The organism is Paenibacillus konkukensis, assembly GCF_023523925.1.
Classification (GTDB): domain Bacteria; phylum Bacillota; class Bacilli; order Paenibacillales; family NBRC-103111; genus Paenibacillus_S; species Paenibacillus_S doosanensis.
The window spans coordinates 5157501-5388186 of the sequence record NZ_CP027059.1; the positions used below are offsets into that span (position 1 = coordinate 5157501).

Sequence of the window (230686 nt, forward strand, 5' to 3'; positions counted from 1 at the left end):
CGTCAGTAGCGGCGAGCGAAAGCGGAACAGCCCAAACCAGAGGGCTTGCTCTCTGGGGTTGTGGGACGTCAATGTAGGTGCAGCAGGGTAGATGAAGCGGTCTGGAAAGGCCGGCCATAGAAGGTAAAAGCCCTGTAGTTGAAATTCTGCGAACACCTTAGACGGATCCCGAGTACCGCGAGACACGTGAAACCTCGTGGGAAGCAGGCAGGACCATCTGCCAAGGCTAAATACTCCCTAGCGACCGATAGTGAAGCAGTACCGTGAGGGAAAGGTGAAAAGAACCGCGGGAGCGGAGTGAAATAGAACCTGAAACCGTGTGCTTACAAGAAGTCAGAGCCCGTTAACGGGTGATGGCGTGCCTTTTGTAGAATGAACCGGCGAGTTACGTTCCCGTGCAAGGTTAAGGTGAAGAGCCGAAGCCGCAGCGAAAGCGAGTCTGAATAGGGCGACTTGAGTACGTGGGCGTAGACCCGAAACCGTGTGATCTACCCCTGCCCAGGGTGAAGGTGCGGTAACACGCACTGGAGGCCCGAACCCACGAATGTTGAAAAATTCGGGGATGAGGTGGGGGTAGCGGAGAAATTCCAATCGAACTCGGAGATAGCTGGTTCTCCCCGAAATAGCTTTAGGGCTAGCCTCGGGAGATGAGTAGTGGAGGTAAAGCACTGATTGGGTGCGGGGCCCGCCAAGGGTTACCAAGTCCAGTCAAACTCTGAATGCCACATACTTTATCCCGGGAGTCAGACAGTGAGTGCTAAGATCCATTGTCAAGAGGGAAACAGCCCAGACCATCAGCTAAGGTCCCCCAGTGTGTGTTAAGTGGGAAAGGATGTGGAGTTGCGCAGACAACCAGGATGTTGGCTTAGAAGCAGCCACCATTGAAAGAGTGCGTAATAGCTCACTGGTCGAGTGACTCTGCGCCGAAAATGTAACGGGGCTAAACACACCACCGAAGCTATGGATTGTAGATTTTATCTACTCTGGTAGGGGAGCGTTGTGTACAGGTTGAAGGTGTACCGTAAGGAGCGCTGGACAGTACACAAGTGAGAATGCCGGTATGAGTAACGAAAAGATCAGTGAGAATCTGATCCGCCGAAAGCCTAAGGGTTCCTGAGGAAGGCTCGTCCGCTCAGGGTAAGTCGGGACCTAAGGCGAGGCCGAAAGGCGTAGTCGAAGGACAACAGGTTGAAATTCCTGTACCACCGTGAACCGTTATGAGCGATGGGGTGACGCAGAAGGATAGTGACGCGGGCTGATGGATGCCCGTCCAAGCAGAGAGGCTGATGTGTAGGCAAATCCGCACATCATCAGGCTGGTCTGTGATGGGGAGCGAAAATAACAGTAGCGAAGGTCATGAGTTCAGGCTGCCAAGAAAAGCCTCTAGCCAGGGAGAAGGTGCCCGTACCGCAAACCGACACAGGTAGGCGAGCAGAGCATGCTAAGGCGCGCGGAAGAACTCTCGTTAAGGAACTCGGCAAAATGACCCCGTAACTTCGGGAGAAGGGGTGCCTCGGTAGGGTGAATAGCCCGAGGGGGCCGCAGTGAAAAGGCCCAAGCGACTGTTTAGCAAAAACACAGGTCTGTGCGAAGCCGCAAGGCGAAGTATACGGGCTGACGCCTGCCCGGTGCTGGAAGGTTAAGGGGAGTGGTTAGGGAGCAATCCCGAAGCTATGAACCGAAGCCCCAGTAAACGGCGGCCGTAACTATAACGGTCCTAAGGTAGCGAAATTCCTTGTCAGGTAAATTCTGACCCGCACGAATGGCGTAACGACTTGGGCGCTGTCTCAACGAGAGATCCGGTGAAATTTTAATACCTGTGAAGATGCAGGTTACCCGCGACAAGACGGAAAGACCCCATGGAGCTTTACTGCAGCTTGATATTGGACTTTGGTACGATCTGTACAGGATAGGTGGGAGCCTGAGAAGCATGAGCGCCAGCTTGTGTGGAGGCGACGTTGGGATACCACCCTGATCGTATCGGAGTTCTAACCTGGTACCGTGAACCGGTATGGGGACAGTGTCAGGTGGGCAGTTTGACTGGGGCGGTCGCCTCCTAAAGCGTAACGGAGGCGCCCCAAGGTTCCCTCAGAATGGTTGGAAATCATTCGAAGAGTGCAAAGGCAGAAGGGAGCTTGACTGCGAGACAAACAGGTCGAGCAGGGACGAAAGTCGGGCTTAGTGATCCGGTGGTACCGAATGGAAGGGCCATCGCTCAACGGATAAAAGCTACCCTGGGGATAACAGGCTTATCTCCCCCAAGAGTCCACATCGACGGGGAGGTTTGGCACCTCGATGTCGGCTCATCGCATCCTGGGGCTGAAGTAGGTCCCAAGGGTTGGGCTGTTCGCCCATTAAAGCGGTACGCGAGCTGGGTTCAGAACGTCGTGAGACAGTTCGGTCCCTATCTGTCGTGGGCGTAGGAAATTTGAGAGGAGCTGTCCTTAGTACGAGAGGACCGGGATGGACGTACCGCTGGTGTACCAGTTGTTCCGCCAGGAGCATGGCTGGATAGCTACGTACGGACGGGATAAGCGCTGAAAGCATCTAAGCGTGAAGCCCCCCTCAAGATGAGATTTCCCAGTAAGTAAGACCCCTTGAAGACGACGAGGTAGATAGGTTCGGGGTGGAAGCACGGCAACGTGTGGAGCTGACGAATACTAATCGGTCGAGGGCTTAACCAAATTCCCAAGAAAGTGAAGAGAAGCTTCGAAGCTGATTCCAAATACTTTCTCGGGGCCCGGAAACAAACCGAGAAGAACAAATAACCATTGCTCGCTACGCGCACGAGTTTCGTATCTAGTTTTCAAGGCGCAAGCCTTGAACAAGCTATACCGTTTGGTGATGATGGCGGAGGGGAACCACGCGTTCCCATCTCGAACACGACCGTTAAGCCCTCCAGCGTCGATGGTACTTGAACCGAAGGGTTCTGGGAGAGTAGAACGTCGCCAAGCAAAAGCAGTTGATCTTACGCAGATCAGCTGCTTTTTTTATTGTTTAGGAAATGATGCGCAGCCATATCCTGTGGAAATTCGGGGTCTCCCCCGAAAGGAAAGTCTACCCATAGAACGATCCCAGAGGAAGGGTTAGACGCCGATCCAGCTTAGGCTGGATGCGGACGCAATAAGCTTCAGAGCATCACGTCACTACCCTGGAAATTACTCTTGGTACCCCATTTCCATTGTCTGTGGTGCCGCGTCGGCGGCATGGATGGCTTTTGGGGGATTTGTTCTTGATAAGACTTATATGTCCCGCATATGCTGTAATAACCGAAGCTGCGCGCTATTGCTAGCTTGGCTGAAGGCTGGACAAGGAGGGGCCAATGCCAATGCCATCCGGAAGCTGTTTCTTCGGATAGGAAGGAAGCAAGTAGAAATGCCTTCAGATCGCAGACGAAATAAAAGGCTGTAAGAGGCGAAGACTGTATATCGTTGGTTTAGGGCAAATGCTTATGAAGCATAGGTCTTTTTTGGTGTGCAGACGGACAGCCCCAAAAAACTTTTAGGAAATAAAGTTTCAAAATAGTATTTACATCAGGAAATATTATTTTATAATTGTAATATAATTATTCCATACCGCATTTTAAAACGAATAGATCCCAAAGGAGATACCCCTATGTTGAACGGCGGTCTTATCGGCATCAAAGAAGCATTGGAATCGCTAAAGCCCACGGAGCAGAAGGTGGCGCAATATATATTGGAGAATCCGGAGACGGTGGTCAACGCCTCGGTTCAGAAGCTTGCCGAGCTGGCAGGAGTAAGCGAAGCGACGATAGTGAGGCTGGCCCGCTCGCTTCATCTCAAAGGCTTCCAGGAGCTGAAGCTGCGTATTGCGGCCGATTTGGCGAAAGCGACCAATCCTGTAAGCAACTCGTATCAAGAGATTCAAATCGACGGATCGGTGCAGGATTTGATTTTATCGATCTCCCATAATAACACGCTCTCGATTCAAGATACTTTAACGGTATTGTCCCCGAAGGATGTGGAGAGGGCTATAGATTGCCTGAGCAAGGCGAAGCGAGTGTATTTCTTCGGCGTCGGCGCTTCGGCGGTCATTGCCCAGGACTTCAAGCAGAAGCTGTCGCGGATTAACCGCTGGTGCGAGGCGGCGCCGGATTTTGACTCGCAGGCTACGCTGGCGGCGAACATGACGGAAGAAGACGTCGCATTCGGCATTTCCTATTCGGGACAGACGGAAAATATGATTCAGTCGTTGAAAATAGCCAAGCAAACCGGAGCGACGATCATTTCCTTGACGAAGTTCGGCAGCAATCCGGTGGCAGAGATGGCCGACATCTGTCTGTTTACAAGCTCACTCGAGCAAAGCATTCGCAGCGGCGCCATGGCGTCGCGAATAGCGCAGCTGAACGTTATCGATATACTGTATGTCGGGATCGCGAGCCGGACGTACGAAGAGAGCATTCAGGCGCTGGAAAAAACGCGTAAAGCGGTTAGCGGGTCGAAGCGCCATGGATAATATCGTACAAATGATTGAACGTTGGATCGCAGAGAAGCAAATTCCCGGCGCGGTGCTGGACATTTCCCAAGGAAGCGGATTCCGCTTCCAGAAGGCGTTCGGAGGGTACCGGCTGTCGGAGCAAAGCGAGTGGAAACCGCTTACGCTCGATTCGTTATTCGACGCCGCTTCCTTAACCAAGGTGACGGCGACCTTGCCGGCCGCAATGCTGCTTGTTCAGCAGGGGAAGCTGGAGCTTGAGAAGCCTCTGCGCAGCTACATCCCGGAATTCCGGCATCCGCAGGTGACGATAAGACATTTGCTGCAGCATTCATCGGGGCTGGCGGCGAGCTTGTACGATACGGCCAGGGACGTTCCTCGGGAAATAATGAAAGAAATTTTCGAGCAGGAGCTGGAATACGAACCCGGAACAAGGGTGCTTTACAGCGATCTGGGATTTATTTTGCTCGGGGTGACGGTGGAGCGAATAACGGGGATCAAGCTCAATGAATTCGTTCGCCGGGAAATCCATCTTCCGCTCGGCATGAACGATACGATGTTTCTGCCCGGAGCTTCGGAGCTGCATCGCATAGCGCCCACGGAACCGTTTAAAGACGGCTATGTCCATGGAGAGGTTCATGACGAGAAGACGTATCGAATGGGCGGAGTTACCGGCAGCGCGGGGTTGTTTACGACGGCGTTCGATCTGGCCGTTTACGGGCGAAGCTGGCTCCGCCAAGAAGACGGATTGCTCTCGAAGCGCTGGCGCGGCGAATGTCTGAGCCGTCCGTTCCACGGGCGCGGGCTCGGCTGGGAAATATGGCATGGCCAGCCGTCCGTTCCGAGCTGCGGCAGCAGTTGGCCAATGGGCAGCTTTGGCCATACCGGATTCACGGGCACAAGCCTCTGGGTCGATCCGCAGCATGAGCTGGTCGTCGTGCTTCTGACCAATGCCGTCCATTACGGCAGAGGAAATCCGCTCCGCAGGTTCAGGCCGATTATTCATGAGGCTATTTATTCCTCTATTATTGGGGGTTAAATATAGATTTACTTTTTGCTATGCATAGAAAGAACATTTTAAGGAGGAATGTTTACAATGAAACATGTTTCTCTGGTTCTTGCAGCAGCATTGGCGGTATCGCTGGCAGGATGCAGCTCGTCATCCGATCCGGCGCCCGCAACGGCACCGAAAGATTCCAAAGGGGATCAGCCTAACGCGGCTTCTTCGCAGCAAAAAGTAAAACTCACGATGGGCAGTTGGAGGACGGAGGATAAGGAAGCCTACGAGAAAATCATCAAGGAATTCCAGAAGAACAATCCGAACATCGAGATCGCGTTCAACCCGACGAAAAATACGGAGTACAATACGGTGTTGAACACGGCGCTGCAGACAGGAAGCGGTCCGGATATTATTCAGCTGCGCCCTTATGCGGCGGGCATTGCGCTGGCCGATGCGGGATACCTGGAGCCGCTCGATTCGCTCAAAGGCTTGAGCGTGATGTCCAAGGAAACGCTGGCCGCGGCAACGGGCAAAGACGGCAAAGTGTATGGCGTTCCTACGGTGTTCAGCTCGACGCAAATTTTTTACAACAAGAAGCTGTTTCAGAAATTCAACATCGAAGTGCCGAAAACATGGGACGATCTGATCAAAGCGGCCGAAACGCTGAAGCAGAACAAGGTGACTCCGTTCGCTTTCGGATCGAAGGAGGGCTGGATACTATCTCTGACGCATGGCGCGCTTGGGCCCGGATTTTACGGCGGAACGGATTTCGTGAAGAAGGTGACTTCCGGCCAAACGAACTTCAAGGACCCGGCGTTCCTCAGTTCCATTGACATGATGCAGGGTCTCACCAAGTATTTCCCTGACAATTATGTGGGATTGTCGATGGACGACATGCGCAATCTGTTCGTAACGGAGCAGGCGGGCATGATGGTCATGGGCGACTGGGAAATTGCGGTGATGAAGAAAATGAACCCTGCGCTGGAGATGGATGTGTTCCCGGTTCCGGCTCCTAACGGCGGCAAAGCGTCGGTAACGACTTGGGTCGACGGCTCGTTCTCCGTAAACAAAGCGTCCAAGAATAAAGCGGAAGCGATGAAATTCATCGAGTTTATGACGACCAAGGAGTTCGGCAATCTGGTAGCCAACGAGCTGATGAAGCCGAGCACGATTCCCGGTGTGCAGGCAAGCGATCCGATCGTCACGAAAATATCCGAATACGCCAACAGCATCGCTACGCCGTATATGTTCGTCGTTCATTTCAGCGCGGGCAACCCGACCTCCAAGACGGTTCTGGAAACGTCGATGCAGGGGATGTACCTGAATAAGCAGACGCCTCAGCAGGTGACGGAAGAAGTGCAGAAGAGCGTCGACACCTGGTTCAAGCCGGCGGCCAACTAGGTCAATATCGGGGAAAAGGCGGCGAGTCTTATGGCAGGGACGAATGTTCAACCGCAAGCAGCCCGGCATAAACAGAAACCGTTCCATTGGAGTAAAGGGTTTATTCATCTGTTTCCGATTCCGGCCCTCGCCGTCTATACGCTGTTCATCGTGTATCCGATTGTCGCCGCGTTCAGCTATAGTCTGTTTGAATGGCAGGGGCTGAAAAAAGGCGCGTTCATCGGAATCGGCAACTTCGTGACGCTATTTACCAAAGAGCCTTTCAACACCCGGTTTTGGGATGCTCTCGGCCATAATGCGTATTATTTTATTCTTGAGATGGTGGTGCAGAACGGAATCGCCTTTGCGCTGGCGTATATCATTTTCTCCAGGATCAAGGGCGCCGAGCTGTTCAAGATGGCTTACTTTTTGCCGAGGCTGCTGTCGGTTATCGTGGTCGGTTTTTTGTGGAAGCTGCTGCTGAACCCGAACTTCGGGGCCGTGAATGTGGTGCTGAAGCAGATCGGTCTGGAGTCATGGGCGCGGCCGTGGCTGGGGGAGCCGGCAACGGCGCTGACCGCGATTATATTGGCGAATTGCTGGTTCGGGATCGGGTTTGCGGTGCTTATCTTTTTGGCGGGATTGCAGTCGATTTCCCAGGAGGTGCTGGAGGCGGCACGGTTGGACGGCGTTAGGGGACTGCGGATGATTCGCACGATCGTGATGCCGATGATGATGCAATCTATCGTGATTATTACGGTGTTCACGTTCGTTCACGCCTTCGAAGCGTTCGAGCTGATCTACGCGATGCAGGGCTCGCAAGGAGAGCCTTACCATTCGACGGATACGCTGGCGGTGTTCTTTTACCGTACGGCCTTCGGCGGTTCAAGCGGCGACGGAGTGGCTATCGGTCTTGGTTCGTCGCTGGCGGTGACGCTGTTCTTTATTATCGCGGTGCTGTCGGCGGCGTTTATGGCCGTGATGAAGCAAAGAGACATGGAGTAGGGGGATTGCGCTCATGAGAGAATCTGCCGGAATCCGTATCGGCCAGTATGCCGTCGCCTCCTTGTTCGCCCTCGTCAGCTTGTACCCGATCTTCCTGATGCTGCTGTCCTCGCTGAAGACGAACATCGAGATTTTCAAAAGTCCGATGGCTTTGCCCGAATCGTGGAGCCTGGATGCTTACAGAAAGCTGCTGGATCAAGTGCCTTATTTCGACTACTTCTGGAACAGCGCGGCGGTGAGCGTCATTTCGGTCGCGTTGGTGCTGATTTTCGGGTCGCTGGCGTCGTTTTATATTGCCCGGTTTCACTTCAAGTGGAATGCGGCCCTGTTTTTCTTTTTCCTGATAGGGATGATGATTCCGATCAAGCTGGGGATTGTGCCGCTCTTTATGCTGATGAAGCAGATGCAGCTGCTTAATACGATCACCTCGCTTGTGCTCGTCTATACGGCGATCGGGATTCCGCTGTCGGTGCTTATTTTGACCGGATTTTTCCGGACGCTCCCAAAGGAGCTGGAAGAAGCGGGGCGCATCGACGGCTGCTCGAATATGAAAGTGCTGCTGAACATTATCGTGCCGCTGATGAGACCGGCGCTGGGCACGGTGATGATTATGAATTTCATTACGGTTTGGAACGATTTCTTTTTCCCGCTGATTTTCGTTCAGGAGGAGGAAAAAAAGACGATTCCGGTCGGCATGCTCACCTTGTTCAGCGAGTATTCCACCGATTGGAGCGTGCTGTTCGCGGGACTGACGTTGTCCTCACTGCCGATGATGATTTTGTTCGCCGTCGCTTCCAGGCAGTTCATGGAAGGGATGACGGCCGGGGCCGTAAAATAACCGGTCAAGTGTTCGGGAGCTAGTAATATAGACAAATAACGTTTTCGAGATATGAAAAAGCGCCGGGGAACCGGGAAAAGATTGCGTTTAGGCGAGGGGAGAGCGGGCGGCATGCCGTTAGAGAACACAAAGGATCAGACTAGGAGCAGGCGATTTATCGGCATCGACGGCGGCGGCACGAAAACCTCATGTGTCATCGGAGATGAAAGCGGAGCGGTACTGGCTGTGTGCCACGGAGAATCCAGCAATATGAAATCAAGGCCGTGGGAAGAGGTCAAGCGGGTTTTGGCGGAGCTTATCTCGCAGGCGATGGAGCTGTCGCAAAGCGAGATGAGCGACCTCGCAGGCGTATTTCTCGGCTTGGCCGGAGCCGACCGGCCGGAGGATAAGGAGCCGCTCTACGCGTATATGAAGGAGCTGCTGCCGGAAGGGACGCCCGTGACGATCCATAACGACGCGGTAACGGTGCTGGCGGCGGGCACTTGGGGCGAGGTGGGCATCGTGCTCATCTCGGGAACCGGATCGATTGCTTACGGCTTTTTGCCGGAGACGGATACTTGGGTGCGCGCCGGCGGATGGGGCTATTTGCTCGGCGACGAAGGCAGCGGATATGACATGGGCAGACAGGCTCTGATCGCCGTGATGCGGCAGCATGACGGCCGGGGCGGGCGAACGCGGTTAACCGACGATGTGCTGAAGCGGTGGTCGCTCGCGGACCCGAACCGGATTATCACGTATGTGTACAGCCAGCCTAATGTCCGTACGGCGATAGCCGAATTGGCCAGGCTCACGCTGGCCGCCGCCTGGGAAGGCGACGAGGCGGCCGGACAAATCGTCGCCCGCGGCATCGACGAGCTGGCCGAGCTGGCAGTAACGGTCCGATCGCGGCTGGCTGCGCTGCAGCCGGATAGGGATCTATCGGAGCTGCCGTTGGTGCTTAGCGGAGGCTTATTCGCGGACGACGGGTTTATGAACGCCTTGACGGAGCATGAGCTTGTGCGAGCCAGCGGACTAAAGCCCAGAAGGTTAAGTGTGCCTCCGGTTGCCGGCTGTTATGTGCTGGCTCTAAAGCAAGCGGGGGTGGAGATGACGGAGGCGATTCGGCAGCGAATTTCCGCTTGGGAGACAGGGAGGGAAGTCTAGTTGGACAACATCTTTCAGCCTGTGACGGAACAACGAAATGCGAAATCGGCAGAGCTTGACCGCCTGGATGTTCTGGAGATTATCCGGCTTATGAACGAAGAAGACCATACGGTGGCTGCCGCCGTACAGCAGGCGCTGCCGCAAATCGCGGCGATGATCGAAGCGATCGTGCAGGTGATGAGCCGCGGCGGGAGGCTGTTCTATATCGGGGCGGGCACCAGCGGACGGCTCGGCGTGCTGGATGCTTCGGAATGCCCGCCGACGTTCGGCGTCGACCGGAAGCTCGTCACCGGCCTGATTGCCGGCGGAGAAGCGGCGCTGACGACGGCGATCGAGAACGCCGAGGACGACGAGGAGGCGGGGGCGCGGGAGATCGAGGCGCAGGTGACGGCGAATGACGCCGTCGTCGGCATTGCCGCCAGCGGCAGTACGCCGTACGTGATCGGCGCGATCCGCAAAGCGCGCGAGCTCGGGGCGCTGACGGCAAGCGTCGCGTGCAACGACGGAGCGAAGCTGAGCGAGGCGGCGCAGTATGCGGTGGAAGTGTCCGTTGGACCCGAGGTCGTGACGGGGTCCACGCGGCTGAAGGCGGGTACGGCGACGAAGATGGTGCTGAATATGATTACGACGACGGCGATGATCAAGCTCGGCAAAGTGTACGGAAATTTGATGGTCAACGTTCAGGCGACCAATCAGAAGCTGCGCGAGCGCGTCGTGCGGATCGTGAGCGAAGCGACCGGAGCGGAGACGGAGACGGCGTCCGCTTATGTGCAGGCGGCGGAAGGCGATGCCAGAGCGGCGATCTTGATGCTGCGCTTCGGCATTACCCGCGAGGAAGCTTCGGAAGCGCTGCGGCAGTGCCGCGAGCATTTCGGCGATGCGGTGGCGAAACTGGAGAAGAAAAGCCTGGCTTAAGCGCCGGGCTTTTTGGTTGTTTAGGAAATGATGCGCAGCAATATCCTGTGGAAATCCGGGGGCTCCCCATCTACATATTGGCTCGTGCCTTTGCTTTATTCGTTAAGAACAAGGCGGGAATTACCATAGTTACCGTCAACACGCTGGCGACAAGAAAGCCGGTTTGATAAGAGGAAGCCAGATGAGCGAGGTTGGGCACGGCTTGATTCATCTGACTGGCTACAACCGTTGCCAGCACGGCAGAACCAAAGGCTCCGCCAATATTTTGAATAATGCGTGTGGCGACGCTCGCTTGCGGGATGACACTGGCAAAACAAAACCGACTTCCAGTTCCGGAAGTCGGTTTTTACATTTCATTGCGCGGCGCGTTATCGGATCGCGCGTCCTTGCACCCAGACGCGCTCCAGCTCCAGCTGCGCGTTCAGCAGCAGCACGTCGGCCTGCTTGCCCGGGGCAAGCGAGCCGGTCGCCTGCTCGATGCCGAGCCTGCGGGCCGGAGTGGCACTGGCCATCCGGCTCGCGTGCTCGACGCTGATGCCGGCGTTCAGCACGGCATAGCGGAAGGCATCGATCATGGTGAGCGTGCTGCCCGCCAGGCTGTCGCCCTCCTTGAGCCGCGCTACGCCGTCATTTACGACAACGTCGAGGTCGCCGAGCTTGTACTCGCCGTTCCCGAGGCCGGCGGCCGACATCGCATCGGTGATCAGCACCATGTTGTCGGGGCCTTTCAGCTGCGCGAGCAGGCCGATGCACGCGGGATGCACGTGATGGCCGTCGGCGATCACTTCCGCCATGATGGCGGGATTCGTCAGCACCGCGCCGACGGTGCCGGGCTCGCGATGATGCAGACGGGTCATCGCGTTGAACGTATGCACCGCGTGGCTCAGCCCGTGCCGCACCGCGAGCTGAACTTGATCGAACGTGGCGTCGGTATGGCCGAGCGCAGCCACGATGCCTTGTGCGGCCAGCGCTTCGATGTACTCCAGCGCGCCTTCGGTTTCCGGCGCCAGCGTCTGCATCCGGATGAGTCCCGGAAAGCGCCGCGTCCAATCGTCAAGCCATGCCGGCTGAGGCGGCACGATATGCTGCGGGTTTTGCGCGCCGGGCCATTTGGCGCTGATGTAAGGCCCTTCAAGATGGACGCCTAACAGCTGCGCGTAGGCCATGCCCGATTCGCGGTAAGCTTGAACGCGTTCCAGCACCCGGTCGAGATCGGCTTTGGGCGCGGTGACGTTCGTAGCCAGCATGCCGGTCGTTCCATGCTGTCCGTGGAAGCGGGCGATCGCGTCCAGCTCGGCCGCGTCGGCGTCCATGAAGTCGTAGCCGTAGCCGCCGTGGACGTGAATGTCGATAAAGCCGGGGATTACCCAGCCGCCTTGGCCGTCGATCAAGTCACAGCTTGGCGACAGCGTACGGGCATGCTCGACGCTTCCCGTATCTTGACCCATGGCCGAGATGCGTCCTTCGGTAAGCAGAATCCAGCCGTTTTGGATCGTCGACTCCGGCGTTACGATCTTCACATTATATAAGTAAGTATCTTGTACGTTGTTCATTGAAACAGCCTCCCAGCTTCGGAATCTAGTAATACGACCAAATGCGGATGAGTTTGCAATAGCGAAGCCGGGCAATCGGTCGTAATCGGTCCGGTCAGGGCGCGATGGACGATTTCCGCCTTATCGGCGCCTTTGACCACTAGCAGTATCATCTTCGCCTTGAGGATCGTACCTACGCCCATCGTCAGCGCATGGGTAGGCACTTGATCCATCGAATCGAAGAAGCGGGCGTTCGCGCGTCTCGTCTCTTCGCGCAGCTTCACGATATGAGTGCCGCTGTTCAGCGCATGATCCGGCTCATTGAAGCCGATATGGCCGTTGTGGCCGAGCCCCAGCAGCTGCAGGTCGATCTGCTTCGCTTCGGCGATCAGCTCGTCGTAGCGCAAGCATTCGGCTGCCGGATCGGCCGCGTTGCCGTCGGGAATATGCGCCCGGCCGCGCGGCAGGTCGATATGGTGAAACAAATGGGCGTTCATGTAACTGCGGTAGCTCTCCGGATGATCCTCGGGAAGCCCGACGTATTCGTCGAGGTTAAATGTAGTCGCTTCGCGGAAGCTGACGACGCCGCGGCGGTAGCTCTTGACGATCTCCTCATAGAGCCCGACGGGCGTTCCTCCGGTGGCGAGCCCGAGCACGGCGCGGGGATTGGTTTGCACCAGGCCGGTAATGATGCCCGCCCCGGATTCATGCAGTTTGTCATGGGAATCGAATGTCAATAGATTCATGGAAGATCTGCTCCTTATGGCTAACGGTATTTTTTGACCATTTGAAACGAATTTTCGAGCCGCGGAACGAGGTCGTCGAACTGTTCGCTGACCAGGCCGACGAACAAAATATCGATCACATGCAGCTGCGCGATCCGGGAGGCCATGTCGCCGCGGCGCATCCCTTCCTCCAGCGTCGAGGTGAACAAGGAGATGGAGGCCAGCGAAGTCAATGTGTTCGCGCCGAACTTCGTCAGCGAAATCGTGGTCGCCCCGTTCTCGGCGGCGCATTTCAACGCGGCGATCGTCTCCGCCGTTTCGCCCGAATAGGAGATGCCGATGGCGACGTCCCGATCGGTCAAATTCGACGCGGAGGTCACCTGCATATGCGGGTCGGAGAACGTGACGGCACGCTTGCCGATGCGCACGAGCTTCTGGTAAAAGTCCTGGGCTACGAGCCCGGAGGTGGCGACGCCGTACAGATCGATCTGGCGCGCCGACTTGAGCGCTTCGATCGCCTTGTGCAGCTGCTTCATATCGAGCATTCGCGTCGTGTCCGTAATGGAGCGAACGTGGTTCGCCTCCATCGCCGATACGATGCTCGGCAGCGGATTGCCTGCGACGATATCCTGATACGACTGCGCGGCGGGCTCCAGCGCCAGCTCGGCCGCCAGCTTCAGCTTGAATTCGGTGAAGCCGGAGAAGTGAAACTGCTTGCAGAACCGGGAGATCGTAGCCGTGCTGCCGCCTGACTGCTGGGAGAGCTCCGTAATCCCCATATGGACGATATTCTGCGCATGGGCGAGCACATAGGCGGCGATCTCTTTTTCCTTGCGGTTCATCGTATCCATTTGTTCCTGTATGGCGGTTAGTATACCGGGCATTTTGATTCCTCGTTTACCGTATTTAGAATTGCATAGATTAGAAAATAATTTTCAAAAACAATAAACTATGAAGAAAAACTTTTACATTTCTACTATAGCGAAATTATTGTCCGATAGCAATATGCTTCCCGCCGATTTTCAAGATAGCGGTTCCAAAAGTGAGAATATAATTCCATTCTTAATAAGACGCCCCTTTAAGGCAGGTGTAGAATGAAGCTGCAATGGAATAGCGAACTTGTAAACCGAGGTGAATGAATCATGAGCGGAAATCAAGTGTCTCTTTTATTAGTCGGAATCGGAGGCTATGGAAGTACGTATGTGAAACAACTGCTGAACGAGCCTGATCTGGCCGAAGCGGTCATTGCCGGAATCGTCGATATCCACCCGGAACGAAGCAACCATTATGAAATGCTGAAAAGTATGAACATTCCGTTTTACCCGTCGATGGAGAGCTTTTATGCGGAGAAGAAAGCCGATCTTGCCGTTATTTCGACGCCGATTCAGTTTCATTGCGAGCAGACCTGCCTCGCCCTTGCTAACGGAAGCCATGTACTGTGCGAGAAGCCGATTGCGGCAACGATACAAGAGGTGCGCCGGATGATGGAGGCGCGCGACCGGGCCGGCAAATTCGTGGCGATCGGCTACAACTTGTCGTATACCGCACAGATCCAGCAGCTGAAGCGGGATATCGCATCCGGACTGTTTGGCAAGCCGAAACGGCTGAAATCCATCGTGCTCTGGAGACGGACGGACGATTATTTCTCGAGCGGATGGAAAGGCCGGAGAAAAAGCGACAAGGGCGAATGGATTCTCGATAGCGTAGCGCATAACGCAACGTCCCATTATTTGCATAATATGTTCTATGTCCTTGGCGCTCGGACGGATGCCAGTCTAATGCCCGACAGCGTCGAGGCCGAGCTGTACCGGGTCAACCCTATAGAGAATTTCGATACGTGCGCCGTGAAGGCGATCGGAGAGGACGGGGTGGAGCTGTACTTTTACGCTACTCATGCGGTGCAGGACAATTTCGGCCCTTCGTTTTGCTTTGAATTTGACAAAGCGACGATCACGTATACGTCAGGTCAGCATGCGGACCGGATCGACGCCGTCTTTCACGATGGAACGGTCAAAGGCTATGAGCCGCAACAATCGACCAAGCTGCTCACCTGCATAGAAGCCGCAGCCGTGGGCGGCACGGACATCCCCTGCGGGCTGGAAGCCGCCTATGCCCAAGTGCTATGCATGAACGGGATGCTGGAGTCGATGCCGAAGGTGAAGGAATTTCCCGCCGGGCTGGTGCGCAGGGACGAGGAAGTGCGTTCGTTCTGGGTGGACGGCTTGAGGGAAGCGCTGCTGGACAGCTACCACCGCTGGGCGCTGCCCTCGGATTTGGGATTCGAATGGGCGGCGAAAGGAGATATCGTCCGGATGGCGGGCTATGAAGCTTACACCGGGTAAAGGATAGCTCGAGGCGTCAGTGGCTATGTTACGGTTCGGGAACGATGATATATTATAGAACGAAGCGCCGCGAAGCAAGCGGGAGCGATCGTTCGGAAATAACCGCTGGACCGTGCTGAATAGGCAGGTTTGGCGGTTTTTTACATGGAATACGAGTGCCGGATGGAAGAGAGGATTATCGAGGTAGAAGACAGTCTGCTGTTTAGCCCCCGCTATGCGCGGGGTTATTTGGCTTGGGAATCGCACCGCGCGCAGCCGTTCTTTTCCAACGATGCGCCGATGCTGTACAATGGAGAAGAAGAAGCCGAGGCGGACGCCGGGCTGTGCCTTGATTGCGGATGCTGCGCATCTGCCGGCATTGGAGCCTGCAGGCCGTCCTTGTCTTCCGGGCGGAAGAAGCCCGGATGCTGGAGGAAGGAGGATCGACCTTGTACCGTAGAGATTATTTAGTAAGAATGATCGAACAGTTTACTGTGACATTGGGACAAGTGATGTTCCAGCGGCAGCAGCGGCGGTTTCAAGAGGCTATGGAGCTGCTGACGCAGGCGATGAAGCAGCTGCTCGGCCTGAACTCCAAGATGGTGCGGGCGCTGTCCGCCAAAGATGTCATCGCGCTGCTGACGACGAACGGCTATTTTGACGCAGGCAAGGGTTTGCTCTTAAGCGATATGCTGAAGGCCGAGGGCGAACTGCTGGCGGAAGCGGGGGATGAACCCGAAGGGCGGGGCATTTATTTGAAGGCGCTGGAGCTTTTGCTCGAAATGCGCTGGATGCAGGAGTCGCGCGAGCTGACGGAGGATATCGGGGAACGCGTCGAGGCGCTGCTCCCTCTAGTGAGCCAGGTCAGAAAAACCGGGCGGTTGTCGGAGCTGCTTATCGATTACTACGAAGCGGCGGGCCAGCTGTCCAAAGCGGAGGATTCGCTGTTTTTCATGCTGGAAGATGATCCGGGAAACGCCGCTATCGTGGAGCGGGGCCTTGAGATGTACGAGCGTTGGCAGAAGCTTGAGCCAAGCGAGCTGGAAGCGGGGAACTTAAGCGAAGAAGAAATCAGGGATAGTTACGCTTTACTCGTTAAAATGAAACGATAACAAGCTTTTACGGCGGCAATGTACGGGATTTGTTATTTGAAATGCGAACCTTTTTACTCTATTTTCACATAATGTTCGCCTTTTTTTATTGACATCGGCCTTCCACGGCTGGTAAACTAAACATGTTATCAGAACGTGAGTTAAAGCTGAAAAATGTCAAATTTTCTCGTATAATGTCGGGGATATGGCCCGGAAGTATCTACCCAAAGACCGTAAATTTTTGGACTACGAGTAAGCCCGCACGAAAGGTCGGCACAGGGGTGCTTGGCCTTAGCTTGCGCTGGAACCGTACTCGTCGTCCTGCCGATAGACCGCCTACCTGCGCTATCTGCCGGGCGTTTTATATTTTCAGGCGGCTGTAAGAAATTCATAAGACAGCAGGGTTCATGGACGGTAAGAAAAAAGCGCATATGACGGAGGTTTGAAATGTCTGTTCTTGTTGGAGTCATCATGGGAAGCAAGTCCGATTGGGAAACCATGAAGCATGCCTGCGACATGCTGGAAGAGCTCGGAGTGCCTTATGAGAAACAGGTCGTATCGGCTCACCGCACGCCGGATTTGATGTTCGAGTATGCGGCATCCGCCGCGGAGCGCGGATTGAAGGTTATTATAGCGGGAGCGGGGGGCGCCGCTCATCTGCCCGGCATGGTCGCCGCCAAGACGGAACTGCCGGTTATTGGCGTTCCCGTCAAAACGTCGACGCTGAACGGAATGGACTCGCTGCTGTCGATCGTGCAGATGCCCGGTGGCATTCCGGTGGCTACGGTGGCGATCGGCCACGCCGGGGCTACCAATGCGGGGCTCTTGGCCGCCCAAATCCTGGGCGCGTTCGATCCGCAGCTGCAGAGCAAGGTTCGCGACCGCCGCGAGCGGATTCGCCAATCGGTGATAGAAAGCAGCGTGCTGGAATGAGCGCGGCGGGCAACAACCGTGACGGCAGCCGCGTCATTCGTCCCGGCGGCACGATCGGCGTGCTCGGAGGCGGGCAGCTAGGACGGATGCTGGCGCTGTCCGGCCGTGCGATGGGCTATCGCTTCGTGACGCTGGACCCTACTCCCGACGCCCCTTGCGGGCAGGTCGCCGACCGTCAGATCGTCGCTTCTTATGATGATGCCAAGGCGGCACAGTCGCTTGCCGAGCAGTCGGACGTCATCACTTACGAATTCGAGAATGTGGATGCGGACGTGACGGAGCTGCTTATGCGGCAATCCTACGTGCCGCAGGGCAGCAAGCTCCTCTATACGACTCAGCATCGGCTGCGCGAGAAGCGGGCGATTGAAGCCGCCGGCGTGCAGGTTGCGCCGTACGCGGAGATCGCAAGTGCCGAGCAATTGCGGGAGGCGGTCGTTCAATTCGGTACGCCCTGCGTGCTGAAGACGGCGACGGGCGGTTACGACGGCAAGGGCCAATGGGTGATCCGCTCGCTGGACGAGGTAGAAGAGGCGTACGACACGCTGAGCCGCGCCAAGACGGAGCTCGTGCTGGAGCAATTTATCCGCTTCGAGAAGGAGCTGTCCGTCATTGCGGCAAGAAGCCCGCGCGGAGAAGTGAAGGCGTTCCCGGCAGCGGAGAATATTCATATTAACAATATATTGCATTTATCCATTGTGCCGGCAAGAACGAGCGAGAGCATCCAGCAGGAGGCCGAACGGCTGGCGATGCGCATCGCCGAAGCGTTGGACGTCATCGGTCTGATCGCCGTAGAAATGTTCCTGACCCGGGACGGACAGCTGTTCGTCAACGAGCTCGCGCCGCGTCCCCACAATTCGGGGCATTACACGATGGAAGCTTGCCAGACGTCGCAGTTCGAGCAGCATGTACGGGCGATATGCAATCTGCCGCTCGGTTCGACGAAGCTGCTGACGCCGGTCGTTATGGTCAATGTGCTCGGCCAGCATGTAGAACCGCTGCTGGACTGGATTGCAGATCCCGAGTCCGAGAGGCAGCCGGGCGTGACGGCGAAGGTGCATTTGTACGGCAAGCAGGAGGCCAAGCATAACCGCAAGATGGGGCATGTCAATGTGCTGGCCGACGCTCCGGAAGCCGCGCTGCAGTGGATAGAGGCTTCAAACATATGGAAAACTAATCAATAAGGATTGAAACGTTTATTATACAGAAGCGGAGGATTTTACAATGATCGATCGTTACACGAGACCGGAAATGGCGCGGATTTGGACGGAGGAAAACAAATTCAGGGCCTGGCTTGAAGTGGAGCTGCTCTCCTGTGAAGCATGGGCTGAGCTTGGCATCATTCCGAAAGAGGATGTGAAGGAGCTGCGCAAAAATGCGGACTTCGACATCGACCGGATTTATGAAATCGAACAGGAGACCCGCCATGACGTCATCGCCTTTACCCGCGCTGTATCGGAGAAGGTAGGACCGGAGCGCAAATGGGTTCATTACGGGCTCACTTCCACCGACGTCGTCGATACGGCGCTCGGTTATCTGCTGAAGCAGGCCAATGAAATTTTGGAACAGGACATCATTAATTTCATCGACATTTTGAAAAACAAAGCGATTCAATATAAAGATACGGCGATGATGGGCCGCACGCACGGCGTTCATGCCGAGCCGACGACCTTCGGTTTGAAAATGGCGCTGTGGTACGAAGAAATGAAACGGAATCTGGAGCGCTTCCGCTTCGCCGCCGACGGCGTGCAATACGGTAAAATTTCCGGCGCGGTAGGCACGTACGCGAACATCGATCCGTTCGTCGAAAAATATGTGTGCGACAAGCTCGGCACGAATCCGGCCCCGATCTCCACTCAGACGCTGCAGCGCGACCGTCATGCCGAATATATGGCGACGCTGGCGCTGATCGCGACATCGCTCGATAAATTTGCGACCGAAATCCGCGCCTTGCAAAAGAGCGAGTTCCGCGAAGTCGAGGAGCCGTTCGCCAAAGGGCAAAAAGGCTCGTCCGCGATGCCGCACAAGCGCAATCCGATCGGCTGCGAAAGCATCTCCGGCCTCTCCCGCGTTATCCGCGGCCATATGATCTCGGCTTACGAGAACGTGACGCTGTGGCATGAGCGCGATATTTCGCACTCCTCCGTCGAACGGATTATTTTGCCGGATGCGACGACACTGCTCAACTACATGCTGAACCGTTTCGGCAATATCGTGAAAAACTTGACCGTATTCCCAGAGAACATGAAGCGCAATATGCAGAGCACGTACGGCGTTCCGTTTTCCGGCCGCGTGATGACGAAGCTGATCGACAAAGGCTTCAGCCGCGAGCAGGCGTACGACACCGTGCAGCCAAGAGCGATGCAGGCTTGGGAAGAGCAGCGTTCGTTCCGCGAGATCGTGGAGAACACACCGGCCATTCGCGAGCAGCTTAGCCTCGAAGACATCGAGGATTGCTTCAATCCTAGCTGGCATTTGAAGCATGTGGATACGATTTTCAAACGTTTGGGATTAGTTTAGCATATAAAAATTTCATGTCGTGAAGCAGGAAGCATGAAAGAAAGATGAAGAACATTTCGAACATTACGAGGAGGATCGCCCGCTCATGGTCTCAACGAAGGCAATTTCCAGCGCCGAACAATATGTCAAAGCGCCGCTGCTGTACAAAGGCAAAGTGCGCGAGCTGTACGACTTGGGGGAACATTACCTGATCGCGGTCACCGACCGCATCTCCGCTTTCGACTGGGTGCTCTCTCCCGCGGTTCCCGATAAAGGCAACGTGCTCAACAGCTTGAGCAAATTCTGGTTCGAGCAGACGAAGCATATGATGCCGAACCATCTGGTTCACGGCGACGTCGAGCGCTTGGGCGACATCATTACCGACCGCGAAGTGATGAAGGACCGCTTCATGGTTACGAAGAAGGCGGAGCGGATCGACATCGAATGCGTCGTACGCGGCTACATTACCGGCGGGGGCTGGCGCCAATACGAGAAGACGGGGATGATCAACGGTCATAAGCTGCCGGAAGGCATGCGCAAAAACGAGCGGTTTCCTCAGCCGATCTTCACTCCTGCCGCAAAGAACGACGTAGGCCACGACGAGGACATATCGATCGAGCGCATGAAGGAGCTGGTCGGCGCCGAGCTGACCGAGCAGCTGGAAGCGAAGAGCATTATGCTGTATGAATTCGCCCGCAGCTTCTGCGAGGAGCGCGGCATTATTTTGGCCGATACGAAATTTGAATTTGGTCTTATCGACGGGGAAATCATTTTGATCGACGAAATTTTCACCCCCGATTCATCGCGCTTCTGGGCGAAGGAAAACTTCGCTTACGACATTGAGATCGACAGTATGGACAAAGAACCGGTCCGGACGTACCTCGCCGGCACCGATTGGGATAAGAACAGCGAGCCGGCGCCGTTGCCGGCCGAAGTGGTGGAGGAAACTTCCCGCCGCTACAGAGCGATTTACGACCGTTTGGTTAAGGCCTAAATGGATTTCAACGATACATGCAGCGTTTATTCAACCACCCTCAAGGAGGATTTAATCTCATGTTAAAAGCAACCGTCTATGTAACGATTAAGCAAAGCGTACTCGATCCGCAAGGGGTGGCCGTCCAAGGCGCTCTGCATTCGATGGGTTTCGATGAAGTCGGTAAAGTTCGCGTGGGCAAATATTTGGAGCTGGAGCTTGGGACAAGCGACCGCGCCGTAGCGGAAGAACGCGTCAAAGCGATGTGCGAAAAGCTGCTGGCCAATACCGTTATTGAAGATTACCGTTACGAGCTGGTCTAAGCATTCCGTTAAAAAAGAACCTATACAACCCGATAACGTTGAAATACAAGCCGGATTTGACGCCCGGAGGACCTGTCGTCCCCCATTCAAACGGCATTAGACAGACATCGACCCAAAGGAGGAGCGCGTGATGAATTTCGCTGTACTGGTGTTTCCCGGCTCGAATTGCGACATCGACTGCTACAAAGCGGTAGAGGACACGATCGGCCAGCCCGTTAGCTACGTTTGGCATACCGAAACGGATTTATCCCAATATGACTGTATTATCGTTCCAGGAGGCTTTTCTTACGGAGATTACTTGCGCTGCGGGGCTATCGCCCGGTTCGCTCCGGTCATGAACGCGCTTGTGCAGGCGGCGGAGCAGGGGAAATATATTATCGGCATTTGCAACGGGTTTCAAATTTTGCTGGAGTCGGGATTGCTGCCAGGCGCGATGCTGCGCAACGAATCGCTTAAATTCCGCTGTCACGCGGCCATGCTGCAGGTTGAAAACGCAGATACGCCGTTCACATCCGAGTACAAGCAGGGCGAGCTGATCAACATTCCGATTGCGCACGGCGAAGGTAACTACTACTGCGACGACGCGACGCTGGCGGAGCTGAAGGCGAACAACCAGATCGTGTTCCGTTACGAAAAAGGCACCAATCCGAACGGTTCGGTAGACGATATTGCAGGCATTTGCAGCAAAAACGGCAACGTCCTGGGCATGATGCCGCATCCGGAACGCGCAGTGCACGAGCTGCTCGGTTCGGCCGACGGCAAACGGATGTTTACATCGATCTTGAGCACTTGGAGGGAAAAACATGGCGCAGCAACTATCGGCTAAGGAGCCAACTGCAGAGCAAATCGCAGAGCAAAAAATTTACAAGCAGATGGGCGTAACCGATGCCGAATACGAGCAAATTTGCGGTTTCCTCGGCCGTCAGCCGAACTATGTGGAAATCGGCGTATTCAGCGTCATGTGGTCCGAGCACTGCTCTTATAAAAATTCCAAACCGGTGCTTCGCAAATTCCCGGTAACCGGTCCGCGCGTATTGATGGGACCCGGCGAAGGCGCGGGGATCGTCGATATCGGAGACAAGCAAGCGGTCGTGTTCAAAATCGAAAGTCATAACCACCCGTCGGCAATCGAGCCTTATCAGGGCGCGGCTACGGGCGTAGGCGGCATTATCCGCGACATTTTCTCGATGGGAGCGCGTCCTGTGGCGCTGCTGAACAGCCTGCGTTTCGGCCGTCTTGAGAACGAGCGCGTCAAATATTTGTTCGAGCACGTCGTGTCAGGGATCGCCGGTTACGGAAACTGCATCGGCATTCCGACGGTCGGCGGCGAAGTGATGTTCGACGAGAGCTACGAGGGCAACCCGCTCGTTAACGCGATGTGCGTAGGGATTATCGATCATGACATGATTCAGAAGGGCGTCGCCAAAGGCGTAGGCAACCCGGTGTTCTATGTCGGTCCGGCTACGGGACGCGACGGCATTCACGGAGCGACCTTCGCTTCCGAGGAGCTTACGGCCGAATCCGAAGCGAAGCGCCCAGCAGTGCAAGTGGGCGATCCGTTCATGGAGAAGCTGGTGCTCGAAGCATGTCTTGATCTGATCAACTCCGGCATCGTGCTCGGCATTCAGGATATGGGCGCGGCGGGTCTCACCTGCTCCAGCTCGGAGATGGCGAGCAAGGCGGGCAACGGCATGGAGCTGTACCTCGACGAGGTGCCGCAGCGCGAAGAAGGCATGACGCCTTATGAAATGATGCTGTCCGAATCCCAGGAGCGGATGCTGTTTGTTGTCGAGCCTAAGCATGAAGCTCAAGCAAAGGCGATTTTCGAGCGTTGGGGACTGCACTGCGCCAAAGTCGGCAAAGTAACGGACGACGGCCGCCTGAAGCTGTTCCACAAGGGCGAGCTGGTCGGCGATATGCCGGTAACCGCGCTGGTCGACGAGTGCCCGGTATACAACAAGCCTTCCGCAGTGCCTGCTTACTACGTGGAGAACGGTTCGATCGATACGACTCGTTATCCGGAAGTAACCGATTTGAACGACGCATTGGAGAAGGTGCTTGCTTCGCCAAGCGTAGCAAGCAAAGAGTGGGTGTATAACCAATACGATTATATGGTTCGCACGAGCACGGCGGTACGTCCGGGGTCGGATGCGGCGGTCGTTACGATTCACGGCACGCGCAAAGCGCTGTCGATGTCGACGGACTGCAACGGACGTTACGTGTATCTCGATCCGGAAGTGGGCGGGATGATTGCGGTTGCCGAAGGCGCTCGCAATAACGTATGCTCCGGCGCCGAGCCTCTGGCGATTACGGATAACCTGAACTTCGGCAGCCCGGAGAAGCCGGATATTTTCTGGCAGCTGGAAAAAGCGGCCGACGGCATGGCGGAGGCTTGCCGCAAGCTGGAGACGCCGGTGATCGGCGGCAACGTCAGCTTGTATAACGAAAATGCGAAAGGCGCGATCTATCCGACGCCGGTCGTCGGTATGGTCGGCCTCGTTCACGATACGGATCACATTACGACGCAAGGCTTCAAACAAGAAGGCGACGTCATCATTTTGCTCGGCGAAACCAAAGCGGAGCTGGGCGGCAGCGAATTCCAATACGTGATGCATGGCGTAACGGAAGGCCGTCCTCCGCAGCTCGATCTCGATGTGGAGAAAAAGCTTCTGAGTGCCGTGCTCGGAGCGATCCAAAACGGTCTCGTCGCTTCCGCTCACGACTTGTCCGACGGCGGCTTGGCCGTGGCATTGGCGGAAAGCTGCATCAGCGGCCGTCTCGGAGCCAGTGTCAACTTCGCTACCGAGCTTCGCAACGATATCGCGCTGTTCAGCGAAAGCCAATCCCGCATTTTGCTGAGCGCTTCCCCGGACAAATCGGAAGCATTGAAGCAATGGATCGCCGAGAGCGGCGTATCTTATCAAGAGCTCGGTCAAGTTCAAGGACAAGAATTGCAAATCCAAGTTAACGATACACCGGTCATTCAAGCATCTGTCGCACAACTAGAAAAGGTTTGGAAGGATGCGATTCCATGTCTGATGAAGTAACGCAGCAGCTATGGACAGGTCGTTTCTATAATGACGGAATCAACAGCCATGACGGGCTGTTTGATAAGCTTCGCGAGGAATGCGGCGTCTTCGGGGTGTTCGGTCACTCCGAAGCCGCGAACCTGTCGTATTACGGGCTGCACGCGCTGCAGCATCGCGGACAGGAGAGCGCCGGCATCTGCGTAGCCAACGGCACGGATTTTAACTATCACCGCGGCATGGGTCTGGTGAAGGAAGTATTCAATAACGATAATCTCGGCACACTGACCGGCTCCAATTCGATCGGTCATGTCCGTTATTCCACGGCCGGAGAGAGCAAGCTGGCCAACGCGCAGCCGCTGATCTTCAAATACCGCGGCGGAGATTTGGCGATTGCGACCAACGGGAATTTGCATAATGCGGGCGATATAAAAAAAGAACTCGAAGCCCAGGGCTCGATCTTCCAAACGACAAGCGACACGGAAGTGGTCGCTCACCTGATCGCGCGCTCCAAGCACGACGATATTGCGCTGGCGGTGAAGGAAGCGCTGCTCCGGGTAGAGGGTGCTTATGCGTTTTTGTTTCTGACCCGCGATAAAATGATTGCCGCGCGCGACCCGCACGGCTTGCGTCCTTTCGTTATGGGACGCCTCGGCAACGGTTATTTGTTCGCCTCGGAGACCTGTGCTTTCGATGCGGTCGGCGGTACGTATTACCGCGATGTCGAGCCCGGCGAGCTGCTCGTGCTGGATAACAAAAACGGTCTTGTCGAAGACCGTTTCTCGCCGATTAGACAGCGCGCGATCTGCGCGATGGAATATATTTACTTCGCGCGTCCGGACAGCGACATCGACGCGATCAATATCCATTCCGCGCGCAAGCGGATGGGCCGCCAGCTCGCGCTGGAATCGTTCGTCGACGCCGATGTCGTAACCGGCGTGCCGGATTCGAGCATTTCGGCGGCGATCGGCTATGCCGAGCAAACCGGTATTCCTTATGAGCTCGGGCTCATCAAGAACCGGTACACCGGCAGGACGTTCATCCAGCCGAGCCAGGAGCTGCGCGAGCAGGGCGTGAAGATGAAGCTGAGCGCGGTGCGCAGTATTGTAGCGGGCAAGCGCGTCGTCATGATCGACGATTCGATCGTCCGCGGCACGACTTCCTTGCGGATCGTCAATCTGCTGCGCGAAGCGGGCGCTACGGAAGTGCATGTGCGCATCAGCTCGCCGCCGTTCAAAAATCCTTGCTTCTACGGCATCGATACGCCGGACCGCAAGGAGCTGATCGCCGCGCAGAAGTCGATTGAGGAAATCCGCCGGGCGATCAACGCCGACTCGCTGCATTTCCTAAGCAAAGAAGGGCTGCTCGCTTCCATCGGCCGCCCGAACGTCGAGCTGAACCGCGGCCACTGCACCGCCTGTTTCGACAACAGCTATCCGACTCGGGTTACCGAGGAGTCTTCTATCGGGTGCGGCTGCGATTAAGCCGGGCATGTGGAAGCCCGGTGAAAAAGCGCACGAAGCGTCGAGAGCAATCTGAAGAAGCGTTTCACGGGCAGATCTGATAGCAATGGCTTTACATGATCGAACTTAAGGCGGAGGAGGCAGACCGACTCCGCCATTCTATAGTAAATAAGCGAGCCGAATTGGAGGCGCGCGGGTACCTGAGCAGGACGAAGCCTTCATGGTGGGAGTCCTTGCTGCCGCTATGAGCTGCTTTCGAAGAGTCATGGTGAATGATCACCCTCGCAGCGGCAGCATTCATTGTACTTTCGGTTAAGCGATGAAAGCAGCCTGCGGAAATGATGCTCTGGCCGCCTTAGTCTTCGCTTACCCTACAGCCCATCCAATTCGGCCCAACAAGGAGTGATAACCAGTGTCGGATGCATATAAAAAAGCCGGTGTCGATATCGCGGCGGGCAACGAAGCGGTAGAACGGATGAAAAAACACGTTAAAACGACATTCCGTCCGGAAGTAATGACCGATTTGGGCGGATTCGGAGCCCTCTTCGGCTTGAATAAAGATAAATACGAAGAACCGGTGCTTGTTTCCGGCACGGACGGCGTAGGCACGAAGCTGAAAATCGCCTTCGCCATGGATAAGCATGATACGATCGGCATCGATGCGGTCGCTATGTGCGTCAACGATATTGTCGTACAGGGCGCCGAGCCGCTTTTTTTCCTCGATTACTTGGCTTGCGACCGGGTCGTTCCGGAGAAGATCGAATCGATCATTAAAGGCATCAGCGACGGCTGCGTACAATCCGGCTGCGCCTTGATCGGCGGGGAGACGGCGGAAATGCCGGGCATGTATTCCGACGGCGAATACGATATTGCCGGCTTTACCGTAGGGATCGTCGACAAGAAGAAGATCATCGACGGCTCGACCATCCGTCCGGGCGACGTCGTGCTCGGACTGGCCTCCAGCGGCGTACACAGCAACGGTTTCTCGCTCGTACGCAAGCTGCTGCTCGAAGATAAAGGCTACAGCCTGCACGACCATATCGATCAGTTGGGCGGCAAGCTCGGCGATGTCGTGCTTGAGCCGACCAAAATTTATGTGAAATCGGTGCTGGCGGCTTTGGAGAAAGTGCAGCTGAAAGGGCTGGCGCACATCACCGGCGGCGGTTTCCTCGAGAATATTCCGCGCATGCTTCCTGCGGACGTCAATGTCGAGATCGATTACGGCTCGTGGCCGATTCTGCCGATCTTCCAGCTCATGCAGCAGGAAGGCGGTATCAGCAATAACGATATGTTCCGTACGTTCAATATGGGGATCGGCATGGTGATCGTCGTCTCCGAGGAGCAGGAGGCGGAAGCGGCATCCATCTTTGAACAGCACGGCGAACAAGTTTATACGCTCGGCAGAGTAACGGCAGGAGAGCGCATCGTCACGTTTACCGGGGCGGTCGTATGATTGAGCCTCTTCGCATAGCCGTATTCGCCTCCGGGAGCGGGTCGAATTTTCAGGCCATCGCGGATGCGGTTCATGCAGGCAAGCTCGATGCTCGCATCGAGCTGTTGGTTTGCGACCGGCCGCAGGCCCAGGTCGTCCGGCGCGCGGAAGCGGCCGGGGTGCCGGTACATACGTTCCGGCCGAAGGATTACCCGTCCCGCGAAGCGTATGAGCAGGAAATTCTCGGCTTATTAAAAAGCAAGCAAGTCGGCCTCGTCGTGCTGGCCGGTTATATGCGCATCTTGACGCATGTGCTGGTTAACGCTTATTGGGGACGCATGATGAATATACATCCGTCGCTGCTGCCGTCTTTTCCGGGATTGCACGCGGTACGGCAGGCGCTGGACCACGGCGTGAAGATCACCGGCATTACGGTGCATTTGGTGGACGGCGGGCTCGACAGCGGGCCGATTTTGGCCCAGCGAGCTTTGGAGATTCGGCCGGACGATACGGAAGAGACGCTGAGCGCGCGGATTCATCCGATGGAGCATGAGCTGCTGCCATGGGTCATTCAGCAGATTGCGGACGGAAGCATGGATTTGGAACGATATATGAACCTCAAACCGAAGGATGGGATAAAATCATGAGCCAAACAACGAGCGGGACGAATGTGATCGAACTGCGTTACGGAATGAACCCTCATCAGAAACAAGCGAAGCTCTACAGCGACGGAGAGCTGCCGATCAAAGTGCTGAACGGCGATCCGGGCTTCATTAATCTGCTGGATGCGCTGAACGGCTTCCAGCTTGCCCGCGAGCTGCGCAAGGCGACAGGACTTCCTGCGGCCGCATCGTTCAAACATGTGAGCCCGGCGGGGGCCGCGGTGGCGGCTCCGCTGAATGACACGCTCCGCAAAGCTTATTTCGTCGAAGGTTTGGAGCTTTCTCCGCTGGCGACCGCGTACGCCCGCGCCCGCGGCGCGGACCGGATGTCTTCCTTCGGAGACGCCGCAGCGCTCAGCGACATCGTCGACGCTTCTACGGCGCTGCTGCTCAAACGCGAGGTGTCCGACCTTGTCGTTGCTCCCGGCTATACCGACGAAGCGCTGGAAATTCTGAAAGCTAAGAAGAACGGCGGCTATCTCATTCTGCAAATCGATCCCGACTACGTGCCGAATCCGGTTGAGACCCGCACACTGTTCGGCCTAACGATGCAGCAGGAGCGCAACAACGGCGTCATCGACGCTTCCGCGCTGGAGAAAATCGTGACGGAAAACAAAGATCTTCCCGAGAATGCCAAAAGGGATCTTCTGATCGCTTTGGTGACGCTCAAATATACCCAATCCAATTCGATCTGCTATACGCTGGACGGACAAACGATCGGCATCGGAGCCGGGCAGCAATCGCGGATTCACTGTACCCGCCTGGCAGGCGACAAAGCGGACCGCTGGTTCCTTCGTCAGCATCCGCGCGCGCTCGGCATGAAGTTCCGTCAAGGGCTCTCCCGCGCGGAGCAGAACAACGCGATCGACCTGTGGCTCGAAGAAGAGCTGACTCCGGTCGAGCAAGCGGCTTGGGAGGCTTGCTTCGCCGAAGTGCCGGCCCGCTTAACGCGCGACGAGAAGCGCGAATGGCTGAGCAAGCTGCAGGGCGTCTCCTACGGCTCCGACGCGTTCCTGCCGTTCCGCGACAACCTCGACCGCGCCAGCCGCAGCGGCGTGAAATATGTAGTGCAAGCCGGCAGCTCCATGCGCGACGAAGAAGTGGTTCAAGCCGCTAACGATTACGGCATGGTCATGTGCTATTCCGGCGTCAGACTGTTCCATCACTAAAACTGCATATTTCAGGGGGGAAAATGACCGTGACAACGACAAGAGCCGCGCAAGCGGATCAATATGTGAATGCATTGAACAACAACGCCTACCCGGGACGCGGCATCGTAATCGGCGCTACGCCGGACGGCACCCGGCTCGTTCAGGTTTACTGGATTATGGGCCGCAGCGAGAACAGCCGCAACCGCGTATTTATTCAGGAGGAGAACGGATTCGTTCGCACGGAGGCCAAAGATCCGGCGAAGCTGACCGATCCGTCGCTCATTATTTATTACCCGGTTCGGCATGCGAACGGGGCTCATATCGTAACGAACGGCGATCAGACCGACACGATCTACGAAGCGCTGCAAGCCGGCGGTTCCTTCGAATCCGCTCTGGCAACTCGCACTTACGAGCCGGACGCTCCGAACTTTACGCCACGGATTAGCGGACTTGTCGATACGAAGGACAGGCAGTTCGCCTATAAGCTGTCCATTCTCAAATCCAGCGGCAACACCGAGGATCAGACGCTTCGCCACACTTACACGTACGAGAAGGCGCTGCCCGGCTTCGGACATTGCATTCACACGTACCAGGGCGACGGCAATCCTCTGCCTTCATTCCAAGGAGAGCCTGCGCTCGTTCCGCTGGCGAACGACATTCGCGAAATTGCCGATTTGTATTGGAAAACGCTCAATGAGGAGAACAAAATCTCCCTGCTGGTCAAAACGATTCAAGTCGGAAGCGGCGAAACGGAATTGCTCGTCGTGAACAAAGATTAAGGGGGAGCTACGACCGTGCGAGTATTAGTAGTCGGCGGCGGCGGCCGCGAGCATGCCATATGCTGGGCGTTGAAGAAAAGCCCGAAGGTGCAGGAGCTGTACTGCGCTCCCGGTAACGGGGGCATCGCGGAGGTGGCGGAATGCGTTCCTCTGCAGGTGAATCAGTTCGAGGAGCTCGGCGAATTCGCGATCGACAACAATATCGATCTGGTGGTCATCGGCCCGGACGATCCGCTCTCCGAAGGGATCGTAGACCATCTGGAAGCGAAGAACATTCCGGTGTTCGGTCCGCGTCAAAATGCGGCGATTCTGGAGTCCAGCAAAGTGTTCTCCAAAGAGCTGTTTAAAAAATACAATATTCCGACGGCCGCTTATGAATCGTTCGACGATTACGAGTCCGCTCTCGCGTACTTGCGCAAGCAGACGATTCCGGCCGTCATTAAAGCGGACGGTTTGGCCGCAGGCAAAGGGGTCGTCGTCGCGCAATCGCTGGAGGAAGCGGAGAAGGCGCTTCACGACATTATGGTGAAGAAAGTGTTCGGAGACTCCGGCAACCGGGTCGTCATCGAAGAGTTTCTGACAGGCCAAGAAATGTCGATCCTGTCGTTCGTCGACGGGAAGGTTGTGAAGCCGATGGTGCCTGCTCAGGACCATAAAGCGGTATTCGACGGCGATCAAGGCCCGAATACGGGGGGCATGGGCACCTACACGCCGCTGCCGCACATCCCGCAGTCCGTCATCGACGAGGCGATCGAGACGATCATCAAGCCGACGGCGGCCGCGATGGTCAGCGAAGGGCGCCCGTTCCGCGGCGTGCTGTTCGCCGGTCTGATGATTACGCCGCAAGGGCCGAAGACGATCGAGTTCAACGCTCGTTTCGGCGATCCGGAGACGCAGGTCGTGCTGCCGCGCCTGCAAACCGATCTGCTCGATATTTTCTTGGCTGCAGTGAGCGGCCATTTGGAACAAATGGATATCAGGTGGTCGGATGACGCCGCCGTATGCGTGATTTTAGCTTCCGAAGGCTACCCGGGTTCTTATACGAAAGGGCTGCCTATCGAAGGCTTGGCCGACGTTCGGGATTCGGTCGTCTTCCATGCCGGAACCGCGCTCAAGGACGGGCAAGTGGTTACTAACGGAGGCCGAGTGCTCGGCGTGACCGCGCTCGGCAAGGACATTGCCGAAGCACGCGCCAAAGCTTACGCCGACGCCGATCGCATCCGGTTTCAAGGCAAGCACTACCGTACGGATATCGCCAAGAAAGCGTTGGTGTAACTTTCAGCAGCGATACGAGTGAAGAGAGAAGCTTGAGAGGCTTTAGCAGCCCCTCAAGCTTTTTTGCCGCTTAGCCGATTGAGGATCTGCGCTTCTTTCGAGCTTGATGAGGGATGGAGCGCAGAGAGCGCACGCTATTTTCTTCCGCTGCCTTTAATTACGATTTTATCCCAATGCTTGTAGACAAGCGCTACGGCGACGATGACGCCGAGAATAAGCACCAGTGACAGCCAATGCCGATACGCAAAAGATGAGAGTTCATACAAAACGGACACCTCCGAAGCTGTTTTTTTGGAACGGGCATTTTTCTTTTATCGTACCCGGGCTGCAAAGTCTTCATTCTGAATCGGTTCCGGACCTATCGTTCACCTTCTTGCATAAAGTTCACGGCTCCTTCATCATCTTTTGGCCGAAAAACTGTTATACTATAAGGATGCATATGGATTATTCGAAATACGGGAGTGATGAGAACATGATCGTTATAAAAACCAAAGCGGAAATTGAACTTATGCATGAAGCCGGCAAAGTGCTGGCCGCCTGCCATAGAGAGATTGCCCGGATGATTCGGCCGGGAATAACGGGCCTGGAGATCGATAAGTTTGTCGAGAAATTTCTTGCGGAGCATGGAGCGACGCCGGAGCAAAAAGGGTATAACGGCTATCCGTTCGCTACGTGCGCTTCGCTCAACGATGTGATCTGTCACGGATTTCCAAGCGACAAGCCGTTTCAGGACGGAGATATCGTGACGATCGATATGGTCGTTAACCTGAACGGCTGGCTGGCCGACTCCGCCTGGTCGTACCGGGTAGGCACGGTTTCGCCGGAAGCCGACAAACTGCTGCGCGTCACGGAAGAGTCGCTGTACAGAGGCATCGAGCAGGCGGTGGAAGGCAACCGGCTCGGAGATATTTCCCATGCGATTCAAGCCTTCGCCGAAGCCGAAGGGCTGTCGGTCGTACGCGATTTCGTAGGCCACGGGATCGGACAGAAGATGCATGAAGAACCGCAAGTGCCGCATTACGGACCGGCGGGAAAGGGGCCGAGACTGAAAGAAGGCATGGTAATTACCATCGAACCGATGCTGAACATCGGCGGCTATAAAGCGAAGGTGGATGCGGACGGATGGACCGCTAGAACGGTCGACGGCAGCTTGTCGGCGCAGTATGAGCATACGATTGCGATTACCGCCGAAGGCCCTGTCATTTTGACGAAGCAATAAAATCCAAGCGAAGCGGCCGGGCAGCAGCCCCGGTCTATTTGCGTAAATACATTCGGCGTTGCCGATGACCGGTATTCTGGAACAAACAACAGCCCCGTAAGCCGCTTGCCGCGGTTTCGGGGCTGTTTCTCATATTGCGCCCGGCATGGGCGATCGGGTTTCGATTTCGCAGCGCAAGCGCCAATCCCCGTTTACTTGTTCACCGGGACGGCGTTCAAATACTCTTCCAGCGTAAGACCTTTGGAAGCGATCTCCTTGGCCATATCGACGCCGACATAGCGAATATGCCAAGGCTCGTATTGATAGCCTGTGATCGCTTCCTTGCCCTTCAAATAGCGGATGATGAAGCCGTACTCGGATGCGTGCTTGGCCAGCCACTCGGCTTCCTTGGTTGCTCCGAAGCAGTCCTGCGCGGCGCATTTGCCGTCGCTGCCGGATACGTCGATCGCAAGTCCTGTCTCATGCTCGCTATGTCCGGGAACAGCGCTGTACGTTTTTGCTTTTTCTTCGCCGTCGGTTTTGACATAGTTATTGAAAACGGCCTTCTGCGTCGCATAAGAACGGTAAGCGGAGACGCCCGCCAGGTTAACGCCGTCCTTTTTGGCTCCGGCAAACAGTTTTTCCAGCGCTGCGGCAGCTTCTTTACGCATTTTGCGTTTTTCGATTTTCTCTTTGAAAATAAACGGCACATCGGGGTAAACCAGATCCGCCGGCTCATAGTTGGAAGGCAGCGCAAATTGCTTGTTGACGAGCACGGAGACGCTGTCCGGCTTGGCGACCACTTGATCGGAGTCGCTTTTAGGCGTCTCTGTTCCTTTGCCCTTGTCGCCGGTCGAGCCCGTGTTCGCGGCCGACCCTGCCCCCGGTGCCGTCGAAGGCGCCGGAGTTGCGGTACTGCCCGGCGTTGTTGTCGAGCCTGCGGCAGAACCGTTAGGCGCGGTGCCTGTCGCGGCGTTGCCCGGCTTGGACGTATCGGGCGTTTGGGGTGACGGACTAGCGTTGGAGCCTTCGCAGGCGGCGAATAAGGTCATGGATGAGGCAAGCAGCAGTACGGTTAAAGACGTTTTTTTCATGATCAGTTGTTCCTCCGAATGGGCGTTCGTTTTTGAAATCTATTTCCTATCATACTATAGACAGCCGTTCCGGTTCAAAAGTTACTTTTATGAGCCGATTCGGCCGGTTTCGTCCCAAGATTTTTTTTCGCCTGAGCAAAGAGGTAAAAAAAGTTAAGCAACATGTAAAATTAACGTTATGAATGCGGTTTCAACCGGGCCTATAATATTCCTGAGACAGAGGACTTCCAGAAAAAGGAGATGATCCGCGGTAAAGAAAGCGCTTCAAACAAAGCTAGGACAAGCTTTGTTCATTTTTCGCAAAAGGAGCGAATCAGCGTGAAAAGAAGCAAGCTATTGCAGCAAAGCATCGCTTTGAGCCTTGTCTTTGCCCTTATCATTTCTTTTTTTCCGGCTGTGCCTGCATCGGCAGCCGATCTGCAAACCGTAAGTATCGATCCCGCCGGCGCCGACACGAATCCGGCCAATACGTTCAAAGGCTATGGTCTGGTCACGGCAAATAACACATCGCGGTTGATGCTGGATTATAAGGAAGAGCATCCGGCCCAATATTGGGAAATGATGAATTTGCTGTTTAATCAGGACACCGGAGCCGGGATCAACGACATCAAAATCGAGATGGGCAACGATTCCAATACTTCGTCCGGCACCGAACCGGCTACCAAACGATCTGCGGATGAACCGGCCAACGTTCGCCGTGGCGCAGGCTTCGTTCTCGCGGCCGACGCGAAAACGATCAACCCGGACATCAAGGTAAGCATCCTGCGCTGGAGCCAGCCGAATTGGGTGCAGCCGTGGAGCGACGGCAATACCGATCCGTCCAACCCCGCCACGCTTGCGGCATATGAACGGATGTACCAATGGTACAAGGATACGGCGATCGCCGTCCATGAAACCTACGGTTACGATCTCGATTACATTAACCCCGACCGCAATGAAACGGGAACCCCCAACGTGAACTACATCAAGTGGTTTGCCAACCGGATGCGCAGCGATAACGAATTTCCTAATCATGACAAAATAAAAATTATCGCATCCGACGAAAACACGACGCTGAATATTCCGACTAAAATGCTGGCCGATCCCGATCTGATGAAAGCGGTCGATGTGATGGCTTACCACTATAACATGGCGACCAGCGCGGATTATTTGAAGGTCAACGATCAATATCAGAAGGAAGTATGGTACAGCGAAGGGGTGGCTCCCCAAACATTGGCCCAATACCGTGCCAACTCCGATCAGCCGTTCGGCGGCGTAGCCAGCGCGCTGGATGTTGCAGGACGCTTCATCGGTATGTACACCCAGGGAAAACGGACGCATTATATGTTCCAGCCTGCGATAGGCGCTTTCTATAGCGGCGCTCCTTATAGCAGCAAGGAGCTTATTGCGGCCCGAGACCCGTGGTCCGGCTATTACGCTCCCGATGTGGGCGTTTATACGGTGATGCAGTTTACGCAGTTTGCGGCGAAAGACTGGATGTACATCCCCGGGGCCAGCGCAGGCGTTATCGGCAGCAGGGGCAATAGCGAGATGGACGGCAACGCGGCGGGAGCGGAGTATAACCGGCTTGTCTTTGTCAGTCCGGATAAGAAGGACTATTCCGTAGTCATGGTCAATGACAGCGACCGCGAAGCCCGTTATCAGTTCGATGTGAAGAAAACGATCGCAAACGCCGGCAGCCCCGTTCAAGTATGGGAGACACGCGGGCCGGGGGCAGGACAGGAGTATGACGCCAACTGGTATCAAAGACTCGGCGATATTCCGGCTGCCGATCAAGGCGATGCGTATACGTATACGCTCACGGTGAAGCCCCATTCGATGGTCAGTGTGACGAGCGCGGGCGATAATCCGAATACCGGTCATCCGCGCGTCCCGTACGCGCGCAACGCCGATATTCCGGCCCAAAGCTTGCTGGACGTCGGGGGAACCGGCAGCCCCGTGCTCTACGAAGACGACTTCGAGTATAAAGGCTACCCTGAAGCTAACGGATTGAGCTATGTGCAGCGCCGGGGCGGTACGCCGCGCTATACGGCGGATCAAGGCGGCGCCTTCGAGGTATATGAGGGCATCGGGAAGGACGGCTCCAACGGCATGGAGCAGATGATTTACGCGGGCAATAAGCCGGGCACATGGGCGACCACCCCGTTCTCCTACACCGTGCTAGGCGACGAGCGTTGGGCGAACTACCGAGCGGCCATTGATTTCAAGATGGATCTGGACCCGGCCCATACCGGCGATAACTATGTCGCTTTGGGCATTCGCCACACGTTGAACGGCACGACCGCCGATTCGCAATCCGGCTATAAAGTACGGATATACGCCGACGGTTCTTGGCGTCTGATTCGCTTCGACGCGACGGTCGCATCCGGAACGCTGACGGATTTCGATCCTGCTCAGTGGCATCGCATTTCCATTGAGGCGGCGGATCGGACGGTAACCGCCGCTATCGACGGCAAGGCGGCCGTACGTTATACGGATACGGCGGACGGCGCCCCGCTGACCGGACAGGTCATGATTCAAAGCAGTCTGCGCCAATCCGTATTCGATAATTTGCAGGTAGAGGCCGTTAACGGTTATCCGCCTTATGTGACCGACCGGGTGGATGATCTGGATGCCCGCGTCCAATACCATGAGGGCAGCTTCCCTTGGACTCACAGCTTGTCGGGAGGAGCCGGCCGGCTGAACCGGACCGTCACCACCAGCGGAACCAGCATCACCTCCGACAGTACGACCAATACGGAAGGAACGCTCAATCGGTGGTATTTCGTCAAAAATGAAGGCAATACGTCTTCATGGGGCTCCAACTCCGCCAACGCGTGGGCGGGAGAAAACGGCAGCTACGCATCCTTGACGTTCAACGGCACCGGCATTACCGTGTACGGGCTCGGTCAAGGGACGAATTCCGTTGTCAGAATGGATGTTTATCTTGACGACTTCGGCACCGGATACAATCACGATGCGTCCAAAAAGGTTGTGACCGGCAAAGGCTTCGGCAACGGGAACAACAGCCAGATCATTTATCAGGTAAGCGGTTTGGCCCCGGGGCTGCATAACGTGAAGATCGTCAAGACCGCCGCAGACTCCGGCAGCGGCAATTACATCTCGATCGAGAAGGCGGTCGTTCAGGCGGATGCCGCCGATCCGACGTATCTGGAGCTGCCGTTCACCGGCACGGGCTTCAGCCTGGTCGGCGATACCGGAAGCGCGACGGCCGATATTTATGTGGATAACACGCTTGCCGATGCTAATGCAGCGATTCCCGCCGTGTCCGTCAATCGTGCCAATACGTATGCATACGGCGGGCTGCCTTACGGTCCGCACACCTTGAAGATCGTAGTGAAAAGCGGCAGCCTGTCCATCGATGCCATCGATATTATGGGGCCGGTCTACGGCACGGTCAGCAAATCGGCACTTCAGGAGCTGCTGGCTCAAGTAGGCGGTTACCAAGAGGAAGACTATATGCCCGCGGAATGGTCCGCCTTCGCGAATGCGCTGTCTGCGGCCGCAGCGGTCCTCGCGGACGAACAAGCCGATCAGAGAGCCATCGATTCCGCCCGGAATGCGCTTCAGGATGCAGCGGATTCGTTGAAACGGAAAAAACAACCGGTAGCCGTCACCGGCGACTATCCGGCCATTGTGGCTGTCAAAGCCGGCGAAGCGGTTGCCGGGCTGCCATCCGTCGTGAAAACGACGCTTGCGGACGGGACGACGAATGCGGATGCCGCGATTCGCTGGCTGAACAATACGGCGGACCGCTTCACCGTTCCTTATTCCACAGTGCAGCTGACGGGAGAGGTAGAAGGAGGCAAAAACCTGTATGTTCAAGTCCAGGTGGAGGTAATACCGGGCGGCTTGGTATATTTCTTGGACCCTGGCATCGCGGGCGATACGACGCCTCCGTTTGCGGCAATCCAAGCTTTATTGGGCGATCGCCTGCTGAATGACAAAGCCGACCAAGCTTCTAGCGGCGATTCGATGTGGGGGCATACGACCATAGCCGCCAACTACAAGCTCAAATCGCTCTCCGGTTCGGTCGTCGCAACGGACAAAAGCCAGACCGGCGTCTACGGTTCGGATACAAGAAACAATCCTTTAACTTATGCGCTGCCTTTGACGGCAGGCGATTACAGGATCACTTCCTTCCACAGAGACTGGTGGAGCAACGGCAACCGGACGATGGATATTAGCTTGAGCTACAAGGATGCCAATGGACAGACGGTAACCGAGCCTGTGCGAAGCGGGCTGATCGCCGGATCTGACGGTACGGCGGTTACGCATGACTTTACGCTTCCGGTAGACAGTGTTGTGACTTATACCGTCAATAATACGTATACCGGCAATCAGGCGGCCCTCATCAGCTATCTGGGGGTGGAGAAGAGAGTCGATTCCGCCGCCGAGCAAGCCGTTGCGGACGCCAGGACGATCATCGAAGGCGCTGCGTACCATGTCGATCGGACGGCCGCCAATACGGAAGCGGATGTCAGGGCATGGCTGCAGCAAACAATCAGCAGCTTGAGCGGCTTGCAGCAGACCGGTGCGAGTGTCGGTGAATTGAAACTTACTTCTTTCCGCGCCGCAACGGAAAATACGGACGGCAGCTTCGAGTTCACCGTGCCGCTGACGAAAGGCAATGTCACGGGTGCCGCCGTCTCCGTAGGTATCATTAAAGCGGTGGATACGACGAAGCCGGTCATTACGCTGAAAGGCGAACCGGTCGTAAACCTCCTCATCGGGGCGAGCTATACCGACGCGGGAGCGACGGCGACGGATGACCGCGACGGAGATATTACGGATCGCATCGTGACGACGGTGACGAGCGGCGTGTACGGCGAATCGAGATTGAATACCGCCGTCGCAGGCACCTACACATTCCATTACAATGTGAAGGACAGTGCGGGCAACGCCGCCGAGGAAGTGACGAGAACGGTAGTCGTTTCCGAAAATCCGGATACGACAAAGCCGGTCATTACGCTAAAAGGAGAACCGGTCGTAAACCTCCTCATCGGGACGAGCTATACCGACGCGGGAGCGACGGCGACGGATGACCGGGACGGAGATATTACGGACCGCATCGTGACGACGGTGACGAGCGGCGTGTACGGCGAATCGAGATTGAATACCGCCGTCGCAGGCACCTACACATTCCATTACAATGTGAAGGACAGTGCGGGCAACGCCGCCGAGGAAGTGATGAGAACGGTAGTCGTTTCCGAAAATCCGGATACGACAAAGCCGGTCATTACGCTAAAAGGCGAACCGGTAGTAAACCTCCTCATCGGGGCGAGCTATACCGACGCGGGAGCGATGGCGACGGATGATCGCGACGGAGATATTACGGACCGCATCGTGACGACGGTGACGAGCGGCGTGTACGGCGAATCGAGATTGAATACCGCAGCTGCAGGCGTCTACACGTTCCATTACAACGTTCAAGACAGCGCGGGCAATGCCGCCAAGGAAGTGACGCGCATAGTGATCGTCTCCGAACAGCCGGATACGACGGGGCCGGTCATTAAGCTGCGAGGCGAACCGGTAGTAAACCTCCTCATCGGGGCGAGCTATACCGACGCGGGAGCGACGGCGACGGATGACCGCGACGGAGATATTACGAACCGTATCGTGACGACGGTGACGAGCGGCGTGTACGGCGAATCGGCGTTGAATACGGCGATCGCGGGCATCTATACGTACCACTACAATGTAAAAGACGCCGCGGGCAACGCGGCCGAAGAAGTGACAAGAACGGTAATAGTAAGCAAAAAACGTCAATCGTCGTCGTCGGGTTCCTCTTCATCGTCGCCGTCCGTGCCGGAAGAGCCGACAACGGATGAGACTTCGACGACGCAGATTGTTCGCGAAGCGGATTTGAAACCGGCGGAAGCGGGGACGACCGTCGTACAAATTCCCGAAGGCAAGACGGCCGTGCTGCTGCCGAGCCATATCGCCGAGCTGGTCGGCGACAAGGGTCTCCGATTGGTCATGGGCAATCTGACGATCGAATGGACCAAAGCGGAGCTGAGCCGGATTCAAGAAGCTGCGGCGGGAGCGAACGCTGAGGGAGCGCAAATTCGGTTCTCGGCGCGGACGTTGTCCCAAGCTGACGTAACGAAGCTTATTCATAATCGCGCCGTCAACGGTTCAGTGGAAGCGGCTCTCGCCAGCGAGGCGTACGATTTCAGCGTGGACGTTATCGCAGCGGACGGCAGCAGCATCCCGGTAACCTCTTTCGCCGAGCCTTTGACGCTAACGTTCAAAGTCGATCCGAAAGCGGACTCCGATTTGTTAGGCGTCTACAATATTGCGGCTAACGGAGCTTTGCAGTTTGCGGGAGGAACGTTGTCGGACGGGGCGATGACAGCGAAAGTGCGTCATTTCAGCCAATATGCGGTGCTGGAATACAACAAGCTGTTCGCGGACGTCGACGCAAGCTCCTGGGCAAACCGCGTCATTAAGAACATGGCCGCAAAGCATATTATCGACGGCGTGACGGATACGGAATTTAACCCTGAGGGCAGCGTGACCCGGGCGCAATTTGCAGCGATGATCGCACGGGCGTTGGGACTGGAGGCTTCGAAGGCAGCGAGCCGTACAAGCTTCTCCGACGTCGACTCCGCCGGATGGTATGCGGAAGCCGTCGCCGCGGTAAGCGAAGCGGGAATCGTGACGGGACGCGGCGAGGATATCTTCGCGCCGAACGCTGTAATCACTCGCGAAGAGATGGCCGTTATGGCCGTCCGCGCATTCGAATACGCCAAGGGTAAGGCATCATCCCAAGCGGCTGCGAATCCGTTCGGCGATCAGGATCAGATCAGCGATTGGGCGCGGGAGGCAGCAGGCATCGCGCAAGCAGAGGGCTTGATTCAAGGACGCGACAATCGTCAATTCGCGCCGCAAGCGATGATGACCCGTGCGGAAAGCGCACAAGTGATCTTCAATCTGCTCTATCGGCTGAAATAAAATAATTATCGATCAACAAGGCGCTCTTTCCCGGTTGCACGGGGGAGAGCGTCTCTCTGTGCGGCTTCCTGCCGATCGCAGCTTCTTCTTGGCGCCCTAAGCGATCCTCATGTTATGATGGCAGTAGCGCCTTTTTTTGCCGATAGATGAGCTTTTTCGACAAAGGCGCAGGGGAACAGGAGGAAAGCCGGATGACGATACGATACGGGGTATTAAAATGCAAAGTGAGAGGGCGGCGCCCGGCAACGAGGGAGAACGCCCATTATCAAGTACATGCGGAGGCGGAAGGCGTTCATTACCGGATTGCGATCAACGTCAAGTCGCAAATGAGGCCGTTCGCCCTGCTTTATTATACGGACGAGCATTTCGAGCATGAAGTGACGAGCGATTTGCCGGAGCTTGCTTACGGCTATACCCGGCTGCCGAACCGGCCCGGCGGCATGGCGCTGGATTATATCCGCGGCAATTTGTTCGACCGGCGGAGGATGGTCCCGCTTGCCTTCGACGTTCCGGGCACGGACAACGACCTGAACGATAAACTGGACATCTATATGCGCAAAGCGATGGAATTCGAGGACGCCGTCCTGTACGCTTACGGCGACATCTGGGGACCCGAACTGAAGCAGAGGGACGCCGTCTTCGGCTTCATGCCGGGTCAGGGCATGCACGATATCCATATGAACCAAGGCAACGGCGGCAGCTATCGGAGAGATAACGGCGTCTACCAAGACGGCGGCCTGCTGCTTCATTTCCCTTCCGAAGAGCGCTGGATCGCTATTTTTCTCGCGTTTCAAGCGCAATCCTGGCATACGGACGATAAGACCGGCGATCCGCTGCATGAAGCTGCCGCTTACTGGCATCCCGCTCATCCGCGGCCGCTGGCCGAGCATGAAATCTTCATCGCCGGAGCGCTCGTTTTGCCGGCCTCGCCGACGGCTTGCGAGACGGTGACGCTGCTGAACGCATCCGACCGTCCGATCGACATCGGCGGATGGTCGCTGGCCAATAAGCTGAAGCAGAAGTACAAGCTCGAGGGCGTGTTAGCTCCCGGACAATTTTATACGATAGAGCTATCCGTGCATCCGAAGTTTTTCCGTCCCTGGGGAGATATTATTACTTTGCTGGACGAACGCGGCCTTAAAGTTCACGGCGTATCCTATATCCGGGCCAAAGTGCGCAGCGGATGGACGATCCGGTTTTGAGCTTGCCTCGCTAATCGAAACCTTCCCTACTGGAGCTGCGTCTTAATTTTATAAAAATATGGGAAGGTGAGCGGTATGAAAATAAAAAAGCTTTGGCCCCTGGTCGCCATACTATTAGCTGTGAGTGCCAGCATCTCGTGGACCCCACATGCACAAGCGGATACAGAGGTCCCTATTGGCACCCCGATTGGAACGGTGTTAACCACCGATATCAAAGCCGATATTCATGGGGAGGTCATCCCTTCGATGAACATCGACGGCTATACGGCAATCGCTGCGGAGGACTTGAGACGGTACGGTTTTGATGTCGCTTGGATACCAAAGTATCGTCGGGTAGAGATCACATATACCCCTGGGAAGCCAATAAGCCCGCTGGAGGACTCTCTTCGGGACGCTGTCTCGATCGGTGAGAAAATCGGTGATGTATTATCTACAGACATCCGTGTTTATTACTTTGGCCAGCCGATTCCTTCATATAATATTGAGGGACGTACAGCGATCTCGCTAAACGATTTGTCTAGCTTCGGGCAGGTCGAATGGAAAGAGCAAGATCGTAAGCTTTCTTATATCCCCTCAGTAAAGTTCTCACACGATTCGTTAAAGGATGCTCCGCCGCTTGTGGTGCGGCTCACGAATGCAAAGGGATTGGGGCCAATCAGCGTAACAGGCTCGGATCTCCGCTTAGATGGGGCGGCCTTTGGACGTGTCGTGGGAGACGATCCGATGCTGCCGGTTCGTCAGCTTGCAGAGAAGCTCGGGTACGAGACGGAATGGCGACATGACGGTTCTCTTGTTATAGACGACGGAACGAGCCGGTTTCATATCATCAATGGGCTAAGCGGACCGATGCAATACTGGCTTGGAGGAGAAGCCGAGGGCTTCGACTGGTATCGGTCCCCTGTGATTGGTTCGGAAGAAATATTTATACATGAGCAGGATGTGCGCTCTCTGTTCGGATGCACCACAGAGAGCGTAGACAGTTCAAATGAAGGCATCTCATTTTCACTGAGCTGCGCCGGATACCAAGTTGAAGACCATGGCGTGCCGCAAACCTTCAGCGGCTTAAAAAACGGGCTGCAGACGGTGACCTATCTTGGCGGAAACAAGTTTCCTGCTCCTGAACTGCAGCTTTATAATGCGGGGGAGGGCCGGAGCCTTCGCAGCAATCTATTTCATATTAGCGAGGGCGGAGCCGCCGAAGGGGGATACGCGAAATATACTTTGGCTTCCGAAGCGCCGAACGACACGACCGATAATAACATGGTGCTGCAGTTGACCGACGGGCATAAGATACTATACAAGAAGGTCATTTTCGCGGATGGAGAATGATGGATATTATTAAGCTGAAGGTTTCTTGGCAGCTTGCCCTTGCCTTATTAGGCGGGGCTTTTTTTGTTAGCAGAATTTGCTCTTCCGGGCATGACAATTGTCATATGAAACGAATGACATTCATGAATACCGCCGGATTGGCCGCGACGCTACAATAAGTACATGAAATCAAACGAGGGGTGACGTTAGGAATGAAGCCAGTCATACAGCTCGATCATGTGACGAAGCAGTTTAAAGGAAAAACCGCAGTGGACGATCTGTCCCTAACGATACAGGAAGGCGAGATTGTGGCGCTGCTCGGCCCGAACGGGGCGGGCAAGACGACGACCGTCTCCATGACGCTCGGTCTGCAGCAGCCCAGCTCGGGTACGATCAGGCTGCTTGGAGGAAGTCCCCAGGACCGCGGCGTGAAGGACCGCTTCGGGGCGATGCTGCAGGACGTGAACGTGATCGACGGATTAAAAGTAGGCGAGACGATCGATCTGTTTCGCAGTTATTATTCGAAGCCGCTGACGCTGGACCATCTGCTTGAGGTGTCCGGTCTGAAGGAAGAGCGAAGCAAGATGGCATCTTCCTTGTCCGGCGGGCAGAAGCGGAGATTGAATTTTGCGCTCGCGCTGGCGGGTGATCCGTCGGTATTGTTTCTGGATGAACCGACCGTCGGAATGGATGTGACCTCGCGGCATCTGTTTTGGGAGACGATCCGGGCGATGGCGGGCCGCGGCCGCACGATCATTTTGACGACGCATTATATTGAAGAAGCCGATGCGATAGCCGATCGCGTTGTGGTGATTAACCAAGGCAAACTGATCGCCGACGGTACGCCGGCCGAGATTAAGGCGACGACGAACGGCAGAACGCTGTCGTTCACCGCCGGCCCCGGAGTGACGGAGGAGACGCTGCGGAGCGTGCTTGGCATTTCCGATGCGGTATGGAACGGACGACGGGTCAAATTGACGAGTACCGATACGGACTGTCTCATTTTCGCAATCGTACAGAACAAGCTCGACGTGAAAGATATCGAAATTCAAAGCGGCGGACTGGAAGACGCCTTCCAATCATTGGTGCTCGGTCAAGCCGGCTCATTCGAATATACAGGGGATGATAAAAGATGAATGCTGCATTGGCGCAATGCAAGGCGGAGCTGCTTCGGACGCTCAGAAACCGCAAGTTCGTCGTTATGGCGCTGCTCATGCCGGTCATATTCTACTTTATATTTACCAGCACGATCGACGCGAATACGGAGGTCGGCGGAGTCGAATGGAAAGCCTACTACTTGATGTCCATGACGGTATTCGGAGTGATCGGCGGAAGCTTGAACACGATCAGCATCCGCTTCGCCCAGGAGCGCAGACAAGGCTGGGTGCAGCTCATCCGGATTACGCCGCTGCCGTCCGGGACGTATGTACTGTCCAAAATCGCCGCGCAGTCGCTCATCAACTTAGGCACGATCGTGCTGATGTTTCTGATCGGTGCCATTTTCCGGGGCGTGGAGCTTAGTCTGTTCCAATGGATTATGTGCGGTTTGTGGATTTGGATCGGCATTCTGCCGTTCCTGGCGCTGGGCACGCTGATCGGCACGATTCGCAGCGTGGAGGCGGTACAGGTCATCTCCCAGCTGCTCTTCATGGCCATGTCCGCACTGGGCGGACTGTGGATGCCGATCCAGACAATGCCGGCCCTCCTGCAAAAGATCGCCTTGTGGCTGCCCTCGTACCGGTACGGGCAAGGGGCATGGAATATTATTGCCGGGGCGTCCGTAGACGGGGTTGGGATTATCGTGCTGGCTGCTTACGTCGTCGTCTTTATGGTATTATCATCCTATATCATCCGGAGACAGGAAGCGGTATAACATGAACGGGTTCAAGATGAGGCCTTTCGGAAAAGGCATGGGCGTGTTCCAATTGATCTGGCTGGTGTATTTGACCTCGCCCATCTACAGCATATTGCAAAAGCCGACTCACGATGAGTGGATCGGCCTTGCTCTGCTTTTGCTGTTTATAGTGGCCAATTGCCTTTGTTATTGGGATGAAAAACGCAGAATGGTTTATGTGCTGACCATGCTTGCGATCATCGTCTTTTTTTGCTTTCACTATCATATTAATTTCTGGTTTATGTCCTTTTATGTAGCCCCTGTCATAGGATTAATGGCTTCGGTCAGGCAATTTTACGCCGGGGTCGTCATTTTGCTGGCCTTGTTTGCGCTTGTATTCGGAACGCACATCCATCAATTTTCCGGCGATGACTTAGTGGTGCTTCTTCCGTCCTCGGCTCTGATGCTGGTCTTCCCGTTCATTATCCGCGCGGGGGTCCGATCGAAGGAGCTGCGCAACCAGTTGAATTCGGCTAACGAGGAGATCGCACGGTTGATCAAAAACGAAGAACGGCAGCGGATTTCCCGGGATTTGCACGATACGCTCGGCCACACGCTGTCTTTAATCACGTTAAAGAGCGAGCTGGCAGAAAAATTAATTCCCCGCAATCCGGAAAAAGCGGCGCAGGAGGTGCGGGATATTCAGATGACATCGCGCGCCGCGCTCAAGCAGGTGAGGGAACTGGTGTCGGGAATGAACGCCGTTTCGATTCACGATGAAATCCGCCATGCGCGGCAAATATTGGCCGCGGCCCGAATCGGGGTCGAGACCGAAGGGGATTTCGCCGGACTGGATGCTTCGCCGCTCATTCAAAATATATTGGGGATGTGTCTGCGCGAGGCCGTGACCAATGTGGTGAAGCACAGCAAGGCTTCGCTCTGCCGCATCGCCTTACATGAAGACGACAGCGGGATTACGGTGACGGTAAGCGATAATGGAGAAGGATTGCGGCGCGCCTCCTGTCCTACCCCCTCTTCCGGGCGGGGACTGCTGGGGATGAAGGAACGGCTGGACTTGATCGACGGCAAGCTGACGTTTCAAGCGGAGGAAGGACAAGAAACGACCGTAACGTTCACCGTGCCCAAAATCGTCAAACATCAGAAATCGGGGGAGAACGCGCAATGAAAGTGATAATTGCAGAGGACCAAGGGATGCTGCGGGGAGCGCTTAGCGCGCTGCTGGACTTGGAGGACGATGTGGAAGTGATCGGGCAGGCCGAGAACGGGGAAGAGGCGATGCGGCTGATTCTGGAGCTGGGACCCGATCTGTGCATCATGGATATTGAAATGCCGCGTATGACAGGGCTCGATGTCGCCGAGCGGCTGAAGGAGCAGGGGCATCCTTGCCGCATCGTCATCCTGACGACCTTCTCCCGCTCCGGTTATTTTCAGCGGGCGATCAAAGCGGGCGTTCACGGCTTCTTGCTCAAGGATTCGCCGATCGACGAACTGGGCGAGGCGCTGCGCAAAGTCCATGCCGGGGGCCGGGCGATTAGCCCCGAGCTGTCGCTTACGTTCTGGGAGGCGGAGAATCCGCTGACCGAACGGGAGCGGGAGGTGCTTAGGCTGGTTGCCGAAGGCTTGTCGGCGGGCGAGATCGCCAAATCGCTGTTTCTTTCCGGCGGAACGGTGCGAAATTATATATCGGAAATTATGCAGAAATTGGAGGCGAAAAACCGGATCGACGCGATCAGCATAGCGGAGAAAAACGGCTGGCTCAAGTAGCGGCCGTTTTCGTTTTAACTGCATTCCCTTAAGGGGGAAGACCAGCGGGAAACAAGCCGCTCCAAATTGCGTAAAACGAAGATAGAGTGAGCGGGAAGCAGTTATATGAAGATCAGGATGGAAGTAAGCGCTGCCATCCTATTCGTTCGTTGAAATTCGCCGCATAGGTCTGTCGGCTGTTCTTTACAGCAGCCTGCAACAGGCGTAATATACAATTCATGATTTGAAAAAACAAAGTTTCCAAATTCTGATCGCTTAATTTCCCTTATTCAGGGAAAGCGGGGGAACCATTGCAGCGGTATTTTTCGGTGTGAGAGCCGGAAATATCGATGCCGGGGTGAATCCTAGCGCGATGCAAAGCTAGCTTGCATCCGCAGGTAGGGCGACTCTCACCGCCCGAATCCGACAGCTAACCTCGTCAGCGTGGAAGGACATCGGCTTCTTGGTTGTTGAAGACGATGGTCTAATGGAGAGAGGATGATGAAGCTTGTGATCGTTTAAACGGCCACAAGGCTCCCAAGCCTCTGTGGTTTTTTTGCGCCCATTTGTGAAAAATGGAATTGTTTTTTGGAAAAATGAATCGAGTTTTTTTCATCAGACCGATAAGCAGTTATAACGCTTAATCCCTGAATAAACAGGGAGCGGGGGAACCAAAGGGCCTTGGCAGGCCCATGGGGTGAATCCCAGCCGACATGCGCTGGGTAGGGCGACTCTCACGCCCGAATCCGACAGCTAACCTCGTCAGCGTACCGAGAGAGGCAACGATGATCGTGTGCTTGCACAGCTGTGTTTGCTGTGCTTTCCAAAGAAGCCGCGAGAAGAGACCCCTCTTTTCGCAGGCTTCTTTTTATTTGTCTGCCTTCTCTTGAGAGAATAGGAGGAGAAAAAGATGATTGCCGTGCAAGAGTTCATACTCGTATCGGCGCCTAATAAAACCGGCGAAAGCTTCGTCCGGCTGCTTTTGGCGAAAGGAATCCCGTTTGCGGCGATCACGAACAGCCGAGCGGAAGCAGGGAGGCTCCGTAAGCTGGGTGTCAAGCATTTTATACGGGTAGACACCTCGGAATGCGAGTCTTGGCTTTTGCCTGAGCTGCCGATCGGACGGGTGTTCCTGTTCGAAAGCTCGTTAAATCTGTGCTGCCGGCTCATTCAAATATGCCGCACGTGGACTTCCAAAGATATTTACGTCATTACTCGTCATATGAATCCGAGGCTGGTGTATCGTGGACTTGGCGCAGACCATGTCATCCATACTTCAAGCCAAGATGTTTCTTTTTTAATCGAATAAACAAACGCTGGAGGCGTTCCTATGCTGGATATATGCATGATTGCGATGCTCGCGGCTATGTACGGGCTGTTCTATGGCTTTATGACCTGGTGCGGCCGGGTCGTTGCGGAAACGGGAGGCGATAGCAAATGATATTGGTCGCTGCCGTCACGATGTTCTTGTTCGTGTACTTGGCGTACGCCCTGATTCATCCGGAAAAATTTTGAGAGGGAGCGAAAAGCTCTAGAAGCATGGTGAAAAAGCAGACTTCGCTAAGCGAAGGCAATCTGGAGAAGCGTAAGCTGTCGCCTTTGTCTCCGGATTTCAATCCTTTCAAGGGCTAGCCATTCAAGAAATCCGGGGAGAAAAGCTCTTAGGAGGAAAAAAACATGGGAATACTGCAGATCGCGATTGTTATCGTCATCTTGATCTTGCTCGTCAAACCGTTGGGAACGTATTTATATCATGTCTTCTCCAATGAAGCGAACCGCACGGATCGCTGGTTCGCCCCGATAGAAAAAGCGATCTATGCCGTTACCGGATTGAAAAACCGTTCAGGCATGACTTGGAAGATGTACGGGCTAAGCTTTATTGTGACGAATATTGTTCTGGTAGGAGCCGGTTACTTGATTCTTAGACTGCAAACTTTGCTGCCGCTCAACCCGAACGGTATCGGCAATATGGAGCAGACACTTGCCTTCAATACCGTCATCAGCTTCATGACGAACACGAATCTCCAGCATTACAGCGGGGAAACGGGCTTGTCGTACTTTTCGCAAATGGCTGTCATCACGATGATGATGTTTACGTCGGCGGCGACGGGGCTATGCGTCGCCATTGCGTTCGTGCGGGGCGTGACAAGCAGAGGCGAAAGAATCGGCAACTTTTTCGAAGATTTCGTGAAGGCGCATGTGCGGGTGTTTTTTCCGCTGGCGCTCATCGTAACGCTGACGCTTGTAGCGCTTCAGGTTCCGCAGACGCTGCAGCCTGCGCTGACGGTGAATACGCTCGAAGGCGGCGAGCAGCATATAGCGATCGGGCCGGTAGCTTCGCTTGAGGCGATCAAGCATCTCGGAACGAACGGAGGCGGCTTCTTCGGCGTGAACTCGGCGCATCCGTTCGAAAATCCGAGCGCTTTAACGAATGTGATTGAAATTTTATCGATGTGGTCGTTATCCGCTGCGCTTCCTTATACGTACGGGCTGTTTGCACGGAACCGCAAGCAGGGATGGGTTATTTTTTCGGCGATGATGATTTTGTTTCTGCTGTTTCTGTCGCTGGTATACGCTGCGGAGTCGGCAGGCAATCCGGTTTTGAACAGACTGGGAATCGACGCGTCCCAAGGCAGCATGGAGGGCAAGGAGGTGCGCTTCGGCATCGCGCAATCGGCATTGTTCACCACGGTTACGACAGCAGCTACCACAGGCTCGGTCAATAATATGCACGATACGCTGACGCCGCTCGGAGGCATTACGCCGCTGGCGCTTATGATGCTGAATTGCGTCTTTGGCGGCAAAGGCGTCGGACTGGTGAATATGCTTATGTACGCGATGCTGGCCGTTTTCCTCGCCGGATTGATGGTTGGCCGGACGCCGGAGTTTCTGGGACGCAAGATAGAACCGCGCGAAATGAAGCTGATCGCTATAGCTATTCTGGCGCATCCGCTCATCATTCTTGCCCCGACGGGCATCGCCTTGGCGGCGGAGCTGGGCAAGGCGGCGATCTCGAATCCGGGCTTTCACGGGATTACTCAGGTGCTGTACGAATATGCCTCATCGGCCGCCAATAACGGCTCGGGCTTCGAAGGGCTGGGCGACAACACGCCGTTCTGGAATATATCCACCGGGATTGTCATGCTGCTGGGCCGGTACATTTCCATGATCGCTTTGTTAGCCGTTGCCGGCTCGTTGGCAAGCAAGCAATGGGTGCCGGAAACGTTGGGGACGTTCCGTACGGATAACCGGCTCTTCGTAGGCATCCTCGTCGGAACGGTGCTTATTATCGGGGCGCTCACGTTTTTGCCGGCGATCGTGCTCGGACCTATTGCCGAACAGGTAACGATTCGTTAATGAAGAGAGAGGCGATCAAGCATGAATGAAAATAAAACAAGCGGCGGCAAGCTGCTCACTTCCGCCGTCGTCGTTCAAGCGGCGAAGGAGAGCTTCCTGAAGCTGAATCCTGTCAAAATGATGAAAAACCCCGTTATGTTCGTCGTGGAAGCGGGCGCTTTCATCGTGCTGCTGATGACCGTGCTGCCGGGTTACTTCGGAACGGAGAACAGCGTCGGGTTTAACTTTACGGTATTTGTGATCCTATTGTTCACGATCCTGTTCGCCAACTTCGCCGAAGCTTTGGCGGAGGGGCGGGGGAAGGCGCAGGCCGACTCGCTAAAAAAAACGAAGCAGGAGATTATGGCGAACAAGATCGTCCATAACGGAACCGGCATCAAGATCGTTCCGGCGACCGAGCTGCGCAAGGGAGATCTGGTTTCCGTATCGCAAGGCGAGATGATTCCCGGCGACGGCGAGGTCGTCGAAGGGCTCGCTTCCGTGGATGAATCGGCGATAACCGGCGAATCCGCTCCCGTTATCAAGGAAGCGGGCGGAGATTTCAGCTCCGTGACCGGGGGGACCCGCGTCGTCAGCGACTCGATCCGGGTGCGTATCGTCAGCGACCCGGGAGAATCGTTCATCGATCGGATGATTTCGCTCGTCGAAGGCGCCAAGCGCCAAAAAACGCCGAACGAGATCGCGCTGAGCACGCTGCTTACGGTACTGACGCTCATCTTCCTGATCGTCGTCGTAACGCTGGCTCCCATCGCCCGCTATTTGGAGATCGATCTGCAAATTCCTGTGCTGATCGCGCTGCTCGTCTGTTTGATTCCGACGACGATCGGAGGTCTTTTATCCGCTATCGGGATCGCAGGAATGGATCGGGTGACCCGGTTCAACGTGCTGGCGATGTCCGGTAAAGCGGTGGAAGCGGCAGGAGATATCAATACGATGATTTTGGATAAAACGGGAACGATCACATACGGCAACCGGATGGCGGGCGACATGCTTCCCGTCGGGAATGAATCGCTGCAAGCGGTAGCGCAATGGGCCGCCGTCAGTTCTTTGAAAGACGAGACGCCGGAAGGACGCTCCGTGCTGGAATGGATGAAAAAGCAGGGCTTGGCATATGACGCATCCCTGGCCGACGGCGGACAATTTATCGAGTTCAAGGCTGAAACGCGTATGAGCGGCATCGATTTGTCCGACGGTCGCAAAGTGCGCAAAGGCGCGGTCGATGCGGTGAAGCGGTGGGTGCAGGCGCAGGGAGGAACGATCCCCGCGGATTTGGACGATAAGGGAAACGTCATCGCGTCGGAAGGCGGGACGCCGCTTGCGGTAGCCGTCGATGACCGGATATACGGTCTGATTTATCTGAAGGATACGGTGAAGCCCGGGATGAAGGAACGCTTCGAGCAGCTGCGCCGAATGGGGATCAAGACGATCATGTGTACCGGCGACAACCCGCTCACGGCAGCTACGATAGCGCGGGAAGCGGGCGTGGACGATTTCATAGCGGAGAGCAAGCCGGAGGATAAGATTGCAGTCATCCGCCGGGAACAGGCCGAAGGGAAGCTGGTGGCGATGACGGGCGACGGAACCAACGACGCTCCGGCGCTGGCGCAGGCCGACGTCGGGCTGGCAATGAACAGCGGCACGATTGCCGCCAAGGAAGCGGCCAATATGGTCGATCTCGACTCGGACCCGTCGAAGATTATCGAGGTCGTCGCGATCGGCAAGCAGCTGTTGATGACGCGCGGGGCGCTGACAACGTTCAGCGTCGCCAACGACGCAGCCAAATATTTTGCGATCATCCCGGCGATGTTCACGCTGGCGATTCCGCAGATGGAGGCTTTGAACATTATGCATCTCGGTTCGCCCATGTCGGCGATTGTATCGGCGCTTGTATTTAACGCCGTCATCATTCCGCTGCTGATCCCGTTAGCTATGAAGGGCGTAGCTTACAAACCGATGAGCGCCGCCAAGCTGCTCGGCAAGAACATGCTTGTGTACGGTCTCGGCGGAGTTATCGTTCCTTTCATCGGAATCAAGCTGATCGATCTGATCGTCAATATATGGATTTAGAGAAGCGGATGCGTCCGGGGGAGAGCGGGAGACCTCCCGCCGGATGCCCGCGCTCCAAAGAAAGGAAGGAAAAAGAATGAATAAACCGGTATCGTTTGACGTTGAAGGAACCGTATCGCTAGGGGGCATTGTTCGGCTTTGCGCCGTCTTTATCCTGTTATGCGGCATCGTCTATCCGCTGCTGTGCACCGGGTTGGCTCAAGTGTTGATGCCCGGCAATGCGAACGGAAGCTTACTGAAGAACAGCTCCGGCCAAATCAGCGGCTCCGAGCTCATCGGGCAGCCATTCACCGATCCGAAGTGGTTTCAAGGCAGAGTATCGAGCATCGAATATAAAGCGGAATCGTCCGGGACGAACAACTACGGCCCGTCCAATCCCGAGCTGCTCCAACGGACGCAAGCTTCGATCGAGCAGTGGAAGGCGAACAACCCGGATGTGCCGATTAGCCTGCTGCCTATCGATCTGATTACGAACTCCGCTTCCGGCCTTGATCCCCATATTACGCCGCAGTCGGCCAAGGCACAGGTGCCGCGTATCGGCAAGCTGACCGGCATTTCGCCGGATCGATTGAATGCGCTGGTGGACGCCCATACGGAAGGGCGCGATCTGGGACTGTTCGGCGAACCTAGAGTCAATGTGCTGAAGCTGAATATGGCCTTGGCCGAGCTGGCGAAGCAATAAACGAAATGCGGCGAACGGCGCATCAACCGCGGCGAGATTAGAGACGGAGTGAAGCGCGGCGCCATTCCGGCGTTGTTCATGCAGCGGCCGTCAGCAGTCAGGAGGCTTTCATGGAAACGTTCAGAGGGAAGACGCCGGAGGACATTTTGTTGTCGATTTCCAAGCTCCACCGCGGCCGGTTAAAAGTATACATCGGGGCGGTAACCGGCTCGGGGAAGACCTATCATATGCTTCGCGAGGGGCATGCCTTGAAGCAGCGCGGTCTCGATGTGGTTATCTGCGCCGTGTCGACGATGCGGCGACCGGAGACGGCGGAGCAGATCGGCGATCTGGAGCGGGTTCCAAGCATTCGCTGGCATGAAAACGGCATAGAGAAAAAAGATTTGGACGTGGAGCTGCTGCTGGAGCGCAATCCCGAAGTCGTCCTCGTCGACGGGCTGGCGCACCGAAACCGGCAGGGAGCCTGCTATCCTACGAGGTTGGACGATATCCGTCAGCTCCTCCATCGCGGCATCAGCGTCATAACGACGGTTAACGTCTACGAGCTGGAGGACATGAAGGAGCTGGCGAAGCGCCGAACCGGCATCGAGGTGCGGGAAACCGTTCCTGCCGATACGCTGGAGCTCGCCGATGAGGTCGTGCTGATCGACGTTACCCCGGAGACGATGCTCGCCCGCGCTGCGGAAGGAAGCTGCAAGCCGCAGGAGGCCGCTCCGTTGTTCAAGCGGGGCAATCTCGCCGTTCTGCGAGAATTGGCATTGCGTCTGGTTGCCGAAGGGGTGGGCGATACGCTGGAGAAATACCGGCAGGAGACGGGCGCGGCTCGGCCGTCCGGCGCCGCTGAGCGCATCCTGGTCTCCGCGCAGTACCATTGGAACGGCTCGATCCATGTGCGCCGCGGTCAGCAAATCGCCAAGCGGCTGAACGGGGATTTGACGGTCGTCACCTTCGTTCAGGGGAACCGGCCGCCGAGCAAGGAAGCCGCCTCCTTCAAGCGCTCGATTGTCAAGCTCGTCGAGAAGGTGGGGGGAGATTTCGAGGAGCTGCCGCTCCGCTCGCGCAGAGCGCTGCCCGGCGCCCTCGTCCGTTATGCGATTCAGCATAATATGACCCGCATCGTTATGGGACATTCCAAGCAAACCCGCTGGCAGGAGCTCTGGAAGGGAGCGGTCGTCCATAGGGTGTTAAAACGGACGAAGCATATCGACGTGTTCGTCGTCGCCGATCGCGCGGACCATGAGGGGGAGCGGATCTTGCCGGCCAGGCTGAACAAACCGGCGGCCGATCCGTACCGGCGTCTGAGCCCGCAGGAGATGGAGCGGCGCATCGAACAAATCCGGAGGGGACGATTCAAGGTATATATCGGCGCTGCGCCGGGAGTCGGCAAAACCTACACTATGCTGCGGGAAGGCAACGACCTGCTGCGCCGCGGAGCGGATGTTCGCATCGGCCTGCTGGAGACGCACGGAAGGCAGGAAACATTGGCGCAGGTAGGCAAGCTGGGGACCGTCCCGCGAAAGGTCGTCGATTATCGGGGAACGCGGCTGGAGGAGATGGACACCGAAGCGATCCTGCGGGAGGCCCCGGAGATTGTGCTGGTCGACGAGCTGGCGCATACGAATGTGCCCGGCAGCAAGCATGCCAAGCGGTATGAGGATGTTATCGATATGTTGAACGCAGGGATTTCCGTCATTTCGACTATAAACGTTCAGCATTTGGAAAGCTTGAACGATGCCGTCGAGCAAATTACCGGCATTCGCATCCGCGAAACGGTGCCCGATCATCTGCTGCGGCTGGCCGATGAGGTTCAACTGATCGACGTTGCGCCGGGCTCCCTGCAGCAGCGGATGAAGGACGGCAAAATTTATTCGCTTGATAAGGTCGATCAGGCGCTGAATCATTTTTTCAAAACCGGCAATTTAATTGCCCTGCGGGAGCTGGCGCTGCGCGAGATCGCCGACGATGTCGACGAACGCTTGGAAGCTTGGGAGCGAAGAAGCGCTCTAAGGGGACCTTGGCGCCGGGAAGAGGTCATCTTCGTTTGTGTGGGCAGCGCGCCCGCCGCCGAGAGGCTTATCCGCAGAGGTTTCCGTATCGCGCACAGGCTGAAGGCAACCTGGTATGTCACTTATGTCCAACCTGACGAGATGAACTTATCCTCCGGGCTGTCGGAAAGGCTTCGCACTATGAAGGAGCTGACCGAGAGGCTTGGAGGCGTGTTTCGAATCGAAATCGCCGCATGCCGGAAGCGCATCGCGGATGTACTGATCGCCAAAGCGAACGAGTATAGATCAACGCAGCTTATTATCGGTCAATCGCGACGAACACGATGGCAGGAATTGAGGCACGGCTCTTTGGTCAAGAAGCTGCTCCGTTCTTCGCGTCATATGGATGTGCTCGTCGTCGCCGATGTTGACCCCAATATACAAGTTTAGTCGAGCAGAGGGTAGATGCAAAGGAGAGAAGAGCACAGCAGTATAGACCTTAAGGGAGAGAACGGCATGGATATGTTTATTTTCGTTTTTGTATGTGTATTTATAGCAGGATATTTGTTCATTAATATGTTCGACAACAGCCGCAGATCGGCCAAGGAAGCCGTCCGCAAAAAGCTTCTATTGTCCTTGTTTCAAGCTGTCGTTATTTCCGGGCTTGTCCAGATCATTTTACATAGTTAGAAAAATTCCGGCGAGCTCCGGGAGGCAAGGGATAGGAAGGGTCATGCCGTTGGAAAAAACGAATGACCTTTCCGTTGTCCTGGCTTGTCCGCCTGTCGTCCCATCTCCGTGTCCGGAAAGCTTCGGATCATTGCTTGACGAATGTTTTCAAAGGTACAATCGCCAGGTTTAATCCGTCCACCATGCCTTGAAGGTAGACTACCTTCTCGATATCATGGGGGAATTTATCGGCTACGTCGGACAGCTTGCGTCTGAATTTGAATTGGGTGCTCTCCAGGTTTGCGATGATTTCGGCAAAATCCGTTACGACTTGCTTACATTCCGTAAAGTCATGCTCGTCGAACAAATCTTGATTTTTATGAATCAGTTCTTTAATAAAATGTTCCGATTGATCCGGTGTCGTCGCCATCAGCTCACCCCCTCTATATTACGGTTTGCCGGGAGAGGGATCTCTATACATTATTTCTAACGGATGATGGCAACGGGGCGTCGGCCCTCTTGACACAGCTAACTGTAATTAATATAATAACAGTAAGAAACAAAACACATCGGCACCGAATATGGAGGAGGCAATCGGCTTGAATAGCGAGTTTACTATTGCAATTCATAGTTTAGCACTGCTCGCTTACCGGCCCGATCATATGGCGACAAGCGATATGATCGCCCATAATGTGTGCACCCATCCGGCTCGTGTTCGCAAAGTGATGGCCATGCTTCGCAAGAACGGCTACGTTGCGGCTAAGGAAGGAACCGGCGGCGGATTTATTTTGAAATGCGATCCCGAACAGGTTACGTTGGCCGAGATGTACCGGTTGACGTCCATGGGCTCCGTTAAACCGGGCTGGTGTTCGGGAGATGCGGAGCAGGATTGTATGATCGCCTGCAATATGGCGACAGTTATGGATCAGTTGTATGCCGGCGCCGAGAAGCAGATGATCGATTACTTCGGTCAGTGGACGATCCGCGATGTGCTGGAGCAGGTGCGCAGAGAGCAGGAGAAGAAGCCGGGCGTATGAAGGTATTTAGCGTTGAGGCGGTTCGGAAGCTTGGATACTAACGCATATTGCAACTGTTACCTGTTTTGTTTCAGTTGAGGCGATTGATCAAAGGGAATGGAATGAAAGGGGAGTGGCATGGATGACGGCTATGAAACAAGATTGGATTCGAGTAGGAGATTGGGTGAGCGGGACCTCGCTGGAGGACGAGAAATTCATCGGATATGTGGAGTCGATCGATCTGTACGGCATGGCCAAGGTTCGTGTAACTCAATGCGATCATGACGGCGCCGTCGGAGAGGTGCTGGTTGCATCCCTTGCCAAAATGGATAAGCTCGCCGAATACGTGCCTTCCGAAGAGGCCGATTTGCGCAGCTTGCTGGATTTGGCGCTAATGACGCGGGACCAGGCTTGGTTCGAAGATTTGTACGCTTCGCTGCGTATGGCTCAATTCAACCTCGGGGGCAAAGAAAACGGCCCGGGATTCGATTACAGATCGACGGTTAGCCGAATTAAGATCGATTAATCCGTCGTTTAATTATATAAATCATATATTTCGTTAAGGAGTGGATTTCCATGGCATTGATTAAAGTGGAAGATCAAAATTTTAAAGAAACAATCGCGCAAGAAGGAGTCGTTCTCGTCGATTTCTGGGCGCCTTGGTGCGGACCCTGCAAAATGATCGCCCCGGTTCTGGAGCAAATGAACGAGCAGCTCGGCGAGAAATTGACGATTGCCAAAATGAACGTCGACGACAATCCGGAAACTCCCGGGGCATTCGGCATCATGAGCATTCCGACGCTGAAGCTGTTCAAAAACGGGGAAGAGGTATCGACGACGGTCGGCTTCAAACCGCTGCAAGATATGCTCGCTTGGGTACAGCCGCATCTTTCTTAATTTGACGAAAACCCTGCCGAATCCATACGAATGGATGAATCGGCAGGGTTTTATTGTTGTTTAGGAAATGATGCGCAGCCATTTCCTGTGGGATATCCGTGGGCTCCCCCAAAAGTAATGTCTACCTATAGAACGATCCCAGAGGAATGGTTAGACGCCGATCCAGCTTAGGCTGGATGCGGACGGAATTAGCTTCAGAGCATCACGTCACTACCCTGGAAATTACTCTTGGTACCCCATTTCCATTGTCTGTGGTGCCGCGTCGGCGGCATGGATGGCTTTTGGGGGATTTGTTCTTTACAAGTCTTTGCGGCGAAACAGAAGCATGCCGGCAATCATAGCGATAATCGTATAGCAGCCCGCATAAACGAGGTAAGCATTGGAGGGGATCTGTCCTACGCCGAAAGGACCTAAATCGCCGGCATTTAATTTGACCAGTTCCTCCATATCTTTGAAAGAGAACAGTTCCGATATCATTCGGTGCTGAAGCGATTCCGACGGCATGAGGAGGGACATCAGCCCCGCGATTGTCATCAGCGGTTTAAGCGACTCGTCCCGCAGTTGGGCCACGCCGCCAATCTTCTCGATCATCCCGCCGAGCCACCCTGCTCCGTAGAGCATCGTCATGAATACGCCGTTGCCCAAGGCGGAAAACAGGCAAGAGCCTGCCATCGAGACGGAGACGAGCAGAGGGACCACCCATGCGAACAGCAAAAACGATTTGATCAAGGAGAGCGGGTCCGAAGGAATGCGGGAATGAATTTGTGTAATGACCAGAATTGAGATGAACAGCAGGGCGGCATAGCCGACGCCAAGGCTGACATAACCGACCCATCGTCCCATATACCAATGCCAGCGCGGAAGCGGCCGCGGCAGCAGCGCTTGGAGCACGCCTTGCTCGGCCTCTCCCGATATGACGGAGAAGGAGCCGAAAATCGATAGGAACGCAATGACGAACGAACCGAAGAAAAAGCCGAGAGTTAACGTGATCGTTCCCATCGTAAAGCTTTCTACCAAGTATTCTATGCTTTGCTTATCGCGCGGGTACGTCACCAGCCGCGCGCCGATCGTTTGTGCGACGAACCAGAAGGCGACGAGAAACACCAAGGTCATCAGCAAGGTCAGCAGCATGACCCGTTTGCGGAGCAGCTCCTTCCAGGTCATTCCGATGATGGTCATCATACGCGTTCCCCCCTGTGACTGAGACCGGAGACCGCGTTCATAAACCATTCGTCCAGTCTTGTTTTGGCCTTCTTGACTTCATACAGCGTGAGTCCCTGCTCGACGATCAGGCTGTTCAGCCAGCCGATCTGTTCGTTGTCCTCAAGCTCCGCTTCCAGCCAGACGCAGTCGCTTAAGCCGTGCGGGACGGGCAGATGCGTAACCCGGATCGGCAGGCCGGTCGCTTCGGTAAGCCACGTCAATATAAACGGCGCGAACCCGCCGACACACAGGTGCCAGCGGGTCTTCTCCTGCAATACGTCGGATACCGCTCCGGTTTGCAGAATGTTGCCGTTATTCAATAGGGCGACGCGGTCGCACAGCAGCTCAACATCCTCCAGCAGATGCGAATTGAGGAAGATCGTCTTGCCTTCTTGTCGCAGCTCTTGCAGAAGGTTGCGCACCTCCATGCGTCCGATAGGATCGAGTGCCGAAGCGGGCTCGTCGAGGAACACCAGCTTGGGGTCGTTCACAAGCGCGCAGGCGAGGCCGAGCCGCTGCTGCATGCCCTTGGAATAATGCTTCACCCGGTCGCGGCCGCGCAGACCGATGCCGACCCGATCGAGCAGCTCCGGTACGCGCCGCTTGGCCACGGCGGGAGCGATGCCGCACAGCTTGGCATGCAGCATGACGACTTCGGCGCCGCTGAGCCATTCCTGGTAACGGTACAGCTCCGGCAAGTAGCCGATATGGCGTCTGGCTTCGATCGAGCCTACCGGTTCGTTCATAATCGTCGCCGTGCCGCCGGTGGGGCGGATCAGGCCGACGAGCATTTTGACGAAGGTGCTCTTGCCGGCGCCGTTCGGCCCGAGGAAGCCGAAGGCTTCCCCCGTACCGACCGTAAGCGTAATGCCGCGGCAGCCGCGGCCATTGCCGTAGTCCTTGGTTAATGCATGGGTTTCGATTATAGGTTGACTCAAGATCTAATCAACTCCGTCACTTTGCTGATCATCGCTTCGCGGGTCGTCAGAGCATTGTTGCCGTCTATCCGGTACAATTGGCCGTCCTTCACCCATGTGGCCGCATAGTACGTGCGCTTGCCTTGATCTCCGCGGTCCATCGTATCCGACGTCAGGATGACATCGACGCCGGCGGCCTTAATCTGCTCGGCTTGCCCGCTCTCGATCAGCGGCAGCGGCACGGAACCGCCTTGAAGCACGCCGGCCGTTCTCAGGCTATCCTTCAGGCTCTGAGGCAGCAGTGGGAATTGGATGATCGCATCCAGCGCTTCCGAGACCGGGATGGAAGGATCGACCGTAACGGTCGGCACCGGCATTTGCGAGAAGGAATATCCGATGCTATCCTGTCCCTCCTCTTCGCCCTTCGATACATAGAGGTAGATCGCCGAGCCTGTTTCCAGACTAATCGGCTTGCCGTCCACCGAATCGGGAAGCAGCTTCTTGGCTCCGAGACGGGTCATGGCTTTATTCACTTCGTCTACGTTCATTTTGAACGTCAGCGTATTGGACGGAGAGACGTACAGTTTTTGCTTCGAATCGAAGTCTGCCGGGACAATGATTTTATGCCCTAAGACTTTGGAGGCTTCAGCGGGATCGAGTTCGCCGATGGGTTTGCCGGACACATTGGTGAAGGTGCCGAATGTATTGATGGATTCCCGCGACTTGCCGTCTCCGAAAGCTCCGTTTAATATATTTTGCAATTCGTTCTCCTGTACGACGGTGAGCTGCTGCATCCGAAACTTGTTCAGGATGGCGGCGAGCGCCTGATTGCCGGACGGCGTAGCGAGAGTGACGGCGACGACGGCTGCGGCCGCCGCGGAAGCGACCCATTTCTTCCGTTTGTGCAGCCAACTGCCGAAGGAGCCGGAACGCTTCGCTTCATGAGCGGAAGCATTCGTCCCTCCGAAGAGCGGCTGAGCTTGCCGGGCGGCGGCTTCCTGCTGCGCTTCTATAGGCGCGGCAGGCGCCGCGAGCGGGGAGGCTGTGCTTTCGGCCGTAACGCTGCCGGCCCACTCGGCCCAGCGGGGCTGAACCGGCTCCTGCGCCAGCTTGCTTTGCAACTTGGTCCAGGCGTCGTCTACGGCTTCGCGCTCGCTTTTTTTATAATTATCGTTCATCGGTAATACCTCCTATTTGAACTGTGCTTCCGATTGCGTTGCGGCATGTCTTCTGAGTCGTTCCGTGGCCCGGTGAAGCAGCGTTCCTACGATCGGCTGGCGAACCTGAAGCTGTTCGGCGATTTCGGCGTAGCTGTAGCCCGAGTAGCGCAGAAGCAGCGCTTTGCGGTCCCGTTCCGGCAGCTCCTCCAGCAATTCTCGCACTTCCTCCTGATCCAGCTGTCTCATGAGCAGCTGCTCGTTGGACGGCTGCTCGCCTTCGGCGCTGAGCATATTCTGCGACTGCTTCTCATGCAGCGCTCGCTCCCGCGCCTTCTTGTTCAAGTAGTCATAGGCGATTCGCGTCAAGACGCGGTGCAGCCAGGCGCCCATCAGAGCCGGCTCGTCCGGGGGATTGCGGTACAGCCGCAAAAACACCTCCTGAGCCAAATCCTCGGCCGCCGCTTCGTCGCGTACAAGCCCGATCAGCTTGCGGCGCACGGTCGGATAATGTATATAAAACACTTCGCGAAAAAACTCTGACGATTGTTGCGTTTCTTGTTGATGTTGTTGCGGTTCCAATCGATTGTCCTCCTTTCAGCTGCAGCTATATATAAGACGGACGGCAATCCGGTTTTGTATCACGCGGGTGGGAAATTGATAATCTTTGACATGAGCGGCCGCTTTCGTGCATGATGGTAATAGGGTTTACCGATCCGGAATCTGCTTGCATGACGGCAAAGCCGCGAGGCATGGTATGCGCCCGGGATGTATATGCTGATAAGGAGACGTTGACTGCGTATATTCAGTATACCCGAACCTGCGGCATGGATAATGATGTGCGGTTCCAGTCATACCATTACAAAAGGATAAAGGAGCCGTTCGCGATGTATCCTTCGTTTTTTTTCGCCCATGGCATGCCGACGATCGTTAACGAAACGAACGCTTACACCAAGTTTTTGCGCACATTGGGGCTGCTGCTTCCAAAGCCCAAAGGCATCGCCATCGTCAGCGCCCATTGGGAGAGCGGGGTTCAGCTTATCTCCAGCAATCCGAAGCCGGATACGCTGCACGATTTTTTCGGATTTCCGGACGCGTTGTATGAAACGGTATATCCCGCCCGCGGCGATCTTGTGCTCAGCATGGAGATAGAGAAGCTGCTTGCCGCCGACGGCATCCGCTGCGAGTTGAATCATCGCCGGGGGCTGGACCATGGCGTTTGGACGCTGCTGTCTCTGCTGTATCCGCTTGCCGATGTGCCGGTCGTCGAATTGTCGGTTAATCCGAAGCTTGTTCCGGAAGAACAGTACCGTATCGGAAGGGCGCTGAAGTCTTTGAAGGCCCGCGACGTGATGATTATCGGCAGCGGAGGGACCGTTCATAATTTGGCGAAGCTGCATTGGCAGACGGAGGATGCCGAAGAGTGGGCGGTTCGGTTCGACCGATGGCTGGCGGAGAAGATCGCTGTATGGGAGCTGGAGGCTTTATTCGACTATGAAGGCAGAGGGCCGTTCGTCCGCGAAGCGGTGCCCAGCAGGGAGCATTTGGCTCCGCTCTTTATCAGCATGGGAGCCGGCGACGAGCAGCAGAGCGCGAAGCTGCTGCATCAGGAATACGAATACGGCACACTCAGCTTATCGGCGTGGATGTTTCGGTAGCTCGTGCTGATTTATTTTTTTGAAAATAATTATCTGAAAATTTAAAATGTTCACGTGAACATAGATAATTAACGAGCATCCTGTTATAATTTTATATAGTAAACCGAACTCAAAAATTAGCTGGAGGTTTAATCATGAAACTTTCCGTATTTACTGTCGTAACCCCGGATTTAACGCCGGAGGAATTGGGCGCCGCAGCCAAGGAAGCGGGAATTGACGGCATCGAATGGCGTTTTAAAGAAACTCCTGCGGAATTCAAGGACGAGCAGCCTTCGTTCTGGCGCCGCAACCTGTGCTCGATCGATCCGTCCGCATCCGACGAAGAATTGGAGCGGTTCGCGCGCATTGCCAGCGATAACGGATTGCAGACGATCAGCGTTACGCCTTACTTGCAGGCGGGGGATATCGAAGCGACCGAGCGCGTGCTGCAAGTAGCGCAAAAGCTCGGAGCCAAGGTGATCCGCGTCGGCGTGCCGGGGTATGACCGTTCCGTAAACTATAACGAATTGTTCGACAAAGAAGTTCGGTATCTGGAAGCGGTAGAGCCGCTCGCCAAACAATACGGAATCAAATGTCTGGTGGAAACGCACCACAACACGATTATTGCCAGCGCGTCCGCGGCGCTTCGTCTGGTCAGCCGCTTCAATCCGGAGCATATCGGCGTTCTGTTCGATCCGGGCAACATGGTGCACGAAGGCTATGAAAACTTCCGCATGGGCATGGAAATGCTCGGGCCGTATCTTGCTCATGTTCATATTAAAAATACGGGCTGGAAAAAATCCGAAGTTCGCGAAGACGGCTCGCAAGGCTGGACTTCCTACTGGGAGCCTAATCTCGAAGGCATCGTGAACTGGAAGCAAGTGCTGTCCGATCTGAAAGCGGTCGGCTACGACGGTTACTTGGGCGTAGAAGATTTCAGCGGCAAGTACGCGTCCAAAGAGCTTCTGAAGCAATACGCGGAAGAAGTGCGCGCTATTCTGGCTTCGATCTAACTAAATATTAGGCTTCAAGCCATAAACCGTCCGCCGACAAGGCAGGGCGGTTTTTTTTCAAGATAAAGCAAAAAAATCTCCGAAGGGCCGCCGTGAAGCGCCGGTACGGAGATTTTTGGCATCGTCTGCGGGCGGCTTAGGCGTGAATGACGCCGTAACCGAGCAAAACAATGAGCACGAGCAGAATAACGAATACAATCCACATCGGAGCGGCGGACTGCTGCCTGCGGCGGCGGGCGACGATCATTTCCATCATGCCGATAAGAACGATCGCGAGCACCCCTTTAATGACGTACAGCAGCGGAAAGCCGAGAAGGGTCAGCATGCCGATCCCCGACACAAGCATAATAAGGTAGAACAGCCTAAGAATCATCTGCGTCACTTTTTGTCTGTAGAAAATGACGCTAAGGATGAAGAGAATAATCATCAATGCCCACGAACCGGCATGGGATTGATAAAAAATGTTAAACATGCGAGTACCTCCTGATTGAAGTTGTCAAAACGGCGGCTTTCTTGCCACACAGGAAAGTTTAAGTGAATTAAAGCGTTATCGTAATAAAGAACATTTCCTATTGGCGATAAAAACTGCCTCTGACCGTGGTCGCTCATCTTTGAATAAGCGTCGAAAAACGTTTCGCTCATAAGATTCATATGCGCAGTTGCACATAATTGGACAACCTGATTATATAGCTCTCCGCTTCCAAAAGCAATCCATTCACCGGAAGTTCGAAGGTTGTTCAATAATATGTAGGACTGCGGCAGCAAGCGGATACAAGCTTGTCCGATCAGGCTCCGGGCTGTCAACCCCGCGAAGATTAAAATTTTCTTAGACGTTTTTAATAAAGCCGACGAAAGCGATACGCGGCCCGGCTTTTGCCCCGCGCTGGTACATGTTGGGCCGATTTTGTATGGTATACTGGGTTCATCAAGCAGCACAGGGACAGCGACTCCCCATATCAAATTCGATCGAGGAGATGATGACTACATGATGAAACCTGTGAACAAGAAATGGATTGCTAAAACAGCGATGGCCGTAACGATCGGCTTTACCGCGATGTTTTCCGGAACGATGCTCATTCCAGCCCATCAGGCTTATGCATATAGCGCAAGCAAAGCTTCGCAAATCGTAACTACAAGCAAAAAGTATTTGAAGACGCCGTACCGATTCGGCGCCGCAACCGGGCAAAGCCGCAATTTTGACTGCTCGGCGTTTACCCAATTTGTTTTTGCCAAATACGGCATTGATTTGCCGCGCGAGTCCAAGGATCAGGCGAAAAAAGGCACGTTCGTGGCCAAGAAAGACTTGAAGCCGGGCGATCTGGTTTTCTTTTATTCGCCTATTCATCACGTCGGCATTTATATCGGCGGCGGCAAGATCATTCATACGTACGGCGATCCGGGCGTAACGATCTCCGATATTACGAGCGGATGGTGGTCAGATCATTATAAGACGGCCCGCCGCGTACTGTAGTTATTAATGACTTGAAGCAACAAACCCATATGCCCCCTTCCATTACCGTATGGGTTCTATATAACTAGACCGTCCTTTCGGGACGGTCTTTTTTCGCTGCGCAGCCGATCTTCAGCCGTCGTGATCCTGCTCGGAGGGGAGCGCGTGAGCGGCGGCATGCAGAGGCAATCGAACCGTTACCCGGGTGCCTTGACCCGGGCGGCTTGCAATCGATATGGTGCCCTGGTGCGACTGTACGATTTTGCGGGCAATGGCCAGTCCCAGACCGCTGCCGCCGGTCGAACGGCTTCTGGCTTGATCGACCCGGTAGAACCGGTCGAACAGACGGGGGATTTCGGCTTCCTCGATGCCGATGCCCCGGTCGGTAACTTGCAGCTCCACGATATACGGATCGCGCGGATCGTGCTTGAGGGTGATTTCCACCGGCTTTTGGCTGTATTTGATCGCATTGTCGAGAAGAATGATCACCAATTGCTTTACCTTTTCCGGATTTCCGTGCATCGTATGGAATTGCAGCTCATTGCTGAAGCGGATTTCGCGGCGAAACGTTCTTTGCAGCGATGCGGCCGTCGTCCGAACCAGATCGGCCAGCTCGAAATCGATCATGGGACGGTGCGGGTCGGCCTCCATATTGGCAATCACCAGCAAGGAATGGGTCAGATTCCTCAGCCTGCCTGCCTCCGAACGGATCGCTTCGATTGCTTCTTCGCGCAGCGCCGCATCCTTGCCTCCCCATCTTTGCAGCAAATCGGCATAGCTTTCGATAACGGTTAAAGGCGTTTTCAGCTCATGGGACGCATCGGCGAGAAACTGCTGCTGGCGCAAGAAGCTGTTTTCCAGTTTGCCTATCATGGCGTTGAATGTATGCGTCAATCGGCCAAGCTCATCCCGATGTCTGGAAGGGGGGAGAACGACGCGTTTGAATATCCCGTTCTTCTGAATCGATTCCATAATTTGCCCCAGCTCGTGAATTGGCTGAAGAATGACTCTGGCAAAATACATGCCTCCGACGATCGAGAGAAGCGCCGCTCCTGCCGTCGTAAACATAAGCACGGTAATTAATACGGTTAAATATTCATTAAGCGTATCAAGCTTACGGCTGATTTGCAGCGCTCCGAGCAGCGTCTCTTCCGGGCCCATAATCGGCATTTGGATATAAGCGATAAGCGCATTTTTCGTCCACAGCGTTTTGGAAATCGAGCGAGTGTCGAACTGAACCGGCAGATCGGCGAGCTGGCCGGAGGAGTCAAGCTGTACGACGATATTGGAATTCGTATCGATAAACCGAATCATTTCCTGGGGAACAAGAAGAGGCCTCAGCCAGCTCTCCTCCCCCCACAGCTCCCTGTGGAAAAAATTCGGCTGTGAAGCCAGCGTCTGCGCTGCATTCCACAATAGCGTGATCTCGCTTCGGGTTGTAATCCGCACGACCATATAATAGGTCACGATATTAAATAAAAACAGAACGATGACGATCGACGAGGCGATCAGCAGCGTAATTTTCGTCCGCAGTCTCATGAGGAAGGCTCGCCGTTCTTAACCAGATAGCCGACGCCGCGCAGCGTATGAATCAGCTTGCAGGAATAGCCTTGGTCGACCTTTTGCCGCAAATAGCGGATATAGACGTCGACGACGTTCGTATCGCCGATAAAGTCGTAGCCCCAAACCTCGGATAAAATTTTTTCCCGGGACAGCACTTCGCCTTGATGGCTGATCAAATAGAAAAGCAGATCAAATTCCTTGGGAGTCAGTTCGATCTGATGTTCTTCCCGCTTCACTTGTCTCGTCCGGATATTCATGGTCAGGGAGTCCACATGCACTTCGTCATCCGGCGCAAGGCTGCCGCCGCCCGCTTCGGGCGACGCCTTCTGCAAGCTGGCCATCCGCAGCAGATTGCGGATGCGCGCGAGCAGTTCCTCGATAGCGAAGGGCTTGGTGACATAATCGTTAGCCCCTTGATCGAGTCCGCTAACCCGGTCCGGCACGGCATCCCGGGCCGTAAGCAAAATGACGGGCTGCTGGCAGCCGTTCTGCCTTATGCGCCGCAGCACTTCGAGTCCGTTCAGTTCCGGGAGCATAATATCGAGCAGCATCAGATCCCAGCCTCCGGCAAGGCCCATCTCGAGCCCGTCCCGTCCGTTATTCGCATGCAGTACCGCATAGCCTTCATGCTCCAGCTCCAGCTGCAAAATGCGGCCGATTTTCTCCTCGTCTTCAACGACCAATATCGTATGCGTCATGAAAGCCTCCGCCGTTTATTCAGTAAAAATAGTATGTGATGGGACAAGGGGATCTATGTGTTAACGACATCTGGTAAAAGGAAATATTTTGGATAAGATTTGTAATCAAAATGAAATGTGTTTTTCATCTTAAATTAATGAAACAGGCCTATAATAAAACGTGACCCCCTTTTCATAATATATATATCTCAGACCCGGAAACCACCGTTTGGTTTTGCGGGTCTCTTTTTTTAGTATAATGAGGAGGAAGCTCTTCGAGCGAAGAGATTCTTAGGAAACAACGCAGCACATGATGAGATGAGGGAGCGTGCCTATGAAACGATTGAACGATATCCATCTTCGCGATCCTTTTATATTGCCGGTAGAATCGATACGCAAATATTATTTATACGGCACATCCGGCGAAACCGCATGGACGGGCAAGCCTCATGGCTTCGACGTTTACATAAGCGACGATCTGCAGCAATGGGACGGGCCGTATCCGGCATTCGTTCCGGAGCCCTCCTTCTGGGCCGATCAGCACTACTGGGCGCCGGAGGTTCACGAGTGGAAAGGACAGTATTACATGCTGGCCAGCTTCAAATCGGAGAATCGATGCCGCGGCACGGAAATTCTCGTCTCCAGCCGTCCGGAAGGACCCTTCGCTGTGCATGGCGACGGTCCGGTCACTCCCCGCGATTGGGAATGCCTGGACGGCACATTGTATGTAGACCGGGCCGGAGATCCGTGGATCGTATTTTGCCATGAGTGGGTTCAGATTAAGGACGGAGAAATTTGCGCGATGCGTCTTACTCCCGATCTGAAGGAAGCGGCCGGCGAACCGATCACTTTGTTCAAAGCCTCGGACGCGCCTTGGGTGAGACCGGTCCGAGGCGACGATGTGTTCGTAACGGACGGACCGTTCTTCTACACGTCCAGAACCGGCGAGCTGCTGCTTCTTTGGTCCAGCTTCGGGGATGAAGGCTATGCGATGGGGATCGCCCGCTCGCTGAACGGAGACATCGAAGGCCCTTGGGTTCAGGAGCAGGAACCGTTCTTCCGCAAGGACGGAGGGCACGGCATGTTATTTCACGGATTTGCGGGAGGCTTGATGCTGCCGATTCATACGCCGAACAAGCAGCCGCTGGAGCGGCCGCATATTTTCCGCGTCGAGGACCGCGGCGGCACGCTTGCTATCGAGTCGGCTTTGTTCTAGGTCCGGCTCGGTCGCGATATATTGCCTCTTGCTACAGACAGACGCCCGGTTCGAACGAAGCCGGCGTCTTTTTTTTGCAAAACGATTGAATCATCATATGAATTATAATATATTATAAATACATCATATGAATTTAACATAGCTGCAATAGAGGAAAGGCGGCTGCGGATGCAGCCAGGTGATCCGAATGAATAAGAAACTGACTTATGAAACCGTTTACGACCAAATCAAGCAAAATATTGCCGGCGGCGTATGGAAGCAAGGGGAGAAGCTGCCTCCGCTTGAGCAGTTGTCCGCCGAGCTGGGGGTCGGCATCTCCTCGGTGCGGGAAGCGGTCCGCATTCTCGGCAAGCAGAAAATATTGCGCATTGAGCAGGGGCGCGGCACATACGTGCAGGACGACCTGTCCGACAAGCCGGGTCATCGGCTCGATTTTCTGGAGAGGGCGACGATGCTTCAGCTTACCGAAGCGCGGCTGATCGTAGAGCCGGAGCTTGCGGCGCTGGCGGCGGAGAAGGCGACCGAAGCGGAAGCGCAAGCCATCGTGGACGCAGCCGAGGCGATGAAGCGGAAGATGGAGAAGAAGCAGGATTTTCTCAAGGAGGATATGCTGTTTCACGAGCTGATAGCCAAGGCTTCGCATAATGAAGTGATGTACCACATGCTCGACCGGATCGGCGATTTGCTTGTAGACAGCCGCCGCAAATCCATGAAGTGGGAGGGGATGGATGCGAAAGCTTCCTCCTACCATTATTTGATCGCGCAGGCGATTGCGCAGCGCAACCCGACCCAGGCCAGGGCGCTGATGAAATGCCATTTGGAAGATATGCTGGTTGAATTCCGCAAAGGAGAGGATCGGATATGAAAATCAAATCGATAGAACTGTTTAAGGTGCCGCCGCGCTGGCTGTTTCTGAAAATGACGACGGATGACGGCATCGTCGGCTGGGGCGAGCCGATCGTCGAAGGGAAGGCCGACACCGTGCGCGCCGCGGTGGAAGAGATGAGCGAGTTTCTGATCGGCAGGGACCCGGGCCACGTCGAAGACTTGTGGCAGGTGCTGTACCGCGGCGGATTTTACCGCGGCGGCCCGATCTTGACCAGCGCCATCTCCGGCATCGAGCAGGCGCTGTGGGATATTAAGGGCAAGAGCCTCGGCGTGCCCGTATACGATTTGCTGGGCGGCCCGGTGCGGGAGAAGATGCGCGTCTACGCCTGGATCGGCGGAGACAAGCCGGACGATGTCGCTGCAGCCGCCCGGGAGAAGATCGCGCAGGGCTACACTGCGATCAAGATGAACGGCACCGCCGAGATGGAATGGATCGACTCCTGGCAGAAGGTGGAGGAGGCGGTCGAACGGCTTGCGGCGGTGCGCGAAGCGATCGGCAGCGCGAACGGCATCGGCGTCGATCTGCACGGCCGCGTCCATAAGACGATGGCGAAGGTGCTGATCAAGGAGATGGAACCGTTCAAGCCGATGTTTATCGAGGAGCCGGTGCTGCCCGAGAACAATGAAGCGCTTCTGGAAATTGCCAAAGGCTCCAGCGTGCCGATCGCGACGGGGGAAAGAATGTACACCCGCTGGGATTTCAAACGGCTGCTCACCCAAGGCGGCGCAGATATTATTCAGCCGGATTTGAGCCATGCCGGAGGCATCTGGGAGGTGCGCAAAATCGCCGCGATGGCGGAAGCGTTCGACGTTGCGGTGGCGCCGCATTGCCCGCTCGGACCGATTGCGCTCGCCGCCTCGCTGCAGCTCGACTTCTGCACGCCGAATGCTTTTATTCAGGAGCAAAGCCTAGGCATTCATTACAATCAGGGGTCCGATCTGCTTGATTATTTGGCTGATCCTTCGGTGTTCGAGTACGAGAACGGGTTCGTTAAACGACTGACTAAACCGGGACTCGGCATCGAAATGAACGAAGCCAAAATCAGGGAGATGGCCGCGGTCGGACATCAATGGCGCAATCCGGTATGGCGGAACGAGGACGGCACTGTGACGGAATGGTAGTGTAACGAAGCGGCGGCTCCCGGCTTGGCGGCTCATTATCTGCAGACGCAGCCGAACGGGAGCCGGTTATTGCTTCAGCATCCCCGAATGCTCGATCAGAATATGAACGTTGATCCGTTCCAGCGAATCTTTATCCAGCCCGAGCGCCCCTTCATCCGACAATTTCACCCAGTCCTTGTAACGGGCGAGATACAGCGCGTACTCCAGCTGGAGCAGATCGGTATTCATGGACAGCCCTTTTTCAAAAGTAGAGCGGATTTCTTCCCGGACGGTTTGCTCGGCTTTCGCCAGAAAGTCGGCTTCCTTCGTCTGCCTGAGCAGCTCGACGATGTTGCCGTGCAGCGAAACCGTCAATTCATAACGCGGATGTCCGGAAGCGCTGAGAACGCGAATGACCGGCTTCGGCTTCTCCAAGGAGACGACGCCGATCGTCTTGTCTCCGTCTTTGACGACGAGCGGAGTACGTACGGTCTTCTCCTCCAGCCAGCGCAAGCCCTCCAAGTCTTCCAGGTTCAGCTTCCCCTTCGTTTTTTTCTTCGACAGAACGTAAGCGCCGTCCCATTCCAGCTTGGGGGATGGCTGCTTGAGTTTAGTCCATTGTGCCGGATCGATCGACAAACTCGGTAAAATGACGGTTTTCGCCGGCTCCTGGTAATCCGCGAGAAAGGTCATATAATTTAGCGGTACGATCCATGAGCGCTGCCGGTAATTTTCTACCGGTGCGTGGGAGATTGTCTCCAGGGGCGACAGGTTAAAGAAAGCGGGAGTCGTCAGAATGTCCTTCACCGCCAATTTCGTTCCGAATACCCAGGGAGTAAACCGGATTTCACGGAAGCGGACGGTGGCGTCAAGAAAACTGTCAACCCCCTGCTTTAAGGCTCGCTCTCCGATAAGAATGGTCGTAACGTGGCTCCAAATAATCCGCTGCTGCGCCGTATTGTACAAAGCGTTCATAGCGATATTCATCGTCTCGCCTTCCCCGCGTCCTAACCAAATGTTTGCTTGTTCGCGGTTTTGCGCGGCTTCCTGTTTGGCGACGGAGCCGAAATCGAGCATCTGCCCGTAGATGACATAATTGGGTTTTTCGTAGTCGATGCCGAGGGCGGCGATGTAATTGACTTTTTCCACGTTGTGGGAGTCCCAGCAGCCGGTTAACAGAAACACGATCGGCAGAACCCAGCTCGCCTTCCACCGTGCGCGCATTATTCCCGCCCTCTTTGTCGGGTGCCGTCTTTCGGATGAAGCATCGGCGGTCTCTGTTTCTGTTTGTTCCACGGCAGACTGAGGAGGGCCGGAAGCAGGCCGCGGATCGAAACCGGAGAGAGCGGCGCGAGATAAGGGAGGCCGAATGAACGAAGGCCGGACAAATAGACGACGATAAAGAACATGGCGAGGAAAAAGCCGAACAGCCCGAGAAACGATGCGCACAGAAGCACGAAAATGCGCAGCACGCTGACGGCCCCGCTTAACGTTTGATTAACCAGCGTAAATGTCGCTACGGCCGTGACGGAGCAGGCGATCAGCATAGTCGGCGAGGCCAAGCCTGCGCGAATGGCGGCATCGCCGATAATGAGCCCTCCGACGACGGCGATCGTCTGGCCCACCGCTTTGGGCAGGCGAATGCCGGCCTCGCGGAAAATCTCAAATAAAAACAGCATCAGCAAAGCTTCAAGCGGCGCCGAGGTAGGGAGCCCGATCCGCGAGTTGGTGACGGTGGCCAGCAAAGGGAACGGGAGCTGTTCCATATTGAAGGCGCTGAGCGCCACCCAGAAGCCCGGAGCGAAGATAGCTACGAACAGGCCGACAATGCGCAGGAGCCGTTCGAATCCGACGAAGTAAAAGTGAAAATGAAGATCCTCGGGAGACTTGAGCTGCTCGGTTAAATTCGAAGGCGCGATCAGCGCCATCGGCGACCCGTCCACAAGGACGGCGAACCTCCCGCGGATTAAGCATTGCGCGATGAAATCCGGACGGCCGATATAATCGACCAGCGGAAACAGCGAATACGAGTGATCGGACAAGCTTTCCTCCAACTGAGCGCTGCTCAGCAAGGCATCCACTTCGATGCGGCTAAGCCGCTCTCTCGCCTCCTGAATGATGTGCGGGTTCATAATATCCCGAATATACATCAAGGATACCTTCGTGCGGCTTCTGCGCCCGATTTCGAAGATTTCGTTGCATAACGACGGCGTTCTCAGCCGCTTGCGGACAAGAGCGACATTGGTGGCCAGCTCCTCGGTAAATGCATCCCGGGGCCCTTTGATGGAAATTTCCGTCGTGGATTCCTCGGGATTCCGCTGGGGGATCTGCGGGATATTGACGGAATACATTAAAGATAGTGATTCGAACAAGAGAAGCAGCTGCCCGCTGAACAACAAGGTGTACATGTCTTCGTTGGAACGGATCGGTTGCAGCTGCAGCAAATCCGTGACTTCCCCCAGGACCGGCTGCCAATCGGCCGAACGCTTAAGCTGCTGATCCAGCACCGGAATGATCCACTCCTGAAACTTCTGAAGATCGACCATTCCTTCGCAATAGACGAACACGAGCTTAAGAGAGCGATCATGATGATAGCGCTGACCGATAATTTTGACGTCGGATGATCCGGCAAAAAAAGCCGTTAGCTTTTCCTCATTCCAATCGGTAATAACTTGAGTCGGGTCCTGCCCGGATGCGGGGGATGCGTTGTGTTTTTCTGCCAGCTTCTTGCGAAGCCATGCGACCCAGTTCATAAGCGGCGTCCTGTCTTTTTGTTTTTGAAAACGGCCAATCCGGCCAGCAGCAGCGAACCGAACAAAACAATAAAGAAGGTGAAGCTGTAATATTTGTGAATGTAGGCAATATAGGTCATATCCGTGACCGGAAGCAGCCCTGCGATAAAGAGGAGAAGGCACAGCAGGTTGGTCGTAATGACGCGCTTCTGCTTAGATTGGATTTGCAGAACCTCGACGGTCAGAAAGACGGATAAGGAGATGCGGATAAAGCTGCCGGACAGCCATTGGTAAATCGAGAAAAAGTCGACATGAGCCACATAGTCCCCGATGGTGACAAGCCTCCATTGCTCATAGGCGGGGTAACGGAGAACGGCGGCTTGCTCAGGACCGAATGCGGCGATGGAGCCCATCAGCGGACCGAGCGTCAGCCCGGCCATAACCGTTATCAGGAAGAGCAAATGCCGCCATTTGACGGACCCTTTGAGCAAATGCTGCATGAATAGGATCATAATCAGCTCGATCATGCCCCCTCCGGCGTAAATCATGCAGCGGACAATCGAGACCATATCGTTTGTGAACAAAGGGAACAACAGAATGTAACGCTTGTATTGGAAATTGGCTCCCATGACGAAATAGCCGAGCGCGACTACGAAGGGGAGCAAGATGCCGGCGGAAATCGCAATCGATTGAACGCCACGGTTAGTCGTATACCAGCAGAGCAGCATAAAGCAGGCTGCAATGACAATGAGCGGTGTCTGGGGCAAATAGGTGACCTTCGTCCAAGTCGTTGTTTCCCGCAGCGAGATGACGGCCAAGCTGAATAAATACAGGGCCGCCGTCCATTTGACGATGGAAGCGAACCAGGGGCCGATATGGCTGCCCAGCCATTCGATCAGGTTGGTTTGGCCGGTTTTCCGTATGATGACAAACGGAACCCACGTCCAGGCAACCATCAAGGCAAAGGCGCCTATGACGGCGATCCAGGAGTCCCGTTTGGCAGTTTGCAGCAGCAGGGGGATCAGCGTAACGTGGTTGGCCAGCCCTACCGTCATAATAAGCAGCATTCCCATTTGCAGGACTGAGATTTTACTGGATGAGTTCATGTCGGCAAGGTCAACTCCCTAAGGTCACCTTAACATTCATATCCAAAAGCAAACCTTTTTAGTCTGTCGGCATGTCGAATTTTGACATAATTCCCGTATTCCAAGGAAAAATAATAAACTGTTCCGCGTTCCGCAATCACAAGGGAAAAAAAGGTCCGGCGTTAAGTTATTGATAATGGGCGCTTAAGGCCATACTAAGCAGGATGCCCTGGTTCGTGGCGATTTGTACTTTTGGAAAGGTTTGGTGATTACGGGATGAGACAGAAACAATGTGTCGCTATGCTCCTTGCCGGCGGTGAAGGACGCAGGCTGGGCGTATTGACGCAGACGAAGGCGAAACCGGCGGTTCATTTCGGAGGATCGGCCCGGATGATCGATTTCGCGCTGAGCAATTGCCGGCATTCCTTGCTGGATACGATCGGCGTCGTCACACAATATCGTCCTGAAGCGCTGCATCGTCATATCGGACTCGGTTCGGCATGGCTGGAGAAGCCGGAGCAGGGAGAGGTAGCCATTCTGTCTTCCGGCCAGCCGCATGTCGGCCATGCCGGTTATACGGGAACCGCCGATGCGGTTTACCGCAATTGGCCGTTTATTGTCAAGCATAGCCCCGACACGATTCTTGTACTATCCGGCGATCATATTTATCACATGGACTACCGTTCCATGCTGCAGCGTCATTGGGAAACCGGAGCGGAAGCTACGCTCGCGGTAACTCCGGTGCCGATGGAGGAGGCGGGTCGGTTCGGCATTATGAAAACCGATGCGGCCGGGAAGATTACGGAATTTAAGGAAAAACCGAAGATGCCTGCAAGCAATCTCGCTTCCATGGGAATTTATATGTTTAATACTTCTTTTCTGGAGCGCTATTTGGAGGAAGACGCTGTGAACGAAGCTTCAAGTCACGATTTCGGCAAAGATGTCATTCCGGCGATGCTGGCCGGTCAAGGAAAGCTTCATGCATATGAATTCGCAGGTTATTGGAAGGACGTAGGTACGATCGAAAGTCTCTGGGAAGCTCATATGGATCTGCTCGGCAGCAATCCGCGTTTCGCCTCCAGCCCTGCGGCAAGGCCGCTGTATAGCGGATATGGCCCGGAAGCATCGCGCTATATCGATACATCGGGGACGATCCGCAATTCGATCGTTTGCGCGGATTGCGCCGTTCACGGGCAAGTGGAGGGCTCCGTTATCTCGGCCGGGGTTACTGTAGGGCCGGACAGCCGCATTGTCGACAGTGTCATTATGCCGAACGCTCAAATCGGCAGCGGGGTTACCATCTGCAAGGCGATTATCGGCGAAGGCGCGGTTATTCGGGACGGCGCGGAGATAGGCTCGCCTGACGGCGCGGCCATTTCGGTCGTAGGAGACCGCGAATATGTCGGGCAGGACATGCCTTCCGCCGCTTATATGACGGCCGGCCAGTTCCAAGCCGAATTGATTTTGTGACGGCACGACGGCGCGGGAAAAACAGCTGTTAAAAGCGCCGTGAAAAAGCGGCCGGAAAGCCGGTGGGAGTTGAAGCCGCGTGGAAACTCCTATCGGCCCAGGCCTTGCAATACACAGAGAATTGTCGTAGAATGGTGACTAATCAGTCACTAACTACTGTAGGGAAGGAGGCCTGTTTATGGCCAAATCCGCCTCTGTGTCCAAACGCGACAGCTTGCAGGCCGCCCGCCGCGAAGAAATACTGGAAGCCGCGGTGCAGGTTTTTGCCGAGAACGGTTATTACGGCACTACGACAGCGCAAATCGCCGAGAAGGTGGGCATATCCCAGCCTTATGTGTTCAAGCTGTTCAAGAATAAAGAGGAGCTGTTCGTTGCAGCGCTGGAACGCGCCTTTCAGCGGACCTTGGACTGCTTCGCCCAAGTGGACGTTCCTGCGGATCGTCTTGTAGAAGAAATGATTTTGCGTTATGAGCAATTGATGGAAACGCATCGCCATGAGATGGTGCTGCAGGTTCAGGGCCAGGGCATTAAAGACGAACCGATCCGACTGGCGATGAGAGACGGGCTCAGCCGGGTGAGAGAACTGGTGCTTGAACGGTTTCGCGGGGCCAATATTAGCGATCCTGAAGCGGAAGTCAGCTTGTTTCTGGCCAACGGTATGCTCTGTCATGTGGCCGCGGTGCTAGATATGCCGGAGCTGAAGCCGGTGCATAGAAAAGACGGGAGCTGATCCCCGCAAAAGACGGATGAACGGATGACAAGGCGCATAAACGCCGGAATCTCACGGGTTTCCAAGATTTCCAGAGAATATCTTCAGGAACCGTATCCTCGACGGACAAAATGGAACGATTTGTTCTCAAAATGTTCACAATTGTCGAAAATTGCTTTTTTCTATTTGCTTCAGGAGGAGTATAATAGTAACTACATAGGATTCCGTTTGGCGCCTGTTCTATTCGCAAGGAATGAAATAGTTATGGGACTTTTTTTTCTCGCACTTGTGAAAAAAGTTACATTTGGGCTTAAATCCAACGATTCATAAATCTCCTTGGGACGGAAAAGCTATCTTTGAACAGGAATGCAGACACTGGCGGTTTTCTATCTCAAAGCAAAGGAGGACGTTTACTTATGTCAGAAACTACACAAACGATCCCACGGGAATCCATCGATGTACTGGATCAATTGATGAAACCCGAGGTACAACAATCGCTTACCGTTTTGGTGGAGAACCTGCCTAAGTTGGCTGAGCTGGTTACGATCCTGACGAAAACCTACGATGTCGTACAAAATGTGGTAACGGACCAAGTACTGATCGAGGACATCAAGGGCGGCATGGAAGAGTTCGTCAAGCCGATTCAAGAAGGCGCCAAAGGCATTGCATCTGCGGCTATTGAAGCTAACGACCGTGTGCAAACAGCCCAAACCGCTTCGATCGGCCTGTTCGGCATGTTAAGAATGCTGAAAGATCCGCAAGTACAAAAGGCGCTGCAGCTTTCCCAAGCTTTCCTTGACGTATTGGCGGAACGCCGCTCCCAAAAGGAACAGCACTAATTCATCGGATCGAACCTAAGAACGGAGGATAAGTATGTCGAAGCAAATATTAATTCTAGGCGGCGGTTACGGCGGTCTGTTGACTGCGCTGACAGCCCGTAAATACTTTACACCGGAGCAAGCCACAATTACCGTGGTCAACCGTTATCCTACTCACCAAATCATCACGGAGCTTCATAGATTGGCGGTAGGTGGCGTATCCGAGCATGCGGTGGCGCTTCCTCTTGAAAAGCTGCTTCGCGGCAAAAACGTGAACCTCGTTATCGATACGGTAGAAAACATCCGCGTCGAGGATAAAAACGTGCTGCTGAAAAGCGGCAAAACCTTCGAATACGATGCGCTCGTCGTCGCCCTCGGAAGCGAAACGGCGTTCTTCGGAATTCCCGGATTGCAGGAGCACAGCTTTATCCTTAAATCCGTGGCTGATGCCAATCGTCTGCGCGCTCATGTGGAAGAACGCATTGAAGAGTATGCCAGAACCAAGAACAAAGCCGATGCTACGATCGTTGTCGGCGGCGGCGGACTTACCGGAATCGAATTGGTCGGCGAATTTGCCGACATGCTTCCAGGCCTGTGCCGTAAAAAAGGGATCGATTTCAACGAAATTTCCCTTTACTGCGTAGAAGCCGGACCTTCCATTTTGGCAGGCTTTGCTCCTGAATTGGTAGAACGCGCGCAAACCAGCTTGGAAAAACGCGGCGTACAATTTTTGACCGGACTTGCGATTACGGAAATGACGGAAACGGCGGTATCCTTGAAGGACGGCCGTTCGATCGAAACGAATACGCTGGTTTGGACTGGCGGCGTGCAAGGGAACGCGGTTGTCGCCAACTGTGGCATCGAAGTGAACCGCGGACGCGCTACGGTAACTGAATTCCTGCAATCGACATCTCATCCGGATGTATTCATCGCAGGCGACAGCGCCGTCGTTATGGGCAACGAAGGCCGTCCATATCCTCCGACCGCTCAATTGGCATGGCAAATGGGCGAAACGATCGGTTATAATCTGTTCGCTTACTTCAATAACGGACCTAAGGAAGCATTCGTTCCGGTATTCTCGGGAACATTGGGAAGCCTTGGCCGCAAAGACGCTATCGGTACGATCGGCGCGAACCAAACCCGCCTGAAAGGTCTGCCTGCTTCGCTGATGAAGGAAGCGAGCAACATGCGTTACTTGTCGCATATTAACGGTCTTTTCACATTAGCTTATTAATTCAAAGCCAAAAGCCCTGTTTTCGGAATCGTTCCGGGAGCAGGGCTTTTTTTTGCATAGGAGCATGAAGCCTGTTCGGAGCTGTTATGCCGGAGGGGAAGGCTGGTAGAATATAATCCGGTTGCCGGACGGATCGGTAAGCTGTATTTCCTTAGTGCCCCAAGGGGTATTCTCCAGACCCGGTCTGGCGTACTTGTACTGCTGCGACAGCAGGCGGGAATGGAGGTCCGCCACGTTGTCGGTTTCGATTCGCAGGGCGGCGCCCGGCGAACAATCGCCGTAATGCTCGGACAGGTGGATGACGCATCCGCTGCGCGAGATCTGCATGTACAGCGGGAAATTCTCATCGAAGGTATGCTCCCAGTCGAGGGTAAAGCCCAGGAAATTCAAATAAAAGTCCTTGGTCTGACCGACATCGAACATGCGGATGATCGGCACGGGCGGGTTGAAGCGAAGCTCGGGCGTGTCCATAAACGCAGTCCTCCTCTAATGGAAAGGTTTGTAACGGATGAAAGGTTGTAACGGCCGTACAATCGTCATAAAAGTGAAGCTGGGATTAGAATACAGGATTTGGGAAAGGAACACAACGACTGCCGGTAAATAAGCGTGGACAGTTTCAAATAATAATGTATAATAATTCATTAAAATAAATAATTATTCACGGAAAGGATGATAGTGCATGGAAACGACGATCCGCCCTATGAGTCCCGGCGATCTGGAAGCGGTAGTGCGGCTTCAGCCCGAAGGATGGGGCGATCTCCGGCCTCCGCTTGCGTTCTATTTGCAGTTTGCGAGCTGCGAGACGATTGTGGCTGAGCACAAGGGTCAAGTGATCGGCGTAGCCAATGGGACGCAGTTCGGTCCGACGGCCTGGATCGGTCCTATCATTGTTGATGCCGCCTTCCGCGGGCAAGGGGCGGGCAAGCTGCTGACCAAAGGCATCGTAAGCATCATGCAGGGGAAGGGCTGCCGTACCTTGCAGCTTATCGCGACGGACCTCGGCAGGCCGGTCTATGAGAAGCTGGGCTTTGCGGCGGACGGGGAGTACTGCTTTATGCGCAAAAGCGACGAAAGCATCGTCAAGCCGTTCCCCGAGCCGGTGCCGATGCGGCTGATGACCGGGCGCGATCTGCCGCAGGCGGGGCTGCTCGACCGCCGGGCGACGGGAGAGGATCGCTCGGCGCTGATCGGCGTCCTTTGGCCGAACGGCGGCTGGGTCGTGCCGCACGCGGACGGCTCCGGGCTGCGCGCGTTTCAGCTTAATCTGCCCTGGGCCGCAGGCACGATCATAGCGGAGGACGCCGAAGCGGGCTGTGCGCTGCTGCATCGATGGATCGATGCGGACGGGAAGCGTTCGCTTGCCGTCCTGGGCGGCAACCGCGCCGCCGTAGCGTATGCCGAAGGAGAAGGATTTACGGTCGTCAAGCGCGCCGTCCGAATGAGGCTCGGCGAGCCGCTGCCTTGGCGTCCGGAGATGGTCTTCTCCCGGCTTAGCGGATCAGTGGGATAATTGCGGCGGACCGGCCAATGTTGCGGTGACTTTTGTAATGCTCCGTCGCTTGCTCTCTTGGTACCGCCAGCGGTTCTGAGTGAAGACGGGGTAAGCTTGCAGCAAGGAGAATGGGGAGCGAAGCTCATACTCGTTCTATCATCCGATTATCATGGGGCTATCATTCGACGGCATGTCCACCTGGCCTTTTGCTGTGTTATAATGGAAATTGTCGTATAGTTTCCTTACATAGTCCGTCCGGTCGACAATTTCAGGGGAGGGATCGTTATACTGTATTTTACCGCTGGATTGATTTCGTTTTTAATCGTATTAGGGCTTATTCCTCCGCTGCGGAAGCTGGCTTATAAAATCGATTTTGTGGACAAGCCGCGGCCCGACAGCGAGAGAAAGATTCATCGGGAACCGATTCCGCTAACGGCGGGAATCGCGATTTTTGCCGGTTTCGTCATTACATATTTTATTTTCATACGGGATAATTTCAGTCAATCGCTGGCGATTATGGCCGGGGGACTGCTCGTGCTGTCGATCGGGATCGTCGACGATTGGTACAAAACGCACGGCAAGGAGCTGCCCGCTCTGCCCAAGCTGGTCGTTCAGCTGCTGGCCGCCGTCATCGTATACCAATCGGGCATCGTCTTTCACGGCTTCACGAATCCGTTCACCGGGGAAGAGATTTTGCTGTGGACCTGGGCTCAGTTTCTCCTGACGGTGACCTGGATCTTCGGAGTGACGACCGTCATCAATTTCTCCGACGGGATGGACGGTCTGGCGGGCAGCTTGTCGACCATTTCCGCGGTTACTCTGTTCATTGTCGCTTTGGCCAAAGGCCAGCCGGATTCGGCGATGATGGCTATTTTGCTGGTCGGCGTAGGTCTCGGTTATTTGAAATATAACAAGCCTCCGGCCAAAGTATTTATGGGCGACGCAGGCGCTTCGTTCATCGGCTTTATGCTTGCGGTCATTGCGTTGAACGGCGCTTTCAAGCAGGCGACGGTATTGTCGTTATTCATCCCGATTCTCGCTCTGGGCGTGCCGATCTTCGACAATTTGTTCGTCGTCGTCAAGCGGTTCCTTAACGGCAAGCCGATTTATCAGGCCGACGCGACGCAAGCGCATTACCGCCTGCTCGCCAGCGGCTTGAATACGAAGCAGGCGCTCATGGTGCTATGCTTGATCAACGTATGCTTCAGCTTGACTTCGATCATTATTTTAATGCTTCACGTATAACGTCAAACGACCGTCTGGTTCGGGAGCGTCCCGGCCAGGCGGTTTCTTTGCTTACAAACGGCCGGCAGCTGCCGGGAGACGTATCGTCATCCGCCGCCGGCGATTTACGAGAGTCTGTATGACGGGTTCATCGGACAGATCCTAAAACAGTGTAAAGGGCATATCTATATAGTAATAAACTAAGAGGACTCAAGTTCAGCCCGGGAGGGAGAGGTCGGCAATGCAAACGACGACGCTGCACAACGGATTAACGGTCATCACAAGCCATAACGAGCAGGCGGTATCTACGCTGCTGTGTTACTGGGTTAAGGCGGGAGGGCATCATGAGCATGATTATCCTTACGGAATCGCCCATTTTCTGGAGCATATGATGTTCAAGGGAACGGCAGTCCGTACCAAGGAGCAAATCTCCCATGATATCGAATATTACGGAGGGAGGCTGAATGCGGCCACCGGCGTGGACCGGACGCGGTATTACGCCTATACGCCCTACGACCGGTGGAAGCAGGGCGTATCTCTGCTCACGGATATCGTGTTTCATTCGACGTTTCCGGAGCATGAGCTGCAGATGGAGAAGAAAGTCGTGCTGGAGGAGATCAAGCGATCGCAGGATCATCCCCGCGAATACGGCAGCCGCACGCTGCTGCGACTGCTGAGGGGAATGCATCCCGAACGCGCCGGCAATCTCGGCACGGAGTCGACGGTAAGCTCGATAAGCCGGGAAGATCTAGTGCGGTTTCATTCGCAGTTCTATAGGCCGGGCAATATCGTGCTGGTAGCGACGGGGCATATTCCGCATGAAGAGCTGGTTCGGCATGTAAGCGCTCTGGACATTCCCGCCGCGGAACCGGCTTCCGTCCGGCTGGACCCGCTGACCCGGTATCAGCTCGGCGGCCGCGTCGTTCATGAAGCGAGGGACATCCGGCAAGCGCAGCTGCATTGGGGGATGTACGGGCCGGATGCGTACAATGACGATAAGTACGCCGGATTTGTCGCCATGCACCTGCTCGGCGGCGGGCAGGGCTCCAGACTGTGGCGGCGCATCCGCGGAGAGATGGGGCTCGCTTACGAAGTGCGGGCCGGGCTTAGCCCTATGGTCAGCGAGGGTTTCATTACCGGCTATGTCGCGACCGATCCGCTGCGGCTGGAAGAAGCGAAAGCGGTTATACTGGAAGAGCTCGGCCGCATGCGGCAGGAGCGCATATCCGATGAAGAGCTGCAGCGGGCGCAAAATGCCATCGTCGGTCGCCACATGATCGCGCAAGACCAGGCGGAGTCGGTCAATGCCAGGCTCGCATCGCAGCAATTGTACGGACTCAATACGGACCCTTATCATTTCGCCGGGCGGATGAGAGCCGTGAGCGCCGACGCTGTGGCGGCATTCGCCCAAACCTATCTGCAGCAGGATCACATGCTGTTCGTGCAGGTTGGGCGCGCCGAGCAAACGCAAGAGGCGAACGCCGCCGAACCGGCGGTGTAAACTCTGTATGCGTGAAAGTGCGCTCGCTTTGCGGAGGGCTTCGAGCCGTTCATAGTACGGCGGCAGTGCCGCTTGGCGCCCTCACGGGTCTCGTTTCGTTCTATCCGGTTCATCGGACACATGCTTGGATGCCCGGTGAACACGAGTAAAGCCTCCCTCGCTTGGGTTACAGCGAGGGAGGCTTCTCTATCGTTCTGGGGCGATTCATGCGCTTGCCGCGCGCACCCGCCCGGGACTCACGGCTGCTTGGCGCCGGTAGGCTCTTTGCCGCTCAGTCCGCCGATGTATTGATCGTAGGCTTCGTATACTTTGGCAGCGATCGGAGCTGCGCCGTAGCGCCCGAATTCCCCTTCGGGAACGACGACGGCGACCGCCAGCACCGGGTCGTCGGCCGGAGCGAAGGAGATGAGCACCGCGTTATCGACGGTGCCGCCCGGCACTTCCTGGGTCGACGTCCCGGTTTTGCGGGCTACCGGATAGGGCAAATCCTCGATGCCCATCGCTCCGCTCTTCATTCCTTTAATGACCGTATCCCAATAGTTTTTCGGATAATTCACTTCATTCAGCACGACGGGCTCGAAGCCTTTGACCAGCTCGCCGCTTGCGGTCGTAATCTTGTCTACGAACTGCGGCTGCATCCGCTTGCCCCGGCTCGCCAGCGTAGCGGCGTACTGCGCCAGCTGCAGCGTCGTGTACTTCTCGTTCTGTCCCCAAGAGGCGTATACCATGGCGGATTGCATGCTGCTCGTCTTGGCGTTTTGGAAAAATTCATTCGACCCGGGGTACTCATTGGGCAGATTGCTGCCGGTCTTGACGCCCAATCCGAACTGGGCGAGGTGATCCGCCCATACATCCAGCACTTTCGACTTTTCGCCTCCGTATTTGTTGTACAGCGGAATGCCGACCATCGCCGACATGAACGTATTGGAAGAATTGATAATAGCCGTGGTCGGATTAAGCAAGCCGTAGGGATGTCTGTCCGAGTTGCTGATCATGGCCTTGTTCCCCGTACCGAAGGAGAAGGAGCCCGTATCGTTATAGGTGGTGCTTGGAGTGATGACGCCTTCGTCCAGGCCGACCAGAATCGTCAGCGGCTTCACGACCGATCCCATGTAAACGAGAGAGGACGGATGCTTGCTGCGTTCTTTGGCCGGATAATCGGGGTAAGACGTCGTAATCGTGCCGTTGTTGACGAACGGCATAATCTCGTTATATTTCTCCGTGCTCATGCCGCCGGTCCACAGGTTCGTATCGTAATCCGGCATGCTCGCCATGGCGACGACCTTGCCCGTCTTCACCTCCATAGCTACCGCATAGCCGGAGCGCGCATTCGGCGCATAGGCGAACTGGCCGGCGAGCGAACGGTTGTGCAAATAGCTCAAATGATCGACGATCGCCTGCTCGGTAGCGAGCTGCACGTCTTTATCGATCGTCAAATACAGATTATGGCCTTTCTCCGGGGGGACGAGCGTTGCGGGTCCGACAATCTTCTGCACCGCGTTGACCGGATAGCTCTTGATGCCTTTCTTGCCGCGAAGCTCCTCCTGGTACATCAATTCGAGACCGTCGAAGCCGACATCCTCGACGTCCAGGTATTCGTCCGTTTTGCTGCGGTAATAAGCCAGGCCGGATTCCGGGTTGCGCGCCGCGCTGAACCGCTTCATATAACCGACAAGCTGAGCGGCGATCGTCTGATTGTCGTACATTCGGATGCTGTCCTCGAAAATTTCGATTCCCTTCATCACGTCGCGATGCTCCATCAAATAGGCGATTTCCTTAGTCGACAAATCCGTCTTGATTCTTCTCGGTACGGAGTAATAGCTCGGCTCCTTCGTGCTGTTTTTGTCCAGATCGAAGCCGACGTCCATTCGCTTGAGAATTTCCGCAGCCGACAGCGGGGCGGCCTCAGGCTTGCCGTAATCGGCGAACACTTTCTCCAGCTCTTTGGCCAGCTCGATGATCTCATCCCTGTTGGTGGCTCGGCCTTCCACGCGGTAGTACAGCGACTGCATCGAACGGGACTGAGCGATGGCATAACCGGTGCGGTCGTAGATCGTTCCGCGGATCGGCGCGATGGGGCTTTCGCTGTTGGAAATCATATTCTCGACTTCCTTGAAATATTTGCCCTCGACAAACTGGAGGATGGCCAACCTGATGATCAGAACGCTGAACAACACGAACGTGACAAAAAAGAATAAATTCAATCGGACCGAGAAATGCTTCCGCTTCCGGATTTCCTGCTTTTCCGCCTGATCTTCGGTATGCCGAAAAATGCCGCTTCCCACTTCTTTTTCACTCCTTGCTTTAATCCGTAATCTGGGCCGCCCCTATGATGAGCAACCACAGTATAACGCCAGCCAAAAAGCCCGCCGTCGCGAAGACGGCAGCCTGTCTCCAATGCCTTTGCCGTCTTACGCGGCCGTCCGTAGATAGCATTCTCACCGACTCTCCTTATCTCTCCATAGTTTACCATGGGAGCCGCGAATGCAGGAAAATAATTTTATAATTAAGACGCTTCAAGCGGGAGGAAGGTTACCCTTCGGCGGAGGCTAGTCACAAAAAATTCCCACAAAAGGGAACCATTTTGCCGGTGTATCGTCCAATTGGTTGTGAGGTGAACAGGGGTGGCTTTTGAATATTTGAAATCGATCTCCGGCGGGATGGATAAAAATGCCGTACTGGAAGAGCTGATGCATGTTTACGGCGACGACGTGTGGCATTACGCGTTTTTCTTAACCCGGAGAAAAGAGCTTGCCGACGACATTGCGCAGGAAGTGTTCGTGAAAGTATACGAAAGATTGTATTCGTTCCGGGGAGAGGCGACGGTTAAAACCTGGCTGCTCGCAATCACCCGCAATCTGGTGAAGGATCATTGGAGATCCGCATGGATGCGCAGGGTCATTCCGTTCGGGCTGCGGCGGCGGGCGGACGGCGGCCCGTCGGCGGAAGCGGAGGCGATGGGAAGGTTCGTTGCCGAGGAAGTATGGCGGATCGTGCTCGAGCTTCCCCGCAAGCTGCGCGAGGTGCTGCTGCTGCATGCGCATCATCAATTGACGCACACGGAAATTGCCCGGCTGCTCTCATTGTCCGAAGGGACGGTCAAGTCCAGATTGCACCGGGCGAGAGCCAAAGTAACCCAGCGGTTGAACGAGGAGGGAGCGCAATGAAGCGGAACGGTCCGGAGCAGTGGGAGAAGCGGCTGGCGGAGCCGCCGGTAATGCGGGGGGAAGCGGGCTTTACGGAGCAGTTAAGGCGAAAAGTAAGGGAGCGTGTAGAGGTGGAGCAACGTCCTAGAAAGGCAGGCTGGGTCAAATGGAGTCCGGTATTGCTTATGTGCGTGCTGTCTGTGTTTGCTTTGACGAAGCAGGAGCAGCTTGAAGGAATGATTCGGCAGCTGTCGAAGCCGGCGAACCCGGCAGTGCTGGAGCCGATGGACGCAGAGGAGGAGACGACGCTGAAGGTCGCTTATTTTCACGAAGCTACGTTTATGGCGGATTACGGCAAGGCGTTCACGATCCGCTATCCGAATGTGGATGTGCAGGTGATCCCGTCGGGCGAAGTCGGCTGGAATACGGGCGATGCGCAGGCGTTGGCCGAGCTGATCGACAAGGAGAATCCCGATGTGCTGTATATGTCTCCGCAAATGTACGCCGAGCTGGCCAAGGAGGGGCGGCTGTATCCGCTCGATGAGGTGATGAGGCAGGACCGCTACGATCTGCAGGCCGTGTACGGCGGGGTTACCGATGAGCTGCGCAGGCTTGGGGGCGGCAAGCTGTACGGCGTATCGCCGATCTATGAGATGGAAGCTCTGTATTATAACAAAGACGTGTTCGACCGCTACGGCGTTCCTTATCCGAAGAGCGGGATGAGCTGGGAGGAGGTGCTGCAGCTGGCGGCGCGGTTTCCGGCGAACGGAAAGGGCGAGGAGCGAATGTACGGGCTGGCGCCTTCCTACTATGACGACGCTTCCGCTTTGGCTGCGCGAATCGGCAAGACGCAAGGGCTCAGCCTGATCGATGCCGAGGGCAAGCAGGCGACCGTGCATACCGAAGGCTGGAACAAAGCGTGGGAGCTCGCCTTGGACGGCTACCGGAAGGGCTACGTATTCCGGCCTGAGCCGCGCCCGGAGGGCAACATACTGATGCAGGATATGCTGAAGACCAACCCGTTCGTAACGGGGCATGCGGCGATGGCCTTATCGGGATTTTCGATGAGCGGCAATTTGAAGATGGCGCAGAACCAGTACAAGATGTCGCCGTTCACTTGGGATATCGTCAGTGAACCGGTCGATCCGGCCCGGCCGGACGAGTCCGCTTCCTTCACGCTCGGACCGGTATTCGCCATCAACGCCAAATCGGATAAGCTCAGGACGAGCTGGGAGATGCTCAAGCTGATCGACAGCGAGGAAATAGCCAAAAAGCAGAACCTCTCCTCCTTCGGAGGAAGCCTGAACGTGCGGCTGCAGACCGTAAAGCCCGACGACGCGCATAATTACGCGCCTTTCTATACGATGAAACCGGCCAAGACAGCGGATATACCGCTCCATCCGCGGGTGCTGCGCAAATTCAACGAAGCCTTCGCTCCGCTCGCCGCCCAGCAGGCGAAAACGATTCTGGAAGGGCGGGCGAAGCTGGACGATGCGCTCAGGCAGCTGCAGGACGATGCGCAGCAGGCGCTGTTCGGCGCAATGCTGGACAGCCGCAATTGACTCGCGCAAAGATTGCGCGGGTTGGACAGGAAATAAGGGGGCCGAGAGGTATGAGTGGCCAAGGAGGAGACAGGCATGAATATAGAGAGTATGGAACGGACGGCGGGCCGGTGGCGGCAAGCAGGCATGCTGACGTTCGGCATGGCGATGGCCGGAGCGCTGCTGCTTGGCGGCTGCGAGAAGCGGGAGGAGACGGCCGCAGCGGGCGCCAAGGGCGTTATCCGGATTGCCATCGCAAACGAGGATACGTTTCGCATGGACTACGCCGATTATTTTGCCGCTAAATTTCCCGATCTGGATGTGGAGATTATCCCGACGTTAGGGCTGTACGATCAGGGAGGCGATCCCGTCAAGAAATATATGGACATCATTGACGAGAAGAAGCCCGATCTTTTGTTCACCGACACGTGGAGCTACGGAAAGCTGGCGGCAAGCGGCAGATTGTACGATTTGTCGCCTTTGATCGCCAAGGATAAGTTCGACCTGGACAATCTGCTGCCGGCCGCCGTCGATTATTTGCAGATCAAAGGGCAGGGGAAGCTGTACGGGCTGGCGCCGAAGTTTTCCTCCTCGGTCTTGTTCTACAACAAGGACTTGTTCGACCGGTATCGCATTCCTTATCCGGCGGCGGCGATGACCTGGGAGGATATGCTGCGGCTGGCGCAGCGCTTTCCCGCGGAAGGGGGCAAGGAGGAGCGGGTGTACGGGTTTCATATGGGCTACATGCAGTCTCCGCTCGACTTGATCCAATACATCGGACAGGCCGAAGGACTGGCGCATTTCGACGCCTCCGGCCGCAAGCTGATCGCCGATACGGACGGTTGGCGGCGGATTTACCGGCTCGTGCTGGACGGCTACAAGAGCGGGGCGCTGCAGTGGGACTATTCGCCGCCGGACAAGCAGCGCTTCGATAAGGAGGATGTGGAGCGCGAGGAGCTGTTCGGGGCGGGCAGGGCGGCCATGACGATATCCACCGCCGGGCAGGTTCGCAGCCTCCGGCAGCGGGAGGCTGCGTTTGCCTGGGATATGACGCCGGTGCCTTCCGCCGATCCGGCGCATCGGCAAAACCCGGATTTTTACGTATATCCGATCTTCAGCATCGGCTCCCGGGCGGAGAACGTAACGAACGCATGGGAAGTGATCAAATATTTCAACGGCGCCGAGGCGGCGAAAATCGAGATGAAGACGGAGCTGGAGCTGCCGGTGCGCCAGGCGTTCGCCAAGGAGATCGACGGCCACAGTCTGGAGCCGTTTTACCGGGTGAAGTATGAGGAGGCGGATAATTCGGATAACTATGCGGCGGTTCCTATGGAGTTCGGACAGACGTACCGCGAGCTGTCGCTAAAGCTGATGGACGCCATGCTGCAGGGCGGTCTCTCCGTAGAGGAAGGCCTGCGCCTGCAGCAGGAGCAGGGGCAGCGGGCGCTGGACGAGGCGCAAGCGGCCGCGAGGGCCAAAGCAGGCGAAGCCGGAGCCGAGGGGAGCTAAGGGCGGCTTCCATAAAAAAATAACCGGAGCGTAAGGAGACGCGGGGCGGGACTGCCCCGCCATCCGCAGCTGCCGGGACTCGATCTGCTCGGCAAGCGCCGGCGTGTCGGAACCTTCTGCGTGTTCCATGCCACAGGCGCCGGCTTTTTATGACAAAAGCGGCTCGAGGCTTTGGAAAGTTCTTTACATTTGACATTACGCGGATGTTAGTGTACATTTTTCTCAATATTTCCAAATCAACCGGCAATGAAGAGAAGAGTAAATAAATGGCGCTTGAATAGAGAGCCCCGGCAGCTGAAAAGGGGTCAGGCCGCTTTTATCGAACCAAGCCTCTGAGCCTCATACCGATCCTGGCGCCTGCGGCGCGAGGGGAGACTATGACAGGAGCTCCTGTTACAGAGCTAAGGTATCGCCCGTCCTTGCGGCCGGCCGTACCTGACAAGGCCGGCATGGCGACATGCCGATGAACTGGGGTGGCACCGCGAAGCATACTCTCGCCCCCAAGACTTCGATGTCTTGGGGGTGGGAGTTTTTTTGTTGTTTAGATCATGAAAAATGGAGGTGCCGCCAATGATGAACGACGGCTTGAACCAAGAAACACGCATGGCGCCGGACGCCGCAGCCGCACCGCATGTGACGGAACGCGTTCCTCGGCATTTCATAGAGGCGATGATTTTGGAGGATATCCGGCAAGGGGAGGACAGCGCCAAGGTATGCACTCGCTTTCCGCCGGAGCCGAACGGGTATCTTCATATCGGGAGCGCCTATGCGATTCATATTAATTATTCGATGGCGCGCGATTTCGATGGCGAGTTCCATCTGCGCTTCGACGATACGAACCCTCTCAAGGAAGATATCGAGTATGTCGATGCAATCGTGGAAGATATGAAATGGCTCGGGTTCGATCCCGGCGGCCATATTTATTACGGATCGGATTATTCCGATACGATTTATGCTTATGCCGTGCGGCTTATCGAAAGCGGCGACGCCTACGTGTGCGACTTGAACGCCGACGAGATTCGTGAATATCGGGGCACGCTGACCGAACCGGGAAGGGAGAGCCCTTACCGGGGCCGCAGCATCGAGGAGAATCTCGACTTGTTCCGGAGAATGAAAGCCGGGGAATTTCCGACCGGGTCCCGGGTGCTGCGGGCCAAAATCGATATGGCTTCGCCCAATATGAATATGCGCGACCCTGTGCTCTACCGTATTGTGCATGCGCGGCATTACCGGACTCAAGACCGCTGGTGTTTGTACCCGATGTATGATTTCGCCCATCCGCTGCAGGATGCGATCGAAGGCATTACTCATTCGCTCTGTTCGATCGAGTTCAAAGATCATCGCCCTTTATACGAGTGGTTTCTGGAAAAGCTTGCGATCCGTCCTGCGCCCAAACAAAGAGAATTCGGCAGGCTGAACCTTAAGGGTGCCGTTACGAGCAAAAGATACTTGCGGGAGCTGGTCGGCAGGGGATATGTGGACGGATGGGACGATCCCCGTCTCGTCACGATTCGCGGCATGCGCAGGCGAGGGTTCACGCCGGGCAGTATTCACCGCTTCTTGGAAGAAATCGGCGTGGCCAAAGCGGCGGCGACCGTCGATGTCTCCCTGCTGGAGCATATCGTTCGGGATGAGCTCCAATCGGCCGTACCCTGCGTCATGGCTGTGCTGCGGCCGCTTAAGGTCGTCATCACGAACTATCCCGAAGGGTGGAGCGAGTCACTGCCGCTGCCGTGCAATCCGAATCATCCCGGGCTCGGCGAGCGGATGCTGATTTTTTCGCGGGTCGTCTATATCGAGCGGGACGATTTCATGGAGCAGCCTGCCGCGGGGTTCCATAAGCTGTCGCCGGGCAAGGAGGTGCGGCTCAAGGGCGCCTACTTCCTGCGGTGCGAAGAGGCGGTGAAGGACCCGCAAACCGGCGAGGTCGTCGAACTGCGCTGCACGTACGATCCGCTGACCAAGAGCGGCACAGGCTTTACGGGCCGGAAAGTGAAAGGCACGATTCATTGGGTATCGGCCGAGCATGCCGTCCGGGCAGAGGTTCGCTTGTACGACAAGCTGCTGCTTGAGGACGATGCGGCTGCAGGCGAAGACGACGAAGACGGCGAAACGGCGTGGCTGAACAGACTGAATCCCGATTCGCTCATCGAGCTAAGCGATTGTATGGTGGAGCCGTATTTGTCCGGCGCGGAGCCGGGGAGTCGGTATCAATTCATGCGGCACGGCTATTTCAGCGTAGATACGAAGCTTTCTTCGGCGGAACGGCCGGTGTTTAATCGGATCGTTCCGCTGAAAGATCCTTGGAAGGGCAAGCAAGGCTGAGCCGGCAGGGGGCGTTGCGACATGAACGTCCCCATTGCCGCTCAGGCGCTGCCCATGATGGGGCAAGCAGCATTTGTGCCCGGCTCGCAGTATCCGGCGGGAAGGCCGCTTGCGCCGCCTGCGCGGAGCGTTGGCGAGCTTGGGCATCGCCGCTGACAGACGGCGCGGTCCGCGCGGCTACGCCCGCCCGCGAGCCTGCCGTCAGACCGGCTGCTTGAACGAGTACGCGAACCTGGCGGTCCGCACGGCCCGCTCGAACAGATCCGTATCCGGCATGGAGCGTTCCTTGGCGATCCGGATTACCCGCTCTATATCGTATTCGATTCTGCGGATTTGCACCGCCGTCTGTCCTTGGGCGATATCGACGATCGCGTAGCTTGCCCGGGCATCGCCGTCGAACGGGAGGCCGACGCTGCCGCAGTTGACGATTTGCCGGCCGAAGGCGTTGCGAGTGTAGGCATGATGGATATGGCCGTAAAGCACCATCTTGGTGGAAGAGTCCGTATGCAGGGAATCAAGCTCCTCCTCGAGCGACCACGGCCAGGTGATTTTGCCCAGGGAATCGGGCGCGGCATGATACAGCTCCGCTTGAAAGTCTCCTTCCCGAAATAGGTGCTTGACCGGCAGGCAGCCGAGATACCGCTGCTGCTCCTCCGAAAGCAGCTGCTTGTTGTATAGAAGCTGTCTTAAGTTCATCCGCTCTTTCTCGGTCTTCGGAATCCATTGCGCCGCGTCGGGATACTTGGCGAAATAATGATCGTGGTTGCCCTTTATGACCGCAAGCGGATTCAAGGAGTCCAGCAATTCCAGGCATTCGGCCGGCTGCGGGCCGCGCATGACCAGGTCGCCGAGAAAGACGACGGCATCCGGGCTTTGCCGGCGCAAGTCGCGAATGACCGCTTCGAAAGCGACGGCGTTTCCGTGAGTGTCAGAGATGACGGCAAGGCGCATAGGCGGCTACATCCTTTACTTAATGAGGTAAAATTTTCATATAATAACTGAAAATAGTATAGCGAATGTTTGTTCCCGTTGCAAGCGGATTTATATCGACCGTAATTGCGTCGGTGTGCATGGAATTATTTTCCTGACGGCGCATGCCTGCTAAAATAACAGCGCCAGATAGGAGAGTAGCCCGCTTCCGTCGAAATAGATAATGGAATGATGCTTGGAAAAATTGAATCTGCCTATAGGAGAGTCGCCTTGCAAAAGCTGGAATCATTGTTATTGGATATTGCCGCGAAGTTCTTTCAAGGACTTATGCTCATTGCCGCCGCAGCGGCAAGCTACGGCTTACTGGTCGACGGGAGGGCTCATTCGGCGCTCGTCGCCTTGCTGGGGCTTAAACGGTCGGCGGCAGGGGAAGGATGGCTGGCGGCGCCGGAAGCCGGGAGCGACCCGGTATGGCGGGTTTGCGCAGCCGTCGCCGTTAGTATCGCCATATGCTGCCTGGTCGGCTTGCTGCTCTCGCCGCTTGCCAAATGGATGTTCCGCCGCGGTCCTTTCCGCAGAAGCCGTCCGTTATGCTACAAAGAAAACATCCGGCTGATCGAACGGGTTAAGGAAAAGCTGCAAACCGAGTACGAGGTCGTCACGACGGAGATCAGGCATAAGATGGGCTGGGTTCCCTATTATAGATGGGCGGCCCACCTGGCCTCGACCCAAGGTTGGAGAACGCCGCTGCATCAGTACAAGCTGCGGTGCCGGATGTACGGCTCCTTGACGTGCGTCTTTACAATCGCCGTATGCTGGGTCCTTGCGCTGCAGGCCGTCAGTCTGATCTTGCAGCTGCTGAACGGCTGGAGCGTGAACTGGCTGCCGTTCGCCTTGCTGCTCGCCGTCTTTCTTGCCGCCGCTTGCGTATCCAAAAGGGCTTACGAGGATTACTACGTGCGCACGGGCAATGAAGCGATGATGATTCTGCATACGTTCTTTGCGCCGCATAAGGAAACGAACCGTTAAACCCGCGGTTACGAACGGGCACGCCTCATCACGGATCGGAAGCGAAAGGACTTTGAGCACGCGGCAGGCGAAGCGCTCAAAGTCTTTTTTTCTAATTGTTGTCGCATTGGACAAGGGTGCATTTTTCCGACCGGTGGTTGTGAAAATCTGCAATTCGTTACCATATGATGGTGAGATTGTTTGGCTAGGCTGCGTTACGGGGTCATTGATACAAACATCTTCGAAATATATTGCATCGAAGTTCTTAGTATATACATATTCGATTCCTCCAACGCCTTGAATGGAATCCACTATATCCTCGGCTTCAGGAACTACACCACTTTCTCCGACAACATCGGCTTTGAAGATCGTCCCTGCGAAAAGTGGCCGGAGAATCGATAGCGAGTTGGATCGGCGTAAGCAATCGCCCTTGTCCCCAAGGGACAACAGTAATCGGAAGATGCTTTCGCATGCGCAGTCGGTGTTGTTCACCGCGCTTATAAGCTTCCGCTCAAAAATTACTTGCCGCTTACATAGGCAAACGGCCGCATACGATGTATGATAGTAGACAAAACATTTGCACAATCCTAAGGCATTATCGGCCGGACAGGAGGAGGACATGGAGCAGGACAAGCTGCAGCTGCAGCTGCTGCGCAGCTATTTGGACAATACGCAAATTACGCTGCAAATGGCGCATTATACGAAGGTCGGGGCGAACTGGCGAGTAACGAATATGATGACGGACGTGAACCGGTTTTATTTTATCCGCGAGGGAGGCGGCTGGATTCATATCCGCGGCAAGGACTACAATCCGAAGGCGGGGGAGCTGTATTTGCTGCCGGCGGGCATGAAGCTGTCTTATGCGCCGGACAATGCCGATCCGCTCGGCAAATACTGGTGCCACTTCTCCGCTACCGTTGGGGACGTCAACCTGTTTCAAATGCTGGATCTGCCGCATTGCATCCAGGTGCGGGACGAAGCGCGGCTGGAGAAGCAGTTTCAGCGGCTGCTGGAGCTGCATGCGAGCCCGTCGGTGTCCGCGCCGCTGAGGATCAAGGCGGTGCTGTTCGAAATGATCTCGGAATATATCGAGCAGTCGGAGTCTGAGCTTCATTTGGCCGCAACCTCGAGCACCTCCAAGATCAACATCGTGCTTTCTTATATCGAGCGGCATCTGGCCGAGCCGATCTCAGTAGAGGAGCTGGCGAAGCTGATCCACTTTCACCCGAACTACTTTATGCATTATTTCAAATCGATGATGGGTTTGTCGCCGATCGTTTATATTAACAAGAAGCGTCTGGAGAAAGCGCGCCGGATGCTGGCGACGACCGACTTGTCCGTCTCGGCGATCGCCGAGGAGATCGGCCTGGAGCTGTATTATTTTTCGCGGATTTTCAAAAAACAGTCCGGCCTGTCGCCGTCCGAATACCGCAAAGCGTCCGGCAAGGCGCTGATCGAGGACGATGAAATGCTGGGTGATCTGTAGTCTGCCCTGCCGATGAACCAGGCGGTAGAGCCGCGCGGGGCGACGACGAAGCTAATCGGGGCTTTGGAAAATAAAGCAATTCAATCCAGGCGCCCGATTAGGAGCAGGAGCCGCGTCAGCGACCGTTTTATGCCGCCGTCAGCAGCAAGCGGGAGCCTCTGCAGATCGTAAGCCGCGCCTAACATTCCCGCATCCGCAATAGTGGGCGATTCACTGGCCTGCCGAAGAACGTTTATAGCGGTAGGGGGTCAGCCCGACATGCTTTTTAAATAATTGGCAAAAATACGGGAAATTGCTCAGCCCGATGGAGCGGCCGACTTCCTGGACGGTCTGGTCGCTTGTACGAAGCAGCCAGCATGCCTGGCGGATGCGCCGCGCCGTCAAATATTCGGTAATGCTCGTGCCGGCCGACTGGCGGAACATGGCCGATACGTGGTTCGGCGACAAATGAACGGCTTTGGCCAGCTCCTCCAAATGGAACTCCTCCATGTAATGCTCCTCGATCCATTCCATCACCTGCTCCGCTCCGGTCGATTTTTGCTTGACGGGCAGAGGGGCCTGCTCCTCCGCGGCGGCATGCCGCTTCAGCTCGTGCATGAGCGCGACGAGAAACAGCATCTGCTCCTCCAGCAGCAGATCGGGCGGCGCTTCCGCAAGCCGCTGGCGATAATCCGACAGCAGATGCGCCATTCGTTCTTGCGGGAGCCCGGAAAATACCGGGTTGCCGACAGGCTCTTTCCACAGCCGGTGAAAAAAAGCCTGCAGCGAAGCGAACGGAGCGAGGAAGCGCTCCAGCTCGGTCGGCTCGAATACGAACAAGGAACGAATATAGGGGGCGTCGGGTCCGAGCTTCATCTGAATCCGGTGCAGCTGAAACGGACGGAAATAAACGAGACTTCCCGGAGCCAGCTTCCGGATCTGCTGATTGACGAGAACGCTTCCATGGCCTTCATGCACATACAGCATTTCCATCCCTTGATGGGCGTGGAAAATTTCGACGAACTCGTGCGTGCGATCTCTGGCAAACGAAAGCTGAACCGGATGCTGATTCAAATTCATATAATTCATGATTTTCATCGGTGCGCTCACCTCGGGTCGGATCAATCGTAATATAACAACATTTTATCATAAACGCGCCAAACAATGGACCGGCTTTTTTTGTTAAGCTTACGGTAGCGGCCGGCGGAGCCGTTAGTTGACGGTTTCGGAAGCCGGACGACGAGACATTCGCCCGGGACCAAAGCGAGCGGCTGCGGCCGCTGCATGACTCTTCGGAGCCTTGTCATAAGACGAGCATAGAGCAACTTTTACTTCATACGGTTGGAGCGTGAATAGATTGATTAAGATCAGATTGACCGGACAGTGGGAGCATCACCGGGGAAGCCTCGGCGGGCCATGGGAAGTGTGGCGCCAGGATAAGCTGCAAAACCATTACAATGTGCCGTGGCATGCCGTAGAGCTGCCGCATACGTACAACGGGCTGGACGTGCTGGACCCGGACGGCAAATATTATCAGGGGCAAGGCTGGTACAGAACGAAGCTGCAGGCGGACAATCCTTATCCGCAGGGCAGAACGCTGCTTCACTTCGAAGGAGCGGGCCAGCGCACGGACGTCTACGTGTATACGAACAAGGTCGGCTCTCACTTGGGCGGCTATGACGAATTTACGGTGGATATTACAGAGGCGGCCGCCGAAGCGCGCGGCATCGAACGTTATCAAGGGCTGATCCCTGTAGCGGTAGCATGCGATAACAGCCGCGAGCTGGAGACGATTCCGTCCGACGCGAGCGACTTCAATCTGTACGGCGGGATTTACCGTTATTTGAACTTGGTTTATGTGCCGGCCGTATCGCTGGAGCGGGTGCATGTAGAACCGAAGTTGTCTGATGATCATAGCAGCTGCCGCGTTGCGGTTCGCGCTGTACTCTATAACCCGGAAAACTTGCAGGATGAAGTTACTTTGAAAGTCGTCATCCGTAATCGTGAAGGCCAAGAGCTGGCACAATTCCAGCTTCGTGAGAAGCCTTGGACGGGAATGAAAGAGCTTGCCGTAACGGAGCTGGCGAATCCGACGCTGTGGACAACGGACGAGCCTTACTTGTATAGCTGCGAGGTTGTGTTGGAAAGCGCATATGGCCGCACGGAGCAGGTGGAGCGTTTTGGCGCACGCAGCTTCGAATTCGTGAAGAGCGGGCCGTTCAAGCTGAACGGCGAGCGCCTGCTGCTGCGCGGCACGCATCGCCACGAGGATCATGCCGGTGTCGGGCCGGCGATGACCGAGGAGATGATCCGCACGGAAATGCAGCTGATCAAGGATATGGGCGCGAACTTCATCCGTCTCGGCCATTATCAGCAATCGCGGATCGTACTCGACTTGTGCGACGAGCTCGGCATCCTCGTGTGGGAAGAGATTCCTTGGTGCCGCGGAGGTCTCGGCGGAGAGCAGTACAAGCAGCAGTGCCGCGACATGCTGACTGCAATGATTGAGCAGCATTACAACCATCCTTCGGTCATTTTGTGGGGACTTGGCAACGAGAACGACTGGGAATGCGACTTCGACTATTTTGATCAGGAAGAGATCCGCAAGTTTATGAAGGAGCTGCACGAGCTGTCCCACAAGCTCGACCCGAGCCGGCTTACGGCGATTCGCCGCTGCGAGTTTTGCAAGGACATTATCGACGTGTACTCGCCTTCGATTTGGGCAGGCTGGTACCGCGGGATTTATACGGATTACGAAGAAAGCAGCCGTCAAGCGTTCGAGAATGTCGATTCCTTCTTCCATATGGAGTGGGGAGCGGATAACCTGGCAACGCGTCATGTGGAAAAAACGTATACAGGCTTTGAGTTTATTAAAAGCGGCGACGGCGATACCGACGAGCGCGACGGGGATTACTTGTTAACCGGCGGAGAGCCGCGCGTATCGCGCGACGGCGACTGGTCGGAGACCTACTTCTGCGAAATGATCGACTGGTATCTCAAGTCGCAGGAGAAGATGGATTGGCTGACGGGAGCGGCCCAATGGGCGTTCAAGGATTTCGCGACGCCGGTGCGTCCGGACTCGCCGATTCCGTATTTGAACATGAAAGGCATTATCGAGCGCGACTTCACGAAAAAAGAAGCCTACTACGTCTACCAATCGTACTGGACCACTAAGCCGATGGCCCGCATCTACGGCCATACGATGCCGGTGCGCTGGGGAGCGGAAGGCGAGCTGAAATCGTTCAAGGTCTACTCGAACTGTACGGAAGCCGAGCTGTTCTTAAACGGCGTGAGCCTCGGCGTGAAGCGGCGCGATTCGCAAAACTTCCCGGCGGCAGGCTTGCGCTGGGAAAGCGCTCTGAAGCCGGGAATGAATCAGGTGAAAGTCGTAGCGACCAAAGACGGTGTGACCGTGACCGACGAGCTATCGTTTGAATATCAAACAGAAGCATGGGGTCAGCCGGCCGAGCTGAAGCTGAACTCCAAGAAGCAGGAAGACGGCAATATCCTTGTTGAAGCAGTAGCCTATGACGCGAGTGGCGTTCGCTGCCTCGACGCGCTGAACTTCGTTCGTTTCGGGGTAACCGGCGACGGCAAGCTGATCGACCGTCAAGGTACGGTGCGCGGCTCCAGCCTCATTCAGCTGACGAACGGACGCGCCCGCATCGTGATTGATCCTGTAGGCGGAGCAGCTGCCAGCGTGCCGGTGACCGGATTCGTATCGGCAGGCGGTCCGGCGGCGAGCTTGGCTGCAAGCGGAACGAAGCATGAACCGGTTTCTATCGTAAGCGTAGCAAGCGCCGGCTTGCCGACCGCATTCTTAACGATCTAAAGTGATTGACGCAGGGTGCGCTTGAGGCCCATCCTGCTTCCTATAAGCTTCATTCGTTTTCAAAGCCACTCTATAGGAGGAGTTATCAAATGACAACATTGGATACGAGCAAGTTGAAGCAAGCCTCGAATTTGCAAGAAGCGCTGCCGCAGATTTGGGAAGCATTGCAGCAAAAAGTAGACCGTATGATTACCCAATTGGGGGACAAGTCTCCTCACGTAGCGCCAGCTGACACAGGAATTTACGACGATATGCGCCATGACTGGTGGACTTCGGGCTTTTGGCCGGGCATTTTGTGGATTATGCACGAGATGACGGGCAAGGAGCATTACAAAAATGCCGCATGGGTATGGGATGAAAAGTTCGAGCAAAAATCAATCCAGCAAAACAATTTCCACCACGACGTAGGCTTCCAATACTTGCCTACAGCCGTTATTAAATACAAGCTGACAGGCGACGAAGACGGCAAGCGCCGCGGGCTGGCCGCCGCCAATTTCCTGGCGGGGCGCTTCAACATTGCGGGCAACTTCCTGCGCGCGTGGAACCAGGAGAAAATCGGCTGGTCGATCGTCGACTCCTCGATGAACCTGTCGATCCTGTTCTGGGCGGCCGAAGAGCTTAAGGACCCTCGCTTCAGCCATATCGGCAAAGCCCATGCGGATACCGTTGTGAACCATTTTATCCGCGAGGATGGTTCCGTGAACCATATCGTCAGCTTCAACCCGGAGACCGGCGAAGTGATCGAGTCCCTCGGCGGTCAAGGCGCGGGACCTCACTCTTCCTGGAGCCGCGGCGCGGCTTGGGCGCTGCACGGTATGGCTAACACGTATCGCTATACCGGCGATAAGAAATATTTGCGCGCGGCGCAGCGTGTAGCGCACTACTTCTTGTCCATGCTGCCGGAAGACTACGTGGCGCATTGGGATTTCCGCGCGGCGGAAAACTTGGCCGAAGAGCCTCGCGACACCTCGGCTGCATCCTGCGCCGCTTCAGGCTTGCTTGAGCTGGCGGAAGCACTGCCGGGCGTTGAAGGCAAAGCCTACCGCGACGCAGCGGAGCGCATGCTGCTCTCGCTGACGCAAAACTACGGCACTTGGGACCGTCCCGAGCACGAAGCGATTCTGCTCGAAGGCACCGGCAACAAGCCGGCCGGCCAAAACATCAACGTCTCCCTTATCTACGGAGACTACTATTACGTCGAAGCCATCGCCAAGCTGTTTGGCTGGAAAAGCCGCATTTTCTAATCGATTCGGCGGGCGCCGGAACAATAATAATGAAGCAAGCTCCTTCTCGCTGTGTGCGAGCGGGAGCTTTTTTATTTTCGGGGCTCCCCGCAAAGTACCTGAATCCGGCTTCGAAGCCATGGCTTCACTTTGTGGGGGAATGTTAATGAGCCCGATACTGCCGCGGATTCATGCCCGTCATCCGTTTGAAGAACCGCGAAAACGTAAAAATATCCTTAAACCCCAACTCCTCCGTAATATAAGAAATATTGAATTCGCTGTACCGCAGCATTTCCTTGGCTTTTTCCAGCCGAACCCGATCGATGAAGGACTTCAGATTTTCCCCGGTCAGCTGTTTGAACAGCTTGGATACGTGGCTGCGCGTATAAGACAGCCGCTCTGCAATCTCATCCACATTGACCGGCCTTCCGTTTCGCTCTCTCACCATATCCGTAATGGCGCGAACAATCCGGCTAGGCTCATCCTCCGCTCTGCAGAAATCCTCCGATTCGATATACACGAAGAGAGATTCCAGCATCCCTTCCACGAACGTTTTTTCATAAGGTCTTAGGATCGTTCCTGTAATCGTCGCGAGGAGCGATGCCGTAAATTTCTCGGTAAACAATGATTTCGGAATCACGCCTCCCCATGGCTCGGCATGTCGGACGTTCCGTTCGAACTTCAGCGTCACCCAGGCGGCTCCCGGCATGTCATATCTGAATTCATGCCCCTGGTAAGGAGGAATGAGCAGCATATCTCCGGCATTCAGCACCTTGCCGCTCTCTTCAAGCAGCGTATACGCAATATGCCCCCTAGTAACAATCTCCAGCTGCCAGAATGAATGGGAGTGCAAAGAGACCTTCCCGTAATCCTGTTTTTCCCCTTTAAACAAAATAAGCAGATTGGAGTTCATCGAATATTCCTTCCCTCTACCGAATATCTTCCCTTACCATATCAATGATCACACAAAACGACAAGTAATGATTCGATTTTGCCATTCGTCCCTATTTCGCGGGGTGTTACACTAGCTATGTAAAATAATGACGGAGAGGCGTGGGTGGAACATGGCCAAAGTAGGAGTCTTAATGCCGGTTAGTATGCAAAAAGCTATATTTTCGGAAGCGAGCCGCAATGAGCTTGAAGCGGCTGCCCAAGTAAAATGGAATCCGACGGATGTACAGTTTAGCGACGAGGAAGCGGCTGCTTTTTTACAGGATTGCGAAGTATCTATAGGGTCCTGGAGAACGCCTAAGCCTACGAAACCCATCCTGGAGGCATGTCCTTCGCTCAAGCTGTGGGAGCATGCCGCAGGTTCGGTCAAAGGCTTCTTCACCGACGATTTGCGCGGCAGCGATATTATGATCGCATCCTGCGCTCCGGCGATAGGGAAGACGGTAGCCGAGATGGTCCTTGGGGAAATGATCATCGGCTTGCGCCGAATCATTCCGAATGCCCAATCGAACCAAACCGAATTTAGAGCGCCGGTACCCAATAAGCTATATTTGGCGGCATCGACGGTCGGCATCATAGGCGCATCCCAGGTAGGCCGATATTTCCTGCAGCTCGTGCGGCCTTTCGGTCCAAAGGTGCTGCTGTACGATCCGTATATCACGCAGGAAGCCGCGGCAGAGCTTGGGGCGACGAAGGTGGATACGCTGATGGAGCTTTGCGAGCAGTGCGATGCGATCACGATGCATACCCCGATGACGGACAGCACGCGCCGTATGATGGGGGCCGAACAATTCCAGGCGATGAAGGATGATGCGGTCTTTATTAACTCCTCCCGCGGCGGCTGCATTGATGAGCAAGCATTGATTGCGGAGCTGGAAAAAGGGCGTCTGTTCGCTTTTCTCGATGTGTCCGATCCGGAGCCTGCAGAGATGAGCAATCCGATCCGCACGCTGCCTAACTGCATTTATACATCCCATTTGGCCGGTGGGCAAAGCTATCATATCGGCCAGCAGGCGGTTGAAGATGTAAAGGCTTTCTTGAACGGCGCCAAACCGAAAATGGTCGTTACCTGGGATATGCTGGATCGTTTGGCTTAGCCGGCAGAGAGGGGAGGTTGGATCGATGCTGTACACCTTGTTTCCTAAGTTTTTGCAAAGCTATGATGTTAATCGGCTCGCTACGGTTGCCGGAGAGAGCGGCTTCGATGCGGTCGATTTGGTCGTTCGCGAAGGCTATTGGGTTACTCCGGAACGGTTTGCGGAAGAAGCTCCCGCCTTTGTACGGGCCATGCAGCGCAGCAATTTGAAGGTGGAGTTCGCCACAACCGGTTTTTCGCCGGAAATGCTCGCACAGGACGACACCCCTTTGAAAGTCATGTCCGATGCGGGCATCCGCAGCTTTCGCATGTCGTACTTCGCGTATGACGAGCAGGAGCATTTGTTTGCCCAAATGGACAAAGCGCGTGCCTTGATGCATCAAATGGCCGAGCTGTGTTCCAAATACAAGCTCAAGGCGGTGTACCAAATCCATCACGGGGACCGTATGCTCATTCATCATTCCTATGCGGCGCTGTCCCTTGTAGAAGGTTTGCCGTCCGAGTACGTCGGCATTATGCCGGACCCGGGCAATCAATTTCACGAAGGAAATGATAACTGGAGAAGAGCGGTTATGACGCTAGGAAGCTATCTGGCCGGTATGGGAATCAAGGATGCCAAGTACGTGTACAATCCGGAAGGCAGAACGGCTCCGGGCAAAGGCTGGGGCAAGCAGTGGACGCCTTGTCAGGACGGCGTAACGAATTGGCATGCGATCGCGAAGGCGCTGCATGAAGCGAAGTTTCAAGGCGTGCTGAACTTTCAGCCTTTTTATCATAGCAGCAGCTTGGATCTGCTAATTCCTGCGCTGCAGGAAGAGGTGGCCTACATTAGGAACTTGATGAGCGAAGCGGGGAGGCTGGCCGGTCATGAAGCCGTATGATATTACGATAACAGGCTTGCAGTTATATGAACTGCCCGTGCAAACCCGCGTTCCTTTGAAGTTCGGCGCCGAGGTGCTGACGACGGTAACCTGCGCAAGAGTATGCATCCAGACGGAAAATCGGCTAGGCGAACGTGCGGAGGGCTGGGGGGAAACGCCGTTAAGCGTACAATGGGTATGGCCGAGTTCCCTTAGCTACGAAGCGCGCGAGCAAGCCTTGAAGAAGATGTGCCGCCTTATTGCCGAGGATCTGCCCGAGTGGAAGGAGCAGGGCCATCCGTTCGAGCTGGGCGTACGGTATCTGAAGCAGCGTCTTCCAGGGGTGGTCGATGCTTTTAACGCAAGCTCGGGCTTGCCCGAACCTGTGCCGTATTTGGCGGCGCTCGTCTGCTTCTCCTTGTTCGACATTGCGCTTCATGATGCTTACGGGCAAACGAATCGGGTCAACATCTATGAGACCTATAACGGGACCTATATGAACGCGGATTTGTCCGCTTACCTGGAGCCGGCAGCAGGGTCATCGGTCAGCTTCGATGGGGTGTATCCGGAACATTTTTTCTCCATTCCTGAGCAAAAAGAATTGGTCGCATGGCACTTGGTAGGAGGCAAAGACCTGCTGTACCGGCACGAGTTGACCGGCGACGAACGCGACGACGGCTATCCGTACACGCTGGAGGATTGGATTGAACGAGACGGCTTACGATGCTTGAAGGTCAAGCTGACAGGGAATGATCCAAAGTGGGATTACTCTCGGCTAGTGCAGGTCGGAGAAATCGCATTGGCCCGCCAGGTCGTATGGCTGACCGCCGATTTCAATTGTCAGGTGACGGATTGCAGCTATGTGAACGATATTTTAGACCGGTTAATGCAGGAGCATCCGGAGATTTATAAAGCGATTTTGTATATCGAGCAGCCATTCCCTTATGAACTGGAGCAGCATCGGCTTGATGTCCGCAGCGTCAGTGCGCGCAAGCCTTTGTTCATGGACGAAAGCGCCCACGACTGGGAGCTTGTCAAGCTGGGGCGGGAGCTCGGCTGGACCGGCGTTGCGCTCAAAACTTGCAAGACGCAAACAGGCGCATTGCTCAGTCTCTGCTGGGCCAAGGCACATGGCATGACGCTGATGGTGCAGGATTTGACGAATCCGATGCTCGCGCAAATTCCTCATTTACTGTTAGCCTATCATGCAGGTACAATTATGGGAGTGGAAACGAACGGGATGCAATTTTACCCGGAAGCCTCTCATTACGAAGCCCGGTTTCATCCGGGGTTGTATCAGAGAAAGCAAGGTAAAGTACAGCTTGGCAGCCTGACAGGCTACGGATTCGGCTATCATGTCGAGCAAATCGCCAGACCTCTCCCTAAGCCTACTGTATGCTATTAGACAGCGGAAAGGCGGTGCAGCCGATGGAAAAAAAAGCGAAGATCAGCATCGGGATTATTGGCATGGGCAACATGGGCAAGCTTTATTATGAGCAGTTGTCCCATATGGAGCATTGTCAGGTTGTATCCATATGGAGCCAAAAGGAAGAAAAAGTAAATCAGCTCGCCGAGGAATACGGTGTACGGGGCTATACCGATTATATCGCGATGCTCGACGCCGGGAATTTGGATGCGGTTATCGTGGCTACGCCGCATTATCAGCATACGACCGTAACGATCGAGGCGCTGCGCAGACATATTCATGTTCTGGTGGAAAAGCCGATAGCCGCCCATGTGAAGGACGCGGAGCGGATGGCTGCGGTCTATGAGGAGCAAAAGAAGCTCAAGCCCGAGCTCGTATTTGCCGCGATCTATCAGCAGCGCACAACTGCGCAATGGCAGTTTATCAGGCAAGTGGTACAGGAAGGCAAGCTCGGGAAGCTGATGAGGTTTGCCTGGTTTAATACGAACTGGTTCCGTCCGCAGGCCTATTTCAATGTAGGGAACTGGCGGGGCACATGGAAGGGCGAAGGCGGCGGCGTGCTGTTGAACCAGTGCGCGCATAATCTGGATATGATGTGGTGGCTGTTCGGCCTGCCTCAGGCCATTACGGCAACGGCTGCGTTCGGAAAGTACCATCATATCGAGGTTGAGGATGAAGTGCATGCCGTACTGGAGTACCCGGGCGGGCTGATGGGAAGCTTTGTCGCTTCTACGTCGGAATGGCCCGGCACCGACAGGCTGGAAATCGTCGGGGAATACGGCAAGCTCGTGTACGAGGATAAAAAAGTGACGCTGTATCAAAATGCAGAGTCCGCGCTTGACTATATTCAACACGCGAAGCAAGCGTTCGGTACGGTCAAGCATGACGTATCGGAAATGGCCTGGGAAGAAAGCGCCGGACCCGGGCATGAGCGGATTTTGGAGGATTTCCTCCAAGCGATCGCAGACGGGCGAGAGCCGCTGGTTCCCGCGGCAGAAGGATTGCATTCGCTCATGATCATCAACGGCATGGTGCTGTCCTCCATTCGCGAGAGCAAGGTGCGTCTGCCGTTCGACAGCAATGAGTATGATCAGGAGCTGCAAAGGCTGATTCAACATTCTACGTACCGCAAGCCGGAGGCGGATCACGACCAGGTGATGGTGGATGTTAAGGATTCGTTTCGGTGAGGGGAAAAAAGAAGAAACGGCTTTGTTAAGCCGTTGGAATCTGTGGAGAAGGCTGAAAGATTCAGATGGGCTGTGGTGCTCCGGTGAGGTATCCCCTTCCGGCCACTCTTGTTCTCGGGAAATTTTGATTATATTCCGCTTTATAGCGGGTATTTCCCGAGAACAAAGGCGGACGCTATCGCTCCTACAGGGGACACCTCACCTACCACCTTTCGCATTTTTCAGGGGCAACAGGCTTCTCAACAGACAGAAGAAACGGCGGTAGGCGCCGTTTCTTCTTTTTTAATTTTAATGTAGAAGGGTGGAAATTTCGCTCATCTGGAGGTTCTTATATAGGTTTGAAATAAGGATTTGACTTTTTCGCTCAAATAATGACTGCCGCCGCGTTCCTGGACCTGCTCGACCATCAAGGCGAGCAGAAGTTGGGGATTGTCGGTGTTGAAGGCGACGAACCAGCCGTTCTCTTGACCGGAGACGTCTTTTTTCTGCTTCAGCTCGGCGGTGCCGGTTTTACCGGCCAATCGCAAGCCTTTGATCATCGCGGCGTGGCCTGTGCCGGCCGGATTTTCGATGACCTCGACCATTTTGTCGGTTACGGTTTTGACGACGTCGGGACTCAGCAGTCCGCTTTTCCAAGGCTCGGGCTTGGCCGCTTCGCTTAAGAGCAGGGTCGGCTTCAGCATCGTGCCATTGTTCGTAAACACCGTGTATGCGGTGGCGACATGAAGCGAATTCATGACGACCTCTCCTTGACCGTACCCCGAGTCGGCCAATTGAATATCGTTCTTCATCTTCGGCGTATTGGAGAGGGAAGAAGTGTCGAAGGCGAGCGGTAGGGGCATCTGCTCTCCGAAGCCGAACTTGCCTGCGTCCTGCATAAATTTTTGTTCGCCCAGCTCCAGCGCCACTTGAGCGAAATATATATTATCCGAGTAAATCATCGCCTTGGACAAATCGACTTGGCTTTGGGATACGGATACCCGAGATACATAGTAATTGCCCCAGGAGGAGTCCTTCTTCCAGGTTTTCCCGACAATTTCCTTCGCCGCATTCGGGTCCAGCGTGTGCTCCTGCAAAGCAATAGCGGCTGTAATCGGCTTAAACGCCGAGCCTGGGGCGTAAGCCCGGGCAAAACGGTTCAGCAGAGGCTTGTTAGGATCTTCCGTCCATGTTTTCCATTGCTCGGCGGTGACGCCGCTAATGAACAGGTTCGGGTTATACGACGGAGCGCTAACCAGGGCCAATACTTCCCCTGTCATAGGCTGTATGGCCGCACCGGACCCGGAGTCCTTGGCGAGCTGGCGATATAAGTCGGACTGCAGCGCCGAATCGATAGTCAGCTTGATGTCCTCGCCATTTACGGCTTCCCGGCTTGCCAGCGTAGCTTTTTCCTTGCCGTCCGCATCGACGATGTAGATACGCCCGCCGTCCTTGCCCCGAAGCCTGGATTCCAGGGAAAGCTCCAAGCCGGTTTTGCCGATCCAATCATCGGCTCCATACCCTTTATCCTTGTATTTGGCCAGGTCTTCCGCAGTCAGCTTGCCTATGTATCCGACCAGATGGGCGGCCGCTTCCTCCAATGGATAGGAACGCACCTTTTTCGTGCGGTAAGTGACGCCCGGTATCGCCGTGAGCGCCTCAAACCGCTGATCCCCCTTAGGGATGATAGTCACCGGAACGAAATAATCCGGCTTTACCCAAGAGGCATTGAGCAGATTTTGGATGGCTGTCGGGTCGAGCTTCAATAGATCGGCCAGCTTTTGGATCGAAGTATCTGGGGCTTCCGGCAGTTTCTGCGGAATAAGTCCAAGCTCCAGCTTATCTTCATTGACGGCCAGACCGAAGCCCTGCCGATCCAGAATTTCTCCGCGCTCCGCCTTCGTATCCTGTACCCTTACTTTATCCGTGTCACCCAATTTGGGATGAATTAAGGTGGAATTCCATTGAACTCTCCAGTTGGTGTCCTCTTTGACGAGAAGCGCATTCTGATCGTAGGAGATAGGACCAAATGCGCTGTTCATATTGACATGCAGCTGATAGGACTGCTTGTCTTTGATTTTTCGGTTAGGATCTTGTTCTATCGGCTGCCATTGGATGGAGAAATCGTTCATCCCGATGCCGTCATAGATGGATTTGTGGCGGGTTACGAACGCGGTCGCGTCGATTTTTTGTTTGGATTCGGCGGTGAGCCATTCGTACATGGCTTCGTACTGCTGCTGCTGCCAGGCGTTCGCGAACGATTGCATCGCCTCGTCCGGCGTCGGTTCATTGCTTTTGCAGCCCGCCATGGCGACCAAAACGCAGGTGAGCGCAAATAATCGGCCCCATGCCGCGATTCGATTCTTTTTCATTGTTCACCATTCCCTTGCATTTCCGTTGCTATCTTAAAAGGGTGGTGAAAAAGTCCGCTGCGGCGTCCATTTGATCCTCCAATCGCTGTTGAAATCGGATTCTTTGGATTATTTTCTCGTTTTTTTGTGGAGAGAATCCGTTTTCAAAGGCGACCGCTTACGCTTTTCCAGATTCAAATGGCCCCTCCGCTCTTTTTTCACCAGGCTTTTAAAAGTCCGGTGAAAAACGCCCACTGCGCATGCGAAAGCATTTTCCGATCGCTCTTGTTCCCGGATTTCTTGAATAGGTAAGTCCGTAAAACGGGTGAAGTCCGGGAACAAAGGCGAACGCTTCGCTGCTCCAGATCGCTCTCGCTTGCTTCGTTGACTTTTTTACCACGCTTTTAATTGTATAGATAAACTTGGCAAGGGTGAATGGCTGTACTCTGATAATCCTCTCACAGCCGACTGATGCCGTGCGGGGGATTCGCCCGCTCCCTTACGTCATTTGAGCCGTCTGCTCGATCCCGCCGTCGCCGCGCATGCGCTGTTTGAATTCCTTGGGCGAGCATTCGTTATGCCGCTTGAACAGCTTGTAAAACTGCGCCATATTGGGGATGCCGACCGCTTCGCCGACTTCCATAATGCTGATGTCGCGGGTGAGCAGGAGGCGCTCGGCTTTTTTAATCCGTTTATAATTTACATAGTCAACAAACGAGAGACCCATCACTTTTTTAAAATATTTGATGAAATAATGATAGCTTAAATTGAGCACGGCGCAGGCCTGCTCAATCGCGATTTTCTCAGCCAGATGGGCTTCAACGTAATCGAGGGCGGGCTGCAGCCGCATCAGCTCGGCGTTATCCGCTCCGTGCAGCACTTCCTGGGTATCGTGACGCAGCAAGAGCAGCAGCAGGCGGCGGATCGAGGCGCTGATGGCGAGCTCGTAGCCTTTGGCCCGGTGCTGACTTTCCTGATAAATGTCCATAATAAGGTCGTAAGCTTGCCGCTGCACCTTGGGATGCTCACGAAAAATATAGTTCAACTGCCCGAGCGGCCGCCGAGCCTCGCTGAAATAATGCAAATACGGCATCGTGCTCTCGTCAAAATGCTGGGACAGATCGAACTGGCAGACAATATAGGTAAGCGGCACCGGCAGCTCCTTCTTCGTCCGATGCAGCTGGGAGGAGCCGAACAGATGCACGTCGCCCGCCTGCAGCAGCCGCGTGTCATGCTTCGTCTGAATGCTGAGCCCGCCTTCGATCAGGACGAGAAACTCGACTTCCTTATGGTAATGCCAGCGGTTAATTTGGGTTGCGGGAACGGTCGCGCCGGGGCTTTGGATTTGCCATATTTTCAGGCGGAGCAGAGGGTTCTGGTAATCGACCAGCTCGTTGTGTATGTCCGTTTCGTTATCGTTCCACATCGTCATGCGGCAGCTCCAACCTCCGTTTCCATATATAGGGAGACATTTTTGCATAGCATTCTGCTTACTTCGGTAACAATAGTATAGCATGTTTGGAGAGGCGAGGACATTTTTGCATACAGATGAGGCAGTATTGAGAATATCTTTCGGGCGGCGGCATCTTATATAATCAAGGTACGACAACGCCATTATAATGGAGGTATGGGAACGATGAGTCAAAAGCTGAAAGTAACCGTCTGGAACGAATTCCGTCATGAAAAAGAAAATGAAAAGGTGCGTTCCGTATACCCGAACGGCATCCATCAAGCGATCGGCGAAGGTTTGGGCGCCGAGGTGGAGGTATCTTACGCAACTTTGGACGAGCCGGAGCACGGCCTGACCGAGGAGACGCTGAACAATACCGACGTATTGATCTGGTGGGGGCATAAAGCTCACGGGGCGGTTGACGACGCGATCGTGGAACGCGTTCATAATCGCGTGCTGCACGGCATGGGACTGATTGTCCTGCACTCCGGCCATTTCTCGAAAGTATTCAAAAAGCTGATGGGCACATCCTGCGATCTCAAATGGCGCGAAGCCGACGAGAAGGAGCGCCTCTGGGTTGTGGCGCCGAGCCATCCGATCGTGGAGGGCGTCGGTCAATATATCGAGCTCGAAGCCGAGGAAATGTACGGCGAGCACTTCGACATTCCGCAGCCGGATGAGCTGATCTTCGTCAGCTGGTTCGAGGGCGGCGAAGTATTCCGCAGCGGCTGCACGTTCCACCGCGGCCAAGGCAAAATCTTCTACTTCCGTCCGGGTCACGAGACGTACCCTACGTATTACAACGAGCAGGTGCGCACGGTCATCCGCAATGCCGTACAATGGGCGGCTCCGTCGACGCGCGAGTACCCGTACTACGGCAACCATAAGCCGCTGGAGCCGATCAAGGCGAAGCAGGCTGCGCAGCAAGGCTAGGGCGAAGAAGCCGACATCGTTATTTGGGTCCGGCCAAAGAAGGGAATTCCTTCTTCGGCCGGGCTTTTTCGTTGTTTAGGAAATGATGCGCAGCCATTTCCTGTGGAAATCCGTGGGCTCCCCCGAAAGTAATGTCTACCCATAGAACGATCCCAGAGGAAGGGTTAGACGCCGATCCAGCTTAGGCTGGATGCGGACGGAATAAGCTTCAGAGCATCACGTTACTTTTGGGGGATTTGTTCATTAGGCAGGCGAAAGAAGGGCTATGTAGAAGCGGGAGGGTTAAGGTAGTTCCTGGCAGCGTATTGACGCGGTGGAAAAGTTTCCGCTAAGCTAGTTATCGAATGCGGGGAGTAAAGAGCCGCAACCTTGGGCCGTGTAAACCGTAATGAATTATACTAGAACCGATGAAAAAACGGGCGCAAAGGCCGTTGAAATTGAAATATCGCAAGCGTTTGCTAGACTGCATGGGGGGACGGAAAAAGCCGCCCTTAACGAACAGCGCAGCTCCTTGTTTGCGTTTCGGTTCATAATGCGCGGCGCACCGGCAGGGCGTGACGAAGGAGAGGCAAGGGACGGTTTGTTTGTTGGCTTGGGGATGACAGGAAATGCCTCTCGGCCCATCATGCGTCATGATAAGCAGCGTGCATTTTTAAAATGCGTTGAAAAAGCTCATTGCAGTGCCTATTTGACATTCCGCTGTTGTCCCCCGGATTTCTCGAATGGTTGGCCCTTGACGGGTTGAAATCCGGGGACAAAGGCGAATGCTGATGCTTTTCCAGATTCAAATGACACCTCCGCTCGCATCACCGGGCTTCTACGAGTCTGTCCGATGAACCGCGTAGAAGGTAAATATAAGCCAAATGACAGTGACCATGCAGCGTTAGCGGCAAATTAGGCAGTCATTATTCATTCAATATGCACAAAAGTAGACTCCTAGCGGCGGGTACGGCGTTTGACCTTTGTTTTGCGTGCGCTGCCCGCCTTGCGTTTGCGTCTGCGCCTCCGTTTGGGAGCGTCGGCATCGGCTTCGCCGTCTTTTTTCTTGAGGAGCGATCCCATCAGCATCTTGACTAGGGGGGCCGCTTGTTGTACGCTTTGGACCATGCGCTGTACTTTGGACATCGTATCCACGATGCCTTCGATACCGCCCATCCGGTCAATAATTTGCTTAATTTGCCCGATGTTGAAGGAACCACCGGCCCCGCCGCCGCCTCCCAGTCCGCTCAAGAGCGATGAGAGACCGCCACCACCACCGGCCCCGCCACCGCCACCGGCGGACGGCTGCATAGGCACGGGAGATTGCGCAAAGCTGCTGACTTCCATACCCGGATACTGCACAGGGAATTGTCCGCCTCCGGAGAAGGGCGGCGCTTGCTGAAGACTTCGTGTCGATGCCCCTTGGTTCCCGATAATTGGCCTTTGATAACTCACAGGTCTCACGATCCTTTGTTATGGATTTCATCAAAAACAGCCGAAGCTGAACGGTTAGTGATGATAGAGGATATAGATTGCATAGACGTTTTACCTAATTTAGTCTATGTGGTAGGCTAATGGATGGATTGGACTCCTATCACGGTTTTGTTATGTTTTCAAGGTTTTACCTCATTACCGCATAAAAATAGTAACGAATTGCTAATCTAAAGGAAGGAATTCCGCTTCCAGCGTCGAATATATTCCTTTAAAGCAATGCAGCAGACCATCAAGGGGTTGAAATTGAACATGCAATTGAAAAAATTGAACGATAAAGCGATCGACCAGCTGTTCGAAGCGGTTCTGACGCTTAAAGATATTGAAGAATGCTATGTATTTTTTGACGATTTGTGCACCGTGAACGAAATCCAATCCTTGTCTCAACGTTTGGAAGTTGCGCGGATGCTGCGTAAAGGCAATACGTACAATCAGATCGAGGCGGAGACGGGGGCCAGCACGGCGACGATTTCCCGTGTCAAGCGCTGCCTGAACTATGGGAACGACGGTTATAAAATGACGCTGGAGCGTCTCGGACGCTAGCCCCTCCACACCAAGCTTCGCGCGCAAATCCTTCTCGATTCAAGACGGGAGGGATTTTCTTCGTGTCGTAAAAAGACCGCTGCGGTGCCCATCTGATCTTCCGATCGCCTTTGAAATCGGATTTTTGGAGGGTTGCTTCCTTTTTTATGGAGAACATCCGTTTTTCTTAGGCGAACGCTTGCGCTTTTCCAGATTCAAATGGACCCTTCGCTCTTTTTTCTCGACCCTTCTAGAGTACCGATTTCTGCTAATGGCGAGTTCCTGCCGTTATGGGTGCATTTCCTGCAGCCGGTTAGCTTGCAGCAACATGTGAATGCATTTTATGCTATAATAAGTCAGGTTGTGTAACTTTAAGATATACCAGTGAGACGTACGTCCTACATGTGCGTATCGTGGTCGCTAGTCTCGGGAAGACTTGGGGTCCTTTTTCTCATGCCATATAACGAGCCGATGTTCTGAACCTAAACCTGAACCTGTATTGCAAGCGGATGCAGCAGGCATGATCTTCCCGTGTGAGCGGACTTTCTTGTGCGAGAGGGGATACTTGGTGGTAAAATACGGCATATTAGTCATAAGTCACGGTTCGCGCAGCGAAGAATGGGTACGTCTGGTCGATGAGGCCGTAGAGGCGATGAGCGTGCCGGAAGGTGTGCCGGTCTATTCTTCTTTTCTTGAGATCGTCGAAGGACGGCTTATCCAGGACGGGATTACCGCTCTGGAGGCGCTCGGGGTTACGGATATGATCGTCATCCCGCTGTTCGTCTCTTCGGGCAGCACGCACATCGATGAGATCAGCTATGCGCTCGGCGTAAAGGCGAAGCCTGAGCTGCCTACGGATATGAAGCCTTTCGCCATACGGGCTACCATTCATTTCACGTCTCCGATCGATGACGATCCGGATATTGCGTCCATTGTTTATGAAAAAATGAAGCCGTTATCAGCAGATCCTTCGCGGGAGCTCGTTCTGCTCGTCGGACATGGCAGCAGCGAGCCGGGATTCCACGAACGGTGGCAGGAAGGATTAAGCAGACTGGCGGAGCGGATTCAGACGCTGGGCGGCTTCGATGAAGTCGGCACGGCGATGCTTCTGCCGGATCAGATACAAAGCAAGCTGGAAGCTTGGCGGCGGAGGAAGCCGGATTATTCGGTGCTGGTGGCTCCGTTGTTTTTAAGCGAAGGGTATTTCACGAGCGAGGTGATTCCTTCTCGTATGCAAAACTATACATATAAGTATAACGGGAGATCGTTGCTTCCGCACCCGCTGCTTGCGCGGTGGATGGAGAAGCAGACGGCTTCTTTTTGGAGTGGTAACCATGCGGCAAATCGAGGCGAACGGGTGATTAAGGAATGACCAAACGTGCAAGACTGATATACAATCCAACTTCCGGCAGGGAAGAAATGAGGAAGCGGCTGCCCGAAATACTGCAGCGGCTGGAACGAGGCGGCCTGGAAACGTCGACTCACGCCACCATCGGAGAAGGCGACGCTACGCTGGCGGCGGCCGACGCGATCGAGCGCGGCTTCGATATCATCATTGCGGCCGGCGGCGACGGCACGCTGTATGAAGTAATCAACGGCATGGCGGAGAAATCTTACCGCCCGGCGCTCGGCATTCTGCCTCTCGGGACGACCAACGATTTCGCCAGAGCGCTGAACATTCCGCGCAGCTGGGAGGGGGCGGTCGACGTCATCCTGCAGCAGCATACGCGGTCGATCGACGTAGGCAAAATGAATCAGCGCTACTTCATCAACATTGCCGGCGGCGGCTCCATGACCGAGCTTACCTATGAGGTGCCGAGCAAGCTGAAGACGATGATCGGCCAGCTCGCCTATTATATGAAAGGACTGGAAAAGCTGCCGCGGCTGCGTCCGATCGAATTGTACATCCGCACCGACGAAGCGGAGCTGCATGAAGAAGTCATGCTGTTCCTAATCTCCAACAGCAACTCGGTCGGAGGATTCGAGCGCCTCGCGCCGGATGCGTCGCTGAGCGACGGCCTGTTCGATGTGCTGATTCTGAAGAAGTGCAACCTCGCCGAGTTTATTCGCCTCGTCACCCTCGCGCTGCGCGGCGAGCATCTGGGCGATCCGAACATTATTTATTTCCAAACGCCTCATATTCAAGTGACCTCTCCCGACTACGTGCAGATCAACCTCGACGGCGAATTCGGCGGCACCTTGCCGTGCGTATTTACGAACCTGCCATCGCATCTGCAAATCTTCGTAGACGAGAGCGGGCAGTCGGTATATAAAACACATCCTCTGCAGCAAATCAAGCTGCCATGGAAAATCAAAGCTGGAGTGGACGGAAATGAGCAGGAAGAGCAATAACAAAGGCCCGCGGCCGCAAGGCAAAGCGCAGGGCAAAGGACGGCGGCAGGACGGCTCCGCGCCGGGCGAGTCCGGAGCGGGACTTCGGGCAGGGGCACGTGCGATGAGGACGGCAGCGTCCGGAACGGGACGGAGTGGGGCAAAGTCGGGTTCGCGCGGCGCCGGAATGGAGTCCGGGACCGGAGCGAAGGCAGGTACGCGTGCGATGAGGACGGCAGCTGAGCCCGGGACAGGACGGAACGGAGCAAAGCCGGGTTCGCGCGGCGCCGGGACGGAGTCCGGGACCGGAGCGAAGGCAGGTACGCGTGCGATGAGGACGGCTGCTGAGCCCGGGACAGGACGGAGCGGAGCAAAGTCGGGTTCGCGCGGTGCAGGAATGGAGTCCGGGGCGGGATGGAAGGCAGAGGCGCAAACGGCGAGGACGGCTGGGCCTGGAACAGGACGGAACGGAGCAAAGCCGGGTTCGCGCGGCGTCAGAACGGAGTCCGGCGATACTCGGGCGGGGCAAGCGGGCGGAGCGGGTTCGGTGGCCTTCGGCCAGTCTGCCGCGGGAAGAAAACTGGTCCGGCCTGCCGCCGACTTAAGCGGCCTGCCGGTAGCCAAAAATGAAGAAGTAGAAGCCGACATCGTCGGTATCGGGCACGAGGGAGAAGGGGTGGGCCGTGTGAACGGCTTTACCCTTTTTATTCAAGGGGCTCTGCCCGGTGAGCGCGTGCTCGTCAAAGTGCTCAAGCTGAAGAAGCAGTACGGCTACGCCAAGCTGCTGCGCATTATCAAGGCCAGCCCCGACCGCATCAAAGCACCCTGTCCGATCTACAGCCAGTGCGGCGGCTGCCAGCTGCAGCATCTGAGCTATGAAGCGCAGCTTCGCTTCAAGCGGCAGCTTGTGGTGGATAACCTGGAGCGGATCGGGAAGCTGAGGGTTGCGGGGGCGGCGGAAGCAGTAAGCGGGAGCGTTGCGAGGGGCCAAGGGCAGGCTGGAGCGGCTGAGGGAGTGCAGTCGGACGCAGGCAGCGGGATCGCTGTGGAGGGCCAAGAGCAGGCTGGAGCGATGGATTCTGCCATCTCCGGTGGCGGTATCCTGGTGCGCCCGACGCTCGGAATGAGCGACCCTTGGCGCTACCGGAACAAGGCTCAGGTGCCTATCGGCTTCGCAGCCGCAGCGGATGGCGAAGAAGGCGGCCTCGTCGGCGGCTTCTATGCCCAAGGCAGCCACCGCATCATCGATATGGATGAGTGCCTCATACAGCAGGAAAACAACGACCGCGTCGTCGCGGCGGTCAAGCGAATGGCCCGCGAGCTCGGCATCCGCGCCTACAATGAAGAAACCCACAAAGGCCTGCTGCGCCATGTCGTGGCGCGCTACGGCTTCAATACGGGCGACATCATGGTCGTCCTGGTCACCAACGGCGGAGATATACCGCGCCGGGACGAGCTCGTCGGCTTGATCCGCGAGGAAATCCCCGGCATCAAGAGCATCTGCCAGAACATCAACACCGATCGGACGAACGTCATCTTCGGCGATCGGACGCGCGTGCTGTGGGGAGACGATGTGATCTACGACACTATCGGTGACATCCGATTCGCGATCTCAGCACGATCGTTCTATCAAGTGAACCCCGTACAGACCGAGGTGCTGTACGGCCAAGCCCTCAACTTCGCCGGGCTGACCGGCGAAGAGACCGTGATCGATGCCTATTGCGGCATCGGCACGATCTCTTTGTTCTTGGCGCAACGGGCGCGCCAAGTGTACGGCGTCGAGATCGTCGGCGAAGCGATCGACGATGCTCGTCGCAACGCACGGCTGAACGGCATCCGCAACGTTCAGTTCGAGACCGGCGCGGCCGAGGTGGTCATCCCCGAATGGCGTCGGGAGGGCATCGCCCCCGACGTCATCGTGGTCGACCCGCCGCGCAAGGGCTGCGACGGAGCGCTGCTCGACACGATCCTCGAGATGCGTCCATCTCGCGTAGTGTACGTGTCGTGCAACCCGTCGACGCTGGCCCGCGACCTCCGGGTACTGGAGGACGGGGGATATACCACCGTCGAGGTTCAGCCGGTGGATATGTTCCCGCATACCGTGCATGTGGAGTGCGTAATAGGAATGCAACGAATCGATACGTAGAAATCCTTTATTTTCAACACTTTGCGCGTTTTATGACTTTCACGGCGGACGGCAACGACTTCAAAAATAAGGTGCTCAAAGACAAAATTGAGGTTTCCGTCGTTTTGGACCTGGATTTGGACGTCGGGTGTGTAGACATATTGAATACAATGGAATAAGTTCACGAATCAGCTTTGAAAATGATGTTGCTGTAACGCATGAATATACAAGAGAACGCCTTGCGGTGTTCTCTTTTTATATAATTCAGAAAGGCAGTAGCCCTGAGAGATATTCAGCGCAACCGGTTTATTGCATGACAAGGGATTTGTGGATGTCCGAAGTGATAGTCTTCAAGAATCAGAAAGGTGCGGTGTGATCAAAACCACAACGTCGGCATATTCCGGTGATTCGGTCTCGAAAGTTCTGCCTTTGCGTCTGCCAGAGAGGCTGATATATTCAAGTACATTTAAACGGAAGTCATGAAGCATTGCCCAACCATTAAAGAAATTAAATGGTTGGTAAAATTTCCAATACGCATTGCAACGTTTTTCCTTCCAAATGTGTCTATATGTTTAGACAACATGAACTACTATGACTTATGCTCTATAGGCAAGGAAAGAATGGGTCTCTAGGAGGGGAGAAAAATATGTAAAATTGTCAGGAAGAACGGCAAGTGATATCTTCTATAACCACAAAAATTGGAGGTGCTTTGTAAATGAAACGTAACCCTATTTCAATGGCTTTGGTGTTATTATTGATTTTCCTAATCTCAATTGGGCCAGGTAATGTATTCGCGGCAGGAACAAATTCCGCTCCAAACGAGCGATTTTCAAATGGTAAATATGCTGTTGAAGGTAAAGTGGTTAAAGTGGAAACAAAGCAGATCCAGAGCTTTAGTGGAGAGGAAGCCAATGTTCGCATCCCATTTTCACTAGAAAATGTTGAGTACTATATTGTGTCAGCGACTAAAAAGGATGACAGCCAATATTTCTTTGATTATGTTTTGACGACGTACAATGAACGAGTCGTTTCGGCACCAGTAAAATACAACGAAAGAGATAGAACCTTGCTTATCAAGGTAGGGACTGCTTCGAAAGATGTAGATTTAAGCAATACCGATGGCGAAAGAGCAAAAGCTAATTCTTCAATTACTGAAGCTCCGAAAAAAGACACTGCCCTTGAAAATAAAATACAGCCGTTGGCTTTCACAACGAAAAGTGGTTCATTTCAAACGGTTTGGGAGGACCCGATTAATCTGAATGTCAATAGCGTGAAAGACAATATTACATTTAGTTATGACGGAACTACTGTAAACTATATTGACGGATCAGATAATCGCACCTGGCTAACAGCATCAGGTTGGTATGAAAAAAGCCATAGTATTAATTCTTACTACTCTTATTTAAGCGGTAAGGCAGTCAATATAACAGTGGCAACAACAGCTACTTATCAGAACGACACATTCTGTGCGCTCAATACTACAAATGTATACTACAATCCAAACGCAGTAACAGGAACATATATTGGCAACATTTCAGGTCAAGTCAGTACAAATGCAACTGGCGGTTGCTCAAGCTGGTTGCATTATTATAATGTTTTAGATAATTAATTGCGTTTGCCGAATCATACAAAATGAGAACCCAGTGCCACATTGAAGTGCACCCCTTATAGTGGAGATTGGAAAAACACCTTGGTGTTTAACCGATGAAAACTATAGGGGGTGCTTTTCGTTATGGCGAGAAAAGGGCAAAAGTTTGTCGCGTACAGTTTTGAAACGAAGAAGAAGGCGGTTGAAATGCGTCTTCAAGGGATGACAAAGCAAAAGGTAGCCGAAGTATTAGGGATTGTAGACATCGATCGCCTCAAAGTGTGGATGCGTCGTTACAAGCAAATGGGCGATTATGGTCTTATGGATCACCGTGGTAAACGTAAGCAATACATCGATGAAGATCGTTACGTTAAGCGTTTGGAATTGGAGAATGCCGTCCTAAAAAAGTGGTTGGCCATTACGAAGGCGGAGGTGTACCAGAGAAGTATCGGGTTGTCCATGAGCTCCGTAAAAATTTTAGCGCGTCACAGAGCTATGCAAAGAGGTTGGTGTCTCCCCAAGCGGATATTACGCCCATGTAAAGCGCATGAAAGAAGATAAGGACGAAGCTGCAAAGCAACTGGTTAGAGCAACATATGAACGCTACAACGGCGTTTACGGCTACAGACAGATCCAACTGTTCCTGTATCAAGATCATGGCGTTTGGATGAATCACAAGAAGGTCTTGCGTCTCATGCAAAAGATGAACCTACACTCCAAAATACGTCGAAAATACCGCCACTACAGCCGGACCTGGAACATTGGCGATCGTGCCATTAAGAACGTCTTAGATCGCCGGTTTCAAGCGGAAGCGCCTAATCTAAAGTGGGTGACGGATATTACACAGTACAAGGTAGGCGACGATTGGCTGTATCTCTCCGCGATAAAGGATTTGTGCAATAACGAAATAGTAAGTTACCAAATTAGCCAGCGTAATGACACAGAGCTTGTATTGCAGACGTTCTCAAGGGCGTTTGAAAAGGAGAAGGACGTAACCGGGCTGATCGTTCACAGCGATCAGGGGTCCCAGTACACGTCCTACAAGTACCACGACATGCTGCCACAGGTTGGCGCCCAAATCAGCATGTCTCGCCGAGGCAATTGTTATGACAATGCCTCAATGGAGAGCTTCTTCTCGCATTTGAAGGCGGAAGGGCTCTACCCCTATGATATTAAATCTGTCGAAGAAGCACAAAGACGAATTGAGGACTACATCCACTTTTACAACAACTTCCGACCTCAAAGGAAGTTAAACAAGCTGTCACCGATTGAGTACCGGCGACAGCTTGTTGGGTAGGGTTTTTCTTAAATGTCCGCTAAATGGGGTCTTGACCACATATGCACTGGGTTTGTATTTTTTGAAATTTGATTATCCAACTAACTCAGGATAGGTGATTGTTCCGGACAAAACACAACACTGAACTAGTCGGTTGAACAACTCGCTCTTCACCTCGCGACGGTTGAACCGATAGCAAAACTCATCCAGATAAGCTTGTAAATGCTTCGAGTCAAGACCGTGGAACGTACCACCAATAAACGCTTTGGCATTGGAAATGACCGTATGAAGCCACTTGAGATGATCCGGATTTTCAACAGGGTTAAACAGCTTGGCTTCATGCTGGTATCCTTGTTTGGACAGTGCCTGGTAAGACCGATACTTGTCGCTGGAAATGGTGGACCCGGCTTCGATATACTTCTGTGCGAAATCCACCAGCGTGGTACCTTTCACGTCAGGAATCACTTGCATTTTCAGATATTTCGGGCAGCCCTTCTTGTCTAACGACAGGGCTACGAGAACGGGAGTTTGTTCCGTGCCGCGCCCGCGTTTCCCGCCCTCCGTGGGCGCTCCGAAAAAAGCGTCATCAAGTTCAACTATGCCGGCAAGCGTATAGGAGGCATCGCGCTCGCCCATGGCCTTTCTCACTTTATGTTGGATCGTCCATGCAGTCTGATAGGCAATGCCGAGCTCCTCCGATAGATACGTCGCCGAAACGCCTCGCTTATCGTGAGCGATCAGAAAGATGGCCCAGAACCATTTCACAAGGTCAGTACGCGTTTTCTCGAAAATCGTACCTGCAATGACAGTAGTTTGATGGCCACAACGGACGCATTCAAACAGTGGCAGCTTACGTGTCGTGATCTCGTAAGCCTTGTCATGCTGACACTTTGGACAACGGAAGCCTTCAGGCCACTTCATTTTCATAAGATGACGATGGCATGCTTCTTCCGTCTGGAATGCCTTTTGAAACTGGATGAGATTCATTGCTTCCTTCTTTGCCATCAAAACCACTCCCGAACGTATGTTTGATTTTAGTATACCAAACGTACGTTCGCATTAAAAGAGTTTCCTGAGTTAACTGGAGAATCAAATTTTGAAAAAGTCTGTCTCATCTTAGGAACTTCAGTCCACTTAACTCATAATCAAACTTCGTGATAAAGCCCTGGTAAGACCCCTGTCAGATTATGCACCATTATCTTAGTTCTTTCGATGCTGATAAACAGCAATGCATATTTCAATCAACGCTAGTACAAGTAACGGAAGGCCGATAGAAAAGATAGCGACAAACCCTACAAAGCAGTGTATCGCGGCAGCGGTGAAATGACCAGGTATATATTTTTGGCGGAAAGAAAAGATTTCAATTATGAGCCCGGCGAATAATAGAAGCCAGTAATATGGTGCAGGTATTTGGGTAATTACATCACTATTCTTCATAAATAAAGCAATAAATACGACTAAGGATAAGAATAATACACCATTGAGAACAAGAGCAAACGTTGGGGGAATGTTATTTTTATTATTTTTGTTGTTACGCGTAAACGCAATTGAAACTAATAAAAGAAAAATGGATATAAAAAGGAAAGTAACCACGTTCCACCAACCTTTCTCTCAATTCGTCCTTATCTATATAATAACACATCGATATGGCTTAATACCCGTCTATTTCTAGACGTAAGTATTTTCTTTACAACTAAAGTGAACACTGAATTTGGTCTCTCTTACCTTGACAGAACAGTCCAATTTAGAATTCATTACATCGGAATGAGGGTGAATCGTCTTTCTCTTTAACCCACGGGATGGTTTAACCAACTCGTTACTTTGGTTCTTTGGATTGTTTGGAATGGAACTTCATAAGACCCCAGATGGAAAAAAGTAAAGCACGTCAATTTACTTACTTTTTCTCCATCAGTACGGGCGTCTTAATATAAGAATATTCAAGAGAACGCCCTTAATGCGGTGTTCTCTTTTTATATAGACAATTTTTTAAAAGCCAGTTGCACAGAATTTTCAGCGTAACCGGCTTTTTGCGTGAAAGGAGAATTGTAAATGACCAAGGTGATCGCCCTCGCCAATCAGAAAGGCGGCGTGGGCAAAACCACAACGGCGGTCAACCTGGGAATCGGTTTGGCTGGAAATGGGAAAAAGGTTTTGCTGGTCGATGCGGACGCGCAAGGCAACTTGACGGATTCGTTAGGGTTCCACGAACCGGATAATCTGTCGGTATCTTTGGCCACATTGCTGGCGAAAACGATGCTGGAAGAATCCTATGAAGCGCGGGAAGGTATTTTGCATCACCAAGAAGGTGTTGATCTGATGCCAGGCAATATTGAACTGTCCGCTGTAGAAGTATCGCTCGTCAATACGATGAGCAGAGAAACGATTTTGCGTTCGTACATCGACTCTGTTAAAGCCGATTACGATTACGTACTGATCGACTGCATGCCGAGTTTGGGCATGTTGACCATCAACGCGTTGGCGGCAGCAGACAGCGTCATTATTCCCGTACAGGCGCATTATTTGCCGGCCAAAGGAATGACCCAACTGTTGCAGACCATTTCCCGTGTGCGCAGGCAGATCAATCCAAAGTTGGTTTTGGACGGCGTGCTGCTCACGATGGTAGACAGCCGGACGAAATTTGCCAAAGACATTTCCTTTATTCTTCGGCGCGACTACGGCGACAAGCTGCGCGTGTTCAACACCGAAATTCCCTTATCCATTCGCGCGGCGGAAACGAGCGCCAGGGGAAAAAGCATTTATGCTCATGACCCCAATGGCCAAACGGCAAAAGCGTATGCCGCCTTTACGAAGGAGGTGCAGAGCATTGGCAGCGAAAGACGACATGCGCGCCAGCATCAAACTGACCACAGTCGCTGATTTATTCTCCACCGAGGAGAGCCGCGCCGATGAAAAGCGGGAAAAAGTGTTGGACATCCCTTTATCTGCAATCAGCGATTTTCCCGGCCACCCGTTCAAGGTGAAGGCGGATGAAGCGATGCTGGAAATGGCGGACAGCGTAAAGCAATATGGCGTTCTCGTTCCCGGTCTGGTACGTCCGAAGGCAGATGGCGGCTACGAAATGGTAGCCGGTCATCGGCGTAAAAAAGCGAGCGAACTGGCCGGCATGGAGACAATGCCCTGTATCGTCCGCGAACTGGACGACGATCAGGCAACGATCATTATGGTGGACAGCAACCTGCAACGGGAAAATATTTCGCCAAGCGAGAAAGCATTCGCCTATAAGATGAAGTTGGAGGCGATGAAAAGACAAGGACAGAGAACAGACCTAACTTCCGCCCAACTTGGGCGGAAGTTAGAGGGAAAAGAATCCAGGGAAATACTCGCTGAACAAGTTGGCGAGAGCAAGAATCAAATTTCACGCTATATCCGCCTTACCGAACTGACCCCCTCCATTCTCGAAATGGTGGACGATAAACGGATCGCCTTCAACCCGGCTGTAGAGCTTTCTTACTTGGCCGAAGAAGAACAGAAAGCCCTGTACGAAACGATGCAGTCCGAAGACTGCACGCCTTCGCTGGCGCAGGCGCAGCGCATGAAAAAACTGAGCCAGGACGGGCGGCTTAACGTGGATGTCATCTTCTCGATTCTCACAGAGGAGAAGCCGAACCAGAAAGAAAAGATGACCATTCGGCGCGAGCGGATCGACCGTTTCTTCCCGAGGGACTTTACTGAAAAGCAAAAGGAAGACCTGATCGTACAACTGTTGGAAAGCTGGTATAAAAAGCGGCAACGGGAACAGGAACGTTAACCTGTGACTGAAACATAACGATCCTGTTCGGCAGCACTCTCCCCTAAGACGGAGAGCTTTTTTATGCCCATTTCTGGGGAGGCGATATATGGTGTATTTCACGAAAGGGAGGCGTCGTCAATATGAGCGCCTGATGCAAGAAAAGCCGGGTTTCAACCGCGTTGAAGTATTGGAGGATGAGACCGAGCAGCCGCACATGCCAAAAAAGAAATCTCGTGAAGCCGGTCAATCAAATCGAAACCGGAGAACGAAGGAAGACCGCAACTATCCAGGAAGTGAGGACGGACGATGGAAGAAATGAAGCGAATGGTGGACAACTACGAAGTCGTTCAGGCCATCTCCATCGGGAAGGTGGAGGTGCTGCTTGGCATAGATGAAACCAATGCCGAACGTCCGTACATGGTTTGTACCTGCACCCGAAACCATTCGTTGGGTGTCGAGCAATTTTACGCGTTTTCAGTCGGTGCGGATTATCTTGAAGCCGTGCATGACTTTATTTCTCGCGTGCAATGGGAGCTGGAGGATCTCAAAGAAGAAAGGACCAGTGTCGAGGTCCCCCTATCTCCTCTTACGCAAGCCCAATGCCAGCCGATTCGCGAAGACATGCGCATTGGCAACCAGGTTGTCGTCATCCGGCCGGAACGGTTGCGTCCCGAATATCGCACCGCTGTTAACCAGCTTGTGCTGGCTCTAAGCGGATTTGGCACCTCTGCCAATTCCCGAGGTCGCGCCGTCTACGTGATCAATCTGTCTACCGGTGAAGAGGCTCGCTGGAATCGGGAAGATTTTATGGGTCTGATTAAACCGGAGCATATGCCCGCATGGGCGCAAGAATAACTGGAGCAGCATCAGGCTGTAACCCGGCAAAAGCCTGAGCGCCGTGACGAGGCCCGGTAAGAGATGCAATTCTATATATAGGAGAAAGGAGACGTGAGCGATGTCGTGGACGTATCGGCACCGCAAGACGCTTATTATCGCCGCCATTGCCGTAAGCATATGTTTGCTTGTGGCTGTGGCTATTTTTTCTCTGATCAAGCAATCAGAGCAAGAGCAAAAACAGCAGCAAATGAAGGAACAATATGAAAGGCAAATAGAAGAACTGAAAACGATAGAGGAACAATCGCGCAGAAGCGTTTGGACCGTGGCGCGTACCATTCCGGCTGGCGGCACCGTGACGGCGGAAGACCTCAAGTCTGTCCCGATGCCCGCGAGTCTGGTGCCATCCGGGATGATTACTGAACGGGAAGCGGCCATCGGCAAAAGCGCCAAAATCGAATTGCAGCCCGGAACGCCGCTGATGCCATCCATGCTGTATGAGAGCACGCCCATCCCGAAGGATGTGCGGGTGCAGGAGTTTCATGTCATTCAACTTCCCTCCAACCTTCAAAAAGGACAGTACATCGACGTGCGAATCAACTTCCCGACCGGCGAGGATTTTGTCCTGTTAGCGAAGAAGAAAGCGCGGGAGTTGTCGGGAACGGTCATCTGGCTCGAAATGAACGAGAAGGATATTTTGCAAACGTCAAGCGCGATTATCGATGCCTATTTGCAAGGCGCACGACTGTATGCCCTGCCCTATATCGAGCCGGGATTGCAGGAAGCGGCTGTGGTTAATTATCCCGCAAATCCGAAAGTGCTTGATTTGATGGAACATGATCCGAACCTGCTCGAAAAAGCGACAACCGAGCTTGCCCGCAAACTTCGCAAGACACTGGACGACAATCTGAAAGCCATGAGCGAGTCGGACAAACTGCGCGTAACGAGCGGCAGCGTAACGGTTCAGCAGCAACTGCAAAACGAACGGATTGTCACACAGCAAGGCAATGCCATGCATATGGCGACTCCATCGCCGCAACCGGCAGGCACAACGGCTACGATTGATCGCGAACCGTCGGCCGCGCAGCCGCTACCCTCCCCTTCCGATTCGTCAACGACGAATGGAAATCGGCCGGAAGCGCCTGCGGAGCCAGCGCCATCAGCGCCAGCTTCACCCTCGGAGGAGTCGTCCGGCACAAATAAACTGGAAAACATCTTTAACCAGTAAAGGAGGCCGTCATGAAAAAAGTCGTGTTTTTCGGCTCGCCGGATAAGAGTCATTTGCTTCTTGTGTTAGGCAAGCTGCTCACGGCATTGGATCGAAAGGTGCTGATCGTGGATTCCACCCTTGCCCAGTCCATGCAAGGCTATTTGCCGCGAGCGGATTTCGGCGATTCGCTGCGGGAGTTTGGAGGCATCGATGTGGCGACCGGGCTCATCACGCCAGCGCAATTGGAACGTTCTTTGTTTCAAGCCGGAGGCAAAGCGGCATACGATGTCATGCTGCTCGACACCGATCACACCGAATTTGTGAAAGGACGGGAGCTGCCGGGCTATGACAAGCGGGTATGGTGCAGCAATTGGAGCCGGCTCAGCATGCATAAAAACGCGGAGCTGATGCAGCGGCTGTGCCTTCACGAAGCAGTGGGGCAGCCGCTGCCGTTTTACAAACTGATTGCCCCCACTCTGCCGATCGCCATACCCGAGTCGTATATCGATTCGCTGCTGCCGCAGCAGGCTGTTCGCTGGGAGGACACCGTGTTCCGCTTTCCGCTGGACGAACGGGATATGTCGGTCGAACTGGACAACCAGCATCATGGCCGCATCGACATCAGGCGGCTGTCCGGGGCGTATCGCCGGAACGTGCTGGACATGCTGCAGCAGTTGTTTGATTGCGATGCCAAAACGGCCCGGCGGGCATGGGCTCGGTCTCGAAGACGCGGGTGAATCCAGGAATGTTGCACGAAAGGAGATGAAGCAAATGGGTTATACCGTGGTGTTTTGGAGTCCAGTACCGGGACAGGCCGGTACGACGAGCAACCTGGTTGCCACTGCGGCGCTGCTCGGATTGGAATACTCCTCGCGCCTTCTGCTGCTTGGGCATATGCAAAGCGAATACGCGGCCATCGAACGCGGCTTTTACCCGAGACGGACCTGGATGAGCAAAGCGGACACCCCACATGACGCGGGTATCGACGCGCTGCTCAGGCTTTTACAAAACCGCAAGCTGGAACCGAACAGGTTGCGGGATTACACGCTGCCGCTGCTCGCCGACCGACTCGACATCCTTCCGGGATCGAACAAGCCGGATGCATCGTTTGTTTCAGCCGCACAGGACTGGCTTGCGCCACTTTTGGAACTGACAAAGCGCGCTTACGATCTGGTATTGTTGGACGGCGGAAGCGGCAATGTGTCGGCGTGGACTGCGGCGCTGCTGCGTCAGGCGGATTTGCTGGTCGTCTGTCTGCCGCAAAACGTGCTCAAGCTGGAGCAGGTTTTTCCGCTGGTGGAGGCGCAGCTTCAGTCCAACCGGAAGCATTTGCTTGTATTCGGACAATACGATCCTCGCTCCGCATTGACCGTTCAAAATATCAAGCGCCAATTTCATCGGCGGGAGCCTGCGTACCCGATTGTCCATAATACGGGCTGGCTGGATGCGACCCAGCAAGGAGAAGCCGTCCGTTTTTTATTTCGCAACCGACAGGTACCGCGCGGTCATGAAAACGATCCCTTTATGCAACAAGTGCGGGCATTGGCGCAGGCGATCATCAACAACGCCGGACTGAACAAGCCTCTTTTCGGCGGGAAGGAGGACGATGACCGATGATGTTCGCGCTGAACGCTTTGCTTCTGGCGGGCATCCTCATCGCGATTGGCGTCTTGCTCTATTTGCGTATGAGCCGCCGCTTGCCGGAGCAGCCGGACGAAAAACCGGTCTACGCGCTGGAAGCGATGACCAAGTTCGTGAAAGAGGCGCTGCACGAGATGACAAGCAGCAACCTGATCGACTTCGGCTTGTCGGAAGAAGAATATCGCCGCCGCAAAAACAAGCGCGCAGAACTGAAGAAGGCACTGCGGGGTTGCACGTCCGGAGATTTGCGGGACAAGGCGTATGTGAAGCAGGTCATCGCCGATTTGCTCGAACAGCGCTATACCTTGGACGACAATAACCTGAATCGCCTCCTGCCGTTTGAAGACCCACAGGCGCTCACATCGCAAGATCAGTTTGATATTCTGCTCTTTCTGTTTAAGAAACAACATCGGTTGAGAGCACTGGACGAACTGATTCAAAAATACGAATTGGATCGCCCCAAACGGAGCCTAGAAGACGAAGAGACCGAATCGTACCGGATTACCGCCGGCGAAATCCGCGATATTTACAAGCAGGAAGCGTGCAAGTTATCTGCCGAGGACAAAACCCAGATCATTGTGCAGCGGATCTACCAACAGTACAAAGGGTTTAGCGTCATCGACGAAATCCGCGACATGAAAATTGACGGCATATCGGGAGGCGTCTCCGGCATCCCGCCCTCGATGTGGGAAGGCGAATGGAGCCTGGAGGAAGAAGCGCAGCTTTCCGAGGTGCCGAGGTCGCATGACAGCGTGTGGCTGTTTTATAAAGGGAAATCCATTCATTTGAGCTTCCTGTCCTTCGGCTCGGAGCAAGAACTGAGGCGCGTGTGCCAGAACGTGTACAAGCATAATTTTCCCGGCCAATTGTCCGAGGCGAACGGTTATAAGGTGAACGAAATGGCCGATGGCTCCCGCGTCGTCGTGCTGCGCCCCCGGTTCAGCGAATCGTGGGCTTTTTTTGTGCGCAAATTCGATGTGCAAAACGCCACGCTGGAACAATTGATTCAGGACGCCAACGCCGAGCTGCCCATCGGGCTGATCCGATATCTCGTCATGGGCGAGCGCATTACGGCCATCACCGGCGCGCAGGGCAGCGGCAAAACGACACTCTTGATGGCGATGGTGCGCTACATTCCGGCCATCTTGCCGATTCGAGTGCAAGAAATGAGCTTTGAGCTTCAACTTCGGAAAATATACCGGGAACGCAACATTTTAAGCTTGCGGGAAACGGAAACGATCTCCGGGCAGGACGGGCTGGACATCCAGAAAAAAACGGACGGTTCGGTCAATATTTTGGGAGAAGTGGCGACCGACCCGGTTGCCGCCTGGATGGTGCAGATGGCGCAGGTCGCTTCGCTGTTCACCTTGTTTACGCATCATGCCAAAACGTTCCGCGATCTCGTCTATTCGCTGCGCAACTCTCTGCTGAAGACAGGGGTGTTTACGAACGAAAAAGTGGCCGAACAGCAGGTCGTCAGCGTCATCAACTTCGATATTCACCTCAGGCGGGACGCGGACGGACATCGTTACATTGAACGTATCACCGAGTGTGTCCCGGTGGAGCAGGAAGAGGGCTATCCGGAGACGTTCCGCCACAAAACGACGACCGAGGAGAAAATGACGGCGTTCATGGAGACGATACTGGAATATTTCCGCCGATCGACGGACCGACCGATTTATCTCGCGCGGAACGTCATCGAGTACCGAGACGGACGCTATGTCGCCGTTCATCCGTTGTCCGAGCGAAACCGCAAGGAAATCGCCGCATGCCTCGCCGGTCCGGACCAGGCGGCGTTCGAAGCGTTTTTGGCGGTTTACTGGGGGGATGGCGATGAAGATTGAATGGCTGTCCCTGTTGCTCGGCGCGGCAACGGTGCTGTTCCTCGCGATGGTGGCGGCGTTTCAATGGGTATCCCGTCAAAGTTCAGACGCGGAGGCCGTTCGGCGGTATGAAGCGCTGCGCAAACCGGGCAAAGCTCGCAAGAAACAAGCGCTTCACAGCGTGTTGCAGCAGTTGTATCGCGTTTGTGAACGCGTGCCGATCCTGCGCGCTTACTTGCTTCAACTTCGCAAACGAATGAACATTCTCCAGCTAGGCGACGAATGGAAGCTGCGGCTGGAGACGATTAAGACGGTGCTCCTCATATGGGGCGTGCTGCTCGCGGCGGCTGTTCCGCTGGCTATCGGCGTGTGCGACCCGGCCACGCTCGGCATGATTGGCATCGGCTTCTGGGTTGGCCACGGGATCTTTTCGGACAACCTGGTCCATCGGCTGGAGACGCGGCTGCTGCGGCAACTCCGGCATTTTTTCTCGGATGTGCGTCATCATTATCATCGTCATGGCATGGTGGAAGAAGCCATTTATGAAGCGGCGGACGGCGCGCCGTATGAGATGGCGCTGCATGGACACGAAATATACGAAGTGCTCACGGCAAGCGACGCCGAGCAGCGGCTGGCGCAGTATATCGAGAGTGCGCCGAACCGCTATTTGCAGGGCTTGGCCGGGCTGTCGCATCTGGTGAAGGAATACGGCGACAAACGAACCGCAGCCGGTTCCGTGTACTTGAAGGCGATCGGGAAGCTTGCGACCGAGCTGAATCTGGAACTGCTGCGCCGCGAGCGCCTCAGTTTCCTGTTGCAAGGACTGACCGCCATCGCGCTGTTGCCGCTGCTGTTTACCCGTCCGATCGAAGCTTGGGCCAGCCATTACTTTCCGGCCATGGACACCTTTTATGCGAGCACGACCGGCTGGATCGTGAAAATCGGCCTGATGGCGGTCGTATGGCTGTCCTACGTCCTGCTGCGGAACATTCAGGAACTGGACGCGAGTCCAAAACCGACCGGCCGAAAAAGATGGGAGAAACGGGTGTACGAATGGCCGTGGATGCGCTGGCTTGTGCATCGTTTTGGTCCCGCCCCCGGTTCCAGGGAAGCTGACCGCATGGTCAAGCTGCTGAAGGACACCGCATCGCCGCTTCGGCTGGAATGGCTCTATGTGCAGCGCATTGTGGCGGGGGGCATGGCTTTACTGGCTGTGCTCGGGATGTTTATGGCGCTTCATGTCGCAAGCCGGCATCAAATCCTGCATGCGCCGGTAAAGCCGGGCATCCTGTTCGGCCAACTTTCGCCGGAGGAGGAAGCCAAGGTGCGCGAGGCGGCGGCGCTCGATCGCCGCATCATCGATCGCGCAAAGGAGGTGAAGCATCTCAGCGAAGAAACGGTGATGGCCCTGCTCCGCAGCGAATCGCCGATGACGGGCCAGGACGATCAGCTTCGCGCCGCGGCTCGGCGCATTATGGGCAAGCTCACGAAGCTGGACAATCAGTATGTGAAGTGGTGGGAAGCGCTCCTCGCCGCTCTCGCGGGATGGGGCGGCTACGCCATGCCGGTCGGCGTTCGGATGTTCCAGCGGCGCATGCGGCAGATGGAGATGAAGCATGAAGTGGACCAACTGCATGCCGTCATCGCCATGCTGGCGGATCTGGACCGGATGTCGGTCGAGCATCTGCTCATCTGGATGGAACAGTTTGCCCGCGTGTTCAAGGAACCGCTGCAAACGTGCTTGCTCCATTTCGAACAGGGCGCGGATCAGGCGCTGGCGCAGCTGAAAGAGGATGCGCCGTTTGTGCCGTTCGTCCGCACGGTCGAAAAGCTGGAACTGGCGGCGCAAAGTTTGCCGATTCGGGAAGCGTTCGACGACCTGGAGTCGGAACAGGCTTACGCGCAGGAGCAGCGCAAACAGGAGTACGAGCAATTGATTGAGCAAAAGGCAGGCTGGGGAAAATGGATCGGGTTTGCGCCGATGATGGCCCTCATTTTCGGCTATCTGGTCATTCCGCTCGTCATCGTCAGCTTGCACCAGATGTCCATTTACTACGAGCAGCTTCAGCGCATTCAGTAAGCGGACAGGTTGCGGCGCTTTCCAAACGGGAAACGTCTTTTTTATTTCGAATTTCATTTGAAGGAGAGATCGGTTCATGTCCAACGCGCAAAAAGCACTCGTGATGGCGGCAGGCATTTTTCTGGCCATCGCGCTCATTACCCTCGCCGTCGTATTGTTTATTTCCGCGCAAGACTCCACCAAGGCGGCGCAAAGCAACTTCAGCAATATCCAGACGGAGCTGTCGCAAACGGCGTTTACGGTGTACGACAACACGACGTTGTCGGGCAGTCAGGTGGTCAACGCGCTGCGCAAGTTCAGCGATAAAGAAGAGTTCGGCATCCAGATTGTCACCGGGAAAAATCCGGCGGGTCAGTGGTATGGCAAGGTGATCAACACGGGTGTTCCGATCGACAGTGTGACTTACGGCTCAGTGGTTGGTGATGCGCCGGGGCAACTGAGCCATGCGCTCGATGAAGCGAATATCAACTACGTCAATCCGAGCGGCAAATTTCGGGCGCAACTGGTGCACGACAGCAGCAACGTCATTCGCGGCATCGTGTTTCGTCAGCAGTAAGCGCCCTTACTGACATCACAACGCTGACGGGGCGTCCTTTCGGGTATAGACGGACGCCCCGGCGTTTTCAAGGAGGAAGCCGATGGAACATGCCCCCAGAACGATGCTGGAAATGAGCGTGGCCTGTCTTCTCTTTCTGATGGCCGCAACGAGCGGACTCATGCTCTTTCAAACCGGGGCCGCGCTGAACGCCACCGCCTATGTGTCGGGAAAGACGCTGGATCGCAACATGCAGATGACGTTTTCGCCGATTGCCGGCGACGGCACCGTATCCGGCGCAGAGGTAGCGCAATCCATTGCCCGGCTGGAGACGGGAGACGCGGAAATTGTGGTGGACGGCGTTCGATACGTGCCGCCGCTCGATCGGGACCCGTTCGTCCCCGCCGGCATTCGCCTGAATGCCCGGTATACGGCAGTCGCCCAGCGAGATGCGTCCGGACAACTGGTGCGTCTCATTTTCGCTTTACGCTAAGGAGAATGCCATGAACAGTATCTCGAAAGTTTTCGCGGCGCTCATTGCCGTTCTTTTGCTCTACCTCTACCCCATTTCCGCAGCCTTCGACCAGCAGGACGATATTTCGGAACTGGTCGTCCTGAAAGCGACGACAACGTTTGTGGATGCAGTGCGGGACAAGGGCTTTGTGTCGCCGAGCATGTATACGGACTTTATGGAGGCGATTGCGGCAACGGGCAACACCTTCGATGTGCAAATGGAACACGGAAGCAAAAAGTACGTGCCGGTTTACGACGACCCGACAAGGCCGGATACGTTTCGGGGCAGCTACGAAGTGCACTACGACCTATTTTACAACGCGCAGATTTTGCCTGTGCTGTTCCCGAACAGCGCGGCCGCAAAAGACGATCCGGCGAGACGCTACAAACTGCGGGTCGGCGATACATTTGCGGTCACGGTTAAAAATACGAACCGGACTCCCGGCACGATCCTGTTCGATTTCCTGAACCAGGCCATCAGTCCGAACGAAAAAATCTTCATTCCTTACGGCGGGGTGGTGCGCAATGAGGCTGATTGAATGGGCCATTGTCGGGGCGCTCATTTTCCTGCCGTTTGCGACCGTGAACCGGATTGAAGTCGAAACGCAGCGGAAGGCGCTACTCTCCGAGCTGCGCTATAACACCGCGCTGGATGCGGCGGTGGATGACGCAGCGCGGATGTTGACCGTCAATGCGAATCAGCAGCGGGAGACGCAATACGAATCGGCCAAGCGGGTGGCGCTGAACAAGGACGAAGCGATTGCCGCTTTTTATCGGACGCTGTACGCAAGCTTCGGCATTGCCGACGATCCCGTTGCGCAAGGCGTACTGGGTCGGTATATCCCGGCTATTGCGGTGATTGGTTACGACGGCTTCTACGTCTATGCCGAGGAGGAGTGGACGGGAGCCGACGGGAAAACGGAACGGAAACCGGTCTGGGGAGCGAAAAAGCCGTATGCTTACGCCGATTCATCGGGCAACAGCCTTTCGTTCACGCTGGACGATTTCGTCCTCGCTTACGATGCGGGCAGCCGGAGCTGGCACGAAGGCTTGCGGGCCGACGTCGGGCAGCAGACGAATATTGCGCTATTAAAGGATGCGGAACGATTTGAGCAGGTGCGCCGGAGCACCATCGTCCGCGCAATTGAAGACGAACTCGCCTACCGGATCAATAAACACAACGAATCGGTTTCCCGATACGGCTTTTCTTACACCTTCATGCTGCCGACCATTTCGCAGGAGGAATGGCACAATACCGTGGATGACGTCGGGGTGCTTGCCTTTATCCAGGGCATTCAAATGGGAGGCAAGTTTTACAACAATTATGCGCTCGGCGGAAGCCGCGTGCTCAAGAAGCCGGAGATTGTCGGGGCCAGGAAAGGAAACATGAAAGTGTATTATCGTAGCACATGCGGCTTTACTTATCCGATGGAAGAGACGTTTTCCAGCGAAAAAGCTGCTGCGCAAAAAGGCTATATGCCGCTGGACTGTCCTGTCTCGCCATCTTAACGAGACGGCGGTTATTTCGGAAAAGTGGACACGCCGTCGGATCGGCTCTATGATGAACCTGACAGTCGAAATCTTCCAAACTTGTCATGATCCCTATGAAGAGAGGAGCGAATGGCGTGAGAAAATGGATATTTTCAGGACTTGTCGTCACGATGATTTGCAGCCTGTTCAGTGCGACGGCAAGCGCAGCAGGCAAACCTCCGTCTTTTGTCAGCGTCGTCATGGACGGACAAAAAATCTGGTTTCCCGATGCGCAAGCATTTGTCGATGAAAACAACCGGACGCTCGTGCCGGTTCGATTCATCGCGGAACAGATGGGCGCGAAAGTTGGATGGGAGCCCAAAACCATGACCGTTCCGATTGAGCGGGACGACCTGCATATTGTGCTTACGATCGGCGATAGCACGGCGCTCGTCAACGGTAAAGAAGTGGTCTTCGATTCGAAGGCGATCACCAGCGGCGGCCGGACGTTTGTCCCGCTGCGTTTTGTCAGCGAAGCGCTGGGGGCGAAAGTGAATTGGGATAGCCCGACATCGACCGTATTTATTTCCATACAAGAAGACGCCAATGCAAAGTACGATGAATGGGGCCGCCTGATTCGCACAACCCATTTGCCGAAGAACGCGAAAGATTACCCGTACATTCTGGCCGATGTGCCGAATGAAGCCTATGAAATGGCCTATCCCTACTCGCATCCTACGGACAGCAAGGTTTCTTCGGTGCTCTATTCGACCATACCGGAATTCAATAAGAAAAACGTGGATATATGGATGAACCGTCTGAAAACGTTCGGCGCGTTGTGGCTGAACATAGACTACAAAACGATTGACGATACGTGGGCGCAGGCGGTATTTGCCACAAAAGTACAAAGCTCCAATGCGGAATTGAAATATATCCGGCGGTATGTGGAGTGGGTTAAAGAAAACAAGATTCAGACCGAAGGATACCTTGATCCCGAGCCTTCCATGATCTATAAAGACGGGTTTGGAAATAATTATGTACGTTCCAAGTTCAGAATCAAATTCAACTCATTCACGGAAAGTAAAAATTTGCTGTACGATGAGCGGTTCCCCAATGATCGCAAATTCGATAAGCAGGTTTGGTACGAAGGTTACGCGGATATTTCCCTTTCCACGAATGTTGGCGGCGATTGGGGCAGTACATTGAAAGTCGATCCGGGAGCCAGTTTATTCCGCAATTATTTCATCAGAAAGGCGGACTCGGAATAGATGAAGAAAAACAAATTCATAAAATCGGCGTTGAGCGTGCTTCTGGCATGCTCTTTTTTATTTTCGGGTTTTCCTTTCGCAGCGAAAGCCGAAACCCCAAAAGTAAGAACTGAGGCAGGAAAAATCAGCTTTGAAATCACCAGTACGGCTGCAACATCGTCTATTAGATACAGAACCGTGGGTTGGACGGTGCGCCGTGACCAATTATGTTCGAATACGACGCCCAAGCAGTGTGGCGATCCGAGAAGCGGCCAACATGCTTCATTTTTGGACCAGCAAGTACGGCAAGTAGGACAGGAACCGAATCCGCCGATCCCCGGCCAGCCTGTCACGACCTATTACGAAGTCAGCGAGGCGCTTGTCACGGAAGGCATGTGGAACGCGGGCATGGGCGACATCAAAGACAACGACGACTTATATTTGTATGCCATCATGGTGTCCATCGACGGAAACGGCAACGTGCGCAAAGGGCCCTTTTATACGTTAGATGAGATCAAGAGAGCCGAACCTTGGGCGCACCCGGACGACTTGGACGATTATTTCGGCATTCATGTACCCTATCGAAGCGCGGAATTTCCCGTCGATGTCATTGCAAAAACCGTAGACGGCATAGTCATTCAAAGACCGGAAGTTACATTTCTAAAGGGCAAGTACAAAGTTGGGGAAACGATCGATCATGAATTTCCTGAAACGATTGAGGACAACGGAAAAACGTATACGATCGTTCGCTCCTATTTATCGCCCAAGCAGGACTCGACGCGGAAAGACTGGCTGCAAGAAAATCCCGAAACGAATCCGAAGGTGCGAACGAGAAGCTTTACGGTACATCTGGGCGGAACGGACGCGGTTGCCGAATACGCAGAGAACAATCCGGTGAAGGCCATCTATCAAAAAGAAGACGGCACCAAACTCAAAGAAGTGGACAAAGGCGTTTTCGCAACCGGCGAGGAAGCGAACCATACGTTTGAAGGACAAATCACTTTCGGCGGTCAGACGTATGAAATCATCCGCTCTTACATTACGAACAATAACAAACCCGACGAGAAGTTGTTCGTTCTGGAAAAAGGCGAACCGAAGCTCAAAGAGCGCTCCATTCTGGTGGGATCGGGCGGCTCCAACTTTATCGGCATTTACAAAATTCCCTCCTCAGTAACGGTCGCGTCCCGGATTGAAGCGCCGGAAACGGTCGACCAAAACGTGACCGAAGTGGACGGGAATTTTGTTTTTGAAGTCAAGTCGCTAAAGAATTTGAAGTCATACGAAATCACGGATATTCGAAATGCCAGGCTCGTTCAAACGGACGACAAAACCGGACCCCTCTCCGGCACTTCGACGAGTAAAACGATTCCGATCAAAATCCCGTTCACGTCCGGCGACAAAGTGAGCGTGCAAATCACTGTCGTCGTAAAGGATGTGGACGGCAATACGGGGGATTCGACATCCGATCATACGGTGCGTAAAGGCGACGGCGGCGGAGAACCGCAGCCTGGCGCTTCCCAACAGGCCGAAGTGATGGAGCCAAGCGTTTCTGCCGTCATTCAGGCGGATGCGCGCGGCGCAGAAAAATTTGATGTGCTGCAAGGCATTCCGACTTCAGAGAGCCTGTATGTGAACGCTTTGGCCAAATCGTACTTGTATCGCAACACGTTCACGGAAACGACCGGCACGAAGCAATACCCGATTCAGGTGAGTAAAACATATACCCTTACCTGGACGGAGACTCAATCCGGTCCGCCCGATGCAGACGGGAATCCGACGACCATTACCGTTCCGCGTTCAGATACACAGACGGTCACCAAAAACTATTCGATTGAACGCAAGTACAGCTTCTGGACGATTCAAAATCTCGAAGTGTACAGCATTCAAAAGGCGATGGTCTCCAATTATTCGCTTCCTTCGGGAACGGTTACGCTGGAGCCGAGTGGCTATACGCCGCCAACCGTTTCCGCCGCGCACGATGCGCCGCTCAACGCGCATATCATCGATCCGGTCTATTCAAATGTGATGCTTCCCGGACAAACGATTTCCGGCGGCTCCAGACGGCCTTCCGTACCAAACGAGGATTGGACCAACGAGGCCGAGAAGGCCATCGGCAAGATCAAGGTGAAAAACGACTTGTTCGTTTTTAACGGGATTACGATTATGGACAACCGGACCGTTGAGGAAAAAGCACCGACGCCGGGGGCGATACCGGCCCCGTCGATGATCGGTCAGGATGTGCTGTACGGCAAAGGTTATCTCATTGACGCTTCCAAAACAAACAAAGCGAATCAGCCGAGTACCGGCACAATAACGTACTCCTTGATTAAAGGCATCGGTGGCGGAGGAAACAAAACTTTTCCGATTGGCGGCATCAACCCGGTAACCGTGCATACGCCGGTGGTGAACTACGCCACGGTGTCGGACGATCAAGACCACAACCAGAAAACGCAGCCGACTGCCGGGCGATCAGCGCTCATTCTGGACCGGCCCTTTACCGTGACGATTCCGACAAGCGGCCCGCACAAGGACATCAAGGGCTATGGAAATCGGGATTATGCCAAGTATGTGAGGGACAAGCAGGTACGCTTTCCGTTCGATGTGTACAAAGCGGATCGCACAACGCTCGTCCCCAAGGACACGTGGGTGTCCATCCCGGTCGGTCAGTTGCAGACGACTTTCTATTTACCCGTTTGGGTGGACGAGGGCAATTACGACGTGTTATTCCGAACGTTTGCCGAGAATAGTCCGGCCTCCTTTACGTCCCAGATGAATGCCAATCTGGACTTGTCCAACCATGTGGCTACGCAGGTGGTTCCGGTGGAAGTGATCGGCCGTCTCTATGATTTCCGCATCACCGACATTGCCGATTTTGCCTGGGAATCGGTGTTCCGCACCCAAAAGGGCAGCGTGACGCCGACAGGAAACGCCTATTGGGTCGGCACGAAAGGCATTGACGGTGCACCGCGCGGCAATACCCCTCCTTACGTGCTGCCGGTACGGCAAGGCAGTCACCCGGAGAGCGGCAAGAAAAATGTAGCGGTCAAAACGGGTTACCATTTCAAATTCGAAGTCATGACGAAAGGTAACATGTTCGGTTCGGGCGACGGGATTAAAGTCACGCCAACTTTTTACTTCGTGGACAGCAAAGGCCGTAATCGGCAAGAAGTCGATCTTTACTATCATTCAGGCAGTCAGCGGTTTATTCGTATCGGCTCCGGCGACGATGCGGAGAAACGGTATGTGACGCTCGACGCCCGCCTGCGCAATGTGCCGAAGCAGGAGTTGACCGACACCGCCGCAACGCTTTGGGCGCTAAACGGTTCGCCCGGAGCGAGGCAGACGTTTATCGATCAATATGTAAAGGATGCGCAGAAGCCGACGTATGTGGGCGGCTACGATATCATGCTGCTGCCGCCTCAGCTTCGGACGTTTGTCGGAAGCATGCAGGTGCCCTCCGGCATCGATGCGGCCCGCGCCAACGCTTCGGTTCAGCGGTGGAGGGGAGACTACAGTTTGCCCGCCGCGCCGTACGTGGTGCCGAAAGGCTTCAATCTGGCCGAGTACGGCCGCACGCACCGGCTGGACGACCATGCGCCCGTATTTCTGAAGGATGGGTACATCATCGTCAATTTCAACATCGCAACGATCCGCAATCAAGACTTGAACCATCCGCATCTGCAATACAAAAACGCGCCGCTGGACAATCAGTGGCGAATGGAAGGGTTTCAGCGCAGCTTCGTCGATCCATACGGGGCAACGTTCTCCCTGCTGGACGGCGACGTCGTCTTTTATCATGCCGATTTGTCCAGCTACGACGACTTTGGGACGGGAGGCACCCATTAAATTCACCAGACAGGAGGGATAAACATGTTGGAAAAGCTGCAAAGTGCCGCGCCAGAAGATACGGCTTATTTTTATTCCGCTTCTGCCGCAGAGGAGATCGAACGTGGCTGCATCGGCCACCTGCGCGGCGATTTTGGGCGGTCGGGCGAGGAGTTCTGGGTAACCTGGTTTCCCCGGCGCTCTCCCTTTGAAACGACTGCTTTTAAAGAAGAATTGGGTAAGGTCTTTCAAGCTATCGGCGATCAGAAGGTGCTGAAAAGCCGCCAGCATATGTTACGATTTTGCAGCGAGCATCCGGAGGCGCGCATCGGCGGTGCTTGGAGCACGGATGTATACGGGTTTTGCATGCAAACGCAGGATCACCGCTACTATTTGCGCTGCTTTCCCTTTGCCGGGGATTACAACTTTTACTTGTACTGCTATGCCCGGCCGGAGCGCTTGGTGGAGCAGCAACAGCAAGCGCCTTCCACGCCTGCCGCACAGAAGAAAAAAACGAAAACGCAACGATAGGAGGACGCAATGAACGATCTCACTCGTTATCGGCTGCTGGACGGAGCCTCGCTTCCGCTTGCGGCCAAGCTGGTGTACTGCTATTTACTGGATTTGGCGGGCGGAAAAAACAGCCCCGTGTGGCTTTCCTCCCGTCGGCTTGTGGCAGATATCGGACTTTCCCCTTCTATGTGTGTCGCAACCTAGAGCGAACACCTACCAGCCGGGAGGAAAAGAATATGCTGGAAAAACTGCAAACGGCCGTGTCGGAAGATGCGGCCTATTTTTATTCCGCTTCAATAGAGAAGGATACGAAACGGGGTTGCATCGGGCATCTGCGCGGTTATTTTGGCAGCAGCGGCGAGACGTTCTGGGCAAACTGGTTCGAGCATTTGCCAACGTTAAAAACGCCGGCTTTCCGGGCGGAACTGGATGCGGTTGTGCAGGCATTGACGGAGCAGGGATGGCTTCAAAGCCGCAGCCGAATGCATCAACTTTGCCTGTCGCATCCGGAGGCCCGATTATCGGGGGCGTGGCATTCCGGCGTATATGGCTTTTGTTTTCAAACAGAGCGCCATCGGTACTACCTGCGTTGTTTCCCATATGCGGGAGACTACAATTTCTATCTGTACTGCTACGTCCGGCCGGAGCGTTTGTCGGAACGGTCGCTGGAGCGTTAGCGTCTGCCGAGGAGGAAGCCTATGAACGATCTCACACGGTATAAACTGCTGGCCGGAGCGAAGGTCCCTCCTGCAGCAAAGCTATTGTACAGCTACCTGATGGATCGCGCGGGCGGGCTGCACGGCTACGTCTTGTTGTCCGGCAAAAAGCTGGCTTTGGAGGTGGGTCTTTCCCCTTCGACCGTCCGCCGCAATCTGCACCTGTTGCAGCGTATCGGACTCCTTCGGATAACGGCCCGTTATTCCGAAGAAGGCATTCGCCTGACCAATCAAATCACGTTTCGGTAAGGGAGGTGCTCTCGTGACAGCCAAGTTGCAACGCATCGTCGAACTGGCTGCCAGCACGGCTCGCACGGTGACGAATCAGCCTGAGCGGTGGGCGGATTTTTTGCGGACGGCGGCCTGGAACTATAAATATCCGTTTCAGGATCAACTGCTGATCTACGCCCAACGTCCGGACGCGACGGCCTGCGCGCCGATTGACGTCTGGAACAAGCGGCTGGATCGCTGGGTGAAGCGCGGCGCGAAAGGGATTGCCCTGATCGAAGATAGGGGCAACCATCTGGGCCTGCGCCATGTGTTTGACGTATCGGACACTCAGAGCAGACGCCAGCAGCAGGTCTCGCTTTGGCGATTGCAGGACAGCGATACGGCTCATGTGATGGAGACGCTGGAAAATGCGTTCGGCACGCCGGACGAGAGCGAACGGCGTGCGGATCTGCCTGCCGCGTTGCTCGCTGCTGCGCGGAATGCGGTGGATGACAACAGCGCCGATTATGTGGCGGAGTTGATGAAAGAGCGGGAGCACAGTTTGCTGGAGGACCTGGATAATTCGCATGTGGAGTTGCTGTTCAAGCAAGCTGCCGAAACGGCCGTCGCTTACATGGCGATGATCCGTTGCGGACTCGATCCCGCACATTATATCAGCATCGAAGATTTGTCCGGCATCGGGTATTTCAACACGCTTCCTGCGCTGTCCCACTTGGGCGCAGCGATTAGCGATGTGTCCGAGATGATGCTGCGGGAAGTGGAATCGACCGTCCGAGCGCTGCGCCGGGAGGCGCAACGTGCTAATGATGGTCAATCGTTCCATACCCTTGCAAGACCCGATTCCTTGCCGCACAATGAAGCTACCCTGCAAGAAAGGAAGGATGAACATGGAACTCACGTACACGCCGCAAGGGGATTATCTGCTGCCCAACCTGACGCTGAGCGAAGCGGAGACGGCCATCGGGAAGTACGGGATGATGCGCAAGACGTTTCTGAAAACCGAGCGGAAGGGCATGTACGCCCATCTGATGTTGTCGGAGCAGTTGAACCGGCATCTGGCGGACATCGACCGGACGGCGCGGGAGCAGATCGACCGGACGATAAAGGAACTGCTCGCGTCTCACCCGGCACCGGACAAGGCGAGCGATCCGCTAGCCTGGACGGGACATATGAACAACCTGAAGCAGCAGGCGGAGGAACTGATTCTGGCGGAACTGATTTATCATTAAAATGGTACGACCGGGAAACGGAGGACCGAAGTCTTCCGTTTTTTCACGACCAGGCCATCATCAATGACATGCTTCGAGCCGCGCCGCTGCGGGAGAGCAAGTCGGACATCGCAGCATTTTTCCTTGCTCATGAGGACGAGCGCGAGCGCATGTTGTATGTGCGCGGTTTGTTTCCGGCAGGCATCACCGAACTGACGCTTGATGAAGGCGTACGAGCAGGATTTGAACCGTATCGCAACGTTTTGCATCTGTGGACAGGTACGGCGGAGGAACGCACGGCGCAAAGCTTTTACGATTGGGGCGTCATCGCCGAGCATATCGCCAGCATGATGCTGTTGAACGAATTTGACTTGTCGGGAAAGTTAGAACCATCCATCGAGCAACAGACGCTGTGGATGGAACAAGCGGAGGACGCAAAAGCCTCCGCTTTTTTCATGCCGCAAGCGGTCATTGACGCCATTTTGCAAAACGGCAGCGGTTTTGAGAACGGCAAGTATCGCATTGCGCTGCATTTCCAGCAGTCGCTGTCCGCACAGGAGAACGCCGATTTCCTGAAACGGGAATACGGGACCGGCGGGCGTCTTCCCGCGCTGATCGGCACGGATATTCACATGAATTATGACAGCAAAGGCATCACGCTGACCCGCGGCCCGATCATGAACCCGGATACGCAAGTCGTGCTGCCGTGGATGAACGTGCAGAAACGTATCGGCGAACTGCTGGCAGCGGGACGTTACTTGAACCGGCAGGAAGCCGAGCGATTGCCCGCCTTTGCGGAAGAACAGGAAGAAAAGCGGCGGGAGCAAATGGCGGAAATGGCCAGGCGCGAATTGCCGCAGCCGGATGTATCGCCCTCGGAGGGGTTTCCTCTACCGGACGCGCAAGCGGAACCGGAACACGCGCCGGTGAATCGGGAACGGGCGCGCTACGGTTATGACGCGGGCAGCACGGTCTGGATCGGTGCGGACGAATATGAAATTGTGCAGCTGGAGCAACGAACAGTGGTGCTGCAAGACCGTCAGTTCCCGCTCTTCATCAAAGAACTGAATCGCCGGGATTTTGAGCGGATGCTGCGCGAAAATCCGCTGAACGATCATCTGATTACCGGAGAGCAGGAGCCGGAACGGTCTGACGAAGCGGCCTGGGAAACAGCGGAAGATGCGGTTTCACCGGAAGAGCCGGTGACGGAGGGGCGAGAGCCCATATCGCAGCCAGACACTTCCCTTTCCCCTGATCCTGAGGCCGGCCGCACCGCGCCAGCCCGCCCGTCTGTTCCGGCTGTCAACTACCGGATTACGGATGATGAGCTGGGGCATGGCGGCGCAAAAACGAAGTTCAAATGGAACATGGAAGCGATTCGGCTGCTGAACAAGCTGGAGCAGGAGCAGCGGCAAGCGACAGCGGACGAGCAGGCGGTGCTGGCTCGCTATGTCGGATGGGGCGGCATTCCGCAGGCGTTTGACGAAGCGAACACGCAGTGGGCAGCCGAATATGCGGAACTGAAAAATGTGTTGGAGCCGGATGAATATGCGTCCGCTCGCGCGTCGACGCTGAATGCCCATTATACGTCTGTGACCGTCATCAAGGCGATGTACGACTGTCTGGAATCGATGGGCTTTCGCAGCGGCAATATTTTGGAGCCGTCCTGCGGCATCGGCAATTTCTTCGGTCTGGTGCCGGAGTCGTTCCAAGGCTCGCGGCTGTTTGGCGTGGAACTGGACAGCATTACCGGCCGGATTGCCAGACAGCTATACCCGCAGGCGTCGATTGCGGTCAGCGGCTACGAACAGACGAATTTGCCGGACAGCTTCTTTGATCTCGCCATCGGGAACGTGCCGTTCGGCGGTTATGGCGTGGCGGATAAACGTTACGACAAGCACAAGTTTCTCATCCATGATTACTTTTTCGCCAAGACACTGGACAAAGTGCGTCCGGGCGGCATCATCGCCTTTATTACGTCCAAAGGAACGATGGACAAGCAAAACCCGGCGGTACGCAAATATATAGCGGAACGCGCCGAACTGCTCGGAGCGGTGCGTCTGCCGAGCAATGCGTTTCTGGCCAATGCCGGAACCGAAGTAACCGCCGACATCATCTTTTTGCAGAAACGGGATCGCATGGTTGCCGTCAGCGAGCAAACCGAAGCATGGCTTTCCCTATCCGAGACAGCGGACGGTGTGCCGGTGAATCGTTATTTCGCGGAACATCCCGATATGGTGCTGGGCACCATGGTTTTTGACGACCGGATGTACGGCAACCGCCAGGAAACGTCCTGCAAGCCATTCCCGGACGCCAATCTGGATGAGCTGCTGCGCGAAGCGTTGTCGGGCATCCATGCCGAATGGGTGGAACTCGAACGGGAAGACCAGCCGGAGGAAGAAGAACCTTCCCTCCCCGCCGATCCGTCTGTCCGCAATTTCAGCTTTGCGCTGGTGGATGGACAAATCTACTACCGGGAGAACAGCCGGATGCGGCGTGTGGATACTTCCGCTACGGCGGCAGGCCGCATCAAGGGAATGATTCAGCTGCGGGACACCGTGCGCGAGCTGATCGAGTACCAAACCGAAGACTACAGCGATGAGATGATAGAGCAGCAACAGCGCAAGCTGAATGCGCAGTATGACCGGTTTACGGCGCAATACGGCCTGATCAACAGCCGCGCCAACAGTCTTGCTTTTTCGGACGACAGTTCCTACTTTCTTCTTTGCTCGCTGGAAATCATCGACGAGGAAGGGCGGCTGCTGCGCAAGGCGGATATGTTCACCAAACGCACCATCCGGCAGCGCATCCATGTGGAACAGGTGGATACCGCTTCGGAGGCGCTGGCCGTTTCCATCGGCGCAAAAGCCCGTGTCGATCTGCCGTATATGGCGGAGCTTACCGGTTGGACGGAAGAACAACTGATAAAAGAGCTGCGCGGCGTCATCTTCCCCAATCCCGAAAATCTGGACGAGGAAGGTAAGCCGATCTACGAAACCGCGGATGCGTACTTGTCCGGCAATGTGCGGGAGAAGCTGCGTGTGGCCAGACAGTTTGCCGCATACGATGCCGAACGTTACGGCGAAAACGTCAAAGCGCTTGAAGCGGTGCAGCCGAAAGACCTGGACGCCTCCGAAATTGATGTCCGCTTGGGCGCAACCTGGCTGCCGCCGGAAGACATTCGGCAATTTCTGTTTGAGCTTGTGGACACGCCGCCGATGTACCAGACCTACATCAACGTGATGTATTCCGAATATACGGCTGCCTGGAATGTTAAAGGCAAAAGCGATGACCGCAGCAACAATATCAAGGCGAACGTCACGTACGGCACCAACCGCGTCAATGCGTACAAAATTCTCGAAGATACGCTGAATTTGCGGGACGTGCGCGTATTTGACACCGTGTATGAGGATGGCGTGGAAAAGCGTGTGCTGAACAAACAGGAAACGGCCATCGCCCAGCAAAAGCAAGAGATGATAAAAGAAGCGTTTCGCGATTGGATATGGCGAGATCCGCAGCGGCGCGAACGGTTGACAAGGCTGTACAATGACCGGTTTAACGCCATCCGTCCACGCGAATACGACGGCAGTCATATCCGATTCACCGGGATGAACCCGGAAATCCGGCTCCGCCGGCATCAGGTCAATGCGGTTGCCCGGGCGCTGTACGGCGGCAACTCCCTTTTCGCTCATTGTGTCGGCGCAGGAAAAACGTTCGCGATGACCGCCGCGGCGATGGAGAGCAAGCATCTAGGGCTGTGCAACAAGAGCATGCTGGTCGTTCCGAACCATCTGACCGAACAGTGGGCGGCGGAGTTTTTGCAGCTTTATCCGTCGGCGAATATTCTGGTGGCGACCAAGAAGGACTTTGAAACGAAAAACCGCAAAACGTTTTGTGCGCGGATCGCTACCGGCGATTATGATGCGATCATCATCGGCCATTCGCAGTTTGAGAAAATTCCGATTTCGATGGAGCGGCAACGGCAGCAACTGTACGAACAGATTTCGGAAATTACAAGCGGCATCCGGGAACTCAAGGAAGCCAGAGGCGAACGCTATGCGATCAAGCAGCTTGAAAAAACGAAAAAGACGCTTCAAACGAAGCTGGAAAAGCTGAACGATACGAGCCGGAAGGATGATGTCGTCACCTTCGAGGAACTGGGTGTAGACCGGCTATTCGTGGACGAAGCCGACTCGTACAAAAATCTGTTTCTTTATACGAAAATGCGCAATGTAGCCGGACTGTCGCAAACCGAAGCGCAAAAGTCGTCGGACATGTTTGCCAAATGCCGCTATCTGGACGAACTGACCGGAGGCCGGGGCATCATCTTTGCGACGGGGACGCCGATCTCCAACTCCATCACTGAGATGTATACGATGCAGCGCTATTTGCAATACGAGCGGCTCAAGCGGCAGGGATTGCAGCATTTTGACGCTTGGGCTTCGACATTTGGCGAAACCGTCACCGCGATCGAGCTTGCGCCGGAAGGAACGGGCTATCGGGCGAAAACCCGGTTTGCCCGTTTTTACAATTTGCCGGAACTGATGAATATGTTCAAAGAAGTGGCCGATATCCAGACGGCTGACATGCTCCAGCTTCCCGTGCCGAAAGCCCACTTCCATAATGTGGCCGTGCCGCCGAGCGACTTTCAGCGCGATATGGTCGCGGACCTTGCCCGCCGCGCCGAGCGGGTGCGGGCGAAGGAAGTAGAGCCGCATGAGGACAATATGCTGACGATCACCAATGACGGACGCAAACTGGCGCTCGATCAGCGGCTGGCTAATCCCCTGCTTCCCGACGACGAAGGCAGCAAAGTCAGCGCCTGCGCGGACAATGTCTTCCGGTATTGGGAGGAACATCAGGAGACGCGGTTGACCCAGTTGGTGTTTTGCGATTTGTCCATTCCGAAACAGGATGGTACCTTCAATGTGTACGACGAGCTGCGGCGCAATCTGATGGAGAAAGGTGTCCCGGCTGACGAAATCGCCTTTATTCACGACGCTAATACCGAGATCAAGAAAAAGGAATTGTTCGCCAAAGTACGCAGCGGACAGGTTCGGATACTGCTTGGATCGACATTCAAAATGGGCGTGCGTCCGTAAAGGTCAGCCAGATTTCTAGCTGATCTGTGGACGATTGAGAATTCTACCTGTGGCAAGGTAGTAGAGAAAGGTATAAACGGTGTCATAACACCACTCTATCATCAGCCTGCTTACTCGAAAGGGAAACTGGACGGGGACAATAGCACGCAGGAAAAGCCATAAGTCGGTAAACTATCGCTACCGCGACTGAATGGCGAGATGAAAAGCTGTGAATGAGGATAAAGGCTAAACTGCTTGAATGACAGTCCGATGGGCCCTATTGTGCAGCTACGGCGAAAGATAGTTGATACGCCGTATAACATGCGTAAATGTACGGTATCCCATGTGCATTTACACTATACCGCATGTTTCCAAGCCGTAATCTACGGAAAAGGACGAACGTCATATCCGACATCACAGCATGCCATTTTCAATCGTCTAAACGGAGATTGCCTAAGTCGGAACGCTTGCAACAAGCTATGAGCGTAAGGCTCTGAAAATCCGATAAGGCAACGGAGTTTCCATAGTAGTCCGAGGACGGGAAAGCCGTCTACATGGCGAAGGGAAACAGGTATTCGTTTAATACTGAAAAAGGAAGGATGTGCGAGACATTGAGAAATCCTTTAGAGGTATTAAAAAGTCTAAGCACAAAGGCGTGTAACTCCAAGTACCGATTTCAACGGCTATATCGGAATTTGTACAACCCTGAATTTTATCTGATGGCCTACCAAAACATCTACGCAAAACCGGGTAACATGACCAAAGGCGCGGATGGACAAACCATTGATGGCATGGGAATGGAACGTATCTCCAAGCTCATCGACAGTATGAGGAATCATTCTTACCAACCAAATCCCGCAAGACGGGTATACATTCGGAAAGCAAACGGAAAAATGAGGCCTCTTGGTATCCCATCTTTCGATGACAAACTGGTGCAAGAAGTAGTTCGCATGATGCTGGAGAGCATCTATGAGCGTACATTCTCCCGTCTTTCTCATGGCTTCCGGCCAAACAGAAGCTGCCACACCGCGCTTGTGCAAATCAAAAAGGAATTTACAGGAGCGAAATGGTTCGTTGAAGGCGACATTAAAGGATTTTTCGACAACATCGATCATCATATTATGGTCGATACACTACGTCGAAGAATCGATGACGAATATTTCATCGCCTTGATATGGAAGTTTCTTAAAGCCGGATATTTGGAAGATTGGAAATTTCATAATACCTACTCGGGCACGCCGCAAGGCTCTATCATAAGTCCGATTCTTTCAAATATCTATCTTGACCGGTTTGATAAACATATGGAGAAGTATATCAAATCGTTTGATAGAGGAACTTTCCACCAACGAACAAAAGAATACCGCTTCTGGGAATACAAACTCTCGGTCAAGCGCAAAGAAACCACGGCGAGATGGAACGGTATGTTCGACGAGGAGAAACAACTCGCTTTACAGGAAATCAAGGCTTTGAAGACCAGCATGCAGAGCGTGCATTGTCGCGATCCCTTTGATCCCACATTCCGCAGGCTCAAATATGTCCGGTATGCAGATGACTTTTTGGTCGGAATTATCGGTTCAAAAGAAGATGCCGTACAGGTTAAACGTGATATTGGCAACTATCTTCGGGAAACCTTGAAGTTGGAAATGTCCGAGGAAAAAACGCTGATTACACACACGGCAACAAAAGCCCGGTTTCTAGGCTACGACATCTGTGTCTGCCGCGATCAACAGACACACTACGGCAGGCGCAGCATGAGCAACAGAGTCTTGCTGTATATGCCGCAAGAAAAGTGGCTGAAAAAACTGCTGGCCTATAAGGCGCTTCGCATCAAAACGGACAGAGACCAAAAAAAAATCTGGAGACCTAAGCATAGACGGTATCTGGTAGACAATGATGACCTTGAGATTCTGAAAAAGTACAATAGCGAAATTCTGGGGATGTACAATTATTACCGATTAGCCCACAACGTCAGTAACCTCCAAAGCTTTAAATATGTGATGGAATACAGCATGTACAGAACCTTTTGCCTGAAATACCAATGCAGTATTGGAAAACTCAAAAGGAAATATTGCATTGACGGGAAGTTCGCGGTCAGATACCAGACGACTTCAGGTGAAAAGACGCTGTTTCTGTACAATGGAGGATTCAGACGCCAAGAAATGCCGGATACGAGGCCATCCATAGATAACAATCCCGACAATATCTCGGTCACTATGGCTAGAACAAGCATGATGGACCGGATAAAAGCCTGCAAGTGCGAATGGTGCGGTAAAGGAGGAGTCTCCATCCATATGCATCATGTTAGGAAGCTAAAAGACCTAAAGGGCAAACGGGCTTGGGAAAAGGTGATGGTCGCTCGGAAACGGAAAACGATGGCGCTCTGTGTTAGCTGTCATAAAAAATTACACGCTGGATTGCTAGACTAAGAATACTGGAGAGCCGTATACAGCGAGAGTTGTATGTACGGTTCGGAGGGGAGCGTTTGGAAACCTGCCGTAGTAATGCGGCAAGGCGCCGGGCGCTTACCCTACGCGGGAACGAATGTACAAACGAAGCTGATTGCCCTTCACGACCTCGACTGCCCTTGGCGTCCGCGCGACCTGGAGCAGCGCAGCGGGCGCATTATCCGGCAAGGCAATCAGAACAGCGAGGTGCATATTTTTCGCTATGTGACGGAGAACACGTTCGACGCGTATTTGTACCAGACACTCGAAAACAAGCAGCGCTTCATTTCGCAGATCATGACCAGCAAATCGCCTGTCCGTTCCGCCGAGGATATTGACGAGACGGCTCTCTCCTATGCCGAGGTGAAGGCGCTGGCGACCGGCAACCCGTACATCAAAGAGAAAATGGACCTGGACATTCAGGTATCCAAATTGAAGCTGCTCAAAGCCAACCACTTGAGCCAGCGCTATGCGCTGGAGGACCGGCTGCTCAAAGTGCTGCCGCAGCAAATCAAGTCCACGGAGGAACGAATTGCCGGCTATGAACAGGACGTTGCTTTGTATACACGTTCTCTGGCATCCGAGGCGGATGGGGCAGATAAATTCCCCGGCATGACGGTCAAGGATTACACCTATTCGGAGAGGGCGGCGGCGGGCGCGGCTTTGCTCGACGCATGCAAGGGCATGACGTCGCCCGATCCGCAAGCAGCGGGAAGCTATCTTGGCTTTTCCTTGTGGCTGTCCTTTGACAGCTTCCATAAGGAGTACAAGGTCACGCTGCGCGGCGCACTGGGTCATACGGTGACGCTCGGAGCGGATGCAGGCGGCAACATAAGCCGCATCAACAATGCCTTGTCCGACTTGCCTGTAAAGCTGGAGCATGCCCGTGAGCAGCTTGCCACCTTGCGGCAGCAAATGGAAACGGCGAAGGAACAAATCGCGGCTCCATTTGAGAAGGAGCAGGAACTGCAAACGAAAGCGGCGCGGCTTGCGGAATTGAATGCGCTGCTCAACATGGACAAACGGGAAAACGAAGCCGTGGACAGCGTGCCTGACGATGAACCGGAAGCGCCGGAACGGCGGGTGGTGGGCCGTGAGCGATAACGGTCTGACACCGTCGTTCCTACCCCTGAAAGGGAACTTCTTGCTGACCATTACGGAAAAGAACATGGTATCGGTGCGAGCATTTCACAGATCGAAGATATGCCCGTCCGTTAAAGGTAAAATCACATGATGAATTGGACTCCAGCTTCGGGGTCCTTTTCTTATTTCCGGAGGAATGAACATGTTGTATGCCATCCCAAGCGGCGGATGCTTTTGTCCGATTTTGCCGCCTTTTGGTTACGGAACCGGCTTGATCGAGGAGGATGAAACCGTGCCATCGTTGGAGTTGATATCCAAAGAGAAAAACGGATTTGGCGACACGTATTATTACATCCGCGACTCAAACGGGGTGACCAGTCAAGTTCATGAAGGCGATTTAGACGCATTCATGAAAAAGAAAGGCGTTACGAAGTTGAAGGAAGGCAGAGCTTATACGTACCCCAAAAAGAGGGGTAAGGCACGATGAACAATATACCCATCGGACGCTGTCTGGATTTCCAAAAGGAGCTGCGGCAATGAGCTACGTAAACAAGGAACAGATCGAACGCGCCAAAAGACTGGATTTGCTCACGTATTTGCAAATGTACGAGCCTTCGGAACTGATACGTTGCTCCAGCAATGTCTTCACCACCCGTACACACGACAGTTTGAAAATTTCCAACGGCAAATGGTACTGGTGGTCAAGGGGGATTGGCGGGCGCTCGGCGCTGGATTACCTGATCAAAGTGCGCGGCATGCCTTTTCTCGATGCGGTGCTGCAAATGGAAGGCGTTCATCCCGGCAACATGCTTACGGTTTCGCAATCGTGCCAACAACGCACATCTACGGCGCGGTTGGAGCTTCCAGAACCGTATGAAAACTCTCATCGCGTCATGGCTTATTTGAGCAAACGGGGCATCCACCGCTCGGTGATCGACTACTGTCTGGAAACGGGAAGGTTGTATGAAAGCCGCCGCTACCACAACGCGGTATTCGTCGGTTTTGACCAAGATGGGACGCCGCGCTATGCGGCGATACGCGGTACGACAAGCACCCGTTATATGGGAGAAGTTGCCGGCAGCGACAAGCGGTATTCATTTTCCATTCCGGCCTCGGAAAACAGTACGGAACTGCATCTGTTTGAGAGCGCCATTGATCTCTTATCCTACTGTACGCTGGAACATCTCGCCGGCCGGGATTGGCGGCAGGCGCATAAGCTGTCGCTGGCCGGAATATACAGGCCCAGGACAAATGGGGAGGACTCTACTCCCCCGTCTGCCCTAACGCATTACTTGCAGTGCTTTCCCCAAGTAAATCGACTTGTTCTGCACCTGGATAATGATGAGCCGGGGCGATTGGCGGCAGCCACGATACAGAGGCTCCTCTCCCCCGCCCTTCTCATATCCGATGAGCCGCCTAAGTTCGGAAAGGATGTAAACAACGAATTGATGGAATTCCGAAGAAGACGCGGTGAACCATCCCGATAGCGGTAGACGCTGAACGGTTGGTGTCTTTTTTTATGGGTTACGGAAAATTTTCGCAGCATGTGGATAAGATGTGAATAGATTGAGGATAAGCGCAACTGCATTGATTGTATAGCGTGTAATAGGTATAATAAAATCAATATACAGCTATCAAGGAGTGACCAAGATGATTATCAAGCCTTCCGCCAGTATCCGGCAAAACTATAATGAAATCGCCGATCTATGCAAATCGTCCGGGGAACCGGTGTATCTGACCAAGAACGGTGAAGGCGATCTCGTCGTGATGGACATTGAGACGTTTTCCCGTCGCGAGAAGATGTTAAAGCTGCGCGAAGAACTGCTCGCTGTGCAAGAGGATCGTTTGGCGGGCCGTGTTGGTGTGACGCCGGATGAACTGGACGCTTACCTGGAGGGCATTATTGACGAGGTTCAGCATGGAAAAGATGCCCCGTTATAAGATCATCGTTTCCGATCGCGCCCGCCAAATGCTGGCGGTTCATGTGCGATTCCTTGCGGAAAAAAATCCGGATGCGGCGCGAAAAACGAAAAACGAATTGCTGCAAGCGATACGTTCCTTGGCGAAAATGCCGGAACGCTATCCTTTTCTGGAAGCTGAATTTATTCCGTCAAACAAGTATCACAAGATGTTCGTGGAAAAATGGTATCTGGTGTTGTATCAGATTCAGGATGAAATCGTGTATGTCGATTTCATTGTAGACTGCCGCCAGGATTACCGCTGGTTGGTGCGATAACAAAAAAGTTCTGAGGAAGACGCTGAGCGAATCGGCGTCTTTTTGTGTTTTTGGGGTCCTCTCTTTTTCCCGGCAGGTGCTTTGAAGGCGACGCGAGACGAATGTCTCGTGTTGCAGCAAGCACTGAATTTGGTCTCCCAAATTCGCTTGTTAGGGGCAAGCCCCTAATACCCCTATCTCAACAGCACGCTGTTTTATCAAGAATATAGGTTTCAACAAGGATCGGTATTTTTCAGAAACGCAAAAAACCATTTAGCGTTTCATTCGGGCTATTTCCTTTGAAGAAGGAAGTGAACATATGAGAAGACGAGCGATTCGCATTCAGGTATGGGTGAACAATGGTGAAAACGCAAGACTTCAGGCGAGTGCGAAAAAATCGGGACTTTCACAGGAGGGTTATATTCGATCTCTGATTAATGGCTATGTTCCGAAGGCGATGCCGCCACAAGACTATTTCGCGATGATGCGTGAGCTGCACGCTATCGGCAATAACCTTAACCAATTGGCCGCAAAGGCGCATGCGACCGGACATCTGGATCGTGGAGCATTTCAGCAGGAGGCTGACCACTTGCGCCGCGCTGTCCAGCAGATTCAACAGGCCGTGACAGCGCCGGAACCGAGAACCGTACCACAAGGAAATCCTAACGTACATCCGCCGTAAAGGGGACAGCGCACATGGCGACAACCGCAATATGGGACGTTACCGACCGCCTCAAGCGTGTGCTGGATTACGCCACCAATCCTGATAAGACCGATCAAGCGCGTGTAGCGCATGATGATTTACAGCAGGTGCTCGCTTATACCAGCGCGGATGCCAAAACGGAAAAACAGCTTTACGTGAGCGGGATCAATTGCGATCCGCTTACCGCTTACGAGCAAATGCAGCGAACCAAACGACAATTTCAAAAGACTGATGGCATTGTGGCTTTTCACGGGTATCAGGCGTTTGCACCGGGCGAAACGACGCCGGAGGTGGCACATGCCATTGGCATCAAACTGGCGCAGGAACTATGGGGGGAGCGCTTTGAAGTCGTAGTATCAACCCATTTGGACAAGGAGCACTTGCACAATCATTTCGTACTTAATGCGGTGTCGTTCCTGGACGGTAAACGCTACTACGATAACAAAGCCTCTTACGCGCTGATGCGGCAAACATCCGATCGACTTTGCCGGGAGCATGCCTTATCGGTAATCGAGCAGCCGGAACCGGGTAAGGCCAAGCATTACGGTGAGTGGCGAGCGGAACAGGAAAGCAAGCCGACTTGGCGCGGCTTGATACGCGAGGACATCGACGCCGCTATCGCCGCTGCCATGACGATGACGCAATTTTTCGCGATCCTTCAGAAGCAGGGTTATGAAATGAAGTCGAACGTCAAGCATTTGGCGGTACGCCCGCCGGGCAAAGAGCGGTTTGTTCGATTGCGCAGTCTTGGCGACGATTACACGGAGCATGCGATAAAAGAGCGTATTCTGCAAAACCAGTTACCGCAGCGTCAGCCACCGATGCCGTTGCCGCGGCGCAGACGAGCCGTCATCGTTCGCAGTACCCTGCATATCGGACGTAGATTTAGCGGTCTGCAAGCCTTGTATCTGCGGTACTTATTCAAAATGGGTATTCTGTCCCGTTCCCGCGCGTCCCGTAAACGGACGTCTTTTTTATTGCGTGAAGACTTGCGATACCTAAAGGCCATCACGGAGCAAACCAAGCTGCTATGTCGGCATCGTATTTCCACTACGGATCAATTGACGGGTTATCTTGACGGACTCCAAACGGAGTTGAAACAAGGATACGTCTCCCGCAAAATGCTGTACAACCGCCTTCGCCGTTGTCAGCATCCCGAGCAAATCGAGCTGTACAAATTGCAAATTGCTGAACTTTCCCGACAGCTCGCGAAGCTCCGAAAGGAGGTGAGGCTTTGTACGGGCATCCTTGCCCGATCCGACGAACTGGCAAACAAGCTGCAACGTAACGAGGAGGACCAATCGACACGAAGGGAGGCCAATGTCCATGAGCAGTGGAACCGAGGCGGCCGATCAGGTCGTCAGTATGAGTCTCCGCGGCATTGAGGTCATGGCGAAAATTTCCGGCGAAGGCGCGAAGCATCTGGCCGTTTATTTGTTCGCCGCCCTGCAAGGGCAAAAACGAACAAGAGGCCGCATTCGTTTGGAAAGCTTGCTGCGCAGCGGTAAGGAACTGAAGGTATTTGCAGTACGAAATGAAGACTTGCCGACGTTTTGCAAAGAAGCGAAGCGGTATGGTGTCCTCTATTGCGCGCTGCGTGACAAGAAAAATGTGGACGGGCTTTGCGACGTCATGGTACGGGCCGAGGATGCGGCCAAGATCAACCGAATCGTTGAACGCTTCAAGCTGGCGACCGTAGATACGGCCAGCATCAAGCAGGAGATTGTGAAATCCCGCAGCGAGAAGCAGTCGGTCGAGCGTGAAGGGGCGGCGCAACCACCGGAGCAACATGCCGGGACACCCGAAGAAGGAGCCAACGAGTCGCCAGCTTCAAATGAGGGAGCGGTAGTGAGCGAAGATTTTTTGGACGATCTGTTGGGAAAGCCCGAGCCGGCGGCGGAGGTGCAGCCGGTAAACGAGCAGCAGGGAACAGATCAACCGGCGGCCGAGGCGTGGGAGGTCGAGCGAACGGAACCGGAGCGTCCGCTTCCCCTCCTGCCGACACAGGAGGAGAGGACAACGGAACCATCCTCTCCGTACGCGCCTACCTCCGAGCGCAGCGCGGCATACGAAAGGGTTACGATTGACCCTGAAAAGCCGAAGGAAAAAGTGTCAGTCCGCCAATTTCTGCGTGAAATTCGGGAGGAAAACCGGGCGGCAGAGAGCAGACGGCGGCAGCAGGTGCAGGAACCGTCGTTGCCTAAGCGCAGAGATCGCGGGAATTCGGCGTCCGGCAGTAAAGCATCCGTTCCGATGGCCGGGAGTCGAAAGCGAGGGAAATCGAAATGAGCGAACTGGACGAGTTATTCCAGCCCCAAGTCACGACGGCCTCCGGTCAGCGTGAGCAGCCGTTCGACAAAGAAGCGTGGGCGCAAAAAAAGCAAGAACTGCGGCAGTGGACGTATGAGACGATTGATACTGCCACAGCCGCCATTGCGCAAAACGACGAACAATTTCAGCATTATCTGGACGTACAAAGCCGTTTTGATCTCTACAGCGTCGCGAATGCGCTGCTTATTTTCGCGCAGCGCCCGGATGCCACTCGCATTGCTGATTTTGATAGCTGGAAAGAACAAGGCGTCTATATCCGTCGCAAGGAATCCGGATTTTACATCTTGGAGCCAGGCGAGGAATACAAGCGAGAAGATGGGAGTACCGCAATCAGCTACAACCCCAAGAAGATGTTCGATGTTGCGCAAACAACCGCACCGAAAAAGGAATCGCCGATCTACCCGGATGACCGCACGCGCATCAAGGCATTGATGGACCGCTCACCTGTTGCGATTACGATTGGAGATGCCTTGCCTGCGGAGGTTCATGCGCTCTATCAGCCGGATAAGAGAAACATCGTGATACGTCGCGGGCTTGGGGCCAGTGACATTTTTCGGGCGCTCGCACAGGAGTTGGCGCATGCGGAGATTGATCGCGGCCATAACGACTACAGCCGCTCCCATTACAATTTCCAAGCTTATTGCGCTGCATATATGCTTTGCAAAAAGTTCGGCGTCGAGACGGCTTCTTTCCGATTCGGCCGGGTTCACGAACGGCTCAAGGAGTTGGAGCCGCAGCATATTCGAGCCGAGCTGACGGTGATGAAGGATGCGGCACACGACATTTCTCGTCGTATGCACCGTATGCTGGCCCAGCAGCGACAGCAGCAACCGAATCGCAGCGATTCCACCCGCTAGTCGTGGCATGCTTTTCATTTTTCTGTTGGGAGGAGTGGCGATGAAAGAGGAAGAACGCATCCTGAGAATGGATCATTACGAGCATGGCATTGTCATCAACGCCTTGAATGCGCTCCGCAACGACTTGATCGGCCAGCAGCGGCCGACCGATCCTGTTGACGATTTACTGCTCAAAGCGATTGACGCTCCCTATCAAAAAATAAAGCGCCGGAGTCATCATGCGGCGCGCTGAAACCGCAAGGAGTAATCTTTTACTCTTTGCGGTTTTTTTTATTCCGGTCGTGTGGGCGGCGCTGCTTGCCGCCCCCGCTTTGTCAAAGGGATTACCGGCACTTCTGCTGTATCTCAGCGAGGCGATTAACAATCCCTTCCAGATTCAATGGGTCGAGGATACGCCGCGAAGCTTGTTGCTGTTCACGTTGATTTATGGGATTTCGGTCGGCATCTACTTGGCGTCCCCGCGCAACTATCGGCGGCGCGAAGAGCATGGCAGCGCACGATGGGGCAAGGCCGGACGGATAAATGCCAAGTATCGCGACAAGCAACCGGAACAAAACAAGATTCTGACGCAGCAGGTACGCATCGGCTTGGATGGCCGCAAGCATCGCCGGAACCTGAATGTTCTTGTCGTCGGCGGTTCCGGGTCCGGCAAAACGCGGTTTTACGCCAAGCCGAACGTTATGCAGGCGCATACGTCCTTTGTCGTGCTCGATCCCAAGGGCGAAATTTTGCGCGATACCGGGCATCTACTCAAGTCCGAAGGCTATGACATCAAGGTGCTGGATCTCATCAATCCACACCGTTCGCATGGCTACAATCCATTCGCCTATTTGCAAGACGACAAGGATGTTCTCAAACTGGTCACCAATCTGATCCGCAATACGACACCGAAGGGCAGCAATACCAACGATCCCTTTTGGGAGCGATCCGAGACCGCTTTGCTGGAAGCGCTCGTGCTATACCTCCTATATGAAGCACCGCCCGAGGAGCAAAACTTCCCAATGGTCATGGAAATGATCGCGGCTGCGGAGGTGCGGGAGGAGGACGAAACGTACCAAAGCCCGCTCGATGAACTATTCGAGCGGCTGGCCATGCGCGATCCGGAACACCTTGCCGTCAAGCAGTACAACATTTTCAAGCTGGCGGCGGGCAAGACGGCCAAGTCCATTTTAATTGGCCTCGGCGTTCGATTGGAGAAGTTCAATTTGCATACGATTGCGGGGATGAGCATGGTCGACGAAATGGAATTGCCCGTTATGGGGGAGAAGAAGACGGCGATGTTTGCCGTCATTCCCGATAACGACAGCAGCTTCAACTTCATTGTCGGCATGCTCTACACGCAGCTTTTTCAATGCTTGATGTACGAGGCGGACTATCGGCATGGCGGACGCCTGCCGGTTCATGTTCACTTTGTCATGGACGAGTTCGCCAATGTAGCGCTTCCCGACGAATTTGACAAACTGCTCTCCACGATGCGCAGCCGGGAAATTTCCGTTTCTATCATTTTGCAAAATTTAGCGCAACTCAAGGCGCTGTACAAGGATGCGTGGGAATCGATTGTGGGCAACTGCGACGAATTTTTGTACTTGGGCGGCAACGAACAGTCTACCCACAAATACGTCTCGGAGCTGCTTGGCAAGGAAACGATTGATACCAATACCTACGGCCAGAGCAAGGGGAGAAACGGCAGCTACTCGATCAACTACCAGCAATCAGGCCGCGAATTGCTCACACCAGACGAGGTGAGGTTGCTGGATAACCGCTTTTGCCTGCTCTTTATCCGTGGCGAACATCCAGTCCAGGACGACAAATATGATTTGCTCAGGCATCCTCATGTCTCGCTCACGACGGATGGTAACGGTCTTCCCTATCAGCATGGCGGCACGGAACACGCTTTGGACTGGCAATCCGTGTTCCTTCATGCAGACGGGGATTATGAACTTCTTTCGGAAGAAGAAGTAGAGTCGTTATTTTTACGAAGGGAATGATGAACTTGAAAATGAAAACGAAACGGCTGCTGGCCCTGTACATCGTGCTGATCTTAACGGGAACTGTATTCGTCTCCACTGCTTATGCAGAGGGCGATCCGATGACGACAGTCAACAACCTGTCTACGTTTATCTTCGGTTTAATCCGTGCGATTGGCATGATTATTCTCGGTTTCGGCATTGTTCAAATTGGATTGTCGCTAAAATCCCATGACCCTTCTCAGCGCGCAAACGGGTTTCTGACGCTCGCCGGAGGGGTCATTATTACGTTTACGAAGGAAATTCTTACCCTGATTGCCGGATGAGCCTGAAGCTTTGCATGAAGGGGGGCGGACGTTTCGTCTGTTCCCCGTTTACGGAAGGGGTGAGCATGTGTCAAAAAACAGTTGGGTGATCGACAACCTCGAAAATGCCTTGGATACCTGGAACGATAAGATGAATGAAATCTGGAGCCTCGTTACGCAATCGCCAGCGGATTTTAAGGGTGGGGGCGTTTGGCGTGTCATCACAGATATTCACGGTGCGTTGCAGGCGACGGGACTGGCGCTTCTGGTCTTGTTTTTTGTGATTGGCGTGGTGAAGTCGACCGGCAGCTTTGCGGAAGTGAAAAGGCCGGAGATGGCCGTCAAGCTGTTTATCCGCTTTGTGCTCGCCAAGGCGGTCGTAACCTATGGTCTGGAGTTGATGATGGCTCTCTTTACGATTGTACAGGGGATCATCTCAACGATGATGGGACGCTCCGGGTTTGGAACGACAGAGGCTATGGCCTTGCCGGATACGGTAGCGCAAGCGATTGAAGACGTTGGCTTCTGGCAAAGCATTCCGCTGTGGATCGTCACCATTCTCGGCAGTTTGTTCATTACGGTGCTATCCTTTGTGATGATCCTTTCGGTGTACGGGCGCTTTTTCCGTATCTATTTGTATACGGCAATAGCCCCCGTTCCGCTGTCCGCATTTGCGGGGGAGCCAAGCCAAAATATCGGCAAGTCGTTCCTGAAAGGATACGCGGCAGCGTGTCTGGAAGGCGCGATTATTGTACTGGCGTGTATCATTTATTCCGCCTTTGCTACCGCTCCTCCAGCCGTCGACTCTAGTGCGGGCGCGGTTACGATGGTGTGGACGTATATCGGGGAACTCATTTTCAACATGCTCGTTCTTGTCGGTACGGTGAAGATGGCAGATCGTATCGTGCGCGAAATGATGGGACTGTAATCACCTTGTGAATGATGGGAGCTATCGGATTGCGGTCAAAAATAGCTTCAATAGCGCCAGAGCATCCTTGCGCTGCTTCTCTGTGCATTGATTGAGCGCAGCCATAATCAATGCCGTTTCATCGTAAGGTGTGGCGCTCTCCTCTTGACCAAGGAGCAATTCATTAGGAGAAAGCTTGAGCAAATTGCAAATACTGAACATCGTTTCAATGGACATCCCGGCTTTACCTCGTTCAATATCGGCGCAAAATCTTGGGACCCGTCCAACTCGTTCAGCCAGTTGTTCACGAGAAATTTCCAAAGCCTCTCGTTGCTTCCGAATGCGTTGCCCCACCTTCTTTTTATCGTAACCAATCATCAAGCGTCACCTCTTTACAGGGGTTGAGTTTATAACTCCCATTATGGAGGAGTACACAATTGACATAAATGAGATTAAAACTTACCATCGAAGTAGTCTTCTAACATACACCGTGTTTCATTCAAAAATGTCGGCTCTCACAATAAAAACGGGAGGATGGATAAATGAACGAATTTTTAAGAGAACTGGAAGAGGAGCGGCGAAAGCTGAATACGCTTGGTGAACAGTTAATAAAGCAATCCATTTCTTTATCCGGCCATCAAGCATTTCAAGAGCAAAGTCAGAAGGTCGATCAGCTAGTAGCCTGCTATCATCACATGAAAGCCAAGCAGAAGCAGCAGGTAAGGTAAAAGAGTTGTGGGGGGGAAGCAGGTAATGGAAATTCCACCGTGGTTTCGAACAGCTATTCAAGGTCGATTGGACTACGTTTCTGCACGATTTGAGCATCATCCTGATCTCAAGCGTGTTCGTGCTGAAGAAAAGAAGGCTTTTCAAGTCTTGTTTGTTGGTATGGATATTGGTCGTATGCCTGAATTTGAAGCTTGGGAGGACAGACATCATTTTAAACAATCGATTATCAATGAGTGGTTATATTTGCAAGGGATGAAGGATGGCTTTCAGCTTGCTGTGGAACTATTGAGCAATCCTGTGCCATTTGATGACGACACACTGTTCAAACCTGAACGCAACGAGCCTGAGGCGTAGACTGCTCATCCGGGAGGGATAAAAAGTGGAAGTGAAAATCAACCGGGAAATCCGGGATTATACGGAAAGCTTGTTCTTCGGACTGTCCTTGCGGCAGTTCTTTTTTTCTATTCTGGCGGTCGCTGCGGCGATTGGACTGTATTTCGGGCTGCGCAGTCATTTCGGACTGGAAACGCTCAGTTGGATGTGCATATTAGGGGCAGCTCCCTGCGCCGTGCTCGGGTTTATCCGCTATCACGGTATGACGGCGGAGCAACTATTGTGGGCGTATGTGAAGTCGGAGTTTCTGATGCCAAGACGGCTTGTCTTTCGCTCGACCAACATATACTACGAAGCTCTGAAAGGAAGCCTGCACAAGCGTGAGCAAGAAAGGATGAAGCGCGATGATTAAGACGCTCAGGCGCACCATGAAGCAGGACAAGGAGCGGACTGTCATTCCCAAAAGCGTACAACAAGCGATCCCGATCCGCGCCATCTGGCCGGACGGGATTTTTGCTGTCGGCAACAAGTTCTCGAAGTCGTTCCGTTTCGCGGACATAAATTACGCTGTCGCATCGAGAGAGGACAAGGAGACGATGTTCCTTTCCTACTCCGAATTGCTTAATTCGTTTGACAGCGGCGCAACGACGAAGATTACGATTCACAATCGGCGGCTGAATCAGGCAGATGTAGAACGTTCCATTCTTATTCCGCTCAAGCACGACGGGCTGGATGTGTATCGGCAGGAGTACAACGACATGTTGCTTGGTAAAGCGACTGATGGCAACACAAATGGGACGATTCAAGAGAAATACATCACCATCTCCGTGGTTAAAAAGAATGTGGATGAAGCTCGCCATTACTTCGCGCGGGTCGGCACGGAGTTGTCGGCGCATTTCTCTCGTCTCGGCTCGCAATGTACCGAGCTTGATGCGACTGACCGCCTGCGCATTCTGCATGACTTCTTCCGGATTGGCGAGGAAGCCGATTTTCGCTTCGACATGCAGGAGATGATGCGCAAGGGTCACGATTTCAAGGATTACATTTGCCCGGACACCTTCGAGTTTGCCAAAGATCATTTTCGGATGGGCGAATACTACGGTCGGGTCATCTTTCTGCGTGATTACGCCAGCTACATCAAGGACAGCATGGTAGCTGAACTGTGCGACTTGAACCGCAACTTGCTTCTATCGCTCGATGTGATCCCGATTCCGACCGACGAAGCTGTCCGCGAAGTGGAGAATCGACTGCTCGGTGTGGAAACGAACATTACGAATTGGCAACGGCGGCAAAATCGCAACAACAACTTTTCTGCTGTCATCCCTTACGACATGGAGCAGCAGCGCAAAGAAAGCAAGGAATTTCTTAGCGACCTGACCACACGCGACCAGCGGATGATGTTCGGACTACTTACGATGGTGCATGTCGCGGACAGCAAAGAACAACTCGATAGTGATACGGAGACATTGCTCACTACGGCCCGCAAGCATTTGTGCCAGTTTTCTATGCTCTCCTATCAGCAAATGGACGGTTTGAATACGGTGCTGCCGTATGGGCTGCGAAAGGTTCATGCTTTGCGGACGCTCACGACTGAAAGTACGGCTGTCTTTATCCCGTTTCGAGCGCAGGAGATCGTGCATCCGGACGGCATTTATTACGGGCAAAACATCATCAGCAAAAATATGGTCGTCGCCAATCGAAAGCAACTGCTGAATGGAAACAGTTTTATCCTTGGCGTATCCGGTTCCGGTAAAAGCTTTGCCGCAAAACGGGAAATCGTCAACCAGATATTGGCGAGCGATGACGACATTATCCTGATTGACCCGGAGCGGGAGTATTCCGCTCTGGTAAATGCGCTGGGTGGCGAGACGATTCACATTTCTGCTACTTCGTCGAACCATATCAATGCGATGGATATGAACCGGGATTATGGCGACGGAGCCAATCCGATCATTCTTAAATCGGAATTCGTCCTGTCGTTGTGCGAGCAGTTGATCGGAGGACATCAGCTTGGAGCCAAGGAGAAGTCGCTCATCGATCGCTGTACCGCCGCTGTGTACCGCAAGTACTTGCGGAGCAGCTATAAGGGACAGCCGCCGACATTGCAGGATTTTCACGCGGAGCTGCTCAAGCAAGCAGAACCGGAGGCGCAGGATATCGCGCTGGCCATTGAATTATTTACATCCGGCAGTCTGAATACGTTCGCCCAATCGACCAACGTCAACGTCAACAATCGGCTGATTTGCTACGATATTCTCGACTTGGGCAAGCAGCTTCTTCCCATCGGCATGCTGGTCGTACTCGACAACATCTTGAATCGGATTACGCAAAATCGCGCTAGAGGCAAGAATACGTTTATCTTTATTGATGAAATCTATCTTTTGTTCCAGCACGAATACAGCGCCAACTTTCTGTTCACGCTCTGGAAGCGTGTCCGAAAGTATGGCGCTTTTTGCACAGGGATTACGCAAAATGTGGACGATCTGCTACAAAGTCATACAGCCCGCACCATGCTTGCAAACAGTGAATTCATCGTCATGCTGAATCAGGCCAGTACCGACCGGATGGAGCTTGCCGAGTTGCTCAACATTTCGGACCTGCAACTGTCCTATATTACGAATGTTGACGCCGGGAATGGTCTGATGAAGGTCGGCAGTTCCCTCGTACCGTTTTCCGACAAGTTCCCGCGGAATACGAAGCTGTATCGCCTAATGACGACGAAGCCCGGCGAGATATAACCAAACAACAGAAGCGGTTGGTCACAGTTAGAACCAGCCGCTTCTTTCCAAACTTCAATCTACAAGGGAAGAAGGGAAGCCTTGCACTAATTTTTCAGTATACTTCCATCTCAAAATAAATTTAACCGAAAAATGTTGAAAAACTATTAGCTGGTTTTGGTTATACTATGATAAGTGATTAAGTTACAGTGTTTAAATAAATTCAATCCAATCATGACCTTGTGGAAACTGGCGATTTAAAGATAATTTCAGCCACTCTTTTTCTTGTTGTAGAAGAGATGGAAGCATTGTTTTGAAATCAATATAATCCTTTTCTCGCACTTGCGAACCACCTGCTTTATGGAGAAGTTGGATTTCAGGTCTCAAATAGGGTATGCCTTCTTTAGTTTTCAAAATAATTTCATCAATCGGTCTTTTAATTGATTTATCTCTCTTATATATCCAAGAATTTTCTTCAGTATCAATTATCATAATCTGAAATGCCCAAGGCATCTCGCTACTCTCACTAACCCAAATATCCTCTGTCGAGTCCAAGTATTCTCCATCTTCCCAAAGATCTAGCATACCATCCTGAGCCTTGTATAACATCCAATTACGACTTAGATACCTATAAGCGATTAGTTGTTCATCGCGAGTGATAATAACATCGATATCACTATGTTGCCTTGTTTGCCTGCAGAGATGTAAATCTAAGGCCCATCCCCCAGCGACACACCACCGAATCGGAATGTCGGAAAATACCCGAGTTATTTCCGATACAGTTAGTGGTGTCCAATTACTTAAATCCGTTCTCAAATTTATCTCTCTCCTTTTTCTATTTCTGGGTCTGTTAATCTGCCGGTTAGCTTAATGCCAGCGGCCAGTCTTTATTTTCTCAGTCTACAACTTTATTTTCCTAGTCTAACACTTTATTCAGTCCAAGATTTTTTTTAACCGCTACCAATCATTTTTTAACTTTTTTTACGAGCCAGATCATTTGGAGCCAATGAGCTTAAACTTCATGCTTAAATGACTGCGTTTTGTTAGCTGGCCCTGTAACCAAAGTCATACCACAAACTATCATTACTGTCTTTGAAAGGCAACCTTTAGGCCTAGTCCGATATAGATTGCTCCGACGAACTTGCCGCTTTGGCGGCTTAAACGGCTTATCCATGTCGTCCGTTTAACCATTTTTCCAAGCGCAGAGATACCTAATACAATGGAGGTTGTATACAATACACTTAAGCTCACAAAAACGAAACCTAGTATCAAAAATTGCGTGGCGGCATGGCCTCGTTCGAGATGAACAAATTGAGGCAAAAACGCCAGAAAAAATAGAGCCGTCTTTGGATTAAGAACTTCTGCAACTGTTGCCGTAACGAATGACTTTAAAGCTCCCGCCGATTTAACCTTAGGAGGTCGCGGTTCTGATGGCTTACTCATCATTTCGCGAACTCCCAAATATAGTAAGTATACCGCTCCTGCATATTTAACAAAATTGAAGGCGAGAGCCGAGGTCATTAGTATAGTAGAAAGCCCGACAGTAGCAAATAAGGTGTGAAGAAAATCCCCGGTTGCGATGCCAAGCCCTGCCATAATGCCTCCTTTGCGGCCATTTTGAACGGTACGAGTAATGGTAAGAAGAACAGCGGGGCCTGGAATTAAAAAAAGCAAAACGACAACGATTACATAAGCCAATAAAGTTGAAAAATCCGGCATCTGACTTCCCCACCTCCAAAGATTCAAGATGATATATTGCTGCGGTTTTGCAGCCATTGTTCGAATTCGACGGGGGTGTTAACTTTATGGTCTAATACAGCCGTATAGATATCATAGCTTTTCACCTGTTTTCCATACTCGTCTCGTGATACCCAGGCGGTTTTTATGCTTAAAATAGAAACAACCGTCTCCGGAGTTAGACGATCGGGCATCGTGCGAATATGTTGCAGATCGGGTTGTTTTTCTGGCTCGTCTACAAACCAAATATCCAATTCCCACTGGTTTCCGTTGTTGGACTTATAGGTTATACCGAGAAAAAAACCATCCGGGTAGGCTGGATTGGTGTTCCAACTGCCAGTATCGTTAATGAATTGCATATCCCGAATCCCGGGATTGGACATCAATTGCGAAGCAATCCCAGAGATTGTAGCGATGTCCAGCTTGGAGCAAATGACGGTCATATCGAGATCTCTCCAAGCCATTAACCCTAAGGCCGCACTTCCTACGGTTACGGGCATACCGGCTGCTTTCAACAACGGAATGAGGTTCAGTTCTTCCGTAATTGCAGCCGCTTCAACCTGCAATCGCTGTTGACGGGCAAGCAGTTCTACCTTTTCGATCATGGTTCGCTCCTTTCCTAATGCGCTCATACGGAGTTACCTTTGTTACAGAAGGCTTTGCCATAGTGGTCGACAGCAAAGCCAAATAATACTTTCATCATAAATAGCAGGCAAGTAATCAACATGTAAGGCTGGATATTAGGCAGTAAAGGAATACAACCTAGGCCAATGGACAGAAGCAAGCCTGCGACAAACAGTTGTAACTGCCTTCCAATAAGTGAGTTGACGATATATGCACCTGTGATTGTATACGCCCATACAGCTATTGAATATCCGACCGCTGTGTTTAATAAAACCGAAATGATCACGATATGAATATGAATGGAAATGAACACAATTCGATTCTTTTTCCTTGCCGCATAAAAGTTGCTAGTTGAAGGCGTAAAATTAGCTATACAGCCTGCGAAAATATCGAAAATGAATAATAAAGCCAGGGCACTGCGCCAGATCGGCAAATGGGCAGTCATCTCGGGGTATCTCCAATACAACAGAGCCGTCAGCAGTCCGCCAAAAAGCAGAATCGCAACTATAAAAAGAATAGGTTGTTTTTCGCCAAAGACATCATGCAAAACCGATGGAATCCGTACTTGTTTCATAATCACTCTCCAATTTTATTCCGGATGATTGCCCGTTTCGCTGCCGATCGCGAAAGGGGTATATACATTTTCGTAGGCTACATGCATCGTCATCCCTTTTTGTGCATGATCTAGATTGTGACAGTGGTCCATCCATAATCCGGGGTTGTTTGCCAAGAAAGCAACCTCTAACGTCTCGCCTGGTTCGATATTGACCGTATCCAGGACAAGAGGGCTTCCACGAACTGGAAGGCCATTTTTACTGATGACTTGAACATGATGTCCATGAAGGTGCATCGGATGGTCGGCAAAACTCCGGTTTACGAATGTAGTCTTCACGAGATCCCCTTCCCTGACCATCAGCGTCGGAGTATTGGGAAATGTTTTGCCGTTAATGACCCACTGCTGTCCTGCCTCCCCATTATAGACACCAAAGTAGGTTTGATCCAAAATCAGCGTGAATGTTCTATCAAACACTGTGGAGGTATCAAATGAGGCACGTGTCGGCGCTCCATACTGGGTGATGTCCAAAATCTCGCCTTTCTCCAACACCTCGGGGGCGCTATCGCCGTCTTTGCTGTACACTCTGCCGACCGGCTTTCCGTCCGTGAGCATGGCTAGCGTCACGGGAGTGTCCGGCATAATGAATTCGACATCGTAACGCCCTCCGCCTCCAATTCGCAATAAACGATCCGTCACAGTACCGGGCTCGTTCAACTCATATCCATCGATGGCCGTGACTTTGAAAGGGGCGCCATTCAAGGAAAACGTGCGGGTCAAATTGCCCGCATTCACGAGACGCAACCGCACCGGCAATCCCGGTTCAACCAGATTTTGCAGGAATGAGTCATCCCTATCGAGCGCCGGAATACTTCTGCCGTCCGGCGTCATCCAATCATGCGCCACAATCGTCGTATCGATCATTTTTGTTTCATGCTGATTGGAGGGACGTATAATAAAGGCTCCGAACAGCCCTTTTTGCACTTGGATGGAGGATTGCTGATGGGAGTGATACCAGTGTGTCCCGATTTCTTCTATTACAAAACGATAAGTATACGATTCGCCGGGCATCACCGCATCCTGCGTCATTCCGGCAACCCCATCCTCGCCATTCGGGACATCTACACCGTGCCAATGGAGGGTAACGCCACTCGTAATGTTCTTGTTCACCAATTGAACCTCCACTAAATCCCCTTCATCGGCAACAAGCTCGGGACCCGGAGCCTGCCCGTTAAAAGTCCAAGCTTCGATCGTTTCGCCGGAGGCAAGTTGAATCTTCTTCGTTTCGGCGTAGAGGACATACGTCTTGTCGGGAACTCCAGACTGGGGCCCTTTCAAGTCCACAACACTAATCAACTTGTCGGATGCACTTGGATCGTGACCTCTATGGTGGGCATGCATATTGTCAGGTGGGATGGGATCGCCTCCTCCATAATCAGCGGTTTGGTGGTGGACCATCTCCATCCTGCCGGGAAATTCACTCATCTTCTGAGCGATTATCAATACAATCAACGCTGTGCCGAGCGCTAGAACCGAGTACACGGCGCTTCTCGCGATTGTTATGCTTAACCGAGGAGTTCGATGTTCTAGAAGCCTTAACCTCCTGCCGTGATAAAACCATAGTAGCACAACCGCAATGATCAGAGCCCCGCCATACATTATAATATCTTCTGTATTAGGGATCGCCGGTATGTCTATCGTTACAAGAAAAAAGGCAAGTACCGCTCCAACTAACATGACATGTACGGGAACAATTAGAGACCGCAAAGAACTCCCGGCCTTGATTGCTCTCGAAAGGTTGGGCAGTGCAAAGATCAACACCGCAAGCGCCGGCAACCCTAACAGAGGGAGAATAATGGCAACCCGATCCATTACGAATAGCCAGCCGAAATTTATCCCAATCAGAAGGATATCAAGTACCCAAAGCAGGATAAGAACCATTCCGGCAACGACGCCGATTTTTGTTACTAGCAACCATCCCCTGAATCTTGTTTTGCGTCCTCTCAAATATTTGAGATGATTCCCAACATATCCGGTAATTCCCCAAACGCCCACGAGCAATAACAATAATAAAAACTCTAATGCCATTAGCGATTCGAACACGGCTAACCCTCTTTCCCTGAATGTATTCTAGCCGGTGTCGAGAATCGCCCTCTCGCATCCGGTTGCGCACGGAGGTTAGTTATGGAGCGCAGCCTTCAAGCTGGCAGCCGTTTTCGGCTGCTCTTTCTTCATCGATTGACGCATGAAAAATTCGGCCACCTTTGGCACGTTCCCGACTTGAATCGTAAAATGAACCCGGCATGATGCTTCGGAAACCGGCTCAACCTGGTAACTTTCGCGAAAATATTGTTTTTGATCGGGGGTTGTTTCCATTGTCAATAATTGATCCTGAACCAGCTCCGTTACGATCATCGTTTTTTCGTTTTTGAAGCCAGAATATTTTCCGCTTTCGAAATATTGGGTTCCTAATCGAACAGGTCCTTCAGTGGCGACGCGACTTTCTATAATGCCCTTCATCCAGGAAGCCCGCCCTTTTAAATCCGTAAGACGCGAATAAACGACAGATGCGGGATATTCATAAAGTTCGGAATATTCGAAGGTAAGCATGATTGTGATTCCCTCCCTTGTGATGTGGTTCTCTTAACGAAAGAGAATGGTTGACAACGCATCCGTAAGCACTTGTTCCAAATGTTCCTTATTCTCCCCGTAGATTCTTTTTCGCCAACCGATGTACCCATCTGGTCGCACGATGATTGCCCCTGTCGAAGTGATTCCGTATGCGTTAAGAAAATCGTTCCCAGGATCGATGAAGTCGTTATGTTGCCCGCCAATCTGAAACACATCCATAGGAAGACCTAGCTTCTGTTTAACCTGTTGCGCGGCCTGCAACCAGCTTTGTCCTTCTGGACCGACGAGCAAGACAAATCGAGTGCCAAATAGATCAATGGAGGAGACGGATTGACCCTCCCGTTCGAGAACGACGTGCGCCGCGCGGGTTCCCGGCTGCCCCGTCCATAACTCGGGCGACTGTACAAGCGGGAGGATCTTCGCACCTGCTTCCGGGACGATCGCGCCGCCTTGGTAACGATATCCCATATTGACATGCAGGGTATTGACGGTAATCCCCTCCGACCCCTCATGTTCGCGTTGCTGCGAAAGCATGACCACCTGTTCCACCGTGTAATCCGCAACAGGTCGCCGCTCCTCATCGTAAGTGGCAAGCAAATCCGGACCTGCTTCACCGCGTAAGACCGCGGCAAGCTTCCAAGCGAGGTTCTGTGCCTCGGCGATGCCGGTATTGCCGCCTAAACCGCCGCTTGGAGGTTGAACCCGTGCGGAATCGCCGACCAAAAATACTCGTCCTTGTTGAAAGCGGTCCGCTACGCGGGCGGCCATTTCCCAAGTCAAAACCTTTTTAATCGAAACCGAAATGTCTGGAATTCCGATCGCCGCCCGAATTAACTGGACACAACGTTCTTCCGAATAATCTTCCATGGTTTCCTCTTCGGGATCATATACAACGTCTAATCGGTATAAATGGGGTCTCCTGAGAGTTCCGGGGTACAGCACCAGGCTTCCGCTTGTTGTCTCATTGGCAAAAAAGCACATATGCGCGTTTTGACTATGAAACAGCTCATGAATATCGGCATCGAAAACCATGCTGATCAGATGACAGAGCGTGCCTTCTCCATGCTGCCCAATGCCTAATTGTGTGCGGGTTCCGCTCTTGCTCCCATCCGCTGCAACCAAATACTTGGACCGGACACGTCTAGTTTCGTCGCTGATTCGGTCACGAATAACGGCCGTGATGCCGTCCGCGTCGGGTTCAAACTCGATCAGTTCTATGTTGTAGCGTAAATCAACGCCGGCTTGCTCAACCTGTGCCCGAAGGACCGGCTCAAGCAGATCTTGTGCAATGCCGTTTCCTTCAACAGGACTAAGATCCGTGAAGTAAGCGCTCATATCTTCCATCAAATTATCAAACATTTGCCCGGCCAAGCTCTCCACAAACATGACGCCAAATTCTCGAGGGAAAGGAGGTTCTTCACGGCGAATATCCTGCTCGATTCCGGCCGAACGGTAAATTTCCATCGTTCGGGCAGTTAAACTCGAAACGCGCGGGTGAATGGCTGTTCCCGGATGGCGCTCAACAACCAATGGCTTAATTCCCTGGCGAGCCAGAAATAGGGAGAAGGATAAGCCGACCAGGCTTCCTCCCACAACGAGAACTGGAACGGTTTCATCGAATAAAGCGTTTTTTAGGGGGTTATTCATCAACAGCACAACCTTCCGTAGTCCGTTAGACTTTCAATCAGAGCGGTTATCAATATGCTGGGCGATATCACGCAATTCTTCCATACTCCATCTCAGCTTTTCATTTTGGATATCCGCGATAATGGAATGGATCCATTCCATTTCAGCTGCGAGCACCGTTCGTTGGTATTCTGTCTCGAGTGAAAATAAGCGGGGCAGACCCATCGATGCTACGGTTTGCAGCTCATCTTCGAGTCGAGTGAGCATGTTTTCAAGAGCGTGGACTCTTTTTTGGAAGAGCATTGCAACATCTTCGGGCGTCAACAGTGCCAGAAAAGAAACAGCAGCAGGGAACTCTAAAAATTCCTGAGCAGGTGTAGAGATCATTTCCCGCATCCAAGAATAGGCAGCATCTCGCCCCAGATCCGTAATTTCGTAAACAATTAAATCCGGTTTCCCTTCATTTTTTTTCTTTCCTTGGATAGCAATGGCCTTGTCTCGATGCAACCGATCAATCGTTTGGTAAATACTCGTTCGATGGCGAACGTTAATAACTTCTTCTTTCCCCCTCTCTTTGATAAGCTGCTGCATACGATAAGCATGCATCGGCTCCTCGATCAGAAAACAAAGCACGGCTAAAGCGACAGGTGATTTTTTAATGAAGTTGTTTTTCATAGTCATAATAATACTATTAATAATATGACTAAGTCAAGAGACGCAATAAAGTTCACCCAAAGCACCAACTGAGTTTATTATATCATAAAAATATATTTACATATTATATCTTTTTGATATAATAAAACCGATCAAACATAAAAAGGAGGAAATATACCATGTTTAAGAGCGGCAATGTGACTGTCATGGTAACGGATTTAAAAAACGCAGTAAAATTTTATGTCGAAGCCCTTGGACTAAAGCTTCAACACGAAATGGACGGGCATTTTGCGCAGGTCGAAGCACCGGGATTGACGATCGGTCTCCTACATCCTTCAGGCGACCAAGGTGTTAAACCGGGAACTTCGGGTAGTATGTCTATTGGATTTGAAGTAGAGGAACTGGAGTCTGCCATTGAGACACTACAATCCCGGGGTGTTCATTTCCATGATTATGTAGAAGGCCAAGCAGCCCAAGTCGTACACTTCAGCGATCCTGAAGGCAATACCCTATACTTGGTTTGTAATCGTTAAGCCAAGGTGAGAATAAGGGACAATAAAAAAAGGAGTCTTCTCTTGACACCGAAAACCAACGTCAACATGGTTATCATCGGACTGCTGGCTGCGATGTTCATCGGCGCGTTGGACGTGACCATCGTCGCCACTGCTACGCCGCATATTATCGCTGATTTACATGGTGTGAGCCTATTCAGTTGGGTGTTCGCGGTTTACACGTTGACCACCTGTGTGGCGGTGCCTATTTTCGGCAAGCTCGCCGATTTGTTCGGGCGCAAAGCCGTGTTCGCTGTCGGCATCGGTTTGTTCGTACTCGGTTCCATTTTATGCGGGGCCGCACAGTCAATGGCGGAACTCATTTGGTTCCGGGCCTTGCAAGGAATCGGGGCCGGGGCACTGGCGCCCGTGTGCTTTACGATTGTCGGCGATTTGTTTTCAGGCAAGCAACGAGGCAAAATGATGGGCGTCTTCTCGTCCGTTTGGTCCGTGGCAGGCTTGCTCGGCCCGCTTATCGGCGGTTATTTCGTCGATCAGGTGTCGTGGCGCTGGATATTCTACATCAACGTGCCGATCGGTGCCGCCGCCTTGCTGCTGGTCACCGTATTTTTGCACCAACCGATCGAGCGCCGGGTGAAAAAAGTCGATTACCTGGGCACGCTCACCTTTACCGTTTCCTTATCCGCACTCCTGTATGCGCTTCTGAGTGGCGGGTCCGACCATCCGTGGGATTCCCCGTTGATTATAGGGCTGTTTGCGGTAGCGGCCGTATTTTTGCTGTTGTTCCTCTGGATCGAAAAACGGGCGGAGGAGCCGATGATGCCGTTGTCGATTTTCCGCATCCGCGTATTGAACGTGACAAATGTCAGCGGATTTCTGACGTTCAGCATCACGACGGGCTTGACGATTTACTCGCCAATCTGGATTCAGTCCGTGCTTGGCCATTCCGCGACAAGCTCGGGCCTGATCGTCATGCCGATGTCACTGGCATGGCCGCTCGCTTCCAACATAGCCGGCAGGCTCATGTACCGGATGGGGGTGAAGGCGTCGATTGTGTTCGGTTCTAGTCTGGTGGTGGCCGGCTTCATTTGGCTTGCCGCGCTTCAGATGAACTCTCCTTACGTTTACTGGATTGGTATCCTCGTCGTGATCGGGCTCGGGATGGGCTTTGTCGCGACGCCCTCAACCGTTGTCGTGCAATCCGCAGTCGGCTGGGAAAATCGTGGAGTCGCCAACGCTTCCAGCATGCTATTGCGAGCAATGGGCCAAACGATCGGCATCGCGGTATTCGGCACGATTTACAACCAGCATGTGACAACGCTCGACTCCAAATCGGAGCTGGCTGCCGGAATGCATGCCGTTTTTCTGCTCATGTGCGCCATTGCGATTGCGAACCTGCTCGCCGTGCAGTTCCTGCCGAAGCACCGCGAGCTGATGGCGCACCAGCAGTCGGCTTGACGGGGGCACGAAAGAAAGAAACCGGAATTGGCCACAAACGGATTCGGCCTGGAAAAAGTCGCGACGACCGCGGCTTTTTCTTTTTTCGGGCAAGCATAAGCTATACTATTGTTTACTTATTATATCTTTTCGATATAATTAAAGAAGTTAAACTTATAGGGGAGGCTGTTTGCTTGAACGAATTATTCGTACTCGGCGAATTGATGATTAACCCGATGCATGGCTATTTGTTGCATCAGATCTTGAACGGGGCTATTGGACCTACGCGAAAAATTAGCTGGGGGGTGCTTTATCCGCTCATTCACGGCCTGCTAGCAGACGGGCTGATCGAGCAGGTCCCCGATGAACAACCGGAGGGCGCTCGACAAGGAAGAGGAAAAAAGAAAATAATGTATAGCATTACCGAAGAAGGCAAAATGCGCTTTTCCCGGTTGATGGAAGAGCCGATTCCATACACGCCGGATTACGAGCTGCATTTTTATATTAAATTGAAAAATTTTGATCTGATCAGTAGAGAGCTGCGGTTTTTAATTTTGCACCAGTACAAGGATTACCTGCGGTATGAAATCCGCCATGAGGAAGAACGGATTGAGTATGTGGACAAGGATGAGCGGATACCAGACGGGGAGCAGCAGTATATTCTGATCTTTTTCCGGCATCGGTTAGAAAGGCTCCGTGTTGACGAAGAGTGGGTTTTACAGTTAATCAATAGTCATCGAACGAATGGGGAAGGACTTGAACGGGAGTAAACCTGGAAATGTTAAAGCTAAGCACAGCGGATGCAAGGTTAGCCCCTCATTATGGCTTGTCTCACCCATCTAAATCTGAACTGCGGCAACTAAATATGGAAAACGGCAAAACTGTCGAAAGGCAGTGACGCAAAGCCACGGATCTTCTCACTATTCAAGTGATGACCGCCGGGCTACCCAATTTGCCAAACACGGCCTATGGGGTCGTGTTTTTGTTATTTGCAGAATTGGAGGGGAATAAGATGTCCGAAGCAAAATATCATTCGAAATTGCCTATGATGGCTGGTAAAGGGAATATAAGAGTTGTACTAGTGGATAGCGACCAGGAATGGGGGCGCCGCTTTACAGAATTTCTCAAAACAGCGACGGATATTCATCTCATTAACATTTCCGTCACAAAAGAAGAGGCGGTACGAGCTGGTTTACAGTTGGATGTGGATGTTGTTGTAGTAAATACAACACTGCGGTCACCCGGATACGATGGACTAGATGCATCCAAAGAAATTCTTGCAAAAAAAGATATTCCCATTATTGTCGTGGCCTCAAGTAATGACCCAGAGGTAGTCGTAGAGGCAATGGCAGTCGGAGCGGTTAATTTTATTTGCAAAGCCTATATGCGAGACATCATCATAGCGATTCGCGAAGCATATCATCGTAATCCATCTTTGCACCCGAGAGCTTCGAAGGTGCTTCGCGAAGAAGTCACCCGGTTGAAGCGTCAGGAATTTTGTTGTAAGCTAACCACGACTGAAAAAGAAGTATTGCAATTAATCGCTTTGGGATATTCCCAGTCCAAGACCATTCAGTTGATGGGGATCTCGCCCAATACTATGAAGACACACGTTCGTCATATTAGTAGAAAGCTCGGTACAAAATCAATCAAAGAAGCAGCAATAAAGGCGAGGCGGTTTGGACTAGAGAAACAATAGCACGATGCCTAGTGACGAATTTCGATTTACTTCGACAAGGTTCTGGGTCTTCAGGGTGACTAAAAAATCATCCTGCCGGATGACATCGAAAATTGATAAAATTAGGCATAAGGTGGGATAGGAATTGAACGAAATGGCCCACTATGAAAGGGAGGGATTTACGGAAATAGTAATTAAGGATGATGTGTAGGATAGGTGTCTGTCATGTGAAGAACGGGACAAACTCAATGTGGTTCTTTTTTCTCATTCATGGTTTGGGTTGTCCCCAAAATGATGGATGAAAGGATGATCGGCATGTATCGAAAAGAAATGGAGCGTGAAATATGTCAGTATAGCCGAATAGGAAACGGAGGGGTCACTGATGCTGTTAGTTGAGCAGATAACCCCTTATGAAAAAGTCGAGAATTGGTTGATCGCTTATACGGACTGGAAAGCACGGCTGGAATACGCACAAACAGAGCTTACGCACATTCCTGGATTGACTAAAGCGTTGCATGAAGTAGCGATTTACGGTTGCGGCCAACGCAATGACACGCTGCTTCGCACAGTCATACACCGTTTGGAAATCACTGAATATGAAATACCATTTCTTAAGTCCAGAATCGGACTGATCGAATATGCTTTCTCGGCGCTTACTCCAGAGGAAAGACGATTCATTCAATTGCGCTATCAAGATCAATTGGCGTTTGCAATCGTTATGGATCGTTTGGGACTATCGCGCCGCGCTTTTTTCTATCATCGGAAACGAATATTGCAAAAAATATATCGCAAAATAAAAAGTCGAACAGCATTATTGGAGTATGATCCGTTTGACGAAAAGTAAAAGATCGGTTACCGAAAAAGATGCTACTGTGCATCTTTTTTTGGTGAGCGAATAAATGCACGTTATAAACCTAACCTCTACTATTCGGGCCTCCGTAAATTGCTGATCCCCTGAGAAATTACGCTGATGCACTTTCATTGCACCGAACATGCACCGAACAGGTTCTGTGAATGAACCCTGTATTCCCCAATTCTGCACCCCGTTTGCATTTCTTTCGTGATAAATTGATATTGTGGACAAGTCGGGAACAGTACGTTTTCGTTCAATATCATAAAGTTGAAAGGAGGCTTTTAGTAGTATCCAATTTCTGAGACGACGGGCCATCCGATTTTCGGAGAGCCTGTTTTTTGTTTCGGGCAAAAGCGAACCAAAATCACCTGCAAGTCCTCCCTATTCATTCACTCATAATCAAGCATCAAGCGCCGGTTCTTTTCCTTAACAGGGAAAAGTTCAAGGCGTTTTTTTATTTCATAAGACAACACCAACATAAACAGATGTTGTTGCTTTTCTCACGGTGCTGCCATGTGAGGATGGAGATGATTTTTATGTGCCCCCTGTTGCCGTAATGTCAAACAGCGGTCTTGTTATATGGTTGGTCTCCGGTTATTGACGCGATTATGTTCAGGCTATGCCGTAATGGAGCGTTGGAATGCTCTGCGGCAAAGTCTTTTTTGCTTTTTGGATATTTTTCGCAGACGAGTCAAAGGGAGCGTTGGCTGTCGCTCTCCCCCTCCATTTTGGTTTGCCTACAAACCAAAATGGAGGGACGAATATGAAAAGGATTAATTTGCGGGACATGTATCCCTTTATCAAAACGGATGTATGGATCGACTTAGATGATGAAGTGGCACAAGAAATCCGCCGTTGTGACTTAAATGAAAGCGCATACAAATTGCGCACCTATCGTCATCGCGCTTATTACTCGCTTGATCGGAACGACGGTATAGAACAAGACGTTCTTTTCCTTTCAATTTCCCCGGAGGAATATTACGAGCGTAAGCTTTCCAATGAGCAGCTTTATGCGGCTATGTGTCGATTGCCGGAAAAATCGTTTAGACGAATTTATGCTCACTTCTTTTTAGGCATGAGCAAAGTAGCGATTGCCCAAGCTGAACAAGTTGATGAACGGGCAGTACGAAAATCTATTGAACGCGGTTTAAAACAAATGGCGCAGTTTCTCAAAAAAATGTGATTGCGGTAGGTCAAAGGGTCCGATTTGCTTGCCAAAATGAACAGATAGGTAAAGAGCTTTATGTAGGCGGCGGCTGGTTATAACCAGCCGCTCATTTTCCATGAGAGGGGCAGGTAACAATGAATTCGATTCGATTTCGAGATGCTGAACATGAAAGCTTCTACTTTCGGATGCTGGATGAAAGGAAATGCAGCGACGGCTATCATCGGGCACTTTTCTACACATTAGGTATTTCCCACGATACTCGGAGTCATATCCGCGATTTGTTTGATTTTTCTAATGGGGGCATTAAGCCCAGAGGTCTCGCAGCCTCGTGGCAAACCGGTAGTTCTATCCGCGTGTGCAGGCTTGCTTTTAATCTGTGGAATGGCTGGACGGAAAAAGGTGGGGAACGCTACTCTACTCCCCACGAATTATTCGATTGCAGCTACGCTCCCTATTTTTTTGAAGCGATTCAACTTCGTTATCCGGATTATTGCCGAAGCCAGGAGAAGAATTTCAAGCGGCTAAACGAACAAGCTCGCTGAATGGCAACCAGCTAAGGGAGTGGAATAGATGAAGGATATTAAAACGAGGACTGTTGTGAAAGACATAAAACGTTTGGACAGACTGCCAAACTTGATGGATCGTGTAAAACATTCGAGCGCCCGCACAAAACAGCATAAAGACAATGACAAGACGACTTCACAATCTCCAAATGAATATGCGCAGCACCATTCTGCATCGGCCGTAGATAAAACGGTACGTTTTCAAATTGGAATGAGCGTGGTTGCTAGCAAAAGATTGATAAGGCTCATTCAAAAAAGGCGGACAAAGGCAGAGGGGGACACGGTATCGATGCAGAACCCCGCTGCTATAACTACTAAGCCCTCAGGTACTCATCAATTGCGACTTGCCCGTAGGTTGCATCTTCGTAAGCCAGTAGATGGGAAATATCTCCTGCCAGCTAATCATCAATCAAAAAAACAACGCTTTTTACCGAGCCGGGTCAATGCCCGGCTTTTGCATCCTCCTCGCAAAGATAGCTTTCCTGAACGAATTCTAAATCGGGAAGGTAGAGATCAAGAACCGGCCGGGAAAAAGGGAGTATTTGCCGCCGCGGCAGCTCATTCAGCAAATGTACGCGGGAATAGCCCAAAAGCGCTAACGTCCGAAAGCTTGAGGAAGCGGCATTTCAGGCCACCGTCATCCCGAATCCCCTTCGCAATATCCAAGCAAGCAGGCAATATGATCAAACGTAAAGAACGGAAGTTCAAGACAATATCGCCATTTATTAAAACGGGACAACGGCTAGGGCAGGTTAAAAGTCATTCTGATAATCAAGCGGAAGGAAAAATGAATAGCGCCAGGACAGCGCAGCGGACTGCACAGATGGCGATGACTGCCCGCCGCTCCATTCAAAAGGCACAAGCTGCAGCACGATTAAATCTTCGGATCATTAAAATGGTAGTAAAAGCAGCCGCTTTGCTTGTCAAAGGGGTAACCACGCTTTTGGGGATTAGTAGCACCGTTATTGTATTGCTGTGCATTGTTATGGCTATAGCTGCTGTCATTTCCTCTCCGTTCAGCATCTTTGTTTCCGGTGAAAACACGGATGCGGATGTAAAACCGCTTTCCCGAATCGTTCAAGAGCTGGACATTGAGTATGCCGACCGTCTGGCAGAAATACAGCAGTCCTCTGGCCGTGTAGACCGGGTGGAGTTTCATTACCCCGGTAGCGCGGACAACACGCGAATAGATAATTGGATGGATATTATAGCCGTTTTTTCCGTGAAGACTGTCATGGATACAGAAAACGGAATGGATGTAGCAACACTTGATGCAACAAGGATCGGGATCATCCAATCGGTGTTTTGGGACATGAATCAACTGGAATCCCGTATCGAAACGATCGAACATACGGAAAGTGCTACGGTAGAGCATGAAGATGGAACTACCAGCGAAGAGACGACTACCAGCTATGAACACATTTTGCATATTACCATTTCGAGCAAAACTGCGGAACAACAGGCTGAATCTTATCACTTTACAAATGAACAGATGAACATCATGAAGGAAATGATGTCTGGAGAGTTTCGGCCACTCATGTTTGCCATGCTGGGTAAAGAAACGGATATTGGCTTGACACCGGGGCAGCTTGCGGATATTGGGCAACATTTGCCCGAGGGAGAAATAGGCAGCGAAGTCGTCAAATTGGCGCTAACTCGTTTAGGCGATCCGTACAGTCAACCGAAGGCCGGACAGGATGACTTTACAGATTGTAGCTATCTCGTTCAGTGGGTTTATCGACAACTAAGCATTAACCTGCCACGAACCGCAGCGGAACAAGCAAGATTTTGCGTAGAAAATGGCTTGACAGCTAGCGCGGCAGATTTGGTTCCTGGCGATCTTGTGTTTTGGAGCTACGAGCATAATGGTAGGTTTATGGATATTACTCACGTTGGAATTTATGCGGGGGATGGCAAGGTGGTGGATGCTTCCTCAAGTCGGGGGCAGGTAGTGTATCGCAATTTGTTTGATTCGGACAAGCATGTGTTGTTTGGCAGGCCTGCGGCTCAAGTGTAGCGAATGTATCATGACCAAAGATGTACTCTCGGGGAATGCTCAGAGGTTGCTAATGCAGGGCTATCGAGCATTCCCTTTCTTAAATGCTCCGTTTTAATCTCGCTTCGTTAACATAAGGCTCTTTCAATTCAATTAACATTGAATGAACCAACATGGTAATTACCTTGAAGCCCTCTGCCGGAATGCGAAAGTCGACAATGATATAGCAGACGTCGTATTTCAAAGAAAAAGAAGCACCGTTTTTGATGCTTCTGATTAAGACTTTCGACAAATCAAGCCTACTCAGAATGCAGGCTCTTTTTACGATTGGCAAGTCGATTGACTAGAGTGAACATGTTATCAATTCTTTTAGTGAGGTCTTATTTGTAACAAATAAAGCCGCCCATCTAACTTCGGTGGGCGGCGATACATTAGGCTTGCTTCACGTGATAGTTAAATACAAACATTAGAGCAGCATTCAGAACTTCGACCAACGCAGAAGTCATCTTTTGCACATGCTCTGTTTTATCAGGCATCGCATTTTGCTTATCGGCGTTTTCAATAAATTCATGGTATAGATTGAATTGATTGTCACTTGTTCGAAGAAGTTCATCGGATGCTTTTAAAAACTCTGCGAAACGATCTTTTCCGTATTTCGTAGAGAGAACATTTGCCATGATGTGGCGATACAGTAATACTGCAGCAAACGTTGCTGGATTTGAGTATTGAATGACTCTCTTGCGAAACTCTTCTTTGTCCTCATCTGAAATTTTCCCATTAAATTCTACCGCAGATTCAAGGAGAGCAATAATTAGATCCGGTTTAATAAAGTTTTGAACATTTGTAGGGAAGGTTATAGTGATGTTTTTGCAATTATAAAAATAATTCTCATTAATGTTAGATACCCAACCATGCCCATCTCGAAGATTCCTTACAAGCGTATTCCAACTGTTTCCATGTGGAATTAACCCAGAGTTTTTTGAAATATTAGCAAGAGAAGGATCAATTACTTGTGATTTAACAGATGGTTCACGGAGCCAGAAGCTTCTAAGAACTTTAAACACTTCTGATTTTTGAACTCTGAAGGGAGCGCCCTCGTTTTTCATTACAAACTGAATTCGTGTATTCGAAAGAAGGAAGTCCTTGGCTAATGCACTCAATATCATTGGAACGACTTGTACAGGACTGAATGAAGGATATAAGTATTTACGGTCTAGCTTATCAAGTGGTTTTTTAAACATCACTGGTAATGTTATTGCCGGATTCTTGCGAACCATACTCTCCCGAATAGGTCGCGTAAGTTCCTGATATTTTGCTTCGATTTGTACCGCCATATCCTTTGGATCAATGGTCTCCTCGAGGCCCTCCTCCTCTTTCTCCGCTTCGTCTTTTCTAATAGAATCAGCAAATTCATCTGCTTTAGTACCTATTAGGATAAAGGGTACTTCTTTTCTGTACTGCTCAAGAATCTCAGACAAATGACCGATCATTTTTTTTTGGTTGGGATTATTCACCAATGGAAGAACAACTAAAAGGGCATCATATTGCTTATTATATAGAAAGTTTCTTAGATTCGCTTTTTCTGCCTCGTCGTCTTCGCTGTTGTGATAAAGCCCGCGTGTGTCCTCTAAGGAAAATGCATAATGTCCCTCGAACGTGCCATAGGTTTGCTGTAACTCTTTGTTGACGTGATTATTATTTGTTTCATTTTGAACAAAATTCATTTCAAGTGTTGAATTCATTGGCATATATATCAGGATTTCCTCGCATAGTACCTCAATGGAGAGACGCTTTCCCTTCTGGAGATCATTGTTTGTAAAGAATGCCTTGGCAAACTCGCAGTCCATTTGATGATGATATAGCTCAACAAAGAAGTAGCCATCGTCTGAAACATCACTACTATTAAAGTAGCCAAGGAATTTTTCGCCAAGCAAGAGTTCAAGTTCATTGTACAGTTCATCCAATACCATACGTGTTTCCGTGTTTGCTTGGAGATGAGTTACTGTATTCATCAGAATAAGCTCTCTTAGCTTTCGAGAGTGCTTTTTAATATCTTTATCGTCAGTGTTATTGACGGACTCGTTATAAATCCAACTTGCATTTTCAAGGGCAAAGGGACTCAAGGCTTTTGATAGTTTTTCGACAGTGGCATTTATTATCCCACCATCAATCAGATGATACTGAGCTTCTGTGTTATTTTTTGTAAGAAACTGCTGTGCAATTCGTCGTGTCAGTTCCTCGTCAAGTTGCATCTTCTCCATTTCTCTGATTTTCTTATGATCACGAGAAATCAAGTCTGCGAGTGGCCCTGCCGCTTTATTAACAAAATCATCATAAGGCACGTATGGCTGCTGCGGCTTGACGGCAATAATTATTCGATCCTTCAACGCAGTTGTAAAAATAAATCTTTTTTCTCGAACCGTTCCACTGCCTTCGCCTATTATGTCGTCCAGGAGGGGATGGAACAATGCTGAAGCAAATTGTTTTACTAAAGCCGTCTTGCCAGCTGCCGTCGGCCCAATAGCGAGTAGACTCTTAACATACGGTGCCAGAAGCAACCCCTTTTCATTGACAACGCCGATTTCAGTTTTTTGCATTTTGATACCTCTTCCCACGTTTTTTAAACTGAAAAACCGCCCATACATTTAAAAGTAGGGCGGTAACACGCGTGGAATTAAACTCCTGTATAATTAAAGGATCATACCTCGAAGTTTTTTTCTCATCGTTGGCGCCTCCCCGACTGGTAAGTGACATTTCTGTCACCTACAGCGATGCTGTAGCGGACGATTATTCAATTTCCTCAATTATCCACAAGACAAGGAAAAGTGTCAACCTTAATTTTTCTATTTACAAACAGTGTTTTATAAACAGGACTAAGAGGAGCAAATGAGCTTCTTTTCTTATGATATTTCATATTTAAGTTTGAGATCTCGAAATTATTTATTGTGTACACCTGCATCTAAGCTTATACTTAAGGGAAATGCATTCCTGTGAGATTTTTTATTCTGGAGCTGATAAATAAATGGGCGTTAGCTATAAAAGGCTTTGGAAGCTGCTAATTGATAAGGACATAAAAAAAACTCATTTGAGAGAAATGTCGGGAATTAGTGCAAGCACCTTTGCAAAGCTCGGTCGAAATGAGAACGTAACAACTGATGTTCTTGTTAAGGTATGTCGGGCCTTAAATTGTGATATAGGTGATATCATGGAAGTTACAGATGACGATAACTAATACATATGAAATTAGGAGATTTTAATGAGCAATTTCGTTAGAGGGATTTTCATTGAGGAATGTAAGAATAGATTTTTATGTCTAGTCCAAATAAAAAAAGAAAAGCATCTTTGTTATGTTGCTAGCTCAGCAAGATTATCTAATTTTGTTGATTTAACTGGCAAGCAGGTCTTATTAATAAAGAACAAGGGGTCTAGGACAAGGACAGAATACAGCTTATATGCCGTAAAGAACGAGAACGGTTATGTTGTTCTTAATCTGAGTGCAGCTAACACACTCTTGCTAGAGGTTATTCGTAAAGAATACTCTTCAAATATATCCATCCAAAAAGAAAAATTTACACTTGAGGGCTATAAATCAGATCATTTGGTGGTGTCGGTCCCACCTACAATAGTAGAGGTTAAAAGTATACTTTCAGATAAAGCAGTAGTGAGGTTTCCGTCAGTTAACGGGGAACGCTCAATCAGGCAGCTTAAAGCGCTTGAAGAAGCATTGCTAAAGGGCTACCAGGTGCGCTATTGCTTGGTATTGCTTTCATCTTGTATAGATAATTTAACACTGGATGAGTCCGCCGCGGATTTTAATTCTAGGCTTAAAAAGTGCATTGAGTTAGGCATGAGGTTAGAAGCGTATCGATTGAATGCAACTCGGAAGCTTCGATTTTTTATAGAACGTGACAGTCATCTAGAGAATAGCATTTTGGGAAATGAGGTCTTATTGAATGTTGAATAGAACAATTTCTTTCAGGCCTAAACTCGAGGGTCAGTTCAGAATGAGATTTTATAATGCAGTATCCTTAATTAATGATAATACCTCCATAGCAAATATTGAGCAAATTGTAGACGATGAAGTGTCATGGGTTGAGAATGATTGCTTGGTTAATATGGCCCAAAGAAAAAAGTATCGTGCTGTCTGGTTACTATTTAGAGATTTGATTCGAGCCTCGTGGAAGGCTTGCTTCAGAGAGGGCGTCCTGGAGATGCGCCTTCCCAATTTAGATCAAAATGAAATCCAAGATGCCTCCACTCCTGAAATAAAAAGCTTACTTCGAAGTTGGATGCAAGAGAGTCGACTAGAGCGCCTTCTTTCTTATACGGATTTCATTACCCGAATGGAAGCACCTGCGGCAGGAAAAAAGGATATTTCATGCTTAATAGCTGATGGAAGCTATTTGGCAGATAAGCTTCAGAATGTACTTAATCATAAAATTCCCATTGAGGACGCCGTTAGCCCTTACTTACAGCTCGTAAAAGAAAATGAGAGAGATACGTTTACGGGATTAAAGCTTTCGGACATTTGGAGATATTTTAGGTTAACCTGGTCAACGCCAGCCGAGACTACACCTGGACGTACAATGCAATACCTAATACGAGATGCGGCTCATCCTATGCATGCTGTTATGGGGATAGCGTCACTTGAAAACTGTGCAATGCAAATAACCTGCAGGGATGATGATATTGGCTGGACACCAAAATCCTTTACCAAAAAGCTTAGGAGCTTTAAAGAATTAAAGGATGTTTATAGAGAGTTTGAAAGGCTGCTGTCTTTTTTAGAAGAAGGGATTCAAGGGATCGATTATCAGGATCTGTGCTCGGAAGCAGAAATATTAAATCCTTCTGAGGAAACTGTAAAAGCGTTACAATTTAAAGCAGCTGCAGCTGAGGAGGAGCGTCAGTATTTACTAAAGCTATCCCAGAGTGAGAAACGAAATGAATTAGAAGAAAAAAGTGAATTAGGTAGTATTTCTCGAGAGACTGAGAATGCTTTGTACCTTAGAAAAAGAGCTGAGCAATTATCTAGGCTGCTTCAATCAAAAAAGCAGTTAAACGATCTGGTACTTGGCTCGAATTTCGAGCACATGTGGCTTTCCTTTGCTGAAAGTGAGACTGGCTATTCAGCAATTCGAACTGCATTAATTGCTCAAAAAGGTAAGCATATTGGCTCAAGTATGATGGAGTTAAATATATGCGGTGCAGTCCCCCCGTACAACGAAATTCTGGGAGGCAAGCTAGTAGCCCTTTTGGCTACTTCCCCTCAGGTAATACATGACTATTATAAACGATATGATTTACGAAGGAGTGAGATCGCAAGTCGTCTAAAGGGTGAAGATGTCCGGCGGTCTGCTGAATTAGTCTATGTTGGTACGACATCGCTCTATTATGTTGGGTCTAGTCAATATAATAGATTAAAGGTCCCTAAGGAGATTTTAGAATCGGATTTTGACATCCAGTGGCGTAAGTTAGGTATGACCTATGGCTTTGGAACCATGCATATTAGCAAGGCTACTACTATGAGCTTAACGGAGGCCACGAGTGATATTGGATTTACACGTATCAATCACGTTTTTGGGGAAGGTGCAAGTCCCAAAATGCGTCTAATGAACATGTCGATACGTGAATTACTTGAAACTAATCAAGATGAAGCAAAGGAGCTTTCAAAGCATGCTATGTCACGAATTGTTTATGGAGCTGCACTAGCAAAAAATACTAAGGAATATCTTCTTGGCTTGGAGGAAAAACCAAATTACGGCTTTGACATTGAGGATTACATGTCGGGAACAAAGAAAATTATTAACTATTGGCAGCAGAGGTGGGTTTTAAGTCGTTTGAGGTATTCTCCCATCTTTGATCGGATAAGAGCCTTTGATAAAACTGCCTTCTTAGTCAGTACCGATATAAAAAAACAATCAGATTGGAAATTTGAAAGGCTAAAGGAGGCTTTGATCATGCACTACCCGGAAAATGATCGATCCGTCTTTAATTTCATTAATGGCTTTTACCGCGGCAGCAGTGCATATGCAGATAATATAGATAACCAGTATCTTTCCCAAATACATGTTGTTACCGAGCTTGACGCTGCAATAATAGATGCTGTTTCTTCGGGAAAGGATGTAGTTCTAACTGGTAATCCAGGAGATGGCAAGACTCATATTATTCGTATGCTTTTGCCAGAGCTATCTGGGCTTCCAAGGCCACCAAGGATAGAAATTGATGCCAGTACCTTATCTAATGAAGAGATATTCGAGCATTGGAGTGAAGCGAAGCAATCAGGTGTTCCTTTCGTTATTGCGATAAATGCAGCCGTTCTGTTTTCTCTCTCTCTTGAATATGCAGATTTTAGGCCAATTGCCGAAGCAAAAGCGCAGATGATTAATTCTACTGTTTTTCATAATGAAAGCTTTGAATTTAAAGAGTCCATTGTATTTGATCTTAGTAAACGTGAGGCTCTATCGCCAAGTATTGTTAAGCGAGTCATTGATAATTTGACAAATAAAAGCAACTTTGAAGGCTGTGGTGTTTGCCAGTTTACCTCGTCCTGCGAGGTGTTAAGAAATGCAGAGCTTTTAAAAAATACATTATTCCAGGACAGACTCTCAATAATTTTAACTAGAGTTGCACTTCAAGGCCATCATGCTACTTTACGAGAGCTGTTTGGATTTGTTTCGTATCTTCTGTTTGGCAATCGGACTTGTGAAAAAATGCATGCTACCTTCGGTGAAAATGAATTTGATTTGGTAAATCTGATCTACAGCGGTAAGGGAGCCCTATTTGATGCGGTTCGTCAGTCCTTTGATCCTGCTCGAGTCTCCCATCCTATTTGGGATGAAAGGCTGCTTCAAAATAGTATAGATAAAGAGACCTGGGTAGAAGGGGTAATAATCTCGTCTGAAGCGATTGATGTTAATAATGTCGAATTATTCAAATTGAGAAAACGGCAGTTCTACTTCTTTAATACACACGGTGAGGCACTATTAAGCATTAGCGACGACGACGTATCAAAATTCCAAGCTTTTTTAGCACAGGATAATAAGAGAATTATTAAAGAACTGATAAGAAAATTAAATGCTTTTTTTGGACTTGCTAAGCCAGGAACAGAATTGGAGATCTGGTTGGGTCATCGCTTTAATAACTCTTCTCGTCGCATTCTTGTCTCCTTAGGTAGGCTTTCGGGTTCGCAGTTCTGCATTGGTCGCCCGCAGCTCAACTCGCTTATGAGCCAAGGAATTGAAATGACACAAAACTATTTAAGACTTGAAAAGCTAAATGCACCATCGATTTATTTAAAAATTGATTTCTCTTTATACTGCTTGCTATTAGAAGCAGAGAGAGGGGTACCTGTTCTATTTATGGAAAATGACAACGTAAAAAAGGTTTGGCGGTTTATAGAACAGCTACAAACAAACGATAGGCTTAAAGAAGAGGACGAGATTGCAGTTACCCTTCTTGATGTCCAAGGAAAAAAAGAAATTAACGTTACGATTGATAGGGACAGTAGAAAATATCTGTCCATTCAGAGCGGTGGCAAGCATTAATAGGGGGCCGATCATAAATGGAAAAGCTTTATCTAAAGAAGCTAAGAGATACTGTGGACAAGAGATTTGTTGGGTTCAAACCAAATGGGTCTAGTGTAAAGCCTGTCCATATTTTTAGCGGAGCAACCCGTGTTATATATGGGAAATCTGCAGATACCAGTGGAATTAAAAAGCTCTCTTATGTGGCAAACGCTAAGGGAAAAACGCCGGCGGCAAATACTCCTGAGAAGGTGCTTAGTTTTCTAAAGGAAATAGATGCTATTGAGGATGAGGACATTCGGATTGACGAATTAACCTCCTTTAGAAATATACTTCAAAAGCTACTATCCGCTGATGACGGAGTTTTTTCAGGGACCGATGATAGCATGGTTTCATATAGCGCTGGCTCGAGATACTTTATTACTCGCTTTGCAATGTATGAAGATGCGGGAGAATTCATAGGTGGACTTATTAAAGAGTACTGTCCCGAGTTGTCCTTATATATTTCTAAATTGCTTGAGGACAACGATGATCCAATTACAGTTCTTTTTACGCCGGTACTAATTGATGAGCCAGATCGGTTGTATGCGGAGAGCAGACATGTAGATATCGAGGCCTTTGCTCAACAGTCTGATGCATTAAAAAAATTTTTGAAGGAGCTAAGGGTGTCGGGGGAGTGTCTTCTAGCACATTTTCAACAACACTCTAATTCTCTCACGCAACTCAGGCTTTTTAATTTTTTCTGTATATATAATCTCGTTCGCTATTTGTCGCTTCTCGAAGCATTTTATTGCGGGGAAAGTATCCGACCATTCCTACTGGACTTTTCAGATGATAGTCAATCAAGTATTGCTCGTGCTTCTGTCATGTCATATACGCAGGTTCATCGTTCTATATCAAGATTCTATGCTTGGGGATATGCACAGGAATTGAAGGCATTTAGCAAGGAGGAGTTGCTGTCTTCAGAAACTCCTGAGTATGAGCCTAATAAAAAGTCAAAGGCTGATGAAAAGGAGCTAGCCCGTATTTGGGAGTTGGCTAAGAGTGATGCTGCATTGGTTGACGAGGATGAGGCTAGACTAATATTTGGTACTACTATATACGATATGCTGGCCTTGCAGGCCTCCTCTCACCCGGTAAATTACCTTAGAGCAATAGGTATTTTGTCAGGAATTTTGTATCCACCGACTAATTTTCATGTTAACAAACGATTTGCTCTTTCTCAGGATGTACTTGAGATGGTAGTTAGAGCTTGTGTGGCTCCTTCTGAAACACTTTCCGGTGCTGAACTGAGGGAGCGACTGTGGGAACGTATGGGCGTTTTAATCGGAGGAAGTGATTTTGAAATGAGAAAGCTGCACGAATCTGGTAGTATTCTTCAAGCAGATTCGGACTCCTTGAATCATAATTTTGATCGTTTTGCGGACACCCTTGAAGCAATGAATTTTGCAGAAATAATGGCTGATGGGATATTACAGATTAGACTGGGAGGGACTGCCTAATGAAAGCCAAGCAGGAGCTATTAATAGAACTGCTAATAAATAGACTCTCCGAGACGAAGGTTGGCATATTAGTAAAAGGTATTAACGATATTGTCCCTGATGCAATAGCTGCAGCCGTTGCCGCGGCGCTTAACAAAAAGTTATTCGTATCGGCAGTTGGCTATGAAAATATAGTAGAAATAGAAGCCAACGATCTGGTTGTGGCAACAAGAATAGAAAAGGCTGTTATGTGGAGAAGTGAACCTGAAAAGGCGGGGGCAATTATCACCTTCGTAAGGACAGACAGTGATAAACTGCACTCCCTAGCAGAATTCGACCTTGTTTCAACTCGTGACCTTTCGAAGCACCTGCTTGAGAGTTGTATCGGGCAGGAAACCAATACACCGACAATTAATTTTTGGAGGGCATTGCTGGATACCTCCTCTTATTACTCTTATGAAACACTCTATGATTTTGTTGAAGCTGTTTCTGCTGAATCAGATTTAAATGCTGCCATTCCCAAGAATATGTGGGTATTAGGTCTTTTATGTGACTATGATATTTTAAGTACGAGTATTAAGCCTGCAGATCGGCTCCAGCGAAACAGAGAACTGATTGTTGCGATTGGCCAAATGAGCGAGGAGTCGAGAAAAAAACTGAGTCGTTCCTTAGTCAAGGCTACCAAGGATGATAAGGAAAATCTCCAAACGGCATATAAGCATCTACAGAACTTTTATAAGTACGGTCGTAAGGACACCCTGGGCCAATTAAGCTTTGAAATTGTACAAAAGCTTTTTGCAGCAACAAAATCAGAAAATAAGATTATGGATAACTCTGAGGGAGATAACTCTCCTAGGGAGGAAAGCAATTCTCCTATTATTAATGGCAAAGAACTTGAAGGCTTAATTACAAATACAATTGTAACGCCCACCGAAGAAGAGCTTGAGGATCTAACGGAGCTTTTTGGCGAGCTCAAGAAGCATTTTGATGAAAATCCCGATGAGGGCAAAAGCTCGTATACTAGTATAGGGGGGATTTTCGAGGATCGAAAAATTGTTTTCGAGGCGCATAACACTGCATTGCGAAAGCTTGTCGGAATGGCCTGCAATGAAGCTAATTGGGGAGGGATCCTCGAAACCTCTGAAATTGTTTTACGAGATGTTGTGGCTTCAGAGGCTGAAAGCTTTATTCCCTTTGTTCCAAATAGCATTGATACGAGGACCAGCTTTGATAATTCCTCGCTCTTCTCTTTTATGTCTAGATTTGATGATCAGTTCTCCGAGAAGAAGCTGGAATCGGCAGAGCCCTTTATGCCAATTATTAATACGATAATAGAATCGAGAAAGGTCCTTCTTGATCACATTGATTTAATTATGTATTATCCGGTTTTGTCTTTTGGTGTGGACCTCGCTCTTCAAGAAGCCTTGAAAAAATATGTAGAGGGCTGGGCCAGCTTACTTCGTGCCTATTGTAATAATGAGCTTTCAATGCATGAAATTAGTCAAAAGGGAAGTAACTTTGTAGCTAGAGCCCTTTTGCTGCTAGATGTGCTGTATATAAAAACGCCAGTAGAATGGAAGGGAATGCTCATGCCCCTGCATCCTCTCTACTTGTGGAGATATTATGAGGTATTTAAGGAACTAACTAATAACAGGGAGCAAATGAGTGAGGAGGATGCTAAGAATTTAACAGAGGTTTTCTCATCATTGCCTCAGATAATGAATTTTTTGGTAGTAGATAAGATGATAACAAACTCTGTTAGCACCGAATTACCTTGCTCTGGAAGCATTGAAATGCTTCCGACCTTTGAAAACAAAACAAATCGTTATCTAGGTTATGACGGCACACAAGCTGTTGAAGAAATACTGTCGCGTTGGGTTGCCTTTGCCCCTTACACAAAAAGCGAAGTTAGAATATGTACAGTTGATGCTCCTGATTTGCCAAGTATCTTAAAGTCATTAAAATTGTTTATTGACAATAATGGCTGCGAGCGAATTGTATATTTCGCTTATCTAACACGAAATCAAAATGGTAATAGTGAGCTTGCCAAGCTCGACTACTCATCCAAAGATTATGAAATTGGGAATTTGATTAAAAGTGGTAGAATTTCAATTAGTATTAAAAATGTAGCTTCGTCAAATGATGTGAAGCAGGAGCTGCAAAAAAAGCCGGTGCATCTTGCCTTCTATTTCGACCAAGCTGCCTATTCAATCGAATATGGCCCGAGTACAAAAAGTCTTTATATTAATCCGTTAGTTGTAACCTATGATTATGAATTTGATGATATAACCCATAGAGGAGACATTTTCCCTTCCTCTGATATGGATTCGGGCTTGATCGGAGACTATCATAAGGTAATGCGTCATGCCGAAATTGTAACAGCCAATAGAAATCCAAGGCCTACCTATAATCCAGATGCGGACATCAGCAGTGTCGTTTCTACTATTGAGAATGGGGAGACACAGTGGTTAATTGCTGCGGACAGAACTACTAATAATTACTTGCCGCGCAATACAATTCCGATTGGAGAAAAGCAATACGGTAGAAGAATGGTAAGTATTTGGGCTGCCAAGGATTCCAGAATTATTGGTCAGTACCTTAATCTTTTGCGACAATATAATCTTTATCCAGATAAAGAGGTTTTAAACAAAATTCTTTCTCAGTTTGGTCATATTTCATCTGAGGGATTAATCAGCATCCCACGCTCTGGAGCTGACGCCCAAGCAATTATTAATAGGAAAAAAGGGCTTATAGGTACAGTTTTTGCTGCCGCGTGGTATACAAAAAAATATCCAAATTCGTTGGTGGCTTCATTGGATACACCAGATGCACGTCTTTGGTTAAATGATAGCAGTATTGGAAATGAACGAGCTGATCTTATTGGCTTGCGCTATGACGAAAGTACTAATTCATTATATGTTCAGCCTATCGAGGTGAAAACAAGGGATGACTCACCAGATGCGAGGCTTTCCGTCGATGAACACACAGGTGCTAAGCTAATAACAGGACATGCAGCGGACCAGATTGCTTCAGTTGTCGGAATGCTGAAAGAAATTTTTAATTTGGTCGAAACAGAAACTCTTAACATGTTTGTAGCTGCCCGGAGAGAGGTTCTTAAGTACCAGGTAGTTTCTGAGTGCTTTAGACATGTTCATGATAGTAAATGGCAAAAGCAATGGAGTCAGGTACTGAAAAAAGCCTTTAGTACGGGGAAAACAAGTAATATAAACATTTTTGTGTCAGGTATGCTTCTCCATATTAAGCTCAGTGAATCAAATGGTGGGAAAACCGTACATGCCCTACACCCAGAGTTTGATGATTGCCCAGTTGAATTTGTTGAACTTACTGCCAAGGAGATTCAAGCAGAAATTTTCGGTGGTCCATCCTCGGTTACTAATTCAGCAAAGGAAATTGATTTTGACGAAACTTCGGAGGACACTCCTGAGCCAGAGATCGAAATTGATAACGATGTCTTAGGAGAGGATGAGACAAATGAAATTGTCCAACAGTCTCCAGAAGTAGCTTCAATTGAATACAGTCAGCCACCAAATGAAGTTGTTGGAATAAATGAGGCGGCTGCTTCAAAGGAATATAATGAACTAACAACTACGAAAAAAGAGGAAATTGCCTTAAACGCTTCTGTAGATATGGTCTCTAAGGAGGAGATCGAGCAGCTTGCTCGAGATTTCACAAGATCATGCTCTGATTATCATATAAATTTAAAAGAGTGTGATCCAAGTAAGGCAGTAGTGGGTCCGAGTATAATCAGACTTTACTTCAAGCTTTCCAGAGGGCAGAGTCTGCAGGCAGTTGAAAATCATTTAGAGGATATAGGGCGTGAAATGAAACGAACAGGAATTTTAATTCAAGTAATCCATAATTCTGATGAGATTATATTGGATATTCCGCGCCTTCAAAGAGAGCAAGTACTTTATTCAGAGGTTATAAAAAAGCTTCCTGTGACAACATCACCTGAGAAACTGTATTTTCCAATTGGAAGAACTCCTGATGGAAGAGATATTATAAAGGATTTGGGGGAAATGCCTCATATTCTAATTGGCGGAAGCACGGGATCTGGCAAAACAGTGTTTTTATTCACGATGCTTGCATCGCTTATAAAAACTCATCCGACTGAGAAAGAACTGCAATTGGTGCTTTCCTCCTCAGGCTTAGAGGATTTTGTTCATTTTGAGGGGATACCGCACCTTGTGGGAGGAAAAATCATTTCAGATGCCCAAGAGGCAACCGAGGTAATTAAAAATGTAGTATATACGGAGTTTGAAAGAAGAGAAAAGCTTCTTTCTGATGCCAGAGTGGCAAATATTATTCAATACAATCAGAAATTTGAGGAAAAGCTGGCTCCAATGGTTGTTGTTATTGATGAATTCGCTGACTTATCTGACCAACTTGAAAAGAAAAAGGATAAGGAGGCCTTCTTCACACCAGTAAAGCGTATCGCACAAATTGGAAGAAAAAGAGGCATCCATTTAGTACTGTGTACACAACGCCCAGCAGCCAATCTGGTACCTACCAATATTAAGTCGCAGTTGAATGGAAGACTCGCACTGAGAGTGAATGATGCGAATTCATCACGTATGATACTTGAAGAAGCAGGTGCACAGCATTTGCAAAAGCACGGTGATTTAATTTATAAAAATAGCTCAGAGATTGAACGTGCACAAGGATATTATATTTCAATTGAAGAACTTGATGAAATAGTAAGCCAGGTTGTCTCAACTTCAAAAACTTAGTGCTTGACGGGTATTATCAGAATGATGTCCTTGATTGGTAATCAGGGATATCATTCTTTTCTTTTAATAAAAGGTGGTTTCTGGCGATCTTATTTTGGAGCTGCGAGCAAAATGGTAGGTTAATGAATAGTACCCACGTTGGAGTTATGACATTATGCGGGATTTGTCCACGTTTTCGAGACGCTTTGTGGCACTAGGTAAAGGTGATGGGTAATGCCATAGCCCATGATTTTATAAGGCTTTTCGCGGTCTTTTGGTTCTCCTAAAGGGACATGCTTTCCGCCTGCTTCCCTTTAGCGCGAAAGCTTCGATTTCCAGCATCGATACAGTACCGTAAACTAAGAAATCGGCTCGATCCTAGTAATCTCTCGCAAACTTTTGGTATAATATTCGAGTACAACAGACTTGGGTGGGGAAGTATCGCCTCCAGAGTGGAGGTGATGCTCATGCAATTTTCGTTGACAGAAGTGATCATGCTAGGCATGTTTTTGCTGGCCTTGCTCACATATCTGAAAAAACGAAAATAACCCGCCCAGGTTAGCGCCAAGGGAACGGGTTATTTTCTCTAACTTCTTTGGAGGTTTCCCACCCAAAATGTTGTGCAGGGAGTCGGATGGCCGTCCGGCTCCTTTTTCTATCCTAATCATAACACGACTATTTCATTCATGCAATTTACCTTTCGTCGTAATCCATCCATTTTCCATCGATATTGCCCCCCCTCCCCCTTAATGCAGAAAGCAACAGTCATCCTTCGTAAAACTGACGATGCCCCTCGACTTCAAACCCTACTGCCTTGTTCCAATAAATAATTTATTGTCAGAGAGTCCGATTTTACATGAAAAATGAAATGGATAGTAGAGGGAGAAGTTTCGTTGCCCTCCTTGCACCTTGAAAATTTCATACGTTCTAATCCGGTACATTCCCCGCACACCTATATATAGGTAAGCCAATTTGCAGGTGCGCCATGACCACTTTGCCTATTCTTTTTCCAGTACACGCTGGCGGAGATGATGGCGAAGAGCGAGCGATTTCTCCATGCAATTGTAAATGGTGGTTCCATTTATGGCGACGATCATGCGGAGGGATAATGATACTTCCGTCCAGCCACAGCTTATCGCAATGGGGGCGGCTTCCAGCGATCCTGGGAGAGGTGAGAATCCTATGAGAGCGGCGACACCACCGTTCATCGGATTGGATATTTAAGCGAGAAACCAAAACGGAGGCGGAGTGCAGAGATGTGCATGATGCTGTAGCACATCTCTGCTTTTCGCTGTTTCTTGAAACGTAGGTGAAACGTATGGGAGGTTAGTTTATGCAGCGTAAGGTAATTCGATATAGCATGCAAATCGCGATGCTGAGACAATTGTTAGCTTTGTCGCTGATAAACGAGCATGAGTTTCATGTATTAAAAAACAAAACTATGAGAGACTATGACATCCAATCTGATCTTACCTCTTGATTCGTACCTTTGTTAATCAAACGAAAATTTATTACGCTGTAAGCGTCATAAATGCGAATCAAAGGAGGAGCTCGTCATGTCTATTGCAGTTGAAGTCATTAAGGCAAACCGAAAACTGTCAGATCGCACTGGAGGAAAATCGGAAATCCTTCGTGTTGCTCCCTATGCTAGAGTGAGTACAGACACCGAAGAGCAGTTAAGCAGCTATAAATCGCAAGTTTCCTATTATACAGAAATGATTAATCAACGCAGCGATTGGATGTTGGCTGACATCTATGCGGATGAAGCCATTACGGGAACACAGGTAAAGAAGCGCGATGACTTTCAACGGTTAATTTCCGATTGTTTGAATGGAAAGATTGATATGGTCATAACCAAGTCCATATCGAGATTCGCAAGAAATACAGTAGATACGTTAAGGCACGTTCGGATGCTTAAAGAAAAAAATGTTGCCGTTTTTTTTGAAAAAGAAAATATCAATACCCTTACAATGGACGGTGAATTGTTACTCACCATTTTGAGTTCTGTCGCGCAGCAAGAAGTTGAAAATATCTCATCGAACGTCAAAAGAGGACTAAAGATGAAGATGAGCCGCGGCGAACTGGTAGGCTTTCAAAGCTGTCTTGGGTATGACTACGACCCTGTTACGAAGCGGATAACGATTAACGAAGATGAGGCTGAAATTGTACGTTACATTTTTGATCGTTATATTTCGGGCATTGGCGCGTATATGATTGCGAAGGAATTGACTGAACTGGAACGCAAAACAAAGCGCGGAAATATCGAATGGTGTGATACAAGCGTTTTAGGTATCATTAAGAATGAGAAGTATAAGGGCGACGTTCTTCAAGGAAAGACCTTTACGCTCGACCCTATCTCTAAACGACGACTTGATAACCGTGGAGAAGAAGATCAGTATTATATCAAAAATCATCACGAGCCGATTGTCACCGAGGAAGTTTTTGAAAAGGCTCATGACATGCTTCACCGCCGTGGGGAAATTCGCAGCAAACTGGAAGCAGGCGGGAAACGGGAAAAATACAGCAGAAAGTTTGCTTTCAGCAGCATGCTGGAATGTGCTTTCTGCGGCGGTCATTTTTCGCGGCGGAGCTGGAACAGCGGGACAACGCATGAAAAGACGATATGGCAATGTTCAACCAATACGAAGAAGGGAAAGAAATATTGTCCTCATAGCAAAGGGATTGAAGAAAAGATTGTTGAAGGTGCTTTTGTTGAGACGTACAATTTAGTTTGTGACAACCATAAAGATGTGTTGGACGAGCTTTTAGTAAGAGCGGAATCTGTCCTGATCGAGCAGAACAGCCAAAAACAGTTGACTAAAATTATCAACGAAATTCAGGCTCTTGAGAATAAGCGTTGCAATTTGATCGACTTGCATCTGGATGACAAGATAGATCGTCCAACATATGAGCGTAAGTATGCAGAACTTGAATCGCTCTTGAACGAACTGTTTGACGAAAGAGCGAAATTAGAAGAAGCTGCACAAGATGAAGTCGATGTTGAGAAAAGGATAACCCATTTTCGCCAAGTGCTTCGGTCGAATACGGTTCTGCCTACGTTTGATCGAAGCGTACTTGAAAGTGTTGTCGATAAAGTCCTGGTTGGAGAAAATTGTGATGATAGCAGCACTAATCCGTACAAACTAACGTTTATATACAAAACAGGCTTTAAGAGCAGTGTCCAAGCCCAGATGAAGAGTCAGAATCAAAAAAAGCCTTCATTAAATGAGGGGAGTGATCCATGTTCCTATTCCCAGCACAACACATGTGGAGTGCGTAGTGTCAACATATAGAAAAGATCTGTGAAAAATCAAATTAGTCTGCCACTGAACACTTAAAGTCTGCCACCGAGCAAAATAAGTTTGCCACTGAGCCGACCGTATTTCAGGCATTTGCCCTGTATTCGCTCGGCTTTTTTCTTTTCCCAAGCGATCTCCCAGACCGATAATTCAATCTGTCGCCGCGGGATCACTTGCCCTCAATTTTTCCATTTTTGTCTCGTGCCGGTGATGGCGATCCCAATCATTGCCCCAATCCATAACCCTTGCCACGCCTACGTTTTTGTCCATCTAAAGCCTCTCGCTCAGGCATCTCCAATCGGTTCTGCCAATCACTCTTCTCATGCTTTTTGAATGCTCTTCCCAATCGGTTTACCCAATCCAATTACTCTTTAATACCAGGTTTGCCCAGTCTTTTCTCTGGCCTCAGCATCAAACTTATTTTACATTTTTTCTGCTGTTTTCAGGTGATTTTTCTGGCTTTTACCCTGTAGATCTCCGGTTTCAGCGGCAAACTTATTTTGCATCTTAGGATTGAGGAATAGGAGGGGGAAAGGCGGAGAAGCCTTGTGGGGCAAGGGATTGCGGCGATTGGATGGGGAGGAGAGTGAGTGGCAAACTTATTTGAAAATTGACAGCCTTGATTTAAAGCCACATTTACCTGACTGTCAAGACTGTTGAGTGTGAATATCGGGAATTTAGTAGAGGCGGGAGAAGGTAATTATGTAAGGCATAGTAGACTAATTGAAATGAGACTCCTGCAGATTGCAGGAGTCATTTGCTTGTCGAAAATGGGAATATTTTCTGGATTTTAGAGGGAGAAGAGTGTATCATTATCAGTAGGTAAATTGTACTATTTCTAGTCATGATATCGCACACTATACTGGCACATGCAATAAACTTATAACCGGAGGGGTTACCATGTCCGTAAGCGAGTATTTTAGTCAGTTTTGTTCGAATCTTAGAATGAGTGACTCAACTGTAAGTACTATACAACAAAGATATAAACAGATTACAAAGCGTATAAATCAGGATTACTGGAACAGCACTTCAGATACTTCTCACAGTCTATATGTTGGATCTTACGGTCGGGGAACCGAGATTTGGACAAGTGATATCGATGTAATCGTACAGCTACCATATGCGACGTACCAAAAGTTTAATAATTATAGTGGTAATGGACAATCCGCCTTGTTACAAGAGGTTAAGGGAGTTCTTCAGAAAACCTATAGTAACTCTTATATTAAGGGCGATGGTCAGGTTGTTGGTATAAATTTTTCAGACGGTAATAGCTTTGAAATAGTTCCAGCTTTCATAAATGATGATAACAGCTATACATATCCTGACACAAATAATGGGGGGAGTTGGAGACAGACAGACCCTCGTAAAGAAATTGATGCTATGAACTCAAGAAACAATAGTACGAACAAAAACTTGAAGAGGCTTTGCCGCATGGCACGAGCATGGAAAAATTACTGTGATGTGGGCATGAGTGGTATTCTTATTGACACATTAGCATACAAATTCATAGGTGATTGGGAGTATAAAGATAAGTCGTACTTATATTACGACTGGATGAGCAGAGACTTTTTTAAATATTTAAAGGATATTGATAAAGATCAGAATTATTGGCTGGCACCGGGGAGTAACCGATATGTATGGAAGGACAAGAACTTTCAGAATAAAGCGGCGACAGCCCATGATAATGCCCTATTAGCTATTGAGTATGAAAGTAAGAATCAGACCTCATCTGCGAAATTGACGTGGAGGAAAATATATGGAACGAAGTTCCCGAGTTAGCCAAGGTTATAAATTGGAGTCCCAGATTAGAGAAGCGTATGGTCGAATCGTTTACACTTTTACGTGTCATAATAAAATTGTCCAAAGAATGCTATCGAAAAACGAAAAAATTAAAATATTGCAAATAGTACTCTCTGCCCTCACTACAGGCGGCTTCATCGTTACAATTATTGCAGATGAGAAGATTGCGGGTATCTTAGGAGCGTTGGTCTCTATTTCCCTGTTGATTTTAAACGCCTATACTAAGAATTTTGATTTAGTCGAAACAGCTCAAAGTCACCAAAAAGCAGCGGATGCACTTTGGATAATACGTGAAGAATATGTCTCCCTTTTAACCGATTTTGAGCTAATGGATGATAGCGCAGTAATGGCGAAACGAGATGAGTTACAGAGTAGAACAGCAGAAATCTACGCTCAATCACCGAGAACTGATTATAAGAGCTACGCCGCGGCACAGAGGGCGTTAAAGACAGAGGAAGAGCAAACTTTTAGCGATGACGAGATTGATGTTATGCTTCCCAATTCTATACGTAGGAAAAATAGAAAGTGGGATGATTAACAGTTAGAATAAGTGGGAGAGAAAGCTATGAAGATAATAATTGACTTTTTTAAGGATACTTGTGAATGAGCGCATTGTTTCCGCAGGAAACAGGCGCTCATTTTCACATTGGAACAGCTTTCCGGTATTTTAATGCCGCTGTAATTTGCTAAACTTTTAGCAAATTACAGCGGAGGGTTTTTGAATGGTCTACTACCATGATTTTCTAGTCGAGTTACCTCGTTATGCTACCCTCGGAAAAGCCAATGACTTCCCAATCATGGAATGCTGCCCGATTTGTCGGGCGAAGAATCGACTACAACGGCACGGTTTTTATGAACGAAACGTCATCGCTGAGGAATGCAGCTTTCGCATCCCTATTTGCCGACTCTTATGCCCGGACTGCGGAAGGACGGTTTCCATTCTACCGATGTTCCTATTGCCCTACTTTCAATACACGGTGGACTTCATTCTTCGCATTCTGCTCGTGTTCTGGATGACTTGTGGCTGTTTATGTACGCGCCAACTGCGGCGGTTTTATGAAAAGCGTGTATTTGGGAAGTTGACGGAAATGGAACTGTTCATTCGAGAGGAAGGCTGTCTGGAGATACTGCCTAATATACGCAAAGAAAAAGCCATAAAGATGGTCCAGATGATCCAGGCTTTGGGGAAAGCGACCTTCGTCAGAAGGTGGTGGCGTCATCGGATAAGCAGCTTTATGGCAGCACCATTATACCATGGCACACGGGTTGCGAAAACAGAATAACGTTTCCACACACCTTTTTCCTCGCCTCCGCGATAGCCATGCGGTTATACTGTCCACAACGGTTAGCCGGCTAGCCCACCTATACCAAGGAGGCTATTAACCGATGGATGAAGGAATGAGAGAAAAGATTGCTCTGTTTCGCTTTGGCCTAATTGCTCCGCTGTTAAATGAACAAGTGGATCGTACGACGTATTTGGCCGAGGTGTCGGCAAAGAAACACGATGTACCCTGTTACGGGGAGAAACGATATGCCGCCAAAACGATTCTGGAATGGCTGCTCTTCTACCGCCGCAAAGGCTTTGACGGTTTAAAGCCGGGAACGCGTTCAGATCGCGGGCAATCCCGGAAGCTGATGCCCGATCAGCAAGACCACGTACTCGCGCTGCGCAAACAGCATGCAGAAATGCCGATCACGGTCTTTTATGACTATCTGATTACCAAAGGCGAGATTCTGCCGGGACGTGTGTCGTATTCCACGGTTCACCGATTTCTGAATCTGCACGGCTTACTTCATGGTGAGACCACCAAGGCACCGGAACGCAAGCGATTTGCGCATGACAAGGTCAATATGCTCTGGCAGACGGACATGTCGGAAGGGCCGCGGCTTCGGATCGGCGGCAAAGTGATCCGGACATATCTGCTTGCGTTCATTGACGATTGTTCACGACTGGTGCCTTTCGCTCAGTTCGTTCCCACGGAAAAGTTTGACGGACTTCGTCTCGTGATGAAAGAAGCGCTGATTCGGCGCGGAATTCCGAAGATGCTCTACACCGATAATGGAAAGATCTTTCGTTCGGATATTTTGCAATTCGCCTGTGCTTCTTTGGGTATCCAGCTTCTGCATACTCGCAGTTTTGGTCCCCAAAGTAAGGGTAAAATTGAGAGATACTTCCTTACGTGCAAGACCCGGTTTTACACGATGCTCGAGGCAGAACCGGCCTCCTCCATCGAGGAGCTGAACGAACGGTTCTGGAGGTGGCTTGAAGCGGATTACCACCGCAAGCCACACGCATCACTGGAGGGAAAAATGCCGATCGAGGTGTATCTGTCTCAGATTGAGCAGGTCCGAACCGTTTCCGAGCCAGCGATGCTGGATACGATCTTTTTGCGGCGGGCCAAGCGGACCGTTAAACATGACGCCACATTCTCCCTGGAGAACCGGCTCTACGAAGTGCCGGAGACGTTTGCAGGGCAGAAGGTGGAGATCCGCTATGACGAGCGCAGCGTCCATGTATACGAGGAAGGCAAGGCTGTAGCGGAAGCGAAGGTGGTCCGGTTTGCCGACAACGCTCATGTGAAGCGTGACCGTCCGGCGCTTTCATTCAAGGCGCTTCAAGAGTCGGCGGGAGGTGCTGCGGATGTATAAAGCCTTCTATTCGCTTGCTTCCGAGCCGTTCGCCAAGGAGGTGAAGCCTGAGCACGCCTACCCATCCGGCTCGTTTCAAGAGACGAGTGCTTGTCTGTCCTACCTGAAGCAGACTCGCGGCATGGGCATGATCGTCGGCGAGTCTGGAGCTGGTAAAACCTACGCGCTGCGGGTGTTTAGCGATTCTCTGAACAAAGCATTGTACAAAGTCGTCTACTTCCCGTTGTCCACCGGTTCGGTCAATGATTTTTACCGAGGGCTCGCGTTTGGGCTCGGGGAGGAACCGAAAACCCGCAAGGTGGATCTGTTTCTCCAAATTCAGCATGCCGTCACCACCTCGTTTCAGGAGCGAAAGGTGACACCGGTATTTATTCTCGATGAAATGCAAATGGCCAAGGATGTGTTCCTTAGCGATTTGAATCTACTGTTTAATTTTTACATGGATTCGTCGAACCCGTTTCTGCTACTGCTCTGCGGCCTGCCTTTCCTTCGGGACCGGCTCACGCTCAACCACAACCGCCCGCTGGCACAGCGACTCCTGCTGTCCCACCAGGTAGAGCCGCTGACCAAGGACGAAGTGAAAGAGTATGTCGTCCACCATATGAACCTCGCGGGTGCCAAACACCCGATTTTCATGGATGCCGCCATGGAGGCGCTCGCCGTGAGTAGCAAGGGATATCCGCGGCTAGTGAACAACCTTGCCGTCCGTGCCCTTTTGCACGGTTTCCAGCGCAAGGCGGAACAAATTGATGCCGATCTGATCCGCATCGCGGCTGGGGAGTACGGGATGTGATGACGGCAAAAACAAGTCGAGAAGGCCGCATTCTGTACAATACGCGATTCGAATGCTGGGAAATCTGGGACGCCTATTCCCGTCCAGCAGTCGTGCAATGCGGAGAATCCTTTGAAATGAAGGTAGGAGACGCCTTTCTGCCCTGCCGAATCGAACTGGATTCCGATTGGGTGGTTTACTTTCATAGCACCCGGTTCCACCTTCATCCGAGCGTAAGTTACTGGATTCGAGTGTGATAGATGGAGTATACCGTGATCTTGTTTGATGGACAAGTCCTCTTAGCAGTCAGGAGAACCCTGGCTGCTTATTTATGGAAAAAACCTGATGCCGGAATACCGTGACAATGTGAAAAACCGGCGCCAGTATTGCCGGATTATTGTGAAAAACTCTAGAAAATGACCCTTGTTTTTGCGGCTGTAATTTGAAAAAGTTATGCCGGTTTAATTTGCGAATTCACAATACTGTTTGGGATATTCTTAAAGATCATGCAAAACCTATTGTCAGCAGCATAATACTCCTACTAATTGCTTCTGGAACGGCATTTATTAAGAAAATATCTACAATTGTTATTGAGCTTAAGCTTCCTTATGTTATTGCTTTCTTGACTATTTTGATAGTGTTGGTTTTAGTTATTCTTCATATATCTAAAAAGTATCTAGCACTCCTTAAGACTCCTGAGAACAGAAATGTTAATAAGTTTGAGTTAGGTGATCTAGTTATCTTTAAAGCTGATGAGGATTCAATGAAACCTGAAACTCTAACTGTTGCTGACAAAACAAAGACTAAAATCATTTGTAGGTATGCTTCTAACAAGGATAAAGTATTGAGTATCTCACCAGAAGAATTATTGACAAAGGTTGAAACTGAACGAGCGATGGGAACAATCAAGCTAAGGCAACAGAGGATCGACGAAGAAGAAAGAGCGCGTAATGAAAGATGGGCAAATAATTTCAAGGAATGGAATAGTTGATTAGGCTATGTAAATGATCATTCAAAGCGATTGCATGCAATGAAAGAGGTCGTTGGTTCGATCCAGATAGTCTCCACCAACTACATAGACAAATATCAGAGATGCCGGTTTTTATTTATCTTGCTATGCTATTATTATCTTATTGGAAAAATAGGGGGATATTGAATGGCACATAAAATATCGTTGATTAATATGAAAGGCGGGGTTGGCAAATCAACCTTGGCTGTTAATCTAGCTTGGCACTTTTCGGCATACACTTCATGGTTGAAAAAAGTACTTGTAATTGACTTAGATCCTCAGTTCAATGCTAGTCAGTATCTCTTAGGGCCAGATAAATATTTGAAACATGTGGTAACCAAAGAGAAGCCAACAGTATACCATGTTTTTGAACGTTATTCCCCAGAATTTAAAGGTATCGACTTAGATAAAGCAATTAAAAATATTACTGAAAACCAAAGCGGCGGAAAAATAGATTTATTGCCTGCACAGCTAGAATTAGCTTACACATTAAAGAATCCTTCAGATAAAGCTAGAAATTTGAAGGAGTTTATTGACACCGTTGAAAGTGAGTATGATGTTATCATAATAGATTGCTCTCCAACTGATTCAATGTTAACTGAAGCTGCTTATTTATGTACTGATCATGTTTTGATACCAGTTAGACCTGAATATTTATCATCAATCGGGTTACCCTTATTATATAGATCAATTCTTGACTTTAAAGAAAAATACAAAAAACATCCTATAGAAATTGCAGGTGTAGTGTTCAACGCCACTGATGATTACTCTCCAGAAGAGAATAAATCCAAGAAGAACGTTAAAGAAGTATGCAAAAACTTGGATATCAAGATATTTAAAAAAGAAATTTCTTTTTCACGATCATACCCAAAAGGCGCACGTGAAAACGCCCCTATATTTCGGACTTCCTATGCTCGGTATGATAGATCTCAAGAGTTTTTGAATTTCACTGAGGAGTTTGCAAAAGAGGTTGGGATATCATGAAAGACAAGGATTATAAGGACATAGAGTTATTAATTGAATTCATGTCATTAGTATCGAAATATGGGCGGAAAAGGGTAGAAAATGTAGTGGGGATTCTAAAAGATCAGCAAGCTATTGATCAAGTAGTAAAAATGTTTAGTGATTCTATTGGCATTTTCGAAACCCATAAAGCATCATTAAATAAAACAAGTATTCAACCGCTTACTGAGGAAGAGAAGATTGCGGATATGATTATTCGTTTATTGAAGAAGGAGCTCAAAAATAATAAGCGATTGGATGAAGTTTTGGGGAAATATAATAGCAAACTGACATTGTTAAAAACACGTAATGATAAATTGCTTGCATTCAGAGTGTATCTGGGATCAATTAATAATCATGATTTAAGTTTGATCTACAATGAACTGCAGGAAATGAATAGCAATAAAATTACTGAAGTGGAAAATAAAAGCGACCTGAGCAAGTGGAGTGACATAATAACAAAAAAATCGAATAAAACTGGTAATGACAACCAGAATAGCTTGGATGAAAAGGCTTGACGTACTCTCTTACTCGAAATTGGCATCTTCAGCCCCACCGCTGCAGATGCTTTTTTCAATCTAAAAATACAATTAAAACGGTAAGAATACATTGAAAAAGTGCCAAAAGGAAGTTATAACATACAACAAACGTAAGCGTCAAACAAGAAGGTGTATTGAAAAAGAAAAGCCTATGGTTCGTTAAAGATCCATAGGCTCTGCGTTATGTACAATGTTGCCCAACTGCCGGACTCCAAGGAAGGTACTCATCCAGTAACTCCGGTTGCTGACGAAATGCAACCGCGGGTAATTGCTGCAACAAATGGACTAGGTATTTGTATGGGTTCAATCCATTCGCCTTTGCTGTCTCTACGATGCTGTAGATCGCTGCACTTGCGGTTGCACCCCGGGGGCTGCCGCTGAATAACCAATTTTTTCGACCGACCGTAAAGGGACGAATGCTGTTTTCTGCTAAATTGTTCGAGATTACACAGTTCCCATCTTGTAAGTAATTCATCAGTTCCTGTTTATGGTTACGCGCATACTTCAGCGCTTCACCCAGCTTGGATTTGGGAAGAACTTTACCTTTAGTCGTTTCTGCCCATGACCAAAAAGCATCGAGTACAGGCTTTTCCTGCACCAGACGTTGTTCCTTTCGCTCTTCAGGCGGATGTGAGGCGAGCTGCGCTTCTACCTCAAATAGCTTGTTGCAATAAGTTACCCCTTCGCTGGCGAGGTTCCCTTCTGGAATATTTGCCTCCGGTGGCAATGCCTCGACAAACTTACGCCGAAGATGTGCCCAGCATAAACAAGATATCGTCCCTGTTAGATTCGCATATCCGGAGTAAGCATCGCTATGTAGATATCCCTTGAACCCTTTCAGGAACGCTTGCGGGTACTTCGCCCCTCGTCCTGGTTGGTATTCAAAGATCCGTATAGGACGCGTACTTTGCTGACCACTGCTGTAGATCCACATGTAGGAAGAGGTCGTGTTCTTCCGTCCCTTCTCATTCATCACCTGCAAGGGAGTCTCATCGGCATGCAAATATCGCTCTTGTACAAGCAACTCATGCAGTCGATTCACCAGTGGCTTCAGCCAGTCTCTCGTGGCCGCGATCATCCAGTTGGCCATCGTGGCTCGACTCAGATCCAAACCGAGGCTCTTCCATTCCTGTAGAATAGGCGTGACCCGACCCATCCGTGAGGATAGTTAGACGGTCACGCCCTTCTCCGAACCGGACGTGCGCCTTTCAACGCATCCGGCTCTCCATCTAAAGTGGCTTTATACTGCGCTTTGTGATTAGCCCTGTCTTTTCCGTTGTTTTCTTTTATAGCAAGAAATGCATAGCGCAATCAAGTACTCGTTCCATTCTTCTTCGGGGTGTTCCAGATGTGAGTTTGTATCTCGGAAATAGACGTGTGTATGACTTTGCGTCAGATTACGTTTGCAAGTAGCGCAGCGACCCTGTTGTCGTTTTATCACGTCTGTTCGAAATGAAAACCAGTTGTCCCGTCCGAATAAGCGCTGGAGAAACCGTTTCTTATGAATGTTCAGAAGGTTATTTAGCTTTCTGTCACGGTCTAACTGCTCACGATCTTCTTTGATATACGGGTGTTTTTGGGAGCATTGATTGATGTACTCGATCTTGTAGTATTGTAGTCGATCCAGGATGTGTGCGCCCCCGTTCACTTCGTCTTTAAACCCGAAATTGCGAGCGGCGTATTTCAGGTATTGGGGGTGATTCCGGTCCATGTTATACCGAAATAAAAAAGTTTGGGCGACGTATACTCTGGATTGGCCTGTTCTTTGGGTGAGTCTGTGAAGAGCAAGCCACCACAAATAATGATCAATATCCCGGAATATTTTCTTCGCGTTTCCTCGTCGGAAGTATTCAGCGAATCCCCGTATTTTGGCGTTTAGCTTCTTGATTGCTATTTCGCCGGGAAGATACAACAGCATTTTGGAATCCCGCGACATAGTGCGCTTGAACTTCTGTATGGCTTTACGGCTTGGTTTCACCAGCACCATCTGCCTGCCTTGCCGTTTCCATCGTTTAATGTTGAATCCCAGGAAGTCGAAGCCGTTGTCAACATGTGTTACCAGGGTTTTTCCTGCGGATAGCTCCAGTTTCAGATTGTCCTGCAGGAATAGCCTGACCTTCTCTTTCAGTTCTTCCGCATCTGCTTGGGTTTTACACATGATCACAGCGTCATCCGCATACCGGATGATGAAGCAAGGCAGGCTTGATTTTTTTCGTGCCCAATCCGTTCGGTTTTCATACAGATTGGCAATGAACTGGTCCAATTCTGTGAGGTAAACGTTCGCCAGTAGTGGACTACATAAGCCTCCCTGCGGAGTTCCCAAGTCCGTAACCTGAAATTCGCCATCGTGGATGAATCCGGCTTTTAGCATGTTTCGGATGAGCTTCAATAGCTTTTTGTCACGGATGTCCTTGACCAACAGCTTCATCAGGATGTCGTGATCTACGTTATCAAAGAAGCCCTTGATGTCGATCTCTACAACCCAGTGATACTGCTGTTGCTCCGCGAGTCGGCGAATTCTCTCGATAGCGTGGTGGGTACAACGAAAAGGGCGGAATCCATAGCTGTGACGATGCTGTTTGCATTCATAGATGGGTTCCAGTATATTACGAACAACGTCCTGGGCTACTCTGTTGGCGATCGTAGGAATTCCTAGCGGTCTCTGCTCTTGCGGTTTGTGCGGTTTCGGAATGAAGATGCGCCGTACGGGTGATGACATCAGATGTCCGAAAATTTCCTTGACCTGTTGCCGTAAGCCTCGTTTTTGCTCGTCGGACGTGTAATGTTTTCTGGTTTTTCCATCGATCCCGGGTGTTTTGGAACCGGTATTGCTGAGTACCTTGTCGATAGAAAGATCGATGAGTACATTCCACCTAAGCAACTGATGCAGTTTGGTAAAGGTACAGTTCTGAATGGCACGCTGCGCCAAACGTGTTTGCGTTTCGAATCTCTTTCCTTGATAGAAGGTCGGAGCGAAGGTGGGAATCGCAATCACCCCTTTATGATGATGGACAGGGGCTCTACTTTCGCTAATACGCTTCACTTTAGACTGGAGCCCTTCGCCATGTAATGGGCTTTCCCCATCTCAGACTACTACGACCCCTCCGCCCCTGAATGTTCACGTCAACGAAGCGGTCCAGCCCGAGCGGGCCGAACATTCAGGTTCCCACGTTCGCTGCACGGAATCTCGCTGCCTTAGGTCGTCACTATACGCGGGGAGAATCTGCATCCTTGTACCTCTATAGGAAGCAGCCACCGATTCATTCGGGTCGGGAGACTAAGGAAAACAGTCTACCGCTTCTGCCCGCCATCCGCATCGTCCATCGGTTTCGGATGTTTACCGTGACCGCGTTTCTGACGTGACTTTGTTTGCACTGACCGTAGCAGGTCATCGAGGCTAGCCCTACCTTTTGGGAAGATGGATTCCCCTCATAGGTACGTTGTCGGGTGGGCTTCAAACCCCGGATTTGCTCGTATCCGACGCATGCCACCCTAGCCTGAAAGGGATGAGGTACCCTTATCGCTTCTTTAGGGAAACGTTTCTATGCAGCGCCTCGTGGCGCACTTTCCTGACGGTACAGCGGCATGCTGTTCACAAACTTCTGGTACATCACCCATGCCACGGAGGAGGAAGAAGCCATTGAATGCTGAATGACCGGCGCTGGAGTCATCGCCTTTTTCATTTGAGGCTTGTCCGCTTTCCGACAGGTTCGGCACTCTAAGGTTTCTCGGTACATATCAATGGCTTGCACGCGGGCAGGAATAAACTCTACTTCCGTACGAACAAACTCTTCGCCCACCAAGACAAGCTCGCTATGGCATACGTCACAACACCGGTCCTGAACCTGAAAGAGTTGCTTTTCATGAGGAAGATCCTGAAGTAATTCTGCTCGTTCGCCTACTTGCTTCTTTCGCTGGTAGCTCTGGATCTGCTGGGTGGTTGGCTCTGGTGCAGTGCGTGAAGCTGCTGCTTCTGCCTCATCGAAAATAGATAGCTGCTCCACACCGACTGGGAGGGAAGCTGTTTTCTCGGAGCTTTTGCCATACAACTTCTGCGTAAGAAATTGCACGGTTTCCTGTAGCCGTTTATTCTCTTTTTCCAGGTCGCCGATGCGATGCTCCATCTTTTGTATCTGATCCAAGGGGCTCATGAGATACCGTTCCTTCACTGTCTTCTATGCCTATCATTATACCATAGAAGCCGGTATAAACCCAGATGTTACAAGAGTTTTCGGCTCTGTATTGACCTACATAGAAGGAGTAAAGCCCAGCTTTTTGACCGCTTTCGGCTGATGGATCGACAGCCCCTCCAGCAACCATCGAAACTCCTGTGGCGTGATCGAGCGTACAGCATCCGCATCCATGGGCCACTGGTATTGACCAGATTCCAGTCGCTTGTACAACAGGACGAAGCCATCGCCTTCCCAGTACAAGGCTTTCATCCGATCCCGCTTGCGACCGCAGAACAAAAACAAATGATTCTGAAACGGGTTCAATTGTAGCTGATGCTGCACCAAGAGAATAAGACCGTCAATGGATTTTCGCATATCCGTATACCCACAGGCGATATACAGTTGATCGGCCTTAGAGATGTCACCGAACATACTGCAGGATGCGAAGCGTCTGTTCGAGAAGTACCGTAGACGCATGCGGATGAATCTCAATCGTAACGGCATCCGTACGAAGGATGATCGCCGCTTGTTCATGACTCACTTCGGAACTTGGGGCGTTCGTCCGCAAAGTTGGAGGGACAGGTACTAGAGTCGATTCATTGGGGGAGGAGAAGGCAGGGAGAGATTCACACGCAGCTTCACGGACCTTTCGAAGCCAATAGTAATAGCTTTTCACGCTGACCTCGTGCTCGGCACACCAATGAACCACGGCCTGACCACTGGAACGGCAGTCACGAATAATCGCGGTCCACTGCTGAAGCCGATAGCGATTCCTCATTTCTAGAGTTTGCAATTGGACACACTCCCATTAGAGTTTTTCGAGTAGAGTCGAAAAACTCCAACGACTTACTCTAAGGGAATTGTCTCAAAATCTAGACTGCTTTGGAATACACCTTCTTATTAGACGCTTACCTTAAATGATATTGAAGCTCTTAAACAAGAGAATCGTTTGCTGAGACTCCAGCTATCCAAGTTTATTGATATTGAGGCTCTGGAGCCCGACCTCCCATTTCATCGGCCTGCTATTGAGAATGAACAAGCGCCTATAGGTCAAGTAAATCTAAAGTCCAGCTCTGAAGAAAAGATAGCTTTATTCCGCTCCCTCTTCCGTGGAAGGGAAGATGTCTACCCAGTTCGATGGATGAACAAAGCCGGTAAATCAGGGTATTCTCCCACCTGTCAGAATGAGTGGACGGCTGTTTGCAAAAAGCCGCAGATCAAATGTTCAGAATGCACACATCAAGCATTTGCGCCTGTAACAGATGAAGTCATTTCCGGGCATCTCGATGCAAAAGTAAATCGTACAATAGGCGTCTACCCTATGCTTCAAGACGAGAACTGTTGGTTCCTTGCAATGGATTTCGACAAGCAGAGTTGGCAACAAGACGTCGCCGCTGTTATGGAAACTTGTAAAGATTGGCATGTCCCTGCTGCGCTTGAGCGTTCTCGTTCGGGAAATGGAGGACATCTCTGGTTGTTTTTTAACCAACCTGTAGAAGCGGCTATTGCAAGGAAATTGGGGTGCGCCATCTTAACGAAGACAATGGAGCGGCGGTATCAGATCTCTTTAGATTCATATGATAGGTTGTTTCCGAACCAGGACACTCTCCCGAAGGGCGGTTTGGGAAATTTAGTTGTACTTCCATTGCAGGGTGTTCCGCGGCGGGAGGGAAACAGCGTATTTGTAGATGAAACGTTTCGACCGTATGATGATCAATGGAGCTACCTTTCGGGATTAGAGAAGCTTTCTACAGATCGGGTTCAGAGCTTAATATTTGAACTTACGAAAGGCGGTTCTTTGCTTAGCATCGGCTCTTGGAATGACGCAGAAGAAGATGAGCGGCCTTGGATAAAAACAGAATCAAGCGAGCATTCCGCTGTCATAGCTGACTCGTTACCGTCGCAGGTCAATGTTGTCTTTTCCAATAGGATCTATATTGAAAAAAAGGATTTGCCACCGGCCTTCATCCAACAGCTTCAAAGATTGGCTACCTTTCAAAATCCAGATTTCTATAAAACACAAGCAATGAGACTTCCGACATACGGTAAGCCAAGGGTTATTGGGTGCTATGAGGATTACTTAAAGTATATAGCCATCCCTAGAGGTTGCTTTGAGCTAATGATGAAGTTGATGAATACCCATCAAATTGAAGCTATTATTTCGGATGAACGGAATACGGGGAATTTAATTGATGTAGCTTTTAGTGGAACGCTTTCCATGTTACAGGAGGGTGCAGCCAGATCCATGTTATCACATGATACAGGGATACTGTCGGCAACAACAGCTTTTGGGAAGACGGTAGTGGCCGCCTCGATTATAGCTTCCAGACAGGTAAACACGTTGGTGCTCGTTCATAGAAGGGAACTAATGGACCAATGGAGGGAGCGGCTCAGCACTTTTTTGAATCTGGAGAAGAAGGATATTGGCATCGTTGGCGGCGGCAAGGAGAAGCGAACTGGAATCGTAGATATTGCGATTATACAAAGTTTAAATCAGAAGGGCGTCATCAAGGGATATATTGAAGAGTACGGTCAAATTATTGTTGATGAATGCCACCATGTTTCGGCATTCAGCTTCGAACAAGTGCTGAAAAAAGCGAAGGCCAAGTATGTACTAGGTCTAACTGCAACTCCCGCGCGGCAAGATGGACATCAGCCGATTGTTTTGATGCAATGCGGACCGATTCGGATCAAAATCGATGCCAAGTCGCAAGCGCAAGCGAGGGGAATGGAACATAAAGTAGTTCCACGTTATACGAATTTCCGTCTTCCGGCAAGTATAAGTCCTCTTGGTATTCAAGATATTTACCAGTACTTAGTGCAGGATGAGGAACGAAATAACATGATTTTTGATGATTTACTTAAGGCGTTAGAGCAAGGAAGGTCGCCTATTTTGTTAACCGAACGTACTGCACATGTGGAGTATTTTGAGAATCGCTTAAAGAATTTTGCTAAGAATGTGATCGTGCTGCGCGGAGGGATGGGAAAAAAGCAGCGCGAAGCCGTGCGAGAGCAGATTGCCGGTATATCTGATTCTGAGGAGCGAGTGTTTATAGCAACAGGTAAATTGATTGGTGAAGGCTTTGATGATGCACGGCTTGATACATTGTTTTTAGTGCACCCGATCTCGTGGAAAGGGACTCTTCAACAATATGCAGGCCGACTCCATCGCGTTCACCAAAGCAAACAGGATGTGCAGATATATGATTATGTAGATTTACAAGTACCCATGCTGATGAGCATGTATAAGAAAAGAGTTAAGGGCTATCAAGCAATGGGGTATCATGGTATGGGCTTATAGCGTTTGATAACAGAAACGGTGGAGGCCGGATTTGGGACAATACTCAAGAGGAACTATTGTATGGGACCAGATTAAAACGAGAACGTGATGCTGGAAGAGAGAAATAAAATTGTTGATGGCAAGCATGTAGACCGTTCACCCGAGCGGTCTTTTTTTCATGTCTTTTTCAAACAACGGAATGGAGGGAAACCCTAGAGTCTGTTTCCGCAAAATTTCCTGTCGAGAATCGCAGAAATATGCAGGTTTTAGTGTTATTATAATACTAATTGGAAATTCGGCAGGTCAAGGGCACCAGAAGACAGAGAGGGCTGGAGGTTACAACATTGGACAAAGCGATGCGCTGCGAATGGTCATATAGTGAAACTGTAAATTACGGCATGCAGCAAAACCAGGTACCGCTCGTGAAGGGTATCGTGATCACGAATGAGAAAGAGGACGAGATCAGAGGGGTCACGGTCAGAATAGCCTCGGAACCGGAGTTTGTCTATGAGTGGAGTAAGGTTTATGATGTTCTGCCTGCTGGGCAATCATTCGATCTTGGTGCGATTCCTTTGCAAATGTCCTCTACGTTTCTTGGACAATTATCGGAGCGTATCACCGGGACCCTGACTTTACGTGTAATGCAAGGCGAAACGGAGCTGCTTCAGGAACGGGGATCTATCGCCGTTCTTGCTTTTGATGAGTGGAGCGGGCTTTCCATTCTGCCCGAAATGACGGCCGCCTTCGTGACGCCGAATCACCCGCATGTCTCCCAGGTTGTTCGTGAAGCTGCCGACATTTTGGGAAAATGGAGCGGAAACCCTTCATTTACGGCTTATCAAAGTAAGGACCCTAACCGGGTACGCATGCAAGCGGCTGCGATCTATGCAGCACTGCAACAAAGAGGCATTACTTACTGTGTGGCTCCTCCGAGCTTTGAACTCGTCGGTCAGCGCGTTAGGCTTCCGGAAGCGATTTTCGCCCATCGAATGGGGAACTGCCTGGATTTGTCTTTATTATATGCAGCCTGCTTGGAAGCTATTGGTCTGTATCCGCTTCTAGTATTTACCCAAGGACACGCTTTTGCGGGGGTCTGGCTAGAGGAAGAGACGTTCTCAGAAAGCGTTCAGGATGATATATCCGTATTAACGAAGAGGCTTGCTGCAGGCATTAACGAGATTTGTGTGATAGAGTCCACGGCTTTTACAGAAGGGAAGTCTATAAGCTTTGATCAAGCCGCGGCACTGGCGGAGGCACATTTGCAAGACCCGGATCAATTTGATTGTTTGGTCGATATACGCCGGGCGCGCGCTGCCGCAATACGGCCTTTGCCGTTGCGAACGACGACGACGGACGGATGGGTGATCGAGCCGCCGGAATCTGTACGGGCAGAAAATGCGTCAGTGCCTGAGCTATTGGATGTGCTGCAGAAGCCGCTTGAAGTAGACTCTTTACCGCAAGCTACCAGACAGAAGCAGTGGGAACGCCGGCTGCTGGATTTGACTTTGCGTAATTCGCTTCTTAACTTTCGTCTTTCTAAATCAAGCATCCCTTTGATAACGGCTCAGTTAGGGGATTTGGAAGATGCGCTTGCCGAAGGAGAAGAGTTTCAAATGCTGGCCAAGCCAAGCGATTGGCAGGATAATGGGCGCAACGCCAGCTTGTATCAGGGGATTTATAGCGATCACCCGTTGGCTCAATTGCTGCGGGAGGAATTCCAACGGAAACGTCTGCGCGTCGATTTGCAAGCGGTAGAGCTGGAACGCAGAATCGTACATCTTTATCGTTCGGCGAAAAGCGCGCTCGAAGAGAACGGAGCTAACACACTCTATCTTGCACTTGGTTTGTTGAAATGGTATGAATCTCCGGCAAGCGAGAAGCCGCGGTATGCGCCGTTGGTATTGATTCCCGTCGATATTTTACGTAAATCCTCTCGTCTTGGCTATGTGATTCGGGCGCGGGATGACGAACCGCAGATGAATATTACACTGATTGAAATGCTGAAGCAGGATTTCGGTATCGGCATAGACGGCCTGGACCCGCTGCCGAGAGAGGAGAAGGGAGTTGCGCTCAAACAAGTTTTTAATGCGATTCGGCATGCCCTTATTCATGTTTCTCGTTGGGATGTCGAAGAGACTGCATATTTGGGGCTATTTTCTTTTGGTCAGTTCGTAATGTGGAACGATATCCGTACGCGGGCGGATCAATTGGCCGAGAATAAGGTTGTGGCAAGTCTTATGGAAGGAAGGCTCAAGTGGCAGGAGCCAGCCGGCGAAATAGAGAGAAAGCTTGATGAAGATCATCCTTCAAGCCTGGCCATGCCTATTAGCGCGGATTCCTCGCAGTTATCGGCTATACGTGCTGCCGCGGGGGGACAGAGCTTTGTTCTTCATGGCCCGCCGGGAACGGGTAAAAGTCAAACCATTACCAATATGATTGCCAATGCAATGGCGGAAGGCAAGAGAGTGCTGTTTGTGGCGGAGAAGATGGCCGCTCTTTCCGTTGTGCAGCGTAGGCTGGAACAGATCGGTTTAGGTTCGTTTTGTCTGGAACTGCATTCTAATAAAAGCACCAAAAAGTCCGTGCTTGATCAATTAGCGGCAGCCATCGAAGCCAGACGGGTTCCGCCTTCAGAGACATGGAACGGCCAAGCGGAGCGTTTGTTTCAATTGCGAAGCGGGCTGAACAGCTATGTAGAAGCTCTTCATCGCAAGCAGCCCTTCGGACTGAGCTTGTATGACGCGATAACCGGTTTTGAGAAAGCCGGCGAGGGCCGGATATGGTCCTATTCGATGATGCGAGCCTTGATACATTAACCCCCGAACAGATCGTAGCATGGAAAGATCTTGTAGCACAGATTCAAGTGGCCGGTGCGCAGTGCGGTAATCCCTATCTGCATCCCTGGGGAGATTCCCGCCTTATATCGTATTCACAAGCTATCAGAAGCCAGGTCGAGACGCTGCTGAATAGATACATTCCAGAGCTCGCTAATGTTCGTACGATGGCAATTCAAGCGGCGGATTGGTTTAAAATGGCCGGGCGCCCTTTGGACTACAAAAATATGCAGGTGCTTGCTCAATTAATCGAGCTTGCCACTCGCGTTCCGGACCTTAAGCCGGCGGTTTTTCAAGTGCAAGAGTTAGAAGAGCCGTTGACGGCGTTGGGGGCTGTCGTCGATCAAGGCCGAAAACGTGACCGCATCAGAGAGACCGTATTTGCCAAATACGATTCGTCGGAGCTTTCCCATTTCGATGCCAAAATGATATTGGCGGAGTGGAACAAGCTGGAGCTTCAGTGGTTTCTGCCTAAGTGGAGCGGTCAAAATCGTATCTATAAAATGATGAAAAGGCTAGTGCAATCCGGTAATTCACCGGCTAAAAATCAAGTGAAAGAAGCACTGATTGAAATCATAACCTGGCAGGAAGAAGAACAGAAGCTGAAAGACATGAAAGGAACGGCGGCCCCATTCCTAGGCTCAACGCTGTTAGCGGATGAGGAAGGACGCTGGGATGAAATTTCCGAAGCTTGCGACTGGCTTAGGCAAGTGCAGACGCTGCTAGTACAAGGGCTCGGCAGTCAGGCGGCAGCGAACGAGGCGAGAAAGCAGACGGCGGAGCTGCTGGTTCAAGTCCGACACGATCAAGCACAAATTCAGTTTTTCAAAGATATGCTGAGTCGTCATACTCGAATCACAGAGGATGAGGAGGAGCTGGGCCGATTACTGAATGTTTCATTTGAACAGTTAAGCTCCGCGCCTGACAGTGGGGATTGGCATGCTTACATGCTGGAAAAATCCAAGCTTTGGGCATTACATCTTGATCGCTTACGGGATTGGAGCACTTGGTGCAGAGTTCGTTCTGCAGCAGAGGAGACCGGACTTCGTCCCCTTATTACTCCGTATGAGCGGGGGGACGTAACCAACGAACAGCTTTTGGTTGCTTTCGAGCGCGGCCTGCACAAATCGATAGCTAATTACATCATAGCTCGTGACGAAGGCTTAATGGCTTTCTCGGGAAGTTTGTTTGAGGAGACGATCGAGCGGTTTAAAGAAACGGACGAACATTTCTCCCAATTAACGCAGCAGGAGATTGTGGCGCGTTTGTCCTCGAGGGTCCCCCAGATGACTCAAGAAGCTGCGCAAAGCTCGGAGGCGGGCATTTTACAGAGGGCGATCCGAAGCGGCGGGAGGAATATTTCGATCCGCAAATTGTTTGAGCAAATTCCGAATCTGCTGCGAAGACTGACGCCGTGCATGTTGATGAGCCCCATCTCGGTGGCCCAGTATCTTGATCCAAATGGGGTCAAGTTTGATCTGGTTATCTTTGACGAAGCCTCGCAGGTTCCTACGGCGCAAGCGGTAGGAGCGTTGGCACGCGGACATCAAGCAGTGATTGTAGGCGATCCTAAGCAATTGCCTCCGACCCGTTTTTTCACCAAAAGCAGCAGTGAATCAGAGGACGAAGATCAGGCGCTGCAGGATATGGAGAGCATTCTGGATGACTGTCTGGCGTTAGGGATGCCTGAGCGGCATTTGTCCTGGCATTACCGCAGCCGGCACGAGAGCTTGATTGCGTTCAGCAACGCTCATTATTACGAAAATAAGCTTTTGACTTTCCCGTCGCCGGATGAGCCTGTCTCCAGTGTGACGTGGCGCCCTGTGGAAGGTTTTTACGATCGAGGACGTACGAAACAGAACCGGGTCGAAGGAGAAGCCGTCGTTGCAGAGGTGGTTCGCCGAATCAAGGACTCTGTATTACGAGAGCGAAGCATCGGCGTTGTCACCTTCAGTTCCATTCAGCAGACGCTTATTGAAGATATGTTGGAGGAGGCTTGCAAGCAGGAGGCGGAGCTGGATATGTTATTAGCACAGCTGCCGGAACCCATTTTTATCAAAAACCTGGAAAACGTCCAAGGGGATGAACGGGATGTCATTTTATTTTCGGTTGGTTATGGGCCCGACGCTTCAGGCAAGGTAAGTCTGAATTTTGGTCCGTTGAATCGTGACGGCGGCTGGCGGCGATTGAACGTAGCCGTATCCAGAGCCAGGCATGAGATGATTGTTTTCTCAACGCTCCGTTCTCACCATCTGCAGGCAAGCAGGACCAGCGCACAGGGGGTACTGGGCTTAAAAGCATTTCTGGATTATGCCGAAAAAGGAAAGCAGGTACTGCCTGCCAGTCAGGCCGCAGGATATATTCCGATCGTTTCTCATCTTCATCGCAGCTTAGCCAGCGAGCTAAAAGCTTTGGGGTACGAAACGGATCTCCACGTAGGGACATCGGGGTATCGCGTCGATATTGGCGTGCTAGATCCGGAGCATCGAGGCCAATACCTAATGGGCATCCTTCTTGATGGACCTATGTATGAAAATGCGGAAACTGCTCGTGACCGCGATATTTTAAGAGAACAGGTGCTCCGTCAGCTCGGTTGGAATCTGCTGAGGGTATGGAGCCCGGATTGGTGGGAGAACAGGCATAGTGTCGTTCGGCGTATGGTTGAGGCTATTGAGCATGTAAAAGACTACAAGCCACAGATTCAACCGGTAACACGATCTGCCAGCGAGGAGCTAAGCCAACTAGAGCAGATAGCTGCACCTTCCGGGAAATATGAGGGACTAGCTGAAGCAAATCCTGTTGGCATCGACCAGTCAAGTAAATCCGCGCCCGGATCATTGTACAAGCAATGCATACTTGATCCTGTACCGTTCGGCGTAGAGCAATTTTATTTGCCGAGTTACACCGATCTAATCTTAGGCCAAATTAAAAAAGTTATCCAAGAAGAAGGACCTATTAGCCGAAGTTTATTGACTAAGCGGATTTTACAGGCTTGGGGAATTGCGCGTCTAGGCGCCAAGCTGGACCAGCGATTTTCAGATTTGTTCACCAGGCTGGGGCTTCAAACGACGGAAATGGAAGGGATTATATACTTTTGGCCAGAAGAAACTAGGCCGCATCAATACGGAATGTTTCGAATTTCAGCCGAAGAATCGCAGCGTCGCGCCGCAGAAGATATACCGCCTGAGGAAGTAGCGGCTGCCGTTAAAGCGGTATTGGATTCACAAATCAGTCTTCCTCCGGAAGAGCTGGTCAAACAAGTGGTTAAAATTTTGGGCTATGCCAGAAGCGGTACCGCATTGGAGAAAGTGGTCAAGTTTGGAATTCAAAGAGCGATTGAACTGGGCTACGTTCTAGTTGATGAGAATCAGCGCATAGTGATTAAATAGTTAGGTGATAAATGACGACATCCTGGTTGGATGCCGTCCTATTTTTTTATAGGGAGGTTACGGACATATATGCTGGAATTTCTCAGTCGGGATGCCGCGGCGCGAATGACGTACAATGGCGTACGACACCCGGATGAAGGTGCGTAACAATGAGAATCACGGAGTTCTAACTCCGGCTCAAAACGCGAAGAAGAGCAAAAAGTAATGTTGATAGCCTACCCATCGTGACTCCCTTGAGTGTACAATGGGATTATTGGTATGCGTGGAATATCCCAAAGGAGGCGCGGCAAGAATGAATTATATTTGCAAAATCGAGCTCAATGAAATAACCCCGAAGATTTGGCGGGAGTTCCGGATTCACCCGGACGTGACGTTTCATCAGCTTCATAAAATCATTCAGGTGGTCATGGGTTGGGAAAATTGCCATCTGTATGAGTTTCGTCTGAATGGGCAGGAGATCAGATTGCCTGATCCAGAGCTCGCAGCTAGAGAAGATCACGAGGTGCTCAATGCCCGGAGAGAAACCGTTCAAAAGCATGTTCACGAGGAAGGCTCCGTTTTTACATATGTCTATGATTTTGGCGATGACTGGCAGCACACGGTGACGCTGGTCCGAACAGATCCTTCTACTGCTTCCGATCCTGCCCCTTTGTGCCTGGATGGAGCTCGCAGCTGCCCGCAGGAGGATGTGGGCGGCGTTTGGGGCCATCAGCATATGCTGGAAGTTCTGAGCACTCCCGATCATCCGGAGCGGGAGCAGTTTACCGGCTGGATCAGGGAGGGATACGATCCCGAATATTTTTCTTGCAATGAAGTGAATGCAGAGCTGCAAAACCGGAAGGACAAGCTCATACCCAAATCGTTTCTTCAGCGGCCTGCCAGTCCAAAATCCGTTAAGCTCACGAAGCCCGCATTGAATAAGCATCTGAAACAATTAAGCAACGATCAGCTTATTGAGCTGGTGAAGGCTTGTTATGGCGCCAGTAAAGATATGGGGAAATTTCTTGCAGTCAAAATTTTGGGTGACGAAGCGCTGGAGTCGATGTTTCATGAGTATCGCAAGAAGGTTGAGCAGGAGTTTTTCCCTGAGCGGGGCATTGGCAAACTAAGGCTCCAAGAAGCCAGAGCGGCGATATCTGAGTTTGAGCGATTGACCGAAAGCGTCGAGCGCACGCTGGAACTAAAGCTGATCTACGTTGAAATGGGTGTCTCCTATACATTGACTTATGGAGATATCGACGTACGATTTTATTACAGTATGGCATCGATGTACGCTAATGTTATTAGTATGGTCAACGATGATGAAACGGGCGAATGGTTCGATGCATACGAGGAGCGGCTTGAAGCGATTGTTCTGAGTACGCGCGGCATCGGGTGGGGATTCCACGACAATCTGGCCGACCTTCATGCTCAGCTGCAGTGGGTATAAGGTGAGGATGCATGAGCGTGAAGAAGAAAAAGAAGCGCAAAGACCGGATTAGCACTGAAGTGCTTGAACAAGACGAAAATTTTTATTTTATTGCGGGATATACGGCGGGCGGTTTTCCCTACGGACTAACGTGGGAAGAATATGAAATGGGGCAAAATGGAAATTCCTGCGGAATGAATGATAAAGGAGGACCTATGAAAGAACTAAAATTGACCAAACAGCAGTTTCAGGAGCTTGTAGATGCTTATGATATCTATGGCGATAGCATGGAGGCCTTTCTCAATATTGAAACAGGCGAAGTTGTCACTTTACGGGCATTTGACCGGGATGAGGAAGACGAAGAATTAAGCGAGATCATCGACGAAGGGTTCGATGACATTTATTTTCAGATACCGCAGCGGGAATCTCGTGAAGGGTTTGAGGATATGGTTGATTTTGCAAAAACGGTTACGGATGCCCGATTACGGACAACCTTGATGGATGTACTGAACGGCGGCAAGAGGATATTCCGACGGTTCAAAGATGCGCTGGCTTCCGATAGTAATGAGATTGAGCGGTATTACCGTTTTGTCGAGGAGCGGAATCGCATTCGCGTTGTAGATTGGCTGGAGTCCATCGATGTGAAAGTAACGTTAGAGTGAGTTATGGCAAGCGGATTGTTTATAAGCTTCGATATTGGAAAAAGGTTGAAGACAGCACTGCGTGCTCAATGCGGGATGCCGCGGTGCTTTTTATGTAGGAGGGTGATTCACGAGCAAAGCTGGACATGAAAGGGATGGAAAAGGGCTGAGGCTCGATAATGAGCTGCTGATCGTCGTATCAAGTAAAACAGATAGAGAAGGCTGCTAGATTGTGGTGCGAATGTGAAGCGAACATGAATTTCCCGGGGGATTCGCACCTGTGCGAAATCGAATCGTGTTATCGGATTATAGCGATGCTCCTATATCTTATGGCTTATTCAGTAGATTGGGTGTATGATTAAACCAAATAAACCCTTTTTCAGGGTTAATATTCCTTGAAAATCGGAGTCGCACCCTGCACGGGTGCGTGGATTGAAATTACGAGGCGCGGTAAAATCGTCTCAAGCATCGTAGTCGCACCCTGCACGGGTGCGTGGATTGAAATCCTTCCCGGTACGGGAGGGTTGAAGCATCCGTCGCACCCTGCACGGGTGCGTGGATTGAAATAGCAATCTAGCGATGATAAATATCGCGAAGGCGGCGTCGCACCCTGCACGGGTGCGTGGATTGAAATTACGGCGATGATCGTTAATTTACGGTGATAGTCGTCGCACCCCGCACGGGTGCGTGGATTGAAATCATAACGATCCACTCCGATCCATTAAAGTATTCCAGTCGCACCCCGCACGGGTGCGTGGATTGAAATTCACCTCCTTTCATAGCATCTTCGTTTCAAGCTCAGTCGCACCCCGCACGGGTGCGTGGATTGAAATCCTCTTTATCAATGCTTCCTTTCGAGCGAGAAGCTCGTCGCACCCCGCACGGGTGCGTGGATTGAAATAATGCGAATCTTTGCAAACATGTCAGTTATAGAGTCGCACCCCGCACGGGTGCGTGGATTGAAATTTTTCGGTTCCGATCAGCCGCTCGACCATCCAGGTCGCACCCCGCACGGGTGCGTGGATTGAAATCCGTATCATTCCACCGTGGATCTGAAAACGGCTTTGTCGCACCCCGCACGGGTGCGTGGATTGAAATATGATCATGACGGCCGGTACTACACTCAGTCACGTCGCACCCCGCACGGGTGCGTGGATTGAAATGGCTGCATAACATGATAATCCATGCTGGCGGCGGGTCGCACCCCGCACGGGTGTGTGGATTGAAATCTTAACGGGACGCCGGCCCGGTACAGCGAACGGTCGCACCCCGCACGGGTGCGTGGATTGAAATCCCGATACCTAACTGGCCCGAGTCTGAGACGCCCGCGGTCGCACCCCGCACGGGTGCGTGGATTGAAATATTACCCGATTTATCGATAGCCGTGACTCTATAACGTCGCACCCCGCACGGGTGCGTGGATTGAAATTCCGATGGCTCCTATCGGCTTAACGGCCGTGACGGTCGCACCCCGCACGGGTGCGTGGATTGAAATTACTGTCCAACAAATCTGCATACCTGCAACCAATTCAGTCGCACCCCGCACGGGTGCGTGGATTGAAATTTAGGATTGACCTATCTGGAAGCGCTGATGCCAGGTCGCACCCCGCACGGGTGCGTGGATTGAAATCTCGCTGATTTTTTTGCCGAAGTGCCGGCGAATCGTCGCACCCCGCACGGGTGCGTGGATTGAAATACTTATGCGACGAGAACAGCAGTATGAAAAAACTGTGTCGCACCCTGCACGGGTACGTAGATTGAAATCAGCCAACCGGAACCACGTCGGCCGGGGTTGAATCGGATGACCATCGGCTCCCTGCACAACGTTTTGTGTGGGAATCTCCAGTCAAAGACCAACAAATAACCCGCAGGCCGTCAACCTGGGCGGGTTATTTTCGTTTTTTCAGATATGTGATCAGTGCCAGTAAGAACTTGCCAAGCAGGGTCGCTTCTGCCAACAAAAGTTGCATGAGCATCACCTCCACTCATGAGTGCTGCGCGTCGATCGTAAGGAGATTACGATAGCGCTAATGATCCGGGCGAGGGACGAAGGTAACGACTCGCATCGGTTCTCGTCGGGTTAACAACTGCCAATATCATGTAACTATTCAACAGGTCTCCATCGGCTACGGTGGGGACCTATTTATCTTGGGAGAACATTGTCGATTTTTAAGGTTTCTTTAAGGTGCTATCAGGTATGGTGGTAGGGGAGATTAGATTGAAGAGAAACGAAAATACCGCATTAAAGAAAGGAAACATGTACAATTGAACGCTAAACGATTGAATCGATTATTAATGATGGCTCTGATTGTGTCGTTTTTTGTCGGTACGGGGTGGTTCCCGCAAGCCGCGCAGGCAGAGGATACAGCATACTCCTTCGGTAGCCCTTATGGCGCAACCGTCGATGAAGACGGAGTCTTGTATGTTACCGATACAGGAAAACACGCTGTATTTGTGCTGGATTCGAGCGGAAACCTGATTAGGACGCTCGGGACGCCGGGAACACTCGGAGACACCAATTCGTATCTTAATCATCCAATGGGCGTTGCTGTCGGGAAGGACTCTGAAGGGCAGAAGCAAATTTATGTCTTGGATGCCTACAATAAGAGAATCCAAATTTTTGATGGAACGGGCTCGTATCTGAAAACTTGGACATTCCCGATTGATGATGGCGGTTTGGAAGACATTAAGATCGGAAATGAGAAGGTTTATGTGATTTCTCAAAATTATAATATTTTTATTTTCAACCCCGCTAACGGAACAGCCGAAGTCAGGTATATTGGTAGCCTTATTAATGCTAGTAAGTATCGCTCGACCGGAATGGATATCGGGAGCGATGGAAGCTTGTATGTTACTGTAGCCAAATTTTATCCTGAGGATAACTACAAAATCGATATTTTGAATAGTAATGCTGACCGCGAGATTGGCACTCTTGATATCGAGGTTGGGGGTCCGAGTCGAATGACAATTGATGATACGGATAATCTGTATGTGACGGACAGGACGGATTATACGGTGAAAATATACAGCAGCGACGGTACGCTGCTACGGATGCTAGGGACACCTGGTACGTCGGGAACTGCCGACAATGCTTTCAGGTTTCCAGTAGCTACGACGGTTGATCAGGGCGGAAAGATATATGTGACGGATTCGTCGGGACAGAAGGTGAAGGTTTTTGCTGCTGACGGTACTTACATTACCTCTTATCCTCCTGTTATTCGTCCTCAGACTCCAGCGGTGCTGAATGTAACTTCCTTGCCGGGTACGGCTACGGGTACGACGACGGTAACGGTAACATCCCCACTGGGAACGGGTAACCATTGGGCCGTGAAAGTATCGTCTGCCAGCATTGCCACGCCGAACGTTGGAGACGCAGCGCCGACAGGGACAGGCGTCACGAATCCGTTCACATCGGGCTCGGATATTAGCGGAGTGGATGCAACGACGAACAAGTACGTCGGTGTGTATGAGCTGGATTCGAACAATAAGATCGTAAGCTTCAAACTGATCACATTGACTGAAAATGAAATCAAACAAGCTCCAGTGGCCGCACCGGTATTGGATACGGTAGCAAGCCCCGGCAGCGAAGTCGGCACGACCAAAGTGACGATAAACTCGCCTACCGGCGGCAACACGTACATGATCCGCGTCTCAAACAACTCGATCGCCACACCGAACGTTGGGGACGCAGCGCCGACAGGGACAGGCGTCACGAATCCGTTCACATCGGGCTCGGATATTAGCGGAGTGGACGCAACGACGAACAAGTACGTCGGCGTGTATGAATTGGACTCAGACCAAAAGATCGTAAGCTTTAAGCAGATCACATTGACTGAAAATGAAATCAAACAAGCTCCGGTTGCAGCGCCGGTATTGGATACGGTAGCAGGTCCCGGCAGCGCAGTTGGTACGACCAAGGTGACGGTTGGTTCGCCTACCGATGGCAGCACGTACATGATCCGCGTCTCAAACAACTCGATCGCCACGCCGAATGTTGGAGACGCAGCGCCGACAGGGACAGGCGTCACGAATCCGTTCACATCGGGGTCGGATATTAGTGGAGTGGATACAACGACAAACAAGTACGTCGGTGTGTATGAGCTGGACTCGAACCAAAAGATCGTAAGCTTTAAGCAGATCACATTGACTGAAAATGAAATCAAACAAGCGGATTCTCCGGTTACAGCACCGGTATTAGACGTTGTAGCAAGTCCCGGCAGCGAAGTCGGCACGACCAAGTTGACGATAAATTCGCCTACCGGCGGCAACACGTACATGATCCGCGTCTCAAGCAGCTCGATCGCCACGCCAAACGTCGGTGACGCGGCGCCAACAGGAACGGGCGTCACGAATCCGTTCACATCGGGGTCGGATATTAGCGGAGTGGATGCAACGACGAACAAGTACGTCGGCGTGTACGAAGTGGACTCAGACGATAAGATCGTAAGCTTCAAGCAGATCACATTGACTGAAAATGAAATCAAACAAGAGGATACTCCGGCTACAGCGCCTGTATTGGATACGGTAGCTGGTCCCGGCAGCGCAGTTGGTACGACCAAGGTGACGATAGGTTCGCCTGCCGATGGCAACACGTACATGATTCTCGTCTCTAACAGTTCGATCGCCACACCGAACGTTGGGGACGCAGCGCCAACAGGAACGGGCGTCACAAATCCGTTCATATCGGGATCGGATGTAGGCGGAGTGGATGCAACGATGAATAAATACGTCGGCGTGTATGAATTGGACTCAGCCCAAAAGATCGTAAGCTTCAAGCAGATCACATTGACTGAAAGTGAAATCAAACAAGCGGATACTCCGGTTACAGCGCCTGTATTAGATACGGTGGCAGGTCCCGGCAGCGCAGTTGGTACGACCAAGGTGACGATAGGTTCGCCTGCCGATGGCAACACGTACATGATTCTCGTCTCAAGCAGCTCGATCGCCACGCCAAACGTCGGTGACGCGGCGCCAACAGGAACGGGCGTCACGAATCCGTTCACATCGGGGTCGGATATTAGCGGAGTGGATGCAACGACGAACAAGTACGTCGGTGTGTATGAATTGGACTCAGATAATAAGATCGTAAGCTTCAAGCAGATCACATTAACTGGAAATGAAATCAAACAAGCGGATACTCCGGTTACAGCGCCGGTATTGGATACGGTAGCAGGTCCCGGCAGCACATTTGGCACGACCAAGGTGACGGTGAGTTCGCCTACCGATGGCAACACGTACATGATCTACGTCTCTAGCAGCCCGATCTCTACGCCGAACGTCGGTGACGCGGCGCCAACAGGAACGGGCGTCACGAATCCGTTCACATCGGGGGCGGATATTAGCGGAGTGGATGCAACGACGAACAAGTACGTCGGTGTATATGAATTGGACTCGGATAATAAGATCGTAAGCTTCAAGCAGATTACATTGACTGAAAATGAAATCACAAAAAAGGTTGTGCGTTCATCGCGAGGGACTACGTCTAGCAGCGTTTCTAGCGTTCCGGTAGACCTGCATATCAATGATGTAGATAACAACTCACTCATTCAACTGAATAGCAAGCTCGGTTCTTCCATCAAGCTTGAAGGCGAACTGTTGACTGCCGACGGCAAGACAATTTCCGGTTCCAGCATTACATTCGATCAAGATGGCAAAATCACGATGACCCCAGTTGCGCCTGGTGAGTACAAAGCCGTGTTAAACACCGTTGCGCCCGATGGTCAGAAGCTTGTCGGAAATACCGTTACGATCACCGTTGACGCAAACGGAAACGCCAGCATGAAGTCCGATCTGATCGACCCTTTCGGTATCGCATCGGATTCGATGACCGGCAAGCCGATTGACGGTATGCGTACGGTCTTGTACTGGGCGGATACCGAATTGAATAGAAGCAAAGGAAGAACGCCGGGCACGGTCGTTGATTTGCCGCTGCTGCCTGATATGTTGCCAAACCAGAACAACAACCCGCAGATAACGAAGGATGGCGGTCAATACGGTTGGATGGTATATGCGGATGGTGATTATTATTTCACTGCCGAGAAAGACGGCTATGTAACGTACGATAGTCGCAACGACAAACGGAACGAGCTTCATGGTGATACGAGTTACGTTCGCGACGGCATCATACATGTTGGTCAATCCATCGTACGCGTAGATTTCGGTGCAGACACAGCAGTCGTAGAAACAAGACTTCACACACCTTACTTGGAAGGATATCCTGATAAGCAGTTTAAACCCGAGCTGTCGATAACCCGGGCCGAGATAGCCGCCATTATCACACGAATATTGCCGCAAGGAGAAGTGTCAGCAGACATCGTACCTTACTCCGATGTGACCGACAAGCATTGGGCCAACAAAGAAATTGCCTATGTTCGCCAGCTTGGCATCATGAACGGAACATCGGGAAATCGGTTCAATCCTGACGAGGCACTAACCCGTGCAGAGTTCGCCCAAATCTTAACCAAACTAAATCCACCTCTTACCGCAAAGGGTATCGTTTACACGGATACCGGCCAACATTGGGCGGAAGATGCCATCGATCGGGTAACCCGCTCTGGACTCATGCAAGGTTACGAAGATGGAACCTTTAAACCGGATGCATCGGTGACACGGGCTGAAGCGGTAACGACCATTAATAGATATTTGGGACGCAAGCCACAGAACGCGGATACGTCGAAATGGCCTGATGTGCCCCAAGATTATTGGGCAGCGTCCGACATCGCGGAAGCAACGCTGTCCCATCATTACTCACCGTTGTCTAACGGTTGGGAAAGATGGGAACCTGAACAGGGAAATGCTAATTGAATTGTATAGCTTGAAAATAAAGCAACGCGGGTCCTGCACCTGCGTTGCTTTATTTTGCAAATTACGGTTAGAATTTATAATAAGGGCCCAAGAAACGGACGAATGGTTCAATGCATACGAGCAGCGATTTGAAGCGATTGTCTCGAACATGCGCGGGGTCGGTTGGAGATTCCGCGATAATCTGGACGATCTTCATGCCCGGTTACAGTGGAAGTAGGGTGAGGAAGCATGAGCGGCAAGAAGAAAAAGAAGCGTAAAGACCAAATTAGCTCAGAGGCGCTTGAACAAGATGAAAATTTTTATTTTATTGCGGGATATACGGCTGGTGGTTTTCCCTATGGAATAACGTGGGAAGAATATGAAATGGATAAAAACGGAAAATCCCACGGAATGAATGATAAAGGGGAGCCTATGAAAGAGCTACAATTGACCAAACAGCAGTTTAAGGAGCTTGTAGATGCTTATGATATCTATGGCGATGACTTTGAGGTCTTCCTCAATATTGAAACAGGCGATGTTGTCACATTACGGGCATTTGACTTGGATGAAGAAGACGAAGAATTAAGCGAGATCATCGACGAAGGGCTCAATGAAATTTATTTTCAGATACCGCAGCGGGAATCTCGTGAAGGGTACGCGGACATGGTTGATTTTGCAGAAACGGTTATGGATACTCGATTACGAACAACCTTGATAAATATACTGAACGGCGGCAAGAAGGTATTCCGACGGTTCAAAGATGCGCTAGCTTCCGATAGTAACGAGATCGAGCGATATTACCGTTTTGTTGAAGAGCGGAATCGGATACGCGTTGTAGATTGGCTGGAGTCCATCGATGTGAACGTAACGTTAGAGTGAGTTATGGCAAGCGGCTGGCTTGTCGATAGCTTTGAAATGGGAAAAAGGTTGGTGCGAATGTGAAGCGAACATGAATTTCCCGGGAGATTCGCACCTGTGCGAAATCGAATGATGTTATCGGATTATAGCGCTGCTTTTATATCTTATGGCTTATTCAATAGATTGGGTGTATTATTAGAGCAAATAAACCTTTTTCAGGGCTATTATTCCTTGAAAATCGGAGTCGCACCCCGCACGGGTGCGTGGATTGAAATGATAAAATATTGCATGGTACCAATAGGGTCCTGCTGGTCGCACCCCGCACGGGTGCGTGGATTGAAATGTCACCCATCTGCCAGAGATGATGGATAATCGCATGTCGCACCCCGCACGGGTGCGTGGATTGAAATAATGGCGTCATCCAAATTGTCAGTGTAAGCATCGTCGTCGCACCCCGCACGGGTGCGTGGATTGAAATAGTCTTGTATTGCTCACGAAACTGCTCCACCTCTTGTCGCACCCCGCACGGGTGCGTGGATTGAAATCATTTATAGGGAGGGTTTTGGGATGAGCAGTACACGTCGCACCCCGCACGGGTGCGTGGATTGAAATCGATCCTGCGCAACTTTCCACATTTCTTGAGCGATAGGTCGCACCCCGCACGGGTGCGTGGATTGAAATTGTGGAGCCAGTCCCAACGCCTGATATACATCCCGTCGCACCCCGCACGGGTGCGTGGATTGAAATATCACCCCAAGTCCTTTAATATTCAGCAGCATTCAGTCGCACCCCGCACGGGTGCGTGGATTGAAATCGATTTAGCTCGGAAAATCAAGCTCGCAGGGTTATCGTCGCACCCCGCACGGGTGCGTGGATTGAAATCTCGACATGCTCCAGCTTCGTTACGATGATGAGGTCGCACCCCGCACGGGTGCGTGGATTGAAATCTTGGGAGACTCCACCCCCCAAGGACTACCGACGTCGCACCCCGCACGGGTGCGTGGATTGAAATGAAGAAATCGATATGAACTTTGGAGAATTTGCCGGTCGCACCCCGCACGGGTGCGTGGATTGAAATCTGAATCCGTTGGCGAAAGTCAAGAATGTACCTAAGGTCGCACCCCGCACGGGTGCGTGGATTGAAATCAGCATAGTAGGTAACTCCTGATAAACCCAATTAGCGTCGCACCCCGCACGGGTGCGTGGATTGAAATCAATCCTTTACGGCCAAGATGTTAATATTCGGATCGTCGCACCCCGCACGGGTGCGTGGATTGAAATAAACAACTCATTCTTGTTGCAATTAACACACGGCATGTCGCACCCCGCACGGGTGCGTGGATTGAAATTTCCCTTCCGACTCAAAGATGTAGTCCTTGCATCCGTGTCGCACCCCGCACGGGTGCGTGGATTGAAATCCAATACCAAAAATTATGCCAGCCCGGGGGAACCCCGTCGCACCCCGCACGGGTGCGTGGATTGAAATTTGCTGGCATCTTCGGAACAAGCTTGTTGATGTCGTCGCACCCCGCACGGGTGCGTGGATTGAAATGTCTGCTCATCCAGGCTCAAGTTGTCGTCCATGGTGTCGCACCCCGCACGGGTGCGTGGATTGAAATTGACGTTTTCGGCGGCAACATAAAGGAGCCATCCGTCGCACCCCGCACGGGTGCGTGGATTGAAATTACTTGACTTGTAAACGAATGTAAAATGTAAAATGTCGCACCCCGCACGGGTGCGTGGATTGAAATTTACCTCCGCTTTCGAAATCGATCAAGCCCTTGGCGTCGCACCCCGCACGGGTGCGTGGATTGAAATGACAAAACACGTGTCCACTCTGAATGGACATTGAGTCGCACCCCGCACGGGTGCGTGGATTGAAATTATAGGTTGATGTTTTTCTCTTAAGAATACAAAAGGTCGCACCCCGCACGGGTGCGTGGATTGAAATCCGTACCGTTTACTCTCCTGGCACAGGTATTCAGTCGCACCCCGCACGGGTGCGTGGATTGAAATACAACGACCGCCGCATCTTCGCGGGTGATCGGTCGTCGCACCCCGCACGGGTGCGTGGATTGAAATCTCGCAATCATCAATCAAGTCACCCGTCTTAAGGTCGCACCCCGCACGGGTGCGTGGATTGAAATCGGACTAGAGCCGGATACTGACTACACCGTTACGTCGCACCCCGCACGGGTGCGTGGATTGAAATCATTCCTGAACGCCGTAGCTATCTGGATGCAATTTCGTCGCACCCCGCACGGGTGCGTGGATTGAAATCACCAGCAGTACCAAGTGGTGTTGAAGCTGTGGCTGTCGCACCCCGCACGGGTGCGTGGATTGAAATTACGAGAAGAACACGGGAAATATCATCCTGAATTTCGAAAGTACTGCGCATTAAAAACATAAAAAGGGCTCCAAATCTTTGGTAGAATGGTGTTTGTCCAGGACAACATCACCCAAAGAGAGGAGCACCTTTTAGGTGAAGTCTACCACACCGGTCAGCAAAATCAAGAGCGAATTTTCGCTGCAGAACGCCACGAGTTTCGGCGGCGTCAAAATCTTTTTGGCCTATCTCGAAAAAATCAAGCTCGCCGAGGCCATGCAGCGCCTTTCCGGCGGCAAAGCGCACAACGCCATTTTTCCTGTTCATCGCATCCTGCTCTATCTAATGGTTGGCTGGATGCTGGGCTGCGGGCGTATTTTTCATTTCCGCAAGTTACAGCACGATGTGTTGCTTTGTCGTTTTCTGGGAGGCCGTCTGCCGCATCACAGTTTGCTGTACAAGGAGCTCGCGCGTCTGGGCAGATCCTGCCCGCAGCTCCCGACGGAACTGCGCAAGCTGAATATGGAAATCATTCATCTCTGCTTGCCGTCCAAGCCAATCCTTGATCTGGACTCCTCGGTGGAGACGGTATACGGGGAGCAGGCCGGCGCGGCCAAAGGCACCAATCCGCATAAGCCCGGACGAAACAGCTACCATCCGTTGCTGGCTTTTGAAGGGCAAACCCACTTGAATCTGAATGCGAGGCTTCGCCCCGGCAACACGCATTCTTCAACCGACGCAATCGACTTTTTGCAGCAAACCTTCGCACTGCTCGGCGAGCGCCAAGTGGCGTACGCCCGGTTCGACAAAGGCTTTGGCGGCGAGGATTTCTACCAACTGTGGGAAGGCCGCAAGATCGGTTACGTCGGCAAAATGAAATGGACCAAACGCCTCGCAAGCGACGTGGCGGCTTGTCGCTACTGGACGCGCTATGTCGACGAGGACTGGATCATCGAGGGCATCACTTTGATTTACAAAGCTACGTCCTGGAAAAAGCCCCGTCGCGTAGCGGTCATTCGTAAGACGCAAGTCTGCGAAGACGGTCAAGGCCGCATCGTATTCGACGAGGACTGGCAGTATGAAGCGATTGTAACCAACCTGGAGTGGGAACCAATTGACCTATGGCGCTTTTACAACCAGCGTTGCTGCATGGAAAATTACATCAAAGAGGCGAAAGACGGTTTTTCCATGGACCGGATCGCGACCAGTGATTTTGAAGCGAATGAAGTCGATCTGCTGATCAAGTTGCTGGCCTACAATTTGTTCGAACGCTTTAAGCGCGATTGTTGCGAACCGATGCATCAGGGTTATACGATTGCAAGATTCCGACTGGAGTTCTTTCATTGCGCGGCGACGCTTGTTCGGCATAGTCGCGCGGTCGTGCTCAAGCTGATCAAGGATTTCGACGGTCGTCATGCATGGAAACGAATCGAAGCCAAAGTGGTTCAATTGGAGTGACGGCTTCCAACATTTCACATGGAAAACAACAATGCCCCTTTTCTGGGGAGGGGGGAGTTATCCCCATGTGGATATTGGTTTCAAAATTTCGCTGGTCCCACTCCCACTTATTCACAGTTGTTGATCCGCTCCTGGATGATCGCCACCGCATTCTTATGCGCTTTCGAAATTCAGGATCATATACATCTGTCGCACCCCGCACGGGTGCGTGGATTGAAATCTGCTGTTCGTCGTGCCGGAGCCGTCCACGTTCATGTCGCACCCCGCACGGGTGCGTGGATTGAAATGACATATCCGCTACCGCTATGATACCCGGACGGGTCGCACCCCGCACGGGTGCGTGGATTGAAATTTGGATTGTCCCGCAGCGCGGGCAGCTAAATACTGTCGCACCCCGCACGGGTGCGTGGATTGAAATAGCGCTAGAGTTATTGGGGATACCGGAACTAGTGTAGTCGCATCCCAAGTTCTGGCTGAAAGGGCAGTATGTAGACATTCCCTTCATTTCGACCCTTTAACTTATCCTTACGATCAACTTTATCGGACACTAGGCATTCCTGAAGAGAAGGACTGGTGCTCTTGTTCGTTATTTCGGTCATAACGCAGATGGTTTAATTTACGAATGACAGGCATCATCTGTTCTACCGCGATATCCCGTTTGACCCGGACGTTTCGAATTTGTTGTCCATCCTCACCATGTAAGGACCGCTCTATTCGACTGAACTGAGCGATTTCCATACCCAGCTCCAATCTTCATAGAATAACGGATAACCTTTTTATTGTTTTCGAGCCGCGCGGGGCTAACAACCGTGCGGTTTTTGTCATTTTGGGGCAAGAGGGGGCTGCGAGCAGTGTGCAAGCGGAAATTGTGTC

Annotated in this window: 187 protein-coding genes, 2 rRNA genes, 4 pseudogenes, 2 CRISPR repeat arrays and 4 riboswitches (1 of these 199 running past the window's edge); of the genes and pseudogenes, 149 read left to right on the plus strand and 44 right to left on the minus strand. The window is 52.0% G+C overall.

Translation table 11 applies throughout. The features are described from left to right. The 9 genes from SK3146_RS22580 to murQ form a co-directional block, all read left to right on the plus strand. Nucleotides 1–2684: ribosomal RNA gene (locus SK3146_RS22580) — 23S ribosomal RNA — on the plus strand (it extends 240 nt beyond the left edge of the window). Nucleotides 2685–2837: 153 nt separating this feature from the next. Further along, nucleotides 2838–2954: ribosomal RNA gene (gene rrf, locus SK3146_RS22585) — 5S ribosomal RNA — on the plus strand. A gap of 661 nt (nt 2955–3615) precedes the next feature. After that, a complete protein-coding gene (locus SK3146_RS22590) occupies nt 3616–4476 on the plus strand; it encodes a MurR/RpiR family transcriptional regulator (protein WP_249860891.1) in 861 nt (286 codons plus the stop codon). Then, on the plus strand, nt 4469–5494 hold the full coding sequence (locus tag SK3146_RS22595; RefSeq protein WP_249860892.1) for a serine hydrolase domain-containing protein: 1026 nt from the start codon (nt 4469–4471) through the stop codon (nt 5492–5494). The genes SK3146_RS22590 and SK3146_RS22595 overlap by 8 nt, the downstream gene beginning before the upstream one ends. Nucleotides 5495–5551: 57 nt before the next feature. Next, nucleotides 5552–6856, plus strand: a complete 1305-nt coding sequence (locus tag SK3146_RS22600; RefSeq protein ID WP_249860893.1) for an ABC transporter substrate-binding protein — start codon at nt 5552–5554, stop codon at nt 6854–6856. Nucleotides 6857–6886: 30 nt separating this feature from the next. After that, nucleotides 6887–7840 (plus strand): carbohydrate ABC transporter permease, encoded by a 954-nt coding sequence (locus tag SK3146_RS22605; protein WP_249860894.1) that lies wholly within the window; start codon nt 6887–6889, stop codon nt 7838–7840. A gap of 13 nt (nt 7841–7853) precedes the next feature. Next, entirely contained in the window at nt 7854–8678 is an 825-nt protein-coding gene (locus SK3146_RS22610) for a carbohydrate ABC transporter permease (RefSeq protein ID WP_249860895.1), read from the plus strand. Between the two features lie 111 nt (nt 8679–8789). After that, nucleotides 8790–9821: an N-acetylglucosamine kinase gene (locus tag SK3146_RS22615; protein ID WP_249860896.1), complete on the plus strand. Its 1032-nt coding sequence runs from the start codon at nt 8790–8792 to the stop codon at nt 9819–9821. Continuing rightward, nucleotides 9822–10736 carry an N-acetylmuramic acid 6-phosphate etherase gene (gene murQ / locus SK3146_RS22620; RefSeq protein WP_249860897.1) on the plus strand — a complete coding sequence of 305 codons (915 nt, stop codon included), beginning with the start codon at nt 9822–9824 and terminating at the stop codon, nt 10734–10736. 70 nt (nt 10737–10806) lie between these two features. On the opposite strand, the gene SK3146_RS22625 is transcribed toward murQ, so the two are convergent. The 4 genes from SK3146_RS22625 to SK3146_RS22640 form a co-directional block, all read right to left on the minus strand. Beyond that, nucleotides 10807–10974: a hypothetical protein gene (locus SK3146_RS22625; protein WP_249860898.1), complete on the minus strand. Its 168-nt coding sequence runs from the start codon at nt 10972–10974 to the stop codon at nt 10807–10809. 130 nt (nt 10975–11104) lie between these two features. Continuing rightward, nucleotides 11105–12289, minus strand: coding sequence for an N-acetylglucosamine-6-phosphate deacetylase (gene nagA / locus SK3146_RS22630; protein ID WP_249860899.1), 1185 nt, complete (start codon nt 12287–12289; stop codon nt 11105–11107). Further along, on the minus strand, nt 12286–13014 hold the full coding sequence (nagB, locus tag SK3146_RS22635; protein WP_249860900.1) for a glucosamine-6-phosphate deaminase: 729 nt from the start codon (nt 13012–13014) through the stop codon (nt 12286–12288). Before nagB ends, nagA begins: the two co-directional genes overlap by 4 nt. A 20-nt stretch (nt 13015–13034) precedes the next feature. After that, nucleotides 13035–13877, minus strand: a complete 843-nt coding sequence (locus tag SK3146_RS22640; protein WP_249860901.1) for a MurR/RpiR family transcriptional regulator — start codon at nt 13875–13877, stop codon at nt 13035–13037. Nucleotides 13878–14135: 258 nt separating this feature from the next. Here SK3146_RS22640 and SK3146_RS22645 point away from each other — a divergent pair, with 258 nt between their 5' ends. The 16 genes from SK3146_RS22645 (at nt 14136) to purD (ending at nt 30918) form a co-directional block, all read left to right on the plus strand. Next, on the plus strand, nt 14136–15335 hold the full coding sequence (locus SK3146_RS22645; protein WP_249860902.1) for a Gfo/Idh/MocA family protein: 1200 nt from the start codon (nt 14136–14138) through the stop codon (nt 15333–15335). Between the two features lie 144 nt (nt 15336–15479). Then, nucleotides 15480–15785 (plus strand): hypothetical protein, encoded by a 306-nt coding sequence (locus SK3146_RS22650; RefSeq protein ID WP_249860903.1) that lies wholly within the window; start codon nt 15480–15482, stop codon nt 15783–15785. Next, a complete protein-coding gene (locus tag SK3146_RS22655) occupies nt 15764–16426 on the plus strand; it encodes a DUF6483 family protein (protein WP_249860904.1) in 663 nt (220 codons plus the stop codon). Before SK3146_RS22650 ends, SK3146_RS22655 begins: the two co-directional genes overlap by 22 nt. A gap of 146 nt (nt 16427–16572) precedes the next feature. Continuing rightward, nucleotides 16573–16674: riboswitch (purine riboswitch) on the plus strand. Between the two features lie 178 nt (nt 16675–16852). Continuing rightward, nucleotides 16853–17338 carry a 5-(carboxyamino)imidazole ribonucleotide mutase gene (gene purE / locus SK3146_RS22660; protein ID WP_249860905.1) on the plus strand — a complete coding sequence of 162 codons (486 nt, stop codon included), beginning with the start codon at nt 16853–16855 and terminating at the stop codon, nt 17336–17338. Then, nucleotides 17335–18519: a 5-(carboxyamino)imidazole ribonucleotide synthase gene (purK, locus tag SK3146_RS22665; RefSeq protein WP_249860906.1), complete on the plus strand. Its 1185-nt coding sequence runs from the start codon at nt 17335–17337 to the stop codon at nt 18517–18519. Before purE ends, purK begins: the two co-directional genes overlap by 4 nt. A gap of 40 nt (nt 18520–18559) precedes the next feature. Continuing rightward, nucleotides 18560–19855, plus strand: a complete 1296-nt coding sequence (purB, locus tag SK3146_RS22670) for an adenylosuccinate lyase (RefSeq protein ID WP_249860907.1) — start codon at nt 18560–18562, stop codon at nt 19853–19855. A gap of 85 nt (nt 19856–19940) precedes the next feature. Continuing rightward, on the plus strand, nt 19941–20828 hold the full coding sequence (locus tag SK3146_RS22675) for a phosphoribosylaminoimidazolesuccinocarboxamide synthase (protein WP_249860908.1): 888 nt from the start codon (nt 19941–19943) through the stop codon (nt 20826–20828). Between the two features lie 59 nt (nt 20829–20887). Further along, nucleotides 20888–21130, plus strand: a complete 243-nt coding sequence (gene purS / locus SK3146_RS22680; RefSeq protein WP_079914022.1) for a phosphoribosylformylglycinamidine synthase subunit PurS — start codon at nt 20888–20890, stop codon at nt 21128–21130. Between the two features lie 130 nt (nt 21131–21260). Next, a complete protein-coding gene (purQ, locus tag SK3146_RS22685) occupies nt 21261–21956 on the plus strand; it encodes a phosphoribosylformylglycinamidine synthase subunit PurQ (protein ID WP_249860909.1) in 696 nt (231 codons plus the stop codon). Further along, on the plus strand, nt 21934–24177 hold the full coding sequence (gene purL / locus SK3146_RS22690) for a phosphoribosylformylglycinamidine synthase subunit PurL (protein ID WP_249860910.1): 2244 nt from the start codon (nt 21934–21936) through the stop codon (nt 24175–24177). Before purQ ends, purL begins: the two co-directional genes overlap by 23 nt. Then, nucleotides 24162–25640: an amidophosphoribosyltransferase gene (gene purF / locus SK3146_RS22695; protein ID WP_249860911.1), complete on the plus strand. Its 1479-nt coding sequence runs from the start codon at nt 24162–24164 to the stop codon at nt 25638–25640. The genes purL and purF overlap by 16 nt, the downstream gene beginning before the upstream one ends. Nucleotides 25641–26031: 391 nt before the next feature. Then, nucleotides 26032–27072 (plus strand): phosphoribosylformylglycinamidine cyclo-ligase, encoded by a 1041-nt coding sequence (gene purM, locus SK3146_RS22700; RefSeq protein WP_249860912.1) that lies wholly within the window; start codon nt 26032–26034, stop codon nt 27070–27072. Next, nucleotides 27069–27698, plus strand: a complete 630-nt coding sequence (gene purN / locus SK3146_RS22705; RefSeq protein ID WP_249860913.1) for a phosphoribosylglycinamide formyltransferase — start codon at nt 27069–27071, stop codon at nt 27696–27698. Before purM ends, purN begins: the two co-directional genes overlap by 4 nt. After that, on the plus strand, nt 27695–28882 hold the full coding sequence (locus SK3146_RS22710; RefSeq protein ID WP_249860914.1) for a phosphoribosylaminoimidazolecarboxamide formyltransferase: 1188 nt from the start codon (nt 27695–27697) through the stop codon (nt 28880–28882). Before purN ends, SK3146_RS22710 begins: the two co-directional genes overlap by 4 nt. Nucleotides 28883–28905: 23 nt before the next feature. Then, nucleotides 28906–29643 carry an IMP cyclohydrolase gene (locus SK3146_RS22715; protein WP_249860915.1) on the plus strand — a complete coding sequence of 246 codons (738 nt, stop codon included), beginning with the start codon at nt 28906–28908 and terminating at the stop codon, nt 29641–29643. Between the two features lie 15 nt (nt 29644–29658). Then, nucleotides 29659–30918 carry a phosphoribosylamine--glycine ligase gene (gene purD / locus SK3146_RS22720; protein WP_249860916.1) on the plus strand — a complete coding sequence of 420 codons (1260 nt, stop codon included), beginning with the start codon at nt 29659–29661 and terminating at the stop codon, nt 30916–30918. A gap of 134 nt (nt 30919–31052) precedes the next feature. Here the strand turns inward: purD and SK3146_RS35030 are convergent, their stop codons facing one another. Further along, on the minus strand, nt 31053–31184 hold the full coding sequence (locus SK3146_RS35030; protein WP_259619673.1) for a hypothetical protein: 132 nt from the start codon (nt 31182–31184) through the stop codon (nt 31053–31055). A gap of 206 nt (nt 31185–31390) precedes the next feature. Here SK3146_RS35030 and map point away from each other — a divergent pair, with 206 nt between their 5' ends. Continuing rightward, nucleotides 31391–32137 carry a type I methionyl aminopeptidase gene (gene map / locus SK3146_RS22725; RefSeq protein WP_249860917.1) on the plus strand — a complete coding sequence of 249 codons (747 nt, stop codon included), beginning with the start codon at nt 31391–31393 and terminating at the stop codon, nt 32135–32137. Between the two features lie 191 nt (nt 32138–32328). Here map and SK3146_RS22730 read toward each other — a convergent pair whose 3' ends face one another. After that, complete coding sequence (locus SK3146_RS22730; protein ID WP_249860918.1) at nt 32329–33210, minus strand: D-alanyl-D-alanine carboxypeptidase family protein; 882 nt, start codon at nt 33208–33210, stop codon at nt 32329–32331. Nucleotides 33211–33528: 318 nt separating this feature from the next. Between SK3146_RS22730 and SK3146_RS22735 the strand changes: the two genes are divergently transcribed. The 14 genes from SK3146_RS22735 to SK3146_RS22795 all read left to right on the plus strand — a co-directional run bounded on the left by SK3146_RS22735 (nt 33529) and on the right by SK3146_RS22795 (nt 55056). Further along, nucleotides 33529–40167 carry an immunoglobulin-like domain-containing protein gene (locus tag SK3146_RS22735; RefSeq protein ID WP_249860919.1) on the plus strand — a complete coding sequence of 2213 codons (6639 nt, stop codon included), beginning with the start codon at nt 33529–33531 and terminating at the stop codon, nt 40165–40167. A gap of 191 nt (nt 40168–40358) precedes the next feature. After that, on the plus strand, nt 40359–41369 hold the full coding sequence (locus SK3146_RS22740; RefSeq protein WP_249860920.1) for a DUF2278 family protein: 1011 nt from the start codon (nt 40359–40361) through the stop codon (nt 41367–41369). Between the two features lie 75 nt (nt 41370–41444). Then, nucleotides 41445–42698 (plus strand): hypothetical protein, encoded by a 1254-nt coding sequence (locus SK3146_RS22745; protein ID WP_249860921.1) that lies wholly within the window; start codon nt 41445–41447, stop codon nt 42696–42698. A 191-nt stretch (nt 42699–42889) separates the two neighbouring features. Continuing rightward, on the plus strand, nt 42890–43813 hold the full coding sequence (locus SK3146_RS22750; RefSeq protein ID WP_249860922.1) for an ABC transporter ATP-binding protein: 924 nt from the start codon (nt 42890–42892) through the stop codon (nt 43811–43813). Continuing rightward, a complete protein-coding gene (locus SK3146_RS22755) occupies nt 43810–44550 on the plus strand; it encodes an ABC transporter permease (RefSeq protein ID WP_249860923.1) in 741 nt (246 codons plus the stop codon). Before SK3146_RS22750 ends, SK3146_RS22755 begins: the two co-directional genes overlap by 4 nt. Nucleotide 44551: 1 nt before the next feature. Beyond that, the gene (locus SK3146_RS22760) at nt 44552–45697 is read left to right on the plus strand and encodes a sensor histidine kinase (RefSeq protein ID WP_249860924.1); all 1146 of its coding nucleotides are present in this window, start codon (nt 44552–44554) and stop codon (nt 45695–45697) included. After that, a complete protein-coding gene (locus SK3146_RS22765; protein WP_249860925.1) occupies nt 45694–46296 on the plus strand; it encodes a response regulator transcription factor in 603 nt (200 codons plus the stop codon). Before SK3146_RS22760 ends, SK3146_RS22765 begins: the two co-directional genes overlap by 4 nt. 242 nt (nt 46297–46538) lie before the next feature. After that, nucleotides 46539–46735, plus strand: a riboswitch (cyclic di-AMP (ydaO/yuaA leader). 167 nt (nt 46736–46902) lie between these two features. Then, nucleotides 46903–47059: riboswitch (cyclic di-AMP (ydaO/yuaA leader) on the plus strand. A 126-nt stretch (nt 47060–47185) separates the two neighbouring features. Continuing rightward, nucleotides 47186–47584, plus strand: a complete 399-nt coding sequence (locus SK3146_RS22770) for a hypothetical protein (RefSeq protein ID WP_249860926.1) — start codon at nt 47186–47188, stop codon at nt 47582–47584. A 152-nt stretch (nt 47585–47736) separates the two neighbouring features. Beyond that, nucleotides 47737–47790 (plus strand): K(+)-transporting ATPase subunit F, encoded by a 54-nt coding sequence (gene kdpF, locus SK3146_RS35315; protein ID WP_434006906.1) that lies wholly within the window; start codon nt 47737–47739, stop codon nt 47788–47790. Between the two features lie 162 nt (nt 47791–47952). After that, complete coding sequence (kdpA, locus tag SK3146_RS22775) at nt 47953–49632, plus strand: potassium-transporting ATPase subunit KdpA (RefSeq protein ID WP_249860927.1); 1680 nt, start codon at nt 47953–47955, stop codon at nt 49630–49632. A 21-nt stretch (nt 49633–49653) separates the two neighbouring features. Then, nucleotides 49654–51699, plus strand: coding sequence for a potassium-transporting ATPase subunit KdpB (gene kdpB, locus SK3146_RS22780; RefSeq protein WP_249860928.1), 2046 nt, complete (start codon nt 49654–49656; stop codon nt 51697–51699). Between the two features lie 76 nt (nt 51700–51775). Then, the gene (gene kdpC / locus SK3146_RS22785) at nt 51776–52381 is read left to right on the plus strand and encodes a potassium-transporting ATPase subunit KdpC (protein ID WP_249860929.1); all 606 of its coding nucleotides are present in this window, start codon (nt 51776–51778) and stop codon (nt 52379–52381) included. 110 nt (nt 52382–52491) lie between these two features. Beyond that, nucleotides 52492–54816 (plus strand): universal stress protein, encoded by a 2325-nt coding sequence (locus SK3146_RS22790; protein WP_249860930.1) that lies wholly within the window; start codon nt 52492–52494, stop codon nt 54814–54816. A gap of 66 nt (nt 54817–54882) precedes the next feature. Beyond that, nucleotides 54883–55056, plus strand: a complete 174-nt coding sequence (locus SK3146_RS22795; RefSeq protein ID WP_249860931.1) for a hypothetical protein — start codon at nt 54883–54885, stop codon at nt 55054–55056. 127 nt (nt 55057–55183) lie between these two features. Here SK3146_RS22795 and SK3146_RS22800 read toward each other — a convergent pair whose 3' ends face one another. Next, nucleotides 55184–55465 (minus strand): hypothetical protein, encoded by a 282-nt coding sequence (locus SK3146_RS22800; RefSeq protein WP_249860932.1) that lies wholly within the window; start codon nt 55463–55465, stop codon nt 55184–55186. 169 nt (nt 55466–55634) lie between these two features. Between SK3146_RS22800 and SK3146_RS22805 the strand changes: the two genes are divergently transcribed. From SK3146_RS22805 to trxA, 3 genes are all read left to right on the plus strand, one after another. Next, complete coding sequence (locus SK3146_RS22805; RefSeq protein WP_249860933.1) at nt 55635–56072, plus strand: RrF2 family transcriptional regulator; 438 nt, start codon at nt 55635–55637, stop codon at nt 56070–56072. Between the two features lie 121 nt (nt 56073–56193). Next, the gene (locus SK3146_RS22810; protein ID WP_249860934.1) at nt 56194–56577 is read left to right on the plus strand and encodes a hypothetical protein; all 384 of its coding nucleotides are present in this window, start codon (nt 56194–56196) and stop codon (nt 56575–56577) included. Between the two features lie 50 nt (nt 56578–56627). Next, entirely contained in the window at nt 56628–56948 is a 321-nt protein-coding gene (trxA, locus tag SK3146_RS22815) for a thioredoxin (protein ID WP_249860935.1), read from the plus strand. Nucleotides 56949–57245: 297 nt separating this feature from the next. On the opposite strand, the gene SK3146_RS22820 is transcribed toward trxA, so the two are convergent. From SK3146_RS22820 to SK3146_RS22835, 4 genes are read right to left on the minus strand one after another with little or no spacing between them, the layout of a single operon-like run. Continuing rightward, nucleotides 57246–58130, minus strand: a complete 885-nt coding sequence (locus tag SK3146_RS22820; protein ID WP_249860936.1) for an ABC transporter permease subunit — start codon at nt 58128–58130, stop codon at nt 57246–57248. Continuing rightward, nucleotides 58127–59089, minus strand: a complete 963-nt coding sequence (locus SK3146_RS22825; RefSeq protein ID WP_249860937.1) for an ABC transporter ATP-binding protein — start codon at nt 59087–59089, stop codon at nt 58127–58129. Before SK3146_RS22825 ends, SK3146_RS22820 begins: the two co-directional genes overlap by 4 nt. Then, complete coding sequence (locus SK3146_RS22830; RefSeq protein WP_249860938.1) at nt 59086–60246, minus strand: hypothetical protein; 1161 nt, start codon at nt 60244–60246, stop codon at nt 59086–59088. Before SK3146_RS22830 ends, SK3146_RS22825 begins: the two co-directional genes overlap by 4 nt. Nucleotides 60247–60258: 12 nt before the next feature. After that, the gene (locus SK3146_RS22835) at nt 60259–60807 is read right to left on the minus strand and encodes a sigma-70 family RNA polymerase sigma factor (RefSeq protein WP_249860939.1); all 549 of its coding nucleotides are present in this window, start codon (nt 60805–60807) and stop codon (nt 60259–60261) included. 305 nt (nt 60808–61112) lie between these two features. Between SK3146_RS22835 and SK3146_RS22840 the strand changes: the two genes are divergently transcribed. Both SK3146_RS22840 and SK3146_RS22845 read left to right on the plus strand, forming a co-directional pair. Further along, on the plus strand, nt 61113–61883 hold the full coding sequence (locus SK3146_RS22840; RefSeq protein ID WP_249860940.1) for a DODA-type extradiol aromatic ring-opening family dioxygenase: 771 nt from the start codon (nt 61113–61115) through the stop codon (nt 61881–61883). A gap of 134 nt (nt 61884–62017) precedes the next feature. Further along, nucleotides 62018–62875, plus strand: coding sequence for a sugar phosphate isomerase/epimerase family protein (locus tag SK3146_RS22845; RefSeq protein ID WP_249860941.1), 858 nt, complete (start codon nt 62018–62020; stop codon nt 62873–62875). A gap of 136 nt (nt 62876–63011) precedes the next feature. Here SK3146_RS22845 and SK3146_RS22850 read toward each other — a convergent pair whose 3' ends face one another. Next, complete coding sequence (locus tag SK3146_RS22850; RefSeq protein ID WP_249860942.1) at nt 63012–63347, minus strand: DUF1516 family protein; 336 nt, start codon at nt 63345–63347, stop codon at nt 63012–63014. After that, nucleotides 63302–63811 carry a hypothetical protein gene (locus SK3146_RS22855; protein ID WP_249860943.1) on the minus strand — a complete coding sequence of 170 codons (510 nt, stop codon included), beginning with the start codon at nt 63809–63811 and terminating at the stop codon, nt 63302–63304. Before SK3146_RS22855 ends, SK3146_RS22850 begins: the two co-directional genes overlap by 46 nt. A 49-nt stretch (nt 63812–63860) precedes the next feature. Between SK3146_RS22855 and SK3146_RS22860 the strand changes: the two genes are divergently transcribed. Then, nucleotides 63861–64346, plus strand: a complete 486-nt coding sequence (locus SK3146_RS22860) for a C40 family peptidase (protein WP_249860944.1) — start codon at nt 63861–63863, stop codon at nt 64344–64346. Nucleotides 64347–64457: 111 nt separating this feature from the next. On the opposite strand, the gene SK3146_RS22865 is transcribed toward SK3146_RS22860, so the two are convergent. Next, nucleotides 64458–65864, minus strand: a complete 1407-nt coding sequence (locus SK3146_RS22865; protein WP_249860945.1) for a sensor histidine kinase — start codon at nt 65862–65864, stop codon at nt 64458–64460. Further along, nucleotides 65861–66586: a response regulator transcription factor gene (locus SK3146_RS22870; RefSeq protein WP_249860946.1), complete on the minus strand. Its 726-nt coding sequence runs from the start codon at nt 66584–66586 to the stop codon at nt 65861–65863. Before SK3146_RS22870 ends, SK3146_RS22865 begins: the two co-directional genes overlap by 4 nt. A 313-nt stretch (nt 66587–66899) precedes the next feature. Between SK3146_RS22870 and SK3146_RS22875 the strand changes: the two genes are divergently transcribed. The 3 genes from SK3146_RS22875 to dgoD all read left to right on the plus strand — a co-directional run bounded on the left by SK3146_RS22875 (nt 66900) and on the right by dgoD (nt 69791). Then, nucleotides 66900–67781: a glycoside hydrolase family 43 protein gene (locus SK3146_RS22875; protein WP_249860947.1), complete on the plus strand. Its 882-nt coding sequence runs from the start codon at nt 66900–66902 to the stop codon at nt 67779–67781. A 187-nt stretch (nt 67782–67968) separates the two neighbouring features. After that, nucleotides 67969–68646 carry a FadR/GntR family transcriptional regulator gene (locus tag SK3146_RS22880; protein ID WP_249860948.1) on the plus strand — a complete coding sequence of 226 codons (678 nt, stop codon included), beginning with the start codon at nt 67969–67971 and terminating at the stop codon, nt 68644–68646. Continuing rightward, nucleotides 68643–69791 carry a galactonate dehydratase gene (gene dgoD / locus SK3146_RS22885; RefSeq protein WP_249860949.1) on the plus strand — a complete coding sequence of 383 codons (1149 nt, stop codon included), beginning with the start codon at nt 68643–68645 and terminating at the stop codon, nt 69789–69791. The genes SK3146_RS22880 and dgoD overlap by 4 nt, the downstream gene beginning before the upstream one ends. Before the next feature lie 66 nt (nt 69792–69857). Here the strand turns inward: dgoD and SK3146_RS22890 are convergent, their stop codons facing one another. Genes SK3146_RS22890 through SK3146_RS22900 form a run of 3 tightly spaced genes read right to left on the minus strand, consistent with a single transcriptional unit; the run spans nt 69858 to nt 73608 of the window. After that, nucleotides 69858–70994 (minus strand): Ger(x)C family spore germination protein, encoded by a 1137-nt coding sequence (locus tag SK3146_RS22890; RefSeq protein ID WP_249860950.1) that lies wholly within the window; start codon nt 70992–70994, stop codon nt 69858–69860. Continuing rightward, complete coding sequence (locus SK3146_RS22895; RefSeq protein WP_249860951.1) at nt 70994–72523, minus strand: spore germination protein; 1530 nt, start codon at nt 72521–72523, stop codon at nt 70994–70996. Before SK3146_RS22895 ends, SK3146_RS22890 begins: the two co-directional genes overlap by 1 nt. Further along, complete coding sequence (locus tag SK3146_RS22900) at nt 72520–73608, minus strand: GerAB/ArcD/ProY family transporter (RefSeq protein ID WP_249860952.1); 1089 nt, start codon at nt 73606–73608, stop codon at nt 72520–72522. The genes SK3146_RS22895 and SK3146_RS22900 overlap by 4 nt, the downstream gene beginning before the upstream one ends. A gap of 255 nt (nt 73609–73863) precedes the next feature. On the opposite strand from SK3146_RS22900, the gene SK3146_RS22905 reads away from it, so the two are divergent. From SK3146_RS22905 to SK3146_RS22920, 4 genes are all read left to right on the plus strand, one after another. Continuing rightward, complete coding sequence (locus tag SK3146_RS22905; protein WP_249860953.1) at nt 73864–75057, plus strand: glucose-1-phosphate adenylyltransferase; 1194 nt, start codon at nt 73864–73866, stop codon at nt 75055–75057. 178 nt (nt 75058–75235) lie between these two features. Then, nucleotides 75236–75787, plus strand: coding sequence for a TetR/AcrR family transcriptional regulator (locus SK3146_RS22910; protein ID WP_249860954.1), 552 nt, complete (start codon nt 75236–75238; stop codon nt 75785–75787). 395 nt (nt 75788–76182) lie between these two features. Next, nucleotides 76183–76605: a DUF1641 domain-containing protein gene (locus SK3146_RS22915; RefSeq protein ID WP_249860955.1), complete on the plus strand. Its 423-nt coding sequence runs from the start codon at nt 76183–76185 to the stop codon at nt 76603–76605. A gap of 34 nt (nt 76606–76639) precedes the next feature. Further along, the gene (locus SK3146_RS22920; RefSeq protein WP_249860956.1) at nt 76640–77818 is read left to right on the plus strand and encodes an NAD(P)/FAD-dependent oxidoreductase; all 1179 of its coding nucleotides are present in this window, start codon (nt 76640–76642) and stop codon (nt 77816–77818) included. Nucleotides 77819–77902: 84 nt separating this feature from the next. Here SK3146_RS22920 and SK3146_RS22925 read toward each other — a convergent pair whose 3' ends face one another. Continuing rightward, on the minus strand, nt 77903–78289 hold the full coding sequence (locus SK3146_RS22925; protein ID WP_249860957.1) for a glyoxalase superfamily protein: 387 nt from the start codon (nt 78287–78289) through the stop codon (nt 77903–77905). A gap of 208 nt (nt 78290–78497) precedes the next feature. On the opposite strand from SK3146_RS22925, the gene SK3146_RS22930 reads away from it, so the two are divergent. The 3 genes from SK3146_RS22930 (at nt 78498) to SK3146_RS22940 (ending at nt 82035) form a co-directional block, all read left to right on the plus strand. Beyond that, the gene (locus SK3146_RS22930; RefSeq protein ID WP_249860958.1) at nt 78498–79328 is read left to right on the plus strand and encodes a GNAT family N-acetyltransferase; all 831 of its coding nucleotides are present in this window, start codon (nt 78498–78500) and stop codon (nt 79326–79328) included. A gap of 288 nt (nt 79329–79616) precedes the next feature. Continuing rightward, the gene (locus SK3146_RS22935) at nt 79617–80555 is read left to right on the plus strand and encodes an MraY family glycosyltransferase (RefSeq protein WP_434006812.1); all 939 of its coding nucleotides are present in this window, start codon (nt 79617–79619) and stop codon (nt 80553–80555) included. Between the two features lie 220 nt (nt 80556–80775). Next, nucleotides 80776–82035, plus strand: a complete 1260-nt coding sequence (locus SK3146_RS22940; protein ID WP_249860959.1) for a M16 family metallopeptidase — start codon at nt 80776–80778, stop codon at nt 82033–82035. Between the two features lie 236 nt (nt 82036–82271). Here the strand turns inward: SK3146_RS22940 and SK3146_RS22945 are convergent, their stop codons facing one another. Together SK3146_RS22945 and SK3146_RS35035 are read right to left on the minus strand one after the other, a co-directional pair. Next, nucleotides 82272–84320, minus strand: a complete 2049-nt coding sequence (locus SK3146_RS22945) for a peptidoglycan D,D-transpeptidase FtsI family protein (protein WP_249860960.1) — start codon at nt 84318–84320, stop codon at nt 82272–82274. A gap of 19 nt (nt 84321–84339) precedes the next feature. Beyond that, nucleotides 84340–84471 carry a hypothetical protein gene (locus SK3146_RS35035; RefSeq protein WP_283942778.1) on the minus strand — a complete coding sequence of 44 codons (132 nt, stop codon included), beginning with the start codon at nt 84469–84471 and terminating at the stop codon, nt 84340–84342. A gap of 188 nt (nt 84472–84659) precedes the next feature. Between SK3146_RS35035 and SK3146_RS22950 the strand changes: the two genes are divergently transcribed. The 5 genes from SK3146_RS22950 (at nt 84660) to SK3146_RS35040 (ending at nt 90712) form a co-directional block, all read left to right on the plus strand. Beyond that, nucleotides 84660–85202, plus strand: coding sequence for a sigma-70 family RNA polymerase sigma factor (locus SK3146_RS22950; protein WP_249860961.1), 543 nt, complete (start codon nt 84660–84662; stop codon nt 85200–85202). Further along, complete coding sequence (locus SK3146_RS22955) at nt 85199–86743, plus strand: ABC transporter substrate-binding protein (RefSeq protein ID WP_249860962.1); 1545 nt, start codon at nt 85199–85201, stop codon at nt 86741–86743. Before SK3146_RS22950 ends, SK3146_RS22955 begins: the two co-directional genes overlap by 4 nt. 75 nt (nt 86744–86818) lie before the next feature. Further along, nucleotides 86819–88231 carry an ABC transporter substrate-binding protein gene (locus SK3146_RS22960; protein ID WP_249860963.1) on the plus strand — a complete coding sequence of 471 codons (1413 nt, stop codon included), beginning with the start codon at nt 86819–86821 and terminating at the stop codon, nt 88229–88231. A 603-nt stretch (nt 88232–88834) separates the two neighbouring features. Beyond that, on the plus strand, nt 88835–90556 hold the full coding sequence (locus SK3146_RS22965) for a glutamine--tRNA ligase/YqeY domain fusion protein (RefSeq protein ID WP_259618252.1): 1722 nt from the start codon (nt 88835–88837) through the stop codon (nt 90554–90556). A 21-nt stretch (nt 90557–90577) separates the two neighbouring features. Further along, the gene (locus SK3146_RS35040; RefSeq protein WP_259618233.1) at nt 90578–90712 is read left to right on the plus strand and encodes a hypothetical protein; all 135 of its coding nucleotides are present in this window, start codon (nt 90578–90580) and stop codon (nt 90710–90712) included. A gap of 45 nt (nt 90713–90757) precedes the next feature. Here the strand turns inward: SK3146_RS35040 and SK3146_RS22970 are convergent, their stop codons facing one another. After that, entirely contained in the window at nt 90758–91507 is a 750-nt protein-coding gene (locus SK3146_RS22970; RefSeq protein WP_249860964.1) for a metallophosphoesterase family protein, read from the minus strand. A 249-nt stretch (nt 91508–91756) separates the two neighbouring features. Between SK3146_RS22970 and SK3146_RS22975 the strand changes: the two genes are divergently transcribed. Beyond that, the gene (locus tag SK3146_RS22975) at nt 91757–92515 is read left to right on the plus strand and encodes a hypothetical protein (RefSeq protein WP_249860965.1); all 759 of its coding nucleotides are present in this window, start codon (nt 91757–91759) and stop codon (nt 92513–92515) included. A gap of 598 nt (nt 92516–93113) precedes the next feature. Continuing rightward, nucleotides 93114–93980, plus strand: a complete 867-nt coding sequence (locus tag SK3146_RS22980) for an AraC family transcriptional regulator (protein WP_249860966.1) — start codon at nt 93114–93116, stop codon at nt 93978–93980. A gap of 210 nt (nt 93981–94190) precedes the next feature. On the opposite strand, the gene SK3146_RS22985 is transcribed toward SK3146_RS22980, so the two are convergent. After that, entirely contained in the window at nt 94191–95057 is an 867-nt protein-coding gene (locus SK3146_RS22985; protein WP_249860967.1) for an AraC family transcriptional regulator, read from the minus strand. A gap of 259 nt (nt 95058–95316) precedes the next feature. On the opposite strand from SK3146_RS22985, the gene SK3146_RS22990 reads away from it, so the two are divergent. Continuing rightward, entirely contained in the window at nt 95317–97791 is a 2475-nt protein-coding gene (locus SK3146_RS22990) for a glycoside hydrolase family 2 protein (protein ID WP_434006813.1), read from the plus strand. An 89-nt stretch (nt 97792–97880) separates the two neighbouring features. Continuing rightward, nucleotides 97881–99035, plus strand: coding sequence for a glycoside hydrolase family 88 protein (locus SK3146_RS22995; RefSeq protein ID WP_249860969.1), 1155 nt, complete (start codon nt 97881–97883; stop codon nt 99033–99035). Between the two features lie 142 nt (nt 99036–99177). Here the strand turns inward: SK3146_RS22995 and SK3146_RS23000 are convergent, their stop codons facing one another. Beyond that, on the minus strand, nt 99178–99927 hold the full coding sequence (locus tag SK3146_RS23000; protein WP_249860970.1) for a helix-turn-helix transcriptional regulator: 750 nt from the start codon (nt 99925–99927) through the stop codon (nt 99178–99180). A gap of 151 nt (nt 99928–100078) precedes the next feature. Here SK3146_RS23000 and SK3146_RS23005 point away from each other — a divergent pair, with 151 nt between their 5' ends. Genes SK3146_RS23005 through SK3146_RS23020 form a run of 4 tightly spaced genes read left to right on the plus strand, consistent with a single transcriptional unit; the run spans nt 100079 to nt 104534 of the window. Then, complete coding sequence (locus tag SK3146_RS23005; protein ID WP_249860971.1) at nt 100079–101062, plus strand: hydroxyacid dehydrogenase; 984 nt, start codon at nt 100079–100081, stop codon at nt 101060–101062. Between the two features lie 25 nt (nt 101063–101087). Further along, nucleotides 101088–101942 (plus strand): sugar phosphate isomerase/epimerase family protein, encoded by an 855-nt coding sequence (locus SK3146_RS23010; protein ID WP_249860972.1) that lies wholly within the window; start codon nt 101088–101090, stop codon nt 101940–101942. Then, the gene (locus SK3146_RS23015; protein ID WP_249860973.1) at nt 101929–103326 is read left to right on the plus strand and encodes an enolase C-terminal domain-like protein; all 1398 of its coding nucleotides are present in this window, start codon (nt 101929–101931) and stop codon (nt 103324–103326) included. Before SK3146_RS23010 ends, SK3146_RS23015 begins: the two co-directional genes overlap by 14 nt. Nucleotides 103327–103349: 23 nt before the next feature. After that, nucleotides 103350–104534: a Gfo/Idh/MocA family protein gene (locus tag SK3146_RS23020; RefSeq protein ID WP_249860974.1), complete on the plus strand. Its 1185-nt coding sequence runs from the start codon at nt 103350–103352 to the stop codon at nt 104532–104534. A 314-nt stretch (nt 104535–104848) separates the two neighbouring features. Here the strand turns inward: SK3146_RS23020 and SK3146_RS23025 are convergent, their stop codons facing one another. Together SK3146_RS23025 and SK3146_RS23030 are read right to left on the minus strand one after the other, a co-directional pair. Beyond that, on the minus strand, nt 104849–106885 hold the full coding sequence (locus tag SK3146_RS23025; RefSeq protein ID WP_249860975.1) for a penicillin-binding transpeptidase domain-containing protein: 2037 nt from the start codon (nt 106883–106885) through the stop codon (nt 104849–104851). Nucleotides 106886–107363: 478 nt separating this feature from the next. Continuing rightward, nucleotides 107364–108290 (minus strand): helix-turn-helix domain-containing protein, encoded by a 927-nt coding sequence (locus SK3146_RS23030; RefSeq protein ID WP_434006814.1) that lies wholly within the window; start codon nt 108288–108290, stop codon nt 107364–107366. Between the two features lie 210 nt (nt 108291–108500). Here SK3146_RS23030 and SK3146_RS23035 point away from each other — a divergent pair, with 210 nt between their 5' ends. Next, nucleotides 108501–109247 (plus strand): ThuA domain-containing protein, encoded by a 747-nt coding sequence (locus SK3146_RS23035; protein WP_249860977.1) that lies wholly within the window; start codon nt 108501–108503, stop codon nt 109245–109247. Between the two features lie 388 nt (nt 109248–109635). Next, entirely contained in the window at nt 109636–109992 is a 357-nt protein-coding gene (locus tag SK3146_RS23040; protein WP_249860978.1) for a hypothetical protein, read from the plus strand. 191 nt (nt 109993–110183) lie between these two features. Here SK3146_RS23040 and SK3146_RS23045 read toward each other — a convergent pair whose 3' ends face one another. Continuing rightward, nucleotides 110184–110681 carry a hypothetical protein gene (locus SK3146_RS23045; protein ID WP_249860979.1) on the minus strand — a complete coding sequence of 166 codons (498 nt, stop codon included), beginning with the start codon at nt 110679–110681 and terminating at the stop codon, nt 110184–110186. A 288-nt stretch (nt 110682–110969) separates the two neighbouring features. Between SK3146_RS23045 and SK3146_RS23050 the strand changes: the two genes are divergently transcribed. The 8 genes and pseudogenes from SK3146_RS23050 to SK3146_RS23080 all read left to right on the plus strand — a co-directional run. Beyond that, nucleotides 110970–111260, plus strand: coding sequence for a YerC/YecD family TrpR-related protein (locus SK3146_RS23050; RefSeq protein ID WP_028549983.1), 291 nt, complete (start codon nt 110970–110972; stop codon nt 111258–111260). A gap of 547 nt (nt 111261–111807) precedes the next feature. Next, nucleotides 111808–112611 carry a sirohydrochlorin chelatase gene (locus tag SK3146_RS23055; protein WP_249860980.1) on the plus strand — a complete coding sequence of 268 codons (804 nt, stop codon included), beginning with the start codon at nt 111808–111810 and terminating at the stop codon, nt 112609–112611. Next, on the plus strand, nt 112608–113591 hold the full coding sequence (locus SK3146_RS23060; protein ID WP_249860981.1) for a diacylglycerol kinase: 984 nt from the start codon (nt 112608–112610) through the stop codon (nt 113589–113591). The genes SK3146_RS23055 and SK3146_RS23060 overlap by 4 nt, the downstream gene beginning before the upstream one ends. Nucleotides 113592–113796: 205 nt before the next feature. After that, nucleotides 113797–115716: a 23S rRNA (uracil(1939)-C(5))-methyltransferase RlmD gene (rlmD, locus tag SK3146_RS23065; protein WP_434006907.1), complete on the plus strand. Its 1920-nt coding sequence runs from the start codon at nt 113797–113799 to the stop codon at nt 115714–115716. 32 nt (nt 115717–115748) lie between these two features. Continuing rightward, the gene (locus tag SK3146_RS35045; RefSeq protein ID WP_283942779.1) at nt 115749–115874 is read left to right on the plus strand and encodes a hypothetical protein; all 126 of its coding nucleotides are present in this window, start codon (nt 115749–115751) and stop codon (nt 115872–115874) included. Nucleotides 115875–116410: 536 nt separating this feature from the next. Further along, nucleotides 116411–117304, plus strand: a complete 894-nt coding sequence (locus SK3146_RS23070; protein ID WP_212962144.1) for a hypothetical protein — start codon at nt 116411–116413, stop codon at nt 117302–117304. Nucleotides 117305–117427: 123 nt separating this feature from the next. Continuing rightward, entirely contained in the window at nt 117428–117844 is a 417-nt protein-coding gene (locus SK3146_RS23075; protein WP_124331914.1) for a helix-turn-helix domain-containing protein, read from the plus strand. Beyond that, nucleotides 117828–118580 (plus strand): annotated as a pseudogene (locus tag SK3146_RS23080) (IS3 family transposase); the annotation flags it as partial. The gene SK3146_RS23075 and the pseudogene SK3146_RS23080, both read left to right, overlap by 17 nt. 72 nt (nt 118581–118652) lie before the next feature. Here the strand turns inward: SK3146_RS23080 and SK3146_RS23085 are convergent. After that, nucleotides 118653–119564 carry an IS1595 family transposase gene (locus tag SK3146_RS23085; protein ID WP_249860982.1) on the minus strand — a complete coding sequence of 304 codons (912 nt, stop codon included), beginning with the start codon at nt 119562–119564 and terminating at the stop codon, nt 118653–118655. Between the two features lie 1044 nt (nt 119565–120608). Between SK3146_RS23085 and SK3146_RS23090 the strand changes: the two genes are divergently transcribed. The 19 genes from SK3146_RS23090 to SK3146_RS23180 all read left to right on the plus strand — a co-directional run bounded on the left by SK3146_RS23090 (nt 120609) and on the right by SK3146_RS23180 (nt 138966). Continuing rightward, a complete protein-coding gene (locus SK3146_RS23090) occupies nt 120609–121436 on the plus strand; it encodes a ParA family protein (protein WP_249860983.1) in 828 nt (275 codons plus the stop codon). Next, on the plus strand, nt 121384–122328 hold the full coding sequence (locus SK3146_RS23095; protein ID WP_434006815.1) for a ParB/RepB/Spo0J family partition protein: 945 nt from the start codon (nt 121384–121386) through the stop codon (nt 122326–122328). The genes SK3146_RS23090 and SK3146_RS23095 overlap by 53 nt, the downstream gene beginning before the upstream one ends. A gap of 88 nt (nt 122329–122416) precedes the next feature. Next, nucleotides 122417–122629, plus strand: coding sequence for a hypothetical protein (locus SK3146_RS23100; RefSeq protein WP_249860984.1), 213 nt, complete (start codon nt 122417–122419; stop codon nt 122627–122629). After that, on the plus strand, nt 122617–123165 hold the full coding sequence (locus SK3146_RS23105; protein ID WP_249860985.1) for a hypothetical protein: 549 nt from the start codon (nt 122617–122619) through the stop codon (nt 123163–123165). Before SK3146_RS23100 ends, SK3146_RS23105 begins: the two co-directional genes overlap by 13 nt. Nucleotides 123166–123265: 100 nt before the next feature. Then, nucleotides 123266–124372, plus strand: a complete 1107-nt coding sequence (locus tag SK3146_RS23110) for an SAF domain-containing protein (RefSeq protein WP_249860986.1) — start codon at nt 123266–123268, stop codon at nt 124370–124372. An 11-nt stretch (nt 124373–124383) separates the two neighbouring features. Next, complete coding sequence (locus SK3146_RS23115; RefSeq protein WP_249860987.1) at nt 124384–125091, plus strand: hypothetical protein; 708 nt, start codon at nt 124384–124386, stop codon at nt 125089–125091. Between the two features lie 34 nt (nt 125092–125125). After that, nucleotides 125126–125971, plus strand: a complete 846-nt coding sequence (locus tag SK3146_RS23120) for a CpaE/TadZ family protein (protein ID WP_249860988.1) — start codon at nt 125126–125128, stop codon at nt 125969–125971. Continuing rightward, nucleotides 125968–127839 carry an ATPase, T2SS/T4P/T4SS family gene (locus tag SK3146_RS23125; protein WP_249860989.1) on the plus strand — a complete coding sequence of 624 codons (1872 nt, stop codon included), beginning with the start codon at nt 125968–125970 and terminating at the stop codon, nt 127837–127839. Before SK3146_RS23120 ends, SK3146_RS23125 begins: the two co-directional genes overlap by 4 nt. Next, nucleotides 127829–129898: a hypothetical protein gene (locus tag SK3146_RS23130; RefSeq protein ID WP_249860990.1), complete on the plus strand. Its 2070-nt coding sequence runs from the start codon at nt 127829–127831 to the stop codon at nt 129896–129898. Before SK3146_RS23125 ends, SK3146_RS23130 begins: the two co-directional genes overlap by 11 nt. A gap of 76 nt (nt 129899–129974) precedes the next feature. Beyond that, complete coding sequence (locus SK3146_RS23135; RefSeq protein WP_148456349.1) at nt 129975–130454, plus strand: ABC transporter permease; 480 nt, start codon at nt 129975–129977, stop codon at nt 130452–130454. Between the two features lie 82 nt (nt 130455–130536). Further along, on the plus strand, nt 130537–130926 hold the full coding sequence (locus SK3146_RS23140; protein WP_036623512.1) for a hypothetical protein: 390 nt from the start codon (nt 130537–130539) through the stop codon (nt 130924–130926). A 10-nt stretch (nt 130927–130936) separates the two neighbouring features. Further along, nucleotides 130937–131485, plus strand: coding sequence for a hypothetical protein (locus SK3146_RS23145; RefSeq protein ID WP_036623510.1), 549 nt, complete (start codon nt 130937–130939; stop codon nt 131483–131485). Then, on the plus strand, nt 131472–132455 hold the full coding sequence (locus SK3146_RS23150) for a hypothetical protein (protein WP_249860991.1): 984 nt from the start codon (nt 131472–131474) through the stop codon (nt 132453–132455). The genes SK3146_RS23145 and SK3146_RS23150 overlap by 14 nt, the downstream gene beginning before the upstream one ends. Nucleotides 132456–132571: 116 nt before the next feature. Next, complete coding sequence (locus SK3146_RS23155) at nt 132572–133684, plus strand: copper amine oxidase N-terminal domain-containing protein (protein WP_249860992.1); 1113 nt, start codon at nt 132572–132574, stop codon at nt 133682–133684. Nucleotides 133685–133951: 267 nt separating this feature from the next. After that, nucleotides 133952–137509, plus strand: a complete 3558-nt coding sequence (locus SK3146_RS23160) for a DUF5704 domain-containing protein (protein ID WP_249860993.1) — start codon at nt 133952–133954, stop codon at nt 137507–137509. Between the two features lie 24 nt (nt 137510–137533). Beyond that, on the plus strand, nt 137534–138019 hold the full coding sequence (locus tag SK3146_RS23165; protein ID WP_249860994.1) for a hypothetical protein: 486 nt from the start codon (nt 137534–137536) through the stop codon (nt 138017–138019). A gap of 9 nt (nt 138020–138028) precedes the next feature. After that, nucleotides 138029–138205, plus strand: coding sequence for a helix-turn-helix domain-containing protein (locus SK3146_RS23170; protein ID WP_179136252.1), 177 nt, complete (start codon nt 138029–138031; stop codon nt 138203–138205). A 32-nt stretch (nt 138206–138237) separates the two neighbouring features. Then, complete coding sequence (locus SK3146_RS23175; RefSeq protein ID WP_249860995.1) at nt 138238–138678, plus strand: hypothetical protein; 441 nt, start codon at nt 138238–138240, stop codon at nt 138676–138678. A gap of 21 nt (nt 138679–138699) precedes the next feature. Further along, on the plus strand, nt 138700–138966 hold the full coding sequence (locus SK3146_RS23180; protein ID WP_249860996.1) for a helix-turn-helix domain-containing protein: 267 nt from the start codon (nt 138700–138702) through the stop codon (nt 138964–138966). Here the strand turns inward: SK3146_RS23180 and SK3146_RS23185 are convergent. Continuing rightward, nucleotides 138953–139771, minus strand: coding sequence for a hypothetical protein (locus SK3146_RS23185; protein ID WP_249860997.1), 819 nt, complete (start codon nt 139769–139771; stop codon nt 138953–138955). The genes SK3146_RS23180 and SK3146_RS23185 overlap by 14 nt on opposite strands. A gap of 64 nt (nt 139772–139835) precedes the next feature. On the opposite strand from SK3146_RS23185, the gene SK3146_RS23190 reads away from it, so the two are divergent. The 16 genes from SK3146_RS23190 to SK3146_RS23265 all read left to right on the plus strand — a co-directional run bounded on the left by SK3146_RS23190 (nt 139836) and on the right by SK3146_RS23265 (nt 158070). Next, a complete protein-coding gene (locus tag SK3146_RS23190) occupies nt 139836–140177 on the plus strand; it encodes a TnpV protein (RefSeq protein ID WP_249860998.1) in 342 nt (113 codons plus the stop codon). Nucleotides 140178–143764: 3587 nt separating this feature from the next. Then, a complete protein-coding gene (locus SK3146_RS35320; protein WP_434006908.1) occupies nt 143765–145258 on the plus strand; it encodes a DEAD/DEAH box helicase family protein in 1494 nt (497 codons plus the stop codon). A 590-nt stretch (nt 145259–145848) separates the two neighbouring features. Beyond that, on the plus strand, nt 145849–147663 hold the full coding sequence (locus SK3146_RS23200) for a reverse transcriptase/maturase family protein (RefSeq protein ID WP_249861000.1): 1815 nt from the start codon (nt 145849–145851) through the stop codon (nt 147661–147663). A 75-nt stretch (nt 147664–147738) separates the two neighbouring features. After that, nucleotides 147739–148785, plus strand: a complete 1047-nt coding sequence (locus SK3146_RS23205) for a hypothetical protein (protein WP_249861001.1) — start codon at nt 147739–147741, stop codon at nt 148783–148785. Between the two features lie 181 nt (nt 148786–148966). Beyond that, on the plus strand, nt 148967–149251 hold the full coding sequence (locus SK3146_RS23210) for a hypothetical protein (RefSeq protein WP_249861002.1): 285 nt from the start codon (nt 148967–148969) through the stop codon (nt 149249–149251). Nucleotides 149252–149300: 49 nt separating this feature from the next. Beyond that, nucleotides 149301–150251 carry a DUF3991 domain-containing protein gene (locus SK3146_RS23215; RefSeq protein ID WP_249861003.1) on the plus strand — a complete coding sequence of 317 codons (951 nt, stop codon included), beginning with the start codon at nt 149301–149303 and terminating at the stop codon, nt 150249–150251. A gap of 163 nt (nt 150252–150414) precedes the next feature. Then, nucleotides 150415–150705 carry a type II toxin-antitoxin system Phd/YefM family antitoxin gene (locus tag SK3146_RS23220; RefSeq protein ID WP_036623502.1) on the plus strand — a complete coding sequence of 97 codons (291 nt, stop codon included), beginning with the start codon at nt 150415–150417 and terminating at the stop codon, nt 150703–150705. Further along, nucleotides 150683–151000, plus strand: coding sequence for a type II toxin-antitoxin system RelE/ParE family toxin (locus SK3146_RS23225; RefSeq protein WP_124331898.1), 318 nt, complete (start codon nt 150683–150685; stop codon nt 150998–151000). Before SK3146_RS23220 ends, SK3146_RS23225 begins: the two co-directional genes overlap by 23 nt. 298 nt (nt 151001–151298) lie before the next feature. Beyond that, nucleotides 151299–151661: a plasmid mobilization protein gene (locus SK3146_RS23230; protein ID WP_249861004.1), complete on the plus strand. Its 363-nt coding sequence runs from the start codon at nt 151299–151301 to the stop codon at nt 151659–151661. 14 nt (nt 151662–151675) lie between these two features. Continuing rightward, nucleotides 151676–153067, plus strand: a complete 1392-nt coding sequence (locus SK3146_RS23235; protein WP_249861005.1) for a relaxase/mobilization nuclease domain-containing protein — start codon at nt 151676–151678, stop codon at nt 153065–153067. Then, nucleotides 153009–153971 carry a PcfB family protein gene (locus SK3146_RS23240; RefSeq protein WP_249861006.1) on the plus strand — a complete coding sequence of 321 codons (963 nt, stop codon included), beginning with the start codon at nt 153009–153011 and terminating at the stop codon, nt 153969–153971. The genes SK3146_RS23235 and SK3146_RS23240 overlap by 59 nt, the downstream gene beginning before the upstream one ends. Further along, nucleotides 153968–154870, plus strand: coding sequence for a hypothetical protein (locus SK3146_RS23245; protein ID WP_249861007.1), 903 nt, complete (start codon nt 153968–153970; stop codon nt 154868–154870). The genes SK3146_RS23240 and SK3146_RS23245 overlap by 4 nt, the downstream gene beginning before the upstream one ends. A 40-nt stretch (nt 154871–154910) precedes the next feature. Beyond that, entirely contained in the window at nt 154911–155102 is a 192-nt protein-coding gene (locus tag SK3146_RS23250; protein ID WP_021877380.1) for a hypothetical protein, read from the plus strand. Further along, complete coding sequence (locus SK3146_RS23255) at nt 155089–156858, plus strand: VirD4-like conjugal transfer protein, CD1115 family (protein ID WP_028598724.1); 1770 nt, start codon at nt 155089–155091, stop codon at nt 156856–156858. The genes SK3146_RS23250 and SK3146_RS23255 overlap by 14 nt, the downstream gene beginning before the upstream one ends. After that, nucleotides 156855–157163, plus strand: coding sequence for a glutamyl-tRNA amidotransferase (locus tag SK3146_RS23260; protein ID WP_069202418.1), 309 nt, complete (start codon nt 156855–156857; stop codon nt 157161–157163). The genes SK3146_RS23255 and SK3146_RS23260 overlap by 4 nt, the downstream gene beginning before the upstream one ends. A 67-nt stretch (nt 157164–157230) precedes the next feature. Next, complete coding sequence (locus SK3146_RS23265; protein WP_228551416.1) at nt 157231–158070, plus strand: VirB6/TrbL-like conjugal transfer protein, CD1112 family; 840 nt, start codon at nt 157231–157233, stop codon at nt 158068–158070. Nucleotides 158071–158091: 21 nt separating this feature from the next. Here SK3146_RS23265 and SK3146_RS23270 read toward each other — a convergent pair whose 3' ends face one another. Beyond that, a complete protein-coding gene (locus tag SK3146_RS23270) occupies nt 158092–158427 on the minus strand; it encodes a helix-turn-helix domain-containing protein (RefSeq protein ID WP_036684668.1) in 336 nt (111 codons plus the stop codon). A gap of 164 nt (nt 158428–158591) precedes the next feature. Between SK3146_RS23270 and SK3146_RS23275 the strand changes: the two genes are divergently transcribed. Genes SK3146_RS23275 through SK3146_RS23290 form a run of 4 tightly spaced genes read left to right on the plus strand, consistent with a single transcriptional unit; the run spans nt 158592 to nt 161849 of the window. Continuing rightward, nucleotides 158592–158777 (plus strand): aspartyl-phosphate phosphatase Spo0E family protein, encoded by a 186-nt coding sequence (locus SK3146_RS23275; protein ID WP_249861008.1) that lies wholly within the window; start codon nt 158592–158594, stop codon nt 158775–158777. A 25-nt stretch (nt 158778–158802) separates the two neighbouring features. Beyond that, nucleotides 158803–159132, plus strand: a complete 330-nt coding sequence (locus SK3146_RS23280) for a hypothetical protein (RefSeq protein WP_076119667.1) — start codon at nt 158803–158805, stop codon at nt 159130–159132. 25 nt (nt 159133–159157) lie between these two features. Next, nucleotides 159158–159523, plus strand: a complete 366-nt coding sequence (locus SK3146_RS23285) for a PrgI family protein (protein WP_249861009.1) — start codon at nt 159158–159160, stop codon at nt 159521–159523. Beyond that, entirely contained in the window at nt 159516–161849 is a 2334-nt protein-coding gene (locus tag SK3146_RS23290) for a VirB4-like conjugal transfer ATPase, CD1110 family (protein WP_249861010.1), read from the plus strand. The genes SK3146_RS23285 and SK3146_RS23290 overlap by 8 nt, the downstream gene beginning before the upstream one ends. A 192-nt stretch (nt 161850–162041) precedes the next feature. On the opposite strand, the gene SK3146_RS23295 is transcribed toward SK3146_RS23290, so the two are convergent. From SK3146_RS23295 to SK3146_RS23330, 8 genes are all read right to left on the minus strand, one after another. Continuing rightward, a complete protein-coding gene (locus tag SK3146_RS23295) occupies nt 162042–162644 on the minus strand; it encodes a nucleotidyltransferase domain-containing protein (protein WP_249861011.1) in 603 nt (200 codons plus the stop codon). 267 nt (nt 162645–162911) lie between these two features. Continuing rightward, a complete protein-coding gene (locus tag SK3146_RS23300) occupies nt 162912–163547 on the minus strand; it encodes a LysE family translocator (RefSeq protein WP_249861012.1) in 636 nt (211 codons plus the stop codon). Between the two features lie 23 nt (nt 163548–163570). Further along, entirely contained in the window at nt 163571–164197 is a 627-nt protein-coding gene (locus SK3146_RS23305; RefSeq protein ID WP_249861013.1) for a hypothetical protein, read from the minus strand. Then, nucleotides 164194–164763, minus strand: a complete 570-nt coding sequence (locus SK3146_RS23310) for a hypothetical protein (RefSeq protein WP_249861014.1) — start codon at nt 164761–164763, stop codon at nt 164194–164196. Before SK3146_RS23310 ends, SK3146_RS23305 begins: the two co-directional genes overlap by 4 nt. A gap of 15 nt (nt 164764–164778) precedes the next feature. Further along, nucleotides 164779–166830: a multicopper oxidase family protein gene (locus SK3146_RS23315; RefSeq protein ID WP_249861015.1), complete on the minus strand. Its 2052-nt coding sequence runs from the start codon at nt 166828–166830 to the stop codon at nt 164779–164781. Between the two features lie 90 nt (nt 166831–166920). Next, nucleotides 166921–167352, minus strand: a complete 432-nt coding sequence (locus SK3146_RS23320; RefSeq protein WP_249861016.1) for an SRPBCC family protein — start codon at nt 167350–167352, stop codon at nt 166921–166923. A 33-nt stretch (nt 167353–167385) separates the two neighbouring features. Next, a complete protein-coding gene (locus tag SK3146_RS23325; RefSeq protein ID WP_249866410.1) occupies nt 167386–169020 on the minus strand; it encodes an FAD-dependent monooxygenase in 1635 nt (544 codons plus the stop codon). 33 nt (nt 169021–169053) lie between these two features. Then, the gene (locus SK3146_RS23330) at nt 169054–169680 is read right to left on the minus strand and encodes a PadR family transcriptional regulator (RefSeq protein ID WP_249861017.1); all 627 of its coding nucleotides are present in this window, start codon (nt 169678–169680) and stop codon (nt 169054–169056) included. 152 nt (nt 169681–169832) lie between these two features. Here SK3146_RS23330 and SK3146_RS23335 point away from each other — a divergent pair, with 152 nt between their 5' ends. From SK3146_RS23335 to SK3146_RS23370, 8 genes are all read left to right on the plus strand, one after another. After that, a complete protein-coding gene (locus SK3146_RS23335) occupies nt 169833–170186 on the plus strand; it encodes a VOC family protein (protein WP_249861018.1) in 354 nt (117 codons plus the stop codon). 66 nt (nt 170187–170252) lie between these two features. After that, nucleotides 170253–171623, plus strand: coding sequence for an MDR family MFS transporter (locus SK3146_RS23340; RefSeq protein ID WP_249861019.1), 1371 nt, complete (start codon nt 170253–170255; stop codon nt 171621–171623). Nucleotides 171624–171796: 173 nt separating this feature from the next. Continuing rightward, on the plus strand, nt 171797–172372 hold the full coding sequence (locus SK3146_RS23345; protein ID WP_249861020.1) for a PadR family transcriptional regulator: 576 nt from the start codon (nt 171797–171799) through the stop codon (nt 172370–172372). A 94-nt stretch (nt 172373–172466) separates the two neighbouring features. Next, a riboswitch (cyclic di-GMP riboswitch) is annotated at nt 172467–172553 on the plus strand. A gap of 61 nt (nt 172554–172614) precedes the next feature. Beyond that, nucleotides 172615–173301: a LuxR C-terminal-related transcriptional regulator gene (locus SK3146_RS23350; protein ID WP_249861021.1), complete on the plus strand. Its 687-nt coding sequence runs from the start codon at nt 172615–172617 to the stop codon at nt 173299–173301. Nucleotides 173302–173662: 361 nt separating this feature from the next. Then, nucleotides 173663–174124, plus strand: a complete 462-nt coding sequence (locus SK3146_RS23355) for a hypothetical protein (RefSeq protein ID WP_249861022.1) — start codon at nt 173663–173665, stop codon at nt 174122–174124. A gap of 649 nt (nt 174125–174773) precedes the next feature. Further along, a complete protein-coding gene (locus SK3146_RS23360) occupies nt 174774–175316 on the plus strand; it encodes an RNA polymerase sigma factor (RefSeq protein ID WP_249861023.1) in 543 nt (180 codons plus the stop codon). A gap of 119 nt (nt 175317–175435) precedes the next feature. Then, nucleotides 175436–175843 (plus strand): DUF6075 family protein, encoded by a 408-nt coding sequence (locus SK3146_RS23365; RefSeq protein WP_249861024.1) that lies wholly within the window; start codon nt 175436–175438, stop codon nt 175841–175843. Nucleotides 175844–175871: 28 nt separating this feature from the next. Then, nucleotides 175872–177881 carry a C40 family peptidase gene (locus SK3146_RS23370; protein WP_249861025.1) on the plus strand — a complete coding sequence of 670 codons (2010 nt, stop codon included), beginning with the start codon at nt 175872–175874 and terminating at the stop codon, nt 177879–177881. A 410-nt stretch (nt 177882–178291) separates the two neighbouring features. On the opposite strand, the gene SK3146_RS23375 is transcribed toward SK3146_RS23370, so the two are convergent. Then, on the minus strand, nt 178292–180457 hold the full coding sequence (locus SK3146_RS23375; RefSeq protein ID WP_249861026.1) for a hypothetical protein: 2166 nt from the start codon (nt 180455–180457) through the stop codon (nt 178292–178294). 425 nt (nt 180458–180882) lie between these two features. Here SK3146_RS23375 and SK3146_RS23380 point away from each other — a divergent pair, with 425 nt between their 5' ends. The 15 genes from SK3146_RS23380 to SK3146_RS23450 all read left to right on the plus strand — a co-directional run bounded on the left by SK3146_RS23380 (nt 180883) and on the right by SK3146_RS23450 (nt 202643). Continuing rightward, the gene (locus SK3146_RS23380) at nt 180883–181092 is read left to right on the plus strand and encodes a helix-turn-helix domain-containing protein (RefSeq protein WP_227880870.1); all 210 of its coding nucleotides are present in this window, start codon (nt 180883–180885) and stop codon (nt 181090–181092) included. Nucleotides 181093–181116: 24 nt separating this feature from the next. Beyond that, nucleotides 181117–181824 carry a DNA/RNA nuclease SfsA gene (locus SK3146_RS23385; RefSeq protein ID WP_249861027.1) on the plus strand — a complete coding sequence of 236 codons (708 nt, stop codon included), beginning with the start codon at nt 181117–181119 and terminating at the stop codon, nt 181822–181824. Nucleotides 181825–181864: 40 nt separating this feature from the next. After that, nucleotides 181865–185404 (plus strand): Druantia anti-phage system protein DruA, encoded by a 3540-nt coding sequence (locus tag SK3146_RS23390; RefSeq protein ID WP_249861028.1) that lies wholly within the window; start codon nt 181865–181867, stop codon nt 185402–185404. 17 nt (nt 185405–185421) lie between these two features. Further along, nucleotides 185422–186885 carry a hypothetical protein gene (locus tag SK3146_RS23395; RefSeq protein WP_249861029.1) on the plus strand — a complete coding sequence of 488 codons (1464 nt, stop codon included), beginning with the start codon at nt 185422–185424 and terminating at the stop codon, nt 186883–186885. Further along, nucleotides 186885–191615 carry an FtsK/SpoIIIE domain-containing protein gene (locus tag SK3146_RS23400; RefSeq protein ID WP_249861030.1) on the plus strand — a complete coding sequence of 1577 codons (4731 nt, stop codon included), beginning with the start codon at nt 186885–186887 and terminating at the stop codon, nt 191613–191615. The genes SK3146_RS23395 and SK3146_RS23400 overlap by 1 nt, the downstream gene beginning before the upstream one ends. 1535 nt (nt 191616–193150) lie before the next feature. Continuing rightward, nucleotides 193151–194887: a recombinase family protein gene (locus SK3146_RS23410; protein ID WP_249861032.1), complete on the plus strand. Its 1737-nt coding sequence runs from the start codon at nt 193151–193153 to the stop codon at nt 194885–194887. A gap of 906 nt (nt 194888–195793) precedes the next feature. After that, on the plus strand, nt 195794–196672 hold the full coding sequence (locus SK3146_RS23415) for an SMODS domain-containing nucleotidyltransferase (RefSeq protein ID WP_249861033.1): 879 nt from the start codon (nt 195794–195796) through the stop codon (nt 196670–196672). Further along, on the plus strand, nt 196650–197231 hold the full coding sequence (locus SK3146_RS23420; RefSeq protein ID WP_249861034.1) for an SLATT domain-containing protein: 582 nt from the start codon (nt 196650–196652) through the stop codon (nt 197229–197231). The genes SK3146_RS23415 and SK3146_RS23420 overlap by 23 nt, the downstream gene beginning before the upstream one ends. Nucleotides 197232–197415: 184 nt before the next feature. Then, nucleotides 197416–197976, plus strand: a complete 561-nt coding sequence (locus SK3146_RS23425; RefSeq protein ID WP_249860328.1) for a DUF6431 domain-containing protein — start codon at nt 197416–197418, stop codon at nt 197974–197976. A 103-nt stretch (nt 197977–198079) separates the two neighbouring features. Continuing rightward, on the plus strand, nt 198080–199342 hold the full coding sequence (locus SK3146_RS23430) for a DDE-type integrase/transposase/recombinase (protein WP_249860329.1): 1263 nt from the start codon (nt 198080–198082) through the stop codon (nt 199340–199342). Continuing rightward, a complete protein-coding gene (locus SK3146_RS23435) occupies nt 199335–200135 on the plus strand; it encodes an ExeA family protein (protein WP_249860330.1) in 801 nt (266 codons plus the stop codon). Before SK3146_RS23430 ends, SK3146_RS23435 begins: the two co-directional genes overlap by 8 nt. Continuing rightward, nucleotides 200135–200371, plus strand: coding sequence for a DUF5348 domain-containing protein (locus SK3146_RS35325; RefSeq protein WP_434006801.1), 237 nt, complete (start codon nt 200135–200137; stop codon nt 200369–200371). Before SK3146_RS23435 ends, SK3146_RS35325 begins: the two co-directional genes overlap by 1 nt. A 185-nt stretch (nt 200372–200556) precedes the next feature. Beyond that, on the plus strand, nt 200557–201105 hold the full coding sequence (locus tag SK3146_RS23440; RefSeq protein ID WP_249861035.1) for a hypothetical protein: 549 nt from the start codon (nt 200557–200559) through the stop codon (nt 201103–201105). A gap of 165 nt (nt 201106–201270) precedes the next feature. Next, nucleotides 201271–202107: a ParA family protein gene (locus tag SK3146_RS23445; protein ID WP_249861036.1), complete on the plus strand. Its 837-nt coding sequence runs from the start codon at nt 201271–201273 to the stop codon at nt 202105–202107. Further along, on the plus strand, nt 202104–202643 hold the full coding sequence (locus SK3146_RS23450) for a hypothetical protein (RefSeq protein ID WP_249861037.1): 540 nt from the start codon (nt 202104–202106) through the stop codon (nt 202641–202643). The genes SK3146_RS23445 and SK3146_RS23450 overlap by 4 nt, the downstream gene beginning before the upstream one ends. Nucleotides 202644–202845: 202 nt before the next feature. On the opposite strand, the pseudogene tnpC reads toward SK3146_RS23450, so the two are convergent. From tnpC to tnpA, 5 genes and pseudogenes are all read right to left on the minus strand, one after another. Then, a pseudogene (tnpC, locus tag SK3146_RS23455) lies at nt 202846–203796 on the minus strand (IS66 family transposase); the annotation flags it as partial. A gap of 126 nt (nt 203797–203922) precedes the next feature. Further along, complete coding sequence (gene ltrA / locus SK3146_RS23460) at nt 203923–205707, minus strand: group II intron reverse transcriptase/maturase (protein ID WP_249861038.1); 1785 nt, start codon at nt 205705–205707, stop codon at nt 203923–203925. A gap of 523 nt (nt 205708–206230) precedes the next feature. Then, nucleotides 206231–206815, minus strand: a pseudogene (locus SK3146_RS23465) (IS66 family transposase zinc-finger binding domain-containing protein); the annotation flags it as partial. A 96-nt stretch (nt 206816–206911) separates the two neighbouring features. Continuing rightward, nucleotides 206912–207268 carry an IS66 family insertion sequence element accessory protein TnpB gene (gene tnpB / locus SK3146_RS23470; protein ID WP_249861039.1) on the minus strand — a complete coding sequence of 119 codons (357 nt, stop codon included), beginning with the start codon at nt 207266–207268 and terminating at the stop codon, nt 206912–206914. A 118-nt stretch (nt 207269–207386) separates the two neighbouring features. Beyond that, nucleotides 207387–207614: pseudogene (tnpA, locus tag SK3146_RS35330) on the minus strand (IS66 family insertion sequence element accessory protein TnpA); the annotation flags it as partial. 144 nt (nt 207615–207758) lie between these two features. Between tnpA and SK3146_RS23475 the strand changes: the two are divergent. The 8 genes from SK3146_RS23475 (at nt 207759) to SK3146_RS23510 (ending at nt 229813) form a co-directional block, all read left to right on the plus strand. Next, entirely contained in the window at nt 207759–210137 is a 2379-nt protein-coding gene (locus SK3146_RS23475) for a TOTE conflict system archaeo-eukaryotic primase domain-containing protein (protein WP_434006909.1), read from the plus strand. Between the two features lie 323 nt (nt 210138–210460). After that, nucleotides 210461–212932: a DUF4011 domain-containing protein gene (locus SK3146_RS23480; RefSeq protein WP_249861041.1), complete on the plus strand. Its 2472-nt coding sequence runs from the start codon at nt 210461–210463 to the stop codon at nt 212930–212932. Continuing rightward, nucleotides 212896–216339, plus strand: coding sequence for a DUF3320 domain-containing protein (locus tag SK3146_RS23485; protein WP_249861042.1), 3444 nt, complete (start codon nt 212896–212898; stop codon nt 216337–216339). Before SK3146_RS23480 ends, SK3146_RS23485 begins: the two co-directional genes overlap by 37 nt. A 292-nt stretch (nt 216340–216631) precedes the next feature. Further along, nucleotides 216632–217768: a plasmid pRiA4b ORF-3 family protein gene (locus SK3146_RS23490; protein ID WP_249861043.1), complete on the plus strand. Its 1137-nt coding sequence runs from the start codon at nt 216632–216634 to the stop codon at nt 217766–217768. An 11-nt stretch (nt 217769–217779) separates the two neighbouring features. Next, nucleotides 217780–218409 carry a UPF0158 family protein gene (locus SK3146_RS23495; RefSeq protein ID WP_249861044.1) on the plus strand — a complete coding sequence of 210 codons (630 nt, stop codon included), beginning with the start codon at nt 217780–217782 and terminating at the stop codon, nt 218407–218409. Between the two features lie 386 nt (nt 218410–218795). Then, a CRISPR array of direct repeats spans nt 218796–220152; the repeat unit is 32 nt; unit sequence GTCGCACCCCGCACGGGTGCGTGGATTGAAAT. Between the two features lie 516 nt (nt 220153–220668). Continuing rightward, nucleotides 220669–225192, plus strand: coding sequence for an S-layer homology domain-containing protein (locus SK3146_RS23500; protein WP_249861045.1), 4524 nt, complete (start codon nt 220669–220671; stop codon nt 225190–225192). A gap of 228 nt (nt 225193–225420) precedes the next feature. Beyond that, a complete protein-coding gene (locus SK3146_RS23505; RefSeq protein WP_249861046.1) occupies nt 225421–226050 on the plus strand; it encodes a UPF0158 family protein in 630 nt (209 codons plus the stop codon). 222 nt (nt 226051–226272) lie between these two features. Further along, a CRISPR array of direct repeats spans nt 226273–228376; the repeat unit is 32 nt; unit sequence GTCGCACCCCGCACGGGTGCGTGGATTGAAAT. A 135-nt stretch (nt 228377–228511) separates the two neighbouring features. Continuing rightward, complete coding sequence (locus SK3146_RS23510) at nt 228512–229813, plus strand: IS1380 family transposase (protein WP_024982794.1); 1302 nt, start codon at nt 228512–228514, stop codon at nt 229811–229813. The last annotated feature ends 873 nt before the right edge of the window (nt 229814–230686 follow it).

Excerpts from the sequence above, each read along its gene's own strand:
- SK3146_RS23310 (WP_249861014.1), bottom strand. The coding sequence starts at position 164,763 with ATGAAACAAGTACGGATTCCATCGGTTTTGCATGATGTCTTTGGCGAA.
- SK3146_RS23495 (WP_249861044.1), top strand. The coding sequence starts at position 217,780 with ATGAGCGTGAAGAAGAAAAAGAAGCGCAAAGACCGGATTAGCACTGAA.
- SK3146_RS22790 (WP_249860930.1), top strand. The coding sequence starts at position 52,492 with ATGGAAACGTTCAGAGGGAAGACGCCGGAGGACATTTTGTTGTCGATT.
- SK3146_RS22865 (WP_249860945.1), bottom strand. The coding sequence starts at position 65,864 with ATGAGACTGCGGACGAAAATTACGCTGCTGATCGCCTCGTCGATCGTC.
- SK3146_RS23120 (WP_249860988.1), top strand. The coding sequence starts at position 125,126 with ATGGGTTATACCGTGGTGTTTTGGAGTCCAGTACCGGGACAGGCCGGT.
- SK3146_RS23435 (WP_249860330.1), top strand. The coding sequence starts at position 199,335 with ATGTATAAAGCCTTCTATTCGCTTGCTTCCGAGCCGTTCGCCAAGGAG.
- SK3146_RS22875 (WP_249860947.1), top strand. The coding sequence starts at position 66,900 with ATGAAACGATTGAACGATATCCATCTTCGCGATCCTTTTATATTGCCG.
- purE (WP_249860905.1), top strand. The coding sequence starts at position 16,853 with ATGTCTGTTCTTGTTGGAGTCATCATGGGAAGCAAGTCCGATTGGGAA.
- SK3146_RS23395 (WP_249861029.1), top strand. The coding sequence starts at position 185,422 with ATGGAAAAGCTTTATCTAAAGAAGCTAAGAGATACTGTGGACAAGAGA.
- SK3146_RS23050 (WP_028549983.1), top strand. The coding sequence starts at position 110,970 with ATGCAATTGAAAAAATTGAACGATAAAGCGATCGACCAGCTGTTCGAA.
- trxA (WP_249860935.1), top strand. The coding sequence starts at position 56,628 with ATGGCATTGATTAAAGTGGAAGATCAAAATTTTAAAGAAACAATCGCG.
- SK3146_RS22820 (WP_249860936.1), bottom strand. The coding sequence starts at position 58,130 with ATGATGACCATCATCGGAATGACCTGGAAGGAGCTGCTCCGCAAACGG.
- purB (WP_249860907.1), top strand. The coding sequence starts at position 18,560 with ATGATCGATCGTTACACGAGACCGGAAATGGCGCGGATTTGGACGGAG.
- SK3146_RS23100 (WP_249860984.1), top strand. The coding sequence starts at position 122,417 with ATGGTGTATTTCACGAAAGGGAGGCGTCGTCAATATGAGCGCCTGATG.
- SK3146_RS23280 (WP_076119667.1), top strand. The coding sequence starts at position 158,803 with ATGGAAATTCCACCGTGGTTTCGAACAGCTATTCAAGGTCGATTGGAC.
- SK3146_RS23035 (WP_249860977.1), top strand. The coding sequence starts at position 108,501 with ATGAGTCAAAAGCTGAAAGTAACCGTCTGGAACGAATTCCGTCATGAA.
- SK3146_RS23255 (WP_028598724.1), top strand. The coding sequence starts at position 155,089 with ATGCGGCGCGCTGAAACCGCAAGGAGTAATCTTTTACTCTTTGCGGTT.
- SK3146_RS22860 (WP_249860944.1), top strand. The coding sequence starts at position 63,861 with ATGATGAAACCTGTGAACAAGAAATGGATTGCTAAAACAGCGATGGCC.
- SK3146_RS23450 (WP_249861037.1), top strand. The coding sequence starts at position 202,104 with ATGAAAGACAAGGATTATAAGGACATAGAGTTATTAATTGAATTCATG.
- SK3146_RS23235 (WP_249861005.1), top strand. The coding sequence starts at position 151,676 with ATGGCGACAACCGCAATATGGGACGTTACCGACCGCCTCAAGCGTGTG.
- SK3146_RS22995 (WP_249860969.1), top strand. The coding sequence starts at position 97,881 with ATGACAACATTGGATACGAGCAAGTTGAAGCAAGCCTCGAATTTGCAA.
- SK3146_RS22770 (WP_249860926.1), top strand. The coding sequence starts at position 47,186 with ATGATTGCCGTGCAAGAGTTCATACTCGTATCGGCGCCTAATAAAACC.
- SK3146_RS23350 (WP_249861021.1), top strand. The coding sequence starts at position 172,615 with ATGTCCGAAGCAAAATATCATTCGAAATTGCCTATGATGGCTGGTAAA.
- SK3146_RS22740 (WP_249860920.1), top strand. The coding sequence starts at position 40,359 with ATGACGATACGATACGGGGTATTAAAATGCAAAGTGAGAGGGCGGCGC.
- SK3146_RS23135 (WP_148456349.1), top strand. The coding sequence starts at position 129,975 with ATGTCCAACGCGCAAAAAGCACTCGTGATGGCGGCAGGCATTTTTCTG.
- SK3146_RS22645 (WP_249860902.1), top strand. The coding sequence starts at position 14,136 with ATGAGCGGAAATCAAGTGTCTCTTTTATTAGTCGGAATCGGAGGCTAT.
- SK3146_RS23410 (WP_249861032.1), top strand. The coding sequence starts at position 193,151 with ATGTCTATTGCAGTTGAAGTCATTAAGGCAAACCGAAAACTGTCAGAT.
- purK (WP_249860906.1), top strand. The coding sequence starts at position 17,335 with ATGAGCGCGGCGGGCAACAACCGTGACGGCAGCCGCGTCATTCGTCCC.
- SK3146_RS23015 (WP_249860973.1), top strand. The coding sequence starts at position 101,929 with ATGAAGCCGTATGATATTACGATAACAGGCTTGCAGTTATATGAACTG.
- SK3146_RS22970 (WP_249860964.1), bottom strand. The coding sequence starts at position 91,507 with ATGCGCCTTGCCGTCATCTCTGACACTCACGGAAACGCCGTCGCTTTC.
- SK3146_RS22925 (WP_249860957.1), bottom strand. The coding sequence starts at position 78,289 with ATGGACACGCCCGAGCTTCGCTTCAACCCGCCCGTGCCGATCATCCGC.
- dgoD (WP_249860949.1), top strand. The coding sequence starts at position 68,643 with ATGAAAATCAAATCGATAGAACTGTTTAAGGTGCCGCCGCGCTGGCTG.
- SK3146_RS22795 (WP_249860931.1), top strand. The coding sequence starts at position 54,883 with ATGGATATGTTTATTTTCGTTTTTGTATGTGTATTTATAGCAGGATAT.
- SK3146_RS23485 (WP_249861042.1), top strand. The coding sequence starts at position 212,896 with ATGGTCCTATTCGATGATGCGAGCCTTGATACATTAACCCCCGAACAG.
- SK3146_RS22605 (WP_249860894.1), top strand. The coding sequence starts at position 6,887 with ATGGCAGGGACGAATGTTCAACCGCAAGCAGCCCGGCATAAACAGAAA.
- SK3146_RS22600 (WP_249860893.1), top strand. The coding sequence starts at position 5,552 with ATGAAACATGTTTCTCTGGTTCTTGCAGCAGCATTGGCGGTATCGCTG.
- SK3146_RS35040 (WP_259618233.1), top strand. The coding sequence starts at position 90,578 with ATGAACGTCCCCATTGCCGCTCAGGCGCTGCCCATGATGGGGCAAGCA.
- SK3146_RS22730 (WP_249860918.1), bottom strand. The coding sequence starts at position 33,210 with ATGAAAAAAACGTCTTTAACCGTACTGCTGCTTGCCTCATCCATGACC.
- SK3146_RS23505 (WP_249861046.1), top strand. The coding sequence starts at position 225,421 with ATGAGCGGCAAGAAGAAAAAGAAGCGTAAAGACCAAATTAGCTCAGAG.
- SK3146_RS22915 (WP_249860955.1), top strand. The coding sequence starts at position 76,183 with ATGTCAGAAACTACACAAACGATCCCACGGGAATCCATCGATGTACTG.
- SK3146_RS23375 (WP_249861026.1), bottom strand. The coding sequence starts at position 180,457 with ATGCAAAAAACTGAAATCGGCGTTGTCAATGAAAAGGGGTTGCTTCTG.
- SK3146_RS23110 (WP_249860986.1), top strand. The coding sequence starts at position 123,266 with ATGTCGTGGACGTATCGGCACCGCAAGACGCTTATTATCGCCGCCATT.
- SK3146_RS23115 (WP_249860987.1), top strand. The coding sequence starts at position 124,384 with ATGAAAAAAGTCGTGTTTTTCGGCTCGCCGGATAAGAGTCATTTGCTT.
- SK3146_RS23180 (WP_249860996.1), top strand. The coding sequence starts at position 138,700 with ATGAACGATCTCACACGGTATAAACTGCTGGCCGGAGCGAAGGTCCCT.
- SK3146_RS22840 (WP_249860940.1), top strand. The coding sequence starts at position 61,113 with ATGTATCCTTCGTTTTTTTTCGCCCATGGCATGCCGACGATCGTTAAC.
- rlmD (WP_434006907.1), top strand. The coding sequence starts at position 113,797 with ATGAGGACGGCAGCTGAGCCCGGGACAGGACGGAACGGAGCAAAGCCG.
- SK3146_RS22715 (WP_249860915.1), top strand. The coding sequence starts at position 28,906 with ATGACCGTGACAACGACAAGAGCCGCGCAAGCGGATCAATATGTGAAT.
- SK3146_RS23415 (WP_249861033.1), top strand. The coding sequence starts at position 195,794 with ATGTCCGTAAGCGAGTATTTTAGTCAGTTTTGTTCGAATCTTAGAATG.
- SK3146_RS23010 (WP_249860972.1), top strand. The coding sequence starts at position 101,088 with ATGCTGTACACCTTGTTTCCTAAGTTTTTGCAAAGCTATGATGTTAAT.
- SK3146_RS35035 (WP_283942778.1), bottom strand. The coding sequence starts at position 84,471 with ATGCTATCTACGGACGGCCGCGTAAGACGGCAAAGGCATTGGAGACAG.
- SK3146_RS22905 (WP_249860953.1), top strand. The coding sequence starts at position 73,864 with ATGAGACAGAAACAATGTGTCGCTATGCTCCTTGCCGGCGGTGAAGGA.
- kdpB (WP_249860928.1), top strand. The coding sequence starts at position 49,654 with ATGAATGAAAATAAAACAAGCGGCGGCAAGCTGCTCACTTCCGCCGTC.
- SK3146_RS35325 (WP_434006801.1), top strand. The coding sequence starts at position 200,135 with ATGACGGCAAAAACAAGTCGAGAAGGCCGCATTCTGTACAATACGCGA.
- SK3146_RS23025 (WP_249860975.1), bottom strand. The coding sequence starts at position 106,885 with ATGAAAAAGAATCGAATCGCGGCATGGGGCCGATTATTTGCGCTCACC.
- SK3146_RS22880 (WP_249860948.1), top strand. The coding sequence starts at position 67,969 with ATGAATAAGAAACTGACTTATGAAACCGTTTACGACCAAATCAAGCAA.
- SK3146_RS35045 (WP_283942779.1), top strand. The coding sequence starts at position 115,749 with ATGACTTTCACGGCGGACGGCAACGACTTCAAAAATAAGGTGCTCAAA.
- SK3146_RS22845 (WP_249860941.1), top strand. The coding sequence starts at position 62,018 with ATGAAACTTTCCGTATTTACTGTCGTAACCCCGGATTTAACGCCGGAG.
- SK3146_RS23390 (WP_249861028.1), top strand. The coding sequence starts at position 181,865 with ATGAGATTTTATAATGCAGTATCCTTAATTAATGATAATACCTCCATA.
- purS (WP_079914022.1), top strand. The coding sequence starts at position 20,888 with ATGTTAAAAGCAACCGTCTATGTAACGATTAAGCAAAGCGTACTCGAT.
- SK3146_RS23060 (WP_249860981.1), top strand. The coding sequence starts at position 112,608 with ATGACCAAACGTGCAAGACTGATATACAATCCAACTTCCGGCAGGGAA.
- SK3146_RS23230 (WP_249861004.1), top strand. The coding sequence starts at position 151,299 with ATGAGAAGACGAGCGATTCGCATTCAGGTATGGGTGAACAATGGTGAA.
- SK3146_RS22650 (WP_249860903.1), top strand. The coding sequence starts at position 15,480 with ATGGAATACGAGTGCCGGATGGAAGAGAGGATTATCGAGGTAGAAGAC.
- kdpA (WP_249860927.1), top strand. The coding sequence starts at position 47,953 with ATGGGAATACTGCAGATCGCGATTGTTATCGTCATCTTGATCTTGCTC.
- SK3146_RS23290 (WP_249861010.1), top strand. The coding sequence starts at position 159,516 with ATGATTAAGACGCTCAGGCGCACCATGAAGCAGGACAAGGAGCGGACT.
- SK3146_RS23430 (WP_249860329.1), top strand. The coding sequence starts at position 198,080 with ATGGATGAAGGAATGAGAGAAAAGATTGCTCTGTTTCGCTTTGGCCTA.
- SK3146_RS23260 (WP_069202418.1), top strand. The coding sequence starts at position 156,855 with ATGATGAACTTGAAAATGAAAACGAAACGGCTGCTGGCCCTGTACATC.
- SK3146_RS23165 (WP_249860994.1), top strand. The coding sequence starts at position 137,534 with ATGTTGGAAAAGCTGCAAAGTGCCGCGCCAGAAGATACGGCTTATTTT.
- SK3146_RS23400 (WP_249861030.1), top strand. The coding sequence starts at position 186,885 with ATGAAAGCCAAGCAGGAGCTATTAATAGAACTGCTAATAAATAGACTC.
- SK3146_RS22810 (WP_249860934.1), top strand. The coding sequence starts at position 56,194 with ATGACGGCTATGAAACAAGATTGGATTCGAGTAGGAGATTGGGTGAGC.
- SK3146_RS23250 (WP_021877380.1), top strand. The coding sequence starts at position 154,911 with ATGAAAGAGGAAGAACGCATCCTGAGAATGGATCATTACGAGCATGGC.
- SK3146_RS22750 (WP_249860922.1), top strand. The coding sequence starts at position 42,890 with ATGAAGCCAGTCATACAGCTCGATCATGTGACGAAGCAGTTTAAAGGA.
- SK3146_RS22890 (WP_249860950.1), bottom strand. The coding sequence starts at position 70,994 with ATGCGCGCACGGTGGAAGGCGAGCTGGGTTCTGCCGATCGTGTTTCTG.
- SK3146_RS23335 (WP_249861018.1), top strand. The coding sequence starts at position 169,833 with ATGTTTAAGAGCGGCAATGTGACTGTCATGGTAACGGATTTAAAAAAC.
- SK3146_RS23320 (WP_249861016.1), bottom strand. The coding sequence starts at position 167,352 with ATGCTTACCTTCGAATATTCCGAACTTTATGAATATCCCGCATCTGTC.
- SK3146_RS22980 (WP_249860966.1), top strand. The coding sequence starts at position 93,114 with ATGGAGCAGGACAAGCTGCAGCTGCAGCTGCTGCGCAGCTATTTGGAC.
- SK3146_RS22870 (WP_249860946.1), bottom strand. The coding sequence starts at position 66,586 with ATGACGCATACGATATTGGTCGTTGAAGACGAGGAGAAAATCGGCCGC.
- purF (WP_249860911.1), top strand. The coding sequence starts at position 24,162 with ATGTCTGATGAAGTAACGCAGCAGCTATGGACAGGTCGTTTCTATAAT.
- SK3146_RS23215 (WP_249861003.1), top strand. The coding sequence starts at position 149,301 with ATGAGCTACGTAAACAAGGAACAGATCGAACGCGCCAAAAGACTGGAT.
- SK3146_RS23085 (WP_249860982.1), bottom strand. The coding sequence starts at position 119,564 with ATGGCAAAGAAGGAAGCAATGAATCTCATCCAGTTTCAAAAGGCATTC.
- map (WP_249860917.1), top strand. The coding sequence starts at position 31,391 with ATGATCGTTATAAAAACCAAAGCGGAAATTGAACTTATGCATGAAGCC.
- SK3146_RS22610 (WP_249860895.1), top strand. The coding sequence starts at position 7,854 with ATGAGAGAATCTGCCGGAATCCGTATCGGCCAGTATGCCGTCGCCTCC.
- SK3146_RS23270 (WP_036684668.1), bottom strand. The coding sequence starts at position 158,427 with ATGATTGGTTACGATAAAAAGAAGGTGGGGCAACGCATTCGGAAGCAA.
- SK3146_RS22960 (WP_249860963.1), top strand. The coding sequence starts at position 86,819 with ATGAATATAGAGAGTATGGAACGGACGGCGGGCCGGTGGCGGCAAGCA.
- SK3146_RS23185 (WP_249860997.1), bottom strand. The coding sequence starts at position 139,771 with ATGGAACGATTGACCATCATTAGCACGTTGCGCCTCCCGGCGCAGCGC.
- SK3146_RS23070 (WP_212962144.1), top strand. The coding sequence starts at position 116,411 with ATGAAACGTAACCCTATTTCAATGGCTTTGGTGTTATTATTGATTTTC.
- SK3146_RS23490 (WP_249861043.1), top strand. The coding sequence starts at position 216,632 with ATGAATTATATTTGCAAAATCGAGCTCAATGAAATAACCCCGAAGATT.
- SK3146_RS23365 (WP_249861024.1), top strand. The coding sequence starts at position 175,436 with ATGAATTCGATTCGATTTCGAGATGCTGAACATGAAAGCTTCTACTTT.
- SK3146_RS23240 (WP_249861006.1), top strand. The coding sequence starts at position 153,009 with ATGAGCAGTGGAACCGAGGCGGCCGATCAGGTCGTCAGTATGAGTCTC.
- SK3146_RS22965 (WP_259618252.1), top strand. The coding sequence starts at position 88,835 with ATGGCGCCGGACGCCGCAGCCGCACCGCATGTGACGGAACGCGTTCCT.
- SK3146_RS22930 (WP_249860958.1), top strand. The coding sequence starts at position 78,498 with ATGGAAACGACGATCCGCCCTATGAGTCCCGGCGATCTGGAAGCGGTA.
- SK3146_RS22850 (WP_249860942.1), bottom strand. The coding sequence starts at position 63,347 with ATGTTTAACATTTTTTATCAATCCCATGCCGGTTCGTGGGCATTGATG.
- SK3146_RS22910 (WP_249860954.1), top strand. The coding sequence starts at position 75,236 with ATGGCCAAATCCGCCTCTGTGTCCAAACGCGACAGCTTGCAGGCCGCC.
- SK3146_RS23040 (WP_249860978.1), top strand. The coding sequence starts at position 109,636 with ATGAATTATACTAGAACCGATGAAAAAACGGGCGCAAAGGCCGTTGAA.
- SK3146_RS23325 (WP_249866410.1), bottom strand. The coding sequence starts at position 169,020 with ATGAATAACCCCCTAAAAAACGCTTTATTCGATGAAACCGTTCCAGTT.
- SK3146_RS22760 (WP_249860924.1), top strand. The coding sequence starts at position 44,552 with ATGAACGGGTTCAAGATGAGGCCTTTCGGAAAAGGCATGGGCGTGTTC.
- SK3146_RS23385 (WP_249861027.1), top strand. The coding sequence starts at position 181,117 with ATGAGCAATTTCGTTAGAGGGATTTTCATTGAGGAATGTAAGAATAGA.
- kdpC (WP_249860929.1), top strand. The coding sequence starts at position 51,776 with ATGAATAAACCGGTATCGTTTGACGTTGAAGGAACCGTATCGCTAGGG.
- SK3146_RS23125 (WP_249860989.1), top strand. The coding sequence starts at position 125,968 with ATGATGTTCGCGCTGAACGCTTTGCTTCTGGCGGGCATCCTCATCGCG.
- purN (WP_249860913.1), top strand. The coding sequence starts at position 27,069 with ATGATTGAGCCTCTTCGCATAGCCGTATTCGCCTCCGGGAGCGGGTCG.
- SK3146_RS23000 (WP_249860970.1), bottom strand. The coding sequence starts at position 99,927 with ATGAACTCCAATCTGCTTATTTTGTTTAAAGGGGAAAAACAGGATTAC.
- SK3146_RS23140 (WP_036623512.1), top strand. The coding sequence starts at position 130,537 with ATGGAACATGCCCCCAGAACGATGCTGGAAATGAGCGTGGCCTGTCTT.
- nagB (WP_249860900.1), bottom strand. The coding sequence starts at position 13,014 with ATGAATCTATTGACATTCGATTCCCATGACAAACTGCATGAATCCGGG.
- SK3146_RS23105 (WP_249860985.1), top strand. The coding sequence starts at position 122,617 with ATGGAAGAAATGAAGCGAATGGTGGACAACTACGAAGTCGTTCAGGCC.
- nagA (WP_249860899.1), bottom strand. The coding sequence starts at position 12,289 with ATGAACAACGTACAAGATACTTACTTATATAATGTGAAGATCGTAACG.
- SK3146_RS22675 (WP_249860908.1), top strand. The coding sequence starts at position 19,941 with ATGGTCTCAACGAAGGCAATTTCCAGCGCCGAACAATATGTCAAAGCG.
- SK3146_RS22755 (WP_249860923.1), top strand. The coding sequence starts at position 43,810 with ATGAATGCTGCATTGGCGCAATGCAAGGCGGAGCTGCTTCGGACGCTC.
- SK3146_RS22940 (WP_249860959.1), top strand. The coding sequence starts at position 80,776 with ATGCAAACGACGACGCTGCACAACGGATTAACGGTCATCACAAGCCAT.
- SK3146_RS22895 (WP_249860951.1), bottom strand. The coding sequence starts at position 72,523 with ATGAACTGGGTCGCATGGCTTCGCAAGAAGCTGGCAGAAAAACACAAC.
- SK3146_RS22615 (WP_249860896.1), top strand. The coding sequence starts at position 8,790 with ATGCCGTTAGAGAACACAAAGGATCAGACTAGGAGCAGGCGATTTATC.
- tnpB (WP_249861039.1), bottom strand. The coding sequence starts at position 207,268 with ATGTTCGGTGACATCTCTAAGGCCGATCAACTGTATATCGCCTGTGGG.
- SK3146_RS22920 (WP_249860956.1), top strand. The coding sequence starts at position 76,640 with ATGTCGAAGCAAATATTAATTCTAGGCGGCGGTTACGGCGGTCTGTTG.
- SK3146_RS23340 (WP_249861019.1), top strand. The coding sequence starts at position 170,253 with ATGGTTATCATCGGACTGCTGGCTGCGATGTTCATCGGCGCGTTGGAC.
- SK3146_RS22745 (WP_249860921.1), top strand. The coding sequence starts at position 41,445 with ATGAAAATAAAAAAGCTTTGGCCCCTGGTCGCCATACTATTAGCTGTG.
- SK3146_RS23305 (WP_249861013.1), bottom strand. The coding sequence starts at position 164,197 with ATGAGCGCATTAGGAAAGGAGCGAACCATGATCGAAAAGGTAGAACTG.
- SK3146_RS23225 (WP_124331898.1), top strand. The coding sequence starts at position 150,683 with ATGGAAAAGATGCCCCGTTATAAGATCATCGTTTCCGATCGCGCCCGC.
- SK3146_RS23380 (WP_227880870.1), top strand. The coding sequence starts at position 180,883 with ATGGGCGTTAGCTATAAAAGGCTTTGGAAGCTGCTAATTGATAAGGAC.
- SK3146_RS22955 (WP_249860962.1), top strand. The coding sequence starts at position 85,199 with ATGAAGCGGAACGGTCCGGAGCAGTGGGAGAAGCGGCTGGCGGAGCCG.
- SK3146_RS23360 (WP_249861023.1), top strand. The coding sequence starts at position 174,774 with ATGCTCTGCGGCAAAGTCTTTTTTGCTTTTTGGATATTTTTCGCAGAC.
- SK3146_RS35320 (WP_434006908.1), top strand. The coding sequence starts at position 143,765 with ATGAACCCGGAAATCCGGCTCCGCCGGCATCAGGTCAATGCGGTTGCC.
- purQ (WP_249860909.1), top strand. The coding sequence starts at position 21,261 with ATGAATTTCGCTGTACTGGTGTTTCCCGGCTCGAATTGCGACATCGAC.
- SK3146_RS23420 (WP_249861034.1), top strand. The coding sequence starts at position 196,650 with ATGGAACGAAGTTCCCGAGTTAGCCAAGGTTATAAATTGGAGTCCCAG.
- SK3146_RS23205 (WP_249861001.1), top strand. The coding sequence starts at position 147,739 with ATGCGGCAAGGCGCCGGGCGCTTACCCTACGCGGGAACGAATGTACAA.
- SK3146_RS22640 (WP_249860901.1), bottom strand. The coding sequence starts at position 13,877 with ATGCCCGGTATACTAACCGCCATACAGGAACAAATGGATACGATGAAC.
- SK3146_RS23170 (WP_179136252.1), top strand. The coding sequence starts at position 138,029 with ATGAACGATCTCACTCGTTATCGGCTGCTGGACGGAGCCTCGCTTCCG.
- SK3146_RS23005 (WP_249860971.1), top strand. The coding sequence starts at position 100,079 with ATGGCCAAAGTAGGAGTCTTAATGCCGGTTAGTATGCAAAAAGCTATA.
- SK3146_RS23315 (WP_249861015.1), bottom strand. The coding sequence starts at position 166,830 with ATGGCATTAGAGTTTTTATTATTGTTATTGCTCGTGGGCGTTTGGGGA.
- SK3146_RS23275 (WP_249861008.1), top strand. The coding sequence starts at position 158,592 with ATGAACGAATTTTTAAGAGAACTGGAAGAGGAGCGGCGAAAGCTGAAT.
- SK3146_RS23220 (WP_036623502.1), top strand. The coding sequence starts at position 150,415 with ATGATTATCAAGCCTTCCGCCAGTATCCGGCAAAACTATAATGAAATC.
- SK3146_RS23370 (WP_249861025.1), top strand. The coding sequence starts at position 175,872 with ATGAAGGATATTAAAACGAGGACTGTTGTGAAAGACATAAAACGTTTG.
- SK3146_RS23355 (WP_249861022.1), top strand. The coding sequence starts at position 173,663 with ATGCTGTTAGTTGAGCAGATAACCCCTTATGAAAAAGTCGAGAATTGG.
- SK3146_RS23330 (WP_249861017.1), bottom strand. The coding sequence starts at position 169,680 with ATGACTATGAAAAACAACTTCATTAAAAAATCACCTGTCGCTTTAGCC.
- SK3146_RS22765 (WP_249860925.1), top strand. The coding sequence starts at position 45,694 with ATGAAAGTGATAATTGCAGAGGACCAAGGGATGCTGCGGGGAGCGCTT.
- SK3146_RS23175 (WP_249860995.1), top strand. The coding sequence starts at position 138,238 with ATGCTGGAAAAACTGCAAACGGCCGTGTCGGAAGATGCGGCCTATTTT.
- SK3146_RS23150 (WP_249860991.1), top strand. The coding sequence starts at position 131,472 with ATGAGGCTGATTGAATGGGCCATTGTCGGGGCGCTCATTTTCCTGCCG.
- SK3146_RS23130 (WP_249860990.1), top strand. The coding sequence starts at position 127,829 with ATGAAGATTGAATGGCTGTCCCTGTTGCTCGGCGCGGCAACGGTGCTG.
- SK3146_RS22900 (WP_249860952.1), bottom strand. The coding sequence starts at position 73,608 with ATGAACTCATCCAGTAAAATCTCAGTCCTGCAAATGGGAATGCTGCTT.
- SK3146_RS23245 (WP_249861007.1), top strand. The coding sequence starts at position 153,968 with ATGAGCGAACTGGACGAGTTATTCCAGCCCCAAGTCACGACGGCCTCC.
- SK3146_RS23075 (WP_124331914.1), top strand. The coding sequence starts at position 117,428 with ATGGCGAGAAAAGGGCAAAAGTTTGTCGCGTACAGTTTTGAAACGAAG.
- SK3146_RS22590 (WP_249860891.1), top strand. The coding sequence starts at position 3,616 with ATGTTGAACGGCGGTCTTATCGGCATCAAAGAAGCATTGGAATCGCTA.
- SK3146_RS23020 (WP_249860974.1), top strand. The coding sequence starts at position 103,350 with ATGGAAAAAAAAGCGAAGATCAGCATCGGGATTATTGGCATGGGCAAC.
- SK3146_RS23425 (WP_249860328.1), top strand. The coding sequence starts at position 197,416 with ATGGTCTACTACCATGATTTTCTAGTCGAGTTACCTCGTTATGCTACC.
- SK3146_RS23210 (WP_249861002.1), top strand. The coding sequence starts at position 148,967 with ATGTTGTATGCCATCCCAAGCGGCGGATGCTTTTGTCCGATTTTGCCG.
- SK3146_RS23030 (WP_434006814.1), bottom strand. The coding sequence starts at position 108,290 with ATGTGGAACGATAACGAAACGGACATACACAACGAGCTGGTCGATTAC.
- SK3146_RS23190 (WP_249860998.1), top strand. The coding sequence starts at position 139,836 with ATGGAACTCACGTACACGCCGCAAGGGGATTATCTGCTGCCCAACCTG.
- SK3146_RS23090 (WP_249860983.1), top strand. The coding sequence starts at position 120,609 with ATGACCAAGGTGATCGCCCTCGCCAATCAGAAAGGCGGCGTGGGCAAA.
- purL (WP_249860910.1), top strand. The coding sequence starts at position 21,934 with ATGGCGCAGCAACTATCGGCTAAGGAGCCAACTGCAGAGCAAATCGCA.
- SK3146_RS23145 (WP_036623510.1), top strand. The coding sequence starts at position 130,937 with ATGAACAGTATCTCGAAAGTTTTCGCGGCGCTCATTGCCGTTCTTTTG.
- SK3146_RS22800 (WP_249860932.1), bottom strand. The coding sequence starts at position 55,465 with ATGGCGACGACACCGGATCAATCGGAACATTTTATTAAAGAACTGATT.
- SK3146_RS23445 (WP_249861036.1), top strand. The coding sequence starts at position 201,271 with ATGGCACATAAAATATCGTTGATTAATATGAAAGGCGGGGTTGGCAAA.
- SK3146_RS22985 (WP_249860967.1), bottom strand. The coding sequence starts at position 95,057 with ATGAAAATCATGAATTATATGAATTTGAATCAGCATCCGGTTCAGCTT.
- SK3146_RS23300 (WP_249861012.1), bottom strand. The coding sequence starts at position 163,547 with ATGCCGGATTTTTCAACTTTATTGGCTTATGTAATCGTTGTCGTTTTG.
- SK3146_RS22830 (WP_249860938.1), bottom strand. The coding sequence starts at position 60,246 with ATGAACGATAATTATAAAAAAAGCGAGCGCGAAGCCGTAGACGACGCC.
- SK3146_RS22710 (WP_249860914.1), top strand. The coding sequence starts at position 27,695 with ATGAGCCAAACAACGAGCGGGACGAATGTGATCGAACTGCGTTACGGA.
- SK3146_RS22595 (WP_249860892.1), top strand. The coding sequence starts at position 4,469 with ATGGATAATATCGTACAAATGATTGAACGTTGGATCGCAGAGAAGCAA.